This window comes from Oryzophilus luti, from assembly GCF_059726245.1.
The window spans coordinates 461,132-691,817 of sequence record NZ_AP040874.1 but is presented as its reverse complement, the minus strand read 5'-3'; the positions used below and the strand labels follow the sequence as shown (position 1 = coordinate 691,817).

Annotated in this window: 200 protein-coding genes and 3 tRNA genes (2 of these 203 cut by a window edge); 98 read left to right on the top strand and 105 right to left on the bottom strand. The window is 62.0% G+C overall.

The window, feature by feature from the left end; translation table 11 throughout:
• From AC6IZO_RS02990 to AC6IZO_RS02920, 15 genes are all read right to left on the bottom strand, one after another.
• Positions 1–652: the 5' portion of a hypothetical protein gene (locus tag AC6IZO_RS02990; RefSeq protein ID WP_497807862.1), read on the bottom strand. The gene continues 161 nt to the left of window position 1, outside the view; the window shows 652 of its 813 coding nt (coding positions 1–652); it begins with the start codon at positions 650–652; its stop codon lies off the left edge, out of view.
• A gap of 53 nt (positions 653–705) precedes the next feature.
• The gene (locus AC6IZO_RS02985; RefSeq protein ID WP_497807860.1) at positions 706–2,565 is read right to left on the bottom strand and encodes a hypothetical protein; all 1,860 of its coding nucleotides are present in this window, start codon (positions 2,563–2,565) and stop codon (positions 706–708) included.
• Positions 2,562–4,772, bottom strand: a complete 2,211-nt coding sequence (locus tag AC6IZO_RS02980) for an acyl-CoA dehydrogenase family protein (protein WP_497807858.1) — start codon at positions 4,770–4,772, stop codon at positions 2,562–2,564. Before AC6IZO_RS02980 ends, AC6IZO_RS02985 begins: the two co-directional genes overlap by 4 nt.
• A 136-nt stretch (positions 4,773–4,908) precedes the next feature.
• A complete protein-coding gene (locus tag AC6IZO_RS02975) occupies positions 4,909–6,492 on the bottom strand; it encodes a hypothetical protein (protein WP_497807856.1) in 1,584 nt (527 codons plus the stop codon).
• 101 nt (positions 6,493–6,593) lie between these two features.
• Entirely contained in the window at positions 6,594–6,908 is a 315-nt protein-coding gene (locus tag AC6IZO_RS02970) for a hypothetical protein (RefSeq protein WP_497807854.1), read from the bottom strand.
• Positions 6,909–6,933: 25 nt separating this feature from the next.
• The gene (locus tag AC6IZO_RS02965) at positions 6,934–10,233 is read right to left on the bottom strand and encodes an efflux RND transporter permease subunit (RefSeq protein ID WP_497807852.1); all 3,300 of its coding nucleotides are present in this window, start codon (positions 10,231–10,233) and stop codon (positions 6,934–6,936) included.
• Between the two features lie 9 nt (positions 10,234–10,242).
• Complete coding sequence (locus AC6IZO_RS02960) at positions 10,243–11,634, bottom strand: efflux RND transporter periplasmic adaptor subunit (RefSeq protein WP_497807850.1); 1,392 nt, start codon at positions 11,632–11,634, stop codon at positions 10,243–10,245.
• The gene (locus AC6IZO_RS02955) at positions 11,634–12,923 is read right to left on the bottom strand and encodes a TolC family protein (RefSeq protein ID WP_497807848.1); all 1,290 of its coding nucleotides are present in this window, start codon (positions 12,921–12,923) and stop codon (positions 11,634–11,636) included. The genes AC6IZO_RS02960 and AC6IZO_RS02955 overlap by 1 nt, the downstream gene beginning before the upstream one ends.
• A gap of 80 nt (positions 12,924–13,003) precedes the next feature.
• On the bottom strand, positions 13,004–13,402 hold the full coding sequence (locus tag AC6IZO_RS02950) for a hypothetical protein (protein ID WP_497807846.1): 399 nt from the start codon (positions 13,400–13,402) through the stop codon (positions 13,004–13,006).
• Positions 13,403–13,593: 191 nt separating this feature from the next.
• Positions 13,594–13,968 carry a hypothetical protein gene (locus AC6IZO_RS02945; protein ID WP_497807844.1) on the bottom strand — a complete coding sequence of 125 codons (375 nt, stop codon included), beginning with the start codon at positions 13,966–13,968 and terminating at the stop codon, positions 13,594–13,596.
• 132 nt (positions 13,969–14,100) lie between these two features.
• Positions 14,101–15,279: a pyridoxal phosphate-dependent aminotransferase gene (locus AC6IZO_RS02940; RefSeq protein ID WP_497807842.1), complete on the bottom strand. Its 1,179-nt coding sequence runs from the start codon at positions 15,277–15,279 to the stop codon at positions 14,101–14,103.
• Positions 15,280–15,288: 9 nt separating this feature from the next.
• A complete protein-coding gene (locus AC6IZO_RS02935; protein ID WP_497807840.1) occupies positions 15,289–17,091 on the bottom strand; it encodes an amidase in 1,803 nt (600 codons plus the stop codon).
• A gap of 124 nt (positions 17,092–17,215) precedes the next feature.
• A complete protein-coding gene (locus AC6IZO_RS02930) occupies positions 17,216–18,382 on the bottom strand; it encodes a trans-sulfuration enzyme family protein (protein WP_497807838.1) in 1,167 nt (388 codons plus the stop codon).
• An 832-nt stretch (positions 18,383–19,214) separates the two neighbouring features.
• Positions 19,215–19,289: transfer RNA gene (locus tag AC6IZO_RS02925), tRNA-Asn, on the bottom strand.
• Positions 19,290–19,441: 152 nt separating this feature from the next.
• Positions 19,442–20,833 carry a DUF58 domain-containing protein gene (locus tag AC6IZO_RS02920; protein WP_497807836.1) on the bottom strand — a complete coding sequence of 464 codons (1,392 nt, stop codon included), beginning with the start codon at positions 20,831–20,833 and terminating at the stop codon, positions 19,442–19,444.
• Positions 20,834–20,988: 155 nt separating this feature from the next.
• Here AC6IZO_RS02920 and AC6IZO_RS02915 point away from each other — a divergent pair, with 155 nt between their 5' ends.
• Positions 20,989–21,399 (top strand): bacteriohemerythrin, encoded by a 411-nt coding sequence (locus AC6IZO_RS02915; protein WP_497807834.1) that lies wholly within the window; start codon positions 20,989–20,991, stop codon positions 21,397–21,399.
• Positions 21,400–21,503: 104 nt separating this feature from the next.
• Here AC6IZO_RS02915 and ppdK read toward each other — a convergent pair whose 3' ends face one another.
• The 9 genes from ppdK to AC6IZO_RS02870 form a co-directional block, all read right to left on the bottom strand.
• The gene (gene ppdK, locus AC6IZO_RS02910) at positions 21,504–24,209 is read right to left on the bottom strand and encodes a pyruvate, phosphate dikinase (RefSeq protein ID WP_497807832.1); all 2,706 of its coding nucleotides are present in this window, start codon (positions 24,207–24,209) and stop codon (positions 21,504–21,506) included.
• Positions 24,210–24,536: 327 nt separating this feature from the next.
• Entirely contained in the window at positions 24,537–26,723 is a 2,187-nt protein-coding gene (gene glyS, locus AC6IZO_RS02905) for a glycine--tRNA ligase subunit beta (RefSeq protein WP_497807830.1), read from the bottom strand.
• Between the two features lie 90 nt (positions 26,724–26,813).
• Entirely contained in the window at positions 26,814–27,818 is a 1,005-nt protein-coding gene (locus AC6IZO_RS02900; RefSeq protein WP_497807828.1) for a glycine--tRNA ligase subunit alpha, read from the bottom strand.
• Positions 27,819–27,833: 15 nt separating this feature from the next.
• The gene (recO, locus tag AC6IZO_RS02895) at positions 27,834–28,574 is read right to left on the bottom strand and encodes a DNA repair protein RecO (RefSeq protein WP_497807826.1); all 741 of its coding nucleotides are present in this window, start codon (positions 28,572–28,574) and stop codon (positions 27,834–27,836) included.
• 346 nt (positions 28,575–28,920) lie between these two features.
• Positions 28,921–29,181 (bottom strand): 4Fe-4S dicluster domain-containing protein, encoded by a 261-nt coding sequence (locus AC6IZO_RS02890; RefSeq protein ID WP_497807824.1) that lies wholly within the window; start codon positions 29,179–29,181, stop codon positions 28,921–28,923.
• Positions 29,182–29,271: 90 nt separating this feature from the next.
• Complete coding sequence (locus AC6IZO_RS02885; protein ID WP_497807822.1) at positions 29,272–30,120, bottom strand: inositol monophosphatase family protein; 849 nt, start codon at positions 30,118–30,120, stop codon at positions 29,272–29,274.
• 2 nt (positions 30,121–30,122) lie between these two features.
• Positions 30,123–30,458, bottom strand: a complete 336-nt coding sequence (locus tag AC6IZO_RS02880; protein WP_497807820.1) for an Hfq-like protein — start codon at positions 30,456–30,458, stop codon at positions 30,123–30,125.
• A 118-nt stretch (positions 30,459–30,576) separates the two neighbouring features.
• Positions 30,577–33,369 (bottom strand): AMP-binding protein, encoded by a 2,793-nt coding sequence (locus AC6IZO_RS02875; RefSeq protein ID WP_497807818.1) that lies wholly within the window; start codon positions 33,367–33,369, stop codon positions 30,577–30,579.
• 126 nt (positions 33,370–33,495) lie between these two features.
• Positions 33,496–34,506: a VWA domain-containing protein gene (locus AC6IZO_RS02870; RefSeq protein ID WP_497807816.1), complete on the bottom strand. Its 1,011-nt coding sequence runs from the start codon at positions 34,504–34,506 to the stop codon at positions 33,496–33,498.
• Positions 34,507–34,733: 227 nt separating this feature from the next.
• On the opposite strand from AC6IZO_RS02870, the gene AC6IZO_RS02865 reads away from it, so the two are divergent.
• Positions 34,734–35,906, top strand: a complete 1,173-nt coding sequence (locus tag AC6IZO_RS02865) for an acyltransferase family protein (protein ID WP_497807814.1) — start codon at positions 34,734–34,736, stop codon at positions 35,904–35,906.
• A gap of 60 nt (positions 35,907–35,966) precedes the next feature.
• Here AC6IZO_RS02865 and AC6IZO_RS02860 read toward each other — a convergent pair whose 3' ends face one another.
• The gene (locus AC6IZO_RS02860) at positions 35,967–36,674 is read right to left on the bottom strand and encodes a molybdenum cofactor biosynthesis protein (RefSeq protein WP_497807812.1); all 708 of its coding nucleotides are present in this window, start codon (positions 36,672–36,674) and stop codon (positions 35,967–35,969) included.
• 185 nt (positions 36,675–36,859) lie between these two features.
• On the opposite strand from AC6IZO_RS02860, the gene AC6IZO_RS02855 reads away from it, so the two are divergent.
• Positions 36,860–37,372 carry a hypothetical protein gene (locus tag AC6IZO_RS02855; protein WP_497807810.1) on the top strand — a complete coding sequence of 171 codons (513 nt, stop codon included), beginning with the start codon at positions 36,860–36,862 and terminating at the stop codon, positions 37,370–37,372.
• 71 nt (positions 37,373–37,443) lie between these two features.
• On the opposite strand, the gene AC6IZO_RS02850 is transcribed toward AC6IZO_RS02855, so the two are convergent.
• Entirely contained in the window at positions 37,444–37,896 is a 453-nt protein-coding gene (locus AC6IZO_RS02850; RefSeq protein WP_497807808.1) for a M67 family metallopeptidase, read from the bottom strand.
• Positions 37,897–37,978: 82 nt separating this feature from the next.
• On the opposite strand from AC6IZO_RS02850, the gene AC6IZO_RS02845 reads away from it, so the two are divergent.
• On the top strand, positions 37,979–39,157 hold the full coding sequence (locus tag AC6IZO_RS02845) for a ribonuclease D (protein WP_497807806.1): 1,179 nt from the start codon (positions 37,979–37,981) through the stop codon (positions 39,155–39,157).
• A 6-nt stretch (positions 39,158–39,163) separates the two neighbouring features.
• Here AC6IZO_RS02845 and AC6IZO_RS02840 read toward each other — a convergent pair whose 3' ends face one another.
• Positions 39,164–39,433, bottom strand: a complete 270-nt coding sequence (locus AC6IZO_RS02840) for a hypothetical protein (RefSeq protein WP_497807804.1) — start codon at positions 39,431–39,433, stop codon at positions 39,164–39,166.
• Between the two features lie 287 nt (positions 39,434–39,720).
• On the opposite strand from AC6IZO_RS02840, the gene erpA reads away from it, so the two are divergent.
• Positions 39,721–40,086 carry an iron-sulfur cluster insertion protein ErpA gene (gene erpA / locus AC6IZO_RS02835; protein WP_497807802.1) on the top strand — a complete coding sequence of 122 codons (366 nt, stop codon included), beginning with the start codon at positions 39,721–39,723 and terminating at the stop codon, positions 40,084–40,086.
• A gap of 74 nt (positions 40,087–40,160) precedes the next feature.
• Here the strand turns inward: erpA and AC6IZO_RS02830 are convergent, their stop codons facing one another.
• From AC6IZO_RS02830 to AC6IZO_RS02755, 16 genes are all read right to left on the bottom strand, one after another.
• The gene (locus AC6IZO_RS02830; protein ID WP_497807800.1) at positions 40,161–41,093 is read right to left on the bottom strand and encodes a hypothetical protein; all 933 of its coding nucleotides are present in this window, start codon (positions 41,091–41,093) and stop codon (positions 40,161–40,163) included.
• 6 nt (positions 41,094–41,099) lie between these two features.
• Positions 41,100–41,666 (bottom strand): hypothetical protein, encoded by a 567-nt coding sequence (locus AC6IZO_RS02825; RefSeq protein WP_497807798.1) that lies wholly within the window; start codon positions 41,664–41,666, stop codon positions 41,100–41,102.
• Positions 41,650–42,216, bottom strand: coding sequence for a hypothetical protein (locus AC6IZO_RS02820; RefSeq protein WP_497807796.1), 567 nt, complete (start codon positions 42,214–42,216; stop codon positions 41,650–41,652). The genes AC6IZO_RS02825 and AC6IZO_RS02820 overlap by 17 nt, the downstream gene beginning before the upstream one ends.
• Positions 42,213–42,908: a hypothetical protein gene (locus AC6IZO_RS02815; protein WP_497807794.1), complete on the bottom strand. Its 696-nt coding sequence runs from the start codon at positions 42,906–42,908 to the stop codon at positions 42,213–42,215. Before AC6IZO_RS02815 ends, AC6IZO_RS02820 begins: the two co-directional genes overlap by 4 nt.
• 53 nt (positions 42,909–42,961) lie before the next feature.
• A complete protein-coding gene (gene pilM / locus AC6IZO_RS02810; RefSeq protein ID WP_497807792.1) occupies positions 42,962–43,843 on the bottom strand; it encodes a type IV pilus biogenesis protein PilM in 882 nt (293 codons plus the stop codon).
• The gene (locus AC6IZO_RS02805; protein WP_497807790.1) at positions 43,840–45,468 is read right to left on the bottom strand and encodes a GspE/PulE family protein; all 1,629 of its coding nucleotides are present in this window, start codon (positions 45,466–45,468) and stop codon (positions 43,840–43,842) included. Before AC6IZO_RS02805 ends, pilM begins: the two co-directional genes overlap by 4 nt.
• Positions 45,469–45,486: 18 nt before the next feature.
• The gene (locus tag AC6IZO_RS02800) at positions 45,487–46,695 is read right to left on the bottom strand and encodes a type II secretion system F family protein (protein ID WP_497807788.1); all 1,209 of its coding nucleotides are present in this window, start codon (positions 46,693–46,695) and stop codon (positions 45,487–45,489) included.
• A gap of 123 nt (positions 46,696–46,818) precedes the next feature.
• Positions 46,819–47,478 carry a LolA family protein gene (locus AC6IZO_RS02795; RefSeq protein ID WP_497807786.1) on the bottom strand — a complete coding sequence of 220 codons (660 nt, stop codon included), beginning with the start codon at positions 47,476–47,478 and terminating at the stop codon, positions 46,819–46,821.
• Positions 47,479–47,533: 55 nt separating this feature from the next.
• Positions 47,534–48,496 (bottom strand): tetratricopeptide repeat protein, encoded by a 963-nt coding sequence (locus AC6IZO_RS02790; RefSeq protein WP_497807784.1) that lies wholly within the window; start codon positions 48,494–48,496, stop codon positions 47,534–47,536.
• Positions 48,493–49,269, bottom strand: a complete 777-nt coding sequence (locus AC6IZO_RS02785) for an ABC transporter permease (protein ID WP_497807782.1) — start codon at positions 49,267–49,269, stop codon at positions 48,493–48,495. Before AC6IZO_RS02785 ends, AC6IZO_RS02790 begins: the two co-directional genes overlap by 4 nt.
• The gene (locus tag AC6IZO_RS02780; protein WP_497807780.1) at positions 49,266–50,207 is read right to left on the bottom strand and encodes an ABC transporter ATP-binding protein; all 942 of its coding nucleotides are present in this window, start codon (positions 50,205–50,207) and stop codon (positions 49,266–49,268) included. The genes AC6IZO_RS02785 and AC6IZO_RS02780 overlap by 4 nt, the downstream gene beginning before the upstream one ends.
• Positions 50,208–50,306: 99 nt before the next feature.
• On the bottom strand, positions 50,307–51,578 hold the full coding sequence (locus tag AC6IZO_RS02775; protein WP_497807778.1) for a glycosyltransferase family 39 protein: 1,272 nt from the start codon (positions 51,576–51,578) through the stop codon (positions 50,307–50,309).
• Between the two features lie 97 nt (positions 51,579–51,675).
• Entirely contained in the window at positions 51,676–52,149 is a 474-nt protein-coding gene (locus tag AC6IZO_RS02770) for a type II secretion system protein (protein WP_497807776.1), read from the bottom strand.
• Between the two features lie 297 nt (positions 52,150–52,446).
• A complete protein-coding gene (locus tag AC6IZO_RS02765; protein ID WP_497807774.1) occupies positions 52,447–52,923 on the bottom strand; it encodes a prepilin-type N-terminal cleavage/methylation domain-containing protein in 477 nt (158 codons plus the stop codon).
• Between the two features lie 495 nt (positions 52,924–53,418).
• Complete coding sequence (locus AC6IZO_RS02760) at positions 53,419–53,895, bottom strand: prepilin-type N-terminal cleavage/methylation domain-containing protein (protein ID WP_497807774.1); 477 nt, start codon at positions 53,893–53,895, stop codon at positions 53,419–53,421.
• A 370-nt stretch (positions 53,896–54,265) separates the two neighbouring features.
• Complete coding sequence (locus AC6IZO_RS02755; RefSeq protein ID WP_497807772.1) at positions 54,266–55,561, bottom strand: M16 family metallopeptidase; 1,296 nt, start codon at positions 55,559–55,561, stop codon at positions 54,266–54,268.
• Positions 55,562–55,738: 177 nt separating this feature from the next.
• On the opposite strand from AC6IZO_RS02755, the gene rlmN reads away from it, so the two are divergent.
• A complete protein-coding gene (gene rlmN, locus AC6IZO_RS02750; protein ID WP_497807770.1) occupies positions 55,739–56,893 on the top strand; it encodes a dual-specificity RNA methyltransferase RlmN in 1,155 nt (384 codons plus the stop codon).
• Positions 56,894–57,070: 177 nt separating this feature from the next.
• Positions 57,071–57,155 (top strand) — tRNA-Leu (locus AC6IZO_RS02745).
• A 71-nt stretch (positions 57,156–57,226) separates the two neighbouring features.
• Here AC6IZO_RS02745 and AC6IZO_RS02740 read toward each other — a convergent pair.
• Together AC6IZO_RS02740 and lon (AC6IZO_RS02735) are read right to left on the bottom strand one after the other, a co-directional pair.
• Positions 57,227–58,831, bottom strand: a complete 1,605-nt coding sequence (locus tag AC6IZO_RS02740; RefSeq protein WP_497807768.1) for an ABC-F family ATP-binding cassette domain-containing protein — start codon at positions 58,829–58,831, stop codon at positions 57,227–57,229.
• A 400-nt stretch (positions 58,832–59,231) separates the two neighbouring features.
• Positions 59,232–61,652 (bottom strand): endopeptidase La, encoded by a 2,421-nt coding sequence (gene lon / locus AC6IZO_RS02735; RefSeq protein ID WP_497807766.1) that lies wholly within the window; start codon positions 61,650–61,652, stop codon positions 59,232–59,234.
• A 343-nt stretch (positions 61,653–61,995) separates the two neighbouring features.
• Between lon (AC6IZO_RS02735) and AC6IZO_RS02730 the strand changes: the two genes are divergently transcribed.
• Positions 61,996–62,580 carry an outer membrane protein gene (locus AC6IZO_RS02730; RefSeq protein ID WP_497807764.1) on the top strand — a complete coding sequence of 195 codons (585 nt, stop codon included), beginning with the start codon at positions 61,996–61,998 and terminating at the stop codon, positions 62,578–62,580.
• Positions 62,581–62,649: 69 nt separating this feature from the next.
• On the opposite strand, the gene AC6IZO_RS02725 is transcribed toward AC6IZO_RS02730, so the two are convergent.
• Positions 62,650–63,234, bottom strand: a complete 585-nt coding sequence (locus AC6IZO_RS02725) for a GNAT family N-acetyltransferase (RefSeq protein WP_497807762.1) — start codon at positions 63,232–63,234, stop codon at positions 62,650–62,652.
• A 251-nt stretch (positions 63,235–63,485) separates the two neighbouring features.
• On the opposite strand from AC6IZO_RS02725, the gene AC6IZO_RS02720 reads away from it, so the two are divergent.
• Entirely contained in the window at positions 63,486–65,201 is a 1,716-nt protein-coding gene (locus AC6IZO_RS02720; RefSeq protein ID WP_497807760.1) for a methyl-accepting chemotaxis protein, read from the top strand.
• A 114-nt stretch (positions 65,202–65,315) separates the two neighbouring features.
• Here the strand turns inward: AC6IZO_RS02720 and AC6IZO_RS02715 are convergent, their stop codons facing one another.
• The 6 genes from AC6IZO_RS02715 to AC6IZO_RS02690 all read right to left on the bottom strand — a co-directional run bounded on the left by AC6IZO_RS02715 (position 65,316) and on the right by AC6IZO_RS02690 (position 69,974).
• Positions 65,316–65,918: a 2-oxoacid:acceptor oxidoreductase family protein gene (locus AC6IZO_RS02715; RefSeq protein WP_497807758.1), complete on the bottom strand. Its 603-nt coding sequence runs from the start codon at positions 65,916–65,918 to the stop codon at positions 65,316–65,318.
• Complete coding sequence (locus tag AC6IZO_RS02710) at positions 65,909–66,793, bottom strand: 2-oxoacid:ferredoxin oxidoreductase subunit beta (RefSeq protein WP_497807756.1); 885 nt, start codon at positions 66,791–66,793, stop codon at positions 65,909–65,911. Before AC6IZO_RS02710 ends, AC6IZO_RS02715 begins: the two co-directional genes overlap by 10 nt.
• Positions 66,790–67,953, bottom strand: coding sequence for a 2-oxoacid:acceptor oxidoreductase subunit alpha (locus tag AC6IZO_RS02705; protein WP_497807754.1), 1,164 nt, complete (start codon positions 67,951–67,953; stop codon positions 66,790–66,792). Before AC6IZO_RS02705 ends, AC6IZO_RS02710 begins: the two co-directional genes overlap by 4 nt.
• Positions 67,950–68,210: a 4Fe-4S dicluster domain-containing protein gene (locus tag AC6IZO_RS02700; protein WP_497807752.1), complete on the bottom strand. Its 261-nt coding sequence runs from the start codon at positions 68,208–68,210 to the stop codon at positions 67,950–67,952. Before AC6IZO_RS02700 ends, AC6IZO_RS02705 begins: the two co-directional genes overlap by 4 nt.
• A gap of 116 nt (positions 68,211–68,326) precedes the next feature.
• Positions 68,327–68,935 carry an NADH-quinone oxidoreductase subunit B gene (locus tag AC6IZO_RS02695; protein WP_497807750.1) on the bottom strand — a complete coding sequence of 203 codons (609 nt, stop codon included), beginning with the start codon at positions 68,933–68,935 and terminating at the stop codon, positions 68,327–68,329.
• Positions 68,936–69,281: 346 nt separating this feature from the next.
• On the bottom strand, positions 69,282–69,974 hold the full coding sequence (locus AC6IZO_RS02690; RefSeq protein WP_497807748.1) for a class I SAM-dependent methyltransferase: 693 nt from the start codon (positions 69,972–69,974) through the stop codon (positions 69,282–69,284).
• 237 nt (positions 69,975–70,211) lie between these two features.
• Here AC6IZO_RS02690 and AC6IZO_RS02685 point away from each other — a divergent pair, with 237 nt between their 5' ends.
• The 11 genes from AC6IZO_RS02685 to AC6IZO_RS02635 all read left to right on the top strand — a co-directional run bounded on the left by AC6IZO_RS02685 (position 70,212) and on the right by AC6IZO_RS02635 (position 82,343).
• On the top strand, positions 70,212–70,568 hold the full coding sequence (locus AC6IZO_RS02685) for an NADH-quinone oxidoreductase subunit A (protein WP_497807746.1): 357 nt from the start codon (positions 70,212–70,214) through the stop codon (positions 70,566–70,568).
• Positions 70,569–70,692: 124 nt separating this feature from the next.
• Complete coding sequence (locus AC6IZO_RS02680; protein WP_497807744.1) at positions 70,693–71,289, top strand: NADH-quinone oxidoreductase subunit C; 597 nt, start codon at positions 70,693–70,695, stop codon at positions 71,287–71,289.
• Complete coding sequence (locus tag AC6IZO_RS02675) at positions 71,286–72,437, top strand: NADH-quinone oxidoreductase subunit D (protein WP_497807742.1); 1,152 nt, start codon at positions 71,286–71,288, stop codon at positions 72,435–72,437. The genes AC6IZO_RS02680 and AC6IZO_RS02675 overlap by 4 nt, the downstream gene beginning before the upstream one ends.
• Entirely contained in the window at positions 72,434–73,705 is a 1,272-nt protein-coding gene (nuoH, locus tag AC6IZO_RS02670; protein WP_497807740.1) for an NADH-quinone oxidoreductase subunit NuoH, read from the top strand. Before AC6IZO_RS02675 ends, nuoH begins: the two co-directional genes overlap by 4 nt.
• A gap of 3 nt (positions 73,706–73,708) precedes the next feature.
• A complete protein-coding gene (locus tag AC6IZO_RS02665; RefSeq protein WP_497807738.1) occupies positions 73,709–74,167 on the top strand; it encodes a NuoI/complex I 23 kDa subunit family protein in 459 nt (152 codons plus the stop codon).
• Positions 74,164–74,685: an NADH-quinone oxidoreductase subunit J family protein gene (locus AC6IZO_RS02660; protein WP_497807736.1), complete on the top strand. Its 522-nt coding sequence runs from the start codon at positions 74,164–74,166 to the stop codon at positions 74,683–74,685. The genes AC6IZO_RS02665 and AC6IZO_RS02660 overlap by 4 nt, the downstream gene beginning before the upstream one ends.
• A gap of 2 nt (positions 74,686–74,687) precedes the next feature.
• Positions 74,688–74,993 carry an NADH-quinone oxidoreductase subunit NuoK gene (nuoK, locus tag AC6IZO_RS02655; protein WP_497807734.1) on the top strand — a complete coding sequence of 102 codons (306 nt, stop codon included), beginning with the start codon at positions 74,688–74,690 and terminating at the stop codon, positions 74,991–74,993.
• 17 nt (positions 74,994–75,010) lie between these two features.
• Positions 75,011–77,164, top strand: a complete 2,154-nt coding sequence (gene nuoL / locus AC6IZO_RS02650) for an NADH-quinone oxidoreductase subunit L (RefSeq protein ID WP_497807732.1) — start codon at positions 75,011–75,013, stop codon at positions 77,162–77,164.
• Positions 77,165–77,262: 98 nt separating this feature from the next.
• The gene (locus AC6IZO_RS02645; protein ID WP_497807730.1) at positions 77,263–78,870 is read left to right on the top strand and encodes a complex I subunit 4 family protein; all 1,608 of its coding nucleotides are present in this window, start codon (positions 77,263–77,265) and stop codon (positions 78,868–78,870) included.
• Positions 78,871–78,873: 3 nt separating this feature from the next.
• Positions 78,874–80,412 carry an NADH-quinone oxidoreductase subunit N gene (locus AC6IZO_RS02640; protein ID WP_497807728.1) on the top strand — a complete coding sequence of 513 codons (1,539 nt, stop codon included), beginning with the start codon at positions 78,874–78,876 and terminating at the stop codon, positions 80,410–80,412.
• 329 nt (positions 80,413–80,741) lie between these two features.
• Positions 80,742–82,343 (top strand): NAD(P)/FAD-dependent oxidoreductase, encoded by a 1,602-nt coding sequence (locus AC6IZO_RS02635; RefSeq protein WP_497807726.1) that lies wholly within the window; start codon positions 80,742–80,744, stop codon positions 82,341–82,343.
• A gap of 73 nt (positions 82,344–82,416) precedes the next feature.
• On the opposite strand, the gene AC6IZO_RS02630 is transcribed toward AC6IZO_RS02635, so the two are convergent.
• The 8 genes from AC6IZO_RS02630 to AC6IZO_RS02595 form a co-directional block, all read right to left on the bottom strand.
• Complete coding sequence (locus AC6IZO_RS02630; RefSeq protein ID WP_497807724.1) at positions 82,417–83,019, bottom strand: hypothetical protein; 603 nt, start codon at positions 83,017–83,019, stop codon at positions 82,417–82,419.
• Positions 83,020–83,177: 158 nt separating this feature from the next.
• Entirely contained in the window at positions 83,178–87,047 is a 3,870-nt protein-coding gene (locus tag AC6IZO_RS02625; protein ID WP_497807722.1) for an Ig-like domain repeat protein, read from the bottom strand.
• Between the two features lie 322 nt (positions 87,048–87,369).
• Positions 87,370–88,788 carry a DUF7305 domain-containing protein gene (locus AC6IZO_RS02620; RefSeq protein ID WP_497807720.1) on the bottom strand — a complete coding sequence of 473 codons (1,419 nt, stop codon included), beginning with the start codon at positions 88,786–88,788 and terminating at the stop codon, positions 87,370–87,372.
• Positions 88,789–89,256: 468 nt separating this feature from the next.
• The gene (locus tag AC6IZO_RS02615; RefSeq protein WP_497807718.1) at positions 89,257–90,390 is read right to left on the bottom strand and encodes a PilW family protein; all 1,134 of its coding nucleotides are present in this window, start codon (positions 90,388–90,390) and stop codon (positions 89,257–89,259) included.
• Positions 90,391–90,401: 11 nt separating this feature from the next.
• Complete coding sequence (locus AC6IZO_RS02610) at positions 90,402–91,013, bottom strand: hypothetical protein (protein ID WP_497807716.1); 612 nt, start codon at positions 91,011–91,013, stop codon at positions 90,402–90,404.
• 2 nt (positions 91,014–91,015) lie between these two features.
• A complete protein-coding gene (locus AC6IZO_RS02605; RefSeq protein WP_497807714.1) occupies positions 91,016–91,642 on the bottom strand; it encodes a prepilin-type N-terminal cleavage/methylation domain-containing protein in 627 nt (208 codons plus the stop codon).
• A 67-nt stretch (positions 91,643–91,709) separates the two neighbouring features.
• The gene (locus tag AC6IZO_RS02600; protein ID WP_497807712.1) at positions 91,710–92,873 is read right to left on the bottom strand and encodes a hypothetical protein; all 1,164 of its coding nucleotides are present in this window, start codon (positions 92,871–92,873) and stop codon (positions 91,710–91,712) included.
• A 179-nt stretch (positions 92,874–93,052) separates the two neighbouring features.
• Entirely contained in the window at positions 93,053–95,527 is a 2,475-nt protein-coding gene (locus AC6IZO_RS02595) for an ATP-binding protein (protein WP_497807710.1), read from the bottom strand.
• A 297-nt stretch (positions 95,528–95,824) separates the two neighbouring features.
• Between AC6IZO_RS02595 and AC6IZO_RS02590 the strand changes: the two genes are divergently transcribed.
• From AC6IZO_RS02590 to AC6IZO_RS02575, 4 genes are all read left to right on the top strand, one after another.
• Complete coding sequence (locus tag AC6IZO_RS02590; protein WP_497807708.1) at positions 95,825–96,121, top strand: DUF3467 domain-containing protein; 297 nt, start codon at positions 95,825–95,827, stop codon at positions 96,119–96,121.
• Between the two features lie 6 nt (positions 96,122–96,127).
• Positions 96,128–97,795 carry an ArnT family glycosyltransferase gene (locus AC6IZO_RS02585; protein WP_497807706.1) on the top strand — a complete coding sequence of 556 codons (1,668 nt, stop codon included), beginning with the start codon at positions 96,128–96,130 and terminating at the stop codon, positions 97,793–97,795.
• A 136-nt stretch (positions 97,796–97,931) separates the two neighbouring features.
• Positions 97,932–99,146, top strand: a complete 1,215-nt coding sequence (locus AC6IZO_RS02580; RefSeq protein WP_497807704.1) for a glycoside hydrolase family 2 TIM barrel-domain containing protein — start codon at positions 97,932–97,934, stop codon at positions 99,144–99,146.
• Between the two features lie 183 nt (positions 99,147–99,329).
• Positions 99,330–100,010: a hypothetical protein gene (locus AC6IZO_RS02575; protein WP_497807702.1), complete on the top strand. Its 681-nt coding sequence runs from the start codon at positions 99,330–99,332 to the stop codon at positions 100,008–100,010.
• Positions 100,011–100,043: 33 nt separating this feature from the next.
• Here the strand turns inward: AC6IZO_RS02575 and AC6IZO_RS02570 are convergent, their stop codons facing one another.
• From AC6IZO_RS02570 to AC6IZO_RS02545, 6 genes are all read right to left on the bottom strand, one after another.
• The gene (locus tag AC6IZO_RS02570; protein ID WP_497807700.1) at positions 100,044–100,754 is read right to left on the bottom strand and encodes a uracil-DNA glycosylase; all 711 of its coding nucleotides are present in this window, start codon (positions 100,752–100,754) and stop codon (positions 100,044–100,046) included.
• Positions 100,755–101,682: 928 nt separating this feature from the next.
• On the bottom strand, positions 101,683–102,036 hold the full coding sequence (locus tag AC6IZO_RS02565) for a hypothetical protein (protein ID WP_497807698.1): 354 nt from the start codon (positions 102,034–102,036) through the stop codon (positions 101,683–101,685).
• A gap of 442 nt (positions 102,037–102,478) precedes the next feature.
• On the bottom strand, positions 102,479–103,111 hold the full coding sequence (locus AC6IZO_RS02560) for a hypothetical protein (RefSeq protein WP_497807696.1): 633 nt from the start codon (positions 103,109–103,111) through the stop codon (positions 102,479–102,481).
• A 349-nt stretch (positions 103,112–103,460) separates the two neighbouring features.
• Entirely contained in the window at positions 103,461–104,246 is a 786-nt protein-coding gene (locus AC6IZO_RS02555) for a carbon-nitrogen hydrolase family protein (RefSeq protein ID WP_497807694.1), read from the bottom strand.
• 88 nt (positions 104,247–104,334) lie between these two features.
• Entirely contained in the window at positions 104,335–104,610 is a 276-nt protein-coding gene (locus AC6IZO_RS02550) for a hypothetical protein (RefSeq protein WP_497807692.1), read from the bottom strand.
• 42 nt (positions 104,611–104,652) lie between these two features.
• On the bottom strand, positions 104,653–104,952 hold the full coding sequence (locus AC6IZO_RS02545; protein ID WP_497807690.1) for an antibiotic biosynthesis monooxygenase family protein: 300 nt from the start codon (positions 104,950–104,952) through the stop codon (positions 104,653–104,655).
• A gap of 372 nt (positions 104,953–105,324) precedes the next feature.
• Between AC6IZO_RS02545 and ahcY the strand changes: the two genes are divergently transcribed.
• The 7 genes from ahcY to purU all read left to right on the top strand — a co-directional run bounded on the left by ahcY (position 105,325) and on the right by purU (position 115,205).
• The gene (gene ahcY / locus AC6IZO_RS02540) at positions 105,325–106,743 is read left to right on the top strand and encodes an adenosylhomocysteinase (RefSeq protein WP_497807688.1); all 1,419 of its coding nucleotides are present in this window, start codon (positions 105,325–105,327) and stop codon (positions 106,741–106,743) included.
• Positions 106,744–107,085: 342 nt separating this feature from the next.
• Positions 107,086–108,375, top strand: a complete 1,290-nt coding sequence (tig, locus tag AC6IZO_RS02535; RefSeq protein ID WP_497807686.1) for a trigger factor — start codon at positions 107,086–107,088, stop codon at positions 108,373–108,375.
• 136 nt (positions 108,376–108,511) lie between these two features.
• Positions 108,512–109,096 carry an ATP-dependent Clp endopeptidase proteolytic subunit ClpP gene (clpP, locus tag AC6IZO_RS02530; RefSeq protein WP_497807684.1) on the top strand — a complete coding sequence of 195 codons (585 nt, stop codon included), beginning with the start codon at positions 108,512–108,514 and terminating at the stop codon, positions 109,094–109,096.
• A gap of 299 nt (positions 109,097–109,395) precedes the next feature.
• On the top strand, positions 109,396–110,664 hold the full coding sequence (gene clpX / locus AC6IZO_RS02525) for an ATP-dependent Clp protease ATP-binding subunit ClpX (protein ID WP_497807682.1): 1,269 nt from the start codon (positions 109,396–109,398) through the stop codon (positions 110,662–110,664).
• 431 nt (positions 110,665–111,095) lie between these two features.
• A complete protein-coding gene (gene lon / locus AC6IZO_RS02520; RefSeq protein ID WP_497807680.1) occupies positions 111,096–113,501 on the top strand; it encodes an endopeptidase La in 2,406 nt (801 codons plus the stop codon).
• Between the two features lie 178 nt (positions 113,502–113,679).
• A complete protein-coding gene (yihA, locus tag AC6IZO_RS02515; protein WP_497807678.1) occupies positions 113,680–114,282 on the top strand; it encodes a ribosome biogenesis GTP-binding protein YihA/YsxC in 603 nt (200 codons plus the stop codon).
• Between the two features lie 50 nt (positions 114,283–114,332).
• Positions 114,333–115,205 (top strand): formyltetrahydrofolate deformylase, encoded by an 873-nt coding sequence (gene purU / locus AC6IZO_RS02510; RefSeq protein WP_497807676.1) that lies wholly within the window; start codon positions 114,333–114,335, stop codon positions 115,203–115,205.
• Between the two features lie 12 nt (positions 115,206–115,217).
• On the opposite strand, the gene AC6IZO_RS02505 is transcribed toward purU, so the two are convergent.
• From AC6IZO_RS02505 to bamA, 3 genes are read right to left on the bottom strand one after another with little or no spacing between them, the layout of a single operon-like run.
• Positions 115,218–119,315 (bottom strand): translocation/assembly module TamB domain-containing protein, encoded by a 4,098-nt coding sequence (locus tag AC6IZO_RS02505; protein WP_497807674.1) that lies wholly within the window; start codon positions 119,313–119,315, stop codon positions 115,218–115,220.
• Position 119,316: 1 nt separating this feature from the next.
• Positions 119,317–119,994 carry a SurA N-terminal domain-containing protein gene (locus AC6IZO_RS02500; protein WP_497807672.1) on the bottom strand — a complete coding sequence of 226 codons (678 nt, stop codon included), beginning with the start codon at positions 119,992–119,994 and terminating at the stop codon, positions 119,317–119,319.
• On the bottom strand, positions 119,994–122,996 hold the full coding sequence (gene bamA, locus AC6IZO_RS02495; protein ID WP_497807670.1) for an outer membrane protein assembly factor BamA: 3,003 nt from the start codon (positions 122,994–122,996) through the stop codon (positions 119,994–119,996). The genes AC6IZO_RS02500 and bamA overlap by 1 nt, the downstream gene beginning before the upstream one ends.
• A gap of 126 nt (positions 122,997–123,122) precedes the next feature.
• Between bamA and AC6IZO_RS02490 the strand changes: the two genes are divergently transcribed.
• The 11 genes from AC6IZO_RS02490 (at position 123,123) to hutH (ending at position 131,872) form a co-directional block, all read left to right on the top strand.
• Complete coding sequence (locus AC6IZO_RS02490) at positions 123,123–124,151, top strand: ThiF family adenylyltransferase (protein WP_497807668.1); 1,029 nt, start codon at positions 123,123–123,125, stop codon at positions 124,149–124,151.
• 144 nt (positions 124,152–124,295) lie between these two features.
• On the top strand, positions 124,296–124,712 hold the full coding sequence (locus AC6IZO_RS02485) for a cobalamin B12-binding domain-containing protein (RefSeq protein WP_497807666.1): 417 nt from the start codon (positions 124,296–124,298) through the stop codon (positions 124,710–124,712).
• A gap of 231 nt (positions 124,713–124,943) precedes the next feature.
• Positions 124,944–125,534 carry an enoyl-CoA hydratase/isomerase family protein gene (locus AC6IZO_RS02480; protein ID WP_497807664.1) on the top strand — a complete coding sequence of 197 codons (591 nt, stop codon included), beginning with the start codon at positions 124,944–124,946 and terminating at the stop codon, positions 125,532–125,534.
• 30 nt (positions 125,535–125,564) lie between these two features.
• Entirely contained in the window at positions 125,565–125,975 is a 411-nt protein-coding gene (locus AC6IZO_RS02475; protein ID WP_497807662.1) for an acyl-CoA thioesterase, read from the top strand.
• A 171-nt stretch (positions 125,976–126,146) separates the two neighbouring features.
• Complete coding sequence (locus AC6IZO_RS02470; RefSeq protein ID WP_497807660.1) at positions 126,147–126,482, top strand: helix-turn-helix transcriptional regulator; 336 nt, start codon at positions 126,147–126,149, stop codon at positions 126,480–126,482.
• A gap of 69 nt (positions 126,483–126,551) precedes the next feature.
• A complete protein-coding gene (locus AC6IZO_RS02465) occupies positions 126,552–127,415 on the top strand; it encodes a hydroxymethylglutaryl-CoA lyase-like TIM-barrel protein (RefSeq protein WP_497807658.1) in 864 nt (287 codons plus the stop codon).
• A complete protein-coding gene (locus tag AC6IZO_RS02460) occupies positions 127,402–128,016 on the top strand; it encodes a hypothetical protein (protein ID WP_497807656.1) in 615 nt (204 codons plus the stop codon). The genes AC6IZO_RS02465 and AC6IZO_RS02460 overlap by 14 nt, the downstream gene beginning before the upstream one ends.
• A 184-nt stretch (positions 128,017–128,200) precedes the next feature.
• Positions 128,201–128,515 (top strand): hypothetical protein, encoded by a 315-nt coding sequence (locus tag AC6IZO_RS02455; RefSeq protein ID WP_497807654.1) that lies wholly within the window; start codon positions 128,201–128,203, stop codon positions 128,513–128,515.
• Positions 128,515–129,690: a glutathionylspermidine synthase family protein gene (locus AC6IZO_RS02450; protein ID WP_497807652.1), complete on the top strand. Its 1,176-nt coding sequence runs from the start codon at positions 128,515–128,517 to the stop codon at positions 129,688–129,690. Before AC6IZO_RS02455 ends, AC6IZO_RS02450 begins: the two co-directional genes overlap by 1 nt.
• 94 nt (positions 129,691–129,784) lie before the next feature.
• Positions 129,785–130,225 carry an acyl-CoA thioesterase gene (locus AC6IZO_RS02445; RefSeq protein WP_497807650.1) on the top strand — a complete coding sequence of 147 codons (441 nt, stop codon included), beginning with the start codon at positions 129,785–129,787 and terminating at the stop codon, positions 130,223–130,225.
• A 93-nt stretch (positions 130,226–130,318) separates the two neighbouring features.
• Positions 130,319–131,872, top strand: coding sequence for a histidine ammonia-lyase (hutH, locus tag AC6IZO_RS02440; protein WP_497807648.1), 1,554 nt, complete (start codon positions 130,319–130,321; stop codon positions 131,870–131,872).
• Positions 131,873–131,946: 74 nt separating this feature from the next.
• Here the strand turns inward: hutH and AC6IZO_RS02435 are convergent, their stop codons facing one another.
• Genes AC6IZO_RS02435 through AC6IZO_RS02420 form a run of 4 tightly spaced genes read right to left on the bottom strand, consistent with a single transcriptional unit; the run spans position 131,947 to position 135,084 of the window.
• A complete protein-coding gene (locus AC6IZO_RS02435) occupies positions 131,947–132,594 on the bottom strand; it encodes a hypothetical protein (protein WP_497807646.1) in 648 nt (215 codons plus the stop codon).
• A 46-nt stretch (positions 132,595–132,640) separates the two neighbouring features.
• Positions 132,641–133,330, bottom strand: coding sequence for a DUF6920 family protein (locus AC6IZO_RS02430; RefSeq protein ID WP_497807644.1), 690 nt, complete (start codon positions 133,328–133,330; stop codon positions 132,641–132,643).
• Complete coding sequence (locus AC6IZO_RS02425; protein WP_497807642.1) at positions 133,330–134,499, bottom strand: cystathionine beta-lyase; 1,170 nt, start codon at positions 134,497–134,499, stop codon at positions 133,330–133,332. Before AC6IZO_RS02425 ends, AC6IZO_RS02430 begins: the two co-directional genes overlap by 1 nt.
• A gap of 9 nt (positions 134,500–134,508) precedes the next feature.
• The gene (locus AC6IZO_RS02420; RefSeq protein ID WP_497807640.1) at positions 134,509–135,084 is read right to left on the bottom strand and encodes an HDIG domain-containing metalloprotein; all 576 of its coding nucleotides are present in this window, start codon (positions 135,082–135,084) and stop codon (positions 134,509–134,511) included.
• A 189-nt stretch (positions 135,085–135,273) separates the two neighbouring features.
• Between AC6IZO_RS02420 and AC6IZO_RS02415 the strand changes: the two genes are divergently transcribed.
• The 10 genes from AC6IZO_RS02415 (at position 135,274) to AC6IZO_RS02370 (ending at position 145,987) form a co-directional block, all read left to right on the top strand.
• A complete protein-coding gene (locus tag AC6IZO_RS02415; RefSeq protein ID WP_497807638.1) occupies positions 135,274–135,807 on the top strand; it encodes a helix-turn-helix domain-containing protein in 534 nt (177 codons plus the stop codon).
• A 329-nt stretch (positions 135,808–136,136) separates the two neighbouring features.
• Entirely contained in the window at positions 136,137–136,379 is a 243-nt protein-coding gene (locus AC6IZO_RS02410) for a hypothetical protein (protein ID WP_497807636.1), read from the top strand.
• Between the two features lie 201 nt (positions 136,380–136,580).
• Positions 136,581–137,360 (top strand): undecaprenyl pyrophosphate synthase, encoded by a 780-nt coding sequence (gene uppS / locus AC6IZO_RS02405; RefSeq protein ID WP_497807634.1) that lies wholly within the window; start codon positions 136,581–136,583, stop codon positions 137,358–137,360.
• A gap of 15 nt (positions 137,361–137,375) precedes the next feature.
• The gene (locus AC6IZO_RS02400; RefSeq protein ID WP_497807632.1) at positions 137,376–137,768 is read left to right on the top strand and encodes a hypothetical protein; all 393 of its coding nucleotides are present in this window, start codon (positions 137,376–137,378) and stop codon (positions 137,766–137,768) included.
• 2 nt (positions 137,769–137,770) lie between these two features.
• Positions 137,771–138,730 (top strand): quinone oxidoreductase family protein, encoded by a 960-nt coding sequence (locus tag AC6IZO_RS02395; RefSeq protein ID WP_497807630.1) that lies wholly within the window; start codon positions 137,771–137,773, stop codon positions 138,728–138,730.
• 110 nt (positions 138,731–138,840) lie between these two features.
• Entirely contained in the window at positions 138,841–139,788 is a 948-nt protein-coding gene (locus AC6IZO_RS02390) for a phosphatidate cytidylyltransferase (protein WP_497807628.1), read from the top strand.
• A gap of 257 nt (positions 139,789–140,045) precedes the next feature.
• Positions 140,046–140,927 carry an ankyrin repeat domain-containing protein gene (locus AC6IZO_RS02385; RefSeq protein WP_497807626.1) on the top strand — a complete coding sequence of 294 codons (882 nt, stop codon included), beginning with the start codon at positions 140,046–140,048 and terminating at the stop codon, positions 140,925–140,927.
• 149 nt (positions 140,928–141,076) lie between these two features.
• Entirely contained in the window at positions 141,077–142,237 is a 1,161-nt protein-coding gene (gene dxr, locus AC6IZO_RS02380) for a 1-deoxy-D-xylulose-5-phosphate reductoisomerase (RefSeq protein WP_497807624.1), read from the top strand.
• A 61-nt stretch (positions 142,238–142,298) separates the two neighbouring features.
• Positions 142,299–143,624 carry an RIP metalloprotease RseP gene (gene rseP / locus AC6IZO_RS02375; RefSeq protein WP_497807622.1) on the top strand — a complete coding sequence of 442 codons (1,326 nt, stop codon included), beginning with the start codon at positions 142,299–142,301 and terminating at the stop codon, positions 143,622–143,624.
• Positions 143,625–143,716: 92 nt separating this feature from the next.
• Positions 143,717–145,987 (top strand): tetratricopeptide repeat protein, encoded by a 2,271-nt coding sequence (locus tag AC6IZO_RS02370; protein ID WP_497807620.1) that lies wholly within the window; start codon positions 143,717–143,719, stop codon positions 145,985–145,987.
• Here the strand turns inward: AC6IZO_RS02370 and AC6IZO_RS02365 are convergent.
• The gene (locus tag AC6IZO_RS02365) at positions 145,974–146,783 is read right to left on the bottom strand and encodes a CAP domain-containing protein (RefSeq protein ID WP_497807618.1); all 810 of its coding nucleotides are present in this window, start codon (positions 146,781–146,783) and stop codon (positions 145,974–145,976) included. The two genes, AC6IZO_RS02370 and AC6IZO_RS02365, sit on opposite strands and share 14 nt — an antisense overlap.
• A 56-nt stretch (positions 146,784–146,839) precedes the next feature.
• On the opposite strand from AC6IZO_RS02365, the gene AC6IZO_RS02360 reads away from it, so the two are divergent.
• Positions 146,840–148,228 (top strand): DNA recombination protein RmuC, encoded by a 1,389-nt coding sequence (locus tag AC6IZO_RS02360; RefSeq protein WP_497807616.1) that lies wholly within the window; start codon positions 146,840–146,842, stop codon positions 148,226–148,228.
• Positions 148,229–148,303: 75 nt separating this feature from the next.
• Here AC6IZO_RS02360 and AC6IZO_RS02355 read toward each other — a convergent pair whose 3' ends face one another.
• The 4 genes from AC6IZO_RS02355 to AC6IZO_RS02340 form a co-directional block, all read right to left on the bottom strand.
• On the bottom strand, positions 148,304–148,681 hold the full coding sequence (locus AC6IZO_RS02355; protein WP_497807614.1) for a hypothetical protein: 378 nt from the start codon (positions 148,679–148,681) through the stop codon (positions 148,304–148,306).
• A gap of 201 nt (positions 148,682–148,882) precedes the next feature.
• Positions 148,883–149,752, bottom strand: a complete 870-nt coding sequence (locus AC6IZO_RS02350; protein ID WP_497807612.1) for an ABC transporter permease — start codon at positions 149,750–149,752, stop codon at positions 148,883–148,885.
• A complete protein-coding gene (gene nikB / locus AC6IZO_RS02345) occupies positions 149,749–150,666 on the bottom strand; it encodes a nickel ABC transporter permease (RefSeq protein ID WP_497807610.1) in 918 nt (305 codons plus the stop codon). Before nikB ends, AC6IZO_RS02350 begins: the two co-directional genes overlap by 4 nt.
• Positions 150,663–152,036, bottom strand: a complete 1,374-nt coding sequence (locus AC6IZO_RS02340) for a hemolysin family protein (protein WP_497807608.1) — start codon at positions 152,034–152,036, stop codon at positions 150,663–150,665. Before AC6IZO_RS02340 ends, nikB begins: the two co-directional genes overlap by 4 nt.
• Positions 152,037–152,185: 149 nt before the next feature.
• Between AC6IZO_RS02340 and AC6IZO_RS02335 the strand changes: the two genes are divergently transcribed.
• From AC6IZO_RS02335 to AC6IZO_RS02325, 3 genes are all read left to right on the top strand, one after another.
• Positions 152,186–153,391, top strand: a complete 1,206-nt coding sequence (locus tag AC6IZO_RS02335) for an efflux RND transporter periplasmic adaptor subunit (RefSeq protein WP_497807606.1) — start codon at positions 152,186–152,188, stop codon at positions 153,389–153,391.
• Positions 153,392–153,415: 24 nt separating this feature from the next.
• Positions 153,416–154,324, top strand: coding sequence for a DUF4097 family beta strand repeat-containing protein (locus AC6IZO_RS02330; RefSeq protein ID WP_497807604.1), 909 nt, complete (start codon positions 153,416–153,418; stop codon positions 154,322–154,324).
• Positions 154,325–154,404: 80 nt separating this feature from the next.
• Positions 154,405–155,205, top strand: a complete 801-nt coding sequence (locus tag AC6IZO_RS02325) for an SAM hydrolase/SAM-dependent halogenase family protein (RefSeq protein ID WP_497807602.1) — start codon at positions 154,405–154,407, stop codon at positions 155,203–155,205.
• A gap of 29 nt (positions 155,206–155,234) precedes the next feature.
• On the opposite strand, the gene AC6IZO_RS02320 is transcribed toward AC6IZO_RS02325, so the two are convergent.
• The gene (locus tag AC6IZO_RS02320) at positions 155,235–155,501 is read right to left on the bottom strand and encodes a hypothetical protein (RefSeq protein WP_497807600.1); all 267 of its coding nucleotides are present in this window, start codon (positions 155,499–155,501) and stop codon (positions 155,235–155,237) included.
• A gap of 86 nt (positions 155,502–155,587) precedes the next feature.
• On the opposite strand from AC6IZO_RS02320, the gene kdsA reads away from it, so the two are divergent.
• From kdsA to AC6IZO_RS02305, 3 genes are read left to right on the top strand one after another with little or no spacing between them, the layout of a single operon-like run.
• Positions 155,588–156,397 (top strand): 3-deoxy-8-phosphooctulonate synthase, encoded by an 810-nt coding sequence (gene kdsA / locus AC6IZO_RS02315; RefSeq protein WP_497807598.1) that lies wholly within the window; start codon positions 155,588–155,590, stop codon positions 156,395–156,397.
• 9 nt (positions 156,398–156,406) lie between these two features.
• On the top strand, positions 156,407–157,021 hold the full coding sequence (locus AC6IZO_RS02310; RefSeq protein WP_497807596.1) for a DUF1287 domain-containing protein: 615 nt from the start codon (positions 156,407–156,409) through the stop codon (positions 157,019–157,021).
• A 33-nt stretch (positions 157,022–157,054) separates the two neighbouring features.
• Positions 157,055–157,537, top strand: coding sequence for a thioredoxin family protein (locus AC6IZO_RS02305; protein WP_497807594.1), 483 nt, complete (start codon positions 157,055–157,057; stop codon positions 157,535–157,537).
• Positions 157,538–157,605: 68 nt separating this feature from the next.
• Here the strand turns inward: AC6IZO_RS02305 and AC6IZO_RS02300 are convergent, their stop codons facing one another.
• Positions 157,606–158,013, bottom strand: a complete 408-nt coding sequence (locus AC6IZO_RS02300) for a bacteriohemerythrin (RefSeq protein ID WP_497807592.1) — start codon at positions 158,011–158,013, stop codon at positions 157,606–157,608.
• Positions 158,014–158,155: 142 nt separating this feature from the next.
• On the opposite strand from AC6IZO_RS02300, the gene AC6IZO_RS02295 reads away from it, so the two are divergent.
• Positions 158,156–159,142, top strand: a complete 987-nt coding sequence (locus tag AC6IZO_RS02295; RefSeq protein ID WP_497807590.1) for a KpsF/GutQ family sugar-phosphate isomerase — start codon at positions 158,156–158,158, stop codon at positions 159,140–159,142.
• A gap of 183 nt (positions 159,143–159,325) precedes the next feature.
• On the opposite strand, the gene AC6IZO_RS02290 is transcribed toward AC6IZO_RS02295, so the two are convergent.
• Positions 159,326–159,802 carry an MGMT family protein gene (locus tag AC6IZO_RS02290; protein WP_497807588.1) on the bottom strand — a complete coding sequence of 159 codons (477 nt, stop codon included), beginning with the start codon at positions 159,800–159,802 and terminating at the stop codon, positions 159,326–159,328.
• Between the two features lie 139 nt (positions 159,803–159,941).
• Between AC6IZO_RS02290 and AC6IZO_RS02285 the strand changes: the two genes are divergently transcribed.
• The 6 genes from AC6IZO_RS02285 to AC6IZO_RS02260 all read left to right on the top strand — a co-directional run bounded on the left by AC6IZO_RS02285 (position 159,942) and on the right by AC6IZO_RS02260 (position 167,488).
• Positions 159,942–160,403, top strand: coding sequence for a cyclic nucleotide-binding domain-containing protein (locus AC6IZO_RS02285; RefSeq protein WP_497807586.1), 462 nt, complete (start codon positions 159,942–159,944; stop codon positions 160,401–160,403).
• 232 nt (positions 160,404–160,635) lie between these two features.
• Positions 160,636–162,420 carry a proline--tRNA ligase gene (locus tag AC6IZO_RS02280; protein ID WP_497807584.1) on the top strand — a complete coding sequence of 595 codons (1,785 nt, stop codon included), beginning with the start codon at positions 160,636–160,638 and terminating at the stop codon, positions 162,418–162,420.
• Positions 162,421–162,502: 82 nt separating this feature from the next.
• Positions 162,503–162,844, top strand: a complete 342-nt coding sequence (locus tag AC6IZO_RS02275) for a hypothetical protein (RefSeq protein ID WP_497807582.1) — start codon at positions 162,503–162,505, stop codon at positions 162,842–162,844.
• Positions 162,845–162,975: 131 nt separating this feature from the next.
• Positions 162,976–165,633, top strand: a complete 2,658-nt coding sequence (locus AC6IZO_RS02270; protein ID WP_497807580.1) for a PBP1A family penicillin-binding protein — start codon at positions 162,976–162,978, stop codon at positions 165,631–165,633.
• A gap of 232 nt (positions 165,634–165,865) precedes the next feature.
• On the top strand, positions 165,866–166,684 hold the full coding sequence (locus AC6IZO_RS02265; protein ID WP_497807578.1) for a tetratricopeptide repeat protein: 819 nt from the start codon (positions 165,866–165,868) through the stop codon (positions 166,682–166,684).
• A 414-nt stretch (positions 166,685–167,098) separates the two neighbouring features.
• The gene (locus AC6IZO_RS02260; RefSeq protein ID WP_497807576.1) at positions 167,099–167,488 is read left to right on the top strand and encodes a hypothetical protein; all 390 of its coding nucleotides are present in this window, start codon (positions 167,099–167,101) and stop codon (positions 167,486–167,488) included.
• Positions 167,489–167,572: 84 nt separating this feature from the next.
• Here the strand turns inward: AC6IZO_RS02260 and AC6IZO_RS02255 are convergent, their stop codons facing one another.
• Positions 167,573–168,202 (bottom strand): KdsC family phosphatase, encoded by a 630-nt coding sequence (locus tag AC6IZO_RS02255; RefSeq protein WP_497807574.1) that lies wholly within the window; start codon positions 168,200–168,202, stop codon positions 167,573–167,575.
• On the opposite strand from AC6IZO_RS02255, the gene AC6IZO_RS02250 reads away from it, so the two are divergent.
• From AC6IZO_RS02250 to AC6IZO_RS02215, 8 genes are all read left to right on the top strand, one after another.
• A complete protein-coding gene (locus AC6IZO_RS02250) occupies positions 168,201–169,490 on the top strand; it encodes a hypothetical protein (protein ID WP_497807572.1) in 1,290 nt (429 codons plus the stop codon). The genes AC6IZO_RS02255 and AC6IZO_RS02250 overlap by 2 nt on opposite strands.
• Before the next feature lie 115 nt (positions 169,491–169,605).
• Entirely contained in the window at positions 169,606–170,121 is a 516-nt protein-coding gene (locus tag AC6IZO_RS02245; RefSeq protein ID WP_497807570.1) for a L,D-transpeptidase family protein, read from the top strand.
• 357 nt (positions 170,122–170,478) lie between these two features.
• Positions 170,479–170,554 (top strand) — tRNA-Ala (locus AC6IZO_RS02240).
• Between the two features lie 794 nt (positions 170,555–171,348).
• Positions 171,349–172,266: a hypothetical protein gene (locus AC6IZO_RS02235; protein ID WP_497807568.1), complete on the top strand. Its 918-nt coding sequence runs from the start codon at positions 171,349–171,351 to the stop codon at positions 172,264–172,266.
• Complete coding sequence (locus AC6IZO_RS02230) at positions 172,241–175,300, top strand: sensor histidine kinase (protein ID WP_497807566.1); 3,060 nt, start codon at positions 172,241–172,243, stop codon at positions 175,298–175,300. Before AC6IZO_RS02235 ends, AC6IZO_RS02230 begins: the two co-directional genes overlap by 26 nt.
• Positions 175,297–175,929: a response regulator gene (locus AC6IZO_RS02225; protein WP_497807564.1), complete on the top strand. Its 633-nt coding sequence runs from the start codon at positions 175,297–175,299 to the stop codon at positions 175,927–175,929. Before AC6IZO_RS02230 ends, AC6IZO_RS02225 begins: the two co-directional genes overlap by 4 nt.
• A gap of 79 nt (positions 175,930–176,008) precedes the next feature.
• The gene (locus AC6IZO_RS02220; protein ID WP_497807562.1) at positions 176,009–176,383 is read left to right on the top strand and encodes a hypothetical protein; all 375 of its coding nucleotides are present in this window, start codon (positions 176,009–176,011) and stop codon (positions 176,381–176,383) included.
• Between the two features lie 296 nt (positions 176,384–176,679).
• Positions 176,680–177,504 carry an alpha/beta fold hydrolase gene (locus AC6IZO_RS02215; RefSeq protein WP_497809914.1) on the top strand — a complete coding sequence of 275 codons (825 nt, stop codon included), beginning with the start codon at positions 176,680–176,682 and terminating at the stop codon, positions 177,502–177,504.
• Between the two features lie 53 nt (positions 177,505–177,557).
• Here AC6IZO_RS02215 and AC6IZO_RS02210 read toward each other — a convergent pair whose 3' ends face one another.
• The 6 genes from AC6IZO_RS02210 to AC6IZO_RS02185 form a co-directional block, all read right to left on the bottom strand.
• Positions 177,558–178,229 (bottom strand): YoaK family protein, encoded by a 672-nt coding sequence (locus tag AC6IZO_RS02210; RefSeq protein ID WP_497807560.1) that lies wholly within the window; start codon positions 178,227–178,229, stop codon positions 177,558–177,560.
• A 15-nt stretch (positions 178,230–178,244) separates the two neighbouring features.
• Positions 178,245–179,735, bottom strand: coding sequence for an alginate export family protein (locus AC6IZO_RS02205; protein ID WP_497807558.1), 1,491 nt, complete (start codon positions 179,733–179,735; stop codon positions 178,245–178,247).
• 3 nt (positions 179,736–179,738) lie between these two features.
• The gene (locus AC6IZO_RS02200; protein WP_497807556.1) at positions 179,739–179,993 is read right to left on the bottom strand and encodes a DUF1427 family protein; all 255 of its coding nucleotides are present in this window, start codon (positions 179,991–179,993) and stop codon (positions 179,739–179,741) included.
• 23 nt (positions 179,994–180,016) lie between these two features.
• A complete protein-coding gene (locus tag AC6IZO_RS02195; protein ID WP_497807554.1) occupies positions 180,017–181,822 on the bottom strand; it encodes an amidohydrolase in 1,806 nt (601 codons plus the stop codon).
• 25 nt (positions 181,823–181,847) lie between these two features.
• Positions 181,848–182,540, bottom strand: coding sequence for a hydrolase (locus AC6IZO_RS02190; RefSeq protein ID WP_497807552.1), 693 nt, complete (start codon positions 182,538–182,540; stop codon positions 181,848–181,850).
• A gap of 62 nt (positions 182,541–182,602) precedes the next feature.
• Positions 182,603–183,043: a DoxX family membrane protein gene (locus tag AC6IZO_RS02185; protein WP_497807550.1), complete on the bottom strand. Its 441-nt coding sequence runs from the start codon at positions 183,041–183,043 to the stop codon at positions 182,603–182,605.
• A 256-nt stretch (positions 183,044–183,299) separates the two neighbouring features.
• On the opposite strand from AC6IZO_RS02185, the gene AC6IZO_RS02180 reads away from it, so the two are divergent.
• Genes AC6IZO_RS02180 through AC6IZO_RS02170 form a run of 3 tightly spaced genes read left to right on the top strand, consistent with a single transcriptional unit; the run spans position 183,300 to position 185,863 of the window.
• On the top strand, positions 183,300–184,265 hold the full coding sequence (locus tag AC6IZO_RS02180; protein WP_497807548.1) for a ring-cleaving dioxygenase: 966 nt from the start codon (positions 183,300–183,302) through the stop codon (positions 184,263–184,265).
• Entirely contained in the window at positions 184,258–184,899 is a 642-nt protein-coding gene (locus tag AC6IZO_RS02175; protein ID WP_497807546.1) for an alpha/beta hydrolase, read from the top strand. The genes AC6IZO_RS02180 and AC6IZO_RS02175 overlap by 8 nt, the downstream gene beginning before the upstream one ends.
• A 40-nt stretch (positions 184,900–184,939) precedes the next feature.
• On the top strand, positions 184,940–185,863 hold the full coding sequence (locus tag AC6IZO_RS02170; RefSeq protein ID WP_497807544.1) for a glyoxalase: 924 nt from the start codon (positions 184,940–184,942) through the stop codon (positions 185,861–185,863).
• A 484-nt stretch (positions 185,864–186,347) separates the two neighbouring features.
• Here AC6IZO_RS02170 and AC6IZO_RS02165 read toward each other — a convergent pair whose 3' ends face one another.
• The 13 genes from AC6IZO_RS02165 to AC6IZO_RS02105 form a co-directional block, all read right to left on the bottom strand.
• On the bottom strand, positions 186,348–187,115 hold the full coding sequence (locus AC6IZO_RS02165; protein ID WP_497807542.1) for a carboxymuconolactone decarboxylase family protein: 768 nt from the start codon (positions 187,113–187,115) through the stop codon (positions 186,348–186,350).
• Between the two features lie 96 nt (positions 187,116–187,211).
• Entirely contained in the window at positions 187,212–188,090 is an 879-nt protein-coding gene (locus AC6IZO_RS02160) for a DUF362 domain-containing protein (protein ID WP_497807540.1), read from the bottom strand.
• A gap of 210 nt (positions 188,091–188,300) precedes the next feature.
• Positions 188,301–189,287 carry an aldo/keto reductase gene (locus tag AC6IZO_RS02155; RefSeq protein WP_497807538.1) on the bottom strand — a complete coding sequence of 329 codons (987 nt, stop codon included), beginning with the start codon at positions 189,285–189,287 and terminating at the stop codon, positions 188,301–188,303.
• 82 nt (positions 189,288–189,369) lie between these two features.
• On the bottom strand, positions 189,370–190,428 hold the full coding sequence (locus tag AC6IZO_RS02150) for an NAD(P)-dependent alcohol dehydrogenase (protein WP_497807536.1): 1,059 nt from the start codon (positions 190,426–190,428) through the stop codon (positions 189,370–189,372).
• Positions 190,429–190,611: 183 nt separating this feature from the next.
• Entirely contained in the window at positions 190,612–190,953 is a 342-nt protein-coding gene (locus tag AC6IZO_RS02145; protein ID WP_497807534.1) for a dihydrofolate reductase family protein, read from the bottom strand.
• Positions 190,954–191,233: 280 nt separating this feature from the next.
• Positions 191,234–191,764 (bottom strand): outer membrane beta-barrel protein, encoded by a 531-nt coding sequence (locus tag AC6IZO_RS02140; RefSeq protein WP_497807532.1) that lies wholly within the window; start codon positions 191,762–191,764, stop codon positions 191,234–191,236.
• Positions 191,765–191,796: 32 nt separating this feature from the next.
• The gene (locus tag AC6IZO_RS02135; protein WP_497807530.1) at positions 191,797–197,022 is read right to left on the bottom strand and encodes an Ig-like domain repeat protein; all 5,226 of its coding nucleotides are present in this window, start codon (positions 197,020–197,022) and stop codon (positions 191,797–191,799) included.
• Between the two features lie 576 nt (positions 197,023–197,598).
• The gene (locus AC6IZO_RS02130) at positions 197,599–200,064 is read right to left on the bottom strand and encodes a hypothetical protein (RefSeq protein ID WP_497807528.1); all 2,466 of its coding nucleotides are present in this window, start codon (positions 200,062–200,064) and stop codon (positions 197,599–197,601) included.
• A gap of 105 nt (positions 200,065–200,169) precedes the next feature.
• A complete protein-coding gene (gene pal, locus AC6IZO_RS02125; protein WP_497807526.1) occupies positions 200,170–200,901 on the bottom strand; it encodes a peptidoglycan-associated lipoprotein Pal in 732 nt (243 codons plus the stop codon).
• Positions 200,902–200,969: 68 nt separating this feature from the next.
• Complete coding sequence (locus tag AC6IZO_RS02120) at positions 200,970–201,239, bottom strand: hypothetical protein (RefSeq protein WP_497807524.1); 270 nt, start codon at positions 201,237–201,239, stop codon at positions 200,970–200,972.
• 317 nt (positions 201,240–201,556) lie between these two features.
• On the bottom strand, positions 201,557–202,951 hold the full coding sequence (locus tag AC6IZO_RS02115; protein ID WP_497807522.1) for a hypothetical protein: 1,395 nt from the start codon (positions 202,949–202,951) through the stop codon (positions 201,557–201,559).
• 87 nt (positions 202,952–203,038) lie between these two features.
• Complete coding sequence (locus tag AC6IZO_RS02110) at positions 203,039–204,889, bottom strand: DUF3373 family protein (protein ID WP_497807520.1); 1,851 nt, start codon at positions 204,887–204,889, stop codon at positions 203,039–203,041.
• Between the two features lie 145 nt (positions 204,890–205,034).
• Positions 205,035–205,370, bottom strand: coding sequence for a c-type cytochrome (locus AC6IZO_RS02105; RefSeq protein WP_497807518.1), 336 nt, complete (start codon positions 205,368–205,370; stop codon positions 205,035–205,037).
• Positions 205,371–205,577: 207 nt separating this feature from the next.
• Between AC6IZO_RS02105 and AC6IZO_RS02100 the strand changes: the two genes are divergently transcribed.
• On the top strand, positions 205,578–205,937 hold the full coding sequence (locus tag AC6IZO_RS02100) for an ArsR/SmtB family transcription factor (RefSeq protein ID WP_497807516.1): 360 nt from the start codon (positions 205,578–205,580) through the stop codon (positions 205,935–205,937).
• Positions 205,938–205,940: 3 nt separating this feature from the next.
• Here AC6IZO_RS02100 and AC6IZO_RS02095 read toward each other — a convergent pair whose 3' ends face one another.
• Positions 205,941–206,327, bottom strand: coding sequence for a PadR family transcriptional regulator (locus AC6IZO_RS02095; RefSeq protein ID WP_497807514.1), 387 nt, complete (start codon positions 206,325–206,327; stop codon positions 205,941–205,943).
• A 410-nt stretch (positions 206,328–206,737) separates the two neighbouring features.
• On the opposite strand from AC6IZO_RS02095, the gene AC6IZO_RS02090 reads away from it, so the two are divergent.
• The 17 genes from AC6IZO_RS02090 (at position 206,738) to hisC (ending at position 225,780) form a co-directional block, all read left to right on the top strand.
• Entirely contained in the window at positions 206,738–207,085 is a 348-nt protein-coding gene (locus AC6IZO_RS02090; protein WP_497807512.1) for a VOC family protein, read from the top strand.
• 249 nt (positions 207,086–207,334) lie between these two features.
• Complete coding sequence (locus tag AC6IZO_RS02085) at positions 207,335–208,384, top strand: ABC transporter substrate-binding protein (RefSeq protein WP_497809912.1); 1,050 nt, start codon at positions 207,335–207,337, stop codon at positions 208,382–208,384.
• A gap of 367 nt (positions 208,385–208,751) precedes the next feature.
• The gene (locus tag AC6IZO_RS02080) at positions 208,752–209,489 is read left to right on the top strand and encodes an RNA polymerase sigma factor (protein WP_497807510.1); all 738 of its coding nucleotides are present in this window, start codon (positions 208,752–208,754) and stop codon (positions 209,487–209,489) included.
• Entirely contained in the window at positions 209,486–210,148 is a 663-nt protein-coding gene (locus AC6IZO_RS02075; protein WP_497807508.1) for an anti-sigma factor family protein, read from the top strand. Before AC6IZO_RS02080 ends, AC6IZO_RS02075 begins: the two co-directional genes overlap by 4 nt.
• A 251-nt stretch (positions 210,149–210,399) precedes the next feature.
• Complete coding sequence (locus tag AC6IZO_RS02070; protein ID WP_497807506.1) at positions 210,400–211,965, top strand: hypothetical protein; 1,566 nt, start codon at positions 210,400–210,402, stop codon at positions 211,963–211,965.
• Positions 211,966–211,989: 24 nt separating this feature from the next.
• The gene (locus AC6IZO_RS02065; protein WP_497807504.1) at positions 211,990–212,817 is read left to right on the top strand and encodes a hypothetical protein; all 828 of its coding nucleotides are present in this window, start codon (positions 211,990–211,992) and stop codon (positions 212,815–212,817) included.
• A 54-nt stretch (positions 212,818–212,871) separates the two neighbouring features.
• Complete coding sequence (rnc, locus tag AC6IZO_RS02060) at positions 212,872–213,618, top strand: ribonuclease III (RefSeq protein ID WP_497807502.1); 747 nt, start codon at positions 212,872–212,874, stop codon at positions 213,616–213,618.
• Between the two features lie 2 nt (positions 213,619–213,620).
• On the top strand, positions 213,621–214,493 hold the full coding sequence (lepB, locus tag AC6IZO_RS02055) for a signal peptidase I (protein ID WP_497807500.1): 873 nt from the start codon (positions 213,621–213,623) through the stop codon (positions 214,491–214,493).
• A 45-nt stretch (positions 214,494–214,538) separates the two neighbouring features.
• A complete protein-coding gene (gene lepB, locus AC6IZO_RS02050; protein ID WP_497807498.1) occupies positions 214,539–215,327 on the top strand; it encodes a signal peptidase I in 789 nt (262 codons plus the stop codon).
• Positions 215,327–217,849: an AsmA family protein gene (locus AC6IZO_RS02045; RefSeq protein WP_497807496.1), complete on the top strand. Its 2,523-nt coding sequence runs from the start codon at positions 215,327–215,329 to the stop codon at positions 217,847–217,849. Before lepB (AC6IZO_RS02050) ends, AC6IZO_RS02045 begins: the two co-directional genes overlap by 1 nt.
• A gap of 17 nt (positions 217,850–217,866) precedes the next feature.
• Positions 217,867–218,427: a hypothetical protein gene (locus tag AC6IZO_RS02040; protein WP_497807494.1), complete on the top strand. Its 561-nt coding sequence runs from the start codon at positions 217,867–217,869 to the stop codon at positions 218,425–218,427.
• Positions 218,428–218,495: 68 nt separating this feature from the next.
• Positions 218,496–219,158 (top strand): site-2 protease family protein, encoded by a 663-nt coding sequence (locus AC6IZO_RS02035; RefSeq protein ID WP_497807492.1) that lies wholly within the window; start codon positions 218,496–218,498, stop codon positions 219,156–219,158.
• Positions 219,158–220,276 carry a tryptophan--tRNA ligase gene (trpS, locus tag AC6IZO_RS02030; protein ID WP_497807490.1) on the top strand — a complete coding sequence of 373 codons (1,119 nt, stop codon included), beginning with the start codon at positions 219,158–219,160 and terminating at the stop codon, positions 220,274–220,276. Before AC6IZO_RS02035 ends, trpS begins: the two co-directional genes overlap by 1 nt.
• Before the next feature lies 1 nt (position 220,277).
• Entirely contained in the window at positions 220,278–221,138 is an 861-nt protein-coding gene (locus AC6IZO_RS02025) for a segregation and condensation protein A (protein ID WP_497807488.1), read from the top strand.
• A 71-nt stretch (positions 221,139–221,209) separates the two neighbouring features.
• Positions 221,210–222,538 carry an SMC-Scp complex subunit ScpB gene (gene scpB / locus AC6IZO_RS02020; protein ID WP_497807486.1) on the top strand — a complete coding sequence of 443 codons (1,329 nt, stop codon included), beginning with the start codon at positions 221,210–221,212 and terminating at the stop codon, positions 222,536–222,538.
• A gap of 50 nt (positions 222,539–222,588) precedes the next feature.
• Positions 222,589–224,466: a pseudouridine synthase gene (locus AC6IZO_RS02015; protein WP_497807484.1), complete on the top strand. Its 1,878-nt coding sequence runs from the start codon at positions 222,589–222,591 to the stop codon at positions 224,464–224,466.
• A gap of 183 nt (positions 224,467–224,649) precedes the next feature.
• Positions 224,650–225,780, top strand: a complete 1,131-nt coding sequence (gene hisC, locus AC6IZO_RS02010) for a histidinol-phosphate transaminase (RefSeq protein ID WP_497807482.1) — start codon at positions 224,650–224,652, stop codon at positions 225,778–225,780.
• A gap of 72 nt (positions 225,781–225,852) precedes the next feature.
• On the opposite strand, the gene AC6IZO_RS02005 is transcribed toward hisC, so the two are convergent.
• The gene (locus AC6IZO_RS02005; protein ID WP_497807480.1) at positions 225,853–226,662 is read right to left on the bottom strand and encodes a DNA-formamidopyrimidine glycosylase; all 810 of its coding nucleotides are present in this window, start codon (positions 226,660–226,662) and stop codon (positions 225,853–225,855) included.
• Positions 226,663–226,879: 217 nt separating this feature from the next.
• Here AC6IZO_RS02005 and AC6IZO_RS02000 point away from each other — a divergent pair, with 217 nt between their 5' ends.
• The 3 genes from AC6IZO_RS02000 to AC6IZO_RS01990 all read left to right on the top strand — a co-directional run bounded on the left by AC6IZO_RS02000 (position 226,880) and on the right by AC6IZO_RS01990 (position 229,103).
• A complete protein-coding gene (locus AC6IZO_RS02000; protein WP_497807478.1) occupies positions 226,880–228,193 on the top strand; it encodes an adenylosuccinate synthase in 1,314 nt (437 codons plus the stop codon).
• Between the two features lie 9 nt (positions 228,194–228,202).
• Entirely contained in the window at positions 228,203–228,490 is a 288-nt protein-coding gene (locus AC6IZO_RS01995) for a putative quinol monooxygenase (RefSeq protein ID WP_497807476.1), read from the top strand.
• Between the two features lie 133 nt (positions 228,491–228,623).
• Entirely contained in the window at positions 228,624–229,103 is a 480-nt protein-coding gene (locus AC6IZO_RS01990) for a VOC family protein (protein WP_497807474.1), read from the top strand.
• Positions 229,104–229,369: 266 nt separating this feature from the next.
• On the opposite strand, the gene ndk is transcribed toward AC6IZO_RS01990, so the two are convergent.
• Complete coding sequence (gene ndk, locus AC6IZO_RS01985; protein ID WP_497807472.1) at positions 229,370–229,795, bottom strand: nucleoside-diphosphate kinase; 426 nt, start codon at positions 229,793–229,795, stop codon at positions 229,370–229,372.
• Positions 229,796–229,907: 112 nt separating this feature from the next.
• Positions 229,908–230,686 carry the 3' portion of a succinate--CoA ligase subunit alpha gene (gene sucD, locus AC6IZO_RS01980; RefSeq protein ID WP_497807470.1) on the bottom strand. 109 nt of this gene lie beyond the right edge of the window, so 779 of the gene's 888 nt are visible here — the last part of the coding sequence; the start codon falls outside the window, past its right edge; it ends in the stop codon at positions 229,908–229,910.

Below are 230,686 nucleotides of genomic sequence, written 5' to 3'. Positions count from 1 at the left end.
TGATGCCGCGCATGTTCAGCATTCCAACCTGTGGGTTGTTGCGCGGCTCGGGCAGGTTGCCCGTGGCCCAGCCAAGCACGGCCGGTGCGGCAGAGCAAACCGACGCCTGATGGCGGCCGCCTTCGATGCGCTCGAGCACCTCAAAGGAGCCATCATCGTTGACCTTGATTTCATCGACGCCCTGGAACTGCTCGGTGATTCCGAGACGCTCGCCCACGATCTGCAACGTGGCTCCCGCGCCGCGTGTTGCAGACTCCCATCCGCCGAACAGAAGCAACCGCGAGCGGTCAAGGCCCGGAATCGTCTCGATTGCGGCAGCCAGTGCTGCGGCCGTCGCCTGCGCGTCGGTAAAGCCGCCGAGCGGGCCGTCAACCGGCACCAGCTCAAACGGCACCTTCTGCGCCACAGTCATCATCACCTGCTGCAGCTTGGCCTTCGGCCCCAGGCTCACCAGGTAGACCTTGCTGCCCGGATTCTTCGCCGTAAGGCTGGCGGCCTCAAACAGCGCGCACGCACCCCACGGGTCCAGCACCGAGGGCAACATCATTTCGTTCTTCAGCACCGGAGGATTCGCTCCCGGCATGGGTTCCAGCGTCTGCAAAGGGTCGGGCACAATGCTGGCACACACTACGATGTGAAACATGTTTGGCATGAATGCTTCCTGTCTTCTCAAATCCAAGAATTCGATTTTGTGTTGGTAAGAAATCAGTTCTCCGCCGAATGCAGTCCGCCGGCACCGGCGCGGAATTCAATGTTGGTCTGATGGCCGTCGCCCTTGCAGTTCCACAGGCAGGCGCCGCAGTGCACGCATTTTTCGCGGTCAAAGATGGGCACCGAGGCCTCGCCCTGCGTGATGGCCTGCCCCGAGCACATGGCGACGCAGATCTTCTCGCCACAATGCTCGCACAGCGCCAAGTCGCGGAAAACGACGTGGTCGGCAAAGCCCGGCGTGGCCTGCACCTTGCCGCCCATCAGCAGCGCGTCCTGCTGCGAGACGAGCAGCTTGCCGTCGAACTCAATCTCCGGCCAGCCCGCGGCGGTCATCAGCGCGTCGTGCACCGGACGATGGTTAGCGGCCGCTTCACGCGCCACATCGTCAATCTGTTGCGGCGTCAGGCGGCCCGCGTAGTAATTCGCGAGCGAGCCAATCTGCTCCGGCGCCGTTGGAACATTCTGCTTCAGAGAGAACCTTCCATGCGTCAGCCCCGCCAGCGCCATGCCGATGAGGCCGCGCACAAGTCCGCAGTGGAAGCCATCGCGCGCGTGTTCCGCTTCGGAGGCGCCACATTCCACGCTGCTGGCACGACGGCGTGAGACGTAAGCGGCGTCAAGGTTCTCCTTCGTAAAGGGCTTGCCGGCCTGCGCAAGCTCCATCACAGCCTCCGCCAGTTGAACGCCTGTCGCCCACGCTTCATCCACGCCGGAGTTGGTGAGAATGTTCGTGCTCCCGGAGCCTTCGCCGATGCGTGCGTATCCGTCGCCCGCGAGATACGGCTCACCATGCTTGCCCGATTCCTGCAGGGACTTCGCTCCCCACGAGCGCATGGTGCCGCCCTTGAGGTATTGCCACAGATACGGATGCTGAACAAAGTGCTGCAGGTATCGATACGACGTGCGCGCCGGATTCGCCAGCCATGACGGGATGAAGATTCCGACCGAAGCGAGCCGATCCGGATGCACATAGAGGAAGCCGAAGATTTCCGGCTCCGGATAGCCGAAGGTGTGCAGAACGGTGCCGGGTTCGAGCGTGCAGCTCTCCGGCAGCTCCACCACCATCTTCATGCCCACGGCCCACTCGCGCACGGAGTGATCGTCGGGCATGCCGAGCTTCGCATCAATGGCGCGGCCAATCGGCCCGACGGGACCATCGCCAACAACGGTGAGCGCGGCACGGACATTCATGCCCGCCATGTAGCCCGCCTCCGGCGCACCCGTCTTATCCACGCCCTGATCGCACAGTTGCACACCGGCAACTTTCTGCTCCTCAAACAGCGGAGCAGCCACCGGGGTCGCAGGCCATATCTGCACCAGCCCGGAGCCCATGATCTGCGCGCCCACCCACTGGTTGAACTGCCCGAGCGACATCACCAGACCGTTGTGCTTGTTCAAGAACTCCGGTGTGTAAGGCAACTCGTAAGCATGCTTCTTCGGCAGCGCAAGCGCGCGCAACAGCGCGTCTCCCATGCGCAACGTGGCGGAGCGGCGGCTGGCGCCGACGGGGTCGAGCAGGTAGAGCAGCTTCTCACTGCGCACCTGCGCGGCCATCGGAATTTCCGCAACGTTCAGATCGGGGAAGCTCTCGCGGATTGCCTTCGCGCCGGTCACCACGCCGCTCACGCCGAAGCCGAGATCATCTGCGCGTTCATAACAGATGACCTGCAGCGGCATGCCGGGCATGGCCGTGCTTTGCAGCTTGCCCTCGGTGTCGGCGGCAAGCGCGCGCGAAAGTGTCGTCAGAAAGCCGCCCGCCGCCGGGCCAAAGCCCACGCATGCAATGTCGACGGCCATCTCCTGACGTTCCACTTCCACCTGTGGTTGTGCGGTGCTCAACTCCTCGCCGCTCATGCGGGGTAGTCCAGCGCTTCAGGAATCATAACCTTCGAGACCACATCCGCAGCGCGGTCCTTGGCCAAGCGCGAGCCAGTCAGGCACATTGCGAGTTGGTTCTGCAGATGCAGGAAATCCGCGGAACCCGCGCAGCCTGCGCACGGGCCGGCCTTCGAGGGATGCGCTCCCTTGGCAATGACATCGGTCGCCGCCGAGGCGATGCCCGCCATGATGCTCTCGTACTCGTCGAGTTCATCGCTGAGGAAGCACGCCTTGTAGCCCTCGGCGTCCCATGCCGGATGGCGGTTGTAGCCGTAGTTGAGTTCGGCGCAGATGCGCGAGACTTCCCCGGCAGCACGCGCCGACTGCACGTGGCACAGGTCGGAAAGGAACTGCAACGTGCCCGGCAGGTCTTCAGCAACAATGTCGTTCTGCGGGCCGTTCTTTTCCAGTTCCAGCAGGTCCAGAATCTGGCAGCGCGCGGCCAGCAGCCAGCAGAGCGCGTCCGCCAGCGCAAACGTCACGCCCTGCCGCGGCCCGTGGTAGAGCTTTTTGCCATCGGCGTCGGTGGCCTTCTGCAGATGATGGTAGGTCCACAGCCACATGGTCATGGCCGTGGCCAGCGTGCAGGCACCGGTGCCCGGCCGCTCGCTGGCAATGCGCCGCATGTCCACAATCCAGCGCGCAAACTGAGCGAGGAATACTTCACTTGTCATGGTGACGGTGAGCTGGCGGCGCTGCACGGCCTCCGGGCCTTCGTAGGTCGCCTCCAGTTGCGAGTCCATCCACTTGTTCGCCAGGAAGCCGGGGCAATCCTCGGTGATGCCGTAGCCACCCATCAGGCTGACAGCCTCGCGCATCATAATGGAGCCGACGCCCGTGTTCCACAGCTTGGTTGCCGGGCACAGCACGTTCGCCTCGGCATCAAGCAGCACATACTTCACCAGCGGATCAGCCTCAAGCTCGGCACGGCGGTCGCTGTTCTCCGGCAGGGCCGCCAACTCCTTGGCGCGCGCCTCGGCCTCACGTAGCGCCTTCATTTCGGCGCGTCCGCCCTGAATGCCGCGCTCCTTGAGGATCGCCGTCTTCTGCTTCTCCACCGGATCAAGGTCGTCAAACAACCTTGCGGCGGCGAAGCCCAGCGCAGCGCTCGCCTCGCCCGAAGCCCATATATCAATGAGCCGGTGCAGCGCGTCTTCCCGCTGCTGAATGCCCATCTCATAACGCAGGCTGCCGGGCGTGGCCATTTCAGCCCCGCGGAAGCGGCTGCGCTGATAGCGGATGACCGGCTCAACAGCGGAGAGCAGCTTGGCAGAGGTCATTACGCCCACGGTCACGCGCGTGCGGCGGAAGACCGCCTCGATCACTTCGCTATGATTGAAGTTCGGGACAATCACGCCGTCCTTCACCGTATAGCCGCCGATGATGCGGTTGGCCGGAACCTTGAGGTTGAAGATTGGGTCGCCGGTCGATGAAAGCTGGTGCACCATCTTCTTGGTCACCGTGCCGCGGTCGTAGATGCCTTCATCTCCTTCTTCAAGGATGACCATACAGCTGCCCTTGATGCGCGGATCGGCGGAATCTACGGCGGCGGTGACGAAGTTGGCAAAACCAATATTGGTAATGAAGCGGCCGCGCTTGTCGACCTGCAGCATCGGCTCTTCGCCATCCTTCCACTCAGCCACGCTCAGCTTGCCGCTGAGCATGCCGGTATCCACGCCGACGTAGGGGATAGGTTCGGTGAGCGCAAACGCGCCGCGCCACGGCTTGCGGTCTTCGCCAGGCTGCGGAGGCGCCGCAAGGCTCATGTATTTCTGCTGCTGCTCAGCCGTTCCGCGCTCGTGGATTGGCGCCAGCGCAAGGAAGCCCGCGAGGCTTGCCGTGGCCGAACCGCCATCCACCCACGCCAGTTCAAAGGCTGCCAACGCCAGCGCCAGGTTCTTGGGGCCGGAGATGAAGCCGCCCTCTTCGGGTTCCATGAAGGCCGCCGTGATACCGGCCTGATCGAAGGCCGCCAGCATCTCGTTCTTCGCTTCGGTCCATTCGTGGTGATTGCGTTCCCCGCTGGCAACCAGCCGGGCGACGGGGCCGCGCGCTACGGAACGTGCGGATTGAACGAGCATTTGAAGGTCAAAGCGATCGGCAAATCGCCACTGGATCTGGCGGACTGCATCGCCGGGGAGCGTGCGCATGGAATGCGCCGGAGGGGCGGTAACTGTGTCCATTCAATGAGTCCTTTCGGGCGTTCTCATTGTGCGGCACGATGTACCGGAGGGCTGTGATGCAGGTCAAACGAGAACGTGACCTGCCGTAGTTCTCACAGACGACGCAAAAGAGCATTGCGCGAAAACCCGAGTCATGCTATCGGCCGGGCACGCGCTCGTACAACTGCACCTCATCCTCAAACGTATGGACTACGGCGTAGTGATCCCGCAGGTAGCGGAGAAACGGCGCGAGGCTGTTCCCTAGAGCGTCCGATGCCTCGTTCGAGAAACTTCCTATCACGAAGCGGGCCTGCTCCCGCTCCATGCCCGCGATGGCCGTCTGCACCTGCTCCGGGCGCGTGTACCCGTTGGAGGTGAAGTATGGCACGCTCGCAGGATTGCGAAGCCCGAACTGGTATTGCAGATTTGAGCTTCCAAACAGCGCATCACCCGGACGAACCCGCTTCGCAATCTCGCAGGACTGCTCGTACTCCCACGGCTGCAAGACCGCGAACGCACCGCGAGGCCCGCTTACGATTCCTTTCCAGCGAAACACCATTGATGACATTTCTGCGCCGTACAACAGCACCAGCAGGCACGTAAGCACTCTCAATGCACGTCGCGACACCATCACACTTAGAAGCCATGTCGCAAGAATGAACGCGGGCACCGCCGCGCCCATCAGCCGGCCGGGCGTTGGTGCCGACGCAACGGAGAGCACCAGCACCGCCCCTGTGAAAGCATAAAGTGCGAGTTGGCGCCCATGCGGCCGCTCCCGCCAGCGTTGCGAACCCCGGCACACCACCGCCGCAAACGCGAGCACGAACAACGGCAGCGCCAACTTGATGACAGCCCATATAGCGACAGCGGCCCATGCGCGGATCGACGTGAAATGCAGTTCCCGCAACTCCTCGGCAAATGCGTGGAAGTTGTTCGCCCCGTCGAGCGGGTAATATCGCAGAGGGAAGACCACAACACTCTCCCATAGAGTGCGCGCCCCCGCCGCGTGAGCCAGATACGCGAGGATCACCACCAGCGGTGCCACGAACGACACGAGTAATGCGACGATTCGCTTCCATGCGCTGCGCAGCCCGTAACTCCAGACAAGGAAGCCGATGCATCCCAGCAGCACCGCCAGACCACGGCTCGAGGTGAACACGCTTGCGGCGGAAAGCAGCACCCCGGCCGCAGCAGCCCGCCAGGTGCTCTCGCCTTCTCCGAAGACGAGCACCGTCAACAGCACCAGCACGATGCTGTACGCGTGATGGCTACCGTCGAGATGAATTCGCAGACTCAAGGTGAGAAGCATCAAAGGCGGCAGCAGAGCCGCCCATCCGCTTAACACTCTGCGGGACAGTTCGTATGTGAGCACCACCGTCAGCACGCCTGCCAGCAACACTGCAACCTGCGGCAGCCAGATCGCAGGCCCCACCGCGCGCATGCAGGCATAGTAGAACCACTCGGTTCCGGGCAGGTTGAACTGGAACAGATCGCGGTAGAGAACTTCCCCGTGCAGCATGCGCTCGGCGTTGACGAGGTACATGGCCTGGTCGCCGTCGCGCCAGATGGGAACCAACGGCCAGATAAATAAGTGCAGGTAGAGAAAGAGGAATGACGTGCCAGCAACAATCGTGCGGCCAATAACTGGCGACGGCCATTGCTCATCAACGGCAGGACAAAATGACGCAGACCCGAGGCCGACTGTCGCAACACGCTCTGAATGTGCCGATTGCTCGCTCAATGTGCGCCCATTCTAGCAGTGGCTCTGGTTCACAACAAACGTATGCGCAGGCGCCCGGCAGCACTGCTGCCTGTGCGCCCGCGCATGGACTTTGACCCGAGTTACTGGACGGCCTCGATTGAGGAGACGACGAACGTCTTGCCCTTCATTTCGCCCGTGACCTTCACCTTCTTGCCGGCCAGCTCGTCGAACTTCTTCGCGTCACCGCTGACCAAGTACACCTTGCCTTCGGCAACTACCGCATACTTGGCGCCGTGCTTGATGCACTCGCGCACGCACTCGGCGTTCGACTTGCCAGCGATCATGTGCTTCTTGGTGCACATGTCGTCGGTCAGCACTCCGCTGATGGTGGTGGAAGCCAGCGCGGGCAGCGCCATGGTGAACAGCAACGCAACAGTCGCAATCATCTTCTTCATTTCAATTCTCCTTATCGGTTAAGTCCTAATTTCCGGTTTCAGCCTGAGGAAGCTGCTCGCGCCGCAGCGCGGGCTTCACCTCCCAATTCCACTTCCAGATGGCGAAGACCGGCGGATAGACGATCAGCTCCATCACGAAACTCGTCACAATGCCGCCAATCATCGGCGCGGCAATGCGCTTCATCACGTCGGCACCCGTGCCCGCAGACCACATGATCGGCAGCAGGCCGAACAGCATGCAGGCCACGGTCATCACCTTCGGACGCAGGCGCTTGACCGCACCGTGTTCGATGGCTTCGCGCAGGTCATGCCAGCTCTTCAGCCGTCCCGCGTCGCGTGCCTCGTGGTAAGCGAGGTCGAGATACAACAGCATGAACACTGCGGTTTCAGCGTCCACGCCCATCAGCGCGATGAGGCCCACCCACACGGCAACGCTCATGTTGTAGCCGAGCCAGTGCAACAGCCACACGGCACCGATAGCCGAGAACGGCACCGCCAGCAGGATGATGCAGGTCTTCACCGCCGAGCCCGTATTCGCATACAGCAGCAGAAAGACCAGGAACAGCGTGATCGGCAGCACCAGCTTCAACCGCTCGCGCACGCGCTGCATGGACTCAAACTGCCCGCTCCATACGAGCTGGTAGCCGGTCGGCACCTTTACTTTGTCGGCCACAATGCGCCGCGCCTCGTCCACGTAGCTGCCCACATCGCGCCCTGTAACGTCGACAAACACGTAGCCGCTCAGCCGTCCGTTTTCGTCGCGGATCATGCCCGGGCCGCTGCGCATGCTGATGGTCGCAATCTGCCCGAGCGGCACCTGCGCGCCGGAGGGCGTCGTCACCAGCACGCGGCTGAGCGTGTCAATGTCACTGCGGAAGTCGCGGTAGTAGCGCACGTTCACCGGGTAGCGTTCGCGGCCCTCCACGGTGGTGGTCACCGGCTCGCCGCCCACCGCGCTCATCAGCACGTTCTGCGCGTCGTCCACGGTCAGCCCGTAGCGGGCCAGTTCATTGCGCTTCAAGTCAAAGTCGAGGAAGTAGCCGCCGGTGGTGCGCTCGGCAAAGGCGCTTGCCGTGCCCGGTACATCCTTGAGCGCCGCTTCAACATCGCGGCCAATCCGCTCAATCTCCCCGAGATCGCTCCCCATCACCTTGATGCCAACCGGCGTGCGGATGCCTGTGCTCAGCATGTCGATGCGCGCCTTGATCGGCATGGTCCATGCGTTGGCCACGCCGGGGAATGTCACCGCCGCGTTCAGTCCGCCGGGGCCGTAAATCAGCTCGTCGGTGGAGATGTGATCGGGCCATGCGCGCCGCAGCATGCGCTGCACCCACTCCGGCGCGTGGTCGCTGTACCAGCGCTTCTTCTTCGGCCACTCGCTCTGCGGCTTCAGGACGATGGTCGTCTCCATCATCGAGTACGGCGCAGGGTCAGTCGCGCTCTCTGCGCGCCCCGCCTTGCCAAACACGCGCTCCACCTCCGGAAATGCACTGAGCGCCTTGTCCTGCTCCTGAAGGATGTGCGTTGCCTCTGCCACGGAGACACCCGGCAGCGTTGTCGGCATATAGAGCAGCGTGCCTTCATCGAGCGGCGGCATGAACTCCGATCCGAGCTTGTTGAAGACCGGAACGGTCGCCGCCATCATTGCAATGGCGGCCGCAATCGTCAGCCAGCGATACTCCAGCGCAAACTCCACCACCGGCTGGTAAAGCTTCATCAGCGGACGGCTGATGGGATGCGTCTCCTCGCTGTGAATCTTGCCGACGAGTACCGCGTTCACCACGCGCGCCAGCCACCGCGGACGGAAGCTGTACTCCTTCATGTGCGTGAACAACAGGCGCATCGCCGGATCCAGCGTGATGGCAAGCACCGCCGCAATAGCCATGGCCATGTTCTTGGTGAAGGCCAGCGGCTTGAACAGGCGGCCCTCCTGCGCTTCCAAGGCAAACACCGGCAGGAATGAAACGGCAATCACCAGCAGCGCAAAGAAGCTCGGCCCGCCAACTTCCTTGACGGCGGCGATGATGACCGAGTGGTAGTCTTCCTTGCGCCCGCTCTGCTCCCAGTGTTCGAGCTTCTTGTGCGTCTGCTCCACCACCACCACGGCGGCGTCCACCATGGCGCCAATAGCAACGGCGATACCGCCCAGTGACATGATGTTGGCCGTCATGCCCGAAAGCTGCATGGGAATGAAGGCAATCAGCACCGTCACCGGAATGGTGATAATCGGGATGGCCGCGCTCGGGAAGTGCCAGAGGAAGATCAGAATCACCAGACTGACGATGATGAGTTCTTCCATCAGCGTGTGCTTCAGGTTGTCGATCGATCGGTCGATCAGCTCCGAGCGGTCGTAGGTGGTGACGATCCTCAGCCCCTTGGGCAGCGACGGCTGTACTTCGGTGATCTTGGCCTTCACGCGCTCAATGACCTTCTCTGCGTTCTCGCCAAAGCGCATGATGACCACGCCGCCCACTGCTTCGCCACGACCGTCCAGTTCCGCAACACCGCGCCGCATCTCCGGCCCAAAGCTGACGGAGGCAAGGTCGCGCACGCGGATAGGCGTGCCCGTCTGCGTGTTGGCCATCACCACAATGTTGCGTATGTCGTCGAGCGAGCGCAGGTAGCCCTTGCCGCGCACCATGTACTCGCGCCCGGAGAACTCCACCAGCCGCGCGCCAATCTCGTTGTTCGATTTCTGTATCGCATCCGTCACCATCTGGATGGGAATGCGGTAGGCCAGCAGCCGGTTGGGATCGACGCTGACCTGGTATTCACGAACGAAGCCGCCTACGGGTGCGACCTCCGCCACACCCGGCACCGATTGCAGCGCGTACCGCAGATACCAATCCTGATAGCTGCGCATCTGGTCCAGACTGTATTGGCCGCTGTCGTCCACCAGCGCGTACTGGTACACCCAACCGACGGCGGTCGCATCCTTCGCCAGCTCAACATTCACGCCCTTGGGCAGTTTCGGCGTGACGGAGTTCAGGTATTCGAGCGTGCGCGAGCGCGCCCAGTAAATGTCCGTGCCCTCGTCAAAAATGATGTAGATGTACGAATAGCCGAAGTCGGAGAAGGCACGGATATCCTTCACCTTCGGCATGCCGAGCAGTGCCGAAGTGATCGGATACGACACCTGATCTTCGATGATGTCGGGGCTGCGGTCCCACTTGGCGTAAACGATCACCTGCGTGTCGCTCAGGTCGGGAATGGCGTCCAGTTTGGTGTTGCGCATGGCGTGCCAGCCGAAGACGGCGGCGATTGCCACCAGCATCAGCACCAGGAACTTGTGGCGCGCGCTGAATTCAATGATGTGGTCAATCACGCGCGCCTCCTAGCGTCCACCGCTCTTCAGGCGGCTTTCGGAATCGAGCAGGAAGTTGCCGGAGCTAACTACGGTCTCGCCCTTTTCCAGTCCGAACTCGATCACTGTCAGTCCGTCCACCGTTGGACCTACCGTCACTTCACGCGGCTCGAACTTGCCGTTCTCGTGCGCGACGAACACTATCTGCCGGGTGCCGCTGTTGAGCACCGCACCCTCCGGCACCACCAGGTGCTTGCCGTAGCGAACCTGCATCTCAACGTCGGCAAACATGTTGGGCTTCAGCAGAGCGCCACGGTTCGGCACGTCGATGCGGACCTTCGCCGTGTGCGTCTGCGGGTCCATGACCGGGTAGTTGTAGGTCACGCGCCCTTCGTATTCCTTGCCCGGGGCAAAGGTCAGCTTGATGCTTGCGTGCTGCCCCACCTTCACATACGGTAGGTCGGCCTCGTAAACGTCGGCCATCATCCACACCCGAGAGAGGTCGGTGATGGTGTAGATGTCCGTTGTGCCGTCAACCGAGATGTGTGGATAGGCCTTGCGATCCGTGATGTAGCCCGTCACCGGCGAGTAGATGGTGATGGTGCGTTGCGTCTGCCCGGTCTGGTCAAGATGACGAATCTGCTCGTCCGTCAGGTCCCACAGCTTCAAGCGCTCGCGTGCCGACTCCAGCAATGCCTGCGAGTTGTGCGCCACGTCCTTGAACTGCGAGTTGCCAAGCGACTGCACGCCGCGCCTCGCGATGAGGTATTCATCCTGCGTCGCCACAAGGTCGGGACTGTAGAAGGTGAACAGCGGCTGGCCGCGCTTCACCATCTGCCCGACGAAGTCTGCATACACCTGCTCAATCCAGCCGGCGGTCTTCACGTGTACGTGGCTGATGCGCGTCTCATCCGCAGCAACCACGCCTGAAGTGCGCAGCGTGCGCGTTACATCTTTCTCGTCCACCTGCGTCAGCGTCACGCCCAGCGTGCGCTGCCGCTCCGGCGAGACAGTGATCATGCCGTCCTCAACGCTCCCCTGCCCTTCGTACATCGGCACCAGGTCCATGCCGCAGTCGGGCGCAATGCCCGGCTTGTCCGACTTGTAATTCGGATGCATCGGGTCATACCAGTAGAGAACCTTCTTGCCGGCTGCCGTCGCACCGGCATTCGCGTCGTCTGCGTATTTCGGCACCAAATCCATGCCATCCGGAGCCTTGCCGGGCTTGTCGAAGTGGTGCTCGGGGTTCATCGCGTCATACCAGTACAGAACCTTGCGTTCCCCCGGCTGCGACGCCGAGCTCTGCTGTCCGCCCAGGTGCAGCAGGCGGCTGCTGATCAGGCTTCTGCTGAAGACCACCGCCAGCACTAGCGCAGCAATGGCCACCACCGCCAGCGTGCGAAGAATTACATTCGCTTTCATTACTTCGCCTCCATTTCGGACTGGCGGAGGTCGCCGGTCAGGGCCTGCATGCGCGCCAACGCCGACTCGTAGTCAGCAAGCTGCCGCTGATAATCAATGCGGTATCCGTGAATGGCCGTCAGGTTCGTGACCACCGAGAGCAGGTCGGCTTGCCCGGTCGAGTACGACGCCTGCGTGGATTCCAGTGTCAGCTCTGCCTGCGGAATTACCGTGGAGTCGTAAAGCTGCATCATGCGGTCGGCGCTCGCGGCCACGGTGTAGGCCTGCTTCAGCTCAAACGCCAGCTCGCGATGCCGCGCCTCGTGGCTCTTCTCGGCGGCCGCCAACTCCAGCTTCGCCTGCTCCACCTGCTCGCGTTGCTTCGTCTTGTAGAAGATGGGAATGTTGGCCGTGAATTGCATGCCGTACATATCCGGCATGCCCGCGCGCTGCTGATACATGTATCCCACGGAGAGGTCCGGCGTGTATTCCTTGCGGGCCATTGCAACCGCTACCTTCTCCCGCGCGATCATGCTCTGCTCGCGCGCCAGCATTGGGTCGCCCGTCTCTGCCGCCGTCGAAAGCTCTGCCATCTGTGGCAGCGGCTCTTGCACCAGCTCATCCGGCGGCGCCAGCGGAGAATCCGCCGCGCGTCCCATCAGTGTGTTCAGCCGCGCAACGGCCACCTCGCGCTGCTGCTCTAGGCCAACCGTCTTCTGCAGCAGCATGGTGATCTCCAGTTGCGCGCGCAACACGTCCGACTGTGCGGCCTTGCCCACCCTGTAGCGCGCTTCGGTAATCTCCGCCAATTGGTTCAGCCGAGCCCGCGTCAGCGTGGTAATCTCCAGCGCCCTGCTCGCGTAGGCGTATTCGTAATAGGCGCTCCGGGCGTCTGCGGTCAGGCGGCGGCGCACCGCCGTTTCATCGGACCGGCTCACATTCACTTCCGCACGCGCCATCTCGCGGCGCAGTTCCCGCTTGCCGCCCAGCGGCAGCATCTGCATGGCCGTTATGCCGCGATAGCTCGACGGATCGCTGTCCATCACCTTGAACGGCACCGCCGACCCCATGTAGGAGACGCCCACGGTCGGGTCAGGCAACTGCCCCGCAACCCCCACCGCACGCTCCCGTGCCTTGATTGTCTGCTGCACGCTGGTCAGCGCCGGATGATCTGCCAGCACCTCGCGCACAACGTCATCGAGTTTCAACCGCGCAGTACCCGCCTCCGCAGGCTTCGTATCACCTACATTAGGCGTCTGCGCCAAGGCTGCCGCCGAAAGCAGCAGCGCCATCAGAATGTTTCGTAACATGGCCCTTCTCTCGTCAGAAAACTGAATACAGGTACGCGAAGGCGCAGAGGCCTTCGTACGTCAGTCGACGAAAGAGGTAACTAGATTTGGAAGGTACAGAGTCTGGCTTGAGGCTCCGCCAGTGGAGGTGGGGTATTGACGGCCTCAATCAGAGCTTCGCGGGACTGAGGCTTTACCACGGTCGCGGTCTCAACCAGCGCGCTCTGCGGCGCTACGGTGGTGACAACTGTTTTCGTCTCGCTGGGAGGCTGTGGACGCGCGCTTTCCACTTTGCAGCACGGCGGCAGGCTGTTGGAGCGGGCCTGCACACCTTGCAGCCGCTTCAGCATTTTGGCCATCATGGGGCAACCCGGCGGGCAGTGCATCACTTTCCCGCCCATCGTCATGGGGCCGCACGTTGTGAGCGCAAACGTCATCGCAGGCGAGAGCAGCACCACCGCCATCACCAAAGCCGCAACCAGTTTGTGCGTCACTCGCATGTGTTCAATCCTAGGCAGGAACCCGGCACCGAAGCTGTGGTTCCAGTCACAGCCAGTATACTTCGATTCCCATTTGCGCCAAGGGGATGCGGAAACTTCTCCTCCCCGGCAGCTCCCTTCATGAGACGCAGCACCTACACAAAGGTTAGGGCCGCCTCTCGGACGGCCCTGTGCGGGGGATACTTTGACAATCAGCGTGCGCGGCGTTCGCGCGCTGCTTCCCGCATCTGCTTCTCAATCTCCGCATACTGCTTCTTCTGGTCGTCATTCAGCACGGCGTTGATCTTCTTGTCGCTCTCCGCAAAGATGCCCTTCATCCGGCTCGCCTTCTGGAACGGGCGCAGTGAGCCATCATTACGCAATGTCAGCAACTGCTGCTGGCGGTCGGCAATGACCGGCTGAATCTTTTGTACCTGGTCGTCGGACAGGTTCAGCTTTTCAGCAAGCATGTTGGTTACCTGCTCGGGCGATGGCAGCGCAGGCTTGCCTTCCTCCTGCGCCAGCAACGCCGTTCCAGCGAGCAGCGTGACCAGTAGCACTCCGAGGGCAGCGAATCGAATTCTCATGGGTCAGTCCTTGAGCGTGATTTTGTAACACTCCCGTTCTAACCCAGCACGGCCCCGGTTGTTTGTAAGGAAGTGTCAGTCGAAGCGAGGCTCTCGCGCAGGCTGCTGCTCGTCTATGCGCGTGCCAATTCTCTACAGGTCTTTCGCCGCCCGGCTCGCCTTCTCCCGTAGTGTCTGAAGGCATTCCCCCGCAGCCTGCAGCGTCGCCTCCGTCTTGGCAAAGTGGAAGCGCACAAGATGATTCACCGGCTCATGGAAGAAGCTGGAGCCGGGCACAGCGGCCACGCCGACCTCGCGCGCCATCCATTCGCAGAACGAAACATCATCGGGCCAGCCGAACTCGGAAATATCCACCATGACGTAATACGCACCCTGCGGCCGCGAGTATTTCAGCCCCGCAGCGTCAAGTCGGCCGAGAAACAGGTCGCGCTTGGCGGTATAGATCTCAAGTAACTCGTCGTAATAGCTGTCCGGCAGCTCCAGGCCCGCCACGGCAGCGGCTTGCAGCGGAGCCGCAGCGCCCACCGTCAGAAAATCGTGCACCTTGCGAGCCTCGCGCACCACGGCGCCGCTGGCAATGATGTATCCGAGCCTCCACCCGGTGATGGAATAGGTCTTTGATAGCGAGCTACACGAGATCGTGCGCTCGAACATCCCCGGCAGCGACGCAAAGTAGGTGTGCTTGTGCGGCGCGTAGACGATGTGCTCATACACCTCGTCAGTCAGCACCCAGGTATCGAACTCCTCCGCCAGTTCCGCAATGTAAAGCAGTTCCTCTCGCGTAAAGACCTTGCCCGACGGGTTCGCCGGGTTGCACAGGACCAGCGCCTTCGGCCGCTGTTCAAACGCCCTGCGCAACTCCGCCGGATCAAAGCCGAACTCCGGGGGATGCAGTTCGACATAGATCGGCTCGCATCCGGTCAGGATCGCGTCGGCCGCATAATTCTCGTAGAAAGGCGAGAATACGATGACCTTGTCACCCGGATTGCAGGCGGTCATCATCGCCGCCATCATGGCTTCCGTGCTGCCACAAGTGACCACGATGTTCTCGTCGGCGTCGACGGGAAGCCCCATGAAGCGCGACTGCTTGCGTGCCAGCGCCTCACGCAGCGGAGCCGCACCCCAGGTCACCGCGTACTGGTGCGGTCCCATCCGCGCCGCGCGTTCTGCGGCTTTGAGCACTGCCTCCGGCGGGTCGAAATCCGGAAATCCCTGCGAGAGATTAATGGCACCGTATTCGTTGGCGACGCGCGTCATGCGTCGAATGACGGACTCGGTGAAGCTCTGGGTACGAAGACTTGTCTGCGGCATGTTTGTTGACTAGAACCCCTGCGGACGTTCGCCCGCCACATTGAATTGCTTTTCCAGCGCCAGCCCCGCGCTGCCGAGCGTGCCCTCGTCAAACAGCCGCCCGATCAGCGTGACGCCGTGCGGCACGCGCCGCGCGGGCGAGAACTTCGGCAGCGGACGTTTCGCATCCGGCGCCCAATCGCTACGCGCTTCGCTGACCTCGACAAAGCCCGCACGCAGCGTCAGCGACGGATGCCCCGTGAAGTTCGCAATGGTCATCATCTCGTCGCGCAGTGAAGGCACGAGCAGCAGATCGACCTCGTTCATGATGCGGGCCATCTCTTCCGCCACCCGGCGACGCAGGCGGTCGGCCTGCACAAAGTCCACGGCGGAGAGGAAACGTGCTTGCCGGAAGATGTTCGGCCACGCGTCCGCAACCTGCATCTTCAGCTCTCCCACGCGACCATCCAGCGTAATCTCCTCGAAGGCCGCTGCGGCCTCCGCGAACAGAATTGTGTTCAGCGAACCATACGGCCAATCCGGCAGGGAGACCTCTACCAGCTTCATCCCCGCTGTTTCCGCGGCCTTCAGCGCTGCGCGATCCACCTCCGTCGCGGGCGGCTCCTTCATCCAACGAGGGAAATACCCCACGCGCAGTCCGGCCACGCTGGCCTTCGCGTCAAAGTGCAATGGAGCATCCTTACTAGCAAGGTCGCCGGCATCACGCCCCGCAATGGCCCGCAGCACCAACAGCGTGTCTTCCACCGAGCGCGTCATTGGCCCCAGCTTGTCGAGCGACCAGCAGAGGGTCATTGCGCCAGTGCGCGGCACGCGCCCGAATGTGGGACGCAGCCCGGTGAGTCCGCAGCGCATTGAGGGGCTAATGATGCTGCCTTCGGTTTCGCTGCCGATTGCGAATGCCACCAGCCCCGCGGCGGTTGCCGCGCCCGGCCCCGCGCTCGAACCGGAAGCGCCTTCTTCCAGACACCACGGATTCATCGTCTGCCCGCCGAACCAAACGTCATTCAGCGCCAAGGCTCCAAGGCTCAGCTTCGCGCTCAGCACCGCTCCGGCTTCATTCAGTTTGCGAACCACCGCGCTATTTTGCTGCGGTACGCGGTTGCGGAATGGCTCGGCACCGTAGGTGGTGGCGATGCCCGCGGTGTCGAGCAGGTCTTTCACTCCATACGGAATGCCGTGCAACGGCCCACGATAGTGGCCCGCAGCAATCTCCGCATCCGCCTGCTTCGCCTGTGCCCGCGCATGCTCGGCCGTCACGGTGATGACGCAGCGCAGCTTTGAATCGAATTGCGCAATGCGTTTGAGATAGATTTCTGTGAGCCGCGTGGAGCTGAGTTGGCGCCGCTCAATCCAGCGGGAGAGCTGGGAGACAGGGGCGAATGCGATGTCGGCGTCGTTTGCAGGAAGCGGTCCAGCATCGCCATCGCTGCGTACAAAGCGATCAGCAAGCGCCATCGCCTTCACCTGCGGCAGCATCGGATTCCACTCGGTCGCCGGAGTCACCGAATCAGGCAGCGCAACCTTGCGCGGACCGTTGCGGCGCTCGGGCAAGGCGCCCATGTTGGCGCGCCAACTTGCCGCCGCCTGCGAAAGCTCCGCGTCGGTCATGTGCGTTTGCACCAGCTTTTCTGCCTCTCGCAACGTGGTTGCCGAAACCTCCGGCCCCACCTGTGGCCCGGCGCCCCACGCCGGAGGCGCGCCCGGTGTCTGCTGCGTTGCCTGCGGCTCCTGCGCCGCCGCCTTTGGTGACAAGGCTGCTCCTGCCAGCCCCGCCGACGCCACTGCCAGAAATTCCCTACGCGTCTTGCTCACGGCCTCTCCTCTCACGCACTCCACAGGTGCGTCTGGTACAGCCTGATTGAGACTGCTGATCGCATCTGCACGCCGCTGTCGACGTTCCCCAAAATACGCCAAAGCAAACAACCGCTCGCTGCCGTCAACACCCCGCGGCGTTAAATGCCTGCTCAAGGTCGGCAATGATGTCGTCGGCATCCTCCAGTCCGACCGAAAGCCGCACTAGGCCATCCGCAATGCCCAACTTGCGGCGCACCTCCGGCTCCACGTCTGCGTGCGTGGTGGAAGGCGGATGCGTGATGAGCGTTTCCAGACCGCCCAAGCTCTCTGCGCGCGAACAAAGCTGCACCGCGTTCAGCATGCGCACCGTCGCGTCAAAGCCCGCCTTCAGTTCAAAGGCAATCATGCCGCCCGGTGACTTCTGCTGACGTTCCGCCAGTTCCTTCTCCGCCGCCGAACACAGCCCCGGATAGTACACGCGCTCCACCGCCGGGTTCTGCAACAGCCACGCGGCAATCTTCTGCGCGTTTTCGCAGTGCAGCTTCATACGTGCCGGCAGGGTCTTCATCCCCTGCAGCAGCAGCCAGGCTTCAAACGGAGCCTGCGTCGTGCCCAGCGTCTTGCGGATCAGCCGGAAGCGTTCCAGCAGCGTCTCATCCCGCGAGGCCAGCGAGCCCCCCACGGTCGCATTGTGGCCATCAATGTACTTTGTGGTCGACATTACGGTGATGTCCGCGCCCAGATCGAGCGGGCGTTGCAGCACCGGCGTCATAAAGGTGTTGTCGACGGCGAGCAGCAGGCCGTGACGCTTGGCAATCACCGCGCAGGCCGCAATGTCCGTGAGCTTGAGCGTTGGGTTGCCTGGCGATTCGACAAAGATGATCTTGGTCTCCGGACGGATGGCGGCTTCCACATTGCGGGTATCCGAGCTATCCACGAACGACGATGTGACCGCCAGGTTATCCAGCACTTCACGAAACAGCCGCATGGTTCCGCCGTAGACCACATCGGTCAACACCACGTGGTCGCCCGCCTTCAGCACCGAGAGAAACAAGGTTGTGACCGCGGCCATTCCTGTGCGGAAACACACGGTCTGCGGCGCATCTTCCAGCGCGCCCAGCGCCTTTTCGAGCGCATCTACCGTGGGGTTGGCAACGCGCGAATAGCTGAAGCCCTTGTCGACTCCGACTGCGTCGTGGACAAACGTGCTGGTCTGATAGAGCGGGAACAGAATGGAGCTGGCGTGTGAATCAAGCGTGCGGCCGCCGTGGATGGCTACCGTTGAAGTCTTCCAATCTTTCGTGGACACGAAATGCAATCTCCCAGGCTGAATTCGTTGGAGTTCAGAAACAACATTGCCGCCGGAGTATGTCCCAGGCGGCCGCCAAGCTGGAGATTGCGAACGAACTCACAAATCCGAAGCTGGCCGGTTGCCGCTTGGGCAACACATGGCCATGGTCATTCGAATTGCGGGATTCTTCGTCATGAACTAGTGCTCTCCGCCTCAGGCTGCTTGTTTGGTGAGTCTGCTTCGGAAAAAGAGTTGCCTTAGGATAGCGGCACCACCCTGGTCGATGCAAGCCCCCCTACCAGCGGTGCGGTGAACACTCCGCAGCTTTCCACTGGGCCCGAGGTCGATAATTGCGCCGGATTCTCAAGCGATCAATTTCAACGAGACGCATCCATCCAAGAGCCGATCAGCAGCGGTGCCAACATGGCTCAGGTAGGCCTGAGGCTAACGAACGGCATATCTGGCAGGCGCCGCACTTGGCATTACCATACAAACTGAAAGTTGGAAGCCGAGAATCCTTCTGACACTCGTCCCTCCGCAGCAAAGATGTACATAGCTGCCGCAAACACCTGCTGCGCAGAGAACAATACTATGGCAAGAAATATCCAATAGATGACGGCTCCAGCCAATGCGAAGCGGGGCAGGTAGTTGAATCGGCTACGTTGGCAGTCACGAGCCGGATGCGGAAAGCGCCATACTGCTAGGCATTGGAATAGTGCCACTTGCATCGGCCAGGAAGCGACGGGAAACTGACCGTCGAATACCGCCAACCGTTTGATTTACTTAGCACTTGGAGATAAACGATGAAGACACTGCCAACGCCGGGAGGGACGAAAAGCGGACAAAAGAATGGCTCCTCAGGTAGGACTCGAACCTACAACCCTCCGGTTAACAGCCGGATGCTCTGCCATTGAGCTACTGAGGAGTATTGTGCGGGCGATGGTTGATCGCCGCTTCCAAATTGTATGAACCGATTGTAACCAGCCTTGGCGCACGGCGTCAATCGCGCGCTGGATTTTCTGTGTGGAAAAACTTTGCGCGCTCCGGAAGCCGAGTGTTCACGCCTGTTTTCCCGCTCTAATCCTTGCCCAGAAAGATGACGTAGCTGCACTCCCACAGCGCGGTTGGAATGGAGCCGCGCGCGGCGGTGGTGAGAAGGATGTTGTAGTCGCCGCTCAAAGGAATGCTGTTGATGACCGATGGAGACTCGGCTGGCCCCAGTTCCGCAAGGTATTCCAGAAAGTGAAAAACATCCGCGTCGGCGACATAGGCGTTCGAGAGGAAGCTGATCTCGCTGCTATCCGCGGCAAAGTGCCATGCCAGCGAAGCCGCCAGCGAAATGGCCTCTTCATACTCTTCCGCAGAGAGTTGCTCCGGGCGTGGATTGTCAAAAACAATGCGCAGCTTGCGCTCGTCCTCGCGCGTGAACTCTCGCACCTTCAGAGCGTTGCTCTTGGCCGTGGACTTCCAGTCGACATGGCGCGCTGAATCCTCCGGCTGGTAGTCGCGAATAAGGTAGAGGTCGTTGCCTCGCCCGCGTACGTAGCTCTCCAGCTCTCCGGTGATGGTGGGCAATACGGCAAAAAACTCCGCCGTGGTCTCCACCGCCGGAAACACCAGCACATCCTCCGTGAGCGGCACCACGCGCGTCTTCACCAGGAACGAGAACGGAAAGCGCGTGGAGAGTCCGAGTCCCTGCTGGCGATAGCGTCCACGGCGAGGAAAGTTCAGGTCCAGTTCACTGGTGATGGTCTGTCGCGCTGGCAGGTAGGGCAGGTAGATGCGTCCCTCGAAGATGGGTGGCAATCCTGGCGGTATTGGGATGCGGTCAATCACGACATCCGGCCAGCGCAAGATGGGTTTGCGCCCGGTGCGTGGCGACGGATACACAAAAGTTGACCGGCGCCAGCGGTATTCCACCTTCTTCTTCTCCGGCGGAGGCACCACGCTGATGGAGAACGATGGCAGCCATCGCCGCGGATTCCGCACCTGCACACTGCCGGAGTAACCGCGCTGCGCGAAGATGTGCGGCGGCAACACCAGCTCCACCTCAAGCCCTTTCAGCACCGCGGCGGAGGCAATGCCGCTGACCAGCACGGCGCCGAGCATGACCGCCACCACGATGAACAGCAGGTTGTTGCCGGTGTTGAGCGCGCCCACTGCGATCAGGATAGTAAGGACGAGGTAGATGACGCCTTCGCGGGTCACCTCGTAGTTCAGCGCTTCATGCAGGCGTCCGGCGGCCACGCGCCGCGCCAGGTACGGCACAGTTAACAGGCCGACCATGGCGGCCAGCACCAGTGCGGAAGTAGCCAGCACGGCGGTTGAAATCAAGTCTCCACGTTCGGCGCTGGCGGTGGAGAGCAGCGCTGCGGCAAAGGCGAGCGCCAGCCCGCCCAATGCCACGAGAAAGCGCACCCAAGCCTCCCGTTCAACCTTGGAGAACATCAGGCTCAGCCACCGATTCATGCAAGAACGATAGCAGAGATTTGCGCGCGGCTGCGATTTATGCAATTTTCATGCTTCGCAAGCCTGTCTGCTTCCGAAACACACGGCGCAGCCCCTATACTTTTACTCAGCACTCGACTTCATCCGGCGCTCTCACGCGCCTTTGGGATTCCGAAATGCAAGTACTTTTTGAGTGGAAGCAGGAATACAGCGTCTCCGTCTCACGCTTTGATGCAGAACACAAGGTGCTGTTTGCCCTGATCAATGAATTGAACGAGGCCATGTGTGCCGGCCAGGGGCGCCTCGTGATTGGCCGCGTACTGCAGCAACTGCTGGCCTACACGCGCAATCACTTCGCAGCCGAAGTCTCCGCCATGCGGATGGCCGGCTACCCGGAGACCGCCGAGCACATTGCCGAGCACGTAAAGCTGACGCACGAAGTCGAAAAATTTCTCGACGAATACGAGGCCGGAAGCAGAAACATGTCCATGGAAGTGCTCTACTTCCTCCGCGACTGGCTGGAAAAGCACATCATGGAGACCGACCGCAAATACGCCGAATCGCTCCACGCCGCCGGCATTCGCTAGCGCGCTCGACCACAGAGAAACAGCTTCGCGCTTCACTTCGAGACTGCAAACAGAACGGGCGGGATGCAATGCATCCCGCCCGAAGTTTTTGCGGCCGAACCGTGCTACTTGGTGGCTCCGCCGGTCATTCCCTTCTTCTCTTCCAGCGCCGCCTGCGCCGCCGCCAGCCGCGCGGTCAGCACGCGGAACGGCGAGCAGGAAACGTAGTTGAGTCCGGTGCGGTGGCAGAACTTCACCGACTCCGGCTCGCCGCCGTGTTCGCCGCAGATGCCCAGCTTGATTGTCGGGCGGGTCTTGCGGCCCTTCTCGGCAGCCATCTTTACCAGCTGGCCCACGCCTTCCTGATCCAGCACAGCGAACGGGTCCTGCTTCAGGATGCCTTCCTTCATGTAGATGGGAAGGATCTTGTTGACGTCGTCGCGCGAGAAGCCGAACGTCGTCTGCGTCAGGTCATTGGTGCCGAAGCTGAAGAACTCGGCCTCCTCGGCGATCTGGTCGGCCATCAGCGCAGCGCGCGGCAGCTCGATCATGGTTCCGACGAGGTAGTCGATCTTCGTGCCCTTCTCCTTGAAGACTTCGTCAGCCACACGGCGGACAATCGTCGTCTGGTGGCGCAGTTCCTTCAGCGAGCCGGTCAGCGGGATCATGATCTCCGGCATCACCTTCACGCCCTTTTTGCTGACGTTGACGGCGGCCTCAAGAATGGCGCGCGCCTGCATCTCGGTGATCTCCGGATAGGTGATACCCAAACGGCAGCCGCGGTGGCCGAGCATCGGGTTCAGCTCGTGCAGCTCTTCCACGCGCTCCAGCAGCTTGCGCAGCTCCTTCAGCTTCGGAGACTTCGGCTTCAGGATTTCCAGCTTCGCAATCTCCACCATCAGCGACTCGCGGCTGGGCAGGAACTCGTGCAGCGGCGGGTCAATGGTGCGGATGGTGACGCCGTATCCGTCCATCGCCTTGAACAAGCCTTCGAAGTCCTTGCGCTGCATGGGCAGCAGCTTCTTCAGGGCGATGCGACGGTCCTTCTCGTTGTCCGCCAAAATCATGGCGCGCATGTGCGGCAGGCGGTCTTCGGCAAAGAACATGTGCTCGGTGCGGCACAGGCCAATGCCTTCGGCGCCGAAGGCCTGCGCGGCCTTGGCGTCGCGCGGAATGTCGGCGTTGGTGCGGACCTTCATGGTGCGGTGCTCATCGGCCCAGCCCATGAACTGAACCAGCTTCGGGTCCTTCGGATCGCCCGGCAGCATGGCGGCCTGCCCGGCAATCACGCGGCCGGTGGAGCCGTCGAGCGAGAGCCAGTCGCCTTCATGGAAGACCTTGCCGGCCACGCGCATTTCCTTCTTCTTCTCATCCACCTTCACATCGCCCGCGCCGGCCACGCAGCACTTGCCCATGCCACGCGTGACCACCGCCGCGTGCGAGCTCATGCCGCCGCGCGAGGTCAGAATGCCGGCCGCCACTTCCATGCCGTGAATGTCTTCCGGCGTGGTTTCGCCACGGACGAGGATGACCTTCTTCATCTTGCCCTTGTGCACCATGGCCACGGCTTCATCGGCGGTAAAGACGATCTGACCAACGGCCGCGCCCGGCGACGCCGGCAGGCCCTTGGTCAGCACCGCGTCCTTGCCCAGCGACTTGTCGTCGATGCGCGGGAAGAGGAACTCGACCACCTGGTTCGGCTCCACGCGGAGGATGGCTTCCTCCTTCGTGATGAGGCCTTCGCTCACCATATCGATGGCGACGCGGACCGCCGCCAGGCCGGTGCGCTTGCCGTTGCGGGTCTGCAGCATGTACAGGCGGCCGTCCTGAATGGTGAATTCGAAGTCCTGCATGTCGCGGTAGTGCTTTTCCATGCGCGAGGTGATCTCATGCAGCTGCTTGTAGACGTCCGGCATGATCTTGTTCAACTCGCCGATGTTGACCGGCGTGCGTACGCCGCTGACGACGTCCTCGCCCTGCGCGTTCATCAGGAACTCGCCCCAGAACTCCTTGGCGCCGGTAGCCGGGTTGCGCGTGAAACCCACGCCCGTGCCGCTTGTCTCGCCCATGTTGCCGAAGACCATGGCCTGCACGTTGACCGCCGTGCCCAGCATGTCGTCAATGTTGTTCATGCGGCGATAGACCTTGGCGCGGTCATTCTGCCAGCTGCGGAACACGGCGTCACGGGCCATCACAAGCTGCTCACGCGGGCTCTGCGGAAAATCAATTTTGGCAAACTTCTTGACGACCTTCTTGTACTCGGCGATGACTTCCTGCAGCGCCTTGGCGTCGAGTTCGGTATCGAGCTTGACCTTCTTCTGTGCCTTCTTCTTGTCGAACACTTCCTCGAAATGCGACTTTTCAATGTCGAGCACCACGTTGCCGAACATCTGGATGAGGCGGCGATAGCTGTCGTAGGCAAAGCGCGGATTCTGCGTGCGCGCCTTCAGGGCCTCCACCGACTCGTCGTTCAGGCCAAGGTTCAGGATCGTGTCCATCATGCCGGGCATGGAGAACTTGGCGCCCGAGCGCACCGAAACCAGCAGCGGATTCTCGCCGGCGCCGAGCTTCTGGCCCTGCAACTGTTCAAGGCGGGCCAGCGCGGCATCCATCTGCGCATCCACTTCGCTGGAAAGCTTGCCGTGCATGTATTCACGGCAGGCGTCGGTCTGGATGGTGAAGCCCGGAGGGACGGGCAACCCGGCGTTGGTCATCTCGGCCAGTCCGGCGCCCTTGCCGCCCAGCACGTCCTTCATGCTTCCGTTGCCTTCGGCCGAGCCGCCACCGAAGAAGTACACATACTTCACGACATTCGCACTAGAAGTTGACATGGTCATCGCTCTCTTGTTTGCGCCCGCGCGCGCTGCCAGCAGCAGACGGCGCACACGACCGCTCTATGGGTCTCTTCTTCTCATCGAACATGGAATAGAGCTTCGATGCGTTTACCAACTGCGATATGACGAATTACGAATGCAAACAGCAGTACCGCGATCAATCACTGCAACCACAGGGTCTGTCTGCTCAACGCACGAAATGTCTCGGCGCGAGCCACCGAACATTGTATTCCTCCGCCGCCGGAATCAGGACCCTGTCTTGCGTCTCAAGGTGGCAGCGGCGTTCCACAAAAAAACGCCGGGCACTCAGCCCGGCGTTTGGAACTACGATGACTTCCTTTCGGTAACGATCTCGCTGAAATCAGCGATGCCGCTCACGCTCCCGAATAGCAGGTGCAGCAGGCTGAGCCGGCGTTTCCGCACCTGCTCATCGTCCACCATCACCATCACGTCGTCAAAGAACTTGTCGAGCGGAGCCCGCAGGGTTGCCACTTTCGCCAGAGACGCGGCGTAGTCGGCGCGGTTCTCGTGGATGAACTTCGCCACGGCTACGCCCTGCTCGGCCAGCATGCGCTCGCTGCCGGCCTCGTACTCCGCCAGCTTGGCTTCCACGGCGGCAAATTCCGCCGCGAAATCCGCAGCCACATCCGCCAGCAACTGCTTCTCTTCCGCCTGCTTCAGAATGTTCTTGATGCGCTTGAAGCTGGCGGCGATGGCGTCGAAATCTTCCGTGCCGCGAACCTCGGCGACGGCCTCGGCGCGGCGCACCGCGTCGGGCACATTATCCGCCCCGCTGGCGAGCACGGCGTTCACCACGTCATAGGCAAAGCCGCGCGCGTCACGCAGGTAGAACTCCAGCCGCTCGTGGAAGAACGCGCGAATATTCTCCGTGTACTTCGCCTTCTGCTCCGCCGTCAGCTCCATCGGCTTCGTATCTGGCAGCACGTCAATCGCCGTGGTGTACTGCACCAGCGCGTGCTCCATCAGCTTCACAAGGCTCAGAGTCAGGTTGTGCTCGGCCAGAATCTTGACGATGCCGTTGGCGGCGCGGCGCAGCGCAAACGGGTCCTTGGAGCCGGATGGCACCATGCCGAGGGCAAACATGCCGGCGATGGTGTCAGCCTTGTCGGCCACGGCCAGCACCGCGCCTTCCAGCGTGCGAGGCACGCTGTCTTCCATGCTCGTCGGCTTGTAGTGATCGTAGATGGCGGTGCCGATGGCGGCATCCAAGCCCTGCGCCGTGGCGTACAGGCCGCCAATCACGCCCTGCAACTCGGTGAATTCCTTCACCAGCTCGGTCGTCAGGTCGGTCTTGGCCAGCAGCGCGGCCTTGTGCACAATGCCCGGACGGAATTCCGGCTGCAGCTCCTTCACGCGCGCCGAAATCAGGCTCGCCAGGTGCTGCGTGCGGATTGCCTTCTCGTAGTAGCTGCCCAGTTCCTTCTGGAACGTGACGCTCTTGAGCCACTCCACGCGATCACGCAGCGTGTGCTTCTGGTCGGTGTTCCAGAAGAAGCGCGCGTCATTGAAGCGGGCGCGCAGCACGCGGGCGTTGCCGTGGCGGATGATCTCCGCGCCTTCCTTATCGGCCTGCGTGTTCAACACCGCCAGAAAGTGCGGTGCCAGCTTACCCTGCGCGTCTTCAATGGCAAAGTAATTCTGGTGGTCGCGCATCACGGTCACCAGCACTTCTTCGGGCAGCGTCAGGTACTCGCTCTCAAAGGTGCCTAGAATGGCCGTCGGAAACTCCGTCAGGTTCGTGACCTTGGCGAGCAGCGGCGTGTCCTCGCGCCAGCGCGCGCCGGGGACTGTGCGCGTCGCCGCGTCGAGTGCCTTGCGAATGCGGTACTCGCGCTTGGCGCGGTCGGCAATCACCGAGGCCTTCTCCATCGCCGCCGGATACTCGCTCGGAGCATTCAGCACAACTTCACCTTTGGAGAGCACGCGATGTCCACGCGAGACCTTGCCTGCCGTGATGCCCGCAAACTCCACCGGCACCACTTCGTTGTCGAGCAGCGCGACCATCCAGCGCACCGGACGCACAAAACGCTCTGGCTTGCCCAGGCGCCAGTACATGTTCTTCGCCCAGTAAATGCCCGCAATTTCCTTGGGCAGCAGCTCGGTCAGCAGCTCTTTCGCCGGACGCCCCTTCTTCACCACCTTGGCGGAAAGGTACTCGCCCTTCGGCGTGGTCATGCGCTCAATCTGGTCAAGTTCCACACCGGCCTTCTTGGCAAAGGCATGCGCGGCGGGCGTCGGCTGCCCGTCCTTGTAGGCCACCTTCACGGCCGGTCCCTGGAGCTGTTCTTCCATGTCCGGCTGCGAGAGGCTGACGTTGTGCGCAATGACCGCCAGGCGGCGCGGCGTCGAGTAGGCTTCAATTTCGGGCGCGGCGGAGAGATGCTCGCGCTCCAGCAGCTCGCGCACGCGGCGCGCAAGCTCTTCGCTGGCGGCGTCAATCATGCGCGCCGGAATTTCATCGGTACCGATTTCTAGCAGAAAATCTGGCATTTCCAACCCGTTCTCGGTTCGCGCTTCTCTGCGGGCGAACCGGATGAATCTGCAATCTCAACTGGCGCATGCACGCGGCACGCGCGCTGCCTACGCCTTGGCTTCCGCCTCGTGCGCTTCGCTCTGCGCGGCCTGCTGGTCGGTAAAGGCCTTGGCCACCGCCACCGCCAGGTTGCGGATGCGCGCAATCACGCCCACGCGCTCGGTCACGCTGATGGCGCCACGCGCGTCGAGCAGGTTGAACAGGTGCGAGCACTTCAGGCACAGGTCGTAGGCCGCCAGCAGCGGGAAGCGGCGGCGTTCGAGCGGCGCAAACTTCGGCGCGTCATCCGCAGGCTCGCCCTTCTTCGGCTTCTTCACGTATGCGCCCTTGGCGTAAACATCCACCAGCGCCTGGCACTCGGCCTCGTAGGCGTTCAGGTGAGCCCACAGCTTGTCCACGTCGGCGTATTCAAAGTTGTAGGTGGAGTACTGCTCCTCATCGGCCAGGCGCACGTCGCCGTACTTGATGGGGCGGCCATCCGGCGCGTAGACCCACACGATGTCATAAATCGAATCGACATCCTGCAGGAAGGCCGCAATGCGCTCCAGTCCGTAGGTCAGCTCCGAGCACATCGGGTCCAGGTCGATGCCGCCGCACTGCTGGAAGTAGGTGAACTGCGTGATCTCCAGACCGTCGAGCATCACCTGCCAGCCCACGCCCCAGGCACCCAGCGTCGGAGACTCCCAGTTGTCTTCTTCAAACTTCACGTCGTGCTTGCTCAGGTCGATGCCGATGGCGGCCAGCGACTGCAGGTAAAGCTCCTGCACGTCCTGGCGGGGTGGCTTCAAAATCACCTGATATTGCGTGTGCTTGTAGAGGCGGTTCGGGTTCTCGCCGTAACGTCCGTCGGCCGGGCGGCGCGAAGGCTGCACGTAGGCCACGTCATACGGTTTGGGGCCCAGCACGCGAAGGAAGGTCTCCGGCGACATGGTGCCGGCGCCGACCTCCACATCATGCGGCTGCTGTAGTACGCAGCCCTGCTTGGCCCAGAATTCCTGCAGCTTCAGGATCAGTTCCTGAAAAGTGAGCGGTCTTTGCGAAGATGAGTTCAAGTCTGCCTGCCGTTCCTAGTCCAGCTTTTCCAACTGCGATGCGGTCACCAGGCGGCGATCCAAATGCCGCGAAAGGATCTGCATCAGAAACTTGCGGAGGTCCGCGCCCTGTTCGCGCGTCCAGCGGCTGCCATCAATCGTCTCCAGCCGCGCGCGGAACATCTGCGCCGCGATCTGTCGCGACTCGGCGCACATCTCGCTGGAGGCGATACGCCGGTCGTTCTGGCACACCAACCCGTCGGCCATCGCGTGGAACCACGCGCGCTGCCCTTCGAGCTTGCGCCCGCAGGTCATGCAGGCATCCAGCTCCGGCAGAAAGCCCATCAGGCGGACCATCCAAAGATCAAAGTACGTCAGCGGCATCCAGATGCCGCCGGAGCGAAGCGCCTCTACGACGTTCCAGCTCAGGCGAAAGACGGCGTCGTTGGCCTCGCGGTCGGGGAGCATCTCGTCGAGCATCTCCGCCACATGGCCCAGGGCCACGGCTCGCGGATAATCGACGGCGTCGGCCAGCGGCGAACTGAGCACCTCGCAGGAGTCAAGCCTTGCCAGCTCCTGCCGCTCGCGGTCGTCCCATGTGGCGCGCACGCGCGTCAGCGGCTCCAGAGCACCCCCAAAGCGGCGGCGGCTCTTCTTTGCCGACTTCGCAATGCCCTTCACCTTGCCTTCGGCGCGGGTAAATAGCGTGACCAGAAGGTCCGCCTCGCGCAGCGGCCAGGTGCGCAACACAATCGCTTCGGACTGCTTGAGCGCCATCGTCGACCCGCGATTGCGTGCGCGTCACACCAGCTTCCAGCGCGCAAAAACGCAACCGTCTCGCAATCAATTCATTCTAGCGGAGCCGCCGCCAAGTGAAAAGCAAAGCAGTGAAAAACAGGGATTAGGGGCTAGCGGTTAGGGATTAACAGATAGAACGCAGGGCCTGCAAGGCCTTGGGTGCCCCTGAGCCTGTCGAAGGGTTCGCCGAGTGCCGGGTGCCCCAGGTTCGCCGAGCAACGCGAGGTTAACCTGGGACGCGAGAAGACTCCCGGTCTGGCACTCGCAAAGAACGTGAAAAGGCGCGCCCCGCAGGACGCGCCTCTCACTCAAATCTCAACTTCCGTTAACGGCCGTAATACTTCGCGTTGCGCTCGGCGTACTGCTTCCACTTCTCCGGAAGGTCGTCGAGGGCGAAGATGGCCGAGACGGGGCAAACCGGGACGCAGGCACCGCAATCGATGCACTCAGCCGGATCGATGTAGAGCATCTCTTCGGTGGCGTGCGCGGCCTCGTCCTTCTTGGGGTGAATACAGTCAACCGGACAGGCGTCCACACACGCTGTGTCCTTGGTTCCGATGCAGGGTTCTGCGATGACGTATGCCATTTGTGTCAGCTTCCTTTGTTAGTTAGATGCACTCGCTGTTCCCGCGTTGCGGAAATTGTAGCAAATCAAAACGGTTATGCCAGCTTGCGCTTACTTCTCGCGCTGCGCGGCGTAGTCCACCGCCGAAGGCGGCTCCTCCAGCCCGCGTCCGGCCATGATCTCCGCGAAATTCCGCATTAGTTCTTCATGCAGCAGGCCGTTGCTGGCCAGGGTCTCGCGGCTGTCGAGGCGGAAGGGCGAGCCATCAAAGCGCGTAACCTTGCCGCCAGCCTCCTGCACCAGCAGCGCGCCCGCCGAGGTGTCCCACGGATTCAGGTTGAACTCCCAGAAGCCGTCGTAGCGGCCACTGGCCACGTTGGCCAAGTCCAGCGCCGCCGAGCCTGCCCGGCGCACTCCGTGGCTGCGCAGCGTGATCTGGTAATAGAAATGGATGTTCGGGTTCTTGTGCCGCTTCTTGCTCGGGAAGCCCGTACCGGTGATCGCCTCCGCCAGCCGCGCAGTGGTGGAGACGTGGATCGGCTTCTCGTTCAAGGTCGCGCCCGTGCCCTTTTCGGCGGCAAACATTTCATCACGCGTCGGGTCATAGAGCACCCCCGCGATCAGCTCTCCATTCTTTTCCAGGCCGATTGAGACGCAGAATACCGGATAGCCGTGCGCAAAGTTCGTGGTGCCGTCGAGCGGATCCACATACCAGCGATATTCGCTGCCGCGCTCGTCGCGCGAGCCTTCCTCGCCAATCAGGTCATACCCCGGCCACAGTTCCCGCAGGCGGCTGACGATGAATTTCTCCGAGGCGCGGTCGGCCTCCGTCACCAGGTCTACGTCGCCCTTATAGGTGTAGCCAATGCCGCGCGCATAGTAATCCATCAGGATGGCACCGGCCTGGCGTGCAATGGAAGTGACCTGCGGCAGGTAAACGGTATTCGCGCTCGCGCTCATCGTTACTCCGCCACCTCCGCCGCTTCTGCGGCAGGCTGCTTGGCGCGTGTGGCCTTGGTTTTGCGCGCTGGCTCCTTCAGGACGCCTTCGCAGATGTAAAGGATTTCGTGCTTGAAGATAAACAGGTTCGGTTCGCCTTCGCGGGTCAGTCGAATCATGTCGCGGTCGTAGTATTCCACCCAGCCGCGCACAATTTCGCCTCCCACCAGACGGATGGAGACGGGCTTCTGCTTTTCACCGAGCGACTTCAGGTACGCCGCTTCTTCGTGTGTTTCCTCTGGCGGCGGAATCTTTCCCTTCCGCGCCGTCGAGTTGAGGGGATTCTGCTGGAAAGGCATGGGGCTATTCTACCCTGCCCCCGGTGCGCCACCGATGAAATCTCCGGCGCCGCCTCAACGGCAAACAAAAGCCCCGCCCGGGTTCGCCGGACGGGGCGTCAGATTCGCAGCCGGAAGGCTAAACCTTCTTGGCTTTGATCTTCAGGTTGTCGCGGCGCTCTTCATCCACGCCGCCCAGTTCCTCCCACATCTTCACCACGCTGGCCTTCACCTCGGCCGTCAGCCGGTCATAGGCCTGCTCGGGTGCTTCGTTCGGATTGGGATAAATCGGATCGCCAATCTGAATCTTCATCTTGTGGAAGCCCTGGAAATTGTGTCCGCGGGGCATGATTTCGTAGAAGCCCTGCTGCGCCACCGGCACAATCGGCACGTTCAGCGTCTGCGACAAAATCGCCGCGCCCTTCTTGAACACCTTGGGCGCGCCGCTGATCGAGCGTTCGCCTTCCGGATAAAGTACGAGGATATTGCCGCGGCGCAGGCCGTAGGCGCCCACGCGCATGGCTGGCACAAGGTTCGCGTCTGGGTCCACCGGGAACAGGTGGAACGAGAGCGCGATTGATTTCACCAGCCCTTCGCCGAAGATTTCACTGGTGCCGATGTAGAAGACACGCGGGAACATCTTCAGCGGGATGCAGGCCGCCAGCACCGGCGCGTCCATATAACTCTGGTGATTCGGGCACAGCAGGAACGCGCCTTCCTTCGGCAGCTTCTCCATGCCCTTCACTTCCATGCGGAAGAAGATTCGCGAAACCGTGTAGACCAGCCGGCCCACCAGGTACCAGAAGAATATCGGCAGCGAGAAGCCCTTGTCGAGCCGGCGCATCTCCGGATCATCCGTCTCCGAGGAAAGCAGCGCCTCCCATCCCACACCGTTGCCTTCGGTCTTGCCCGCGTGCTTGCGGACAAGGTCCACCATCTCGCGCACGGTGTAAACCTCGGCGGCCGACGAGTCATCCACGTCCGCCTTCAGCGCGTGCTCCAGCGCAACCAGCAGTTCCACGCGCTCCATCGAATCCAGTCCGAGATCAAGTTCGAGGTTGTCACGCGGATGCACCGGCTGCGCCGAGTTCTTGGCCGACTTGGCAATCACGGCGACGGCGCGCTCCACCTCGGGAATGGTCATCCACTCCTGTTCCTCGTCGGTCAGCGTGCGGACTTCCGTCTCATCCAGTTCGCGCTCGCCACGCGCGTGCTTTTCGCGCGCCATGCGCTCAATCTCATTGCGGCGCAGCTTGCGCGTGGTGGTGCGCGGCAGGTCCTCCTGCCAGATGTCGTAGCTCAAGATGCGCTTGGTGCTCGGCAGCGTGGCGCTCACACTCTCCACGTCATACCGGATGACCTCGCGCGTATTCACCACCTTGCGCTGGCGCAGCACCTCAAAGTTCGGCACGATGATGCCGTGCAGGCGCTCGCTCATCGGCTCGCCCGGCTTGCTCTCCAGGCCCAGCACGCAGATTTCCTTGATGAACGGCGAGCGCAGGTAATAGGCCTCGATCTCCTCGGGGTAAATGTTCTTGCCCGAGCTGAGCACGATCACATCCTTGGCGCGGCCAGTGATGAAGTAGTTGCCCTTCTGGTCCACGTAGCCAAGGTCGCCGGTCAGGAACCACTCACCATCGAAGGAGGCCTTGTTGGCGTCCGGACGGTTGTAGTAGCCCTTCATCACCGTCGGACCTGCGACGCAAATTTCGCCGACCAAGTTGCCATTCTCGTCCGGCTTCGGGTCGCGCACCTTCATCTTCACGTTGCACAGCGGGCGGCCAATGGAGCCGATGACGTTGTCATTCAGCGGCGTGGCCGTGCAGCCGCTGGTGGTCTCCGTCAAACCGTAGGCCTGAATGATGTCGAAGCCCAAGGCGTGGAAGTCGCGGCCAATCTGCGCGTCAAAGCGCGAGCCGCCGGTCAGGAAGAAGCGAATCTTCGGCCCCAGCGTCTTGTGAACCTTACCGAAGAATACCTTGCCCGGGTTCAGTCCGAACCGCCGGCAGAACTTGGTGATGCCCATCATCATGCGGAACAGCGCCACGATGGGGCGGCCCTTCTTGGCCACTTCGCCGAAGACGCGCTCGTGAATCAGGTAGAAGAACTGCGGCACGCAGGCAAAAATGGTGATCTCGCGCTCCTGCAGCGCCAGCATCAGCTCCGAACTGGAGAGCGAGTCGATGAAGACCACGCGGCAGCCGAACGCCAGCGGGAACATGATGTTCACCATCTGTGCCAGCACGTGGAACAGCGGCAGCACGCCCAGCAGGCATTCCTTCGGCGACAGGTTCACAAAGGTCCCCGCCGCGCGCATCTCCTCCACCAAATTCTCGTGGGTGATGACGACGCCCTTCGGGTCGGCCGTGGTGCCGGAGGTGTAGAAGATGCAGGCGATCGCTTCCGGCCCGAGTTGCACGGGCGTGAACGGAACAGCCGGAGCCGCCAGCAGGTCTTCCAGGTTCGGCATCTCGTCGCTGTGCTCGTCTATCAGCACCACCCGCACCTTGCGGTCGGCGATGGCCGTGCGCGCGTTGGCCAAGTTGCGCGTGTCGGTAAACATCACGACGGCGCCAGAATCATCCAGCAGCTTGGCAATCTGGTCGGCGTGGAAGGCCGTGTCCAGCGGAACCGCCGTGTAGCCGCAGCCAAGGATGGCGACCTGTGTGGCCACCCAGCGCGGGCTGTTGGCAGCCAGAATGACGCAACGCGAGCCGGGGGCCAACTGCTGCTGGCTGAGCCAGGCGGCTATCTGGTCCGTGACCGCGCGCAACTGCCTGTAGGTATAACGTTCGAGAATATGACCGTCGGCGGTGGTAACAACTTCGCTGGCGCCAATATGAGAAGCGGTGGCACCCGGCTGCCGTTGAATTTCAATGGCAAGCAGGTCCGGCCAGCGCTCTACAGATTCCAGGAATCGGCTATAAAACATACGACGCCGATTGTAAATGACTGAATCCCCGTGGCCGTAGCAGAAACCACCACGCGGATTCCGCGAAGGTGGAGCTATTACAAATCTTTTACATTTGTCGCCATCAAGACCGGGTGCCGCTCCAGATCAGTGCAGCTTGCTGGTGTAGTAACCGGCACGGTGGCGGACCACAAGCTTGCGCTCGCCGCCGGCAGCCTTCACGTCGATCTTGCGGAACTCGTTGGCCACCCGGCGGCTCGGGTAGTAGCCCACCAGGTATTGCGTGCGCAGCTCGTCGCTGATCTGCCGGAAGGCACGGTCCAGCTCGCCGAGCGAGGTAGCGTAGTAGTACTTGCCGCCGGTGTCCATGGAAAGCTGAATGAGCGCGTGCTCTCCGCCGAGGTCGCGTCCGGCGTTGGCCTCAATCGGCACCATGATGACCGGGTAGATGATGGCTTCGGCAGTCTGCGCTGCGCGCAGTGCTTCCTCATAATTCGTGCGGCTGGCCGTATCGCCGCCATCGGTGATGAGCACCATGACCTTGCGGCCCTTGCGCGGAATCAACGCATCCGAGCCGAGGAAGATGGCGTCATAGAGCGCCGTGGCCGAGCCGGAACGCACGCGGCCGATGGCGCTGTCGATGGCCTTGCGGTCGTTGGTGAAGCCGCGCATTTCAGTCACGATCTCACTGAATTGATACAACGAAATCGCGTCCTGCGGGCGCAGGATGGCATTTGCAAAACGCCGTGCCGACTCCAGTTCAAGCGGCAGGTCCTTGCGCGTGCTCAGTGAGGCATCAATGCCCATGACGATCGAGAGCGGCATCTCGCTCTCGCGGTCGAAGACGGCGATCTTCTGCTCCTCTCCGTCCTCATAAACCCGGAAGTCATCCTTGGTCAGCCCGCCGACCGGCGCGCCATGCTCATCGGTGACCGTGGCAAAGACGTTCACCAGCTTCACCTCCGAGCGGAAGGTCGTCGAAGGCTCCTCTTTCTTCTGGGCCGGAGTGGTGGAGGCCTGCGCCGGGTCGCCCGGGCGCGGCGGACGATGCACCACATGCTGGTTGGTGGTGGAATCCTGCGCCACGGCGCACGGCCCCGCCAGCGCCGCGAATGCCATCAGTACTGCCGCGAAAGCCTGCCCCCGGTTCATCGTCATCCGATTATATAGACGCCCACGGCGAGGCTTGGTCACTGGTCTGGAAGTGGTGGACATCCTGGTCTGCGTCGCCGTGCAGCAAGCTCTGACATTCTGGCCTACCTTGCGCCGTGCATCCAGATACCTGCCAATCCCGTGAAAATGGAACTGATTTCATCGAGAGGATGGAGCTTATTGTGATGCGAGTCACCGCACAAACGCTCAAGCTTCCATAGTCTTTCCCGGAAATGAAAAGTGCTACCCACCTTCCAGAACTGGACGGTTTGCGAGGCATCGCGATTCTGACAGTTGTTCTCTTCCATGCGATGCCAGGGGGACCGGAGTACTACCAGCCTCTGCCGTTTCTGCACGGAGTATTCAACCTGGGTCCGTCAGGCGTGGATCTGTTCTTCGTGCTGAGTGGCTTTCTGATCACCGGAATCCTGGTGGATTCCCGCGGCTCCGAGCATTACTTCCGCACGTTCTATGTTCGCCGCGTGTTGCGCATACTCCCCGTCTATGCCTGCGCCTTGATCGCGCTGTTCTGCCTCACGCTGCCTGCCTTCCATCGATCCGGCGCATTGCTGGAGATCCATTCAGGCGAGCAGATCTGGTACTGGTTCTTCCTGCAGAATTGGCGCGACGTTTCCGGTCATATCATTGACCCGTTGATCCACTTCTGGTCGCTGGCAATCGAGGAGCAGTTTTACCTGATCTGGCCAGTGCTTGTGCTGCTCTGCCCGAGCCGCGCTCTGGGCAAGGTCTGCCTGGCCCTGATCGCCGTCCCGTGCGCGATACGGACTGCGATTGTGTTTGGCCACCTGGTTCGCCCGGAGCTGCTGGAAGAATGGATTCACCGGGCCACCATCACCCGTCTGGACACGTTGGCGGTTGGAGCGCTGATTGCCCTCATCGCGCGCAATGCCGATTGGCAGCAGGAAGCCCTGAAGTGGGTTCGGCTCGTTGCCCCTGCATCATGCGCGGCATTCATTCTGCTCCCGCTGATCAGCCCGCAACTTGCACTAACCGTGGGTTACACCGCAACGGCCGCGATGTTCGGATGTGCCGTGCTGGTCTGTGTGGCCGAGAGCGGTTCGTCTCACTGGCTCTGCCGGGTCACAAGGAGCGGGGTGCTCCAGACGCTGGGACGCTACAGCTATGGAATGTATGTATGGCATCTGGCTGCCCGCGGCGCAATGAGGATGATTGTCTACCCTGCATTGCCGCGGAGCGCGATGGCGGTCTATTTCAGAAGATATCCGCTGCTGTTTTCGCTGCCGTTCATGTTGCTCTGCCTGCTGGCAGCATTTGTATGCGCGGTGATCTCGTGGAACCTGATTGAAAGACACTTCCTGCGGCTGAAGACCCGCTTTGCATACTCGCCACGTATGCCAGAGGCGGTTGCGCCCGAAGCCGCGTAAGGCATCGGCGAAGGCTCCGGAATCTTGCGCAATCACGCCATGCGGATTGCGCAAGGTTCACTACAGCGTCTTCACTTCGTCCGGGAAGTCCTCGCCATCGGCCCAGACTGCTCCGTCCTCGAAGAACTCCTTCTTCCAGACCGGCACGCGCTTCTTCAGCGTGTCGATGATCCAACGGCAGGCCTCAAAGGCGGCGGAGCGGTGTCCGCTGGCGACCACGATGGTCACGGTGGTGTCGCCAATTTCCTGGCGGCCCACGCGGTGCACAATGCGCACGTCGCGGATGGCGAACTGCTTCAGCGCCGTCGTTGCCAGGTTTTCCATCTCCTGCACGGCCATCGCCGGGTAGGCTTCATATTCCAGGTACAGCGTGCGGCGGCCGCGCGTGTTGTTGCGCACCACGCCGTCAAACACCACCAGCGAGCCATTCTCCGGGTGGCGCAGCCGGTCGGTGACCTCGTGAGTCACAATCGGTTCGCGCTGCAGGCGTGCGTGTTCGGACTCCAGCGGAAGGTCGTCGGGCGCTCCGCCGCTTACCGGCGGCAGCAGGCCCACTTCGTCCCCGTCTTTCAACGCCGTGGAGGGCGAAGCAAACGACTGGTTGACCGCGACGGCCACCGAACGTTCATATTTCTGCAATCCGGCATAACGCTTCAGGACTTCCGCCCAGGCGTCTCCGGCGGTGGCACCGGCGGCCAGTTCCATCTCAAGCGAGGAGCTGCCCACCGTCTCGCGAACACTTCCGAAACACACAATCCGCACTTTCATAGGATGAACATACCAGAAATCCGGAGCGCTCAGCACGCAGATTCCACGCCTGCGGCTTACCGGTTCCGCGCCGATGAATTCTTGCCAGGTACCTGCAAATAGACTTGTGATCGCTTTTCGTTGGCTGTAAGAATTCTTAACGAAGCGGGAAGACTCGGGGAGGTTTCTTCTTGAAGATCCAGAAAATGATTTCTTGTGCGGCCCTCTTGATGTGCGCCGTAATGTTCATGACCAGTTGCGGACAGACGTACCACCTGCAATCCATTGTGATGAGTCCGTCCTACAACGCGCTCTACGGCATGTCCGCCTATGGAACCTTCGCAGTTAAAGCGCAGCTCTCCAACGGCAGCACGGAAGATGTGACGACCAAGGTAACGTGGGCGTTGGCTGCACCATCCGATTCTTCCAGCAGCGACCAGCAGGCTCTCCTGTCCAGGGTCCGTCTGACTCCTGGGTTAGCCAACCAGGTTCAAGTGATTGGCGGCATCTGCACTTGGAATTGGAATCCGGTCACTGACTCCACAGGTAAAACTACCAGCTTCACCTATGGCTACCATCCCTTTACCATCACCGCGACCTACGAGGGGCAGACTGCAATCGGCAGTTTCAGCGTGAACAGCATCGCTGGTTGTTATGACCCGAACCACACGGCTCCCACAAGCGATCCCGGCTACACGGGGCCATCGTTCTACGACTGAGAATCAAGCAAGCCGCAAAGAGCCAGCCTTGGGCTGGCTCTTTTTGTCTCTAGGCGGCCTGCGTCTCTCTACTATTCCTTCTGGCCAAGCACCAGACTCCACTCCCTGAACCGCTTCCCTGCCTCATCCTGTTCCAGCCGCCAACCAAGCGTCTCCGCAGCCCTGCCCGCCCGCACCGAGGTAATCACGTACAGGCAGTTGGGCCAGAAGGCCTCGCGCAGGTCACGCTCCGACCATCGAGCCTCATGCTCCGGGTGCGAATGGTAGAAGCCTGCGATGCGCATGCCGAACGCCCGCGCCAGCCGCTGCGCGTGGAATAGCTCCTCCGGTGCCAGCGCGTAGCCCGTGCGACGGTTCGTTGCCACATTCGCGCAGCGCACAACCGCATGGATCGCCCGTGGCGGCTCGTCTTCCCCGTCCGGCTCACGGCGCGTCAGCAACACGCCGCAGCACTCTTCCAGCGGCGTCCGCTCGGCTTCGCGCCGCAAGAACTCCCATTGCCGGGTTCCAATCAGGCATGCCATCGCCAGTATTGTACCGGCCTGCCCCGGGGTATCGCGCTGATACCCTTCGCGGCAAGTAACCAAGCATTTACAATGGAGCGGAATGGAAAACGCGCCCGCACAATATGTAGACACACAGGCCAAGCTTGCAACCCTGGTCGACCACCTTCGCACACAGCCCGCTGTGGGCCTTGATACCGAATTCATCTCCGAGGGCCGCTACGAGCCCGCGCTTTGCCTGACTCAGATATCCACGGCGGAGGGCCTCTGGATTGTGGACCCGCTCGCCGTCCGCGACCTCGCCGACTTCTGGCATGTGCTCACCGAATCCGGCCGCGAGCTGGTAACGGTCGCCGCCCGCCAGGAGATTCGCTTCTGCGCCAAGGGCGCCGGACGCGCTCCGGCCCGCGTGCTCGACCTGCAGGTGGCCGCCGGACTGCTCGGCTTCGGCTATCCACTCAGCCACACCAACATGGTCATGCGCCTGCTCAACACGCGCGTGCATGGCGGCGAGAGCTTTACCGACTGGAAGAAGCGCCCGCTCACCCAATTGCAACTCAAGTACGCCGCCGACGACGTGCGCTACCTGCTCGACATGCGCAAGAAGCTGCTGCAGCGTGCCGACAAGATGGGCCGCACCGACTGGGTGCACGGCGAGTGCTCCGACCTGGTGGCCACCGTCATGCGCGAAGAGGAAAAGTGGCGCGTCTCCGGCAGCGCCCGCATGGGCCGCCGCCAGCTTGGCGTGCTGCGCGAAGTGTGGCGCTGGCGCGACCGCGCCGCCCGCAACGCCAACATCCCCGCCTCCCGCGTGCTGGGAGACTCCATGCTGATCGAAGTGGCGCAGCGCAGCCCTGCCACGGTGGAAGACCTGTTCGCCATCCGGGGACTCGACCGCCGAATCTTCCGCAACTCTGAACATGAGATTGTGGAGGCCGTGAAGCGGGGCAAAGAGATTCCTGAAGCCGAACTGCCGAACAATGAGCGCCGCGAAGATCCGCCGCAGGTGGCCGTGCTGGCCAAACTGCTTTCGGTGGCTTCCAACGGGCTGGCCGCGCAGTTTGATGTGGACCCGGCGCAGTTGGCAACGACCGCCGACCTGCAGGCCTGCGTGCGCTGGTTCCTGGCTCCCGACGATAATCCCAAGCCGTCCGTGCTTGAAGGATGGCGCGGAGAAATCCTCTCCGGCCCGCTGCTGGGCTTCCTGGAGGGAAAACGCGTGGTGCGTGTCGGCAACGTCAAGCGTGCCAACCCACTTGTATTCGAGGACTTTGGGAAGTAAAAGCTCCTACATGCGGTGCCAGGCTCGCCAGCCCCAAAGCACCGCAATCGCAAGGATGAGCACGAGACTGGCGCTTCCAGCCAGACCGGTGAGAGGGCGCAACCGCGCCATCCGGCGCTGGAGAGCCGTCTGCTCCTGGGCCATCTGTGATTCGGCCTGGTCCAGGAACAACTGGTCATCCTCATGCATGCCCAGCGTCCCGCGGTAGATCAGCAAAACGACGAATGCCGCGGTGAACAGAAACCAAAGGCCCCAGAGAATCTCCATCAGTTCCATGGCGCACCCCGTGGAGTACGGTCCGCGGCCCCACGCCGCAGCCCGGGCTGGCCGGAATTTTAGTACGGTTCCGTCCCGGCCGGACGCCTATTTTTTGGTCCATTCCGGCTTTTGCGACTTCCCCCGCCCCCTCCTCATCAAATTCCTTGAGAGTTCGCCGGATATTCCGGCCGCCGGTGGGGATGGTCGTGGCTGCGACAGGGTCCTGTCCGGGTGGATTGTCGCCTGCACCCGCGTGTGGGCGACGGCGGACTCTCTGCTATAATCTGGAGTTTCAAGGAGAACAAATGTCGACCACCACACCTACAACCCCTGAAGTCAAGAAGGCCCCGCTGACCCTGACTCCTACGGCCATTGCAAAGGTCAAGGAGATCATGTCCCAGCAGGACCCAGTTCCCGCAGGCCTGCGCGTGGGCGTTGTGGGCGGCGGATGCTCCGGCTTTTCCTACAGCATGCAGTTTGAAAATGCTGCCGGCGCCATGGACAAGACGTTTGAGTTCGACGGCCTGAAGGTCTTCGTGGATGCCACCTCGGTCATGTACCTGCAGGGCGCCAGCGTTGACTATGTGGAGACGCTCGAAGGCGCGGGCTTCAAGTTCGATAACCCGAATGTGAAGAGCACCTGCGGCTGCGGCTCCTCCTTCAGCGTGTAGTCCGTCACCCGTCCGAAAATTCAAAAGCCCCGCTTCGGCGGGGCTTTTCGTTGCGCATTGTCTTCTCGCGCCTGTCAGTTCTTGTTGGCCGCACCGCCGGAACTGCCACTGCTGCTGGAGCTTCCTGAACTGCTGGTTGGCAGCCCGGTGGTACTGGTGGACGAACCGAGTGTGTTGTTGGTGGCATTCGGATCGTACGGACCCACGGGCACCCTTCCGCGATCCTGGGTCACGACATAGACAAACTGCCAGTCGCGATAATTTTCCTTGCGCGCGAAGATATGGAAGCCCTTGCCGCGCGCCAGGCTGGAAACGCCAAAAATTGCGCCCCCGGCGCCGCTCGTGGTTCCCATCTTCAAATCCATGCCGAACGCGCTCTTTGAGCTATCGGTCCCGCCAACCGTCTCGTACTTCCCGCCCATCCCATTGCTATCCTCGGAGTCCTTGCTGGAGGCGGTTCCCGTTCCGCTGGCGTCCGTGGTGCCCGATCCGAAGCCAGTGCTTCCCCCCGAAGAAGTACCCGACTGCCCCGAGCTGCCGCCGAACAGATTGAAGCCGCCGCTCCCGGAGTTGCTGCCGCCAAGAGTGGAGTTCACCCCGCTTGTAAGGCCCGGAATATTCGGCAGAACTCCGCCGCTGCCAAAGATAGCGCTGCCGCCGGTCATCCCAGACATCGCCACCTCCTGCTGATGCAGCAGCCGCCACTTCCCCGTAAGCGACATCGGGTCGGAATACTGCTTGCGCAGTGAGCGGTACTTATTGGTTTCCTCAAGTTGCTGAATCGTGGTCGGGTAGCGACCGAACTTCTTGTAGAACTTGCGGACAGCGCGCTCGTATTGCACGCCGCGGTGGATCATCTCGTCCTCGCGCTCGTGCTTCACCTGGGCGGCAAAGTTGTCCACGTAGCCGGCCAGCGCAATGGCCATCAGCGCCACAAACAGCAGCATCACGATCAGGACATAGCCCCGCTCGCCCTTGCGCGCCGTTGTTGGAACAAGCAGCTTCATCCGCGACTATCCTTGCGAGAGCGTCACGTTCTGGCGGTTGTTGTAGAGCATGTCCTCAATCTCAACCTGTGTGGGCATGATGCGCACGATCTTGTAGCGGCGGTTGACGATGTCTCCCTCGCGCGCCACAAACACATCCTCACCCTGCGACAGAAAGATGCTTGGCTTCTCGCCCGGTTTACTGGCCATGCCGAAGAACTTCAGCGGGATCGGCGGCGGGGGAGGAGGCGTGTTGACCACCGGCGCGGCTTTGGCCTGAGACATCGGGAACGGCTTCTGCTTCACCGGCTCAATCTTCGGCGGCTCCGGCTCGGCCCGGAATATGTTGCGGCCCGCACCCTTGTAGCGAACCTGCTCGCTGGCTGCCAGCAGGTCCAGCCGCAGGCGCGGGTCGATCGAGTCGCTCAACATCGCGGCCTTCTTCTCCTTGGCTGGTGCTGATGCCTTCGCCGCAGGCGCCGCAGCAGGCGTTTCCGGCTTGCCGAGGAAGCCATGCCAGACCGTGAACAGTGCCAGCACCCCCAGCACGGCGGCAGCTCCTGTCTTCAGGCGGTTCTCAGTGCCCAGCTTCATAGCCGCCTCCCAGTCCTGCGTTGCGCAGATAGGTGGTGAGCTTCAACTGCACCATCAACACATCGTTCGGCTGAGCGCCGCCAAACGCCACTCCATCCACAATGTACAGCGACGGGTTGCGCTCGAGCGCATTCAGAAATTCCATTTGCGCGGTGTAGTTGCCACGCACAATGGCCGCCATGGAAAGCTTTTGCACGCCGGGAAGGCCGGAATCGTGCGTCTCATACTTCACGCCGACCACCTGCACATGACTCTCATTCCCCAGCTTGTTCAGCGCCTGCGAAACTTCCGAATACCGCGAAGGCAGGCGTCTGCGGTAGAACTCGGTGACCTGTCCGCGCGCCTCCACCAGCTTCTTATCCATGTCGCGTGCAGGCAACGCCACCTTGCGCTGCTCCATCACCTGGGCGCGCAGTGTGTTGTACTCCTGCTCGCGCGCCTCGCGCGAACGCCCCACCGGAGAGAGCAGCACGCCGACAGCGGCAAGGTCGAGCACCACCAGGACGCCGCAAATGGTCAGCAGAATATTCCGCGCGAATCGCAGCGTCATTTGCGCCTCCCATTGCTGACCGGCATCATCCTGGCCGAGTCCTTGGCCTTGTCTTGCGCGGGCGCATCGCTCTCCGCCGTGGAGTAGCTGAAGCCCTGTGGCACGTACTCCGCCTTGATCTCAAAACGCACCGTGTCGCCGGGCCCCGCCGCTCCGCCGGGGCCGAAGGAGCTGCGCTCCGGATCGATTTCCATCTCGCTCACCAGCTCTGCGTTGTGGAATGCCGGCGAGGTTTCCATGTGCTGCACCAGTTCCACCGCGCGATCGCGGCTGTTGCCCGCCACCATCAGGTGGAGCGTGAGCACGCGCCGCTTGTCGAATTCCGGGAGCGCTGACACCACGTGCAGGTGCGGCGGCATCACCCGTTCCAGTTGCATGAACACTTCGGTCCAGGAAAACGACTTCTGCGCAATCACCTGGTTGAAGAACTGCGAAGCCTCCACCGTGTCGCGGTTCTCCGGCAGGTTCAGCATGGTCATGGCGTCATTGTGCTGCTGCTGGAGCTGGCGTGTCTCCTCGCGCAGCCAGTTGATCTGCGCGTTGACATCGCGCGAGCGATGATAGCTGCTGACCGTGTAGGTCAGCAGCACCACCGAGCACAGCGCCAGCACTGCGGTGAGCGCGCCCCAGCGCAGAAAGAAGCGCCGGACGTCCTGGTAGGGCTGCGAAGCGAGATTGATGTTGAGCCGCATTCGATTCCTGCTCGCACCGGACCGGGCCTGTGCCCTTCCGGCATGAATTCCTGCTAGTAAAGCGCGCCCAGCGCGCCTGCAAAATCCGCGCGTCCGCCGGAGTTCGCCAGCGACGCGCCGATCAATTCCTCCACCGGAGCCTCCGCCTGCGCGGACAGCGCCGGGGCCAGTTCGCGCAGGTTGCCCGCTCCCGCCAGCAGAATGCGCTTCACGCTGGTTCCGAACGTATCCTGGAAATAGACCAGCGAGGGATAAACGTCGTCGGCCAGTTGTGCAGGCGTCAGCTTGTCGGCCGCCGCGCCTTCCAGCGTGCGCAGCAGCAGCAGGCGGCCTTCATTCACAATGGCAACGCTGGTGGCACTGGCATCCACCTTCACCAGCAGCGACGGCTCGGAGGCATCCACCAACCCGAGCGCCGCCAGCGTCGAGGGCAACACCACTCCGGGAGCGCAGCCGGCCTCGCGGAAGGCTAGTTCATACTCGTCGCGCACGGCGCGCTGCATGACGGCGACAACCACACGCACGTCCTGCTCGCTGCGCTGCACGTGATAGCTGAGAACAGCTTCTTCGGCGTCAAACGGCAGGCTCTTGCGCAGGCGGAAGCGTACGGCGGCATCAGCCTCCGTAGCACGGCTGGGCAGCGTATCGAAATCCAGCAGCACCACGCGCGCGGCGGTATCCGGCAGCACGGCCGTCACTTCGTGCGTGCGTCCGGCGGCGGCCAGCACCGTGTCGCGGATGGCCTCCCGCACGGCGGCCTCGTCGAGGATGTTCTGCGCCGTCAGCGAAGGCACGAGCGCCCCGGCTGGCAGCGACCGCGTGTGCATCGCCTCCAGTTGCCCGCTGGCGTTCACCCGCGCAGCGGCCACGCCCGCCGTTTGCAGCTCGCAGGCCACATGAGGCCGTGCAATCCGGTTCTGTTCTGCCTTTGTCATCGCGTTGTCTCAATGAAGGTGACCTTGTTGATCTCCTTCACGGTCGTAACACCATTTCTCACTCGCGCCAGCGCCGATTCACGCAGGAAGTGCATGCCCTCCTGCCGCGCCGCCTTGCGAATCTCCGAGCTGGGCCGCTTCGCCAGAATCATGTCGCGGATCGGATCGGTCAGTTCCAGCAGTTCGTGGATGGCGGTTCGTCCGCGGTAACCGGTGCCTCCGCATTCGATGCAGCCCTGCCCTTCATAAAGCGGAACGTCGCGCCACTCATCAGGCGGCAGGCCGTTGACTTCCAACTGCCGGTCGGTCAACTGAATCTCGTGCTTGCAGTGCTCGCAAATCACGCGCACCAGCCGCTGCGCCAGAATGCAATTCAACGCGGAGACAAAGTTGTAGGCCTCCACGCCCATGTTCAGGAATCGGCCGAGCACGTCGACCACGTTGTTGGCGTGCACGGTGGTGAACACCAGGTGGCCGGTCAACGCCGAGTTGATGGCAATCTGCGCCGTCTCGGTGTCGCGGATTTCGCCGACCATGATCTTGTCCGGGTCGTGGCGCAGAATCGAGCGCAGACCTCGCGCGAAGGTCAGGCCCTTCTTCTCGTTCACCGGAATCTGCGTGATGCCGCGAATCTGGTACTCGACCGGGTCTTCGATGGTGATGATCTTGTCTTCGTCGGTCTTGATTTCGTTCAGCGCGGCGTAGAGCGTGGTGGTTTTGCCGGAGCCGGTCGGCCCCGTCACCAGCACCATGCCGTACGGCTCGGCGATGTAGCGGCGGAAGCGGCGCAGCGTCTCCGGGTCGAAGCCCACCACGTCGAGCGTCAGGCTCTTGAACTTCTCACTCATCGACTCCTTGTCGAGCACGCGCAGCACGGCGTCCTCGCCGTGGATGCTGGGCATGATCGAGACGCGGAAGTCGATGTAGCGGCCGTTGTAACGCACGCGGAAGCGGCCGTCCTGCGGCACGCGGCGCTCGGCAATGTCCAGTTCGCTCATGACCTTGATGCGCGAGATGATCGTCGAGTGGTGCTCCTTGGCGATCGGCTTCATCGCCTCCTGCAGCACGCCGTCAATGCGGTACTTGATGACCACCGAGTCGTCGCGCGTCTCAATGTGGATGTCGCTGGCACGCCGCTGCAGGGCGGTAAAGATCGTGGTGTCCACCAGGCGTATGATCGGGCTGCCGTCGCTCTCGGCGGTCAGCTTCTCGATGGAGATTGTCTCTTCGCCGCTTTCATCCTCGCGGATGACGTCGAGCGTGAAGGTCTCGCCCGCTTCTTCCAGCACGCGCTGCGACTGGTCCGTTTTCTTTAGAAGATCATTGATCTGCGCCAGCGTGGCCACGCGCGGCACCACGCGGCGGCCCAGCAGCAGGCTGATCTCGTCGATCGTCATCAGCTGGCTGGGGTCGGCAATGGCGATGGCCAGCCGTCCGTCGGGCAGTTCTTCCAGGGGAATGAAGTTGTCGCGGAACATCAGGTCGACCGGAATCTTCTTGAACAAGTCGTGCTGAATCTTGTAATTCTTCAGGTCGACGAACTCGCAGCGGTAGCGCCGCGCCAGTTCCCGCGCGCGTTCCGGCTCGTCACTTCCTGATGTCGTCGGTACAAACAGTTCTGCCATGAATCCCCTTTTACGTCTTTAGAACGCGCCGCTGGCGCCGATGTTGAAGATCGGCATGTAGAGCGAAATCATAATGAAGCCGACCACCAATCCCATGAAGATCAGAATCACCGGCTCAATCAGCGCCATGGCCGCGGCCAACGCGTTCTGCACATCCTCTTCGTAGAACTCAGCCACCGAGATCAGCATCGTCGGCAGTGCGCCGGTCGATTCGCCAACCTCGACCATTTCAATTGCCAGCTCCGGAAAGACCTTCGTGTCTTCCAGGCTGCGCGCCAGCGGCTGGCCCTGCCGAACCTGCTCGCGTGCGCTGTTCACCGTGTTGCTCACCAGCCGGCTCTGCATGGAGAGCGAGGCCGTCTCCAGCGCCGGAACCAGCGGCAGTCCGCCCGAAAGCAGCGTGGAAAGCATGCGCGAGAACATTGCCACCTGGAAGCGGATCCAGATGGTGCCATACAGAGGAATCTTCAGCCGTCCGCGATCCAGCAGTTCGCCCCCCTGAGATGTCTTTGACCAGCGCCAGAGCGCGAATCCGCCGCCGAACACAACCAGTGCGATGTAAGGGATGTAGTCCTTGATGCCCATCGCAATCGAGATGGTGAACAACGTAACCGGAGGCAGCGGGCGACCAAGGTCCTTGTAGAGCAGCGCAAACTTCGGCACCACGTAGGTCATCAGCACGCTGAGCAGGATGACCACACCGCTCACCAGCAGCGTCGGATAAATCAGCGAAGCGAGCAGCTTCTTACGGAAGGTCAGCGACATGCGCTGGAAGCTGATATAGCGGGTCAGCACTTCTTCCAGGTTGCCGCTCTTTTCGCCCGCCAGCAGCGTGGTCGAATAAATCTTCGGGAAGGCGCCCTGCGCCTCGAATGAGTCCGAGAGCAGCTCTCCACCCTTGACGCGGTCGCGCACGTTCTCCAGCAGGCCGCGAAAGAACTCACTCTTCTGGCGGCGCGCCAGCAGGTCCAGCGCCTGCACAATGGGCAGGCCCGCGTGGATCAGGGTCACGAACTGCTGGTTGAAGATGACGAACTGCTCGAGTGAAACCTTCTTGCGGCCCAGGCGCAAGCCCTGTGCCCCCACCAGCCCTCGTGGACGCACCCAGTAGACAAGGAAGCCAAGCTGCGCAAAGCGGTCGCGCACTTCGTCCGCCGAATAGCCGGCCTCCACCTGCTCGACCACCCGGCCGCGATCATCCGCCATTCGTATGACAAACTCGGCCATCGCTCCCTCTATCCGGACCGCGCCACCGCGCCACAATCCTGCCAGTGTATCACCCGTCGGAACAACATTTTCCGCACCTTCCGCGCATTGGTTCCGGCGCGGGAAGAGGCTGGCGGCTGGTTCCTAGGGCTGCAACTCCGTCGCCTTCATCACTTCCACTCCCGCTGGCGGCTGGAAGTGGAATTTTTCCTCCCCGACGGAAGGGTTATCGACCTCGCCACGCAGATCGAAGACCGTCCGCGAGCCATCAAGCTCTTCAATGCTGATGCGCACCAGTTTCTGGCCGGCAATCTCCAGCAGCACCTGGCTGATGCGATCCTGCATGCCGTTGGGCACGCCGCGCAGCACCAGGCTGCCTCCCGCCGAAGGCTTCACGTCCTGCGCCACCGACAAGCCCTTGAACTCCTTCGCCAGCTTGGTGCGGCCCAGCAGGTAGCGCAGCGGGCTGCGGAAGTCATCCATCTGCTTCAGCTGCGCTCGCCGGGCCTGCTTTTCGCCCGGCACATAGAACCATGCCGTCTTGCCGTCGGTGACAAACAGCTTGGCCCGCGGGTGCGTATACTCCCAGCGCATGCGGCCCGGCTTCTGTATCCACAGTGTGCCGCTCTCCACCCGGCGCATTCCGCCGCCTTCGTAGCTCTCCGTAAACCCTGCCTGCATGGAGCGCAGATTGTTGTAATGCTTGTCGACGGCGTCGGCAACGGCGCGCACGTCCTGTGCATGGGCCAGTGCACCTGCCAACCACACAACCGCAACAAGGGTGCTGGCTTTTATAAAATTCATTTTCAAGTCCTTAAAACATTTAGACGTTGGGGGACGCCGATGGTTTACCGTCCACTCACTTAGCCGTGGGCCTCATGGAAGCCGGGTCGGCGATCACCGGCAGCATGGTGTTCTTCTTGCTCTCCGGCACGCCGCGCGTAAGGAACGGCATCTTCTCCGGCTGCGCCACCTCAATGTGCCCGCGCACCAGCCGGTAAGGGTTGCCGACCGGATCATTGGGAATCGCCCGCATCCACCCGGTGGAGAGCAGTTCCGCCCAGTTGGCGGGGGCATGCCCCATCGCCGTCTCAAACTTGCCAATGTGCTCGTCGAGCTCGCGGATTTCCTCGTCCGCGCGCAGTGAAAGCAGGCGCTTTTCCGCCGAGGACCGTATGTTTGGGTCGTCCGTGCTGTTGTGTATGTTGATCCACAGATAGCGCGCCGTCTGGTACTCGCCGGCATGCTGCGCAAGCGCCGCGGCCATCACCCGCATCCACGGCAGCGCCCCCTTAATCTCCGAACCTTTCTCGAAGGTCTTGCTGGCGGTTGCCGGATCGTGCAGTTCAACCCACTGAATGTAGGCCAGGTGATAGTAGAGCCGCCACGCCTCGGGATTACGGTCGATTCCCTTCTGCACCAGCCGGGCCGCCGCCTGCGGGTCGCCGGCTCCTTCCGGCGGAGCCTGCGCCAGGAAGATCGACCCGAATTCGTAGGCCGTCATCAACTGCGGGTCGCACTCGGTGGTGATGTCCAGCAACGGTGCCAGCAGCTTGTACTGCATGGAGTGTGCATGGTGATGCCCGCCGAAGTACTGCACCACGCGCGTCCAGTAAAGGTCGGCCATCAATCCGTTGTAGCCCAGGCTGACGGTCTTCACCGCCTTTGCCGACGGAAGGTACATCACTTCCTCAAGCGTTGCGCCCTCGCGTTCGTGCTCCAACTGGCGGCTCACGGCCACCGTTGCGCACAGGCTGGCCAGCATGAGCATGGCCGCCACCAGCCGCACAGGACGGATCCCCGCCTTGGCTTCGCCCGTCATTTCAGGTTGCGCCTCTCGAAGATCAGAGCCGCTGCGCTCAGGCACAGCAGCGAGTAGACCGCAACGTACAGCGTGTCCAGCAGCACCAGCCGCGACGGAATCGCCACGCCATGCGCGGCCTGCAGCATCACGTTCAAAGCCGCAAAGTTCGGCACCACGTAGCTGAGGCCGTACGCAATCCACTTGGCCGCTCCGCTGGCCATGGAGGCAAAACCGCGCAGGTCTTCCGCGTAACTGCCAATCACGAATACGGCGAACGAGAAGATGGCCGACATCAGCGGTGTGGTGAACGTGGAGCACAACAGCGCCAGCGAGATCATCAGCACGTATTGCAGCAGGATCAGGTAAATGGCCGTCACCACCGCCGCGTCCTGCGCGCTGAAGCCATGCCCCACGTAATACAGGGCCGCAAACAGCGCCACGCTCATCATCAGCGCGTTCACCGTCACGGTCATCACCAGCCCAGCCCACTTGCCGGCGATGAACTCCCAGCGCCGCACCGGGCGCGCCGCTAGCACCGTGTACAGCGTGCGCTTTTCAATCTCCTTGGAGACCAGCCCGATGCCGATGAAGATGGAAATGAGGATGCCAAACAGCGAAATCGACGTCAGGCCAAGGTTGACGAGTGCCAGCCGCTCGATGCCGATGGAGGCCTGCCCCACAAGCAACGCGGCGCCAATCATCAGCACGGCAAAGACAATCAGGTTGTAAAGCACGCGGTCGCGCACGGCTTCGCGGAAGGTGTTGCGCGCAATGGTCAGGATCGAACTCACGCCCGCACCTCCTGCGGCCTGGTCACGCCGAGCTTGGCCAGGAAGTAATCCTCCAGCGTGGCCCGCACCGGCGTTACCGAGACCAGATGCGCGGAGTGGAGCCGTAGCGCGTCGAGCGCAGCGTCAAGTTGCCGTTCGTCAAGCACCGCGCGCACCGTCTCGCCGGTGGCGTGGCACACGCCGCCCAGAGCTGAGATATCAACCACGGCGCTCGCGCCCGTCCACAGCAGTTCGCACTTGCCGCTGACCTCGTGCGCAATGTCTGCCACGGCGCTGATGCCGCGCAGCTCGCCCAGGTTCAGCACCGCCACGCGGTCGCACAGCGACTCGGCGTCCGAGAGAATGTGCGTGCTAAAGAAGATCGTCTTGCCCTCTTCGTTCAGCTCCTGCATCAGGTCGCGGACCTCGCGGCGTCCGATGGGGTCCAGCCCGCTCATCGGCTCGTCAAAGATCAGTACCTTGGGCTCATGAATGATGGCCTGCGCGATGCCCACGCGCTGCAACATGCCCTTGCTGAACTTGCGGAGCTGTGTCTTGCGGCTCACGTCGCCAAGCCCCACGCGTCCCAGCACGCGCTCCACGCGCTGCGAGCGCTCACGCCCAGCGATGCCGCTCAGCCGCCCGTAATAGTCGAGCAGTTCGTAAGCCGTCAGGTGATCGTAGAAATATGGCTGTTCGGGCAGGAAGCCGATCTGGCGCTTCATCGCCATGTTGTCCAGCTCGCAGCCCAGAATGTGCGCACTGCCGCCCGTGGGAAACACCAGCCCCATCAGCAGACGAAGCGTCGTCGTCTTGCCCGCGCCGTTCGGCCCCAGGAAGCCGAACACCTCGCCTTCCTCCACCGCCAGCGTCAGCGGCTTCAGCGCGAGCTTCTTGGTCGCCTTCCAGAAGCCGACACGATATGTCTTTTCCAACCCGAAAGTCTCAATCGCAGCCATCAGTCGAGCAATCCCCAAAGCGCCGCGCGCACAAATCGCGCTCTGGCACGCAAAAACCTTGTCGCACAACAAATTATAGTCAAAACTTCAGCCCGTCCGTTACGCCCTGCGCAGGCGAAACTCACTCCACAACACCCATAGCAAATAAGCTGTCAGCAGCGTCAGCTCCGGCTCTACCAGATGGCGGAACCGCGGCGTGGTGCTAGTGATGTAATACGGCAACGGATAGACCATCAGAGTGCATGCCATCAGCCAGCGTGCCCGCTCCTGCCGCACAAACAGCGCCAGCACTCCGCCGAAACCCAGGAGGCTGGTCAGCAGGTACATCCACGGGCGGAGATACTTCTCCGGCGGCTCCACCAGCATCTCGTTTCCATCCCAGAAGTCGGTGATACGCTTCAGCGTGGTTTGGGCAAAGGACTCCGGATGTGCAGCCACCCAGGCCTTCGCGTCAGCCATCCGCTGGCGGCAGTATTCCACCTCTCCCAAGCGCTTGTACTCCGCCATCAGCCGCGCGTTGCCCGCCGGATGCAATCCCGCGAACGGTACCCCGGGGCTATACGCATAGTTGCCGATGTAGAACTCAGCACCAAAGTTGCCCCGCACAAAAATCCACTGCCCCATCACCGATCGATTCCGCAGCACCCACGGCAGCAGCACCAGCACGGCGGCAATCACCACGGCGGCCAGCCGCACCACAACCTCCCGGCGTCCTGCGAAGAGCAGATAGCAGAGGCACACCGCCATGATCGTCAGCAGCGCCGGATTGGCCAGCAGCGCCACGCCCCACAACACACCGTAGCCCACCCACTCCGCCGGAGACAGAATGCGCCAGCGCACCGTCAACAGCAGCAGCGCGGTCAGCAGGCATGCCGACAAAGGCGGCTCCCACGCCCACTTGGTGGGCCAGTGCATGAAGAACGGGATCACGGCAAAGCCCCAGCTGCCGAGCAGCCCCACGGCACGCCCCCAAAGCTCCTCTCCGAGCAGGTAGAGCAACCCGCAGTTGATGCCCGCGAACAGCGAATTCATCACCAGCACGGCCGCTGCGGAGGCAACGCTGCACACACCCAGCCAACGGAAGATCCAGGAGAGCAGGTAGGGATAGAGGGGCGGCACCCAGGTCGTCGGCCCACTCAGTACGCCGAACGGCGAGCTGAAACCTGCGCCCTGCGCCAGTGAGGCCGCTACCGATCCAGTCTCAAAGCCGAATGCGTATGGGCTGCGATCCAAGTTCGGAAAATGGTAGGTCTGAAACAAGAAGATGACGGCCACGCGCAACAGGAATCCTACCGCAGCCACCGCCAGCGCGGGATGGCGGCGCCACCACGCCGGACGCGTAGGCTGGAGTGCGCTTTCGGAACTCGACATTGCACTTTCAGTCTAAGGACTTCCGCCGCCCCGGCAAACTGATTTCGCATGAAAATGCGGGAGCCGTAGCTCCCGCGTTAACTATCGCTCGCCGTCTCTAGATGGGAGAGTCGGTGACGGTCGCCGGCGCCCCGTTGGCATTGGCGCGAATGACGCCGGTCGGCTCGGAAAAGAAATACCGGTGTCCGGTAACTTCCGGCTGAATCGGGTTGGCGTTCACCTCGTACTGCGACACCGGCGTGGTGCTGGCATCGGCACTGATGAGGAACGTGTACCCGCTCTTGCTCCCCGTGGAGAGCACATTGTCGATCAACCCGGCGGCGTTCGAGTCTGTAATGCCGCTGGAACCGGGGCCAAGGCGCGTCAGATCGGGAGAAAAACCCAGATCCGGGTAGGTGGCACTGTAAGCGACCATGCCGCGATTGATCGTGTGAATGCTAGCCACTGCGGAAGATTCATTGGCCGCAATCTTGGACTTGGTGAGGTTGGGCACAGCCAACGCCGCAATCACCAGGATGATTCCAACCACGATCAACAGTTCAATCAGCGAAAAACCTCTTTGTCTGCGCACGGCCCGTGCCTCCTTATTGGCTCCCAATTCCACGGTTCGGACCCGGCGCTGAGCACGCTCCTTGAACGCACCCAGGGCAATGAACTTTCTTATGCACGTTACTGGCCACGCGCACCTAATCTAGACAAATTTTCACTGGGAATTCTGGCTATTTCACGCCGAAGCCGCACATCTTTGACGCGTTCGCCAGGCCATGCCCCGGATGATCGGTCCCAAGGTGTAATGCACCAGACAATTACGTCCCAAAAGGTAAGGGGGCATCCTAAGGATGCCCCCTTGTACAAGCAAGATCGAATGTTACTGCAGGGCGTTGTCGCCGCTGTTGGCAGTCGAGCTCTGGTTGTAGCGGATCACGCCGCTCTGGTCAGAGAAGAACGAACGCTGACCGGTCGTGCCGCGCGTCAGTGGACCTGCCGTCACCTCGTAGGTCGTATACAACGTGCTGGTGCCGCTCGTCGTCGCGGTCGCCACGAACGAATAGCCGCTCTTGCTGCCGTTCGCCAGAACGTTGTCCAGCAGGCCGGCCGTCGCCGAGCTCACCGTGCCAGAGCCGGGGCCAAGGTTCGCCAGAACCGGCGCAAAGCCAATCTCAGGATACGTCGCTGCATACGTCACTTCCGCCGTGTTGATCGAGCGGACCGAACCCACCGCAGACGACTCGTTCGCCGCGATGCGCGACTTCAACAGGTTGGGGATGGCAATGGCGGCGATGATCAGGATGATCGCAACCACAATCAACAATTCAATCAGCGAAAAACCTTTCTGTTTACGCATCGGGCTAGTGCTCCATTTTTGAATCTTGATGTTGGTATTACGGGAGTACCGAGTGCACTTGAGGTTCCAAATTGGTGCCAGCCAGCACTTTTGCATCCCGCCGCCATCGCGCGAAACTTCCTTTATCCGACTGATTCGCAATGTAGTTTTGATGCTGCCAGCAATCTTCGCCAGGGACGCGAGGGGAGGCTCCGATGCCTAGCTTTTGACTACAGATTCCCGAACTCCTGACAGAAAGTGTCAAGTCTTGAAGGACACTTACGGTCAATCTTTCCGTAAATGGTAACCTCCTATTACTGTACGGTGGGACAGATACTACATGCACCTTTCGTAACCACCGTGGCCGCAGGCCTGCCGCCGCATGCATAAGCTCTCCAGTCTCGGATGCTCCAACAGAATACGCAACATCGCCGACAAAAAGAGAAAGAGCGCCGACGTATCGGCGCTCCCTCGGCTTGTACCCTCCCCAGGTACTTCGCCAAACCTGTTTCTATGTTACTGCAGGGCGTTGTCGCCGCTGTTGGCAGTCGAGCTCTGGTTGTAGCGGATCACGCCGCTCTGGTCAGAGAAGAACGAACGCTGACCGGTCGTGCCGCGCGTCAGTGGACCTGCCGTCACCTCGTAGGTCGTATACAACGTGCTGGTGCCGCTCGTCGTCGCGGTCGCCACGAACGAATAGCCGCTCTTGCTGCCGTTCGCCAGAACGTTGTCCAGCAGGCCGGCCGTCGCCGAGCTCACCGTGCCAGAGCCGGGGCCGAGGTTCGCCAGAACCGGCGCAAAGCCAATCTCAGGATACGTCGCTGCATACGTCACTTCCGCCGTGTTGATCGAGCGGACCGAACCCACCGCAGACGACTCGTTCGCCGCGATGCGCGACTTCAACAGGTTGGGGATGGCAATGGCGGCGATGATCAGGATGATCGCAACCACAATCAACAATTCAATCAGCGAAAAACCCTTCTGTTTACGCATTTTGCTCTCTCTCTTCTCTCGAATAGTCTGGGGCAACCCTTGATCTGGACTTCCCGACATGCCTGATCTCAATGCATGCGAAGAGCCAAGCCGGGAGGGACACTATCCTAAATAGCCCTGTACTTTCGTGATGTTGTTGAAAATTAAGGGAAAATAGGCTCTAAATAACGCCGTTCTCGACAGATATTTCAAGGAGATAGAGGATTCAGACATGTGGATTGCCATATTTTGTCAATCATGGAGGCAAAAAAATGTCACTCTTCGTTGAAGAGTGACATCATCCACAGTCGTTTCAGTTAGTTAAGAAACTATCGAGCTTCGATGAAGGTGCCATAAATGATCGCAGCAAACGGCTGCTTACGTTGGCTCTTCAGCAGGCAAGCTGATCACGCGAGAGCTTCAACCCTGAGAGGTTGCCGAGCATCGTTACGGCGATGGAATCCTGCAGGAAGAAGTCCTGGGCGACGCGCTGCACGTCCTCCTGAGTTACGGCGTCGATCCGGCGGATGATCTCGTCCATCCCGAAGAAGCGGTCATAGTACATCTCCTGACGCGCCAGGTTGGACATGCGGGCCGAGGATGACTCCAGGCTGAGCATCAGGCTTCCCTTCAGCTGCGACTTTGCCCGAGTGAGTTCTTCCTCCGGAACGGCCTGCTGCTTGAGCGCGCGGAACTCCTCAACCACGGATTTGACGACCTTGGGAGCCGAGTCGCGTGAGGTACCGGCGTAAACCGCCAGGCAACCGGCATCGCGGAACGGATTCAGCTCGCTGAAGATCGAATACACCAGCCCTTGGCGCTCGCGAATGTTCTGGAACAGCCGCGAACTCATGCCGCCGCCAAGCAGCGTGTTCAGCAGAAACGACGCATAGCGGTTCTGGTGCGAGATGCTGTAGGACGGCACGCCAATGCAGATCTGCACCTGTTCCAGCGACTTCTTGTTCCGCATGCTGATGCGCGCCGCCGGCTTGGGCGGGGCCTCGATCGCACCCGGCGGCAGCGGCTCCAGGTCGGCAAAGCGCGCCTGCACCAGTGCAACAAACTTCTCGTGCTCCACGTTTCCGGCAGCCGAGACGACCATGTTCCCCGGCACAAAGCGCGACCGGTAGAAATTGGAGATGGCGGAGCGCTCAAAGTGCTTCACCGTCTCGCGCGTACCCAGAATGGGCCGCCCCAGCGGGTGGTCCTTCCAGAAGTTCTGCACAAAGATCTCGTGCACAAGGTAGTCCGGGTTGTCCTCGTCAATCTTGATCTCTTCGAGGATGACGCCGCGCTCCTTGTGGATGTCTTTCTCATGGAAGGTCGGATGGAGCACGATATCGCTGAGGACATCGAAGGCGGTTTCCACATGCTCGTCGAGCACCTTCACGTTGAAGCAGGTGCATTCCTTGGCGGTGAAGGCATCAAGGTTGCCGCCGAGCGAATCCACCTGGCGGGCAATATCCTCCGCCGTGCGCGTGGCGGTGCCTTTGAACACCATGTGTTCCACAAAGTGTGAAATGCCGTTCTGCTCGGCCTGCTCATGGCGCGAGCCCGTGCGGATCCATATCCCCATGGAGACCGAACGGATATGCGGCATCTGCTCGCTGACAACTATCAGCCCGTTCTCCAGAACGGTGCGATGAACCGTGCTCAGCGCATGATCTCTCTGAATTTCGATTTTCATACTTTCCCCCGGTCAGGCTGCACGGTTAGGGACGTTTGGGTCTGCGCAAACGTACAGGATTTCGGTCGCGGCGCCTCCTGCCCAGACACGCGCCTCTCTCCACGATACAATCAATCAGGCTAGTACGGCGAACCACTCCGGTTCGGTTCCGCAATCTCACAGTCGGTTATTGGATGCATGACAAGCGCCCCACAATCCGAACTTTTAGGGCTTGATTCTCAACAGCTTGCAGCCCTTGGCGAAAGTTACGGATTACCCGGCTACCGGGCCCGCCAGCTGGCCCATGCGCTCTACCGCGAGCGTGTTACATCCATCGACGAAATTTCCACTCTGCCGTTAGCACTGCGGCAACGCCTAACCGCCGACGGCTACAGCGTGGGCATGCCCATCATCGACCGCCGCTTTGTGAGCGTGGACGGCACCGTGCGCTACCTGTTCCGCTTCTCCGACGGGCAGACGGTGGAGACCGTCTGGATGCCGGAGGGCGATGGCGGCGAGTGCGGCGACGGCTCCGAGGCCGGCGACGACGACGTTGCTGCGAACAACTTTGCGGCGAACACTGGAAAAACAAACGGCGCATGGCAGCGAGCCACCATCTGCGTTTCCTCTCAGGTGGGCTGCGCGGTGAACTGCCGCTTCTGCATGACGGCCCAGTTGGGCGCGGTACGGAACCTGACTGCTGGAGAGATTGTCGGCCAGATACTCGCCGTACTCAACGATCATCAGGTGGAAATTGAGCGGCGACGGGTAAACCTTGTCTTTATGGGACAGGGCGAGCCGTTCTTGAATTACGAAAACTTCATGCGCGCCGTGCGCCTGCTGGTGAACGAAGTGGGCATCGCGGAGTCGCGCATGACGGTTTCAACCTCCGGCATTGTGCCGCGGATTGCGGAGTTCGCCGCCGAGCCCATCCGCCCGAAGCTGGCCATCTCGCTCAACGGCTCCAATGACGTGGTGCGCGGGTCGGTGATGCCGATCAACCGCAAATGGGACCTGCTGACGCTGATCAACACGCTGCGCGCGTTTCCGCTGCGTCCCAAGGAGCGGCTGACGTTTGAATATGTGCTGCTGGCGGGCGTGAATGACGCGGAGCAGAACGCGCGTGAAGTGGTGGAGCTGCTGCGCGGACTCAACGCCAAGGTCAACCTCATCGCGCTCAACCCCGGCCCGGAGATTCCCTTCCAGATGCCGGAGCGCGAAGCGGTCGAACGCTTCCAGAAGACCCTGATCGATGCGGGTATCCCGGCCTTCATCCGCCGCCCGCGAGGACGCGACATCTATGCCGCCTGCGGACAACTGAAGCGCACGGTCGAGCTGGTGAACCCAAGCTAACTTTCATTCCCAGGTTAGCGCCAAAACAGGGCGCGAACCTGGGGCACCCGACGCTCATATCGAAGCGCGGCTACCTGATTCAACAACAGCCACAGCGTGTTCCGCTGGAACTGCCACGGCACGGCATGGCACAATGAGAAAGCATCGGAGCGCTCAGCACACTGTAAGCTCCGGCATGCGGAAGTGGCGAAATTGGCAGACGCACCAGCCTTAGGAGCTGGCGGGGTAACCCATAGGGGTTCAAGTCCCCTCTTCCGCACCAAAGTTCAAACGGGCGATCCGCAAGGATCGCCCGTTTTGTTTCTCCTGCAAATTACGATCTGCGCAAGCCGCTTATTTCGCGGCCGAGGCCACAAGATATTCCTCGTAAGGCCCCTTGAAGTCCTCGATGCCGTTTTCGTCAAAGTGCCAGATGCGCGTGGCCACTTCCTCAATGAGGTCGTGGTCATGCGTGACCAGCAGCACCGTGCCGGGGTAACGCTGCAACGCCTGATTCAGCGCGTTGATCGATTCCAGATCGAGGTGGTTGGTCGGCTCGTCGAGCACGAGGATGTTCGGCTTCTGCATCATCAGGCGGCAGAAAATGAGGCGCGCAGCCTCCCCGCCGCTGAGCGCGGAGGTCGGCTTCAGGCCTTCTTCACCGCTGAACAGCATCTGCCCGAGCAGCCCGCGAATGTCCTCGCTGGTGGCCTTCTCATCGAACTGGCGGAGCCAGTCGGCGGCCGACTGCCCGTGCTCGATGGTGCCGGTGTGGTCCTGCGCAAAGTAGCCAATCTGCGCCTCGTGGCCCCACTTCACGCTGCCGGAGTCAATCGCGTCCGCGCCAAGCATGACGCCCTCGGCGCTGGCCAGCAGTGCGCGGACAAGCGTGGTCTTGCCTGCACCGTTGCGGCCCACAAGCGCGATCTTTTCGCCGCGGATAACCGATCCGGTAAAGTTCTCGATGACCTTGTGCTCGCCGTAAGCCTTGCTGACGCCCTCGAACTCAAGCACATGCTTGCCGCTCGGGCGCTCCTGATCGAAGCGGATGTAGGGCCGCGCAATGTTCGACTTTGCCAGGTCGCTCGTCTGCAGCCGCTCCACTTCCTTCTTGCGGCTCATCACCTGGCTGGAGCGCGTACCGGCCGAGAAGCGCGCAATGAACTCATTGAGCTGCGCAATCTTCTTCTCGCGCTGCTCGTTCTCCGCCTCCAGACGCGAGCGGATCTGCGTCTTCTGCAGCACCATGTCGTCATAACCGCCGGTATAGGTGATGATCGTTTCGTAGTCGATGTCGGCGATGTGGGTGCAGATCGCGTTCAGGAAGTGGCGATCGTGCGAGATGGTGATGAGCGTGCCTTCGTAGCGGCTGAGAAAATCCTGCAGCCAGTGAATGGAGTCGAGATCGAGCGAGTTCGTAGGCTCGTCGAGCAGCAGCGCCTGCGGATGTCCGAAGAGGGCCTGCGCCAGCAGCACGCGCACCTTCTGGCCGCCCTGCAGCTCGCTCATCTTGCGCTCATGCAGAGAATCGGGAATGTCGAGGCCTTGAAGCAGGATGGCGGCGTCGCTCTCGGCGGTGTAGCCGTCCTCGTCACCGACAATGCCTTCCAACTCACCCAGGCGGATGCCGTCGTCGTCGGTCAGCTCCGGCTTGGCGTAGATCACTTCACGCTCTTCGAGCGCGGCCCACAACGCCTTGTTGCCCATGATGACCGTGTCGATGACGCGGTAGGCGTCAAAGGCGTACTGGTCCTGGCGGAGGATGCCCATCTTCTTCGGGCGCACAACCGTGCCCTTCTGCGGGTCCATTTCGCCGGCAAGAATCTTCATGAACGTCGACTTGCCCGCGCCGTTGGGGCCGGTGAGGCCGTAACGGCGGCCCGCCGTGAAGGTGGTCGACACTTCTTCAAACAAAACTTTTGCGCCGTAGCGCATGGATACGTTACTGACAGAAATCATGCGTTGCCGAAACCTGTGCCTTGGCGCGCGCCATGCGCGCCGGATGTGGGATTGAGTTGCAGGAGGGGTACTCGCGACTCGTTACTGTTTTATTTTACCAGCAAATGCGCGGAAGATGCTCATTCCGCCGCATCGTCGTCCTCCAAATGTCATCCTGTGCCGCGCGAAGGACCGCTCCGCACTTCCCCGCCTGTGCCATAGGCACGCTCCTGCGTGCGGCGCTCATTGCGCGCAGACGCGCGAGGAAGACTCGTCAATTTTGCTGTGATCCGCAAAGTGCCAAGGGATCCTTCGCTGCGCTCAGGATGACAAGTCGAAAAGATTTGGAGCTAGGAAACAAAAAGCCCCACCGTTGCCGATGGGGCTTGATTCATACGGACTGAAGCTGCACAGGCCGCGCTTACTTGGCGCAGACCTGCTCGCGGGTTTCGGCGTCCTGCTTGGCCTCGGCCGGGCAGGAGGGGATGGCAATGGCGAGCACGTCGTCAATGGTTTTGACGTAGTGCACGGTGATGCCTTCCAACTGCTCGGGCAGCACGTCTTCCTTCACGTTCTGCTCGTTGTCGGCCGGGAAGATGATGTCCTTGACGCCGGCCCGCTTGGCCGCCAGGAACTTCTCCTTCACGCCGCCTATGGGCAGCACGTTGCCGCTCAGCGTGATCTCGCCGGTCATGGCCAGCAGCGGACGCACCGGAACTTCCTTCAACAGGGAGACCAGCGCGGTCGAGATGGTCACGCCCGCCGACGGGCCGTCCTTGGGCACGGCGCCCTCGGGCACATGGATGTGCAGGTCCACCTTGCTGAGGAAGTCCTCGTCAATGCCCAGATGCGCGGCGTTGGAGCGCACCCAGGTCAGCGCGGCCTGCATGGATTCGCGCATCACGTCCTGAATCTGACCGGTGATCTTCAGGTCGCCCTTGCCCTTCATCTTGCTGGCTTCGACGAACAGAATGTCACCGCCAACCGGGGTCCAGGCCAGGCCGACCACCACGCCGGGGCGCTTGGTGCGCTCGGCAATTTCGGTGTCGACACGGACCTTGATGCCGCCCAGCATCTCTTGAATCACCTCGCGCGTCACGGAGAGCTTTTCCAGCTTGCCTTCGGCAATGCGGCGTGCCTGCTTGCGGCAGATGGTGCCGATCTGGCGCTCCAAGCCGCGCACGCCAGCCTCGCGCGTGTAGTGGCGGATCAGGAAGCGCACGGCATCCTCGCTGAACTCGATCTGCTCGGGCGTGATGCCGTTCTCCTCGGTCTGCCGCTTGATGAGGTACTGGAAGGCAATGTGAACCTTGTCCTCCTCGGTGTACCCGTGCAGGTCAATGATCTCCATGCGGTCACGCAGCGGCTCGGGAATCGTGTCGAGCTGGTTGGCCGTCGTAATGAACAGCACCTTCGAGAGGTCGAACGTCACGTCCAGGTAGTTATCGCGGAACGTGGAGTTCTGCTCCGGGTCGAGTGCCTCCAGCAGCGCGGCCGTCGGGTCGCCACGGAAATCGCGGCCCACCTTGTCAATCTCGTCGAGCATGTAAACCGGGTCGTTGGTCTCGGCGCGACGGATGCCCTGAATGATCTGGCCGGGCATGGCGCCAATGTACGTGCGGCGATGGCCACGGATTTCCGCCTCGTCATGCACGCCGCCCAGCGACATGCGCACGAACTTGCGGCCCAGCGAGCGTGCAATCGACTTGCCCAGCGAGGTCTTGCCCACGCCCGGAGGTCCGAAGAAGCACAGGATCGGCCCCTTCATCTTCGGGTTCAGGCGGCGCACGCTCAGATAGTCCAGAATGCGGTCCTTCACCTTCTGCAGGTCGTAGTGGTCGGCGTCAAGAATCTCCTTGGCCTTGGTGATATCGACTTCCCCGCCGCTGGCCTTGACCCAGGGCAGCACCACCAGCCATTCAAGGTAGTTGCGCGTCACCGAGTAGTCGGCCGCCATGGGGGACATGCGCGAGAGGCGCGTCAGCTCCTTCATGGCTTCCTTCTTCACTTCCTCGGGCATGCCGCTCTGCCCAATCTTTTCCTTGAACTCCTCGACGTCGCGGCTGGCGTCGTCCTGCTCACCCAGTTCCTTCTGGATGGCCTTCATCTGTTCGCGCAGGTAGTATTCGCGCTGCGTCTGCTGCACGCGGTCCTGCACTTCGCTCTGAATCTTGTTGCGGAGCTGCTGAACCTCAAGCTCCTTGGCCAGGTGCTGGTTGATCTTGTCCAGGCGCACGCGAACGTCGCTGGTCTCCAGCACTTCCTGCTTGTCCTTGGTGGAGAGCGAAGGCAGCGACGAGGCGATGAAATCGACAAGGCGACCCGGCTCTTCAATGTTCATGGCCACCGTGCTGAGTTCGTCGCTCAGGGTGGGCGAACTGGCCACAATCTGCTGGAAGAGGGTGAGCACGTTGCGCATCACGGCTTCCACTTCCGGATTGCGCTGCGGCTGCTGCTCCTCAATAGTGGAGACCGTCGCCTTCATGTAGGGCGCCAGCTGCGTGTATTCATCGACGCGCACGCGCTCCAGGCCCTCGGCAAAGACGAACAGGCTCTGGTTGGGCATCTTGACTACCTTGTGCACAACCGCGAGCGAACCGATGGTGTAGAGATCAACCGGCTGCGGGGCATCGACGCGCGCTTCACGCTGCGCCACCACAATAATGGTCTTGTCCTCGCCCAGCGAGTTGATCAACTGCACGGAACTTTCGCGTCCCACCGTCAGCGGCAGGACAGCATGGGGGAACAACACGGTGTCGCGCACCGGCAAAAGGGGCAGGGTACGCTTCTCCGGCGAGCCAACAGCTGGCATCGTGTCAAGATTACGGGTTTCGTTCGCCATGGAAACTCCTTGAGTGCAACTTACTCAACTTTGATGAGGATCGCAACTGCAAAGATGCAACTCGAGCGGAAATTATTGAAAATATTACGCCTTTAATTCAACCCTCTGGAAAAACAGTCACCGGATTGCTGCAAATCACCACATTGGCGGCTTCCCTGTGTCGGATTTAGACGTCAAAAAATCCGGTGCTTCCTTGGACGCGGCGGATTCTAGTCCAAGACTGCCCCGCTGGCAACAACGGATGCGAACCAGCGCCGTCATTCACAAATGGGCCGGAACAGCCCATGCTCGAAACAGGCAAGCAGTGTATCGGCCGACGACCGGCCGTTCTGGAGGGATAGGCATGAAAACGCGCGTTCTGCTGGTGATGATCCTGATGGCGGCAGCCTCGGTGGCGGCCGTGGCGCAGCAATATGAACTCGGCCTGACCCTGGGCGCAAACTTCGCCACAGGCAACAGCGACTTCAACAAGAAGGCCTCATTCGCCTACGGTGGCTACTACGCCTCGCGGATTGCCAAGATGCCGCTGGCGGCGCTCTACTTCGAGGTTCCGCTGGTGGTGGCCAGCAACAACGGACTGCGCGCGACACCCGCGACGTTCAACTACTCGTCGGTATTTGTAACGCCGGGTCTGAAGCTGAAGCTGGCGCCTGAAGCGCCGATGTCGTTCTACGTGGCCACCGGCGTGGGCTTTGCGCGCTACCACAACTCGTCGCAGGCGAGCGGCGGAACGGCCATTGGCAGCGACAGTTCGCTCAAGGGCGTGTGGGACATTGGCGGCGGCATTGACTGGAAGGTGGCGCCGCACGTCAGCATGCGGGCGGAAATCCGCGACTTTCGCACCGGTTCGCCCGATCTGGTGGGCCTGAAAGGCCTGGGCGCGCAGGACAACATTGTTCCGCAGGTGGGCTTGGTGGTGAAGTTCTAGGTTGCGGCATCCCAGGTTAGCCGCGCCAAGCAACGACACGCCGAACCTGGGGCACCGCAATATCGAACACTACAAACGTTTGGTCAGGAACAGGCCGTCGAGCTTGCCGCCGTAGTAGCGCGGCAGCGGCTTGATGACCTTGAAGCCGTGGCGGTCATAGAAGGCGCGCGCGGCGGCGTTGTTCACCGCCACCTCCAGCACGATCATGAAGCCGTTCAGCTTGCCGACGCGCTTCTCTGCCGCTTCCAGCAGACGCGAGCCGAGGCCGTGGCGGCGATGCTCCGGCAGCACATCAATGGTAATGATGTGGCCGTAAGCCTGCTTGTTCATCTCAATGGTGATGAAGCCCGCAATGGGCCTCGGGGGCGGCGGCGGAATGCGTCCCCCCTTATGCTTCTTCTCCCCAGCCGGGGCCTCCGCGGTGGCGGCGATGTCCTGCCCCTCAACTGAAGCAGGAGCATCTGGCGCAGCCTCCGCAGCTACCTCCGCGACCACTTCCGAAACGACCTCCGCCACGATGGTGAAGCTGTGGCGGCGCTCAATGTAGCTGGACAGTTCAGGACGGCTGAAGGCGATGTCGCGGTCGAAGCACTTCTGGTCGATCCGCCACAACTCATCAAAATCACTTTTCCGGTATTCACGCAGTTCGTACACGAATTGATTATTTCACGAAGCTAAACTCCGGTAACCTCCCCTTTCCCCGCATGAGGCAGTTCCCCGATGAAACTGGCCCGCTCTGTTTGGCGTGGAAACCATTAAGCTCCCACAGCCTGCGGCCGAAATCCCCATTAGAGACTCCCCAAGTGTAGGGCTCCGTTGCGGCCTGCGCGTCAGGGGCCTCAGCACAACGCTGGGTTCTGCGTGCTTGGCAGTTCACCGCGAGTTTAAGCAAGAAAGGTCGCCCCATGTTCCAGCTTGCCAACGTAAAGCTCATCACCAAGATTTCCATCGCCGTCGTGATACCCACGCTCCTGATGGGGATGGTTGCCGTCTTTTCCATGACCCGCACGTCGAAAATCAACCGTTCGTCACACGAAATTGCATTTTCATTGCTGCCCTCGGTTCGATTGACGCTGCAACTGGAGAACGAAGTCTCGGCAATACGCCGGCAGGAACTGGCGCACATTCTCTCCAGCAGCGAAAGAGACTGGCAGCTCTACGAGGGCATGATGGCGACCTCCGAGGAGAAGATCAGCGACCTTCTGCGCGAGTTCTCGCCGCTGGTGCGCACCTCCGAGGAGCGCGCTCAGTTCGAGGCATTTCAGCAGGAGTGGCAGCACTACACCCAACTGCATCAGCGCGTGGTTCAGCTTTCGCGTCAACAGAAGGACACGGAAGCCTTCCTGCTCATGCAGGGCGAGGGCTTCCAGACATTTACGGCAGCCGCACGCGTATTGAGCAGCATGGCCGAGACCAGCCAGAAAAATGCCGCAACGGCCGCACAGTCGGGAGAAGAACTGTACCGTGACTCCAGCCGACTGGTTGCCATCAGCCTGTTCGCCGGGCTGGCGCTTTCCATCCTGTTCGGGAGCTTCCTTGCCCGCCGGATTTCCAATCCTCTCGTGAAGGCCTCCGAAAGACTCGGCATTGCCGGTGACCATAACGACCTCACGGTGCGTCTCGATGTTCAAGGAAAGGATGAGGTTGCCGCCATTGCCCGGGCCTTCAACAACTTTGTGGCCAAGGTGGAAACGCTGGTGCGCAACGCGGCTGCCTCCGCCACCCGTGTGGCCACCGCCAGCGAACAGATCTCCAGCAACGCCAGCCGCGCGGCGCGGAACATCACGCTGCATCAGCAGCACTCCACGCAGGTGGCCACCGCCATGCACGAAATGAACGTGACCATCAACGAAGTCAGCGGAAATTCGCAGCAGGCCGCCGAAGGAGCACGCGGCGCACGCGACATTGCGGTCTCCGGCGGAAACGTAATGAAGCACACCCTGGGTGTTGTGAACGCGCTGGCGGACTCTTCCCGCGAAACTAGCGCGAAGATCAACGGGGTGGGCACCCGCAGCGATGAGATTGGCAAGATCGCCAACGTGATTGACGACATTGCCGACCAGACCAACCTGCTCGCCCTCAACGCCGCCATTGAGGCCGCCCGCGCCGGCGAGCAAGGACGCGGCTTTGCCGTGGTTGCCGATGAAGTTCGCAAACTTGCCGAGCGCACCACCTCCGCCACCAAGGAAATTGCGGGCATGATCTCCTCCATGCAGAAGGAGACCTCCGAGGCGGTCAAGAGCATGGAGTCCTCTACCAAGCGCGTGGAGGATGGCGTGACGAGCGTCCACAGCGCAGAGGAATCGCTGGAAGCCATCATCGAGCAGGCGGAAAAGGTGGAGGAGATGGTGACGCAGATCGCCTCGGCTGTGACCCAGCAGTCCTCGGCCGCCAACCTGGTCACAGACGGCATGCAGAGGATTTCAGAGATGGCGGAGGAGACTGCCGATGGCGCCAAGCAGTCGGCGGAAGCCTGCCACGAACTCTCCGACGTCGCGCTCATGCTGCAACAAGCCGTCTCGGAATTCAAAACCAGTCAGGAGAACGAAGACTTGGAAGCGGCGGCTCCGGCGTGGCTGCCACCGCAGCACCATCCGGCCGTCACAGCAACCAGGCAATGAAGACAGTTCACGATGCAGAGTGATAGCCAGAACGAAGGCCTCCCACGCGGGAGGCCTTCATTTGAGCAATTCAATTTGAGCCGTTGAGAGAACGACAGGCGTCCGCTGGACGGCTCAGTAGGTTTCGGCGATGGCCTCCTCGTCGAACTCGCCAAGCTCCATAGCTCCGCTGGCCAGGTGCTTGAGGCCGTATTCGTATCCGGCATCAAAGGCCTTCAAGTTCAGCTCGGCAAAGGCCGCGGGCACGGAGTCCTCCACGGCCTTGCGCAGAGATTCGCGCGGAAGCAGGCCGCTGATGGCGCCGAAAAAGCCGGTCATCACAATGTTGGAGACCATGCGCTTGCCCAGGTCCTCGGCAATGCGCGTGGAGGGAATGCCGTAGACCTTGGTGTTGGAACCGGCAAGCCCCTGAATGCGCACCAAGTCGCGCTCGATGATGAGCGTGCCGCCAGGCTTGATGCCGGAGGCGAATTTCGAGTACGCCTCCTGCGACATGAGCACCATCATGTCCGGCTTGGAGACGTAGGGATAGAGCACCGGCGTCGGCGACAGGATGAGCTGCGCCGAGCAGGCTCCGCCGCGCGCCTCGGGGCCGAAGTTCTGCGTCATGGTGGCGTAGCCGTTCTCCACAATGGAGGCGGCGCGGCCGATGACGCTGGCGCACATGATGACGCCCTGCCCGCCAAAGCCTGCGATGCGAAGTTCGGTTAGCTGCATGTTGGAACCTCCGCCGGAACGTACCGGTCACCAAGCTCGTGCTGCATGTGCTCCTTCATCATGGTGGCAAAGTCCGGACGCTCGCGGTCCACAAACTTGCCGACGATGATTTCGCCCGCCTTGGTGAGAGCGACCTCGCTGGTGGGCGCGCCGTTGCGGATCTTCGACGCCTGCTTGTAGTACTTCATGGTGTCGAGCGAATCGCCCATCTTGTTGCGGCGCTGGTAGAGCGTCGGACAGGGAGAGACGACCTCGATAAAGCCGAAGCCCTTCTTGGCAAACATTTCACGCATGGAGCGCGCAAGCTGCGTGACATGGAAGGTGGTCCAGCGCGCGACAAAAACGGCACCGGCGGCTTCCACCAGATACGGCAGATTGAAGGCCGGATCGTAGGTGCCGTAGGGCGCCGTGGCGGTGATGACGTCCTGCGGCGTAGTTGGCGCCGTCTGGCCGCCGGTCATGGCGTAGGTCAGGTTGTTGACGCAGATGACCTTCAGGTCGATGTTGCGGCGGGCAGCATGAATCAGGTGATTGCCGCCGATGGCGAACAGGTCGCCGTCGCCGCTGTAGACCACGACGGTCAGTTCGGGGTTCGCCAGCTTGAGACCGGTGGCAAAAGGCAGCGCGCGGCCATGCGTGGTGTGGAACGAGTCGAGATTGACGTAGCCGGCGACACGTCCGGTACAGCCAATGCCGCTGACCACGGCGATCTTGCTCAAATCGGCTTTGGAATCCAGCAGCGCGCGGCTGAAGCAGTTGACCGTGGTGCCAATGCCGCAGCCCGGACACCAGATGTGCGGCATACGGTCGGTGCGCAAAAAGTCTTCCACCGGATTGGCGGGAGCATTCTGCAAAACAGTAGGTTCGGTGCTCATCGCGCGGCCTCCTCAATGGCGGCAAGAATGGCGGAGGGCTGGTGAACGGTGCCTCCGGCATGCGTGACGGGAATGACGCGGCAGTGGCCGGCGGCGCTGCGCTCGACCTCGCGCACCATCTGGCCCAGGTTCAGCTCGGGCACCACAAGCCCCTTCACCTTCTGCGCCAGCGGACGAATGATGTGGTCGGGGAACGGCCAGGCGGTGATCAGGCGCAGGCTGCCGACCTTGAGGCCCTTGGCGCGCGCCATCTCAATCGCCTTCTGCGCCACGCGCGAGGTGATTCCGTAACTGATGACGATGGCGTCGGCACCCTCGACCTGCTGCGCTTCAACCATGCAGATTTTCGGGGCGTTGTCGCGGATCTTGCTTACCAGGCGATGAATGAGCTGATCCTGCACGGCGGGCGTCATGTTCGGGTAGCCGCGCTCGTCGTGCGTCAGGCCGGTGACATGCACTTTATAGCCGTCGCCCGCCTTGGTCATTTCCGGCGTCTGCTCGTCGCCGCACGGCTCGTAGAGGCGGAAGCCGCCCTTCTCCTTGCGCGTGAAGTGGCGCGGCTCAACTTCAATCTGGTCGGCAGAGGGAATGACGACCTTCTCCGTCATGTGACCCACCACTTCATCCATCATGACGAAGACGGGCACGCGATAGTGCTCGCTCAGGTTGAAGGCCTTGATGGTGAGGTCGAAGCACTCCTGCGGCGAGTTGGGGCAGAGCGCGATGATTTCGTAATCGCCATGCGAGCCCCACTTCACCTGCATCATGTCAGCCTGCGCGGGCAGCGTGGGCAGGCCGGTGGAAGGGCCGCCGCGCTGCACGTCAATGAAGACGCACGGCGTCTCGGTCATGGCGGCATAGCCGATGTGTTCCATCATCAGCGAGAAGCCGGGACCGCTGGTGACGGTGAATGACTTTACACCACCCCAGGCCGCACCGAGGATGGCGATGGAGGCCGCCAGTTCATCCTCCATCTGGATGAAGGTGGCGCCGATCTTGGGCGCGCGCCCCGAGTACCGCTCGACAATTTCCGTGGAAGGCGTGATGGGATAGCCGGCGCAGAAGCGCGCACCGGCGGCGATGGCGCCTTCACAGGCCGCGTGATCGCCATCAAGGAAGTGCGCGCCGGTGAGTACGCCGCGCGGATCAGCGTGCGTCATTCGGCCTCCTTCACCGTCTCGGGCTCGGCGGCCTTGGCGGATTTGTCCGTGCGATAGCCGTGAATGGCGAAGTCGGGACAATACATGCCGCACAGATCGCAGCCGCTGCACTTATCCGGCTGAATCACATGCGGAGGGTGATACCCCTTGGAGTTGAAGGCGCTGGACAGCGAAAGCACTTTGGACGGGCAGAACTCAACGCAAAAACCGCAGGCTTTGCATCGCTCGACCACGATGGAAACAGTTCCCCGGGCCATGGTTCCTCCTACATTTATGAACAACCAATGCGGGCCGTTGCCGGGGACCAAGAGGGGCGTGCACTGCAGGTCCGCGCGCCGGCCATATAAAAAGCCCCGCAGGGCGGGGCTCGAGCTTATGAATCGTGCGACTGCTGTTGCGATTGAGGTTGCTGCAGATGCAAGGTGCCATCGCGCAATGCCTGCGTGACCTGCACCTGGCGCGCGAACTCATCGGCCATCTCCGGCTTCAGGCGGACCTCGGTGGGCCGGCGCGCAATGGACATCTGGTCGATCTTGTCCTGCAGCTTGAGCAGGCCGTAGAAGAGGTTCTCCGGACGCGGCGGACAGCCGACCACATAGACATCGACGGGCACGATCTTGTCGACGCCCTGCAGCACACTGTAAGTATCGAACGGACCGCCGGCGCAGGCGCAGCCGCCCATGGCGATGACCCACTTGGGATCGGGCATCTGCGCGTAGATGCGCTGCACCACGGGCGCCATCTTCAGCGTCACGGTGCCGGCCACGATCATCAGATCGCTCTGCCGCGGGCTGGGACGAAAGACCTCGGAGCCAAAGCGCGCAATATCAAAGCGCGCGGTGGACGAGGCAATCATCTCAATGGCGCAGCAGGCCAGGCCGAACGTCATAGGCCAGATGGCCGACTTGCGCGCCCAGTTAAAGACGTAGTCAACGGTACTGATGACAAAGTTCTTTTCGAACCGATCTTCAATCCAGCTCATGCCATCCTCAATTGACCACACAGTGTGGTGGAAGGGTGGGCCGAGCGTCGGTGACTTACATCACAACCAGCCGGGTCGGTCGAAAATTATTTCCAGAATGGGGTACGGCAGGGCGCAAGCTTAGGCGCGTTTCTATCTACGCCGCATTTTTATCTTCGTTGCGTCATCCTGAGCGCAGCGAAGGATCTGCTGTTGGAACTGCGCGTAAAGAAAGCCATGTCAGCCGATGCATGCATCGCGTGCAAAACAGGCTCCTCCGAATAGCGCCGCGCAAAATAGCGCTGACGCCGCGATCTGCGCGGCTCGTTCACGTTGGCAATGAAAAACAGTTATGCCCGAAGAGCGCCTACGCCTTGCGTGCAACAAGCAGTAGCGCACCAAGACGTTTGAACTCGCGCAGTTCGGCGGCGTTGGCGAACCACTTGCCGGTGTAGTCGTCCTCGGTCGGCGTCAGGTCGGGAACGTGCACAAGCTCTACGTCGACGAAACCGGCTTCTTGCAACATTTCTTCGTATTCGCGCTCGCTCAGCGCGTGCACCGGCACATTTAGCTCCTCCACCCAGCGTAGTGAGTACGGGTTTTCCTTGTAGAGATTGATGAGGATGTAGAGCCCGCCGCCGGAAGCCATCACACGCGCCAGCTCGCGCAGCACGGCACGCTGGTCGGGGTAGTAATAGAAGCTCTCAATGGAGAGGATCTTGTCGAAGTAATCGTCGCGCCAGGGAATTTCGTCGGCCGGGGCGGCAACGAACATAACGTTCTCCAACTCGCGCGAGGCGGCGCGGGCGCGCGCAATCATCTCGTCGGAGATGTCGAGGCCAACCGCCATGCCTTCCCCGCCCTCGACGGCATGGGCCAGCAGGCGCGTGGCCCAACCAGCACCGCAGCCAAGGTCGAGCACGCGCTCGCCAGCCGCCAGCGCCATGCGCTCAACGGTCTGTGCGGCAATGCTGCTGTGGTGCGACTCCATCTCCTCGCCGCGGCCTTCGGCGGCCCACTGGTTGAACTCGGTGCGCAACTGCTGCTTGGCGTCATACATGGCATGACCTCATCAAAATTTATCGATACCGGCGCACTCATGCTACCGCCGGAGGCGCGGCCAGCGCCAGCCGCCGGGCGAAGATGTGCGCTGTTCACAATGTACGGCAGATGTGTGACGCAAGTCACAGTCGCAACGTACGGTTCCGGATATAAACGTGAGTTCAGCCAAACAACTTCTGGTTGGACACAGTGGTTCGCTGGACTGGCAGTCGTTCCGCGTGGGGTGCGGGGGCTTATGCCACAGAACTATCTTCCTATCTTCGTCTTTCTACTTGTCGCCTTCCTGGTGGCGGCCGGCACGTTGGTTGTCGCCACACTGGTGCGTCCCCGTAACCCTGAAAAGATCAAATCCATGGCGTACGAATGCGGCATTGAGCCGGTGGACAATGCGCGCCAGCGCTACACGGTGCGCTTCTACATCGTCGCCATTCTGTTCGTGGTCTTTGACGTGGAAACCATCTTCCTCTATCCCTGGGCGGTACAGTTCAAGCATCTCGGAGCCTTCGGCTTCCTCGAGATGCTCGTCTTCCTGGGGATTCTGGTGCTGGGCTACGTATGGGTATGGAAAAAGGGTGCGCTGGAGTGGATTTAGCCGCGCTCCTTTGCGCGCGCCAGTGAACTGACTGACCGCCCGGAACGCGCAATGTCCGGGACGGCGGCGACAAGTGAAAGCAGTACGAAGGCAACGTACGGAACTATCAACGACGGGGTGAACCATGCCCGAAGTACCGGAAGGCAACCTGCCCGCGCCGGAAGCCGATAAGGCTCCCGCAACGCCCGCTGCCGCTGCTGCCGTGCCGCCCAAGCCCGCTCCCGTGGCGTGGGAGGGCACGCTGGTGGACGCGCTGCGCGCGGCGCACGGCGAGCACCTTCAGCAGGCCCTCAGCTATATGGGCCAGAACTACCTGGTCATCGACCGCAGCGAGAGCCTCGCGGTGATTGAAGACCTGCGCAGCCACCACGGCTACACGTTCCTCACCGACATCTCCACGGTCCACTACCCGAAGGACGAACTGCCCTTTGAGATGGTGTGGATTTTCTACGCACCGGAGACGTGCGAGCGGCTGCGCGTGAAGGCCCGCTACGCCGAGAGTGACGAGGTGCCGAGCCTCACAAAGTTGTGGCCGGGCGCCGACTGGCTGGAGCGCGAGGTCTTCGACATGTTCGGCATCCGCTTCGCGGGCCATCCCGACCTGCGGCGCATCCTGATGCCGGAACAGTGGGAAGGTTACCCGTTGCGCAAGGACTACGGGCTGAAACAACAGGACCAGCAGTGGGTGCGGAAGAACCTGGGAATTGAGAGCGGCCAATGAGAGATGACAGCTTCTACGAGCCGTTGAACGAAGTTGAACCCGGCCACACATTCCTGGATTCCAACGAGTTGGTGCTGAACATGGGCCCGCAGCATCCGTCGACGCACGGCGTGCTGCGCGTGATCCTGAAACTCGACGGCGAGAAGGTCAACGACCTCGAATGCGAGATCGGTTATCTGCACCGTGGCATTGAAAAACTTGGCGAAAATCGCACATGGGCAGGCTATGCGCCTTACGTCGACCGCTTTGATTACACGGCGGCCGTGGCCAATAACCTGGGCTACTGCCTGGCAGTGGAAAAGCTGACGGGAATCGAAGTCCCAAAGCGCGGCCAGTATCTGCGCGTGATCCTGACCGAGTTGTGCCGCCTCGCCAGCCACCAGGTGTGGCTGGGGACTCACGTACTCGATATCGGCGCGGTGACGCCGCTGTTCTACGCCTTCCGCGACCGCGAAGACGTGCTGAAGATTTTTGAGCGCTACTGCGGCGCGCGCATGACCACGCACTCGTTCCGCATTGGCGGCTGCCGCTGGGACGCCTATGAGGGCATGCAGCGAGAGGTGCTGCATCTGTGCGATGACCTGCTGCCGAAGCTCGACGAATACGGTGATCTGGTGACGGGCAACCGCATCTGGCTGCAACGCACCAAAGGCATTGGCAAGCTGAGCGCGCAGGATTGCATCGGGCTGGCCATTACCGGACCCGTGCTGCGCGGAAGCGGCGTGAATTACGACGTGCGCAAGGCCGCGCCCTACTCCTCTTACGAAGAATTTGAATTCAATGTGCCGCTCGGCGAGGCCGGCGACACCTTTGACCGCTACATGGTGCGCTTGGAAGAGATGCGCCAGTCGATCCGCATCATTCGCCAGGCGATGGAAGGCCTGCCGGAAGGGCCGATCATCGCGCGCGTGCCCAAGGTGCTGAAGCCACCGGCGGGCGAGGTCTACGTGAGCACCGAGGCGCCAAAGGGCGAGCTTGGATATTTTCTTGTCAGCGACGGTGGCCCGCAACCCTACCGCGTGCGCGTGCGCCCGCCATCATTCATCAACCTGCAATCGCTGCGCAAAATGGCCATTGGCAGCCTGGTGGCCGACGTGGTGGCCATGATTGGAACGCTCGATATCGTGCTCGGAGAGGTGGACCGGTGATCAACTCCATCCTCAGCTACCTGACCAGTGACGTGACGCCGGGAGAGGCCGGCAATCTGTTCTGGATCGTCGTTTACGTGCTGCTGGTGTTTGCCGGCGTTTCAGTCGGCGTCATCTTTATGAACTGGTTTGAGCGCAAGGTGATGGCGCACATGCAGGTTCGCATCGGCCCCATGCGCGTGGGCCCGCACGGCATGTTGCAGCCGGTGGCGGACGCCTTGAAGCTCATCATCAAGGAAGACCTGATGCCGGCCACGGCCGACAAGATTGTCTTCTGGTTCGCGCCCGTCTGCGTGGTCATGACCGCCTTCTGCACCTTCATCGTGGTGCCCTTCGGCCGCACGCACGCCATCACGGACATGAATATTGGACTGCTGTTCATGCTGGGCGTCAGCTCGCTCGGCGTGCTCGGGGTCATCATGGCCGGGTGGGCGTCGAACTCGCACTACTCGCTGATGGGCAGCCTGCGCTCGGGCGCGCAGATGGTCAGCTACGAGACTGCCATGTGCATGAGCGTGCTCTCGGCGGTGATGATGACCAGCATGCAGACCGGAACCGGCACGCTGAGCATGATCCGCATTGTGGAAGCGCAGCAACAGCAGCACACATGGTTTTTGTTTGAGTTCTTCCCCATCGGGCTGGTGGCGATGATCATCTTCGCCGTCGCCATGGTGGCGGAGACGAACCGCGCGCCCTTTGACCTGCCTGAAGCCGAGAGCGAATTGGTGGCGGGCTTCATGACCGAGTACAGCGGCTTCCGCTGGTCGCTGTTCTTCCTGGCCGAATACACCAGCATGATGGCCGTCAGTGCCATTGCCGTCACACTGTGGTTTGGAGGATGGCTGCGTCCGTTCCCGAACGCGCTCGGCAGCCACGCGTGGGAGACGGCGTTCAGTTTTGTGCCGGGCCTGACGTTCTTCGCGCTCGCCATCTGGTGCTTCTATGAGTATCGCCGCATGCCGGGCATCACCAGCATGCGGGCGGACGCGCTCGGGCTGGCGGGTTTTGGCGGCACGCTCGCACTCATCGGGCTGATTGTGCTGCTGCCGCCGGTGCGCTCGCGTGTGCAGGACATCTTCTGGTTCATCTCGAAAATCCTGGTCTTCATGTACTTCTACGTCTGGTGCCGCACCACCTTCCCGCGCTATCGCTTTGACCAGTTGATGCGCGTGGGCTGGAAGGTGCTGCTGCCGGTTTCAATCGGAGTGGTGATCGTGACGGCGCTGATCGGCGTGCGCCAGGAACTGTGGGCAATGTTGTGGAGGTAGCGCATGGCGTTCGGTGAGTTTTTGCGAAAAGTCTTTCTCGTGGACCTGATCAAGGGGCTGGCGGTGACGTTCCGCCATCAGCATCCGGACCAGCTCATCACCGAGCAGTATCCGATGCAGCGTCCGCAGGTGGCCGAGCGCTACCGCGGGCAGCCGCACCTGCGCAAGGATGCCGACGGCAAGACGCTGTGCACCGCCTGCGGAGCCTGCGCGCTGGCTTGCCCGGAAAAGCTCATCAAGGTGGGCAGCGTGCGCGATCCGGAAACGAAGAAGAAGGTTCTGACCGAGTTCGACTTCGACATGAGCCGCTGCATGTTCTGCGGCCTATGCGAGGAAGCCTGCCCGAGCAACGCGCTGGATCTGACTCCTGAGTTCGAACTGGCTATTTACGAACGTGAGGGCATGAAGATCCACCGCGAGCAGATGGAAAACGGAATCGAAAAGAAGGTCTACGAAAAATGACCCCGGTTGCAACTCCGTTCTTCTTTTACGCGCTGTCGGCCATTGCGGTCATCGGCGCCATCATCATGGTCACCAAGGTGAACCCGGTGCACTCGGCGCTGGCGCTGATTGTGACGCTGCTGGCCACCGCCGGACTTTACCTGATGCTTTACGCGCCGTTCATGGCGGCGGTGCAGATTGTGCTCTACGCCGGCGGCATCCTCGTCATGTTCCTGTTCGTGATGATGCTGGTCAACATTGAGCACCTCTACATAGAGAAGATGCTGAACCGGCAGTGGATCGTGGGACTGATTGGCACCGTGGCGTTCTCCGTGCTGACTCTGGTGGCGCTGCTGCGCGGCGCACGCACACTCGGCGCGTTGCCCTCGACTTACCCCGAACAGACGAACGTGCAGGACCTGGCGCTGCTGCTCTACGGGCGCACCACGGGCTACTACGTCTTTCCGTTTGAAATTGCCAGCGTGCTGATGCTGGTGGCTGTGGTCGGGGCCGTGGTGATGGCCAAGAGGAGGGTGTGACGATGATGGAGATAGGCGTGACGCATTACCTGGTGGTGGCGGCGCTGCTATTCCTCATCGGAATGGTGGGCGTCATCACGCGGCGCAACGTGGTCATCATCTTCATGTCCATTGAGCTGATGCTGAACGCGGTGAACCTGAACCTGCTGGCGTTTTCGCGGCTCTACGGGCTGCACGGGCAGGTGTTCGCGCTGTTCATTGCGGCGGACGCCGCCGCCGAAGCCGCCGTGGGACTGGGCATCCTCATCGCCTTCTTCCGCAACCGCGCCACGGTCAACATGGACGAAGTTGATTTGCTGAAGTGGTAACCGAGACGAGAGCAACCATGGTCTTTCTCGAACATCTCTGGATCGTCCCGCTGCTACCCGCGCTCGGCTCGGCCTGCATGCTGCTGTTTGGACGAAGACTCGCCAAGCCGCTGGTGAACGCCATTTGCGTGGGCGCGGTGGCCGTGGCCTTTCTGTGGAGCGCCGCTGCCGTGTGGCAGTTCACGCACAGCAGGCAGCCGCGCTTTGAGCAGGTGCTGTTCACGTGGCTCGGCTCGGGCGCAGGCCGGCTGGCCTTCCCGCTCTACGGCGGAGGCGCAGCGCAGTTCGTGGTCGACGCCGGCGTACTGCTCGATCCGCTGAGCGCGATCTGGCTGCTGTTCGTCACCGGCGTCGGATTGCTCATCCACATTTACAGCACGGGCTACATGGCGCATGAGGGCGGCTACTACCGCTTCTTCGGCTACCTGAACCTGTTCATGTTCTCCATGCTCACGCTGATCCTGGCGAACAACTATCTCGTCATGTTCGTCGGGTGGGAGGGCGTGGGACTGTGCTCGTACCTGCTCATCGGCTTCTACTTCCACAAACACTCGGCCTCGACGGCAGCAAACAAGGCATTCATCACCAACCGCATTGGCGATGCGGGCGTGCTGCTCGGCTCGATGACGATCTTCTGGCTCTTTGGCACCTTTGACTTTGTGAAGGTGACCGAGCTGGCGCGGGCGCAATCCGCCACGCTGGCGGGCACGGCCATCATCACCTGCGCCACGCTGGCGCTGTTCGTGGGAGCCTGCGGCAAGAGCGCGCAACTGCCGCTCTACGTGTGGCTGCCGGACGCGATGGAAGGTCCCACGCCGGTCTCCGCCCTCATCCACGCGGCCACCATGGTGACCGCGGGCGTCTACATGGTGGCGCGCTCGAATGCTCTGTTTGTGCTGGCGCCGCAGACGATGAAGGTGGTGGCCATTGTTGGCGCGCTGACCGCGATTTTCGCAGCCTCCATCGGCCTGGTGCAGAACGACATCAAGCGCGTGCTCGCCTACTCCACGGTCTCGCAACTTGGCTACATGTTCCTGGCGCTCGGTGTGGGGGCCTTCACCGCTGGAGTCTTCCACGTCTTCACGCACGCGTTCTTCAAGGCGCTGCTCTTCCTCGGCTCCGGCTCCGTCATACACGCCATGAGCGGCGAGCAGGACATGCGGCTGATGGGCAACCTGCGCGGCAAGATCCCCGTGACCTTCCGCACCATGCTCATCGGCACGCTGGCCATCGCGGGCATTCCGGGCCTGGCCGGGTTCTTCAGCAAGGACGAAATTCTGTGGCAGGCATGGTCGGCGCATGATGGCGGCTTCCGCGCGCTGTGGTACGTCGCGTTCATCACAGCGCTGATGACGGCCTTCTACATGTTCCGGCTCATCTACCTCACGTTCTTCGGCACGGCGCGCATGTCGCACGAGGTGGAGCACCACGTGCATGAGTCGCCGCGCTCGATGACCGTGCCGCTGGTGGTGCTGGCCATCTGCTCGGTCTTTGCCGGATATCTCGGCGTCTCGCCCAGCATTGCGCGGCTGGTCGGCATTCACGGTGAGACCAACAAGTTTGAAGCCTTCCTTGCGCCGGTGTTTGAAAACACGGCCGAGCACGCAACCGTGGCGAAAACTGCGGAAGCCGCAGGCGAACACGCAACGCCCGCCGAGCCGAAGGAGGAAAGCTCTGCCGCCGAGTACCTGCTGATGGCGCTTTCGGTGGCGGCAGCCGGTGCCGGGTGGTGGTCCGCGCGACGCGCCTACGCCAATGCGAGCGACCCGGTGCGCGAACCGATTGCCATTGCCGCGCCGCCTGTCTATCGCACGCTGCTCAACAAGTATTACGTGGACGAGTTCTACGATGTGGCGTTCACGGGCCGCGCGGAAGTCGCAGGCGATGTGCGGCTGGGAGCGATTGGAGCGGGCGAGGCGCTATGGAAGTTCGACGCCAACGTGGTCGATGGCTCAGTGAACCTGACCGGCTGGCTGACGCGCATGTTCGGCTCGCTCTCGTCGCTGTGGGACAAGTGGATTATCGATGGGCTATGCGTGAACGGCCCTGCCTATGTGGCGCGCGCATTGTCGTATCCGGTGCGTTGGCTGCAGTGGGGCCTGTTGCAGTGGTACGCGCTGGTGATGGTGTTTGGCGTGGCCACGGTGCTCTGGTACTACCTGCTGCATTAGCCCGTTGCCTTCGGCACTGATGCCGGAAGGCTGGCACGAACTCTGTTGTTGAAGTGAATGGGATTGCGAGCGGAGAACTCCGCAGGAACGAACAGAAAATGTATAACCACATTCTCTCGATCATCTTGTTTACGCCGTTGGTGGGCGCAGCCGTGCTGCTGCTGGTGCCTGGCACAAATCGTGCCGCCGTTCGCTGGACTGCGAACCTGTTTGGCATGCTTGGCTTTGTGGTCTCGCTGCCGCTGGTGCCGTGGTTCTGGGCGCGCAAGGACCTTGCGGGCTTCCAGTTTGTGGAAGGCGCGCCGGGCAACTGGATCCCCACAATCGGCGCGGGCTATTACCTTGGCATCGACGGCATCTCGTTCCTGCTGATCATGCTGACCACGCTGCTCGGGGCCATCTCCATCCTCTCCTCGTGGACGGCGATTCAGGATCGCACCAAGGAATACTACGCATGGTTCCTGGTGCTGCAGACGGGCATGCTCGGCGTCTTCATGTCGCTCGACTTCTTCCTGTTCTTCGTCTTCTGGGAGGCGATGCTGGTGCCGATGTATCTGCTGATCGGCATCTGGGGCGGCCCGCGCAGGCTCTACGCGGCCATCAAATTCTTCCTCTACACGCTGGCCGGCTCCGTGCTGATGCTGATCGGCATGATCTTCCTGTACTACTTCCACCACTCGCAGACGGGCGTGTGGACCTTCAGCATTCCGGAGCTGTACAAGAGCGCGCCGCTTATTCCGCAGGTCTATGGCGGCGGACTGGCCACCATCCTGTTCTTCGGCTTCTTCCTGGCCTTCGCCATCAAGGTGCCCATGTTCCCCTTCCACACCTGGCTGCCGGACGCGCACGTGGAAGCGCCCACGGCAGGCTCGGTTATTCTGGCCGGCGTGCTGCTAAAGATGGGAACCTACGGATTGATCCGCTTCTCGCTGCCCTTCTTCCCCAGCGTGGTGCATGAGCCGCGTGTGCGCGGCCTGCTGGTCGCGCTCTCCATCATCGGCATCCTCTACGGCGCGCTGGTTTCGCTGGTGCAAAAGGACATGAAGAAGCTAGTGGCCTACTCTTCGGTCAGCCACCTCGGCTTCTGCACGCTCGGCATCTTCGCCCTGAACGGGCCAGGGCTGGCTGGCTCGGTGCTGCAGCAGATCAACCACGGCATCTCCACCGGCGCGCTGTTCCTCATCGTCGGCATCTTGTACGAGCGGCGTCACACGCGCGAAATCAGCGAGTACGGCGGCATCTCCAACGTGATGCCCGGCTACGCGACGGTGGCGCTCATCATGTTCCTGTCATCGATGGGTCTGCCGCTGCTCAACGGCTTTGTCGGCGAGTTCACCATTCTGCAGGCGGCATATATCGCCAATTGGCGCTGGGCGGCGTGGGCCGTGCCCGGCGTGGTGCTGGCTGCAGCGTACCTGCTGTGGCTCTACCAGCGCGTCTTCTTCGGCAAGGTGGAGAACCCGAAAAATGAGCACCTGGCCGACCTGACGCCGCGCGAGTGGGCAACCTTCCTGCCGCTGATCGCGTTGGCCTTCTGGATTGGTCTCTATCCGAAGCCGTTCTTCGCCATTCTGGACCAGCCGGTGACGGCCATTGTGAAGCAGATTGAGCAGCCGCCGGTGCCGATCAAGCCAGCGGCTCCGGTAAACGCGCAGGTGGTGGTTTCCACCGCGCAGACCGCACAAACCAACTCGGGGGCGAAATAAGCGATGACCTCGGCCGGACTCTTCGCCACCGCGTTGGTGCCGTTCAGTGCACACGACTATCGCCTGGGCGGGCCGATGATTGTGCTGACCATCTTCTCGCTCGGTATCCTGTGTTTCGACCTGTTTCTGCCGCGCGAGCGCAAGCAGTGGAGCGCGGCTCCGGCGCTGCTGGGGCTGGCCGCTGCCGCCTACTCGACATGGCGCATCCAGTGCGTGCTGCCCGCCAGCGGCGAACCGCTGCGCGCATTCTTTGGCTGTCTGGTGCTCGACCCGTTCGCGGTCTACTTCTTCTACCTGTTTCTGGCGGGAGCAGCCATCTCCGTGCTGATCTCTGTTCGCTATTTGGAGATTGAAGGCGAAAACCACGGCGAGTTTTATGCTCTGGTGCTGTTCACAGTCATTGGCATGATGTGCCTGGCTGCGGGCGCCGACCTGGTGCTGCTGTTCATCGGGCTGGAGCTGATGGCGATTTCGTCGTACATCCTCGTGGGCTTCCTGCGCAGCGACAAACGCTCGAACGAAGCCTCACTGAAGTACCTGCTGCTCGGCGCGTTCTCCTCGGCCATCTTCGCCTACGGCCTGTCGATTCTCTACGGCGTGAGCGGCTCCACCAGCCTGCCGGAAATCTCCCGGGCACTGGCCGCGCGCGTGGCCGTGAATCCCAAGGACCCGTTGGTGGTCCTTGCTCTGCTGACCACGCTGGCAGGACTGCTGTTCAAGGTCGCAGCCGCGCCCTTCCACATGTGGGCGCCCGATGTGTATGAAGGCGCGCCAACCAGCGTGACCGGCTTCCTGTCGGTCTCGGTGAAGGCCGCGGCCTTTGCGCTGATGCTGCGCTTGCTGCTGGACGGCATGGCGCCGCTGCGCGCATTGTATGTACCCATCATCGTGGTCACCGCCGTGGCGACGCTGGTGGTGGGCAACCTGGCGGCGCTGACGCAGACCAACACCAAGCGTCTGCTGGCCTATTCGTCGATCTCGCATGTGGGCTACATGCTGCTGGGCCTTGTGGCCAGCGACGGACTGGCGAACCGCACCGGCATCAAGGGCATTCTTTTCTACCTGCTCGTTTACACCTTCATGAACCTGGGCGCGTTCACGGTCATCACCTCGCTGCGGCGGCGCAACATCATCGGAGACAGCCTCGAAGACATCTCCGGACTGATGCAGAAGGCCCCGCGCGAGGCAATGCTCATGCTCATCTTCCTGCTCTCGCTGGCGGGAATTCCGCCGCTGGCAGGCTTCTACGGCAAGTACTTCATCTTCCTGGCGCTGGTGGAGACGGGCCACTACGCGCTGGCAACTGTGGCGGTGCTGTTCGCCGTGCTCGGCCTTTATTACTACCTGAAGATCGCCAACGCCATGTTCATGCGCCCGGCGGTGGACGCCGAAGCCCCCAGCACCCCGCTGACGCTTGGCTTCGCGCTGTGGCTGACCGCGGCGGCCACGGTGCTGATCGGCGTTTTCCCCAATGTGTTCATCCGCGCCGTCGACTGGTCGGTGGCCTGCTGTGGAGCGCTGAACGCCGTGGGGCTGCGCTAACCCGGATTCGCGGAGGGTCTGTTCGTGAAGAAGCCGCGCATCGTTGCCCGGCGATGAGAACGACGGACACAGTCACCGCGTAGTTGATCGAAAACACCGCGCAGCCCTTCCATATTCATTGACGTAGTACGAAAGTGTCTGCGGAATTGCCTGCCTTGCTGGTGAACGCTTCCTACGCATGTTAGATTGAGGAGAAGGAAGGAGCCGCGCCGATGCGCCGCGCTCCCGTTCTTATTCCTGACGGCAGGAAGACTCGCAACACGCAGTGGGGCAATCTCCAGCGTTGGACCTTGCCTGGGCGCGGCGCCTGCCACGCGCCGGGAGCAGATGTGAGCACAGAGAAGACTGCAATCATCATCGGCGCAGGCCCCGCGGGCCTGACCGCCGCTTTGGAATTCCTCCGCCGCACCGGCGTCAAGCCCATCGTTCTGGAAGCCAGCCACGAGATTGGCGGCATCTCCCGCACCGTGCAGTACAAGGGCAACCGCATGGACATTGGCGGGCATCGCTTCTTCTCCAAAAGCGACCGCGTGATGAACTGGTGGCTGGAGATCATGCCGCCGGAAGCCACGGCCGATACCGAGCACGCTTTGCGGTACCACAATCAGCAGCGCACGCTCGAAGGCGGCAGCCACGGACTCGATCCGAAGACCGACGACATCGTGATGCTCGTCCGCCCGCGCAAGAGCCGCATCTACTTCCTGCGTAAGTTTTTCGATTATCCCGTCACGCTCTCGGCGCAGACGCTCGGCAACCTCGGTCTGGTGCGTACCGTCAAGGTCGGCGTCAGCTACATCTGGACGCGCCTGTTCCCCATCAAGCAGGAAAAGTCGCTGCAGGACTTCTTTATCAACCGCTTCGGCGTGGAGCTTTACCGCACGTTCTTCAAGTCCTACACGGAAAAGGTGTGGGGCGTACCGTGCGAGGAGATCAGCGCGGAGTGGGGCGCACAGCGCGTCAAAGGCCTTTCGCTCACCAAGGCCATCGCACACTTTTTGAAGAAGACCTTCGGTCCCAAACAGAGCGGCGGCATCGGCCAGAAGGGCACGGAGACCTCGCTGATTGAGAAGTTCCTTTACCCGAAGTACGGCCCCGGCCAGCTTTGGGAGCATGTGGCCGACAAGGTTGTGGAACAGGGTGGCGAGGTGCTGAAGGGCTGGCGTGTGACGCGTCTGCACGTCGAAGGCAACCGCGTTGTCTCCGTGGAAGCCCTCAGCGACAAGGGCGAGACGCGCACCTTCACAGGCGATTACTTCTTCTCTACCATGCCGATTCGAGAACTCATGCAGTCGCTTGACTGCCCGGTTCCCGCCGACGTGAAGGAGGTCAGCGATGGGCTGCTCTACCGCGACTTCATCACCGTCGGACTGCTGGTGAACAAGCTCTCGGTCAAGGAGAAGGACGGGGCGCTGCTCAAGGACACCTGGATCTACATTCAGGAGCCGGATGTCACCGTGGGACGTTTGCAGATCTTCAACAACTGGAGCCCGTACATGCTCGCCGATCCCGACAAGGTCTGGATTGGGCTGGAGTACTTCTGCTACGAGACGGACCCGATCTGGAAGCTGCCCGAGGCTGACATGGCGAAGTTTGCCATCAGTGAAGTGGCGAAGATTGGCATCCTGAAGGCTGAGGACGTGCTCGACAGCCACGTGGTGCACGTGCCCAAGACCTACCCGGCGTACTTCGGCACTTACGACCGCTTCGACACCATCAAGGACTACGTGAACACCTTTGAGAACCTGTACCTGGTGGGCCGCAACGGCATGCACAAATACAACAACCAGGACCACTCCATGCTCACGGCCATGACCGCCGTCGATAACATCGCCGCCGGCATCACCAGCAAGGAGAACCTCTGGAAGATCAACACCGAGTCCGAGTATCACGAGGAAAAGCAGGGCGAGGCACAGCAATCCGCCGCGCAGTAGCCGTCATTCGCGTGCCTGAAATGAAAAGCCTCACGCTCGAAGCGTGGGGCTTTCATTTGCGCTCAAACCGGGCTTAGTAGCCCATATACTGCGCGTGAACGTACTGGCCGGTGTAGATGTTGTAGACCAGGTACCATCCCGGATGGTCCGGGTCGTCGTAGACGACGAAGTCCTCGCCACAGCTCCAGCACCAATCCGATGCCAGCGGCCAATCCCACGCTGCAACCTCAAAGAAGAAGCCGCCGTTAAACCAGAAGCGGTGCATGCCGAGGTCGTAGCGCACCACGTTATAGCGATACTGCGGCCCAAAGTGCTCGAAGCGGCCATGCTGATACGGGCGATCCAGACGGAAGCGGCGATCGTTCGGGCGATCGTGTCCGTACCAGCGGTCATTCGAAACATGCGGCGTGTTGTTTACCCAACGCCGATCAGGCTGTTGCTCCTTCTCCGGACGCATCTTCTGCGGGCGCGCTTGTGGAGCCTGCGGAATGCGTCCCTGATTTGCGCGGGGCATGGCGCGATCACCGCCCATGTTGCGCTGCTGCTGCGGTGCCGCCTGCGGCGCGCGTCCTTGGCTCTGCCCCTGATCGCGATGCCCTTCCTGGCCTCGCTGCGCCCACATCGAGACGGGCAGGATCAGACTGAATGCGGTAAGCATCAACCAACGTGATTTCATAATCCCCTCCCGGACAGGAATCATACTCTCTGTCCGACCACACAGGCATGAACCCGCCCCGGTGCGGCAAGTTCCTCGGGAACGCCTTCCGCAGGCACCTCTTTACAAAAGTAAAGGGAGGCCCGAAGGCCTCCCTCTGGTATGTGCCAGATACCGTGCTAGTTGCTCACAGTAAAGACCGTGGACTGGGTGGTAACCACGCTGTTGACCGTGGCCGTGGAAGTTACCGTGAAGCTGTAGCTGGAGCTTGGGGTAGGGGTGCTACCGCTGCCTCCGCTGCAACCGGACATCACGGCCAGGGCCGCCGCCATCAAGCAGAGCAACAGGGCCGCACGCGTGCGGCGCCGCACCCCACCCAGCGAGAAGAGGAACACTCCGCCGAGCATGATGCCGCCCGTCGTCTTCCAGGGCACCGCCGGCGCGTGGTTTGCCGAAGTGCTGCGCGTCGGAATGGTGTAGCTGATGCTGCCGCTTGCCGCGCCCGAAGCCAGCGAGACGCTGCCGGTGCTGGTTGAGGTCGGCGTGCAGCTTGCTGCGGTCGAGTTCGACGTGCAGTAGTAGGTGACGGTTCCCGTGAAGCCGTTGCCCGGCGTAAAGATGATGCTGGTGGTGCCGGTGCCGCCGCCGTTCAAGGTCACCGCAGAGGACGTGGGTGCCGCCGTAAAGGCGGCGCTTGCCGTCACGGTCAGTGCCGCCGAAGTACCGGAGCCGTAGTTCGCATCCCCGGCGTACTGCGCCGTAATGCTGTGGCTGCCGGTGGTGGTGGGCGTGTAGCTCACCGTGCCCGTCAGCACCAAGCCGCTGGTGCTGGTGGTGGCGCTGCCGATGGAGGTCGATCCATCGTAGAAGGTGATGACGCCGGTCGGAGCCGTGCCCACCGTGCTGTTGCCGGTCACGTTCACGCTCAGCGTGGTCGAGGTGCCGGCCGCCACGGTCGTCGAAGCCGCCGTCGGCGTCGAGATGGTCGGCGCAGCCGCGGTCACCGTCAGTGAAAGCACGCTGCTGCTCGCCGAGGAGTACTTGCTGTCCCCCGCGTAGGTCGCCGTAATACTCTGCGTGCCGGAAGCCGTGGGAGTGTAGCTGTAGGTGCCGGTCAGCACCACACCGCTCGTGCTGGTGGTGGCCGTGCTCAGAGCAACTCCGCTCTTGTAGAAGGTGATGGCGCCGGTCGGAGCGCCAACTCCGCTGGTTCCCGTCACGGCCACGCTCAGCGTGGTCGAATTCCCCAGCGAAACCGGATTCGACGTTGCGGTGGGCGCAGCGACGTTCGGGGTGCCGCTGTAAACCAGCAGCGCCGTGGAAGTCGAAGTCGCCGCCGCGTAATTCGTGTCACCGCCGTAGATGGCGATGATGCTCTGCGTGCCGACCGTGGACGGCGTGTAGGTGTAGCTGCCGCTCAGCACCAAGCCGCTGGTGCTGGTGGTGGCCGTACCCAGTGCCGTACTGCCGTCATAGAAGGTGATGGTGCCGCTCGGAGCCGTACCCACCGCAGTGTTGCCCGTCACCGTCACGGAAAGCGTGGTCGCATTGTCCACCTTGAGCGGCGTGGTGCCCACCGTCGGCGTGCTGATTGTCGGGCTGGGCAGCGCGCTGGTGCTCACCGTAACTTCCAGCGGCGAGCTGACGCCGGCAATGTAGTAATTGTCGCCGCTGTAGTGGGCGGTGACGGTCACCGTGCCCGCGACGGTCGGCGTGTAGCTCAAAGTGCCGGTCAGCGCGTAGGTGGAGGAGTTGCTGCTGGTGGTTGCCGTACCCAGCAGCGTGCTGCCGTTGTAGAAGGTGATGGTGCCGCTCGGGGTACCGAGGGTGCTGTTGCCGGTCACCGTTACCGAAAGCGTGGTGGTGTTATTTGGCTGCACCGGGTTGGTGGAGGCCGTTGGCGCCGAAACCACGGGCACTGCAAGGTTGGCCACCGCTGCCGCAAAGTTGGTGATGTTCACCGAGCCCAGGCCTGTCGCCAGGTCGTAGCCCGTGGTGGTGGTGAACGCCGGAGTGCCACTGCTGGCCAGCACGCCATAGGTGCTGCCGCTGGTGAGGCTGCAATTGTCGCTGCCTGCCGTGCAAGGCACAGAGTTGTTGCCGGTCACCACGTCATGGAAGATGCAACCCGTGGTCTCGCTGGACGAGAGCGACGAGGTGCAGCGATTGCCGCTGATGGAAGCCAACTTGTAAAGCAGGTAGTTGACGTTGCCAAAACGCTGGGTGCCAGCTTTCTGGCTCACCAAAGCAAGCGCGCCGGCAAAGGCAGGGGCTGCCGCCGAAGTACCGCCAGTTACCCATAGCCCCGGAGTGCTCCCGGATGGCGAATAATAAATCATGTAACCGGTAGTGGATGTTGAAGTCGAGGACTCTGCGAGGAATGAAACATCCGGAACATCGCGGACACCGTCGCTCGGCACACCAGTTCCCGTCTGCCAGCTCGGCTTGCTGTACCCAGCAGTGCAATTGACGTAATTACCGGAAATTGTCCAGGTGGCGCAGTTACTCCGTCCACCGGAGCCAGCCCACAACTCAAGGTCTCCGTAGACTAGCGTGTACTGCGTGTGTTGTACGGCGCTGGCGCAAACGGTGAGGCTGCCGGTGGCCGCCTGGTAGGCACAGGAATCATTCCAAGTCATCTCGGGAATGTAGCTGAGTGCGGAAACATACTTCAGTCCCGTGCTATCGGTGCTGTTGCTGGCATTCCAATAGGTGGTATTGCTGCTCAGAGCCTGAAAGTCCGTGCCGCCCACTGCGACGTTATAAGGCGTCGAAGCCAGACCGCTGACAGCCAGACCGCCATCACCGTTGGTCGCCGAGTCAGAGTAGTACTCGCTGCTCGGATCGGTGCAGCCAGCCGAGCCGTTGTCACCAGCCGAGACGATGACGGTAATGCCCTGCGCCGCCGCCTGCTGCCATAGAGAATTGAAGAAGCTATTTGTGACCCACGGCTCGCAGCTGCCGTAGCTCTCGCTCATAATGTCGGCCAGGTCATTGTCGACAATGTACTGCGCAGAGATGTCCACGCCATCCGCGGTGTTGGTGCTGCTTGCGGAATACAGGGTGACGCTCGCGCCCGGCGCAACGGCACTGGACCACTCAACATCGAGCGTCGATTCCACAACATCCCCGGAGACGATGCCGGGATCAGTCGTTCCAACCGTCACATAATTGAAATTGCCGCCGCTATCAACGGTATTCAGACCGAAGTAAGTGCGAAAATTAGTAACGTCGGACTGGGTGATGTTGGAACGTCCAACGATGCCGATTTTGACGCCCGAACCGGTGACGCCGCTGGCCAGCAGCGGTTTGGACCCATAGATAATGGAGAAATCTCCTGGCCCAAGGCGGTTTCGCCCGCTACTTGCGTTGTAGTACGACGCTTTGATCCCTTGAGAATTCTCGTCTGCCGGGCCGATCAAATGCGAATGATTTCGCCGAGGATAGTTGTTCAGCGAAACGAAGCTCTGAACCACTCCGGCCATTGCCACCGGAATCTGCGGGTCGCCCGTGTTGGCGACAAACTTCGTGCTTCCCACCTTGTAGTTATGCAGTGAGATGTTGAAGGCGCTGCGCAACTGGGCGGTGGTGCCGGAGAACGGAATCAGCATGCGGCTGTTGGAGGCCGCGCCGACCGTGAAGCCCTTGCTCGTGAGCCAGGAACGGATGGCGGCAATGTCACTGTCGCTGGCGCCGAACTTCTCGCCAAATTCCGCCGGAGTCAGCCACTTGTGATAGTTGGCGGAGGTCGAGTCCTGCTGTTCGGCGAGCAGCTTCTGCAGCGCCTGCTCCTGCGCATCGGTACGCGAGAGCAGCAGCATGATGGTGCCGGTCTCGGCGGAGTCGTCCAGTGCTCCCTGGTCGTATTGATCGCGCGCCAGCGGGAATCGATGGCCTGTGAGGGTCACGCGCTGGCTGTCAACAATGGCGCTGGTGATGCGTTTCTGCGGGCTCTGGGCAAAGGCTGCGCCCAAGCCAAGCATCAGAACCAGAACAAACACGAGGGCCTGACGGGAAAGGGCGATGCGGTGGTCGGGACTTGAAGACATTGGCGGTTCTCCATGCAGTAAGCCGCGCTCAAGGCGCGAAAACGGTGTTGGCTTGCTTTTTGATGCGCCGGAGGACGGCTGCGTATCAACTTCCCTTCCGGCTTTCACTGTTAGACCGCGAGCAGATAAAAACGTCTTATGCAACTGGATGAGAACAATAACGCGCACTCATGAATGCGAGAATTCTACGCTGAAGAATGCGCCGAACCAACAGCGGAGGTGGCGTTTTTTTCGCACGTGTGAAGGAACCTGCACTCAAAAAGAACGGCTGGCATGGCGCCAGCCGTTTCCTGTAACAAATTGTTAAGCGTCCCGCCGTGCGCTAGAAGGCGCTCCAACTGAACTCGTTGATGTAGAACGACGACAGTGTGGCCTGCGTCGAACTGGTGGGATTTGTTATGGTCGTGGTGCCCGTCACAATGTGTGAACCCTGGTTACGCAGGTTCGTGTCGTAATTGATATGACCGCCGCCGGTGATGCCGACCGTGTTTCCGATGACGGCGCCGTAAATGTTGCCGTTGCCATCAAATTTAATCGGCGCATTGGGCGCGTAGATGGTGGCAAACACCGCGTTGCTGGAAATGCTGCCAATGTGAACCGTCTTCGTCCCGTTGTAGATGAACGTCAGGTTGTTTGGGTCACCGCCCTGGTTGGTCTTGGTGCCGCCGGTGAAGTTGATCGGCGTCGTGGAGCCGGAGCCATTCAGAATGTAAATCTGCACCGGGCCCGCCGGGCTGATGGTAATGGAGGCGCCGGCCGTCATGGTGAACGTGTCGAAGTAGTAGACGCCGGGTTGCAGTGTCACCTGCGTGGAAGACGCGAACGTAACCTGCCCATAACTGACGTTACTGGGAGGCAGGGTAAAAGCGCCGCCCGTGGCCCACACACCGTTGCATCCGCCGTTATAGCTGCATGCGCTGGTATTGTTCACCGTGGGTGCCGTGGACGGCAGTACTGCGGAAGGATAGGTGGAGCTGCCATACGTAGCAGGCAACTGAGAGACCTTATCTGAGCAACTCGCAGTGCTGCCGGCGGTGGTGCAACCGAAACCATTGCTGCCGGAGTTATCCATGTTCACGGCGTAAGGCCAAGTGGAGCTGCACGCCTCGGCGACGGCGTTGTTCGCGTTCCAATACGGCCAGGTCGGGCCGCCGGAAACGCCGTAGGGATAGTACGTGCTGGTGCAACTGCCCTTCTTGGAGCAGTTCCCCGCGCTCGGATCGCCGAGATTATAGTTGGGCGCGTAGATATTGCCATAGACCATCATGCTGTTGTGCTGATACACATTGCCCAGCGTACCGATGTCGCCGTTGGTGTAGCTCAGGGTCGGGCTGGCCACGCCCGCCTGCGAGCTGGAGTTGTAGCTCGCGGTGCTGGAGCCTCCGGAAAGCTCAATGGCATTACACCCCTTGCTGTTTGCAAAAGCGCCAAAATTGTACTGAGCGTTGATTGGAACAGTCGTGGTGCTAGTCGCGGGGGGAGTAGATGATGTACTAGAAACTTCCTTATTCGCCACCGTCAACACCACCTGCACGTTGGCCTGTTTGACTCCGCCGACGCTGCCCTGCGAGATGATCTTCCAGGAAGTGACCCACTGTGATGATCCCAGAAGTGACGCGTCATACGTTGCAGTGAGCAACTGCGCCGCCACCCGGTAGGTTGGGTTGTTTGGCACGGCGGAAAACAGCGAGGTAACGTTGCTCAGGGCTGCGAACTGCGAATCGTAATTCGTACCGGCCAAGCTATCAATCGCGGCGAAGGTATCGGTTACACCACTGATTCCAGGGTTTGTACTCGTGGAATTGGGCGCCAAGACAACGCAGTGAGCAGCGTTGTCTGCGCAAGTACCCACGCCCACACCCACACCGGTCGGGTAAAACGTCACTGGAAATGTGGTGAGATCGAACCTACTTCCATTCCACACTGGCGTCAGCGCATCCGAAGTGCCCGGTTGCATATTCATCTTCAGCCAGTACACTGCCCGTTGTGCACCGGCCTCCGCCAGGTACCGCGCCTGCGAGGTGGCACGGTAGTTTGCCGAACTCCATATCTGGGACTGCGTGGAGTACATGAGCCCCGCCGCCAGTGTTGAAAGAATCAACAATGAGAACAAGGCAATAATGAGCGCAGCGCCACTCTCCGCATTACGAGGAACGCGGCGGCCGCGAACGGGAGGACTCCATCTACGCATTTTCATTGGGCACTCTCTTTACTCTCCCAAGCTGTCAAACGCATCAAACAACTGCTGGGGAATAGCCAGGAAACTGGATCGGTCACTCATACCCGATTGCACGATGTTATAGGCCGCAAGAATGTTACGCGGCTGTATGTTCATGAACGACTTGGTGACGACAATTGGCTTGTTGGTGGCCGGGTCGACGTGCAGGGACCGCGCAACCAGCGTGATGCTGACACTTACCACCATGCTGTCATACGAATTGGAATGGGGGTCGTAATAATCAAAGCGGCAGCCATCCGCGGCTGTTGGCGAAGCAGTTGTGGCCACGCGCACATTTTCCAGCATGGTGGTGGTGGCGGTGCTGGCGCTCCCCCCTTTGGGCACGAACGAATCGGAGGCGGACGAGTAAACGTATTCCGTGCGCGTCAGCGGTCCCCATTGTGAGCCGTCGCTGTCAGTCGTCAGGCCTGAGTCGCCCGCGGCGGGGCAACGATATGCGATAAGCACCAGCGAATTGTTCCCGTCGATATCGCCAAACAAGCGCAGCGAATGGTCACTGTAGGGATTAACCTCCGGCGACACCACCCCTTGCGGGTACACCCCGTGCCAGTAAATTCTGGCGCCGCTGCTGTGGTCCTTCCGGAATACTGCCGTGATCTGGCCGGAGCCTGGCGTCGTGGATGACTGCACATCCGTCAACGTAATGATTTCGCTGTTAGCTCCGGAATCGATGATGACCGAAGGATACCCTCCCGCAGGGGCTGAGCCCTGGGGAAGATAGGTGATCATTCCGGTCAGCGGATTGGAAGTCGTGTTGCTTCCGTTGTAGAACGTGACGTAGATCGTCTGCGCGTTATTCTTATCGCCAGCAATAGCTTGGCTTGTCTTCACCAGCGAAAAGGCGCCGGCATCCCCTTGAAAGACGCCATTTTGCTGCGTGCCGGAAGGTGCCAGCCCTGCCTGTCCAATCTCCTGCTGCATCAGTTCCAAGCTGGAGCGCAACTGATCGTTCAAGGCGGTTCGAATCTCCGACGCGCGGAAGTTCTTCTGCATGGCCGCCATGCCGCCCAGCATGGCACCGGAAAGGACCAGCAACACACCCAGACTGACTGTTAATTCCAATAGGGTAAAACCACGCTGGTCACTGCAACGAATTTTCATCATGCGTCTCATCGTCAGAAGCTCGTGCGCAGGCACACCAAGGTTGTCTTGGGGGCCAGCGCATTGACCGCAGCATTTGAGGCCGTTGCATGATCGGCGGTACTCAGTGCCTGCACCGACACCGTGATGACCTTGGTCTCGAAATCCGTCACACCCGCCGTGGTCGGGTTATCAATGCGCCAGACGCGCATATAAATGGAATTGTTCTGTCTACTGGTGGTAATGGAATTACCGCTGCCTGTTCCTTCCGAAATGTAGTCAAAGTACTGCTGCGTGCCGCTCTTGACCTCGGTCATGGACAACCCCTTGCCGGTGCTGTCCAGCGCGGGGCCGCCCTGGGTCAGACCAGCGCCGACTCCGCTGGCGTTGGTCAGGTCGGTTGGAACCTGCGTGGTATCGGCCGTATTGTCGTTAAATGCCAGCGCCATCAACTGTTCCATCTTGTCCTGCGCATACTCGGTGGCGCGGGTTGCCTGCGTGCCCTGGCTCTGGTTCTTCATCGCTGCCACGGTGAACAGCGACATGATTCCAGCGATACCCACCAGCATGATGGCCGCGGCGATCACGGTCTCCAGCAGAGTTAGGCCGCTTTCCGGCCGGGTGCGAGTTGTCCTTCGCAGCTTCATCGCTAATCCTTGATCTCCCAATAGCTGCTTCCCCCAAGGCTGTAGACATGGGAACGCCCGCTGGCGTCCACGCCGACAGCCAGGCTGTAAATGCCTGGACTGTCCTGCAGGTAGAGGGCATAGCTGGTCACTACGTTGCTGCCCGTACAATCCACAGGCCAGCCACGGGAGTTGAAGTAGATGATGTAGGGTGTCGCGGTATTGCCCGTATACCCCTGGGTGGGAGTAGTGCCGCCCTGCCCAGGTACCCCGACGGCGGCCGAGGACGGGATAGAAAACCTTACTCCCGAGGAAAGTGCATAGCTCTGCGGCTCCTGCGTCCAGCCGGAATAGGCGAACGCCGTCGCTGCGGAGGTGCCACACATTTGCGTGGTGGTCAGGCTGGGGGCATATTTCAGGGAATAGACCTTGCAAACGGCGGGCACCTTGCTGGGATCGCAGGAAACGGCCAGCCGCGAGAAATTGGCCCCAGCACGCATACGCGCCACCGAAAGCAGTCCAGCAATGCTGTTGGCGTCATTACGGATCTTGTAATTCCGCATGTAACTGACGTAGGACGGAATGGACATGGCCGCGATGATCGCAAGGATGGCGATCACGAACAACAATTCCAACAGGGTGAAGCCCACGGCTCCCGCTGTCCGCCTCGACCTAAGTTGTGTGCCACGCCGCATCATTCTGCTCCCTCGCAGGGTCCTAAAAGTTGCGGTAGTCCGATGGTTGATAAACCCGGGCCGACGCGCCGTCCCAAACAATCAGCCGTGCGGATCCGATATCGGCACGGTTGCCAACCACCAGGAACCCTTCCCGGTCCTTTGGGATATTGGGCCTGTCACCCTGCCAGCGAATCTGATCCAGATCCTGGGTGGGAACCTTCAACACGAAGGCAATCCGAGGCATCTCGAACGCCAGTTGGTTCTGCCCATGGACGTGAATCACCACCTGGTAGGACGAGGTGTCATCATTGACCAGCAGATCCATCTGGCCGCTGGCAGGATTCTTGCCGTCCAGGTTCGCCAGCAACACGTTTCCAAATTCCTGCTTGTGGCTTGTCATCCAGGCCACCGATTCAGAATCCGTGTCGCTCAACTGCATGCGGCGCCAGCCTTGCTGTGCCACCGAAATGGCATCCGCCGTATCGGCTCCCGGCCGCATCGACTGACTGTGCTTCCAGGCAAACAACACGCCCGCCGCCGCCAGAACGATTACCACTACGGCCGCCGGCAGGATGGCGTACTTGATCCGCTCCTGGTGGTCCCGCGACGCGGTGGAACGCTCGCCGGAAGCTCGCACCAGCGCCACGCAAACCGCCCGCAGATGCGCCAGGCGCTCCAGCACGGCGTTCTCATTCTGCGTACGGAGCAGGCCATGCAGTTCCACGGCACCGCGCCCGGCCTCCACCGTGAAGGTCTCCCACACACAGAGCTTGACCAGAGCATCGGCGACGCTGCGCTCGGCCAGAACGCTCTCTGCAAACGGGCCGCCGTCCGACCATACTGCCACATTCTTCAGGCGCAGGTCAGAGCACTTCAGCTTTCTTAACCCCTCGGGCTTGGGCTCCTTGGCGGCTTGCACGCGGAATTGGAATCCGACAGGGGCCTCGATGCGCATGCTGAGACGCATCGCATCGTCTTCGGCGCCGGTCAGCACAACCTCTACAGGAAGACCGCTGTAGACGCCGGTAATCTTTAACAGTTCGTCGTTGCCGACAATGCGCGCGCCAAGCGCGGAGACAAGATTCTTCAGGGCAGGCGAGAGTTCGTCAGGCTGCGGAACACGCAGCCGCTGCAATACCGCCAGCGCAGGCAGCCCTGCGCCCAGCAGTGCAGACATCGACACGGCATGGGCCAATCCCAGCATGAACTCTCTCATCTTGCGGTTGCCGTGCTTGGAGGTGGAAGATCAACGACCGGGCTTCCCCGGCACCTGAAACCGATTCCCCAAACCGGCTACCGGCTGTTTACCAGCCTCTATCGTCTTGCGGTTCGGTCAAGGCTGTAAAGTTACCAAGGTATCGAAAATGCTGATTACGGTACAAGTTACGGTCGGGTGTCGAGTGTGGTTCGCGTCGAATCGTCGGCCTGCGGAGCACCCTCCAGATCCAGCACCTCACGGACCTTCCGGAGCAGAGTTTCCGGGTTGAAGGGCTTGGGAAGGAAGTGCGCGCCTTCCGGAAGCATTCCACGGGAAAGCAGATCATTGGCGTAGCCGGACATGAACAACACGCGCAACTGCGGCCAGCGTTGCTTCAGCTTATGTGCCACTTCCACGCCGTTGGTGCGTGGCATCACAATGTCGGTCAGCAGCAGGTCGACCGAGCCGCCGTCCACCTGCTCCAGCGCCTGTTCCACCTGCCCGGCATGCGCCGCCACCAGAACTCGGTATCCCTGCAGGCTGAGAACGGCGCGCGTTACTTCGCGCAGGCTGTCGTCATCCTCCACCACCAGAAGGGTTTCCCGCCCGCGCAGAGCGCTCGGTTTGGCCTTGGACGGCAGCGGTTTGTTCTGCGACGCCGCCACCACCGGAAAGAGCAGACGGAAGGTGGTTCCCTTGTGCGGCACGCTATCCACCAGAACCTGCCCACCGCTCTGCCGCACAATGCCGTAGACGGTTGACAGCCCTAGCCCGGTTCCCTTGCCCACCTCCTTGGTGGTAAAGAAAGGCTCAAAAATCTGCGCCACCACGTTGCTGTCCATGCCGACACCGGTATCGGTGACGGTTAGCTCCACGTATTCACCCGGCTCGATGTCACCGATCTCGCGCGCCAGTTGCTCGTCGAGATGAACATTGGCTGTACGCAACGTCAACGTTCCGCCTTGCGGCATGGCGTCGCGCGCATTCACTACAAGGTTGAGCACCACCTGCTCCATCTGGGCCACGTCCAACTTGACCAGCCCGACGGCCGGAGCCAGCAGAATCTGTATATTCACGTCCTCGCCAATGAGGCGCCGCAGCATCTTCTCCAAGTTGCCTACCACCTTGCTCAGGCTCACGGTCTGCGGCTGCATCACCTGCTGGCGGCTGAAGGCCAGCAATTGCCGCGTGAGCTGGGCGGCGCGCTTGGCCGCCTCATACACCTGCTCGGCGTGGTCATGCATGTCCGTGCCCGGCTGCGTCTGATCCATCTGCATCTGGCTGTAGCCGGAGATCACGGTGAGCAGGTTGTTGAAGTCATGCGCGATGCCGCCGGCCAGCCGGCCGATGGCTTCCATCTTCTGCGCCTGCCGCAGTTGCATTTCGAGAGCCCGCCGTTCGGTGTTGTCGATGATGGTGCCTTCCAGCACATGCTGGCCGAGCGTCTCGTCGAAAACCAGATTGATGTTCTGCAGCGTCCAGGCAGTGCTTCCATCCTTGCGGCGGTAGCGCACCTCGACGTTCTTGCTGTGCTTGGTCCCGCTCAGAATGCCCTCGCGCAGGCGGGCCGCACGCTCTTCCGCTGTGCCGTCGTAAAGAACGTCGCAGGAAACCTGCTTGAGTTCCTCGCGCGTGTAGCCAAGCATGTCGGCCGCAGCCTGGTTGCAGTCGATCACGTGCCCATCGAGCGTGGACCGGTAGACACCCGCCAGGTTCCGCTCGAACAGCGAGCGATAGCGGTCCTCCGAACGCCTCAATTCCTCGGTTACCTTCTCCTGCTGACGGTAGAGCATCGCCACGCGCACGCCAAATAGCACCACCGAAACAAAGACCGTCAACATGCCGACCAGAATCTGCTGCCAGGCAATATCCTCATGCATGGAGAGCAGCAACAACGGCAGGCAAGCCGACGGCACATAGAGCCAGAGCATGCGCGAGGGCGACGGATGGCTGCCGCGCGCAGCCAGCAGGGGCTCCGCCTTCCAGAATCCCGCCCAGATGGCGACAATCGCCAGCGGAACCGTCCAGATCAGGATGTAGGCGTCCTTGGCGAGGAAGTACGGCAACATCTCAATGCGCTGGCTCTGATAGGTGAGCACCGTGTACAGCAGCACGGCCACCACGCCCGACCCAAGGTTTTTCCAGGTTGCGCTCTGCCGGTCTGCCACCAGACGAGCGGCGAAGGCCGCCAGCAACGCCAGGTTGCGCAGCGTAAACGCCGTCACCCAGTATTGTGCCGCGCGCTTCTCACCGACGATCATCGTCGGCGTCACCACCAGGATGAGAAAGACGGCCAGCAGCACCAGCATCAATTGCAGAAAGTCAGCGAGGCTGCCCCAGCGGAAGTCCTGCTTGCTTGGCGAGAGCAGACCGAGCACGGCGGCGAAGATTGGCGTCAGGCTGAAAAAGAAGAGCGATTGCGCCAGCAGAACTCCGGCGTGGTCGTGGGGAAGCAGCCAGGCGTGCAGCAGCTGAATGATGCCCGCACAGGCCCACAGTGCGAAGGAGATTCCAACTGCCTGCCAGGAGGAGCGGACGGAATTGCTGGCACGGCTCGCCGCACTCAGGCAGGCGGCGCAAGCCACCAGCGCGATGGCAAAGATCGAAGCGGCCCCGAAGTACGACAGGATATGATTCGCAGGCGCGAGAATGAGCCCCACCTGCCCTATCAGGAGCAATGTCGCCAGCCACACGACAACGGGGACGTTCCGCCGCAAATTGGGACCTCATTCTTACTAACGATCAGCCCAATCTTATGCGAGAAAACTGCGAAATCATCAGGAACTTACGACTTTTCGCTGTGTTCCGAGTACTTTTGTTACAGACAGAGTGTTACCACACAATCGTGCAGAGCTGCGAAATCTGGAGTGCGTCCGGCTTTGGTTTGACCCTGCCCCCCTGCTTCCGGTAGCGTGCACACTGTCGACATTTATCAAGGAAAGAATTGAGGACCCGGCATGGAAACCTTTCCGCAACAGCCTGAGCTGGTCATCACAGAGACGGACGACTATCGCGACAACTACTCCAACAGCGTGCAGGTGCGCATGAGCGTGTGGGACTTCTTCCTCGCCTTCGGCACCCTGCAGCCGACCGAGAACGCCAAGATCAACGTGCGCAATTTCCAGGGAATCTACCTGAGCCCGCAGCAGGCCAAAGCGCTGGCCATCATGCTGCAGCAGAATGTGGCCAACTACGAGCAGGCCTTCGGAGAAGTCAAGCTCGACCCGCAATTCGGCGGCGGTCCGGTTCACTAATCGTCTGTGACCACGCGCAAGCCAGCTTCGAGACCAGTCGCCCACGACACCCGCGAGGCCTTCGCCGTCTTTGCGGCCATTTACGCCGCGTTGGTGGCCGCCCACGGCGCGTTGCTGCGGCTGCCTTACTTCTGGGACGAGGCCGGCTATTTCATTCCGGCGGCGCGCGACCTGCTGCTCACCGGCGACCCGATCGCCCGCACCACGCTCACCAACGCGCATCCGCCGCTGGTGATGGCGTGGCTGGCTCTGTGGTGGAAGCTCGCGGGATACAGCCCGCTGGTGACACGACTGGCTGCACTGGCTCTGGCTTCCGCCGGACTGACCGCCCTCTACAAGCTGGCGCGCCGTGTGGCCAACGAGAAAGTGGCGACCGCCGCCGTGGTGCTGGCCGCGCTGCATCCCGTGGTCTTTGCGCAAAGCTCGCTGGCGCAGCTTGATGTGGGCACGCTCTGCCTGACCTTGTGGGCCGTCTACTTCCACGTGACGGACCACCGCGCCGCCAGCATTGCCTGCTTGGCACTGGCGTGCGTGGCGAAAGAGACCGCCATCGTGGTGCCGCTGGCGCTGTTCGCCTTTGAAGCCGCCTCCAAGCTCTACGCCCGCTGGCAGCCGGAGCTGGCCGAACGCTGGTGCCTGCATCTGCACAAAAGCTGGCGCGCAACGTTTGCGGAGTTGCTGGCGCTGCTGCCGCTCGTCGGCTGGTATGCCTACCACTTCCATCGCACGGGACACGTCTTCGGCAACCCGGAGTACCTGCGCTACAACCTATCCGCCACGGTGACGCCGCTGCGCATTGCCACCGCATTCTTCATGCGCGCGTGGCACACGGTCGGCTACATGAACCTGTTTGTGCTGACCGGCGCGGCTCTGCTGGCGCTGCGGCTGGCTCCGCGCGAGGATGCGGGCAAGGCACGCGTCGGCATCGACCGCCGCGTGCAACTGGTGCTGGCGCTCATCATTGCCGCGCACGCCGTGGAGTTCAGCGTGCTGGGCGGCGCGCTGCTGGCCCGCTATATGACGCCGATGTATCCGCTGGTGGTACTGCTGGCGGTGGCACCGATCTGGCAGCGCGTGAAAGGTTGGTTGTGGTGGTGCGCGGCCTGTGCCGCCATGTTCCTGCTGGCGCTGGTGACCACGCCGCCGTGGGGCATCGCGCCGGAAGACAACCTTTGCTACCGCGATTTCGTCGTGCTCCACCAGAAGGCGGCGCAGCAGATTGAGCAGCACTACAAGAGCACAACGGTGCTGACGGCCTGGCCTGCGTCCGACGAATTGAACCGCCCGTTCCTCGGCTATGTCTCGCGGCCCATCACCGTGGTGCACGTGGAGAACTTCACGCCCGAGCAGATGCTGGCGGCACGCTCGCAGGCCGAGACCTTTGATCTTGTGCTCGCCTTCTCGTCCAAGTACGAGCCTCCAAGCACCATCGCGGGCGAGGCGCTCTCGCGGGCCTTCCCTGGCTGGCGACGCCTGCAGGAGCGCTACTTCGACTACCACCAGGACATGAAGCCCGCCTCGATTGCCGCCATGCTGGGCGGCACCGTGACCTGGCAGCAGACGATGGGCGTGGAGTGGGCTGCCATCATCGAGATGCCGCGAATCCGCAACGCAAAGTTGATGACCGCGCCGGAATGTGAGCTGACGCCGAGAGTGTTGGCGTCCCGGCGATAAGATCTGGCGGCGCTGCCGCCTGCATGGTTCTTGAACGCAAAATCGCAGTGAGGTGCCTTTGATGAAGTCTGTCTTCTGCATGCTCGTGATGCTAGCGCTCGCTCTTCCCTTACCGGCCTCGTCCGCAAAAGGCCCTGTGAAAGTCGAACTCAAGAAGCTGCCCAACGGCTGGCAACTGCTGCGCGGAGGCCAGCCTTACTATGTGCAGGGCGCCGGTGGCGGAGGTCCGCTGCAACTGCTGCATGACGTGGGCGGCAACTCCATGCGCACCTGGGGGCCGGAACCGCCGATGATGCAGCGCCTGCTGCCTGAGGCCGGGCGGCTTGGCATGACTGTCACCGTCGGACTGGTGCTGGAACACGAGCGCCACGGCTTCAGCTATGACGATGCCAAAGCCGTGAAGGCGCAATTCGACCGCGCCATCGCCGCCGTGGAGAAGTACAAGAACGAACCGACGGTGCTGGCCTGGGGCATTGGCAATGAGATGGAGGCCGAGGGCACGAACCCAAAGATATGGCAGGCGATCAACGACATTGCCCGCGAAATCCACCGCCGCGACCCGAACCATCCGACCATGACCGTCATCGCCGGGCCGGGCAAAGATGGCAGCAAGCTCCGGCAGATTATGCGCTACTGCCCCGAGGTGGACATCGTCGGCATCAACTCCTATGGCAGCATGATGCACCTGCTTGAGGATGTGAAGAGTGTTCAGCTCGACCGGCCGTACATCGTCACCGAGTTTGGCCCGGTGGGATGGTGGGAGAGCCCCAAGACCGAATGGGGCGCGCCGCTGGAGCACACCAGCACGCAGAAGGCCGAGACGTATCGCAAGGCCTACGAGCACTCCATCAAGGGTGCTGGCAACCTCTGCCTGGGCAGCTACGCCTTTGTGTGGGGCGCCAAGCAGGAGCGCACGCAGACCTGGTTCGGGCTGCTGGTGCCGGACGCGAACCGCACATTTGAGAAGACCGACGCGGTGGACGCGCTGGCGCACGAATGGACGGGCCGGTGGCCTGCCAATCGCTCGCCGCAAATTGCGGCGCTGAAATCGGCAGCGGCGGAGAAAACGATCCCGGCAGGTGGAACATTCACCGCCACGGTTGAAGCCTCCGATCCGGAGAACGACACGCTCCGCTACTCCTGGGAGTTGCGCGAGGAGACGCACGATCCACGCGAGGGTGGCGATGCCGAAGCGATTCCCCCTGCGCACCCGGAACTGCTGGTGAAATCCGATGCAGCGCAGGCGGAGTTCCGCGCGCCAAAAACCCCCGGCGCCTATCGCATTTTTGTGGCCGTTCATGACGGCCACGGCGGCGTGGCGACAGCGAATTTTCCGTTCCAGGTTCGTTAGAATCCGTTAACTTTTGTGGCAACAATGCGATGAATCGAAACGCCCTGTCCGAATTGGACAGGGCATTCTTTTCTCAATGTCCATTCTGGAAACCCGAGGTCTGAATTTACGAGAAAGTAAACGCCATTCCAAAGCAACAGTGGCATGATGCGGCTGTGAGGCTACTCACGTGAGGAGGGCGCCATGGTCTATCAACCGCAGTCGTGGGAATCAGAAGTCCGCCGTAACGCGCTCGACTCCCATTCCTTCTACGTTCTGGACAAGAACTTTTGCGTACGCCATTGTGATGAGTCTGCCGAGCCGAACATTCTGACCGGCTCCACCGCACGCACGGGGCAGCAGATGCTGGGGCGGAACCTGCTGAATGACCTGCCTGCTCCGTTGCGGCCGTTTTACCGCGAGACCTTTGAACTCTGCCGTCGCGAGCGTCAGCCCGTCCACTTTGAGATCGAGTGCTCCACGCCGCAACTCTACCGCCTCTATCGCACCACGCTGCATCCGCTCGGGCAGGGCGACGGCATCGTGGTCACGCATTCTCTTATTCTGGAGTCGCCGCACCGCCGCAAGGTTTCCGCGCATCCGGTTTCCGAGTACACACGGAACGGCATGGCCAGCCTTTGCTGCCACTGCCGCAGGGCGTTCCACGCGGCGCACGGGCACTGGGACTGGGTGCCGCAGTTGCTCGCTTCCGGCGCGGCGCGCGCTGATGGCCTGTGCCCGGTCTGTGAAGCCTACTTCTACGGCTTTGGCGCAGCCCGCCATGTGGGGCAGGAAGAGCAGGCGGAAATCACGGGCATACCGCCGGGCACGCACGCGGCCACGCCACAGCACGCGCCCCACAGCGGCATACGTCTGCACCCATAAGTTGAGTTTCAAGCCGGTGGCTGTTGCGCGGAGTTATCCGCGCAGCAACGCCTTGGCGCGCTCAAAAACCGAGAAGAACATCTTCTCCGTCAGCTTGCCGGTGGCGGTGTTCTGGTTGCTGGGATGGTAGCTGGCCAGCAGCGTGACGCGGTTCGGCATGCGGTACTCCGCCAGATGCGCGAACTTGTAGTCGGCGCGGCGGAGCGTGTGACCGTTGCGCGCCAGGTGCGAGAGGTAGGCATCGAAGCCGACCTTGCCGAGCGCGACCATCACCTGCATCTCCTTCAGCGCGGCCAGTTCACGGTCGAGGAATGGCGCGCAGTTGGCCAGCTCGGCGGGCGTGGGCTTGTTGTCCGGCGGAGCGCAGCGCCCGGCGGCGGTGATCCAGCAGTCGATGAGCTGCATGCCGTCGTCACGGTCGAGCGCGTTTGGCTGCGAGGCCAGCCCGGCCCGGTGCAGCACGGGAAACATGAAGTTGCCGCTGGCGTCACCGGTGAACATGCGGCCGGTGCGGTTGCTGCCGTGCGCGCCGGGCGCAAGGCCCAGCAGCACAATGCGCGCGTGCGGGTCTCCAAAGCCGGGCACGGGACGCGCCCAGTAGTCGCAGTCGGCATAGGCGCGGCGCTTCTCGCGGCCCATGCGCTCGCGGTGCTCCACCAGCCGCGGACACCGCCGGCAGACGATGATCTCGCTCTCAAGCTCCTGCAGAATTTTCGGAAGACGAACAGGTGTGGGCTTCGCCATGCCAACTACGGTAGCAGAAACGCGGGGTGGCAGCTTTTGCAGAGTCGCCCCGCAGGTTCACTTCCCTGAGCATGCGCCCCCTCGACAAGCGGAGGAACAGCTCTGGAATACCCGGCGGGGGGCACCCAAATCATTCATTTCCGAAAGGCTGAGCCACCCGCCCCAGCCCTTCACTGCCCGAACAAGAATCCGCTTAGAGGACTGCCATTGCGGTCGCAGCTGAACGACGTTGTCGGCGTGTCCATCAATTGGTTCTGCCCGGGCCGGAATTGTGTGCGCAGTCTTCATTCTCTATTCATCAGACATTTGAACTGCCCCACCCTCTTGCTTCGCAAGAAGGGTAGGGCACCCCCCAAAAACTTCGCTTCTGAAAGGGTGTGCCACCCGCCTGCTTCTGAACTCGCTCCAGTTGTTGCTCGAAACTTCGACGAACGCTTGGTTCCACCAAGAACGGTTGACGCCGATAGCAACTGAACGTGACGAAGTGGAACTGTCTTGTTTGCTGGAATCGCTCCAGTGACCAAGGCACAAGAATCACCTGTCCATCGCGAAACCTGCATTACCCATGAAACTGCTAACTCCCCACCCTCTCATTCCGCGAGAAAGATTGGGCACCCAAATATTCATTTCCGAAAGGCTGCGCCACCCGCCCACCCGATCATCGACAACTCACGGTTACCTGTCCTCCCACAGTTGGAAATACGCCAACTGTGGGCCACCCGTCCCGGTTGCTCGATAGCAACCGGGTTCCTCTGCTTTCTTTTTAGCCGCTTGATTTTGCAGCGGTTCCTATATAGCAACCTGCGTCTGCTCTGCAGCGCCCATTCTGGGGTGGCGTGTCACCCCCAACACCCCATGCCGAAGGCATGGACGATTTTCTCCCCAGAAACAACTACGCCGCACCAGCAAAACCAGTGCGGCGCGCACTTTAGCTAGCATCCCCCGTGCGCCTCAAAGCGCACTTCAACAACTCATCAAGAGCGGATTCAAACGGAAAAATATAGCTGGCCTCACCTACTGTGACCTGATAGAAGCTCGCGCTCGTGTCTGCTACCCCCACTCCAAAACGAATACCTTCGTTATAGGAGTGCACGTCTTGGAAGTACAACTTGCCGTGATCCTCAGTATCCAAGTCCCTGCCGGTAAACACGAGAGTCTCCATTGTCGGTATCAGCATAGCTTCATCCAGATAGCTAACCGCGAAATAGACCTTCCCAACTTCCAATTCGCTGTCTATGACGGGCTCTGCATAGGGCTTTAACTGTCGCGCTGGAAACCTCATCTGATGATCCTCAAAAAAGTTGCGTTTTTGGCTACAACGGTGCGAACACCGGTTCGGGTCCAAATACCGGGCCCAACCCAGGGACAGGCAACCCCGGAATGTTCGGGTTGACAGGAAATGGCGGGTGGCCCACATTTGCGCGGTATTCGCAAATGTGGGGAAGCCATGCCCTACGCGCAACAGACTAATCGCCTCAGCGGGGCAACGCGAATGAACTGTGTTGCGATGCGCTCATTTCGTTTGTTCCAGCTTCTCACTCCCCCACCCTCCGCCAACCGAAGGCTGAAGAATGGGGCCCCCGAATCATTCATTTCCGAAAGGCTGCGCCCCCCGCCTGTGGCTTAACTTGTCTGTCTCAACGGCCCCACTTTCGCTGATGGGCAACAAGTACTGTTCGTAAAATGGAACCGGATCTCTGGACTATTCCAACAGGTCATTAACTTTATCCCTCGGTCAGTACCTTCTGTCGAGAGAATGCCGCAAAGCAAAACAACAGCAAAGCGGCTATGTTTCCCACTACAACGATGATCATTGCGACAATCCACCGCTCGGGCAGAAATTCAACGTACTTCGGGCGTCCGCGAACCTCCAGGACTGGATGCGCAATATCGTACTCTGGTACCCCTTTCTTAACTGTAAGGATTACTCGCTGTCTTGGGAGATGTTTTGAGGTGTAATATCCGAGCAAAATGTCGTAGCCGGAGATAGTAGTGTCGCTAAAATGACCATCCTTAATCACTTTGCCGCGATCATCCACGATTTTCCAATCCAGATCGAGCGTCTTCTCTGGTCCCTTACACTGATGCCACTCCATGTGTTCTGGGCATGGTCGAGAAAGTCCAACGTGCGTAAGCCCAACTTCCATCTCATCGTAATCAGTCGTGAAAAAATGAGAGCTATAACTCCCTTGACCAAGCGAGATTGGCATGGAAAGTGCGAACGCATTGTGACATTGTGTGAGCCACAGGAGATATACGGATGGAAGCACGCTCAGAACCATCAGCGTACATCCAACTGCGACCATACCCTTGCCGAGACATGACAGCTTTAGCATCTTCTTAACGAGTTGCCTCATTCGGTACAACCGTTCCCAGTTTCAAAATAACCCGGAATTATCATCAAGCACCAACCGGCTGCTTTCGGCGGAGCCGCGGGTGGCCCACATTTGCGCGGTGTTCGCAAATGTGAGAACCGCATACCCTTCGCGCACCAGACTAACCGCCGCGAACGATCAAAGCGAATGAATTGTGAGTGGGATGAGACCGAGGAGTGATCGGCTCTGCCGGACTCACACATGCCCACATCTGCCAACTACGGGCAGATGTGGGGCACGGACCATCGGCGAAGCCTATCTTCTGCAAAACGGAGAATCGCGAACGCGGGGCTTGGAGCCGGGAACTGGGAACGGAGAACCGGGAACCGGCTTACGACCGGCAGCGCGAGGCCAGCCAGCCGGTTGCCTGCGTCAGGTCGAGGTCGGCGACGAGCAGGCCCTCTTCCCCGTAAGGCTGCCAGGCCAGCACCGTGCCATCCGGACGCACGATGGCCGAGGTGGTCGGCGAGTTGGCGCTGGCGTAGTTCACCGAAGCGAAGTAGATGGTGTTCTCCGCCGCGCGGCACAGCATGGCCTTCTCGTGGAAGCTGTTGCGCGGGTCGGCAAAGCTGGTGGGCGCAAAGTCGCCCGGCTCGGCCTCATGCAGGTGCGGGTGGAAGACGACCTGCGCGCCGTGGCGGGCAGCCCAGCGCACGGTCTCTGGGTAGCGCCAGCCCTCGTGGCAGATGCTGATGCCGAACTTCATCTCGCCACACTGGAAGACGCTGCGCTCCTCGGCCGGGGTGAACAGCGCATCCTCGGAGGGATCGAGCTGCACCTTGTCCTGAAAGCCGGCGATAGTGCCGTACTGCGTCAGGACCAGCGAGGTGATGTAGAGGCGGCCTTCGCGGATGCGCTCGGTGCCGAGGATGACGGCGACCCGGGCGTCATGCGCGGCGTCGGCGGCACGCTGCCACGCGCGCTCAAGAAACGCCTCATCCGGCGGCGGAGGCATGTGTCCGCAGCCGCGATAGCCGGGCACGTAGGCCTCCGGGAAGCAGACAATCTCCGCGCCCAGGGCACCGGCGCGCGCAATCCACTGCTCGGCGCGGACGATGGAGTCCTCGGGCGACTCAGCGTAACGAATGTTGGCCAGCGCAATGCGTATGGTGGACATGAAGTTTCTCGATTCCCAGGTTAGCGCCGACCGAAGGCGCGAACCTGGGGCACCCGGCAAATATTTGGCGGCCAATCGTTCGCTAACATCAGTCCGTCTCGTTTCCGGCTTGCGGCGCGCGCAGGCGTATCCAGCAGAAGCGAACCCAGACCGCGATGCCGGCGGCAAGGCCGCCAATCAGGCCGAGCGCCGTACCGAACATGGCGGGGAAATCCCTGTGATCGTTCATCCCCGGCACAAGCCAGACGAATAAATAGATGGTTGCGAGGTTCAGCAGGACACCAAGCAAGAACACTCCGACAGCGGTGGCAAGCCCCAGCAGGAAACCGGAGATGACGACCCCAAGTTTTTCAAGCCAGCTCATCGGTTGAGTCTGCATCGAGAGCTCTCCTCGCCTGCCCGTGGCTTACTGCGCGTCGAAGATGCCGAGGAGCTTTTCGCTGCGAGTCAGTTCCTCGCACTCCTGGTCAAGCCGGTTGTATTCGTCGGCGAAGTCGCGCTTGAAGCGGTCAAAATCCTCGCGGCTCTCCCAGCGGTCGATGATGAGGTAGCGTGCCGGAAAGACGGAGTCGCACAAAAGGGTGGTATCCACGTAGGCCGAGGAACGGCGGAACAGCTCCGCCCAAGCGCCTTTGCTGGAATAGGTCTGCTCGAAGCGCGCGATCTTCTCGCGCTGCACCTGAAACTCCCAAACGATGGCGATCATGGCGGCATTATACGTTGGCTTTCTCCGGAAGAGGAATTGCCCGACGGGGAAACGCCCCGCCAACGCACAGGAACCCGCACCTTGGTACCAATCATCGAAGCCAGTGTTACGAGGTACGAGGCCCGGTTGCGGAACGAGCGAGCCGCTGCTTTCCGCAAGCGGCCAAACACGTGGAAACGGGCCGGAAGCATTTGACCGGCGCGTGTCCGCAACCATACACTTCCAATGATTGAACAGGATGGCCTGAGACTGCTGATCCGAGCATGCGGCCAAGACAGAGCCGCGCTGGTTGCGCCCAGTTTCTCCGAGATTTCCGCGTTACGGTTCACCGCATCTTTCGGCCCGATTCTCAAGCCACAAACGGAGCTTCCATTGAGCACTACAAAAGCTGTGACGAACGAGTACAAAGTTGCCGATCTTTCGCTGGCCGATTGGGGCCGCAAGGAGATTGACATTGCCGAGCACGAGATGCCCGGCCTGATGGCCATTCGTGAAAAGTACGCCCCGGCCAAGCCGCTGGCGGGCGTGCGCGTGACCGGCTCGCTGCACATGACAATCCAGACCGCCGTGCTGATTGAGACGCTGGCGGCGCTGGGCGCGAGCGTGCGCTGGGCCAGCTGCAACATCTTCTCCACGCAGGACCACGCCGCCGCAGCCATTGCCGCCGCGGGCGTTCCGGTCTTTGCCTGGAAGGGCGAGACGCTGGAAGACTACTGGTGGTGCACCTATCAGGCACTGACGCATCCGGAGGGCAAGGGCCCGCAACTCATCGTGGACGATGGCGGCGACGCCACCCTGCTCATCCACAAGGGCTATGAGCTGGAGAACGGCAGCGACTGGGTCAACACTCCGTCGGAATCGCACGAAGAGAGCGTCATCAAGGCGCTGCTGAAGAAGGTTTACGCCGAGGACAAGCAGCACTGGCACAACGTGGTCGCCGGCTGGGTCGGCGTCTCCGAGGAGACCACGACCGGCGTTCACCGCCTGTACCGCATGGCGCAGGAAGGCTCTCTGCTGATTCCGGCCATCAACGTCAATGACTCGGTGACCAAGTCGAAGTTCGACAACCTGTATGGCTGCCGCGAATCGCTGGCCGACGGCATCAAGCGCGCCACGGACGTGATGGTGGCGGGCAAGGTTGCGGTCATTTGCGGCTACGGCGATGTGGGCAAGGGCTCGGCGCAGTCTCTGCGCGGCATGGGCGCGCGCGTCATCGTCACCGAAATCGACCCGATCAACGCGCTGCAGGCGGCCATGGAAGGCTACCAGGTGGCGACGGTCGAGGACACGCTCGGCCTCGGCGACATCTACGTGACCTGCACCGGCAACGTGGACATCATCACGCTTGAGCACATGCAGCGCATGAAGGACCAGGCCATCGTCTGCAACATCGGTCACTTTGACAACGAAATCCAGGTTGACCGCCTGACGAAGGCCGCCACGCGCACCAACATCAAGCCGCAGGTGGACCGCTACACCTTCCCCGAAGGTCACAGCATCTTCCTGCTGGCCGAAGGCCGCCTGGTGAACCTGGGCTGCGCCACCGGTCACCCTAGCTTCGTGATGTCCAACAGCTTCTCCAACCAGACGCTGGCGCAGCTTGACCTGTGGAAGAACCGCGAGACCTACAAGCCGGGCGTTTACACGCTGCCCAAGAAGCTGGACGAGGAAGTGGCCCGCCTGCATCTGGAGAAGATCGGCGCCAAGCTGACCACGCTCTCGGAGAAGCAGGCCGACTACCTCGGCGTGCCGGTGGAAGGCCCGTTCAAGGCCGAGACCTACCGCTACTAGGAAGAAAAAGAGGTTGTGAAGCGAGGCGGCTGGCAAACCCGGCCGCCTCTTTCTTTTGCCCCCGCGCTCCGCACCGTTGCCCGCCGTCATTGCATCTAAGCCGTATCAGTCAGTTCACAATAGAGGCTCCGGCGGGCAGGGCGGCTGCAAATGCCCAAGGCGGAAGCAAGACCGTTTTGGAGAGCCAGTTTTTCCACCGCCTGCGGGCGTTTGACCGCCGCCTCGCAAGCTCATAGACTTAGAGGGTTACGGACACGGCAACGTGTCCGGCACGGGCAGCCCGGGGACGTCACGTGCAACGTCATCCGCGCGGCGCCAATTTTCTGACGCAAAGGCAATTTCTTGAACTCCGAGACCAATACCGAAGCAGTCGTCAATCCCTGTCAGCGCGAAATCAGCGTGGAAGTGCCGGTTGAAACCGTCACTGAGATCTGGCAGAACACCGTGAACCAGTTTACGAAGGTTGCCCGCCTTCCAGGCTTCCGCAAGGGCAAGGTCCCGGCCTCCATCGTGCGTCAGCGCTTTGCCAATGACATCAAGAGCGAAGTCGTCGAGCACCTGCTCCCGCGCTATCTGCGCGAGGAGACGGCCAAGCAGAAGCTGACGCCCATCAGCAATCCGCAGGTCACCGACCTGAGCCTCGAAGAAGGACAGCCGCTGCGCTTCAAGGCCACCTTCGAGGTGATGCCGGAGATCGACGTCAACGGCTACAAGGACGTGAAGGCCGAGAAGGAAGCCGTCGCCGTCACCGACGAGGACGTGCAGAAGGCGCTCGACGAACTGCGCGAGCAGAGCTCGACCTTTGAGCCGATTGAAGAAGCCGACCGCGCGCTGGCCGATGGCGACTTTGCGCAGATCAGCTTCAAGAGCACCAGCGGCGAAGAAGGCTCCGAGCCGGTCGAGATGAACGACGTGCTGGTGCATGTCGGCGACTCGAACACCGTCAAGGAATTCACCGAGAACCTGCGCGGAGCCAAGGTCAACGAGGACCGCAGCTTTGACGTGACCTACGGTGAAGACTTCCCTGAGAAGCGCCTGGCCGGCAAGACCCTGCGCTACGACGTGAAGGTGCTGGCCATCAAGAAGAAGGTGATGCCGGAGCTGGACGACGAGTTCGTCAAGCAGTTCGCGCAGAACGACGAGTTCAAGACCGTCGACGAACTGCGCGCCCGCATCAAGGAGAACATGACCAAGGAGCGCGAGCACGAGGCCGAGCACAAGTCCAAGGACAAGCTGGTGGACGCGCTGGCCGAGAAGTTCAGCTTCCCGGTTCCGCAGGTGCTCATCGAGCAGGCGATCGACACGCGCCTGGAGCGCGGCCTGCGCGCCCTTGCCGCCCAGGGCCTTCGCCCACAGGACATGAAGAACCTCGACCTGAGCCACCTGCGTGATGGTCAGCGCGACCAGGCCACCAAGGAAGTGAAGGCTTCCCTGGTGCTGGGCAAGATCGCCGAGGCCGAAAAGCTGGAGATCACCGACGAGGAGCTGGACAAGCAGATCCAGATGCTCGCCCTGCAGGCCCGGCAGGCGCCGGAAGCGGTGCGCGCGCAGTTGGAGAAGAACGGCGGAGTCGAGCGCATGCGCGACAGCCTGCTGCACGACAAGGCCCTCGACTTTCTCTATCAGCAGTAGTGTTGTGACGGGTCCGCCGGGAATGCCCCGGCGGGCCACCACACCGGGCCCTGTCCCGGCAAAAGGTTGTGAAGCACCCGGCAGTGACGCGGGCAAACGGCGGCAACTGGCCGCCTATGATCGAAGGAGCACAACGATGCTAGTGCCGATGGTGATTGAACAGACCAGCCGTGGGGAACGTTCCTACGACATCTACTCACGCCTGCTGCGGGACAACATCATCTTTCTGGGTACGCCAATCGACGACAACGTCGCCAACCTTGTCATTGCCCAATTGCTGTTCCTGGCCGCTGAGGACCCGGAAAAAGACATTTCGCTGTACATCAACTCGCCGGGCGGCTCCATCACGGCCGGCATGGCCATTTATGACACCATGCAGTTCATCAAGAACGACGTGTCGACCATCTGCATTGGCCAGGCGGCGAGCATGGCGGCCCTGCTGCTGACGGCGGGACATCCGGGCAAGCGTTATGCCCTGCCCACCTCGCGCATCCTCATCCATCAGCCGTTGATGAGCGGATTGAGTGGACAGGCCACCGATATCGACATTCATGCCCGCGAGATCCTGCGCATGCGCGAGATCACCAGCCAGTTGCTCTCCAAGCACAGCGGACAACTGCTGGAAAAGGTGGAGCGCGACGTGGAGCGCGATTTCATCATGAGCTCCCAGCAGGCCAAGGAATACGGCATCGTCGACGACATTATTTACAAGCACAAGTAAGACCTCACCTGCGCGCCGCATCTGTTTGGGTAATAAACAGATAGGTACACGGGAGGGGGTTACTGCAGATTGACGGGAGGCGAAAAATGCCTCCCGCTTCCCTTTACGCTGGATGGCGATTAAGGGGAAAATAGAAGCATCCCGGTTCCAGAGAAGGCAGTGCGGTTGGCGGTGAGAGAGGCCCCGGCGAGGCAGCGGATTTTTGAGCCGCTTTCCGCGCGAGGGTTCCGCCGGAAGGCATGCGGGAAGCGGGCACGAGTTACAAGCTGGCGCAGAGACCAGCCATACAGGAGTTAAGCGTGAGATCAAGGTCGGGAACCGAAGAAGTGTTGCGCTGTTCGTTCTGCCACAAGTCGCAGGATGCGGTCGCAAAGCTGATTTCTTCACCCAGCGATTACCCCCGCGCCTACATCTGCGATGAGTGCGTGGCCGTCTGCAACAGCATTTTGGAAGACGACCGCACCGAGACGCAGACTGCGGCCGGTCCCAACCACCTGCCCAAGCCTGCCGAGGTCAAGACGTTCCTCGACGAGTACGTCATCGGGCAGGAGCAGACAAAGAAGAAGCTGGCGGTGGCGGTCTACAACCACTACAAGCGCATTTACATGAACCGCCAGCGCAACAGCGAAGTGGAGCTGTCGAAGTCGAACATCCTGCTGATTGGCCCCACCGGCACGGGCAAGACCCTGCTGGCGCAGACGCTGGCCAAGATGCTCGACGTGCCGTTCGCCATTGTGGACGCCACCACGCTGACCGAAGCCGGCTACGTCGGCGAGGACGTGGAGAACATCATTCTGAAGCTGCTGCAGGCGGCCGACGGTGACGTGGCCCGCGCGCAGACCGGCATCATCTACATCGACGAGATCGACAAGATCGGCCGCAAGGACGAGAACCCGTCCATCACCCGCGACGTTTCGGGCGAGGGCGTGCAGCAGGCGCTGCTGAAGATTCTCGAAGGCACCGTGGCCAACGTTCCGCCGCAAGGCGGACGCAAGCACCCGCACCAGGAATTCACGCCGGTCGACACCACGAACATCCTGTTCATCTGTGGTGGCGCGTTCGTGGGCCTGGAGCGCGTGGTCGGGCGCCGCATCGGCAAGCGCGCCATCGGCTTCGGTTCGGCCGAAGAGAAGGAAGCGCTGACCAACAACAAGCGCGACAACGAGCTGCTGCAGGCCGCCGAGCCGCAGGACCTGATCAAGTTCGGGCTGATCCCGGAATTTGTCGGACGCCTGCCAGTCATCGGCATCCTGAATGACCTGGACGAAGCCGCGCTGGTCGAGATTCTGACCCGTCCGCGCAACGCCATCGTCAAGCAGTACCAGCGGCTGTTCGAGTTCGAGAACGTGAAACTGCAGTTCAACCAGGAGGCGCTGAGCGCCATCGCCCGCGAGGCCCTGCACCGCAAAGTCGGCGCGCGCGGCCTGCGCATGATCCTGGAAGAGCTGATGCTGGACCTGATGTATCACCTGCCGAGCCAGAAGAAATTGAAGGAGTTCGAGGTGACGCGCGAGATGGTGGAGAAGCGCGAAGTGGTTTCTCCGCTGATCGAGAAGCAGGCCAGCTAAACCCGGTTGGTATTCAGAACGCGCCCGGCTTCGGCCGGGCGCTTCATTTTGCCGCCTGATGCGTCTAATACGCAGGACTCTTTTAACAACCTGATAACAGTGCGGAACGTTTCCGCTTCCTCAGTGTTTCCTCACATCGCAGGCACCTTGCGTGCACTGTAAGGGAGGGCTGAGAGCGCGGATATCTCTGTGCTTCCCGAAGCGGAACGAGGAGATGGAGTTGCTGAGTAACGTGACGACTTTCCTCGAACGAAGCGGGCTTTCCGCTTAATATCAGCAGCATCGGAACCGTTCTTTGGGCAGGAGCCATCGAATCGCGTGCGCTGGTTGCTGGCCTTTGGGCGATGTAGTAGGCTTCAAAAACACAGTGGTAGGCCCGTCAATCCTTCATTGGGAATGATCTATTCAAAATGGGCCAAGGAGTTGGGTGAGTGAGCCTCGGTAAAGAAAAGTTCGAAACTCGGAAGCTGCCGATGATGCCGATTCGGGACGTCGTCATCTTCCCGTACATGATGACCCCGTTCGTGGTGGGCCGCGAATCGAGCGTGCGTGCGCTGGAAGAGGCACTGGCCACCGACAAGAAGATATTCCTCGCCACTCAGCATGATGCCAGTGTGGACGAGCCGAAGCCGGGCGACATCTACCAGGTCGGCACCATCGTCAACATTGTGCAGAACCTGAAGCTGCCCGACGGCAACATCAAGGTGCTGGTGGAGGGCTTGGAGCGCGGCAAGACCCTTCAGGTCGATGAGACCGACGGCTACTTTGAGGCCACGCTGCGCACCGTCAAGTACGCGCCGGAAGTGACGCCGCAGGTTGAGTCGGCGATGCAGCGCGTGGCGGCTCTGTTTGAGCAGTACGTGAAGCTGTGCCAGTCGCTGAATTACGAGACGATTGCCGCCACCGTGCGCACCGACGACGTGGGCCGGCTGAGCGACACCATCGCCAGCAACCTGCAGCTCTCCATTGAAGAGAAGCAGCAGTTGCTCGAAATCTTCGACCCCCTCGAGCGGCTGACGCGCGTTGCCGACGTCCTCGACATTGAGATTGAGAAGCTCAACATGGACCGCACCATCCAGGGCCGCGTGAAGCGGCAGATGGAGCGCGCCCAGAAGGAGTACTACCTCAACGAGAAGATCAAGGCCATCCAGAAGGAACTTGGCCGCGGCGAAAAGAGCGAGTGGGACGAGCTGAAGAAGAAGGTGGACGCCGCCGGCATGCCCGCCGACGTCTACGAGAAGGCCATACAGGAGTTGAAGAAGCTGGAGGCGATGCCGCCGATGTCTGCGGAGTCGACCGTCTCGCGCAACTACCTGGACTGGCTGCTTGCGGTGCCGTGGAAAAAGAAGTCGAAGGAAGTCCGCGACATTGAGTTCGCCGAGAAGACGCTGAACGAAGACCACTATGGGCTGGAGAAGATCAAGGAGCGCATTCTCGAGTTCCTGGCCGTGCGCCAACTGGTGAAGAACCCGAAAGGCTCGATCCTGTGCTTTGTGGGACCTCCGGGCGTAGGCAAGACCTCGCTCGGCATGAGCATTGCCAAAGCCACCGGGCGCAAGTTCGTGCGCATGTCGCTGGGCGGCGTGCGGGATGAGGCTGAAATTCGCGGGCACCGCCGCACCTACATCGGCGCCCTGCCCGGCCAGATCATCCAGATGATGAAGAAGGCTGGCACAAAGAACCCGGTCTTCATGCTCGATGAAGTCGACAAGATGGCCAGCGATTTCCGCGGCGACCCATCGTCGGCACTGCTCGAAGTGCTGGACCCGGAACAGAACTTCATGTTCGTCGATCACTACCTCGACGTGGAGTATGACCTGTCGCAGGTCTTCTTCATCGCCACGGCCAACGTGCTGCACACCATCCCCGGACCGCTGCAGGACCGCATGGAAGTGCTGCGGCTGCACGGCTACACGGAGTTGGAGAAGCTGGAGATCGCGCGCCAATATCTGGTGCGCAAGCAGCTTGAGCAGACCGGCCTGACGGCGGCGAATCTAACCTTCACCGACGAGGGTTTGAAGGCCATCATCCGCGGCTACACGCGCGAGGCCGGCGTCCGCAACCTGGAACGCGAGATCGGCAACGTCTGCCGCAAGGTGGCGCGCAAGGTAGTCAAGGAAGGCGAGAAGGTCTCGGTCAACGTTTCGGACGAGAACCTCAGCGACTACCTCGGCATCGTGCGCTTCCGCGACACCATGGCCAATGAGAAGAGCGAAATCGGCCTGGTGACGGGCCTGGCCTGGACCGAGGTCGGCGGCTCGATTCTCTCGACCGAAGTTGCGGTGATTGACGGCAAGGGCAAACTGACGCTCACCGGCAAGCTCGGTGACGTGATGCAGGAGTCGGCACAGGCAGCCATGAGCTACGTGCGCTCGCGCTGGCAGCGGCTCGGCATCGCGCGCGAGTTCTACCGCAACGTCGACATCCACATCCACGTTCCCGAGGGCGCAATTCCGAAGGACGGCCCGTCGGCTGGCATCACCATGGCGACGGCGCTGGCCAGCGCATTGAGCAAGATTCCCGTGCGGCGCGACATTGCCATGACTGGCGAAATCACGCTGCGCGGCAAGGTGCTGCCCATCGGCGGATTGAAGGAAAAACTGCTGGCCGCCATGCGAGCCGGTATCTTTGAGGCCATTCTGCCCAAGGAGAACGAGAAGGATGTGGCCGAGGTTCCGGAGAACCTGCGTGGCGAACTGAAGCTGCACTTTGTGGACAACATGGATGAGGTGCTGCAGATCGCGCTGGAGCGTCCGCTGCCGGAAGTGACCGAGCCTGCCCCGGCATTGCCACTGGCAGCGGAGCCACCGCAGGACACAGCCACCGCCCGGCAGTAACTCACTCACACAGAAACTGCAAAGCCCGCCACACGGCGGGCTTTTTCTTGCGCGGAAGCTGCGCGTGCCGCGCGGAACATGCGTGTTCGCACGCGATAGAGTCACTGGAACCGGCAGACGAGCCACGCATCACACCTCCGTGCAGCCACAAGCCCGGAAATATCGGTTAACATGGGGTATGAAGGTTTACACGCGATTTCTGACCTCTGTTGCCGATGCTGCACGCCTCCCTGTACCCGGGACGCCTGAGATCGCGTTCCTGGGCCGCTCGAACGTTGGCAAATCCAGCCTGATCAACTCGCTGGTGGGCGCCAAGATCGCCAAGACCAGCAACACGCCTGGCCGCACGCAAACCATCAATTTCTTTGAAGTCCGCTGGCCGGGACGTCCCAAGCCGGACGTGCTGTTTGCCGACCTGCCCGGCTACGGCTACGCGCGCGTTCCCAAGGCGCTGAGCGAGCAGTGGCCGCAGTTCATCAATCCCTACCTGACCGAGCGTGAGACGCTGGCGCTGTGCCTGTGCCTGGTGGACGCCAACATTCCGCCGCAAGCGCTGGACGCGCAACTGGTGCAGTGGCTGAGGTCGAACCAGCGCGACTTTCTGGTGGTGGCCACCAAGGCCGACCGCGTCGGCAACAAGCTGCAAAACTCCCTCAACGCGCTGAAGAAGGAACTCGGCGTGGAGGAGATTCTTCCCTACTCGTCAAAGACCGGACTCGGTCAGAATGAGTTGTGGAAGGCCATCCGTGCCGCCGGTGAGCGGCTCGGCGCAGACGAGTAACCCAACACCGCCCCCTCGCGGCAATCATACTTCTGGAAAAGAGGCGCATCATGGCATCCCAGCTCCACCGGGAAGATACCGCCGTATTGTTGATCAGCTGTCCGGACCGCAAAGGGCTTGTGGCGGCCATCGCCAACTTCATCCTTGAGCACGAGGGCAACATCCTGCACGCCGACGAACACAGCGACGAGCAGACGGGCCAGTTTCTGATGCGCGTCGAGTTCGACGCCGCCGCGATGAACATCCCCCTTGCGCAGTGCGAGCTGGAGTTCGCCGCCATTGCCGAGCGCCACCAGATGCACTGGCGGCTGGCACGCTACGAACGCCGCCCGCGCGTTGGCATCCTCGTTTCGCGGCAATTGCACTGCCTCGCCGACCTGCTCTCACGACACGAACTGGGCGAGTTGGATTGCGATATTCCTATTATCCTCTCCAACCACACGGACGCCGAGCGGCTGGCGCGCTACTATGGCCTGCCCTTCGTGCACACGCCAGTGACGCCCGCCACCAAACTCGAGGTGGAACAACGGCAGATTGCCATGCTCCGCGAGCAGGGCTGCGACCTGGTGGTTCTGGCGCGCTACATGCAGGTGCTCTCGCCTGCGTTTGTGGAAGCTTTTGCCAACCGCGTCATCAACATCCACCACTCGTTTCTGCCGGCGTTCATCGGCGCCAAGCCCTACCACCAAGCGTTTGAGCGCGGAGTGAAGCTGATTGGTGCCACCAGTCACTACGTCACGCAGGACCTCGACGAAGGGCCGATCATCGAGCAGGATGTGGCCCGCGTCTCGCACCGGGACACCGTCGAGGATCTTGTGCGCAAGGGACGCGACCTGGAGCGCGTGGTGCTCTCGCGCGCCGTGAAGTGGCACCTCGAAAACCGCGTGCTGCTCTACGGACGCAAGACCGTGGTGTTTGTCTAGGAATCTTTCCGGCTAGCGTTTGCGCTTGCGGAACTTCACGTCGACGGAGACGACGCCGGTGTAATCGCGCAGTGCCACGATCGAGACGTCCTTGTTCACGTGGTACTCGAACTGTATGACCTGCTGTGCCGACTGGCTGAGGTTGGTGATGTAGGTCAGCGTCACCTTGTTTGAGACTTCCTGCTCCACGGTGAGGCGCGCGTTGGGGTTGTTTTCCGCGCCGCCCACCTGGGGATCAATCTTCAGGCGGCTGATTCCAAAAATCTTCTGCATGCGGCTGCTGACGGTGGCGTTGAGCGCCTGCCCCAGCAGCGCGTCGCTGGGTGTGCTGCCCACGGTGGGCGAAGACTGCTGTCCACTGGCCAGCATGGCCGGGTTGGCGGACTCCTCACGCGTGCGGCCGAGCGCCAGCAGCGCGATGATGTCCTGCGTCGGCAGCGGCGGATCGGAGCGATAGCTGGTGTTCAGCTTGTCGAGCGTACCGTGGAAGCCGAGAGTGATGTCGTAGTCGCGCACCTTGGCCGAAGCTTCCAGGTCAAGGTTTGGCTCGATCTTCACTGGATTGCTGAAATTGATGTCGCCACGCTCAACGTGATACTTGGTCGAGTTGAACGAAATATCGCCGTCGAGAATATTCACGCGGCCGAGGACGACGGGGCGCAACGCGGTGCCGCGCACGCGCAGGTCCAGGTTGCCGGAGAAGCGCGCCAGGCTGGTCTGCACGTTCAACTCCGGTGCGGAGACAATGTGCATGTCCAGGTGCAGCTTGTTGAGCGGCGAGTCGAGGTCGAGCACCGTCACCGCAGGCTGGCGCCCGCGTGCAAGGTACATGGCGAAATCGAACTCGTGGTTGAAGCCGAGCCGCGTAACCGTGACCTCGCCATTGAGCGTCGCATTCTGCGGGCTGCCCACCAGCGAGAGGTTGGCATTGGCCGTGGAGCTGACGCCCTCCGGGTAGCGGATGCGAATGTCATGGCCGGTGGCGGTGATGTTGGCGTAGAGGCCCTGCGGTGAAAGATAGGTGAGGAAGCCGCCCAGCTTTACCTCGCCGCCGCCACTGCGCGCGGTCAGGTCCGTCACCTCAAGGCGGTCGCGATTGAACTGCATGGTGCCGTTGATGTCGCTGAGGCCGTTGGGCAGGTCAATGTAGCTGACGGAGGCGCCCGCAACCGTGACCTTGCCCTGGAAGATCGGGTTGGCGACCGTTCCGTTCACGTTGACGTTGAAGCGCGCCGTGCCGCTGGACATCATGTCCGGGTTGGCGGCCTGCAGCAGCTTCAGGTTCATGTCGCCGCTGGCGCGGAGCGCGAGCTTGCGCGCACCCGTCAGCTCGGCGGTTCCACGCAGATCAAAGAACCGTGAGCCTTCCCCACCCAGGCGGCAACGCTCCACGCGCAGCACGTTATCAGAGACCTGCATCAGGATGGAGCCTTCATTCACCACCGGAACGCCCTGCACGCTGGCAGAGAGCTTGTCGGCTTCAAACTCTGCAAAGATTTTTGCCGGCTTCTTCAGCGGGCCGGAGGCGCGCAGCTCGGCGGCGACAGCCGTGGGACCGGTCAGCCGCAGCGGCGAGAATGCTGCGATCAGCGGATTCAGATTGCTACTGCTGAGCTTGACCTGTGCACGCGCGGGAAAATCTCCACGGAGGCTGACCACGGCGTCGAGTGCGGCCTCGCCGACCGTGCTCTGCGAATGCCCTGTCAGCTTCATCTCGGTGCCGCTGCTGGCGGCCACCAGATTAAAGTCGCCAACGGCTGTGCCGTTGATCTTCACCCCTGCAAAGTGGGCATTGCCATTGAGCACCGCCTCACCGGGAGCAATAATGCCATCGGCCTCAAAGCGCGACTCGCCCGCAAGCTGCAGCTTCGGATTCGCTTCGAGCGCGCGTACCTGCTCCAGACGGAAGCCCGCACCGCGCGCGCGGAAGTGCAATTCCCCACCCACGATGTTGTAGGCCAGCGTGGCTGTGGCTGTTCCTCCGGCGGTGCGCAACTCTGCACGCGGGAACTGAATGTGCCCTCCACCGAGATCGAAGTTTGAACTCAACGACTGCACCGGCTGGCCCCAGGCAATGCCGTCCTGAAGGCGCAGGGTGCCGCTGCCGCGCAGATCGCTCTCTGGGCCGGCAAGCGACGCTGAAAGCTCAAGCGTGCCGTCCGCCGGAAGCTTCTCACCAATCACCGCCAGCACGTCGGAGAGCCGCGCCTGTTCGAGGTTCGCGCGCAACTGCATCAGTGGGTTGTCCGGCATGCGGCCCCGCGCAAGCTGCGTGTGGAAGTCGAGCGCGAGCTGCATGTTGCCGTTGCGCAGGTGCGAGTTGGTGAACGCGAGTCGCGAAGCGTCGTAGACGAGGTCGGTGGAAATGCTCGTCCACGGCAGCCGCACCATCTGCGCGGGCTTGGTGGGCTCAAAGCCGAAAATCGTGCGCGGCAGCACCAGCGTGATGTCCTGTGCGTCGGCGTGCCCCTGCACGGTCGGCAGGCTCAGGCGGCCGGAAATAGTGCCCTCGAACGAAGTGAGCCCGCCGAACTCGACCGGCATGGGCCCGGCGTCCACGCCGCGCAACCGCGCAATGATGCCTGCAAATTCCGAGGGATTGGACGAGGTGGCCTGCACATGCATGCCGGAATCATTCGAGAGACGTCCCCGCACCGAGACGTGCGAAGCCGGCGTCTGAATCTCGCCGACGGCGATGTCCATGGCGTCCTCGGCATAGTTGAACTGGCCGAGCAGGCGGACCGCGTAAGGCACATGGCCGGGCGCGGAGCCGGGCGAGACCGCCGCCGTCGTCAGGTCCATATCGGCCAGCGCGTGCTCGGCCGAACCACGCCAATGTACGTTGACCTTGCCGCTGGTCAGGCCTTCGGCGTGCAGAGCGTCGAGCGGCAGGTCGTTATTGGAAACCGACTGGATGACCTGCGCGAGCGAAACGCTGGTGGCGATGAAGTCGCCCTCGGCGTGCTGCTCGTCCGCCTTTGCGGCGCCGGGGCCGGACTGGTAGTTGGCCACCTGCATGGAGCCAGCAACGGTGCCGCCCATTCCATGCAGGAAGAGGTGCGGCAGCTTGATGAGCTTGCTGTCGGCGGCAAAGTCGGTGCCAAGCGAGATGCCGCGCAGGCGGAATGCTCCGGCATCGTAAGAGGCGTCGCGCACACTGAGCTTGCCCGCAGCGCGCCACTGCCCGGCGCTGTAGGTAAAGCGCCCGGCAGACGCAAGTTCGCCGCCGTGGAGACGGGCAAAGCGCGTAATGGCGCCCACCTGCCCGAGGTCGCCGTTGAGTTTGTAATCCGCCAGCAGCTTGGGCTCACGGAAGTTGACGATCTGCCCGGTCAGCTCAAGCGTGCTGCGCTCGCTGCGTATCCGCGCCTGCTGCAACAGCAGGCGGTCGCGCAACATGCTGGCTCGAACGTCCACGGCGACGGCAAAATGGCGCATCGCATGAGGCGCAATGTCGACGCGGCCCGCGTGCAACATGGCGTCGTAGCGACGGGCGGTAGTGTCCCAGAGAATCTCTGTCTCCACGTCGCCAGCATCGAGGTCGAGCGGCGTTTCGTGGTCGTTGCCGATGAAGCGTCCGTTGCGCAACTCCACGTGGTTGATGGCGAGGCTGAACAACTGCTGCACACGCTCATCCAGCGGACGCGACGGCTGCTTGGGGCCAGGGAGGTTCGTGGAGCCGTCCGGATTGGTGATGATGTGGACGGTTGGCGCCAGGACCGAAATCTCACGCAAGGCCAGACGCGCGCGCATCCAGCCGAAGGGCTTGAGCCCCACTTTCACGCGGTCGGCGTGGAACAGCGGCAACGCTCCGGCCGGCTCCGTGCCATGCAGCGCCAGCCCATCGGCTTCAAACTCCAGCCGCGACAGGTCCCAGCGGAAATCGCGCATTTCGACCTTCGCGCCAGTGGCACGCTCCAGCCGCGAGACCACCATGCGCTGCATGTGCATGCGGAAATTGGTGGACGTGAGATACCAGGCCGCGAAGCAGGCAACCGCCAGAAAGACGATACCGATGGCCGCCTCCACGCGATGGCTGACGTGCACGTGGTAGCGCACGCGTAGCTTGCGCAAGGGCGTCTGCTTCTCCGGGCTGGCAGGCGTCGTCATCTCAACGCACCTCTCCGGCGGCGGCTTCGGGCTTCCAGTGAATGACGATATCGGCCTGCGCACGCAGGCTGCTCATCCAGCTTGTGAGCTGCTCATTGAGCTTCTGCTGAACCAGCAGTTCCTCAATGCGTGCATAAACCTTGTTGAGCGGGTCTGGCTCGTGTCCGGTGGTGCGCACTTCAGGAGAGAACTTGTCGCGGTAATAGGCTTCCACCTCGTAGCGATGCACGCGCGCGTTGGGCCGCAGGCGGAAGTCGATAAAGCGCACCATCTGTAATTGTGCGGAGAGCAGCCGCTCCACGTCGGCACCTGTAAGTTGATAGGAGGCAAGCACCTTCTGCCAGCCAGCTTCACTGCTGGCCTGCGGGAACTCCGCGCGCACCGCGCGAACCTGCTCGGCCACATCCTCGGCAGTGGGCGGCGTCAGGTTCAGCATCTGCTGGCGGATCAATTCCTGATCCACAAGGCGGTCGAGCGCGCCGCGCGCGTCCTCTGCGGTGATGGCGGCCACGGGCTTGGCGGATTGCAACGCCTCAAAGCGCGTTTCGTCATCAAGTTCACTGGCCAGAATCGGCTGCCGGTTCACGGTGGCGACAATGCGCTCAACCACGTCCGCGGCATGCGCACAGGTGCTCACCGCCAGCAACAGCACAACGAGTTGGAGCCAACGACGCATCATCAGAACGTCTGCCCGATGCTGAAGTAGAAATTCAGCCGCCGAGTGGTGTCATGGTACGGCGAGCCGCTGGTGGGCGACTTCACCGGATACACCGTCGGATTCAAGTTGTAACCCAGGTCGACGCGCACCGGGCCGATGGGTGTGTGGTAGCGGATGCCGGTGCCGACCGCGTGCGAAATGTAATTGAAGTTGCAGCCGACGCTGGCGTCGGTGCTGCGGCAGAACTCCTGCCCTGGCTGATGCCAGCGCGCCAGGCTCGCCCACATGTCGCTGGTGTGGGCGAAGGTGTTGCCCATGTCGTGGAAGAAGACGAAGCTCATGTTGTCTCCCACAAAGGGCAACTGCGGCGGCGGCAGGCGAAACTCTATGTTGTTGACGATGGACGCGTCGCCGCCGAGCGCCGAGCCGGTGTCGAGATCGCGCGGCCCCGCCTGATTCATGGGGAATCCGCGCAGGTTGTTGCCGCCACCGAGGAAGAAGCGCTCCGGCAGGGGAACAATCGTTGACTTGCCGTAAGGTGACGCCAGCCCGATGCGCGTGTTGCGCGCCAAGATGAACTGGTGCTTCCGGCCAAAGGAGTGGTAGGTCGAATTCTGAAGAATGACCCGGCCGAAGTTGGCCTCCGAGCCGAACGCACTGGAGGCAATCGCAAGGTCCCACGTGTTGTAGCGGCCCTTGGTGGAGTTCACCGGATTGTCGCGCGTATCGCGCACATAGGTCATGCTCGGAATGCCGACGCGCACCGGCCGCGAATAGAGCGGAATCAGGTCTTCACTGAAGCCCGAGGGGAAACTGTTCGGATCAACCTTCACGCGGCGGTAGGCAAACGTGTAGAGCATCTGCGTGGCGCGGCTGACGACCTGCTGCAACTGCAGAGAGCCTTCCACCTTGTCATAGGCGTAGGTGGTGACGTCGCGCTTGTTGTCGTAGAAGGCGGTCAGGGTCAGCCGCCAGTTCGGGCGGTCGAACCAGCGCGGCTGGTCGAAGCTGAGCAGCGCGCGCTTCTGCAGGTTGCCAAAGTGCGACTTGAAGATCAGCGACTGGTCGCGTCCGCGAAAGTTGATACGCGTGACGTCGAGTGAAACACGCGGACTTACACCGATTTTTCCCTGCGATCCGCTGTTCTGGCTCTGGTTCACGCCGCTTCCGGCTTCCACGCCGAAGCCGTAATTGAAGGTGTAGCGCTTGGCTTCCTTGATCTGGAAGAGCACGTTTTTCTGGCTGATGGCGCCGTCGGGGTTCTGCACTGCCACGCCGACCTCGTTGAAGATGCCGAGGTCGTAAAGCCCGCGCTGGCTGCTGATCATGCGGTCCTGGCTGAGCGGACCGCCGTCATGCACGCGGATTTCGCGGTTGACGATGTGCGGCCGCGTCATCTCCACGCCACTGACCAGCACCCGGTCCACGGTCACGGGCTGGCCTTCATGGATGGTGTAGGTCACGTCGCGCAGTGTCTCATCGCCCTCGGCCACCGCGGACGTACTCTCCATCTCCACCGAGGGAAAGCCTGCGTTGAAGTACATGGAGACGACGTTGTCGCGATCGGCACTGATGGTCGTCTCCGAATAGGGCTGCCCCTCGGCCAGGTCAATGCGCGAGTGAATGGCATCGGCATTGAGGGCGCTATTGCCCTCAATGGTCAGCTTGCGCACCCGCACCAGCGGGCCTTCCTGAATGCGAATGATCACCCGCAGCGTGTCCTGCTTGCCGCTGGTGTCGTGCTTCAACTCGCTGCCGACTTCGGCGTGGATGTAGCCGTTGGAGGTATAGAAGAGCTTGATGGCAGCCACGTCGCGCGCCAGCGTAGCCTGGCTGAAGCGGCCGCTGGGCATCATCCACGAAGCCGGCTGCATCACCAGCAGTTCGCGCAGGTTGTCGGTCATGAAGGCCTTGTTGCCTTCAATGTCGATGGCCGCCAGCTTCAGCTTTTCGCCACGGTCGATGTCGTACACAACGTGCAGCTTGTCCTTGCTCTCCTGCTCCTGGCGCACGTTGATTGCCGTATCAAAATAGCCTTTGGTCTGGAAGTAGTCGCGCAGGTTGCGGCGTCCCTCGTTGAGCAGGTCGTCATCAATCGCGTTTTCCTCATAGATCGGAACGTAATGATGCAGCTTGCTCTGGCTGACGTGTGCGCCCTCCGCCCGCAAGTCCACGGCCGGGCCGCGGTCGACTTGGAAGACATAATCCACGGTGTTGGTGCGCTGGTTGTAGGCGCGCGTGGTGTTGACGATCTGTGCTGCCAGCCGGTTGCGCTCGGTGTAGTGCTTGCGCAACCGCGAGAGCATCTTCACCACGGTGTCTCCGCGCACGGGACGGCCGGTGTGCATGCGGCCAATGCTCTCCACCTGTGCGGGCGTCATGCCGCTATTGCCGGTGATGGTGATGGCGCCGATGGTGGCGCGTTCGCCCATATTGATGCGGAAGATGAAGTTGATCTGCTGTGTCTGCGGCTGGGGACGCCGGTCGCAGGTCACCTCGGCGCGGTAATAGCCATTGTCTTCCAGCACGCGGCGCATGCGGTCAAGCGAATCCTGCAACTTCTTTTCGGTGAACAACTCGCCCAGCGTCAGGCGCGTGGAGTTGATCATCTGCGTCTCGCTGGGGCCGGCTTTGGTCAGGCCCTCCACGCGAACGTCGCCATTGAAATAGTTCGGCTCGGTGCGGAACAGCAGGTGCAGGCCATCGGAAGACGTCTCGCTTTCCACCGTCACCTCGGCGAACAGGCCGGTGGCATAGAGTGTGCGCACCACGGCGCGAAGACGTGCACGATCGAACGGCGTCCCGGAAACCGGTTGAAGCAGCTTCTGGACAGCCTGAGAAGGCTCGCTCCCCGTGCTGCTAACCAGTTTGACCTGTGACACGTTCTGCGAGGACGGCCGGGCCACGCCGGAGGCGGAGACAGCAACACTCTCCACCGCCTGCGCACGCGCGGACTCCACCGCGACGGGCGCCAGCGACGCCAGCAGCGCCAGGCTGAGTGCCGACCAGTTCAGGAAACGCAATCCGAGCCCTTCCGCCTGCGGCATTCACCGCAAGGACCACGCAACGGCACGTCCTGCGACAAAAACAGTGCCAATCCGAACCGCGCCGCGCGATGACTCATATAATAACGTCTGGAGCACGCATTCATGGATACGAACCTTCGTTTTGCCGAACGTTATTCAAGACAAATTCTGTTTCGTGGCATTGGCGAGGAGGGTCAGCGCAAGCTGGCGGCCTCGCGCATCGCGATTGTGGGCTGTGGCGCCACCGGCAGCGCCCTCAGTTCCCTGCTGGTGCGGGCCGGCGTGGGCTGGGTACGCGTGATCGACCGCGACTACATTGAGCCCAGCAATCTGCAGCGCCAGGTGCTGTTTGACGAGGCCGACGCCGCCGAGAGCCTGCCCAAGGCCGTAGCCGCCGCGCGCAAGCTCAAATCCGTGAATTCCGAAGTCACCGTGGATGGCCAGGTCGCCGACCTGACGCCCGGCAATTGCGAAGACCTGCTGGAAGGCGCGCAACTGGTTCTGGATGGCACCGACAACTTCGAGACCCGTTACCTGATCAACGATTACGCCATCTCGAAGAACATTCCGTGGATTTATACGGCCGCTGTCGGAAGCTACGGCGTAACCATGAACGTACTCCCGGGCGAGACCGCCTGCCTCGCCTGCATGTTCCCGGAGTCGCCGACCGGCCCGACCGAGACCTGCGACACCTCGGGCATCCTGAATTCGGCGGTCAACGCCGTCGCCTCGCTCTCTGTCACCGAGGCCATTAAGTACCTGGTGGGCGCGCGCGACAAAATGCGCCGCACGCTGTACTCGGTCGACGTCTGGCATAACGACCGTTCGGAGATCCGCACCGACCATCCGCGCGAGGGCTGCCGCGCCTGCGACGAGCGCGAGTTCACGCATCTCTCCGGTGAAGCACGCCCGCATATTTCCATGTGCGGACGCAACTCGGTCCAGATTCACGAGCGCAACCGTCCGGTAAACTTCGAGGAGATGAGCCAGCGCCTCTCCGCCCACGGCACCGTGCGCTATAACGAGTTTGTGCTCAAGTTCTACCGCGAGCCGCTGGAGCTGACGCTGTTCCCCGACGGCCGCGCCATCATCAAGGGCACCACCGACGTCGGCGTGGCGCGTTCGCTCTACGCCCGCTTTATCGGAGCCTAGCAACCAGCTCTTGATTTCCCGGTGCGGGAGCCACGGCTTCCGCGCCGGACACCTGCCTCTTTTCTAAGTGCGCTCCCGCCCCCGCCCGCGCTATCATGGCCGCAGCACCACCCGATTCCAGTTCATATACGGTGCATTGTCCTTATGGCTACTGAACGCAAAATCCGAGTACTGGTCGCCAAGCCCGGCTTGGACGGCCACGACCGCGGCGCGAAAGTCATTGCTCGCGCCCTGCGTGACGCAGGCATGGAAGTGATCTATACAGGCCTGCGCCAGACCCCGGAGATGGTTGTGAACGCGGCGTTGCAGGAAGACGTCGACGTCATCGGCCTCTCCATTCTTTCCGGCGCACACAACGCCATCGTGCCTCGCGTGATGGAGCTGCTGACCGAGCAGAAAGTCGATGATGTGCTCGTGCTCGTCGGCGGCATCATTCCCGACCAGGATGTGGATGGACTGAAAGGCAAGGGCGTCAGCGCCGTCTTCCAGCCCGGCACACCGCTGGAGGAGATCGTCGTCTACATTCGCGAAAACGTGAAACCGCGCGGCGTCGCCGCCTAACGGTTCCATCGCAATCTCAAAGGCCCCGCCCGGCAGATGCCGTAGCGGGGCTTTTGCATTTTGCGTGAATTCGATGATTGGCGACCTATCGAGAAGCGTCATCCTGAGGCGGCGGGGACGAGCACCTCACGCAGGTGATTTGGCGGTACCCGCCTTGCGCCTTTCGAACCGACCGGCGCCGAAGGATCTGCTGTTCCCTTCTACGCGCGTGATACAGTCCTCTACACACCCATGCACTTTGAGTTGACCACCACGGAGCACGCGCACCTGTTGCGCCTCGCCGGAGACGAGGCAAACAACGTGCTCTCCCGCGCGCGGGTGCGGGCGCTCACCGATTGCATCGAGCAGTTGGCTGCGGCGACGCCAACTCTGCCGCTCGTGCTCTGCGGCAACCGGCGATTCTTTTCCGCCGGAGCCGACCTGAATGAGATTTCGGCGCTCACCGGCGCGGAAGCCTACGAATTCGCGGCAATGGGCCAACGCCTGATGCAGGCAGTGGCCGCCTATCCGGCCGCAACCTGCGCTGCCGTTGAGGGCTGGTGCATGGGCGGGGGCTTCGACCTCGCACTCTCCTGCCGCTTCCGCGTGGCCTCTCCGCACGCCATCTTCGGACACCGCGGCGCTGCGCTCGGCATCATGACCGGCTGGGGCGGCACACAACGCCTGCCGCGATTAATTGGTCAGGCTCGCGCGCTGGAGATTTTCCTGACCGGCGAAAAGGTCCACGCACAGCGCGCGCTCGAACTCGGCATCATCGACGCCATCGCCGACGACGCGGTAGCCGAGGCCATGTCGCTGGTCGGCCGCATCGAGACAACGTAAGACGACCTTCGCCCGCGCTACACTACCTTCATGCTCACCGCGGCCACGCCCTACGAACTGCACCTCAAGGTTCTCCCCGAAGACATTGACCAACTTGGACACGTGAACAACGTGGTCTACCTGCGCTGGGTGCAGGAGGCGGCGACGGCCCACTGGAGCGCGCTGGCCACGCCCGAGGAGCAGGCCGCGCTGCTGTGGGTGGTGCTGCGGCATGAGATCGACTACAAACGCTCGGCCATGCCGAACGACGAGATCATCGCGCGCACCTGGGTGGGACCTGCCGAGCGGCTCAGCTTTGAGCGCAACACGGAAATCCTGCGCGCGAGCGACCGCAAGCTGCTGGCCCGGGCGCGAACCTTGTGGTGTCCGGTGAACGCCCACACGCTCAAGCCCACCGAACCAAGCGCGGAAATCCGAGAACGCTTCTCGAATGCAGGATAGGGGGCAGGGATTAGGGATTTGACTGGAAGCAGACTGCTCGTTCGGCGTCACAGGTCCGTTCCGCTTCTGCGCCTTCCCAAAACGAACACCGCTCCCAAGCTGAGATTGAACATTCCGCTAAAGTGTTCTGCGGAATTGACCGAGCATTGTGCCTGCGCAACACTCGTCTGCATGAACACCGCAGACGGCAACACCAGCCACCTTCCGCCTCCCGAGACGGCCGCAGCGTCGCCTTCACAGTCCCGCGAAATTGACGCCCTCTACAACCGCATTGCCGTTCTGCGAGCCGAGCGCGGGCTTTCCCGCCAGCAACTGGCGCAGCAGCTTGGCGTCAATTACCAGACGATTGGCTACCTGGAGCGCGGCGACTATAACCCGAGCCTCGATCTGGCGCTGCGCATTGCCGAGCTGTTCCGCATGCCGGTGGAGACTGTCTTTTCGCGCCGCCCGCTGCGCCCACTGAGCGAGGTGCTCTACGGCACGAGGCCGCCACTCAACCACCAGTAGGCTGGGAACCTGCGGTCTGCCGCGCGACTGGTGAAGCCCCGGCACCCTCCGGTGTAAACTCAATCGCGTATGAGCGATGTGAAACTGATTGAATCTCCCCGGAGCGCGTGGGCTGGTCTGCGCGGACAAATCCCCACGTCGGAAAAGGTCAGCTATGTGAAGGCGCTGTTTGACGCCGGCTTCCAGCATCTGGACGCCTTCGGCTTTCTGCCGCCAAAGACGGCACCACAGATGTCCGACAGCGAAGACGTGCTGCGCCGCCTTGAAGTGCCTGATGGCGTCGAGGTTATTGGTCTGGTAGTGAATGAGAAGGGCGCCGAGCGCGCCGCCGCCACCGGCAAGGTCACCACCATCGCCTATCCGTATTCGCTCTCGGAGACCTTCCTGCGCAAGCAGCAGGAGCAGTCGCCCGAGGAGAACTACGACATGCTCGACGAAGTGTCCAAGAAGGCCTACGACGGCGGCATGGGCGTGGTCGCCTACGTTTCCATGGCCTTTGGCAATCCTTACGGCGATCCGTGGAATCTTGACGAGGTGATGCAGGGCATCGACAACCTGGTGGAGTCCGGCGTGGAGAGCATTGTGCTGGCGGACACCGCGGGGGTTGCCACGCTGGAGCAAATCACCGAAGTCTGCGGCATTGCCGGTGCACGCTTTGCGGGCTTTGACCTGGGCGTACACATTTACGCGACCAAGGATGACGCCGCGGCGAAGCTGCTGGCAGCCTACGACGCGGGTATCCGCCGCTTTGACGCCACGCTCGGCGGCATTGGCACCTGCCCCACGGCCAGCGAGCCGAAGCTCCACAACTTGGCGACCGAAGGCGTGATTGCCGCGCTGGAGACACGCGGCGTTGGCTTTGGCATACACCAGCCGCTCGATTCGCTGATTTCACTCAGCCGCGACCTGGCGGCTCACTATGCCCAACGATAACCAGACCTCTTCCGTGCAGGAACCCGAACCGCAGGATTACTCGTTCCCCTTCGGGCGGCGCTATCGCTGGATGCGCCGCCTGATCGTACTCGTGGTTGTGCTGGTGGCGCTCGGAGAAGGCTTTGGGCCGGAGTTGCGCGGCCTGTGGTGGCACCTGCACAACCCCAGCACGGTTGATTTCCACGGCGTGCGCTTCCGCGTGCCGCCGATGGCCTACGTGCTTACGCCCACGCCGAACCAGCTTGTCGTCGTGCGCGGCACGGGTTTCCTGCGCTTCAAGTTCGCGCACGCCTCCTACCAGACTTGGACCCTGAATTACCTCTCTCCGGAGTTGCTGGCCAGGCGCGGTACGAGCCCACTGTTCAGTTTTGAGCAGACCTACCACGCATCGCCGCTCGGCGAGCGCCGCACGCCGATGGTTGGCGCGCCGCTGGTCTGCCGCGAGTACCCCATGGGGGCATTCCGCACCATTCAGTGCGAGCGCTTTACGCCCGGCCCGCGTCCGAGCTATCTCGGCCAGACGGATGGCGAAGAGGATTTCTACCGCTTCCTTAGCTCGGCGACTTCGGTGGCAGCGCCCAGCACGGCCGATGCGCCATAGCTCGCTGTCCCGTCGCTTTGTGCTTGAGTAATGTCCTGCATCCGCGCTGGAGATGCACCTCATCGCAATTCGCAATCGCATTGCAGGCTGTGAAATCGCGCATTTCACTTGGTGTGCCATGCTCACGCGCTGTAAACTTCGCAGCAAGCGCGCGCAGGCTGCGTGCGCCGGGCAGACACCATTCATGAAGAAATCTTCCTCTATCACCCTGGGACTGGTTGCCACGCTGGCACTCACGTTTTCCGCCTGCAACCGCGAACGCAAGGACTGCGTGGACGAAACCAACCACCTGACCGACCCGAAACGCTGCACCGACGCCGACTACAACCGCACGCACGGCTACACCGGCTACATGCCCTATCGCTGGGTTTACGGCGGCAGCAGCGGCGGACACCTTGGCGACACCGTTTTTAATTCCAACCCTATCCCCGGCATGGGCCACGCGAGCGGCGTCTCGCGCGGAGGCTTTGGCTCCCACGGAGGGAGCATCGGATCCTGATGCAACGACGCACACGCACACCACGCGACAACTGGCAAAAGAAGGTTGAAGAGCTGGGGCTGGTCTATCACACGCTCGATGCGCAATCGGGCGCGGCCTACTGGGATGAATCCGCCTACTACGAGTTCACCTCCGCCGAGGTAGACCGGCTGGAGGCCGCGACGGCGAAGCTGCAGGAGATGTGCCTGGCCGCCGGGCAGTACATCATCGACCACAACCGCTGTGCCGACCTTGCGATTCCGGCCAACGCCGTGCCGCTCATCAAGCAGGCATGGAACGAGGAGCCGCCGGCGCTCTACGGGCGCTTCGACCTTGCCTACGATGGTCGCGCCATCAAGCTGCTGGAATACAACGCCGACACGCCGACCGCGCTGCTGGAGGCTGCGGTGGTGCAATGGTACTGGCTGCAGGAGCTTTATCCGCAGGCCGACCAGTGGAACTCGATTCACGAGAAGCTGATTGCGAAGTGGAAGGACCTGAAGGATTACGTCTACGAACCGGTCTACTTCGGACACTCCGACAACGACGAGGACAACTTCACCTGCGCCTACCTGGCCGACACCGCGCAGCAGGCGGGCCTTGAAACCCGCGACATTCTGATGCCGGAGATTGGCTTTGACTCGCGCCTGTTCTCCTTCGTGGACATGGAGGAAAAGCCCATCCGCACGCTCTTCAAGCTCTATCCGTGGGAGTGGCTGCTGGGCGAGCAGTTCGGGCCGCAGGCGCTGGACTTCATGCATCAGGGAGCGGCGCCGAACGCGCAGCAGGGCTGGCGCGGCACGCAGTGGATTGAGCCGATCTGGAAGATGATGCTCAGCAACAAGGGGCTGCTGGCCATCCTGTGGGAGATGTATCCCGGGCACGAATTGCTGCTGCCCGCGTACTTCGACGGCCCGCACGACATGCGCGATTACGTACGCAAGCCGAAGCTTTCGCGCGAGGGGGCAAACATCATCCTGGTGCGTGACGGCGAGAAGCAGCAGACCTCGTATGGCGATTACGGCGCCGAAGGCTTTGTCTACCAGGCGTTGGCTCCCATCCCGGAGATCGACGGCAACTATCCGATTCTCGGCAGTTGGATGATCGACCAGGAGCCGGCAGGCATGGGCATTCGAGAATCGAGCACGCTGATTACGAACAACACCAGCCGCTTTGTGCCGCACCTGTTCCGCTGAGCAGCCGCCAGCAGAAACTTGCACGCCAGAGCGCGACAGGACCATTCGATGCTGCGCTCTGGCGCTTGCAGCCCCGCTCTTCTAACATGGATGCATGGAACCCAATGCCACTGCTCAGCGGCAGCCCGTTGTCTGCGAGCCGCGCCTCCGCGTGCGTTATGCGGAAACCGACCAGATGCAGGTCGTTTACCACAGCAATTATATTGTCTGGTTTGAAGTGGGTCGCGTGGAGCTGATGCGCTCGCTCGGACTCAGCTACAAGCAGTTTGAAGAGGCTGGCTACGGCCTGCCGGTCGTCGAGGTAAAGTGCCGCTATCACCGGCCCGCGCTCTATGACGACATGCTGCTGATCCGCACGCACATTGCCGAGATGAAGCCCAAGGTCATGCGCTTTGCCTATGAGGTGGTGCGCGAAGCGGACGGCACGGTGCTGGCTGTGGGCGAGAGCACGCACCTGGTCACGAATTCCACCGGCAAGGTTGCGTCGCTGCCGGAGCAGTATTACGCGCCGTTCCGCGAGGCCGCCGGACAATAAATAGCGGCTCGAACATTTCGCCGCGCCATTTCAGCGCGGGACTACAATCATCGGTTTGCAATCTTTGGGCGCATGAGCGCCGGAGCTACTGGCATGAACGCACTGCACATCAATGGAAACGATCTGACTCTTGAAACCTTTGCCGAGGTGGTGCTGGCGCGCCGCCCCGTACTGCTGGAGCCGCAGGCGCGGCTGGCGGTGGAGCGCGCACGCGCCGTCGTTGACGACCTGGTTGCGGGCGACCGCGTGGCCTACGCCATCACTACCGGCGTCGGCAAGCTCTCCGACGTGCGCATTGACGCGCATCAGGCGCGCGAGTTGCAGATCAATTTGGTTCGCTCGCACGCTGTGGGCGTCGGTCAGCCGCTCAGCGAGCAGGAAGCGCGCGCCATGTGCCTGCTGCGCGCCAACTCGCTCTCCAAGGGCTACAGCGGCGTGCGCCCGGTCATTATCGATACGCTTTGCGAGATGCTGAACCGCGGCGTACATCCGGTCATTCCTTCACAGGGATCGGTAGGTGCCTCGGGCGACCTTGCTCCTCTCTCCCACTTGGCGCTGGTGCTCATCGGCGAAGGCGAGGCCATCTACGAAGGCAAGCGCATGAGCGGCGCCGAAGCGTTGAAGGCCGCCGGCATTACGCCGGTCGCGCTGGAGGCGAAGGAAGCCATCTCGCTCATCAACGGCACGCAGGCCATGCTGGCCTCCGGCTCGCTCTCACTGCTTGCGGCACAGGTGCTGGCGGACTCCGCCGACGTCATCGGCTCCATTTCTCTGGACGCGCTGCAGGGCACCGACGTTGCCTTCGACGAGCGCATCCACAAGGCGCGTCCGCACCCCGGACAACTGCACGTGGCCGCCAACCTGCGCAGGATGATGGAAGGCAGCGAACTGCGTGAGCGTCACCGCGATTGCACCCGCGTGCAGGACGCCTACTCCATGCGCTGCATGCCGCAGGTGCACGGCGCCGTGCGTGACGCCATCAGCTACGCGCTCGGCGTTTTTGAGATCGAGATGAATTCGGCGGTCGACAATCCGCTGGTCTTCCCCGCACCGAAGAAGGTTGGCGCGCCGCGCACCGGGCATGAAGTGGTCGAGGGCGACATCATCTCCGGCGGCAACTTTCACGGCGAGCCCATTGCCTTCGCGCTCGACATGCTGGCCATTGCGCTGACGGCCATTGCCGGCATCAGCGAGCGCCGCATCGAGCGCCTCGTCAATCCGCAACTCAGCGAGGGACTGCCTGCATTCCTGGCTCCCGCCGCCGGGCTGAACTCCGGCTTCATGATGCCGCAGGTGACGGCCGCCGCGCTGGTGAGCGAAAACAAGGTGCTCGCGCATCCGGCTTCGGTCGACTCCATCACCACCAGCGGCAATAAGGAAGATTACGTTTCCATGGGCATGACCGGCGCGCTCAAACTCAAGCGCGTGGTGGAGAACACGCGCAACGTACTGGCCATTGAGGCACTGGCGGCGGCGCAGGCCGTCGATTGCGTGGCCCCGCTGAAGCCAAGCAAGCGCGCACGCAAGGCGCTCGACGCCATCCGCGCCGTCTCGCCGATGATGGTGCAGGACCGCTCGCTCGCCAAGGACTTCGCGCTGGTTTCCAACGTGATTGCCCGCGGCGAGATTGCCTCCGCGCTGTACTAACCAGCATTCTCAACAGAACGACGAAGGGCACGGCCAGCGCCGTGCCCTTTTCTCTTGCACTTGCGCAGCCGCATTTACTTCAACACCCACATCAGCGCCACGCCCAGCAACAGGCCGCCCAATAGCATCATCAGCGGGCCGGCTGCGTGCAGGACCACGCGGCGCGCTTCGCGCCACGGCAGTCTGTGCCAACTGCGGAAGCGCAACGTCCGTACCCCGGGCGCCTTCTCAATATTCACACCGTCGCGCATCTGTAGCGCCGCCGTCAGCGATTGTCGCACTGCATCCACATCGCCGACAGATGAGTGTGCCTGCGTGGTTTGGAAAGAGTCTTCGGGCCAAGCATACTCACGCTCGGCCAGGGCTGCGGCCTCCGGGGTGCGGACGCGCTGCAATCCGCGCAAGGCTTCCGCCAGCACCTGCTCGGCCAGCGCCACGTCGCCCTCGTGCACCGCCATCTGGAACAGTTGCAATTGCGCCGTCAGTTCCGTGGTCGGCGGACGCACGGGCAGTGCCCACGCCGCAGCCGCCGAAACGATAGCATCGCCTTCCGCCAGCACGCGGTAAGCGCGCGGAAGGCTGGCCAGCGTTCGCTCCACTGCCTGCAGGTCGCCCTCGCGCAACTCGGCGCCCGCCTGCAACAACGCGTCAAACAACCGCTCGGTCATTTGCGCCAACAGCAGTTGTGAATCCGCTACGCCGGGCAGTCCGTGAATGGACATGGGAGAGGCTCCTCCCTGTCTTCATCGGCCACACGTAACGCTCAGATTAAATGTGAAACTCGATGCGGGTCAGTTCGCCTTCAAAGTAGGAAAACTCTTCCCCGTCTTCCACCCATGCGGCCTCGATGACGGAAGGCACCAGCAGGCCATCGAATTGACGGTAATCGCGCGCATGCCCAACCCACGGGCGCTCCACAAAACGCTTGCCCTCGGTGCGGTGCCGCACCCCTGACATGGCCTTCACAAGTCCATCTTCGCCAAAGTGAAAATCGAGGCTGGCCTGCCCCGCGCCGCAGACAACGATGGCGCGCGCCCTGCGCTCATCAACGGTCTGCCAGTGGATCGCCTCGCTGAGCCAGACGGCCGGCAGCAGCACGCTTTCGGCCAGCCAGCGCAGCATCTCGCCCCGGTCAATCTCCGGGCCGAGCAGTTCGGTGAGCTTGAATTTCAGCGGTCCGGCGCGAAGGCAGCCACGACCATCCACAAATTCATCAGTCACCGTGAACGGCACCGGATCCAGCATGCAGATTTTGGCGCGCCAGCAGAAGCCCGCCGGTTGCGCATTGATCCATTCCTGGGCCGTAAAGCTGCTGGCCGCGCCACCCTTGCGCATACGCATCACGCCGCGCTGCTCCAGTTCCACGCGGCGCACCGGAGCGTGCGCGAGCGCGCCCGTCAGTTCCAGGTGACGCAGCACCGGAGCCGGCAGCGTCGCACTCGCTGCAGCGCCGCACATTATTCCTTCATCTCCGCAAAGCCGCGCTGCAGGTCGCGCTTCAGGTCGTCAAGGTCTTCCAGCCCGATGCTGAGCCGCACCAGCCGCTGGCCAAATTCCGGCCCGCGCGCGTGCAGGTCATAGGCCATGGCAAGGCTCGTGGTTCCGGCCCAGCTATAGCCGATCTTGAACAACTGCAGCGCATCCACAAAGCGATGCACCTGCTCGCCGCTGAACTCCGGCTTGAAGACGAAGGAGAACAGTCCTGTGGAGCCTGTAAAGTCGCGCTTCCAGATCTCGTGCCCCGGGCAGCTTGCAAACGCCGGATGCAGGATGCGTTCGACCTCCGGACGCTCGGCGAGCCAGTGTGCAATCTCCAGCCCGGCGGCCTCCGAGTGCTTCAGGCGCAGGGCCAGCGTCTGCAACCCGCGCAGGGTCAGGCTGCACTCGTCGCCGCTGACGGCCACGCCCAGCCAGGTGCGCGTCTCGCCAATCCGCTTCAGCAGCGCCTCGTCGCGCACCGTCACCGAGCCCATCAGCACGTCGCTGTGCCCGGCCACGTACTTGGTCAGCGCCTGCACGGAAATATCCACGCCATGCTCAAAGGCGCGGAAGTAGACGCCCGCAGCCCAAGTGTTGTCGAGCGCCACCGGCACGCCACGCTCGTGCGCCGCCGCGCAGATGGCGGGAATATCCGGAACCTCCATGGTGATGGAGCCGGGCGTCTCGGTCCAGATCAGGCGCGTGTTCTCGCGGATGAGGTCGCGGATTCCGCCGCCAATCTGCCAGGGATAGAAGGAGGCCTCCACGCCGAACTTCTTGAGCGCGGAGATGGCAAAGCGCCGGTTCGGGAAGTAGACGTTGTCCGGAATGAGGACGTGCGCTCCGGCGCTGAGCATCGCCATGTCCACCAGCGTGATGGCCGACAGCCCGCTCGGCCCGAGGAACGTGCGCATGCCGCCCTCCAGTTCAGCAATGCGGCCGGAGAGCGCAATCGTTGTCGGCGTGCCGTGCGTGCCATAGGAGTAGCCCTCGTCCTCGGTGTTCCAGCCGGGGTTGGTGCTCATGTTCGGCAGCACAACGGTGGAGGCGCGCTCCACGGCCACGCTCAGCGAGCGGAACCCCGTGGGCACCGTCGCGTCGGTGTGAATCAGCTTGGTCTTCCAGTCCTTGGTCACTTTTCCGTCCATCTATTCATCTTACTGCGGCTGCGGGGTGGAGCCTGCCAGCCCCAGTTCGTCAGCCACGGCTTTCATCGCCTCAATGCAGAACGCGATGTGCTCATCCAGGTTCACGCCCATCTCGGCGGCGCCGTTCACAATGTCCTCGCGGTTGACGCCGCGGGCGAAGGCTTTGTCCTTCATCTTCTTCCTCACGCTCTTGACCTCCACCTCGGCCAGCGACTTTGACGGTTTGACCATGGCGACGGCCGTGATGAAGCCCGCCAGCTCGTCGCAGGCAAACAGCGTCTGCGCCAGCCGTGTGTCACGCGGCACGCCCGTGTAGCTGGCGTGGCCCATGATGGCCCGGCGCATCGGCTCCGGGTAGCCAAGCCCGGCCAGAATCTCATTGCCCTTGTAGGGATGCTCCTCGGCCGTGGGGTACTGCTCGTAGTCGAAATCATGCAGCAGGCCGGTGATGGCCCAATACTGCTCATCCTCGCCGAACTTGCGGGCGTAGGCCTTCACGCAGGCTTCGACGGCCATACCATGTTTTCGCAAACTTTCCGACTGGGTGTACCTGGTTAGTAACTGCCACGCGTCTTCGCGAGTCATCCGGATTTTCTCCCTGTTTTCGCCCGATAACTTCGGGTTTCTTCGGCTTCTTTACCCGTTCTTAATGAAAATACCTGTTGACACCGGGGGTTCCATTGTCGCAAATTGAGCTTGCCGGTTACCACTCTGATGCGTCACGAGTCTGGTTCCGGTGGAGAAGCCCCGCTCTGGCAGCTCCGTAGTACCCACATGGCTACCGCTCTAGCTCCTGTCGATGACCGCGAAGTCGTGCGTTGCGACCATTGCCAGCTCGTGCAGTTCCGTACGAGCAATAATATGTGCCGCCGCTGCAAGACGTCGCTTGATGACGAACCCGAGCCCATGGTGCTGGCACCTGTCGAGGTGATGCCAACGCCGGTTGAAGATCACACCCACCAGATTCCGGTGGCGCTTGCCATTCGCGCTTTGCGTGTTCGCGCCGGCCTCAGCCAGCGCCAGCTCGCCCAGCGCATGCGCGTGCCCCGCACGTACGTCAGCAAGATTGAGAACGAGAAGGCCTGTCCGACGCTCAGCAGCCTGGAGCGCCTGGCCGAAGCCCTGCACGTTCGCGTTCCCGACCTGCTGACCACCGGGCGGACGCTGGAAGATGACATCCGCGAGCTGCAAAGCGACGAGTTCATCGCCGAACTGATGAGCTACTCGCACCAGCTCAACGTGGTGCAGTGGACCAACGTGCTGAACCAGGTGCGCGAGATGATTTCGCTGACCCGGCGCAGCGCCTAACCCATTTTGTAAAAGTGCGGTAAAAAACCTCCCCCCATCGATTCGTGCAGGCCCCGTTGCGGCGGGGCCTGTGTTATTGTGGAGACCTTCCCCCAGTGCTCCACGACCAGTCACGGAAAATTGACAAACCTTTTCGGCCCGGGCCTCGTCTTACAAGAGTAAGAATCTTTTCAAGGGATGCCAGAGTGCCCCATGCGCTCGTCTTCCGCGAGGTTGCGACCTTTTGCGGAACCGGAGCGCCGCTGCTGGCCGCGCCACGCCCCCAATGGCGCATCGTCGGAACCTGCAATCTTGGTTCTGGGGCCGTCGTCCTCTGGCGAGGAGGAATCGTGGTCAATACCAGTGTTTCAACCTGCGCCAACCCTGAATGCGCCGCCAAGTTCAAGCGGATGGGTGACGGGAGACTGTTCGTCAGGCCTGTTACCGATGCCAGCGGCAGCCACAGCCAGAAGGTTCTTTGGCTGTGCGGCACCTGTGCCAAACAGTTCGATCTGCGTTACGACCGGCGCAAGCAGTCGTTCCAGATCGTGCGGCAACACGGCACATCGGGCCACTTCGAGAAGGTGTCATAGGCGGGCATCCCTCTCCGCCGGGCGCGCATGCTCTACTGGCGATGCCCACGGCTGTCCGCGCTCTGCGAAGCCCGCGTTGTGGCGTTTCGTCAGGTTCTTTTCCTTGCCCGCTTTCCTGTCCTTCCAACCAGTTTTCGTCATCTTCCGCAACTTCGTTCTTGCTATCCTAGTTTTAGCTCGCTGAGGGGGGAACAGCTCGCTTTGCCGATCAACATTCCATCTGGTTTGACTGCGGAAGAAGCCGAGGTTTTTGCCACGCTCGATCCCGAGCGGCTGCCCAAACACATCGCCATCATCATGGACGGCAATGGCCGCTGGGCGCAGAGCCGCAACCTGCCCCGCGTCGCCGGGCATGAGCGCGGCGTGGAGGCTGTGCGCAGCGTAATTACCTGCGCCGCCCGCCTGCACATGCAGGCCATCACGCTCTACGCCTTCTCCGTGGAGAACTGGAAGCGCCCCGAGGAAGAGACGCACTTCATCATGAAGCTCATCCTCAACCATCTGAAGCCCGAGCTGCCGCTGCTGAATGACAACAACGTGCGCATGGACTTCATCGGCCGCTTCAATCACCTGCCCGCCGAGCTTCAGCAGGATATGGAATACGTGCGGCAGGCGACAGCCAAGAACAACGGTCTGGTGATGACCTTGGCGCTCAACTACGGCGCTCGCGCCGAACTGATCGACGCCTTTCAGGCCATTATGGATGACGCCAAAACACACGGCACGCTCAACACACTGGCGTTGACCGAGGAGATGGTGGAGAAGCATCTCTACACCAGCCACCTGCCGGAGCTTGACCTCGTCATACGCACGTCGGGTGAGATGCGCGTCTCTAACTTCTTGCTGTGGCAACTGGCGTACTCCGAACTGTACGTGACGGAAACGCTGTGGCCGGACTTTACCGGTGCCGACCTGCTGCGGGCCATCGCCGACTATCAGGGCCGCAATCGCCGCTTCGGCGGACTGGCCCCAAGCAAGTAGTGGAAGGGAGAAGAGATGAGAGACTTCGTCGCTTACCACAACTCAAAAAAGATGGGTATTCCGCTTCCCAATACCCCAGACCAAATTGTTCTTAGTAACCGGCCCCTCGGCAAGCTCCTCGGAAATACAGTATGGTTCGTTGTCTCGGAAGGAACGGGGAATGGCCGGTACTACCTAGGAAGTGTTTTTGAAGTGTCCTCTGTTGACGAGGCTCCTCAGCGGGGATTTCGTTACTGCGCATCCGGACACGGAATGGCCTTTACCCCTCAGCCTCTCATATCTGGCACCGATTGGTTTGACCGCCTGAGAAAAGCTGTTGGGAATTTTGCATTTGGACCGACGGCAATTACTGACCCTCTTGTTCTTCTAGAATTGCAATCACTCGCCAAGAAACTTGGAGCACACTAACCATGCGCGCCGCCGTTGTTCACTCCTATCAGCAGCCGCCACAGTTTGCAGAGATTGATACGCCCACGCCCGCCGCGGGCGAACAGCTTGTACAGGTGCGTTTCGCCGGACTGCACCAGTTGGTGCGCGCGCTGGCCGCCGGAACCCACTACGGCAACGCCGGCGTGTTGCCGTTTGTTCCTGGCGTGGACGGCGTGGGCACCTTGCCCGATGGCACGCGCGTGTACTTTCTGGCCGCGCGTGCGCCCTTCGGCTCCATGGCCGGGCAGAGCCTGACGACGCCGGAAAAGTGTGTCCCTGTGCCGGACGGGCTGAGCGACGCGTTTGCGGCCGCCGCCTGCAATCCGGGCATGTCGTCGTGGGTGGCGCTGAAGGCGCGAGAGAAGTTCCAGCCGGGCGAGAGCGTCCTCATCCTCGGCGCTACGGGCGCCAGCGGCATGCTGGCCGTGCAGATCGCGCGCAGGCTCGGTGCAAAGCACGTGATCGCCGCCGGTCGCGATACGAAGCAGCTCGAGCGCCTGACCGCGCTCGGTGCCGACGCGGTGATCCCGCTTGGACAGCCGCGAGAAACGCTGGTGGAAGCCTTCCGCGAAGCCTTACAGAAATTCGGCGTGAACGTGGTGCTCGACTACCTGTGGGGCGCGCCCGCCGAGGCGCTGCTGGAGGCCGTCTCCGCCAAGGGTCTGCACCACGCGGCCCCGCGCTTGCGTTACGTTGAGATTGGCCAGAGCGCCGGACGCAGCATTCAACTTGCAGGCGCCACGCTGCGCTCGACCGGTCTGGAACTGCTCGGCAGCGGCTTTGGCAGCGCCTCCACCGGCGAGATCATGCACGGAATCTCGGAGTTCATGGCCTCGGCCGCCGCACAACCGTTTACGTTCGACATGGCCGAAGCGCCACTCGCTGAGGTTGCCGCACGCTGGCCGGAGCCAACTGCCGCGCGGCTGGTCTTCCGCGTATAGCGTTGCAGAGAACCGCAGGCTGCGGCCCTCTGCAATACGCGGGTTCTATTGCGGCTTGCAACTCGAAACTTGAAACTCGAAACTCGCCCCCTGTACTCTCGTCATAGCCCATGAAACGCATACTGACCGCGCTTGTTCTGATTCCGCTTGTGTTGCTGGCCGTGCTGATGGCGGCCGACTGGCTGTTCTTCGCGCTCATTGGAGCGGTGGCCATTCTGGCCCTCTCCGAGTACCTGCACATCGTCGCCAGCTACTCGGTGGCGCAGTTCCGCCTGCCCACCGTACTGCTGACCGCCGCGTTCTTCTCGGTGATGGCCGCGCTGCTGTTTGTGCAGTCCACCAACGCGGTGGAGGCGCTGATGCTGGCTACGGTGGCGATCTTCCTCTTCTCGCCATTCGTCTATCTCGCCGTCGGCCTGTCTCACGTAGCGCCTGAGCCCGCCAGCGACAAGCCCGAAGAGAAGGACCTGGACATGCGCGAGTTGCTGCCCGGCGCGGCGCTGGCGTTCTTCGGCATTCCCTACATCGGCGGCTCGCTGGCCACGCTGGGCGCGTTGCGCGCCACGCCTGCCGGATGGTTTCTCGTGGTCTTCACCTGCCTGGCCGTGTGGGTAGGCGACTCGGTGGCAATGTACGTGGGCAAGGCCATTGGCCGCCACAAGTTCTCTCCGCGTGTAAGCCCGAACAAGACGTGGGAGGGCGCGATTGGCAGCGTGCTGGGCGCCGTCGTGGTCTGCGTGCTCTACGGGCACTTTGCGCCGCAGGTGCAGCAGGGGCTGGCCTCCATCCACGTGCTGCCGCCGGTCGGGGAGGTTGCTCCGCCGATTCCGCCGACAAGCATCCTGTTCACCGCCCTCTTCGCCGCCATCATCAACGTGGCTGCGCAGCTTGGAGACCTGTTCGAGTCGCTGATGAAGCGCGGCGCGGGCGTAAAGGATTCCGGTACGCTGCTGCCTGGACACGGTGGCATGCTCGACCGGGTGGACGCCCTGCTGTTTGCCGCGCCTGTCTCGCTCGTGCTCTTCCTGATGTTCGGCAATCACCTGTTCGCGCAGTAAGCATCAGCCGCCGCTTCTGCAACATGCTTGGCTGAGGCGTATAGCGGCGCACCCGCGCAGAATTCATTCGGAATTCTGACGCAAGGTCGTACACTGTCGGTCGTCTTCAGTTGCAACACAAATACGCCGGACAGGGAGACCCCATTTCCATGAGACTCGCTCGGGGAGCAAGGCTCGCGGCAGTTGCAGTGCTTATCGTCGTCGGTTGTGCCGCCTGCGGGCGAAAGCCTGTGGATCAGACGTCCCTGGATGAACAAATGGTGAAGGCTGCTGCCGCCGGTGACACTGATGCCGTGCGTAAGCTACTGAAGCAGGGTGCGCATGTGGATGCCCGCTGCCAAGGGGGTGACACGGCGCTTTCCGTGGCCGCAGATCAAGGGCAGTCGGCAACCGCTGACTTCCTTCTCTCTCACGGTGCCGACCCAGCCGCCGCAGGACTCACCGGGCCACGCGCGCTGTTCGATGCGGCTCGGGCACGGAATCCGCAGAAGGTAGCGCTTGTGCTGCGCTTGGGCGGCGATGCTGCAAGCCGTGAAGAAGCATTGTTCGCCGTCTGTGAGTCCGAGCCTGTTCCGTTCGATTCTCCAACACCCATCGGAGTCACCCCACCAGCATCCGCAGGCCTTGCAGCGAAGTCTGCGCCCAAGAGTTCAGGGGATCCCGGAGCGGAGACCGTACGCCTTCTGCTGGACCACGGCGTGAATATTGAGGCGCGGCATGAAACCGGGAGCACGCCGTTGATATGGGCTGCGAAGTTCGGCGCAACCGGAGTGGTGGACCTTCTGCTGCGTCGCGGAGCCAAGGTTGAGGCCCGCGACAATGATGGCTCGACCGCCTTAATCGCCGCCGCCTGCAACTGCGGGGAGGTCACCATGCCTTCCACGCAGGGAGCCTTAAAACTGCTGCTCGAACACGGTGCGGATGTGAACGCGACGGATCAGCATCGTTTGACGGCGTTGATGTCCGCCTCCGCCTGGGGACGAAGCGACAATGTGAAGCTGCTGCTGGAGCATGGCGCCAATGTCCGGCTGCGGGACGCTCGCGGCGCAACCGCCCTGTCCCTCGCACAAAAGAGCGACGACTCTGAGACTGTGCGCCTCATCCGCCAGGCGCTGGCACAGGCCGTCCCCGGAAGATGAGGAACTCTGCAAGGGCCTCCAACAAAAGCATTTCCCGGCCCCCGCGTTGTTGCCCTGCCTTTCTTAACCGCGCAACCGTCACTTCGTTCGGCCGGAGTTTTGCCCGCCATGCCCCGGCCGGGTTATCCTAAAAGCCTAAGTATCCCATCATGAAAAGAATTGCCATTCTTGGCTCGACCGGCTCCATTGGTTGCAGCACACTAAAGATCGTCGAAGCATATCCGGAGCGTTTCTCCGTCGTCACCATGGCCGCGGGCTCAAACCTTGAGCGCGCCTACGAGCAGGCATTGCGCTGGCGTCCGAAGGTTCTTTCGGTCGCACGGGAAGCCGATGCCGATACGCTGGCTCGTCGCCTGCGCGAAGCTGGCGCCGGGGAGATTGACGTGGTGCACGGCTCGGCCGGAACCGTAAAGGTCTCCACGCATCCTGACGTTGACTTTGTGGTCAGCGCCATTGTGGGTGTGGCCGGGCTGGAGGCGACCTATGAGGCCGTGAAGGCCGGCAAGCAGATGGGCCTGGCGAACAAGGAGAACCTTGTCGCCGCCGGGGACCTCATCACCGCCGAGGCCCGCAAGCGCAACATTCCTCTGCTGCCCATCGACAGCGAGCACAACGCGGTACACCAGGCACTACGCTGCGGACGCGCCAATGAAGTCGAGCGCATCTGGCTCACCGCCTCGGGCGGGCCGTTCCGCAACACACCGCGTGAGCAGTTTGCCGGCATCACCGTGGAGCAGGCGCTCAACCACCCGACGTGGAAGATGGGCCGCCGCATCACCATTGATTCCGCCACGCTGATGAACAAGGGCTTTGAGGTCATCGAGGCCGTGCGGCTGTTCCACACGCCGCCTTCACAAGTGAGCGTGATGGTGCACCCACAGAGCACGGTGCACTCGGCGGTGGAGTTCGTCGACGGCAGCATTCTGGCGCAGATTTCCATCACCGACATGCAGTTGCCGATCCTCTACGCGCTGACCTGGCCGGACCGCATTCCGAGCAACCTGCGCTTTGACATGCGCACGTTGAGCCAGTTGGACTTCAATCCTCCCGACATGGAAAAGTTCCCCTGTCTGCGGCTGGCCTACGAGGCCGTGGAGCAGGGCGGGGCCAAGACCGTTGCCCTCAACGCGGCGGACGAGATCGCAGTGGCCGCCTTCCTCGATCGCGCTATCCCGTTCATGGGCATACCAGATACAATTCAGGCAGTATTGGCTGAAACGTCGACCCGCCGACCGGAATCTATAGAGGAAGTACTGGCTATGGACGCCGAAGCTCGCGAACGGGCCCGGCGGATTGTCGCCCGCGCCTAGCGCGGACGGCTCGGGCAATGAACGCAGTCCGGTGATCAGGGGAAAGCACGAGTTTTAACGTATGGTTTCTTTCTTCTATTCGGTGGTAACGATCGTTCCCATGCTGGGGATCCTCATCCTTGTGCATGAGTTCGGTCACTTTGCCGCCGCCAAGTTTTTCGGCGTGCGCGTGGAAACTTTCTCCATCGGCTTTGGCAAGCGCCTGTGGGGGTTCCGCCGCGGAGACACCGACTACCGCATCTCGGCGCTGCCCTTTGGCGGCTACGTCAAAATGACGGGCGAGAATCCCTCGGACGAGCACTCGGGTACGCCCGACGAGTTCGTGTCGCACCCGCGCTGGCAGCGGCTGATCATCGCGCTGGCCGGCCCGTTCATGAACATTGGCTTCGCCGTCGTGCTGCTGACTTTTGTCTTCATGGTGCACTTTGAGCAGCCCGTGTTCACGGTACCCACTGCGGTAGACAAGGTGGTTGAGAACTCTCCGGCCGCCAAAGCCGGCGTACAGCCCGGCGACCGCATTGTGGCCATCAATGGAGTTCAGTCTCCCGACTGGCAGGACGTTCTCAAGTACGTTCTGATCAACGGCGGCCAGCCGGTAAAGGTCGTGCTCGAACGCAACGGCCAGCGGGTGGAAACCGTCCTTACCCCCGAGAAAACCGGGCAGGACGAGGTGGGCTACGCCGGATGGATTCCGCAGCAGCCGATGGTCGTCACCTACATCGAGAATGGCATGCCCGCCAGCAGCGTTCTGCGCCTGGGCGACGAAATTCTGAGCGCGGATGGCGAGAAAATTCATTCCACCTATGCGCTCCGCACACATCTGCAACACACCCAAGGAGCACCTGTGGCGCTCAGTCTGCTGCGCGACGGACAAGCCGTACAGGTGACCGTCAAGCCCGCAGCCGACCCGGATCGCAAGGACTATCGCCTCGGGTTCATTTCGGCTCCCACGCGCGTGGACAAACTCGCTCTGCCCGCGGCTGTCGAACAGTCCGTGGACCAGAACCAGAAGAACGCGCTGCTGATCGTGGAGACCCTGCAGAAGCTGGTCTCCGCCAAGGTGTCCATCAAGCAGATGTCCGGTCCGATTGGGATTGCACAGGTGTCCGGCCAGATTGTGCGGCAGGATGGCGTGATCACCTTGCTGGCCTTCATGGCGCTCATCAGCATCAATCTCGGCATCTTCAACCTGCTGCCCATCCCCATCCTCGACGGCGGGCTGGTGCTGCTGCTGGTGATTGAAAGCCTGATGCGGCGTGACATCAACGAGGGCTTGAAGCTGCGCATCTACCAGACCGCGGCCGTCTGCCTCGTCATCTTCGCCTCGGTGGTCATTTTCAATGACGTTGTGAAGCTGCTGCCCAACCTGGCGCGGCACATACAATAAGCAAAGACAATCGCACGAATCAAGGGGCGCACCTCGCGCCCCTTTTGCTTTGCTTCGCTCCACGTAAACGCTGCGGTATTCTGGGTGCTCCGATGGATTCGAACTGGCACTCACGTCTCGGTCGTGTGCTGGCGGCGCTTGCCGTTGTTTACGCCGCGCTGGCCTGCCTGCACACCATTGCCGATTTCGACACCGGCTGGCAGCTTGCCACCGGGCGCTACCTGCTCACGCACCATGCCGTACCTGCAACCGACGTGCTCTCCTACACCTCGGCGGGGGAACCGTTTCTCTATCCACCCTTTGCGGGAGCACTGCTCTATCTCATCTACACCGTTGCCGGGTATGCGGGCCTGAGTTGGTTCTGCGTAGCTGCCGGTGCCGGCCTTGCCGGATGGTTGCTGTGGAGCGGACGCCGTGAGTTGTTCGCCACCGCCGTTCTTCTGCTGCTGGCCGTGCCCTCGCTGGCCTACCGCATCACGCCGCGCGCGGACCTGTTCACGACACTGCTGTTCGCCGCGCTGCTGGCACGGCTGTGGAGCTACCATCGCGGTCTGCCTGCGCGTCTGTGGCCAGTGCCGGTGATTCTGTTGCTCTGGGTAAACCTGCATCCCGGTTTTGTGGCCGGAGTGGCATTGCTTGCCGCCTATATCGCGCTGGAACTGCTCTGCACGCCATTCGCGACGGAGCGTGGCGAGGCACTGGCGCGGCTGCGCGCGGCTTGGCCGTGGCTGACAGCCGGTGTGCTGGCAACGCTGGTGAATCCGTGGGGCTGGCGCGTCTATTCCCAGGCCTTCACGCTGGCAGGCGGCTCCGGCGCCATCTCCGGCTCGGCCAGCGCTGGAGAACTCACTTCGGCACCGCTCTCACTGGCCATGCTTTCACAGATCGTGCAGCTTCGCGATCCGGACAGCTCGTTCTGGTGGATGTTGGCGGCAGCGCTGGTGGCAGCCATTGTGGCACTGCTTACGCGTCGAGTTGGCGCAGCCGCACTGTTGGCGGCAGCCGCGGGCATTGGCCTTCTGCGGTTGCGATACCAGGGGCTGTTCGCGCTGGTGGTGGTGATTGTGGCAGCGCCATTGCTTTCGGAGCTGTGGCAGCGAGTTTGCGACTGGCAGCCGCGGCTGCGCACGCGCTGGGCGGCCCTCCTCTGCGTGGCTCTGCTCGCCTGCCTCACGCTGCTGCGCGTGACAGACCTTGTCTCCAACCGTCAGTACCTGGTCTCGGCGTCGACCTCGACCTTCGGCACCGGTGAATCCTGGTGGTTCCCCGAGCGCGCCGCGGCCTTTATCGAGCGTGAGCACCTAGCGGGCAACATCTTTCAGCCGTACAACCTCGGAGGCTTCACCGCGCTGCGGCTCGGCCCTGCCCTGCCCGACTACAGCGACGGCCGCGGCATCAGCCCATCCGTGCGTCACGAAGAAGAAATGCTGATGGCGCAGCCGCCTGACTCCGCCGACTGGCAGCGGATCGCCGCCTCCCGCAATTTCAACGTCGTGCTGCTTTCCCTAGCGCGCTACGCCGGACTGCAAGGCGTAAACCTGCAGGGCTTCTGCCATTCACAAACGTGGGCGCCGGTCTATCTGGACGAAGTTTCCCTGGTGCTGGTACGCCGCGCACCGCAGAACCAGCCGCTGATTGACCGCACCGCACTGCATTGCGAGAGCGTTGCGTTGCGCCCTCCGGCAGCGGCGTCCAAGGTGGAGCTTTACAACTTCTACGCCAACTACGGCAGCGTGCTCTATGTGCTGGAGCGCGACACCGAGGCGGAAACCGCGTGGCAGCAGGCCGCCGCGCTCGCGCCCGAAGACCCCAACGTCCACATCTTCCTCGCGCAGCTCTATCAGCAGCAGGGGCGCCTGCCACAGGCGGACGCCGAATACCGCGCGGCACTCGCCGTGCGCGAGACTGCCACCGCGTGGTACGGATACGGGCGGCTGCTCTTTGCGGAGCATCAACTGGAAGACTCCGCCAAGGCCCTTGCACGTTCCGCCCGGATGACGGCAACACCCGCCGCGAACTACAAGGCGCTCGGGCAGGTACAGCTCAAGCTGTCACAGCCTGACAACGCATGGGCGAGCTTCGCGCGTGCTGAGCGTGCAAACCCTCGACCGGCGTCGCTGGAAGCCGCCACGCCCGCACAGCGCGAGTTCTTTGCGCAGATTGATGAGGGCCGCGCCGAGGCCCGGCGTCAACAGGGGAAACGGTCAGAGGCGCTGGCGCTGCAACAGTCCGCCACGCGCTGGACTCCGCAGGCCGTCGCCCGCTGGAAGAAGCTGCAGGAACTGGCGACGCAGGCAGGCAACAGTGCAGAAGCTCAGACTGCGGCACAGAAGATTCTCGAACTGGAATCTAGCGGTAACTGACCACAAGCACCCAGAAGACCGGCACCGAATAGCTGCGGCTGCTTGCGTAGCAGGCACTGACGCTGACGGCCGAGGCGGCATCGCTCCGCAGCGAATTTAACTCCGGCGGCATCTTCTGCACGTCGAACATGGTGAAGGCCATGACGGTGCTGGCGCGCGGCAACGTGTACGGAAGGCGCGTTTCCAGCCGGTCGGCGCGGGCCATGCCACAGGCCGTATCGTGCAGGCGGCGCTCCATCCGGCGCGGCAGCGAGCTTCCACCTGAAGCGCGCCGTTGCTGGTTGATGCCGCTCATCACGGCGTCTTCCACATCATTCTCACTGACTTCGGCAACCGTGCGGGCAAAATCCTCGGTCACGTAGAGCACACCGCGATGCCACAGCGCGCCCACGCCAATCTCGGAATACGTGTCCCTCAGGATGTTGGCGCGGTGCGGCGGAGAGTGCATCAGGCCGATGTGCGCACTGTCGGCGCCGTCGCTGTCGAGCGCAAGGTTTTCACCGCTGGTATCAAAGCGCAGGCCGGTGGCTGACAGGCGCGCAGGCAGCGCCGCTTCGCCGCGAAACTGGTGCTCAAGGTTGTCGAACTTCACAAGGTAGAGCGTGTGTTCGCGGGCCGCGCTACGCAGGCGATCATTAAAGAGCAGTGCCGGAAGACCACGGCTGGCGCGCTCCTTATTGATGAGTTGCGCCATCCGCTGTTCGGCGCTTTCGTCCCAGCCGTCGACGTGCTGCGCCCATGCCGCCGTCAGCAGCATGCACAGCATCCACGCCACAATGCCCGCTCGCTTCACCATCGCTCCCCGCTTATCCACAACCAAGGGCCCCCGAGATGGGCTACACTCAATGCGCCATGATCATGGTCATTGTAGCCGCACTGCTGGCCGCCCTGGTTGCCGGTCTATGTACCGCCCTTGTGCTGCGCGGACAAGCCGCCGCGCTTGAAGCGCAACGCGCTTCCCTCAACGCCGAACTGGCCGCCCGCTCCGCCGAATGTAAGAACACTCAGGATACCCTTGAGTTGCGCACCCGCGAGTTGAGTGCCGAGCACGAACGTTCATCGTCCGCACAGGCACAGGTGGCCGCGCTGACCGCTCGCTTGCAGGAACAACAGGCCAGTAACGAAGAAAAGTTGCAGTTGCTGACGCGCACCACGCAGGAAGCCTCCGAGCAGTTGCAGAACGCCTTCCAGCGGCTGGCCTCCGACGCGCTGTCCAGCAACAACCAGTCTTTCCTGCAACTGGCCAAAACGCAGCTTGAGACCTTCCAGACGCAGGCAACCGGAGACCTTACGGCGCGCCAGCAGGCCATCACCACGCTGCTCAAGCCCATCGAGGAATCGCTGAAGGCCGTGAACACGCAGGTGCAGCAGATTGGCCAGGAGCGTGGCGAACTGCGCCAGTACCTGAACACCATGAAGTCCACGCAGGAGCAGTTGCAGGGCGAAACCCGCAATCTGGTGCAGGCCCTGCGCGCGCCGCACGTCCGCGGACGCTGGGGTGAAATTCAGCTTCGCCGCGTGGTGGAGATCGCGGGCATGCTTCCCTACTGCGACTTCGTGGAGCAGGCCGTCAACACTGAGACGCGCATGCGCCCCGACCTGATTGTGAAACTGCCCGGCGGCAAGCAGATCATCGTCGACTCCAAGGCGCCGCTGGCCGCCTACCTTGACGCCATGGAGGCCAAGGACGAGGAGTCGCGCGCAGCCTCGTTGCTCTCGCACGCCAACCAGATCAAGAAGCACATGGAGCAACTCGGTTCCAAGAGCTATTGGGACCAGTTCGACTCCACGCCCGAGTTCGTCATCATGTTCCTGCCCGGCGAAGTCTTCTACAGCGCCGCGCTGGAGCAGGTGCCCGCGCTCATCGAGCAGGGTGTGGCCAATAACGTGATTCCAGCCTCGCCCACCACGCTGATCGCGCTGCTGAAGGCCGTTGCCTACGGGTGGCGGCAGGAGAAGCTGGCGGAGAACGCGCAGCAGATCAGCCAACTCGGCAAGGAGCTCTACGACCGCTTGCGCACGATGGCCGAGCACTTTGCCAAGGTTGGCAAGAACCTGGACACGGCCGTGAAGAGCTACAACGATGCAGTCGGCTCGCTTGAAAGCCGCGTGCTGGTTTCCGCGCGCAAGTTCGCCGAACTTGGCACGGCGGTCAAAGAGGAGATTCCGGCGCTGGAGCCGCTGGAGCGCCAGACGCGACCGCTTTCCAGCGCCACGCAGCTTTCGCTGGAAGACAAATAGCAGTGATAGGTTTTCGCGCATCAGAAAGCCCTCGCCATGGCGAGGGCTTTTCCGTACCGATTATATATCTCTTCCCTAGTTCTTCGGGGCAGCCGGGGCAACGCCGGGCTGCGTGCGGGCATTGTGCTTCTTGGCGTAGATGCGGCGCGACTCCTGATTCTGTTGCTTGCGGATGGTGCGGCGATCCTGCGCGGTCAACTTGCCGTTGTTCTGCGCCTTCATCGCGTGCTCTTCCTGGTTGATGGCCTTCTCCTGCTTCTCCAGCTTCGCGGTCTCACCAGCCGTGAGTTGGCCGCTCTGCACGCCTTGCGCAATGCGCTTCTGCTGGTTCGCCTTGCGCTGCTGAATCGTCGGCTTCGGCGCCGGCGCGGGGGCCGGTGCGGGCGCTTCCTGCGCCACGGCCATCATGGACATCAACACTGCGGTTGCCAACACAACCAGGCTCTTCTTCATGTCGTCTCCCAACGGCTTCTTTTGATTTACTTCCCTTCGCCGTCACGTTTGGTGCAAACACCACGGCCCGTACGGAAGTTGCGCAGGGCTGTGTGGAAAATCCGAGAAGTCCACCTCAGTGCCATGTGTGAGCGCGAATCCACGACGCAAGGCAGCATTGATGCGGGTCAATCTATTGTTGCGATTGTTGCGCGCCGCCGCCTACAGACCAGCCTCAATGCGCGAGCGCGGATCGAGGTAGTCGCGCATGGCGTCACCAATAAAGTTGAAGGCCAGCACCGCGAGCATGACGGCCAACGCCGGAAACAGCACGAGGTGTGGCGCGTCGAACAGGTGCGCGCGCCCGTCATTCAGCATGGAGCCCCAGCTTGCCACCGGCGGCGGCACGCCCAGTCCGAGAAAGCTCATGGTGCCTTCCGCCAACACCGCGCCCGCCATGCCGATGGCCGCCTGCACAATCACGGGCTGCATGATGTTCGGCAGGATGTGACGAGTCAGGATGCGCCAGTCGCTCGCGCCCAGCGAACGCGCGGCTTCCACGTACTCGCGCTCGCGCGCGGCCAGCACCTGCGCGCGCACCAGCCGAGCGTAGCCCACCCAGCCACCGACAATGAGCGCGAGAATCAGGTTCCGCAGCCCCGGCCCCAGAAACGCGACGAACGCGATCGCCAGCAGGATACCGGGGAACGAGAGAAAGGCGTTCATCACAATGACGTTGATGAAGCGGTCGAGCAGGCCGCCGTAGTATCCGGCGAGCGAGCCCACCAGCGTGCCCAGCAGCAGCGAGCCCAGCACGACACTGGCGCCAACCAGCATGGAGATGCGCGCGCCGTAGATGACGCGCGAGCAGATGTCGCGGCCAAGCTCGTCGGTACCGAGCCAGTGATGCAGCGAGGGGCCCTGCAAGCGCGAGGGCAAGTCGATCATCGCCGGGTCCTGTGGGGCAATCCACGGCGCGAACAAGGCGAAAAGGGTGAAGATGCACACCAGCACCACGCCAGCGGCGGCCAGCGGATTGGAGCGCATGGCGCGCAGCAGCATCTCCCGCGAACTGTGGGGCTGCGCGGTCATTGGCGAATCCTCGGATCGAGCGCGGAGTAGAGCAGGTCGGTCAGGAAGTTCACCACGACATACGTCAGGCCAATGCACAGGATGCATCCCTGTACCAGCGCGTAGTCGCGGTTGTTGATGGCCGAGACCGTTGCACGGCCCACGCCGGGCCAGGAGAAGAGCGTCTCGGTGACAATGGCGCCCGCCAGCAGCGCGCCGAATTGCAGACCGATCACGGTCGCCACCGGCACCATGGCGTTGCGCAGCGCGTGGCGGTAGATGACCGCGCTCTCGCTCAGGCCCTTGGCGCGTGCGGTGCGGACGTAGTCCTGGCTGAGTTCTTCCAGCAGCGAGGTGCGCACCATGCGCGTCAGAATAGCCGCCAGCGCGCCTCCCATGGTGATGGCCGGCAGCACCAGATGTGCCAGCGAGCCGGAGCCGCTCACTGGCAGCCAGCCGAGTTTGATGGAGAAAAATAGAATGAGAATCGGCCCGAGAGCGAAGTTCGGGAACGACAGTCCGAGCAGGCTCGCGAAGCTGAGTGTGCGGTCATCCCAGCGGTTCCGCCGCACGGCCGAGCGTATGCCCGCGGGAACGGAGATGAGCAGCGCCACCGCCAGTGACGCCAGCGTGAGCCACAGCGTCTGCGGATAGGCCGCACGCAGCACCTCCACTACGGGCTGGTTCAGACGCAGTGAGCGGCCAAGGTCTCCGTGCATCACTCCACGCCAGTAGTGCACATACTGCTGCGGCAGCGGCACGTCGAGGCCGTAGGAGTGCCGTGCGGCTTGCAGGTCCACGGCAGCCGCGCCCTCGCCGAGCATTTGCAGAATCGGGTCGCCCGGCACGAGATGAATGAGCAGGAAGACGACACTGACAACGAGCCAAATCACTGGCAGCGTCCACAGCAGGCGGCCCAGAATGCGGCGGATCATGCTTGCTCCACCGGGTGAGCCAGTTGCTCAATGCGCACGCGCTCCACACGGCGGCCTGCCATCTCCAGCACAAAGTATCGGCGGCCCTGATACTCAAAGCTGTCACCCTCGGCGGGGATGCGTTGCAGTTGCGTCACCACAAAGCCGCCGAGCGTCTCATAGCCCGCCTCGCGCGGAAGGTCGATTTTGTACTGCGTCTCAAGATCGCGAATATTGCTGGCTCCGTCGAGCTCGATCACACCGAGGGCCTCAATCGCCGGTGTTTCTTCCACGTCGTACTCATCCTCAATTTCGCCGACAAGCTGCTCCAGCACGTCCTCCACGGTCACCACGCCGGCGGTCGAGCCAAACTCATCCACCACCACGGCAATGTGCCGTTTACTGCGCTTGAACTCCTCGAGCAGGTCAGGCAGAGGCATGGTCTCCGGCACCACCAGCACCTCGCGCATCAGGCTGCGGACCTGGCGGGCGGCACGCACGCGCTCGGCGGCATCACGCGAAGGCAGCCGCCACTCCATCAGCATCCAGCGCATCAGATCCTTGGAGTAGAGCACGCCGACAATCGCCTCCGGCCCGCGCTTGGGGTCGTAGACGGGGATGCGCGAATGCTGCTCACTGACGACGCGCTGCGCCGCCTGCTCCAGCGGCAGGTCTGCCGGCAGCGAGAAGATGTCTGGCCGTGGCACCATCACCTCGCGCGCAGTCACAGATTCCAGTTCCAGCGAGCGGTGAATCAGCTCTTCCTGCAAGGCCGGTATGATGCCGAAGCGGCGGCTGGCGGTAACAATCAGCTTTAATTCCTCGGGCGAGTGCACTCCGCCTTCGCGCAGTTCGTGCATGCCCATCCAGCGCAACACCGGCCGTGCTGAGGCCGTCATGAATCGCAGCACCGGCGAGAACGCGGTGACGAACACCTCCAGAGGCGGCCCCACCACCAGCGCCATGCGCTCCGCCTGCTGTAAAGAAATTGTCTTGGGCACCACCTCGCCGAGAATCACGTGCAGGTAGGTGATGATCGCGAATGCCATCACCACCGAGGCGCCGTGCGCATAGAACTTCGCATGTGGCAGGCCGAGGAACACAGGCTCCAGTAGATGCGCGAACGCTCCCTCGCCCACCCAGCCCAGTGCCAGCGAGGCCATGGTGACGCCAAGCTGTACGCCGTTCAGAACCGTGTCGAGCTTGTGGTGCAGCCTTTGTACGGTGAGCGCGCCGGGGCGGCGGGCCGCAATGAGCTGTTGCAGGCGCGTATCGCGCACGCTGACCAGCGCGAACTCCGCAGCCACAAAGAACGCGTTGGCCGCCACCAGCAGCAGCACGCCCGCAATCCGCAGCAGCACAAAGGTGAACATGGTTGCTGATTTTACCAAGTTTGCGCGGATGATCCTGCCCGAGCCGTGCAAAACACAGGCTTTGCCGGTTCTTTGCAGCCTCTTCTTTTCCGGAACCGCCCACGCAACCGCTGCGTATCACGCTCCGAGCCGCAATGCGGGCAATCCTCCCGGACAGGAGCCAGATCATGGCAAACGGAAACGGCAAGAAGAAGAGCCGCAAATGGATTTACATCTCGATCGCGGGCGTGGTGGTGCTGCTGGCCGCAGGCGCCCTGGTTGCCTCGCGCGGAGAGAAGAAGATTGAGCCCAGCAAGATTGCCAAGGTCGAGCGCGGGAACCTCGCACGCAGCGTGGTGGCCACCGGCAAGGTTGAGCCAATTACCAAGGTTGAGATCAAATCGAAGGCCAGCGGCATTGTCAAAAAGCTCTATGTGGAAGCAGGCGACCACGTGAAAGCCGGGCAGTTACTGGCCGAACTGGACCGCGACGAGATGCTGGCGCAGGTCCGCCAGTCGGAGGCGCAACTGGCTTCCTCCGAAGCCACGCTGACCGCCACGCAGGCCGACTTGAAGCGCGCGGAAGTCGATGCCGAAGGGCCGGATGTTCCTCTGCTGCGCCGTGCCTATGACCGCGCCATCAAGATGGCCAAGGACGGCGTGGTAAGCCAGTCGGCGCTGGAAGATGCGCAGAAGGGCTGGGAGCTGGCAGTGAACAAGCAGAATGTTGCGCGCGCGCAGGTGCAGGTGGGCAAGGGCAAGGTGGAACAGGCCCGCGCCGACGTCAACCGCGCCCGCGCCACGCTGGCCCAGCTCAAGGAACAGCTCGGCTACACCACCATCTCCGCGCCGATTGACGGCATTGTGCTCTCGCGCGACGTGGAAGTGGGCGACGCCGTCAGCTCCATCCTCGTGCTCGGCTCCTCGGCCACGCTTGTCATGACGATTGGCGATACCAGCGAAGTCTACGTAAAGGGCAAGGTTGATGAAGCCGACATCGGCAAGGTCTACCTTGGGCAGATGGCGCGAATCCGCGTGGAGAGCTTCAAGGACAAGAGCTTCACCGGAAAAGTCACGCGCATCTCTCCCATGGGCGTGGAGAAGGATAACGTGACCACCTTTGAGGTACGCGTCTCCATCACCAACCCCGGCGGCGAGTTGAAGGCGCTGATGACCGCCAACGCCGAAATCATTCTGGAAGAACACAAGAACGTGCTCATCATCCCCGAAGCCAGCGTGGTCTATGACCGCGACAAGAAGGCCTCCGTGGAGGTTCCCGACGCCAAGGGCAAGGAAGGCAAGCGCAAGGTGCCGGTGCAGGTTGGCATCTCCAACGGCGCCAAGACGGAACTGCTGAGCGGATTGAATGAGGGCCAGCAGGTGATTCTGCAGTAGCATTGATGCCCGGAGAGAGCACCCATGCGCATTCGCATCCTGTTCGTTTTCGCCGTGGCCGCCATTCTGATGGCGGCCACCGGCTGCACCACCGCCAGCGGACACTTTGACAAGACGTTCACGGTCAGCGCCGGTTCGCAGGTCATCATCAACTGCCCCGTCGGCAGCACCATTGTGCGCAGCGGCGCGCCGGGCACGGTCAGCGTGGACGCTGACTTCCAGATCCGCTCACTCGGGCCGGGCCGCCTGGTCTCCAGCTGGGAGGAGAACCCGCCGGTAGCGCAGAGCGGCAACAGCGTCACCATTGGGACCAGGGCGGTGGAGCACAGCTCTCCGCTGCGCCGCATCACCCTCCATTACCGCATCGTGGTTCCCGCAGACGCGCAGGTGCGCTCAAACATCGGTGTGGGCGACGTGCACTTTGAAGGGCTGGAATCCCGCCTGCGCAGCAACAGCGGCGTGGGCAAGGTGTATCTCACGGACTTCAACGGCGATGCCGACATCAACAGCGGCGTGGGCGGAGTGACCGCCGAGCACTTCAGCGGCAAGCTCAAGGTCAACCTCGGCACCGGCAGCCTGACCGTGCACGCCACCGCCGACCGCGACGGCTCCATTGAGATGAACACCGGCACTGGCAATGTGGAGATCACCGGCCTGCGCGGCGGACTGCGCGTGCATACCGGAGCGGGCAACACCAGCGTGAGCGGCTCGCCGGTGCAGCCGTGGACCATAGAGACCGGCGCGGGCAACGTCACGCTGAACCCCGCGCAGAATGCGGCGTTCAACCTGCAGGCCAACAGCGGCACCGGCAACGTCACCGTACAGCGCACGCTGGAAGGAACGGTGCGGAAGGGCCATGTTGACGGCAGGATCAATGGCGGCGGCCCGCAGGTGCAGGTCAAAGCCGGTGCGGGTAACGTCACCGTCAACTAGCACACGGAGATTGCGACCATGTTGCGGCCTTGGGACGCGCGCCAATTGACTTGGCCGCGCGCATCGCTTAAGGTCGCAGCATGTCACAGCACGGCATTGTCACCTTCACAACCGACTTCGGGATCTACGACCATTTTGCCGGTACGATGCGCGGGGTGGTGTTGAACATCAACCCGCAGGCGCACCTGGTCGACATCTGCAATTCCGTACAGTCGTTTGACGTGCTGGACGCCACGCTGACCATCGCGCAGGCCTACAACTACTTTCCTTCAGACACCGTACATCTAGTGGTGGTGGACCCCGGCGTGGGAAGCCCGCGCCGTCCGCTGCTGGTCACCACATCGCGCCACTACTTTGTCGCGCCGGATAACGGCGTGCTCTCGCTGGTCTATGCGCGCGAGGAGCGCGTCAGCGTACGCCACATTACCGCCGAACATTTCTTTCTCCAGCCCGTCAGCCAGACCTTCCACGGCCGCGACGTCTTCGCGCCCATCGCAGCCTGGCTCAGCAAAGGTGTGGCACCCTCCAAGTTCGGCGAGGAAATCGACGACTACGTTCGCTTCCAGATTCCAACGCCGCATGTCGACGGCAACTCGATCAAGGGACTCATTCTGAAGGTCGACAAGTTCGGCAACCTGGTCACCAACCTGGACGCCACGACCGTACCGCAGCTCTACGGCGAAACCGCCCCGAGCTTCCGCCTCACCATCGGCCAGAGCGAGGTTGTCCATCTTCGCCATGCCTACGCGGAAGCCACCAACGGCGAGCTGTTCCTCATCCCCGGCAGCATGGGCTACATGGAGATCGCGACCAATCGCGGCTCGGCCTCGCACCTGGCGCAGGCGCGCCGCGGCGCGGAGTTCACGCTGACCTTCGCATAATTGCTGTAAGAGTAAGTATCGGTTGCTGCTTAAGGGTTGTGCGGCTTCAGGCGGGCGTAGTTGGCCATCTTGGACGTCCAGCGCAGAAAGCGGAGCATCTGCTTCCGCTCGCGCCACATCAGGCGCCAGAACTCGAAGAAGCCGATGGACTGCATCTTCACGCCCGTATAGGTCTCCATGCGCCAGCGCAGATAGGGGCTGCGCCACGGCGTAAAGTGGTGCCCGCGCGTGGAGTTCCACAGAAAGCGGATGATGTACCAGACGGAGAACTTTTCCACGCTCCTAGTGTATCGCACCGGCCTTCCCGGCCCCTTCGCAGCCGAAACTTGACACTGGAAACTTGCGACTTAAACCTTCCCTCTTGTTCTACAATCAGCTCTGCATGAGCGCACCTTACTCCGTACAGAACGTTTCCATCGGCGGTCCCGAGCTGTTCCTGATCGCCGGCCCCTGCGTGATTGAAAGCGAAGAGCACGCACTGAAGATGGCCACGGCCATCAGCGCCATCTGCCGCGAACTTGGCGTGCCCTATATCTTCAAGGCCAGCTTCGACAAGGCCAACCGCACCTCGCTGCGCAGCTTCCGCGGCCCCGGCCTCACCGAAGGCCTCCGCATTCTGCGCAAGGTGCGCGAAACGCTCGCGCTGCCCGTGCTCACGGACATCCACGACGCCTCGCAGGCTGCGCCCGTGGCCGAGTGCGTCGACGTGCTGCAGATTCCGGCCTTCCTCTGCCGCCAGACCGACCTGCTGGTGGCCGCCGCCAGGACCAGCTGCGCCGTCAACATCAAGAAGGGCCAGTTCGTTTCGCCGTGGGACATGCGCCACGCCGTGGCCAAGGTGCGTGAGAGCGGCAATGAGAAAGTTTCGCTGACGGAGCGCGGCGCCAGCTTCGGCTACAACAACCTGGTGGTGGACATGCGCTCGCTGCCGGTGATGCGCGAATTCGCTCCGGTTATCTTTGACGCCACGCACAGCGTGCAACTGCCCTCCACCGGCGAGCAGAGCGGTGGTCAGCCGCAGTTCATCCCCGTGCTTTCGCGCGCGGCGGTTGCCGCCGGCATCGACGGCATCTTCATGGAAGTTCACGACGACCCGGCGCACGCCAAGTCCGACGGTGCCAACGCACTGCCGCTCGACAAGCTGCGCGTTACGCTCGAACAACTGCTGCGCGTGCACAAGGCCGTGCAGTAAGCGCCGAAGATGCGCCGCCTCGTCACGCTCGCGCTGTTGCTGCTGACCTGCGTGGTGCTTGCTGCGCGTAGCGTTCCAAATTCTCAGGAAGAGTTCACGCAGCGCCTGGTGGCTGCCGCGGTTGCGCGTGCGCAAATGCATGTGCGCTATGACCCGGCCTACGTGCGCATTCCGTATCCGAATGGCGATGTACCGGCCTCCACCGGAGTATGCAGCGACGAGATTGTGCGTGTTTACCGCGCCGTCGGCATTGACCTGCAGAAGGAAGTGCACGAGGACATGATGGCGCACTTCAGCGCCTATCCCTCGCGGGCACGCTGGGGGCGCACCTCGCCCGACAGCAACATTGACCACCGGCGCGTGCCCAACCTGATGACGTTCTTCGCACGCCACGGCCAGAGCCTGCCCATCACGCATTCCGCCGCCGACTACCACCCTGGCGACATTGTGGCCTGGGACCTTGGCGGCGGCGTCACCCACATCGGCATGGTTGTGGACCATCGCTCGCTCTGGCTCGGCCGTTACAAGATTCTCCACAACATCGGTGCCGGGCCGAAGATCGAAGATGCGCTCTTTGACTGGAAGATCATTGGCCATTACCGCTACTACGGCCCGCATCGCTAGGCAAACAGCGGCCGAATCCGGCTATAATCGTGCATGGGCAAACTGATCACTTCCACGCTGTTCGCGGTTCTGCTGGCCCTCTCTGCGTGCACGCAGGCGCAGACGAAGATTCCGGTGGACCCCAACCTCTATCCGGCCAACGCCGACGCGCACAAGGAACTCTCCGAGGCCCTGCACAAGGCCACGGCGGAACACAAGCGCGTCATCCTGATGTTCGGCTTCCAGCGCTGTCCGGATTGTCATGTGCTGAATTACCACCTGCATCAGCCGCCGGCTGCCGCCGTGTTGGCCGCCAACTACTACCTGCTGCACGTGGATGTGGGGCACTACGACAAGAACCTTGATCTGGTGGAAAAGTACGGAGTTCCACTGAACAAGGGCGTGCCCGCGCTGGTGGTGCTGGAAAGTGACGGCACTCTGCTCTATACGCAGAAGAATGGCGAATTCGAGGCCGCGCGCGGCATGGACCCGGCCCGCTTCGTCGAGTTCCTGGAAAAGTGGAAGCCTGCAAGATAGGCGCGCTTCCCCTGGAGCAACAAGGCCGCGGCGATCCGCGGCCTTTCCTTTTTTCCAGCCTTGGCGGCTTACACGTAGCCCTTCGCGTTCACGTGCGAGGTGTACTGCTTGTCCGTCTGCTTGATGTGGTTGGCCAGCCAGTCCTTGAGGAATTGCAGCACCTGCACGCTGTTGGCGTTGCCCTTGGTGCGCACGTCGTTCATAAATTTCTGCACGTTCTGCTCAAAGCCGCGGTGCTGCTGCTGGTGCGCGGAGAGTGACGGGTAGCCGCTGGCGCGCAGCATCTCTTCTTCCTCGCGGAAGTGGCGCTGCGTGTAGGACAACAGTTCCTTCACAGTGCTCTCCATCACCTTCTTGCTCTGGCCGTCGCGCATGGCCTCAAACAGCCGGTTGATAATGTCGAACAGCGACCGGTGCTGGTCGTCCACCTTCTTCACGTTCACGCTGTAGCTGGCGTCCCAGGTAACAAGTGGCATGGCATCTCCTTCGCACGCTCTCGCAATCTGAGTATCGGCAAGGCTTTGGCGAACTTGAGCGGCACGCCCGGCTGGTCCAACCGGCTTTCCCCGGACGCAAACCCCGCGCACTCTGCTACCATTGCGCTGGAAAGCATTTGTCATGTCCAACACGGCTGCCAACGTAGTACGCATTGAAGCCGAGGCCTTGCAGCGGCTCGCTGCAAGGCTCTCCGGCGAAATGGCCGCGGAGTTCAACCGCGCACTCGATCTCCTTTTCCATTGCGATGGACGCGTCGTCGTCACCGGCATGGGCAAGAGCGGCATCATCGGACGCAAAATTGCCGCCACCCTCAGCTCCACCGGCACGCCCGCTCTCTATCTGCACCCGGCGGAAGCGCTGCACGGCGACCTCGGCATGGTGGCCCGTGGCGACGTGGTGCTGGCCTTGAGCGCCAGCGGCGAGACGCACGAGCTGCTCGATCTGCTACCGACCATCAAGCGTCTTGGTGTGCCGTTGATCTCCATGACCGGTGACCAACTCTTCCCGCCCAACGGACACATCTCCTCGCTGGCTTCGCTGGCGGACATTGCGCTCGACTGCTCCATTGCGAAAGAGGCGTGTTCACTCGGCCTGGCGCCCACGGCCTCGACGACCACCATGCTCGCTCTCGGCGACGCGCTGGCGGTTGCGCTCAGCGAGCGACGCGGCTTCCGCGAAGAGGACTTCGCGAACCTGCATCCGGGCGGCAAGCTGGGCAAAAAGCTTTCGCGCGTCAGCACGCTCATGCACTCAGGCGATGCGGTGCCGCGCGTTACGCCCACCACGCCCATGTCGGGCGTGATCTACGAAATGTCAAGCAAAGGGCTGGGCATCACGACCGTGGCCGAGGGCGACACGCTCGTCGGCGTCATCAGCGACGGAGACCTGCGCCGACTGCTCGAAAAACGCGGCAAAAACGTGCTCGACCTTACGGCCGGTGATTGCATGTCGCCGAACCCGCGCACCATCGCGCCCACGGCCTTTGCCGCGCAGGCGCTTGACCTGATGGAGCAGAAGAAGATCACTTCGCTCATCGTCGTCAGCGAGGGCAACAAACTGGAAGGCGTGGTGCACCTGCACGACCTGTGGGGCACGGAGCTGGTGTAGCGCAACGAAGTGTGAGATTACAAAGCCCCGGGCCTTCGCTCGGGGCTTTGCTTTTGCAACGCGAGGCCTTCTTGCGAGCAAGAGGAAAACTCGGCAAATCGATTTCATGTGAATTGCAACGAGAACGCGGGTGCCCCAGGTTCGGCGCACAGCGCCTAACCTGGGATGCAATGATCCTTCCCTCTACAGCGAATGGCTCCCCCGGCGCTTCTCCAGACGCGGCGGCATATCGAAGTCGCTCTTCTTCGCGCGTGAAGCGCTGACTCGCTTCTTCCCTTTCGTCGGCTTCTTCGCTGCGGCCTTCTTCGCCTTTGACGCCTTCCCGCCACCTTCCCGTCCTGAGAAGAAACTGTGCTGATAGGCTTTCATGTTCACGTGCAGGCCGATAAACTGCACGCCCTCCTGCTCCAGCCGCATGCGCTGCTCAAAGCCAGACTCTCCGCCGAGCAGGATGCGCCCGCCCGCGCCGACGATGCGCTGCCACGGCAACTCCTGCCCATGCGCGTGCAGCGCCCACGCCACCTGCCGCGCCGCCCCGGGGAAGCCCGCCGCATAAGCAATGTCTCCATAGGTGGCAACCTTGCCGCGCGGCACGCGCCGGATGGTGCGCCAGAAGGCCTTGAACATGCCGGTGTTCACCGTTTCATTCTTCTCTGCCATGGCGTCGATTGTCGCCGACGTTTCCCCAGCGCACAAGTCATCTCCCCTTCGTAAGGTTCCACGGCGGCGCAGGCCCGCGATAGACTATGCGTGTTCCTGAAAATTCCCGATTGGACAGCACACGAGCTTGGAATCGTTGATGAAGTACAGGTTTGACGGTGGAATGGGACAGCAGGCTCTGCTGTCGGCGCTCAAGCAGCAGAAGCTCATCGCGGGCAATGCCGCTCTGGCGAAGGAAGTCGCCGCCATCGGCGAGGTGCAGGAGCTTGCCACCGGAACGGTCATCATTCAACAGGGCAATCAGGACAGCGATATCTTCCTAATCCTGGAAGGCTCGCTCGATATTGTTGTGGACAACAAAGTTGTAGCCAACCGTGCTCGCCATGACCATGTGGGCGAACGGGTGGCAATCCAGCCGACGAGCAAGCGCTCGGCGACCGTGGTTGCACGCGAGCCCTCCACGGTTCTCAAGCTCTCCGAGCCGCAGTTCCGCGAGCTGAGTTCCAAGCATCCTCAGATGCTTCTCTACATCGCCCGCGAATTCGCTGCCCGGCTGGAGCAGCGCAACGCCCGCGTCAATGACCTGTTCGGAATGGTATAGAAAACGTCCCTGCTGCAAACTCACCGAATGGTTTCCATTCCGCCGCCGCATTCTTTAGAATGAAGTGTTAGATCAGTTCCCCGTAGGGTATGTACCGTGCAGCAGCCGCACGCCTGATGCGGCCGTGATCGCGCAGGATACACCGCTTGGGAACTGCTCTGGCAGCAACCGACCGCCTGCGGACGCCGGAACCAGTTGCGTCCCAAACGGCACTCCAAACGCAAAGGTCATCATGCATCGCTGGTCGCAACTGTTCATTCCCACCCTTCGAGAGGCCCCGGCAGACGCCGAAGTGGCCAGCCACAAGTATCTGGTTCGCGCCGGGTACGTCCGTCAGCTTGCCGCCGGAATCTACTCGTACCTGTTTCTGGCGCAGCGCTCCATCCTCAAGATCACCGGCATCGTCCGCGAGGAGATGGACACCATTGCGCAGGAGTTCTACCTGCCCGCGCTGAATCCGCGCGAAGTGTGGGAAGCCAGCGGCCGCTGGACGGTCATGGGCGACAACATGTTCCGCCTGAAGGACCGCAAGGGCGCCGACCTGTGCCTGGGCATGACGCACGAAGAGATCATGACCGAGATTGCGCGCAAGGAGCTGCGCAGCTACAAGCAGCTTCCACAGATCTGGTACCAGATTCAGACCAAGTTCCGCGATGAACCGCGCCCCAAGAGCGGACTGCTGCGCGTGCGCCAGTTCACCATGAAGGATGCCTACTCGTTCGATATCGACAAGGCGGGGCTGGACAAGAGCTTTGACCTGCACGACGGCGTTTATCGCAAGATCTTTTCGCGCTGCGGCCTGAACTTTGTGGCCGTGGAGGCGCACTCCGGCTCCATGGGCGGCAGTGAGTCGCGCGAGTTCATGGTCTATACCGACGCGGGTGAAGATCTGGTCGCAAGCTGCGCCAAGTGCGGCTATGCGGCCAACCTGGAGAAGGCCACCAGCAAGCTCGCCCCCGTGGCGGAGCAGCCGGCCAACGCCAGCGGCGCGCGTGAAAAAGTTCTGACGCCCGGCACCAAGACCATCGATGAGGTATCGGCCTTCCTGAAGGTGCCGGTTGAAAACAACATGAAGTCGCTGGCCTTCATGCTGACCGATGGCGAAGATGCCAAGGGCCAGCCGGTTCTCCGCCCACTGCTGGTGCTGATGCGCGGCAATGACCAGATGAACGAAGCCAAGCTCGGCTCGGCCGTCGGCGGACGCGAATTCCGACCCATGGCCGAAGACGAGATCAAGCTCTACTTTGGTTCGCCCGCTGGCTACCTTGGCCCGGTCGGCCTGCCCCGCGTGGAAGTGAAGGGCGACAAGTACGTGGGCGACGGCAAGGCGTTCGTCATCGTGCTGGATACCGCTCTGCAGGGCCGCAAGAACCTTGTGGGCGGCGCCAACGAGGAGAACCACCACTTCACCGGCCTGAACCAGGGCACGGACTTCGAGGTCACCACGGTGGCCGATGTGCGCAGCGTGCAGGAGGGCGAAGGCTGCCCGCACTGCGGCGAGCCGCTCAAACTGGGCAAGACGGTCGAAATCGGCCACATCTTCAAGCTCGGCTATAAGTACTCGGAGAAGATGGGCGCGCGCATTCTCGACAAGGACGGCAAGGAAGTCACGCCGATCATGGGCAGCTACGGCATCGGCATCGAGCGCATCCTGACCTCGGTCATCGAGCAGAATCACGATGACATGGGCTTCTGGCTGACGCCCTCGATCGCGCCCTTCCACGTGGTGGTGGTCCCGACCAACGTGAAGGACGCGGCGTTGAGCGAAGCCGCCGACAAAATCGCAAAAGAGTTGGAAGCCGCCGGCTACGACGTGCTGCTCGACGACCGCGACGAACGACCGGGCGTCAAGTTCAAGGACGCCGACCTCGTGGGCATTCCGTTCCGCGTCAACATCGGCAAGAAGCTGGCCGAAGGCAAGGTCGAACTCGTCACCCGCGCCACGCGCGAGAGTGCCGAAGTCGCCGTTGCCGATGTACTTGCCGAACTGAAAAAGCAGTACGATCCGCGCGCCTGATTACCACTTTCCGGTCGGCGCGTATCACCAAAGTCACCTTGGAACCAAGGCCCACTCTGCGCTAGAGTGGGCCTTGTCATCTATGCGTGCGATTCGTTCCATCCTCGGCATTCTGATCATTCTGGCGGCATTCATCTCCGTCTGGCGCATCGTGCCTCCCATCTGGGCCAACTACAAATTCAACGCCTGGATGGTGGACCGCGCTCGCACAGCCACCTACGACAAGGCCACCACGCAGCAGTTGCAGGATGAGGCTCTGGCCAAGGTGGAAGAGCTGGGCCTGCCGCTCGGACGCGATGACATGGATATTGTGCGCACCGGCGCCGGCTGCACCATGCGTGCCCAGTACCAGGTCACCGTGGACTTGTGGGTCTACCAACTGCCCTTGAAGTTTCAGGCTGGAACCGCCAACAACCATCTCTAACCATCTGAAAACACTGTTGCTCAGCACGGCACACCCTATGGCGCTGGCGCAAGCTACGCTAACCAAGAGGCGATTGGCGTGTCATACTATTTGTGCACCCAAGCTCTGGGCAGCATCTCAGCGGAATCGACGTGGCAATCAAGGTTAAATTTCCGAACTCTTCGCGTGCCGGCGGCAGCTGGCAGTGGACTCCCTTTACGAAGGCCGCCGCAGCCGTAGCTGCCATTCTTGGCTTTGCGGTATTCGCCTTCTTTGCCTATACCTACGTCAAATACGACCGCATCATCAGCGACCGCATGAGCGGCAAGATCTTCACCACCTCGGCGAAGATCTATGCCCGCCCGGATCTGGTGCGCCCCGGTGACCAGCGCACAGCCGACCAGGTTGCTGTGGAGTTGCGTCGCGCCGGGTACGTCGAGAGCGGCATTGATTCGCCGCTGGGCACCTTTCGCTTGACGGGGAGCAGCATCGAGATCCACCCCGGCCCTGAGTCGTTCCACAGCTCCGACCCGGCCACCATACGTTTCTCCGGCGGCCAGGTGGAAAGCATCACCGGCTCCGGCGGCTCGGGCCTGGACGGCTACGAGCTGGAGCCTGAGTTGGTGACTGCCCTGTTCGAGGGCGAGCAGCGCACCAAGCGCCAACTCGTGCGCTTCAATGAGATTCCGAAGAACATGGTGGACGCCGTGCTCGCCATCGAGGACCGGCAGTTCTTCGAGCACTCGGGCGTCAACTGGCTCAGCCTCATCAAAGTTTCCGTGCAGGACGTCCTGCACATGGGACGCCGCCGTGGCGCCTCCACCATCACCATGCAGGTCTCGCGCGGCTTCTTCCTTACCCCGGAAGTGAGCTTGAAGCGCAAGGCCACAGAGGTGATGATCGCACTGCAACTGGAACACAAGTTCAACAAGCAGCAGATCTTCGAGCTGTACGCCAACCAGGAATACATGGGCCAGCGCGGCTCGTACTCCATCAATGGCTTTGGCGAAGCTGCGCGCGCGTATTTCGGCAAGGACATTCGCGACCTGACGCTGCCTGAGAGCGCCATGCTCGCTGGGCTGATCCAGTCGCCCAACAACCTCTGGAACCCGTACAAGCGCCCCGAGCGCGCCATTGAGCGCCGCAATCTGGTGCTGGATTCGATGGTCGAAACCGGCGCCATCACCAAGGAAGATTGCGACCGCGCCAAGGCCGCGCCGCTCAAGCTGGCTCCGCTCAACGTGGAGGCCAGCGACGCTCCCTACTTTGTCGACCAGGTGAAGGAACAGCTCAGCGACAAGTACAAGGAGCAGGACCTCAACGAGAATTCCTACCGCATCTACACCACGCTCGACCCGCAGTTGCAACGCGCCGCGGCCGAAGCCGTCGATATCGGCATCAAGAGTGTGGACGAGCAGGTGAAGCAGCAGCGCACGCACAAGAGCAAGACTGGCACCGGCAAGAACGCCACCACGCAGACCACGGTCGACAACGGCCCGATTCCGCAGGTGGCGCTGATCGCGCTCGATCCGCACACCGGCGACGTGCTCGCCATGGTCGGCGGACGCAACTACGGCTTCAGCCAGCTGAACCACGCCATGGCCAAGCGGCCCACCGGATCCATCTTCAAGCCGTTCGTCTACGCTGCTGCCATGCGCACCGGCCTGGGCGAAGGCGTGCCCGATACCGCCGGGGACAACCCCGACGCGCCTCCCGTGCCCACCGGCCGCTACTTCACTCCGGTCAGCATGATTGACGACTCGCCGACCACGTTCAGCTACGACAACCAGATCTACGAGCCGCGCAACTACAAGAACGAATATTTCGGGCAGGTAACGGCACGCTTCGCGCTCATGAAGTCGCTGAACAATGCGACTGTGCGACTGGCCGAGATGGTGGGCTACAACCGCGTGGCCGACCTCGCACGCTCCGCCGGCATCACCAGCGTGAAGGCCACGCCCGCTATGGCGCTTGGCTCCTATGACGCCAGCCCGCTGGAAATGGCCGGGGCCTACACGGTCTTCGCCAACTCCGGCACGCACCTGGACCCGATGATGGTGCACTCGGTGCGCACCGCCAGTGGCGACATTGTGGAGGACTTCCACAACAACTCGCGGCAGGTGCTGGACGCCCGCGTGGCCTATGTGATGACCACCATGATGCAATCGGTCATCAATAATGGCACCGGCTCGGTGGTTCGCGCCCGCGGCTTTGGCGCCCCGGCAGCCGGCAAAACCGGCACCAGCCACGACGCGTGGTTTGCCGGCTACACCAGCAACCTGCTGTGCATCGTCTGGGTTGGCTACGACGATTACAGCGACCTCAAGCTCTCCGGCAGTTCCACTGCCGCGCCCATCTGGGCCGAATTCATGAAGCGCGCCGTCACGCTGCCGCAGTATCGCCGCGCCGGTGGCTTCAGCGCGCCCACCGGCGTCATTGAGCTTTCGCTCGACAAGAACACCAACCTGATCTCCAACGACTCCTGCCCGGAGGCATACAACATCGCCTTCATCTCCGGCACCGAGCCGCGCGACACCTGCGACCATGCCGACCAGCGCAACATCTTCCAAAAGGTGTTGGGACTGGGACAGGCTCCGCCAACAAGTGAGCCGCAGCCGATGACGGACTCCGCGACGGGTAATGCGCCTGCCAACACGCCAGGCACGCCTACGCGGCGCGTTGTACCGCGTCCGCCGGCCACGCAGAATAGTCGCCAGCAGCATCCGGCCCCGGCTCCCAAGCCTGCCCAGCCCGAGCAGAAGAAGAGCCTCTGGGACAAGGTCTGGGGGTCGATCACGGGCAAGAAATGATCGGCGGGAAGGGGCCTCCAGGCTTCTTCCCCCGCAATACCAAGGCCCCGCGCAGATGCACTCTGCCGGGGCCTTTTGTTTGCGCTCAATCCTGTTCAATTTGCCGACACCGTCCGGCTCTATATGCCACCTGAAAACAGTGCGAACCATTCTCTGCTTTACACGTATCACCGCCTGAGGCAGAATGCCCCCGTTGGCGTTCGCCCTCTGCTTCCGGGCAGAAGGAGGGTTTATGCAGCGCACACTGTTCACGGTGGCTTGCTGCCTGCTGTTCGTCACCGTCGCACTCAGCCAGACGGAACCGGCCACGCATCCCCCAGCCGCACCCGCGGACGGCCAGACGCTGAGTCTTGCACCGCCCACTCCCGACCTCGCGGCCCTTCCCCCCGACCAACTGGAAGACCGTGGCGACCTGCTGCGCGCGCGCAAGGAATTTCTGGATGCGCTCGACGCCTATCAGATGGCCCTCAAGAAGCAGCCCACTGCCAGCCGCTACAACAAGCTGGCCATGATCTATATCCTGATGGGCCGCCCTTCCGAGGCACGCAAACCACTGGGGCGCGCCTTGAAGCTGGACCCAGCGTACGCCGATGCCCGCAATAATCTCGCTGTCGTGGATTACATGCTCAAGCGCTATGGCTCGGCGGTAAAGAACTTCCGCAAGGCCATTGAGCTGCGGCCCGGCAGCGCCAGCTTCCACGCCTCGCTCGGCACCGTCTACATGGATCGCAAGGAGTACGACCACGCCATGGCCGAGTACCGCACCGCGCTGCAGCTTGACCCGGACGTGTTTGAGCAGAATTCGCGTTTTGGCATCTCTGGGCGTTTGAGCACCCCGGCCGACCGCGCCCGGTATGACTTCGAGATGGCGCGCCTTTTTGCCTCATCGGGCGACGCCGACCGCGCCTTGCGCTACCTGCGCCGCGCCCTGGAAGATGGCTATCCGGAGGTCGATAAGGTCTACAAGGACAAGAGCTTTGCAAAATTGCTGACGGACGAACGCTTTACCGACCTGATGAAGCAGCGGCCGGTGGCAATCCCTCAGAACTAAAGGCTTATTTCGGATCGAATCGTCTCGGATTTCATCCGAGTCATGCCGGGCCGATCTCGGATCCAGACCACAAAATCAGGAATTTACAGTCTGTGTGGGCTTTTTTTGTTGCAATGGCACAACTTTTGGGCATCATTGGAGTCTAAATATTCAGAGCCTCCTGAAGACGGACTCGTTGTTCAGGGGAAACGGTGACCCTCCGGCAGCCTCGCCGGAGGGCTTTTTTTGTTCCTGCGCCTCTTGTCGCGGGAACCGGGACTTTTCCATCGCCTTGGCTCCCCCTTCCCGTAAGTGTTCTTCCGGCAAGGGCTGTTCCCTCCCGCACTCACTGCGGTATCTTTGCCTGCCTTTCCCAATGACGGGATCGCCGCTTTTGCTCTACTATGAACACAGCATTTTCGCGAAGGTGGATTCATGAGCATCGGGAACAAGTTCAAGTCTGGAGTCGAGTACGCGGGTGCGCTGGCCGGTGAAGGCTGGAAGGGCGCGCGCAACGCCGGATCGGAAGCCCTGGGCGGCGAGACCGTGGGAACGGTGCTGGGCCGCTCGGCCAAGGCAAGCTGGGCCAGCGCGGTACTGGGCATGGGCCTGGGCGCGCTCGTCGGCTACCTGAGCAATCCCCGCAAGCCGAGCATCAGCCGCGTGGCGGCCACCGCCGTCATTGGCGGCACGGTTGGCTTCGCCGCCGGCGTCGCATGGGAAACCCGCGAACTCTCGGGCGGTATGGCCCGCGGCGCCATGCGCAACATCAGCCGCACGCGCGACGAGCGCTGGCTCTCCAAGAACCCCATCGATTTCGGGTAGACCAGGGACGCGCCATCAAATTCCGCATAACAAAAAGGACGGGCTTCGGCCCGTCCTTCTGCATTTCTGAAGCCTGCTTTCGTGCTACTGCAGCTTCTCTTCGGCGGGCGTACGCTCGCCCAGGTAAGCCTCAATGCACGTTTCCAACTGATCCTGCGCGCGCAGAATATATTCGACTGCATCGCGCACGGCGCCTTTGCCGCCTGGCTGCTCGGTCACATAGTGGGCCATGCGCTTCACTTCCTGCCGCGCGTTCGCCGTGGCTATGGCCAGCCCGCAGATGCGCATCGCCGGAAGGTCGATAATGTCGTCGCCAACGTAGGCCGCCTGCTCCTCGGTCAACCCCTCCTTGGCCAAGATTTCGCGCAGTGCGGTACGCTTGTCGGCAATGCCCTGGTAGACGTGCTCAATTCGCAGGTCGCGGGCGCGCAAACGGACGGTCTCTGAGATACGCTTGGTAATGATGGCCATTTTCAATCCGCCGAGCCGGGCCAGCGAAATCGCCGTGCCGTCGTGCGCATGGAAGCCCTTGGCCTCCAGCATGGTGTCGCTGGAGATGGCGTAGCCGCCCTTGTCGGCAAACTGGCGCGCGCCCTCGGCAACCGCCGTGGACGAAGCCCCCGGCGCGGGAAACAGGAAGATGGTGCCGTCGGTCATCACGCCATCGACATCGAGCACCAGCAGCTTTATCTTTGCAGCACGAGGCATTGACATGCAGCAATTTTACCAACTTCGGCGCGGATTCATCCTGGCACTCACCGCTGTGCTTCTCTTCCCCGGCGCGGCCCTCGCCACCAGCCGCAAGAAAAAGGCCACAAGGGCTCCCGCCGAACCAGCGGTCTCCACCTCAGAGCCGCGCGAGGCGCTCCAGCAGGCGTATGAGCAGACGCGGCAGGCGGACGCGCTGCATCGCGTGCTGGTGCTCCAGCGCATGGTCTATTCGCCCGAGCGCATGCTGCCCGGCGCACGCAAGCGCGAGTGGGTGGAGGAGCTTTACCGGCTGGCGCCGCAGGTTCCCGCCGAACGCACCGACCTGCGCGCGCTGGCCGAAGGCACCGCCGCACAGGTGATGGTGAAGCTCGACCGCAATCGCGCACTGGAGATGCTCGACGGCATGTCCATGGGTGATCCGGCAGGTCCGGACCGCCGCGCACAGGCCGCCGGCATGGTGCTGCCGCAGGTGCTGCGAGACGAAGGCGTGGCTTCCATTCCAACGCTGCTGCAACACGCGCGCCGCGTGGGCGACCAGGGAACCTATCCCTACATAGCCATCCTCGCTCCCATTGCGCGCAGCTCCAGCCAGGCGCCGCAGATCTTCGACGAGGCCCTGCGCTACTTCCGTCGCGGCTCGGACAACCTCTACGGCATCTCGTCGTTCGTGCTGCTCTGCGACGCTTCGCGCCCGTATCTCGACGCCACGGTCATCACCGCTGCCGCCACCGAAGGCGGAAAGCAGTTGCGCCGCTGGGTGGAGGCCAACCCGCAACTGGTGGCCGACGACGGCATCCGCGAGCACGCCAAACTGCGCTCGCTGGCCAGCCGCGCCATGCACACCTTGCAGCGCATGGCGCCCAACGCCTACGTGGAACTCTCCGAGGCGCATCCCGAGCTGCTGCGAGATAACATCAAGCTGCCGCCCGCGCACCCCGCGCCCGACGCCGACATTGACCCGCAGGAGCTGGCCAACGCCGATGAAGCGCTCTCCACCGCCTCGCAGAAGCACGACGCACAGGCCGCGCGCAACGCCATCGAGGACGGCATCGCCGCCATCGACCGCCGCTTCAAACAACGCGCCTGCGGCGAATGCCTAGCTCCGGAGTACGCAGCGACGGTCTTTGTGCGCAACGCCACCAAGGCCTCTCCGCGCACCATCCGCACGCAACTCACCGGCATCAGCGATCCCTTCTACCGCGCCATGCTGCTGGTGACGGCTGCCAACACCATGAGCGAGCCTGGAGGCGGCCGCGCCGCCGCACGCAAACGCGCCCCACGCAGGAAGTAGAGTTCTTTCCGTGCCCCACTCCTGCCCGAAGTTGGCAGAAGTGGGATTCGCCCGGTAAACACACGGCCGTCGTGTTCCGCTTGAAACTTGCAATTGAAAACCAGAAACTCTCTTCATGCGCATTCGATGGTGGGCATTCTCTCCGGCGGTATTACTGGCAGCAGCCTTGTCGCCACTGGCGCAGGCCGCTCCCCTGCCGCGAGACGCCCGTGCCGACCGCATCGTCGTCTACAAGGCGAGGCATGAGTTGCAGCTCTGGGCGCACGGAGCACTGCTGAAAACCTACAAAGTCGCGCTCGGCCCCAAGCCTTCTGGCCACAAACGGCAGCAGGGCGACGGCCGCACGCCCGAGGGCGATTACATCATCGATAGCCGCAATCCGCGCAGCCAGTACCACCTGTCGCTGCACATCAGCTACCCGAACGCCGAGGATCGCCGCCGCGCCCAGGCCGCGCACGTCTCGCCTGGAGGCGCGATCATGATCCACGGGCTGCCAAAGGACTATGCGTGGGTCGGCGCCGGACACCGGCTGCATGACTGGACGCTCGGCTGCATTGCCGTCACCAACGAGGAGATTGAGGAGATCTGGCGCGCCGTACCTGACGGCACGCCGATTCGCATAGAACCGTAGGCCCGTCCTGCATCCCCGGTGCAGCCGCAGTTGGCGGATGTGGGATGCGCCCGGCATTGCTTCCCTGTCTGCGGAAGGAATCTGTGCGTGACGGGCGCATACAAAGCTCGTCGGCGCCGCCGGCTTCAACTGACGCGCCACTACCGTTTACTTGAAGCTCGCCACGCCTTGCAGCCGTCGTTGCTCTGCGCCTCGCACTTTCTGCGATGCCACCGCCAATCGCTTGCTTGTCACCGCCCGCTCTCTGCCGACCACAGCGGGGAGGAGACGGGTAATCCACAGGCGGGGATTTGACTCCAACGGCGTCTCTGGGTGAAAATAACAAAGTCGCGGGTGACCGCGACGCCAACCAAGAGTGGGCCTGTGGCGCAGCTGGGAGCGCGCTTCCATGGCATGGAAGAGGTCGTCGGTTCGATCCCGACCAGGTCCACCAAATTAATCCTTTAGGCCAACCTTTTAGAAATGTCACTTGGCATTCGCCCTGAACTCCACGGGCGCTGAGACATTTTCACCCCAGTCGGAACAAGTATTTTTTCGTCAGGGAATCGCCTCGCGTTACGGCGAAGTGAAGGCTCATGTGTAGATGGCGAGCGTCATGTGGTGGTGCCATGTCACGGGGGTTCTTGCGCCACTCTCACGTCCATGCCACTGTGCAGAAGTTCATCGCCAGCGAATGGCGAATCGCCTCTTGGCAAATGCTGCCCGGCACTGCAAGGTCTGGCCGGGAAACGTGTCAAGGGCAGACTACGCCGTGTGCAAGCGGGCGTTTGCAAGGATCATTCCTGCCTGTGCGTGCATCTAAAACCACAACCATAGTGCGCCGGAGTGTGGGCGGCGTTGCTGTCTCTCGTTTGAGGTCATTGCGTTACTCCAAGGTCTTCACGCTAGCCGGGTTTCGTTTGCCTGCCGGCAGCGGACCGTGGACGGAAATCCTCAGTTGGAAGGAAAGGCTCGACGGGCGTGAGAATCAGCGTCTATTCCCGGATTACCTCCCTCTCAGGTTTATGCAGGTTTGCGGTGCGGGTGCCAGGTGCGCGCATGCGCGGAGCGGCACACAACGCCCAACACATGCTACAGAGGGCTTGGGGGCGGCGCAGGGCAAATGTCGTCCTGTTCTTGCTGATCCTTGCCGCCACTTTTCTTGCGGGCTGCCGCCTGCGGAAGGAACAGCCAGCCTCCATCGCAATAACACAGGTGCCGACAGCCGATGCCGGTGGCCCCGCCAGAATGGACTATATTGCGGGCACGGTGAAGGGCGCACATGCGGGTGACTACGTTTTGGTGTATGCCCGCAGCGGCGTGTGGTGGGTGCAGCCGTTCGCCAATCGGCGGCAGACTAAGATTCTGGCAGACAGCAGTTGGAAAAACTCGACGCACCTCGGCGTGGAATATGCTGCGCTGCTCGTAGAAGCCGGGTACTCTCCAATGAACCGTCTGGAGCAGCTCCCCACAGTGGGCAAAGGGGTACGTGCGATTGCCGTACTTGCCGGAACGCCGGGCGCGCCGGTGCCTTCCAAGACTCTTCGCTTCGGCGGATACGAATGGACGGTGCGGGCAGCATCGAGCGACCGCGGCGGCGAATCGAACGCCTACAGCACGGAAAACGCCTGGACCGACGCACAGGGACGTTTACATCTGCGCATGACGGAGCGGGATGGGAGAGTGAGTTGCGCCGAGGTGTCTCTGACGCACAGCCTCGGGTACGGGACGTATCGCTTTGTGGTGGAGGACGTCGGCCATCTGCCTGCCACGGCCGTGGCAGCGATGTTCACCTGGGACCCGCTGCGCTCGGAAGGCTTTCGCAATGAGATGGACATTGAGTTGAGCCGCTGGGGAAACGTCCGCTGGGACAACACGCAGTACGTGGTGCAACCCTTCTTTGTGCCGGAGAACGTCTACCGCTTTTCCTCGCCTTCCGGCACCGTCACACACATCCTGCAGTGGGAGCCGGGCCGCGCCACGTTCCGCAGTTACCGCGGTGCACAGGCGGACACAAAGCCTTTTGCCGAGCGGGTGTTTACCTCCGGGGTTCCAATTCCGGCCGGGGAGACGGTGCACTTCAACCTTTACGAATTTCATCCTTCGCGCAACAAGGTTCACGTGCCCGCGGAGGTGGTGATTGCGCACTTTGAATATCTGCCGTAACTGGCGCGGGCTGGCGCAACGGCTGGCCTGCTGCGCGGTGCTGCTTCTGGCACCGGCATCGTTGGGTGCGCTCGATGCAACCAAGTCCCTGGAGCAATATGTGCACCGGCATTGGGGTACGCCGGAGGGATTCGTGGGTGGGCAGGTGTATACCATTGCGCAATCGGCAGACGGCTTTTTGTGGATCGGCACCGACCGCGGACTGGTGCGGTTTGATGGCCGCAACTTTGTGCTGCTGCAACGCCCGCTGGCAGCGGAACCGGCACTGGGCCGCGTTCGGCAGTTACTGCTCGACCGCGATAACACGCTTTGGATACGCACCGATGACGCTCGTCTGCTGCTCTATCGAAACGGGGCTTTTCACAACGCATTCGCGGCCTACTCTGTAGAGGAAACCCCAATCACGGCCATGGCGCAGGCCCGCGACGGGCGCGTGATGCTGACCGGCCTGGGGCGCTTCACCATGCGCTTTACCGGTAAGGATTTTCAAATTGTCGCCAAGGCATTGGACATTCCCGGCACGGTGACGGCGATGACCGAGTCGCGCAACGGACTCACCTGGATCGGTACGCGCGAAGCCGGACTGTTCACTCTGCGACAGGGACGGTTGATCTCCGCCTCGCGGCAACTGGAGGGACGCAAGATCAACGCACTGCTGCCGGCTCACAGCGGCGGTGTGTGGGTGGGCACGGACCACGGAGTATTGCTGCTGCAAACGGATGGCACACTTTACACCCCCGGTGGAGTTCTTAGCAGCAGACAAATTGTGGCACTTGCCGGCGACAGCAATGGCAACGTGTGGGCCGGAACCGGAGCAGGACTGCTTCGAATCACCGCTGGGCATCCTTCCGGAATGCGCGCTGACGCGGGTGCCGGAAACGTCTCGGCGATCTTTGAAGACAGCGATGGGGCATTGTGGTTCGGCGGCAAGAACGGCCTGGATTGCCTGCGTGAAGGCGTGTTCACGCGCTACGTGGAGCAGCCGCGACATGGTGTGGCGCAGACGGGAACCGTTTATGCCGATGCACGAGGACGCATTTGGCTGGCGCCCGTCACGGGCGGACTGCGCGTGCTGGAAAAGGGACGGATGCGGACGGTGGCGCTGGACGGGCCGGCCAATGACGTTGTGTACTCCATCTCCGGCGGAGACGATGAGGTGTGGGTTGGACGCCAGCGCGGCGGGCTGACTCGTCTGCGGTGGCAGGGCGGACGCTGGACAGCCGCCAGTTTCGGGCCGCGGCAAGGGCTGAAGGAGACGGACGTATATTCCGTGCTGCGAGCCTCAGACGGAACAATATGGGCGGGAACACTTAGCGCAGGACTGGTGGTTCTGCGAGGCGGGAAATTTCAGACCTTCACGCACGCCAACGGGTTGCCGTCCAATGCGGTGAACGCGCTGGCCGAGGGAAAAGATGGCGCGATCTGGGCCGCGACCCCGGTGGGGCTTGGTGAGTATCGCAATGGCCGGTGGCGCAGATGGAGCACGCAGGACGGACTGCCCTCGCTGGACGTGCGAACCTGCTTTGTGGATTCGGGAGGCGTGCTGTGGGCGGGCACCGCGGAGGGACTGATTTCCATCGGGCCTGAGAAGGTTCTAGTGCTGCGCACGTCGCCGGATGTGCTGCGCGAACAGATCCTTGGCATTTCGGAAGATCGCTTCGGCTTCCTGTGGGTTTCCACCAGCGACCACCTTTTGCGCATGCCGCGAGAGGCACTGCTCGCAGGGAAACTGCGCGAGGCGGACGTGCAGACGTACCAGGCCGGCGACGGGGTTCCCGAGGGCAGCGAGGTGCGGCGCGACCGCTCCATGGTGAACGATCCCGCGGGGCGGATATGGATTGCGATCAACGGCGGCGTGGCCATGGCAGATTCCGCTCCGCACTATCGCGACACAGTGGGACTTCCGGTGCATATCGAGTCTCTGCTCTCCGGCGGGGAGGAGTATCCGGCACAGGGCGACCCAAAGCTTCCCTCAGGGCGAAGTGACGTGGCAATCCGCTACGAAGGTGTCGCCCTCTCAACGCCGGAGCGCGTGCGTTACCGCTACAAGCTGGACGGAGTGGATCAGGATTGGAGCCAGGCGGTGGCGATTCGCGAAGTGCGTTACAGCAATCTGGCTCCGGGGACCTATCTCTTCCACGTAATTGCCTCTCGGGACGGCACCCTGTGGAACGCCGAGGAAACGGTACTCTCCTTCTCCATTGCCCGGGCCTTCTGGCAGACCTGGTGGTTCCGCGCAGCGGTGCTGGTGGCGCTGGCAGGGCTGGCGCTGCTCTGGCTTCGGCTGCGCACATTGGCGCTCTCGAGGCAGTTGAGCGCGCGCTTTCAGGAGCGCTTGAATGAGCGCACGCGCATTGCACAGGAACTGCATGACACTCTGTTGCAGAGCTTTCAGGGACTGATGCTGCGCTTCCAAACCGTGGACATGATGCTGCCGGCACGCCCTTCGGAGGCCAAGGAAGCCCTCTCGGGAGCGCTCAGCCGCGCCGATGAAGCCTTGCGCGAAAGCCGCAGCGCCATTGAAGGGATGCGCGATCCAGCGGGCAACGACGTGGACCTGGCCGACATATTACACGCGATGATGCGCGAAGGACGCGAGTGCCATGACCCGGCGAACGGCCCGCCACCCGACTCAAGCGTAATCGTGGAGGGCACTCCCCAGCCGTTGTCGGCGCCCGCCTGCGCGGATATTGACCGCATTGTGCGCGAGGCGATCCGCAATTGTTTTCAGCACGGCAGGGCGCAGCACATTGAGGCTGAGGCCGCCTTCGGGAAACGCTGGCTGCGGCTATGTGTGCGCGACGATGGCGCGGGAATCGATCCCGCAGTGCTGGCCCGCGGCTCGCGCACGGGACACTGGGGATTGATCGGCATACGCGAGCGCGCCCAAAGGCTGCATGCACGCATCAACATCTATAGCCGTCCCGGCGCGGGGACGGAAGTGGAATTGCGCGTGCCTGCGGAAATTGCCTATGAGCGGCCGCGCGGAGCGCGAGCAGTCAAGAAGAGCCTACTGCCGTGGAGGAATGTATGACACAAGACGCCAGTCCGATTCGTATTCTGACCGTGGATGACCACCCGTTGTTGCGCGAGGGCATCGCCTCGCTGGTGGCCAGCCAGACGGATATGGCGATTGTTGGCGAGGCCGCCAGCGGGCGCCAGGCTGTCGAATCATTCCGCCAGCTGCGGCCGGATGTGACCTTGATGGACGTGCGTATGACGGACATGGACGGCATCGAGGCCACGACAAAGATCCTGGGCGAGTTTCCCGAAGCGCGCATTATCGTGCTGACCACCTACGACGGCGACGTGCAGATTCTGAAAGCATTGAAGGCCGGCGCACAGGGATACCTGCTGAAAGGATCTCTGCGCAAAGAGCTGCTGGAAGCCATCCGCGCGGTCCACGCGGGGCGCAAGCGGATGTCTCCCGAAGCCGCCAATCAAGTGGCAAATTACATGGGAGACAGCGCACTCACCCTGCGCGAGATTGAGGTATTGGACCTGATCGCCCAGGGCAGTGCCAACAAGATTGTCGCCGACCGTCTGTCGATCACCGAAGACACGGTCAAGGCGCACGTCCGCAGCATTCTCTCCAAGCTTGGCGCCAACGACCGCACGCACGCGGTGACCATTGCATTGAAACGCGGCATCCTCAGCATTTAGTAAGCCGTCTTACTCGAAAGAGGGATGCCGGGGGAAAACAGGCACGTTAAAGTGACAGGACTACCACTAGGGAGGCCGGTTGCAGCGTCTGTTTTCCATGTTTCCGAATGGCTGGCCGGGACGCGGTCTGCTGCTGTTGCGGATCGGTACCGGGCTGCTGCTGCTGCACGCGGGGGCCGGAGCGCTCCTCACCCGCGGCCCGACGCTGCCCGACACTCTCGTGATCCTCTCATCACTTCCCGGGCTCCTGCTTTTGCTGGGATTGTGGACGCCCTTCGCGGGATGCCTGCTGGCATGCGAGCAGCTTGGCCTGCTAATGGCGCTCGGCATCGTGCCCGCGCACTGCCTGCTCTATGCATTCATCGGCATTGCACTGGCCTGCCTCGGGCCTGGCGTGTGGTCCATTGATGCACTGCTCTTCGGCAGGAAGCGACTCGACTTTCCCGAACGATGAACGTGTGACCTACCTGCTCGAAAGAGGTAGACACCCGCTGCCCGGTGGGAGGTAGCGGACCGCGCTGCAAGCCGGGAGAATGATTTCTGCCGGAGCACACACGCCTGCGCAGATCCGGCGACGTATCCCCGGGACATTCACCACGAGGAGACTTGCAAATGCCTATCCTGACACGGCGCAAACTGCTGCACGCCGGAGCTGCCACAGCTCTGGCAACCGCGGTTGTGCGCCCGCTGAGCCTGTTTTCGTTGTCCAACAATTCCGCCGCCCACGGGCACGCCAAAGGAGAACCACCGATGTCCAGCTTTACCACCAAAGACGGAACACAGATCTTCTTCAAGGATTGGGGCAGCGGCCAGCCCATCGTCTTCCACCATGGCTGGCCGTTGAGTTCCGACGACTGGGACGCCCAGATGATGTTCTTCCTCAAAAAGGGCTATCGCGTAATTGCGCATGACCGCCGCGGACACGGACGCTCGACTCAGACAGACCATGGCAACGAGATGGACACCTACGCCTCGGACGTCGCCGAGCTGGCGGCGCTCCTCGATCTGAAAGATGCCATCCACGTCGGTCACTCGACTGGTGGCGGCGAAGTCGCACATTATGTGGCGCGGGCGGATAAGGGTCGCGTTGCCAAGGCCGTGCTCATCGGCGCAGTGCCCCCCATCATGCTCAAGACCGCGAACAATCCCGGCGGCCTCCCCATGGAAGTGTTTGATGGCTTCCGCGCGGCGCTGGTGAACAATCGCGCGCAGTTCTACCGCGATGTTCCCTCGGGCCCCTTCTACGGCTTCAACCGCCCGGGCGCAAAGGTGTATCCCGGCGTGATTGATAACTGGTGGCGCCAGGGCATGATGGGCGGCATCAAGGCGCATTACGACTGCATCAAGGCTTTCTCGGAGACAGACTTTACCGAAGACCTGAAGAAGATCGATGTGCCGGTGCTGATCATGCACGGCGACGACGATCAGATTGTGCCCATTGCCGATTCCGCGCAGCTGGCAATCAAGCTGGTGAAGAAGGGCACTCTGAAGATCTATTCCGGCTTCCCGCACGGCATGGCCACCACGCACGCGGACCAGATCAACGCCGACCTGCTGGCGTTCATCCGCGCCTAAACAGAAAAGGGAGAGACCGAGAGCCTCTCCCTTTTTCTGAGTATCTTCAATAATCACTCCTCTGCTGTTGCTCCCCGCTGGATTACCATAATGCAGCCTCCGGAAAGTACCGCTGAAACACCGAGCAGCAATCCGAGTGAGTTCCGCAGCAGTACTGCTCCTGCAAGAGCCCCAAGAAACATGCACAGTACCGCGCCCAGTCGGCGTGGCCAGCGGAGATTGCCTCCGGCGGCCAACGAGAGATCGAAAGCCAGGGCGGCGATGGTCAGCGTCAGCACGGTGGTAGTCATGTCCGGCACGGCAAGGCGGCGCACCGTTGCGTTGCGTACGCCCATGCCCAGTGCGGTGAGCGCAATGATGGAATAGAGTGCAACGCTGCTGGTTCCGTACAAGGTAGTGAGCGCAGCACACGTCAGGCACACGACCTCGGTGGCGAGCGCCCGCACCATCCACGCGCTGCGCGCGCCTTCCGGAGCGCACTCCACATAGCCGCGCGCCAGCACACCGCCGATTACGGCCGCGGCCAGAGCGGTCAGGGAACGGCCAACGGACAAGCCCGGCTCCCCGGCAAAGGCAAAGCCGAGGAACACGACGTTGCCCGTCATATTGGCGGTAAAGACATGCCCCATGGCCAGGAAGCTGCCCGCGTCAATGAGTCCGGTGACGAAGGTGAGCACGAACAATACGGCGAGCAGGCGCGCATCGTCGCGCGGCGTGGATTCCATTCGGCCACTCCTCTTTTAGAATTTGTAGCCCAGCCACAGCGAGGCGTAGTTGAGGTTGCCGCGGCGTCCACTTTGACGCGGGAACGGCCCGGCGAAGAAGACGCCATAATCCGCCTGCACATAGGCGTGGCGATCGATCTGCCAACGCGCCTCAATGCCCGGGCGATGGCCAACAAAGCGCGCACGGCTGGCGCCCGGGGCAATCAGCAGATTACCCGGCACGCCATACACGCCATCGGCCAGGCTCTGCCGCCACCAGAAAAGCCAATCGGCATTGAGCGAGACGCCATGCGGCAGAAAGAGACGAACATTGGGATGCAGATCGCGGGAGTTGAGAGGGCCCGGTCCCGTATCTGCCAGAATGCCGAAATAATTCCCGATGGGAAACAAGGGATTGAACGTGCCAAGCGGCCCCGAGGACGAAACGCGGTCGCCGCTGGTCACATTGGAACGCAGCCCCACGCGCGGCGTAAACGGCAACCGCGGAAGAATGACACCCAGTTCGGTGGCCGCGGTCCAGGCGCGGATTCCGCCGCCGGCGAAGGACCCGAACTGATATGCCGCCTCAAGATCGAAGTGCGGGATGGCAACTCGTCCGGCGGTGGAGGCCGGGTCTTTGGAGGCAATGCGCGCGCCAAGCGTATGCCGCAGTTCGCGTCCGGTGCCGCGCGCAAATGTGGCCTTTTTGCGGTCCAGCCCGAAGTAGTACACATCGAGCAGATTGCGGCTGTCGAGTTTCCAGGGACGCGATGCATAGCCTCCCCAGAAGCTGGTGGTTTGCAGCGGAACATTGTCAAAGAAACCGTGCTTGTCCGCTGCCGGCCGCAAAACAAACCAGTCCGTTTGCCAGGAATGCAGCGGCGCATGAAGCCGCGCGCCGTAAAAACCCTGCCGTACATTGGGTCCTTCGCGCACGGCCAACAGCCGGCCAGACCCGAGCATGATCTCCTGCCGCCCCACGCGTAACGCAATGGGGCGCGCCCCGTTGCGCACACCGATCTCGGCGAAGGCGTTCAGGAAGTCGAGACGTTTAAGGTCCACGGCGCGCGGGCCGGGCGTACGCCTCTGCTCCAATCCGCTTTCAAACTGAAGGAAGAGGCGCAGGCGCGCCGCCACCCGCGCATCCACGTGCAATTGCATACGTTCGAGGGTGAAGGTATTGACTACCGGCGCCTGCGTCTGCCATGCGTCGCTGCGCACGTTCTCCACCGTCTGCCTAAGCTCGCCGCCGAGCGAGAGGTAACGCGCGCCGCTCGCATCGAGCGGAATGTACTTGATCGAATCGAACCAATCCGCACGCTTCTCCGGTTCCCGGAGAAAGCTCCAGTCGTCTTCATAGCGCAGCAAGTGATAGGTACGCACCGCTGCGGGAGGCTCCGCCTCCACCGGAGCCTGCGCTGGTGCCGTTGAGGTCAGCAGCAGCAGTGTTGCAAGGTACACAACTGCGCTCAGGCGCCACAGCAGCCATCGCAGCAGGGAGATTTCTTGCTTCTGGCAGACCAGCAAAACTCACCCCTCCCTCGCGGACACAGCCTCACGACGGGCCGAGCCAACGGTTGCACCGGTCGGGCCTCCGCAGAGATGTGACGTGGTGGCAGGCCGCTCGCGGCGATTCAAAATGGTGTTGGTGGAGGAGTAGCCCAGGGTCATGGCCAGCACCAGCAATGCTCCCGGCAGCACCGGCGGACTGCCCACGGGAATATCAAAGAAACGGCAAAACGCACCGACGGAAAAACTGATCAACATACCAAGCAGCAACTTCACAAGAGCCTCCTTCCAGACCCAGTTCAAAATGCAAAGCAATCGCAGCCCAGCCCCCAGAGCGATTCTCCAAGGCGCGGGCTGCCAGCGGCGGACGCGTGGTGCGCGTGGCCGAGGCAGTGGTGCACGGATGCGGCAGTGGGCTTGTGATATCCGCCATAGTGGCGAGTTGGCGCCCAGTCCTGTGCCACGGGCAGCGCCGGGGGAGCCAGTTCGCGGTAATCGTCAGCGGCATACACCACTTCTCCGCCAACGACGGTGAGAACGGACTCCAGCGCGCGGATCTCCTCTTCCGGAACGCTGAAGTAATCGGCGGAGAGAACCGCGAAGTCCGCGAGTTGCCCGGCAAAGAGTCCCCCTTTGGCGCCGTCTTCTGTGGAGAACCAACTGCTGCCCTGGGTGTAGAGGCGGAGCGCATCTTCGCGGGTGAGTCTCTGCGATGCGCCGTAGAGCTGCAGCCCGCCGACAGTGCGCCCAGTGGCGAGCCAGGCGAGGGAGACGAACGGATTGAAACTGGCCACGCGTGTGGCGTCAGTACCCGCGCCCACAGGCAGCCCCATTTCCAACATGCGGCGAATGGGCGGCGTGCGCTGCGCGGCCTCCGCACCGTAGCGGGAGACGAAGTACTCTCCTTGGAAGGCCATGCGATGCTGCACCGCAATGCCACCGCCGAGTGCGGCAACGCGTTCCAGGCTGCGGTCGCTCACGGTCTCGGCGTGGTCGAAGAACCAATGCAGCCCGTCGAAAGGAATGTCTCGGTTCACGCGCTCAAAGACGTTGAGGAAGCGCGAAATGGATTCATCGTAGGTGGCGTGCAATCGGAAAGGCCAGCCTTTCGCGGCCAGCACCCGCACAACCGCCTCCAGTTCCTGCTCCATTGCGCCGTTGAGATCGGGGCGCGGCTCGAGGAAGTCCTCGAAGTCCGCGGCGGAGAAGACAAGCATTTCGCCGGCACCGTTAAGGCGGAAGGTGCGGTCGCCTTGGTGAATAGCCGCCTGCGCGGTCCAGCGGGTGAAGTCTTCCAGCTCGTGCGCCGGCCGCTGCGTGAAGAGGTTGTAGGCAATGCGCACCGTCATCTGCCCACGGCGATGCAACTCTTCGACCACGCGATAGTCGTCGGGATAGTTCTGGAAGCCCCCGCCCGCATCGATGGCACTGGTGACGCCGAGGCGGTTGAGTTCGCGCATGAAGTGACGCGTGGAAATGAGCTGATCCTCGTAGTCAAGCACAGGACCCTTGGCCAGCGTGGAATAGAGCAGGCCCGCGTTGGGCCGTGCAATCAACATTCCGGTGGGGTTACCCTGCCGGTCGCGCTGAATTTCGCCACCGGGAGGATTGGGAGTGTCACGCGTGTAGCCCACGGCGCGCAGCGCGGCAGCATTCAACAAAGCGCGGTCGTAAAGATGCAACACGAAGACTGGAGTATCCGGCGCGACAGCATTGATCTCCTCGAGCGTTGGCATGCGCCGTTCGGCGAATTGGAATTCACTCCACCCGCCGACGACGCGCACCCACTGCGGCGCGGGCGTGCGCTGCGCCTGTTCGTGCAACATGCGCAGGGCATCGGCGAGCGAGGGCACGCCGTCCCAGCGCAGCTCAAGGTTGTAATGGAGTCCGCCGCGCACGATGTGCAGATGCGAATCGTTGAGCCCGGGGATTACCGTGCGCCCCGCGAGGTCCACCATGGGCGCGCCAGGCTCCTTTTGCGCAAGGATCTCCTTCTCCGAGCCCACGGCTTTCACCAGGCCATCCTGCACGAGCATGGCCTGCGCGAAATATGGCTGGCTGTTTGTTGCGATCTTCCCGTTGTAGTAGATACTCTGCCCGCTCATTGCCACCTCCTTCCAATTCACCGCGTCATTTGTGATCGGTATCGCCGGGAATTTCCCAGGCCGGGTACGCACTGGCCGGTGCACCGTGCACCATGGTGTAGGCATACTCCACGCCCATTCCGTAGGCTCCGGCGTGATTCTTCACCACATCCATCACGGCGTTGTAGGTCTCACGCAAGGCCCAATCACGCTGCCATTCCAGCATTACCTGAATCCAGGTGACGGGCTTGGCACCGGCCTGCTCCACGCGGCGCATGGCGGCATTGTGCGTCTTCTCATCCAGATCTCCACAGAGGTCTTCCACCACATAGACTTCATAGCCGTCGTGGATAGCCTGGACGGTGGGGAATGCCACGCACACCTCGGTCCACAATCCGGCAAGCACGATCTTCTTGCGTCCGGTCTTCTCAACGGCGGCAACAAAGTTCTTGTCGTCCCAGGAATTCATGCTGCTGCGCTCGATGGGCGTCTGTTCGGGGTAGATGGCCTGCAACTGCGGCCAAAGGTTGCCGCTGAAGGATTTTGTCTCCACGGTGCTGAGAATCAGTGGTACGTCAAAGATCTGCGCGGCCTTGGCAAAGCCGACGACGTTATTGATCAGCGACTGCCGGTCAATGCTGGTAACGCCGAACAGCATTTGGGGCTGGTGATCGATGAGTGTGACCACGCAGTTGTCGGGAGTGAGCAGGCCTTTTTCGCTCCGAGGTTTAAGCGTCATGATTTTCTCCATGGCTGTGTTTGACGGTTGGGAAACATGCATCGCGGCTTGGCGGGCTGCAGTCAGCGTGGCTCGCGCGCCGTGAGCGATGGAAGTTGCGAAAGCAGTGAGGAGGTGGCCACCAGTGCGGGTTGCGACCGCGTGGCCGCCACAAACAACAGACCTCCCCAGATGGCAGCGTTCTTGAAGAAGTTGATCATCTGCGGCTGAAAGGCCGCCGTTCCCCAAGCCTCCCAGAAGGAATGGGAAACGAAGGTGGCCGGAACCAGAAAAGCGAGCAACGCCGCGGCAGCCAACTGCGGAAGCACGCCCAGCGCTAATGCCAATCCGGCTGCGGTCCCGAGAGCGCGTCCACCAAGCATGACCAGCGGCACGACACCGTCGGGTACACCGCGAACGGCGAGTTCGTGTGCCGGAATGCTTTGATCAATGACGCCCAAACCGTTCAGCAGGAATACGACGGACAACAGCAGGCGTGCGATAACGGCAGGCGTACGATTCATTGGCTCAGCTCCTTGCTCCGGGCGGCGTGCTGCAAACCATGGGACGTTCTCTGCGCTTCCGGAATGGGAGGATTGTGCCCCGAACACTGGCGTGGCGCATTGCCCAATATGGGCGCATGCAACTCCTTCTTTGGGGCAGGCAGCATGGCGCGGAAGAGTTCACCGCGGCTACTCGAAATGGGGATGCCTGAAAAGTATGCAGACGGTAGGGTCATGGCAACGCGCGCACCCGCGCCGCCAGGATGAAAGGCGACCCATGGAACCCATTGAGGGACTGCATCACGTAACGGCCATCGCGACGGATCCACAGTGCAATGTGGACTTCTACGCCGGAACGCTCGGCATGCGTCTGGTGAAGAAGACGGTGAACTTCGACGATCCGGGCACTTACCACTTCTATTACGGCGACGACCGTGGAACGCCGGGCACCATCCTCACGTTCTTCCCCTGGCCCGGCGCCTCGCGCGGAGAGGCGGGCAGCGGAGAGACCAGCGCCACGGCCTTCCGAGTTCCGAAAGCATCTCTCCAATACTGGGAGCGCAGACTGCGCGAAGCATCGGTTCCCGCGGAGAAGGCCGGGGAGCGCTTTGGCGCACCGGTACTGCGCTTCCGCGATCCGGACGGCATGGCACTGGAGATTGTAGGTACCGACGAGAATCCGTCCGAGTTATTCCCATCGCGCTGGTCAGACGTGGAACCGGCACATGCGCTGCGCGGCTTTTATGGCGTTACCTTGACGGTTGCAGAACAAGGTCCCACCGAAGCGGTTCTGCACACGCTGGGCATGCGCCAGACGCAGGCCGAAGGCAACCGCTCCCGCTATTCCGCCGCAGGCACGGCCCTGGGCAGCACGGTGGACTTGCTGCTGACCCCGGCCGCGCCACACGCCCAGCTTGGCGCAGGCAGCGTGCACCACATCGCCTTCCGCGTGCCAGACGATGCCGTGCAGCTTGCATGGCGGGAGCGGCTGACGGCCGAAGAAATGTACGTAACTCCCGTGCGCGACCGCAATTACTTCCACTCCATCTACTTCCGCGAGCCCGGAGGCGTGCTCTTCGAACTAGCCACCGACCCGCCCGGCTTCGCCGTTGATGAAAACGAGTCAGTTCTGGGCGAGTCACTGCGTTTGCCCGCGTGGCTGGAGGATCACCGCGCAGTACTGGAGAAGACATTGCCTCCCATTTATCTGCCGCATCAGAAGGCGGGAGCGGCTCATGAGTAGTGCTCATGCAGCGGGACTGCTCCATGCGGGCTGCGAACTGGCGCGGGCCACGGTCGCCATCCTTCTGCTGCATGGCCGGGGTGGCACGGCGGAGTCGATAATCCCGCTCGGGTTCGAACTCGGCAGCGAACGCACGGCACTGCTGGCGCCGCAGGCCACGGAGCAGACGTGGTATCCATATTCGTTTCTTGCGCCGCTTGAGCAGAATGAACCGTGGCTGGGCAAGTCGCTGGCAACGATAACTTCTGCGCGGGAACACTGTGCTGCGGCGGGTATCGGCCCGGAACGCATGATCGTGGCGGGCTTCTCGCAGGGTGCGTGCCTGGCCACAGAGTTTGTCAGCCGCAACCCGGCGCCGTATGGCGGGCTGATCGCGTTCACTGGCGGCTTGATTGGTCCACCCGAGATGGACCTGCATCACGAGGGCCGCCTTGATGGAATGGCCGCACTCCTCAGTGCAGGCGATCCAGACCCGCACGTGCCATGGCAGCGTGTCGCGGACTCTGCGCGGGAACTGGAGCGCATGGGCGCGCACGTGCAGTTGATGCGAATTCCAGGACGTCCGCACACGATTACAGGGGAGGAGATTTCCGCGGCGCGCAAGCTGGTTGCGCAACTGGAAGCATTGTTCTAGCGCCGCGCCTCATTGGCGATTGGCACAGGAGAGGAGTTCCATGAAGAGAATGTTGATGTTCATTACGCGCATGTCGATGGCTTCCATGCTGATCTTCGGCATGGTGGCCGCCAGCGCACAGCCCCGGCCCGGGGTTCCCCATCGCGCGAAGCAGGCGCAGAACTATGCCGTAGCGCCGCAGTATGGAACCACTCACGTTTATGTGGCTCCGGAAGAGGTGGAGCATTTTGTATCCGCATTCCTGGCTACATTCGGAGGGCAGAGCACCAGGCAGGTTGTGGCCACCGTGACGCCGACGCCGAGCAGCACAACTTCGCAACTGCTGCAAACGCCATCGGGAACCGTGTCGTTGTTCGGGTTTAAGACGCCGGTCCCCTATCCCTTTGGACTGGAACGCACCGGACTGCTGGTGACCGACCTGGAGGCCGCCACGCACGCCGCGCAACAGGCGGGGGCAGACGTGCTGGTGGCGCCGTTTCCCGATCCCATCGGACGCGATGCGGTGGTGCAGTTCCCCGGTGGAGTGAACACCCAGCTGTATTGGCACATCACTGCGCCCGCGTATGCGGCATTCCGATATGTCCCGGAGAACCGCGTCTATGTCTCGCCGGTGCGCATTGCCGATTTCCTGCGCGCGTATCTTGCCTTCTCGCATGGACACATCGTCAGCGACCACGACGCACCGGGCATTGAGGTTGGGCGCAGGAATGGCACCGTGCGCCGAGTACGTATCGAATCCAAGTTCGGAAAGGTGGCGGTCTTTGTCACCGACGGGCACCTCCCCTATCCCTACGGCCGCGAAGTAACCGGCTATGAGGTTGACAACCTTGCCGGGAGCCTCGAGAAGGCGCGCGGCGCAGGAGCAACCATACTGGTGACGCCCTTCGAGAGCGACGGACGCGCTTCCGCCATGATCAAGTTTCCCGGCGGATACATCGCCGAAATTCACGCGGCACATCCGTAACTCTCGAAACAGCCGGCGATTCACATGCGCGGTGCCCGAAACGAAGTCTTGACCAGTAGCGGTGCTTCGTGCCCGGTTCCTCGGTGCGACCGCGCACCCTCGCAATTAATCCGCAGGAAGGGAGATGGAAGTGCAGAGAGTTTCTATCGTGGAATCCAGCCCGCTAGGTGCAGCTTCAGCAAGCCTCACGCGAAGCCCGTTGCACGCGCAACAGTCTGTTGCCAGAGTTCAGCGAGTCAACTCGCACTGTGCCGCTGAACCAATCGGAGGCCCCCTTGACGGAAGCCTGCGAACCAATTCTTATGATTTCCATTACTGTCTGCCCTTCACACTTTGCCGGAAGTGGAATCTAGAAGCATGCGCCGTCGCGGGTCGACGCGCCTGAATTGTCAGCAATCAACTGCTGCAAATTGTCTCTTCCAAAACAAATGCACCGATACTGCCCGTGGCACCCACAAGCAGTACATTCATCACGCTTTCTCCTTTATCGAGCGACGTTCGCGCCGGTGACTTCTTCAATCGCCCTCAGGGCGTTGAGCGTGCGCGGGTACCCGATAAACGGAAGTAACTGCGTCACCACATCGATCAGCCGCGCGCGGTCATTTCCTACATTCAGGTTTGCACCGACATGCGCTTTCACTTGCGCGTCGCACCCGCCAAGCGCGGCCAGCATGCTCAGCGTCAGCAACTCACGGGTGGCAATATCCAGACCCGTGCGTGTGTAGTTGTCGCCAAAGCAATTTGAGGAGAGAAACTGTTGGATGTGCAGCAGGTCCTTCGGCGCGTTCGCATACAGCTTCTCAATAACTCCGTCGCCGATGATCTCCTTCTGAACCGCAAGGCCCTTCTCTGCACGATTCTCCGGCGTCGTAGTCGATTGCAGCGCAAGCGGCAACGAGACACCACGTTCCTTCAGCACATCATTCGTGGCGTGGAGGAAGTCGATCACCCTCGCTATTCCAAGGTAAGGAACGGCCTGGTACACAATCTCTTTCAACTCAACTGGCGAGACGCCAACGTTGAGGGCCGCTCCGGCCATGACGCGATACTCCGTGAGGGCCTGGCAGCCGATGATGGCCGCCAGCTGCACCTTGAGCCGCAACCGGACATCCAGACAGCTCTGCCGCAAAACTTCATCGAAAGCGAAGTTGTCGAAGGTCTCGATCAGCTCCGGGTCGCTCACCGCCAGCGTGGAGACATGGTTGGGAAACAGTTGTTCGTGATTCTTGAGTGCTTGTTCGTTGGGAGACATTGCCGGACTTTCTCGCGTGATTGCGGTAAGCGCCGCACGGGGATTGCGCGGCGCTCGTTCTCAGGTTGCTGCTGCGGGTCGATGGTCTTCCCCGGCCTACAGCGTAATGAGCTTGTACTCAGGGTTGCTCATCTTCATCTCTTTCATGTACGACAACTGGCGAAGACCCTGCCGGGACTCGATGCGCTCCTTCAGATCGTGAAGCTCGGCTTCCGGCAACTTGTACACCATGTCAATGGACGCCTGGTCGACGGCGAGCAGGTCGGTGGAGGCCAGAATGCCGATGTTGCGGGCCTTCGGCGGTGCGGCACTGGTGCCCGCGCAGTCGCAATCCACGGACATGTTGCGCAGAACGTTGATGAAGACAATCTTCCTGTTAAAGTGATCGACCGTGGCCTTGGCAGATTCCACCATGTTCTCCATGAACGGCTCGCCCTTCAGCCATGCCTCGTAGTTCTCATTGTCCGGAGCAGCGTGGACCATCTTCTTGCCGATCTGCCCATCCGCGCATCCGATGGCGATGTTCTTCAGCGAGCCGCCAAAACCGCCCATCATGTGGCCTTTGAAGTGGGTCAGCACGACCATCGAGTCGTAGTTCAGCATGTGCTTGCCCACGGACATTTCCTTGAAGTGCTTGCCACCATTGACCGGAATCATCACGGCGCCGTCTTCGTCCATGATGTCCACCGGGCAGAAGTCCCAACCGTTGATCTTCAGGGTCTCGCGATGGTCGGCCGTGGTGTAGCGCTTGCCCTTGTAGAGCGTGTTGGTCTCCACCAGGCAGCTATTGGGAATACTCTGCTGCAGGGCCTTCACCATCTCACGCGGCAGAATGTTGGGGCCGTTCGGTTCGCCGGTATGAATTTTGATCGCGACTTTACCGCTGATCGGCTTGTGAATCTTCGAGTAGATTTTGAGCAGGCTCTCACTGCTGAGGTCTGGCGTGAAATAGACCGTAGGCTTCTCCTTAGTCATTGCGGCGGCAGTGCTCATTCCGCTCAGTTCGCTCACCGCAGCGCCCCCAAGCACGAGGGCGCTCTGTTTAAGAAAAGTGCGACGTTCGATCTTCTCCTTCATAGCTCTCCTATCAGCAGTACGGAAAAATAACTACCGGCCGGGCTATGCAACAGCCCGGCCGCAAGCTTCACAACAGATGTCCACAATCAATGGCGGACTCTCACCTGATTAACGGCCCACCAGCTTCTGCAGATGCTCCGGGTAGCGCGCGCCCTGCAAGGTAATCTTGGACGTTGCCTCGTTGAACTGGCGCAGGTCGTCGGCAGTGAGTTCCACACTCGCCCCGCCAAGGTTTTCTTCTAGGCGGTGAATCTTCGACGTTCCAGGGATCGGTACGATCCACGGCTTCTGCGCAAGAATCCACGCAAGGGCGATCTGGGCCGGCGTAGCGCCTTTCGACTTCGCAAACTCTACGACGAGATCAACCAACGCCTGGTTCGAGTCCCGGTTCTCCGGTGAGAAGCGCGGCACAATGTTGCGGAAGTCGGTCTTATCAAACTGCGTGTCCTTGTTGATGGCGCCGGTCAGGAAGCCCTTGCCGAGCGGGCTGAACGGCACAAAACCAATCCCCAGCTCTTCGAGCGTCGGGATGATTTCCTGCTCCGGCTCCCGCCAGAAGAGCGAGTATTCGCTCTGCAGGGCCGTCACGGGCTGTACCTTGTGCGCACGGCGGATTGTGCTCGCACTGGCTTCCGAGAGGCCAAAGTGCTTGACCTTGCCCTCCTGAATCAACTCCTTCACGGCGCCGGCAACATCCTCGATCGGCACTTTCTCATCGACGCGATGCTGATAGAACAGATCGATGTGATCGGTCTTCAGGCGCTTCAAGGACGCTTCGGCGACCTGCTTGATGTGCTCCGGGCGGCTGTTCAACCCCGCCTGCTTGCCGTCCAGGATCTCGAAGCCGAACTTTGTGGCGATGACCACGTCATCGCGGAACGGCGCGAGCGCCTCGCCCACCAGTTCTTCGTTGGTGTACGGACCGTAGATCTCCGCAGTGTCGAACAGCGTCACGCCACGCTCCACTGCCGCGCGGATCAGGTCGATCCCTGTCTGCTTGTCCACGGCCTGGCCGAGACCGAAGCTCAGCCCCATGCAACCCAGGCCGATGGCCGAGACTTCAAGATTGCTCTTTCCAAGTTTGCGCTTCTGCATAACTCATCCTTTCTCAATGCCGTTGCGGTTGGGCGCGCCTTTTCGCGCCCCGCTTTCAGGCACGGCTCTCCACACAGAGCCTCTACTTTGCTTTCAGCGAAGCCATATCGATCACGAACCGGTACTTCACATCCGACTTGAGCAGCCGCTCGTAGGCTTCGTTGACCTTCTGAATGGGAATGACCTCGACGTCGGCCGTAATGTTGTGCTCGCCGCAGAAATCAAGCATCTCCTGCGTCTCCGCAATGCTGCCGATTGGCGAGCCGGAGAGGCTGCGCCGTCCCATGAGCAGTGCAAACGCCGAAACCGGCAGCGGCTTATCGGGGGCGCCGACGAGCGTGATGTTTCCGTCACGCCGCAGCAGGTTGATGTAGGCGTTGATGTCATGGTTGGCGGCAACCGCATCCAGAATGAAGTCGAAGCTGCCGGTGTGCTTCCGCATCTCATCCGTGTCTTTGGAGATGACAACTTCATCGGCGCCCAGCCGCAGCGCATCATCCTTCTTGCTCGGAGAGGTGGTGAAGACGACCGTGTGCGCGTCCATGGCGTGCGCGAACTTCACACCCATGTGGCCAAGGCCGCCGAGACCCACAATGCCAACCTTCTTGCCCTTGCCCACGCCCCAGTGGCGCATGGGCGAATACGTCGTAATTCCTGCGCAAAGCAGCGGCGCAGCGCCCGCAAGGCTCAGGTTCGCCGGCACATGCAGGACGAAGTGCTGATCCACGACGATGCTCTCCGAGTAGCCGCCGTAGGTCACGCCGCCAAGGTGCTTGTCCGGAGAATTGAAGGTGAGCACCTGACCGGGGCAGAACTGCTCGAGGCCCGCCTGGCACTCAGGGCAGGTGTGGTCGGAGTCCACCAGGCAGCCGACCGCCGCCAGGTCTCCGGCCTTGAACTTCGTGACCGCCGATCCAACCTTCGTCACGCGGCCAACAATCTCATGCCCCGGAACGCAGGGATAGACAGTCGGCATCACGTCCTTCCATTCGTTGCGCACCGTGTGCAGGTCGGAATGGCAGATGCCGCAGTAGAGAATGTCGATCTGGACGTCGTGCTCGCCCGGCTCACGACGGGTGATGGTTGCTTGCGTCAACGGCGATTGTTCAGAAGCAGCGGAGAAAGCTTTTGCATGAAACATGAGCCTACTTTAGCCCGGAAGCAGAATATGAATTATGCAGGTCGCGCCATAATACATGCAGCAAACGCCAATCGTTTTCCTCCGGAGTGTCTTTTTTCGGTAGTTCGAAGCGGGCGCAAAAATGCCCGCAGGGCCGTATCCCGCAGGCTGAGCTTGCTGCGGAAGTACCTGCTCTGAACTCGGTCAGCGACCGATCACCTCGTAGCGCAGCCAGAGGGCGTCGCCTTCACGCTGTTCAACCGACTTCAGCTTTAGCGGATACGCCACATGCTCTGTCGCAGTGATCCCGTCGAACACAGCCGGAATCTCATGCCGGCCGTCAATGCCCGGCAACAGCAACAGGCTGACCTCATCCACAAGCCCTGCTTGCAGCAAACCGCCGTTGATGTGGCCTCCGCCTTCCAGCAGCAACGTGCGAATCCCGAAGTGTTCCGCCAGAAATGGAAGAGAAGTTTCTGTGTGGCAGATTATGGCGCCAGCTTTGCGGTGGGCGCTGGAACTCGTGAGCCTGATGCTCTTTATCACGAGTGTGTGGCAGATCTAGTCGGCGCTAAAAAAGTTCACGCTTGGAACGGGAAGAGATTGTTTATCCCGATCGTATACATCCGCCTTCAGCGGACGATAAGGGCAATCATCTGGCTTGCCAGCATTAACTGCAAAACAAACTGACCGGCTCAGTTTGTGCCCGTTCTGCCTTCAGGCAGAGTGGCACAAATTCACCGGTCAGCTCACATCTCAATCACTGCAACTTCAACTTCCGCCACCGCGGCTAGCAACACGCCACATGTGGCATCTTCCACTGCGTTCAGTAGCGCCACACTAGAGTGGACGAATAGCGAAGGCTGTTCTGTCCGTTGTCCGCGTGCGAGGTATGCAACCAGTCCAACTGAACCGGACGAACACTCCAGTGACGGCAGAGTTGCACTTCCGCTCCGCCACCGAGGTCGACGGCAAAGCTATTGCTCGCATCGGAGGCCGAGTTCAGGCTGGCCGAAAGCCGCGCAGCACCCACCAGTGTGTGTGCGTACACGCTGAAGCGCCCGAGGTTCTGCGTCAGCCGCGGACCCGCCAGGTAGGTGTAGTGCCGCAGGGAGACGCCATTCTGCTTGTTATATGCGCCTCCAAACTCCACCGCGCCCGACAGGCTGGTCTTGTGGAATTGCTTCAACCGCATCTGCGCGCCGGCCGTCCAGCCATTCATGTTCGCCGAAGCTCCCGAGTGCGGGTTGAAGCGTTCATATTGATAACCGCCGTAGATCTCCACCTTCTGCGCCGCCAGCGGCAAAGCCGCCAGCAACATTACCGATACGCACACAAACACGCGCCAACCCTTCATGGCATTCCTCTCTTTGGCTTCCATCCCGTTGCTCATTCTGTGACCGTAACCGTGAAGTTGGTCGTCTGCGTTGCGGTGCCGCTGTTGGTAATCGTGATCTGGCCCGTGTAGGTTCCCGCCGGAGTCACGCTGCCGGCATTGGTGGCAGTCGCTCCGGAGCTGGTGCCGCAACCGGCAAGCCCAAGCAGCAGCATCGCCGAGAGCATCATGGCTACCAGCACCATGCGACGGCGGCGAGCCGCCAGAGGAAGCACGAGGCCGAACAGCCCGAAGGCCATCATCCACGGACGGAACGCACGAACTGCTCCGATCACGCGGAAGCCAGTGGAACTGACCGTCACCGTCACTGTCAGCGGCAGTTTGGAGGCGTCCGTGCTGCTGACCGACGGCGTGCAGCTCAGTCCTTCAGGCAAGCCCGTGCAGCTTACGCTCACCGCGCCGCTGAGCACACCGTTCTGCCCAAGCACGAAGCTGGTGGAGGCATTGCCTCCCTGCTTCACGGTAAGGGCCAGCGGATTCTGCGATCCGTCGCCGCCGTTGATCGTCAGCGTCGCGGTCTTCACCGTCAAAGCTGCCGAACCCGAGGCGCTCTGATAGTTCGAATCGCCCTGATAGGTGGCCGTCAGCGTGTGCGCACCCACCGCCAACGCGCTGGTGGTCAACGTTGCCGTGCCGGAGCTCAGGGTCGCCGAGCCCAGCGAAGTCTGGCCGTCAAAGAAGCTCACGCTTCCCGTCGGCGCAGCCAGCGGCGTTGTTACCCTGGCTGTCAGCGTCACCGTGCTGCCGTGGTAGATCTCCGCCGCGGAGAGCGATAACGCAGCAGCCGCGGTTGGCGCCGGACTGATGGTCAGCGTTCCGCTGTTGTTGGTGACCGTGTAATTGGAGAGGCGGCTGTTGGGGTCCAGCAGCGTTGCGGTGATCGGATACTTTCCTCCGGTGGAGGAAGAGGTCGCCGTCGTCGCATAGGTGGCCGTGATGGGGTCACCGGACACAACACCCGTCAGCGTACCGCTCACCGTCGGCAGCGTGCCGCCGTAGAGCATCGACTGATCGGCGGCGGTCACCGTCAAGGCCGCCCGCGCCACATCAAGCGACTGCGAGACTTCGCTGGCAGCGGCGTAGTTGCTGTTGCCAGCCTGGTCCGCTGCAACCACAACCGTCCCGGCTCCCGCGATCGTCAAGGTAGAACCCACCAGAGATGCCGGGCCGCTCTTGAGGATGTAGGTGACAGGATTTCCAGAAGCACCGCCGGTTGCCGCCAACGCCATGGCCGCGTCGCCGTAAGTTGCCGTGGCAGGAACCGTGAAGTGAATGGTCTGCGGAGCAAGCGCGGCATCGACAGAAACTGCCTGGGCAGAGGCCACGGCGTAGTTGCCATCCGTCGCCTTGCTGGCCGAAACCGTGCAGGTACCCGTGCCGCTCGTCATCGTCACCGTGTTGCCCGCAGCCGAGCACGCACCGCTTGCGATGTAAGTCACCGTGCCGGTACCGCTGCCGCCTGCGCTGCCCACCGTGAACGACGTGTTATACGTCTGCGCCGTCGCCGGCACGCCCGTCACGCTCAAGGTTGCCTGCGTGGCAAGCGCGGCGGATACCGTGCCCGCCGAGGAGGTGGCAGCGGCGTAGTTGCCATCCGTCGCCTTGCTCGCTGACACCGTGCAGGTGCCGGTGCCGCTCGTCATCGTCACCGTGGTGCCCGCGACCGAGCATGCACCGCTCGCGATGTAGTTCACCGCGCCCGTACCGCTGCCGCCCGTGCTGCCCACCGTGAACGACGTGTTGTAGGTCTGCGCCGTCGCCGGTACACCCGTCACGCTCAAGGTTGCCTGCGTGGCAAGTGCTGCATCCACGCTTGCGGCAGAGGAAGTAGCTGCGGCGTAGTTGCCATCCGTTGCCTTGCTCGCCGAAACCGTGCAGGTGCCTGTGCCGCTCGTCATCGTCACCGTGGTGCCCGCAACCGAGCAGACGCCACTTGCGCTGTAGGCTACCGCGCCGGTGCCGCTGCCGCCATTGCTGCCGACGGTGAACGACGTGTTATAGGTCTGTGCCGTAGCGGGTACGCCCGTCACAGTCAGCGCTGCCTGCGTGGCAAGTGCTGCATCCACGCTTGCGGCAGAGGAGGTCGTGGCGGCGTAGTTGCCGTCTGTTGCCTTGCTCGCCGAAACCGTGCAGGTGCCTGTGCCGCTCGTCATCGTGACCGTGGTGCCCGCGACCGAGCACGCGCCGTTTGCGCTGTAAGTCACCGCGCCGGTACCGCTGCCGCCATTGCTGCCCACCGTGAACGACGTGTTATAGGTCTGCGCCGTTGCTGGTACGCCCGTCAGGGTCAATGCCGACTGGGTGGCCAGTGCTGCATCCACAGTTGCGGTTGCCTGCGCCTGCAGATAGTTGCTGTCGGCCGCCTTGGTCGCCGTCACCGAGCAGGTGCCGGTGCCGCTGGTCATCGTGACCGTGGTGCCCGCAACCGAGCATGCGCCGCTCGCGATGTAGCTGACCGCGCCCGTACCGCTGCCACCCGTGATGCCCACCGTGAACGTAGCGTTATAGGTCTGCGCCGTCGCCGGTACGCCCGTCACGCTCAGGGTTGCCTGCGTAGCGGCAGCAATCGACAGCGTGTAGTTCTGGCTGATCGAGTTGCTGGCGGCATCCGTAGCCGTGATGGTGAAGCTGAAGTTGCCCGTCTCCGTGGGTGTGCCACTCACGGTGTCCGTCGCCAGAGCGAGTCCGGCAGGCAGTGTGCCAGCGGTCAAAGAATAGGTGTAAGGTGCAGTCCCGTTGCTGGCCGTGAAAGTCTGCGAATAGGCAGCGCCGTAGGTACCGGCAGGAAGCGCGCCGGATGCCGGCATCAGCGTGACGGGAGGCAGGATGGTTCCCGCCAGGGTCGCCGAGAGAGTCTGGCTTCCAGCGGCCAGCACAAAGGTCTCCGTGGTTGCCCCGGGAGTGGAGGCGGCCAACGGCGAGAACCGTATCTGATAGTTGCAGGAGGCTCCCGCAGCCAGCGTGAAGCTTGAACTGCTGGAATTCAGAACCGGGCAGGTTGAGCTTCCGCTGAACTCAAAGTCCGAACCAATGGAAGGATTGTTGCCCGACGCCGGATGAGTGAACGTGAGGCTCAAACTGCCAATGTTGACGACCTGCAGCGTCTGGTACGCGCTGTGATCCCCCTGCTTCGTTGTGGGGAAGCTGAGCGCCGTGATACCGGAAACACTTTCCTGCACCACCTGCTGATTGCCGCTCTCAACCAGATAGAGATCGCCCGTGCTGCTCAGTGCCAGCGACGTCGGCGCGCTGAGGCTCGCCGAGCCGTTGTCCACCAGCGCTTCCGGAGAGTAGCTGCCACCGCTGAGCAGTTCCAGCGTGATCGAGTTGCCACCTTCTTCGGCAACATAGAGGGTGCCTGCTGCATCAACCGCAATGCCCACCGGCGAACTCAAGCCGCTCGCAATGGTGGTGACCGTGTAGCTGCCGCTCGAATATGCAGCCTTCTTCACGCTGCCGCTGCTCTTATCCGTGGCATACACATTCAAAGCACTATCAACGGCAACGCCACCCGGCGACGCCAGAGAACTGATCACCGTGCTCGGCGTGTAGCTGCCATTGGTCAGCGTCTCCTTGTAGACCGACGAGCCATCCGCGATATAGACGTTGCCCAAACCGTCCACCGCGACACCCGCCGGGCCACTCAGGGAGCTGGCAACGGTGCTCTGCGTGTAGCCGCTGCCGGACGGCGTCAGCTTGAGCACTCGCTTTCCGCTGCTGTCCGCCGCATAGAGGCTGCCCGCGCCGTCGATGGCCAGTGCCGTGACCGACCCGAGCGTGCTGGCGAAGGTCGTACGCGCGTAGCTTCCGCCCGACAATGTCTCCTTGTAAATAGCGGAGCCGTCGGCGTAATAAACATTGCCCGCGCCGTCTGCGACCACGCCTGCCGGAGCGCTCAGCGAACCAACCACCGTGCTGCGAGTGGCCGGCCACAGAATGCCCTGCGCACCCACGCCGGTTCCGTAAACATAAACAGTTGCCAGCGGCACGCTGTTGACGTCCTTCAGCACCACCGCGCCCTTGTGCAACCCGGCGGTGGTCGGCGACAACTTCACATAGACCGTGCAAGTGTCATTCACCGCATACGTGGTGACCGTGTTGCAGGTGGTTGATGCGGTCAGCCCGACATCCGAACCGCCGGTGCCCTGGGTGTAAGCGTTCACACTGCCCAGCTTGCCGCCAACGCTGAATGCAAACGGCAATGCGTAGGCGTTGCCCGTGGCTCCAACGTTCACCATTCCAAGGTTGACCGCGCCATACGTGCGAGTCAGGATTTCGTAGGTGCTGCCGCTTGCGGAGCTTCCTTCGACATAGATGGAGCCGGTGGAGTCCAGTCCAAAGCTGGAGATGGCCGTCGTAGCAGGAGCCGTCACCGGCGTCGCCGCCGTGCTGGTCACATGGTAGACGTAGTAATTGTTCGTGGAATTCTCGGTTGTGTAGCCCGCAACGTAGAGGTTGCCCGAAGCGTCCACACCAAGCCCCGTGCCTACCGAAGTCATGTTGCAGTTCAGGTTCCCAACCGTGGTGCCGTTGAAACTGGTGCCGAACGCAGAGGTGGACACTGATCCCACGCATCCGCCAATAAATGCATTGGTACTGATGTTGTAGTGCAAATATGTGAGGTAGACGGCAGAGCCGTTTTGCGAGACGGCGAGATTACTTGGCTGCCCCAGGTATCCGGTGCCATCGGAAGCCGTCGGCATGGCTACCGCGACCCACGAGGAAGGCACGTTGGCGCCCGCAGGAATCTTCCACAGCAGGCCGCCGCCGTTATCGGCAATGTACACGTTCCCGGAAGCGTCAACCTTCAGGTCGCTTATGTAGACGTAGTGTCCAGTCCACCCGTTGATCGTGAACAGGTCCCCGCAGGGCAGCGGCGTAGCATCCGTCGCAGTGCTGCCGGAGACCGTGCTCCGGGCCACTCCCCAGCCATACGTACAGCTCGCGGAGTAGTAGATGAAATAGAGCGTGGAACCATTGGGCTGAACCGCAACCGCCGAGGGCGCGATGGAGAAGTTACTGTTCAAGACGCTGACCGCGCCATTCGACGAAATCTTCAGCAACTGGGAGGAACCGCTGGAAGGGGTTTGAACCACATAACTGTTGCCGCTGTTGTCGACGGCAATATTGGAAAGGGTGTAGGCGCTCGAATTGACGGAGTAGATTGAAGTCTCCGCCCCTGTAAAACCAACCGACTGCGCCCATACCGTGGCAGACATGAGCAGCATCAGAGCCAGCGCAGCAAACACAGCCGACTGAAGAACACCGCTCTTTTTCAAAGACCTAAAGCAACGACTCAAGATTTCCATGCCCAATCCCCCGATCGTCCCGTAGCCGCAAGGATCAATCACCACGAGCAGTCGCATCCAACTCCAAGAGAATGCGTACCCTCGAACGTTCAGATACCACTTTTGTCCCAAAACCGTATCGCTAGCACATTACCAAATCGGGATTCATGTTGCACTCAAAGAATTGATGAATTCCGAAGAGGGAAAATAGCGACCCAATGACGCTCCCCAGTCTCGAGCAGCAATATCCGCCATGCTCTCCGCACGAGCGCACCAGATGCCGCATCGAGTCCAGCAATCCCCCAAGTGCCCCCGTCTGCGGAAGGAGGCTTGCCGACGTTCGCGGATCCAGGAGGAAAAGCCCTGCTCGGCGGAGGCTCTCTTCTTGGTCAGAACAGTTCTAGCTTCCGATGCTGGCGGCGGCGCAGTGCCACTTTCCGATAGGAAACGGAAAAGGCGCGGAACGATTCCGCGCCTCTCGATGATTTTCGTACGGCTGGTGGGTAGCTATTGTGCAGGAGCCGGAACCTCCGGCAGAACAGGTAGCGCCGCCACATTGATCGTCGCTGCGTCATCGCGCAGCTTCAGGTAGAGCCGCGTACCGCGCGGTTGCGGTACCGCGAGCGTTGCCTCGGCAAAGCCGGACGGCACCGAGATAGGCTGCGCAAGATCCTTCTCCGAGGAAACGGAATCGATGAGGTAGAGCTGCTCGCCGTGCAGCGTGCAGGGCTTGTCTGCGTCTTCCGGACACCGGACTTCCTTGAGCACAGGAAGGCGCACCAGTTTCACCAGCGGCTGCCACTCCCCGGCGGTGCCGTCTTCGGCGACTGCGCGGAACTGCAAGGCGCCGAAGGCAGAGGCACCGAAGGCCTTGCGTGGCGTAAGCGAGGCAAAGACCGTCTGCGCGTCTTGCAAGGTAAGGTCTCCGCCAGTAACGCTGAGCTGCGCCGAGAATGAGCCGTCAGTGCTGGCCACTTCGATTTTCATGCTCCGCGGAAACTTGGCCGGACTGGCAGCCTTGACGACGAATGAGAGTGTGCCATCGAGCGGCAGGTCATCGACGCTGGCCAACTTTATGTTGGAGGCACCGGCGCGGACCGTCTTGCTCACCAGCGTAATCGACGGGCGTGGCGCGTCCACATGCGAGGCGACTTCGAGCACGCGTCCATCCTTGAGCGTGACCTTGGCTGTGAAGGCCTTGCCGATACCCAGCGCGGAGTTGACTGCCTCGTGCGCGTTCAGTTCCAGCTCTTCCTGCGCGCCAGAGTGCTTCAGCCCGGCAGGCGCAAAGTGCGTACCGCTGATCTCCGCGCCCGCCACCTGGTCAAGCCGGCTGCCCTTCAGCAATGCGCGGCTATCACCGGCGTGCAGTTCAAACTGTTCGAGCTTGCTGCCTTCGGCGTAGGTTTCGGTGGCGATCACAACAGGCTGCTTCAGACCGAACTGTTTGATCTCCAGCTTGGCCGCCTGCGGCTTCACATCTGCCAGCGGAAACTTCACTTCCAGCTCATCCGGCGCACTCAGTTTCCAGGTGGCCTTCAAAGGCTTGTCGTCCTTGCCCTGGAATGGCTTACCGTCCTTGTCGTTGAGCGCGATCTCTTCCACGCAGCAGGCCGAATTCGAGTGCAGCTTGAGCGTGCGCTCGGCCCCTACCACCAGCGAATCCGCAGCATCGGCGGGCAGCTTCCACTCGGCTGCAGCAGGCAGGTTCCGCACGGGGAATGACGGCCCGTGGAAGCTCTGGAAGCCCCAGGTACCGCGCAGCTCGGCCGTAGCATCAGCGCCAATTTCGGCAGGAAGCGTGATGGGAGTGACCGGAGCAAAGCCTCCGAGCGTGGCATCCGGGCGTACCGGAATATCCGTGCTCTTGCCTGCGCGGTTCTGCACATGCACGGAGTAATCATGGCCAAACTGCGAGGCGAAAATCACCGGCGCGCTTTCAATGGTGAAAGCCAGCGCGGGCTTCTGCGCGCAAAACACCTGCTTGGCGTCCAGCGGACGCAGAATGGGAGGCACCGCGCGCTCCACCGGCGGCAACGCCACCACCATCACCGACATGGGCTTGTGGAAGGACGGCGGGTTGTTCAGCCGCAGCCTCATCTGTTCACCCTCCGGCAGCGCCAGCGCGGGAATGTACTGGTACTGGGCGGTGTGCAGGTTCTCGAAGACCTTGGCCAGATCAACGATGACGCCGAGATACGGGCTGAACGATCCGCCACCGGCTGCGCCCGTTGCGCTCACCGCTTCCGCCAAGTCGGCCGTGGGACCGTTGGACAGCTTGGCGAGCATGGATTGGCCGTGGCCGTCATCGAGCACCATCTGATCGGTGTTCTGCGTCAGGCACGGCCCCTGCTGCTCAGTCGGCTTGTCATAACACTGGCTGTCCACCTTCAAGTTCAGGCTGCGCGCCAGCACTGGAGCAATCTCGTGCAGGGTTTTCGGATCTTTTGCAGTGGCGTCATGCACGGCGCTCAAATAGCGCTCAAGACGCATGCGGTCCATGCTCGCCAGGTTCAGGTCCTGCGCCGAGCGGACGAAGGCACCGGGCTTGCCGCGCACGGCCGAACGCAACGTGTCAAAGTCGCCGCCCGTCTGCGGCGCAAAGAAGATGAGCGCCTGCTGCGCCTGCTGCGGCACCACCACGGTCACGCCTTCTTCAATAACGGGCTTGGTCCAGGTCTCAACCTTGGTGAACCAGGTCTCCGGCGGAGGGTTGGTGGCTCCGCGCAGGAAGGCCACCACCATCAGATAGCGCACGGACTGGCTGTCCGGAAACGCGGGGTGAATCCAGAGGCGGTCTCCCGGCTGCAACGCTGGTACCTGCGCGATGGGCAGGTGCTTGCCCGCACGCGTCACGGAGACCTCCAGCTTCGGCCCCGTGAGGTCGAACGCGGCTTCCGCAAAGCCATACGTTGTGCAGCAAAGCAGTACCACAGCCGCCAGCCGGGCGATGTTCCATTTCATCGCAGACATTCCTTCCGCCTCGATTCCAAACTTGTTTCTCTAAAGAAAGTATAGATAAAGACACGAAGGCCGGGGGTGGCGACTTCCCTTGCCTGCCCCCGGCCCGCGTTGCAATTAGCGGTCGAGCGTGAAGTGCGCGCGACGGTTCTGCTGATAGCAGGCTTCATTGCTCTCCGTGCAGAACGGCTTTTCCTTACCGTAGCTGACGGTGCGGATCTGGCTGGCCGGAATGCCCAGCTTGGCCAGAGCGCTGCTTACGCTGTTGGCGCGGTTGGTGCCGAGCGCCAGGTTGTAATCCTCCGAGCCACGCTCATCGCAGTGTCCGGAGATGAGGATCTTGAAGCTCGGGTGAGCCTTCAGGAACTCGAAGTCGGCATTCAGGCTAGCCTGGTCGGCCGCGCGGACTTCCGCCTTGTCGTAGTCAAAGTAGATGTCCTTCACGTGCGAGGCAAACAACTCCTCGTCGCTCGGGCCAGCGGCCTTGACCGGCGGCGGCGGAACCGTGACGGTGACGCGCGCGTTGGCTTCAGCGGTACCGCCCTGGCCCTTCGCGGTCAGCGTGTAGGTGGTGGAATCAGCCGGGCTGACGCTGCGGCTGCCGCTGGCAGGAACCGTGCCCAGGCCGGCAATGGTGATGTCGGTGGCGTTCTGGGTCGACCAGTTCAACTGCGCGGACTGTCCGCGCTCGATGCTGCCCGGCGTAGCGGTCAGAGTGGCGGTCGGCGCGGCCGGCGGCGGAGGCGGCACCGGCTTGGCGGCGGCAACCTTCTTATGGCAGGCACTCACAAACAACATGGCAGAAAGCAATGCAATCAACCCCAGCAAGCGGGGAAGACGAGTCTTCATACACTCCTCCTCAGAAGTGAACGCAAATATCAGAAATTTCGGAATAGAGAAACGGTGGGAGAACTGCGCTAGCAGCGCAGGCAGGTGCAGGACTGACGCTCCGTTGCGGAGACACAAGCGGGTTCTGGCGCCGGATGCATGCGCAGAGCGCGTGCCAGCAGATCCGCAATAGCCAGACTGGAGAGCATCAGGAAAACCCGGCGAATCGCCTCAAGGGCGCGCAGGGCCGTGGTGGGTCCGTGCGTTTGCGTGAACGAGCCGAAGCTGGCCGGAAAAAAGAACAGCATCAGCACAGTCAGCATCGCCAACAGCGTCACGGATTTGAGAGTCAGGGCCACTTTCATCTTTCTGGCAACTCACCGACACCACTGCATTGACTATAACCCTGCCGCCAGAGAAGAGTTTTGCGGTCCAAAGAGTTTTTTGCACAACCCGCTTCGGCTCCTCTGCGTTTCCCCTGTTACAGAGATCAAGTATCCGTGGAGACTAAATGGCTATGCAATTGATTCCAAATATATTAGACGGGGTAAGGGCTACACGCACACGCGCGCCGGCGAAAATCGAAACGCGGCGTTACAATTTTCGCCAGAAATAGTCAGCCGGCGAGCGGCACCCCACTCTCCGGCTGACTTCCCGTGAACCTTCCCGACCGTGCCTACTTGTGCGCGAGCGGCTTGGCCGAGGGGTTCGGGTCTGCGTTGTAGCCGAGCGCCTTCCAGTCCATGCGGCCGGAAGCACCGTGGCAGTCGGCGCAGCGCAACGCCTGCTTAGCGGGCACCACCCCGTGGTAGATGCCCATGTAGCGGGTGGTCTCCGTCCAACCGTAGTTCGGCTTCTTGATGCCGTAAGTCTGCACGGAAGCCTCCACGATTGCCTTGTCCATCTCGCCCGTCTGGAAGAACTCCTCCACCTGAATCGGCAGAATCCAGTTCTTGTCCTTGATGTAGGGCAGTTTGGCGCGATGCAGCTTGAAGGCGTGGATGCGCGCGTTCGGATCGTTGCGCGAGCCTTCCGGTACCATCATGGCCACAGAGCCGTCGGCCAGCCGGTTAAGCGGCTCGCCGAGCAGTTGCTCGCGGGTGTTGCCGTTGAACCACGCGTAGACCGGCTTCACGTTCTTCTGCAGGCTGATGGTGGCCGAGTACTTGTCGCGCTCCTTGTCGTAGCTCGGTGTGGACCAGTCACGCTGCATGTCGGTGGCATCCGTGCGCGCGAAATCCGGAATGTGGCAAACAGTACAATCGACGCGCTTGGCGTGGCGGTTCAGGTCGGCGTCCTTGTGCGGAGCCTCCTTGTGGCAATCCTGGCAGCGGACGGTGGCCGGCATGTCATTCGCCGAGAGATCCGCGCCACGGCCCTTCACACGGTGGTCGCTTCCCTTGTGGCAGCCAATGCACTGCAGGTTGGCGCCGTCGGTGCCCATGTGCACGTCGTAGTCCTTGGTGGTGTTGGCCAGAACGTACTCAATGTCTCCGCGCTTGTAGTTGGCGCCGCCGCCGGAGTTGGCGTGGCAGCGCAGACACATGGAACGCGTAGGCAGCGAGATGCGCTTGGAGACCGAATCCAATCCTTCCTTGTTCTCCCACAGAATCGGACGCCACTCCCACGAACCGTCGGCTTTCTTGTAGACGTCGCGGCGGTAGCCGGAGGCGTGGCACTGCAGGCAGTCAATGTTCTCCAACTGCGCCTGAGACATCTTGGGCTCCGGCTTCAGGCCCAGGCCCGCATGGCAGGCCGAGCAGCCGCGCGTGATGACTTCGCCTTCCTTGTTCTCGACCTTGCCGATCCAGTTAGCGGTTGGATTGGTGCAGAAATCGTTAATGGTATTCATTTTGCCCAGGCGCTTGCCGTGGGCATTGGTAATGTGCGCCGCCTCTCCCACCCACTGGTAGTGCTGCGCGTTGAAGAAAGACTTGGCTTCCTTCTCGTGGCAGGTCAGGCAGGTCTTGGTGCCCTCGTAGTGTTCAAAGTAATCGGCGTGCGAACTCTGCTGGGCAAAGCAGACGGCGCCGGACAAAAGAAACGCAAGAATGAAGAGCTGTTTACGCAAGAGGAATCTCCTGTTCAGAGTGCACGGGCCGCGTGCGGGTAAGGAATGGGGCCGCAATACGTCGCGGCCCCTCAGGAGGTAACGAGCTTAGAACCGCGCCGTCAGGCCAAAGGTCAGCATGTTGGCCTTGTCGTAGCTGGCAAAGCCGAGCACCGGCGTCTGGTCCATGCGCTTGGGAGCGCCCACGTGCCAGCCCGAGTTCGACCAGTCGTACTGGAAGCGCTGGTAATCCGCCTTGAAGATGAAGTGGCGGTTGATGCGATGCGTCACATACGCCTCATAGGCGTTGCCGCGCACGCTCGTCTTCGGCGAGAGGATGTCATCCTCAGCCTGCGCGAAGTTAAACCAGTACTTGGAGCCGTGGTTGTACTCGAAGCCCAGCTTGGTGGCGCCGTGGTTCTTGGGCACGCTGTAACGCGCGCCAAAGTAGCCCATCCAGCCGTCGTGGTCCTGCGGCGTCTCAAACGGATCGGAGCCGAGGCCGCCAAACGGAGAGGTCTGCCCGTTCGGGCGCAGGCTGTCCCAGTTCAAGCTGCTGTACAGGTCCCAATCCTTCACGCGAATCTGACCGTTGATGCCGTACAGGAAGATGTTGCCGAGGTTGGCCGAAGGCGTATAGCGCATGATGACCGGCGCGCTGATGGCGGCGCCCGTCACCGGATTGTTGTTCAGCACCAGTTCGCCATTAAAGCCGTCCGTGACGTTCCAGGCCTTGGCGATGGTGACCTGCAACAGAGCCTTATCGGTGGCGTAAAGATCAAAGTTTCCGCCGAGGAAGTGCACGCTGCGCAGACGGTCCGCCGGATTCTGCAGCAGTTGTCCGTTGCCGAAGCCTGCGTCGTAGCCCAGGCCGTAGCACAGGCGGAGCGAGGTCTTGTCGGAAACGTGGTAGCCCAGCGTGAGACCGTCGAACTGATAGTTGATGAGTGCGCCCGACGGAGTGCCACCACGCGGCTCGTCGTCACGGAAGTTCATCGGCGGGCCATCGGTCGAGGGACGACGGCCAACCGAGAGATACAACTTGGAGCCGCCAATGTCCTTCCAGGTGAAGTAGGCGCGCTCAACGCGCAGCATGTCGCCGGAAGGAACGGCCGTGGTGGTGCCGTCAATGGCCATCGACGTGGCCTGTCCGTTGAAGACCTGCACGCCGGTGGAATCACCAAACGTCTTGTACATGCTCAGGCGGGCCGTAACCGAAACGTTGTCACTCACCTTGGCGTCGAGGTTCAGGCGCAGGCGGTTGGTCAGCACCGCATTGGCGTCTGCCGCGTAGCCCTTGGTGTAGATGCCCGGCACCTGCATCAGGTAGTTCTGCAGCATCTGCTGCATGGCCGCCGGATAAGCCGCCATGCCGGACTTCAACTGCGAGAACGTCAGATTGTTGGTGTAGTACTGGTACTGGCTGTAGTTGGTCTGGATCAGCGAGTTGACCATCGACTGGTACTGCGCAGGCGTCATCGCGCTGAGCATGTTCGGATCGAACGTCATGCCGAGTCCGCCCGAGGTGGTGGGCGAGAACATCCACATAGTGTTGACCAGCATGTTCTGCATCTTCATGCCGTCGTAGAAATTCGGCACCGTGCCGAAGATCGAGTGCGACTCGGCACGGAGGTCACCGCTCCAGTTCACGCGGTCCAGTGCATTCTTGCGCTCGGCGGCCGTCGCCTTGGTCTCCAGCTCCCTCACGTCGGCCTTCAGGCTCTCGATCTGCTGCTGCGTGGAGCTGGATTCAGCGGCCGGTTGCGGGGCCGGAGCCGCGGGCGCTTCCGGCGCTTTCTTCTCTGTGGAGTCCAGGCGCTGCTGCATGCTCTGGACGAGGTTCTCAAGCTGTTCGACTTTCTTCTTCAACTGCTCGGTCTCACTGCTGCCGGCAGACTGCGCGAAGGCACCGCCCACAAACAACAGCAGCGCCGCCGCAACGGCAATCATCTTTTTCATTGCTTGCTCCTTGTCCTGCCCGTGGCAGGAGTCATCTCTGGCACTTCGCCGTGGTTGGGCCATTGCGCGAAGAGTGTGTCCGTCTTTCTCATCGCCGGGCAAAAATGCCCGGCTTCTTCACGGACATACCTTTCGCGAATCCGGCCTAACCGCAGGTGGCCGGCTGCTCGGAGTCGGCAGCATGGTCCACGCAGAAGTTCTGGATTTCCTTCAGCTCGTCGGGAGTGAGGCCTTCCAGCAGCTTCTTGTTCGTGCCTGGGTGAATGACGGTCTGGTGCGAAGGAGCAAACTTGACCTTGAAGAACTTGGACCACTGGTCCTGGGTGAGCGACAGCGGAGAGAACGCGCCGTTCTTCGAGCCTTTGTCATGGCAGACCTTGCAATTGGTGCGATACAGGGTCTTGCCATCAGCGGCGAAGGAAACGGTGGCGAACGCTCCGAGGAGAACAGCGACTGCGGCGGTACGGATGTATGAAGTCATAGGTTCTGTCTTCTCTCTCGGTAGTTGCAATTTGCAATTACTCAGTTGCGAAATTTCGCAACTGTTGTACGATGAAACCACCGCCGGAAGATGTGACGCGCATCACGTTGCAATGGTCATTTACGAAAGGCGGGCGCCCGCCGCGGAGCCGGACGTTGTATCTTAGGAGTGGCAGACGGGCAGTAATTCACAAGGCCGGTTTAACTAATGAGTCCTACAAAAGCAGAAAACGGCAGAAAGACCAAGACGAAGATTGATTTCAAGGTCTACGAAATGCAGGCACAGATCTGCAAGGCGTTCGCGAACCCCGTGCGCCTGGTCATTCTGGACCTGGTTTCCAAAGGGGAAATGCAGTGCTCTGAGTTGCAGGAGATTCTCGGCATCACGCGCGCGAACCTGTCGCAGCACATTGCCATCTTGCGCGCGGCTGGAATTCTTTCGTTCCGGCGTGAAGGCAAGCAGATCTACTGCTCGCTCGCCATCCCCGAGGTCAAGCAGGCCTGCCAGATCGTGCACAAGGTTCTGGAAACCCAGTGCGAGGATGCCAGCCGCACCATCCGGCGCTGAGCGCTACTTCAACACCGAGCGGGTCTTGCGGACGTAGGTCTGCATCGAACGCGAAAGGTGCTCGAGCACATCTGCCCAATCCCGCAAGTGGCGCTCGCCAGCCTTGGTGAGCGAATAGGTTCGCCGTGCAGGACCGGATTCCGAGGGCTTCCAACTCGACTTGACGAAGCCGTTCTCTTCCAAGCGGCGCAGCGTGCGGTAGAGCGCCGCACCTTCAATCTCCGAATCCGTCAACGTATGTTCCTTCATTCCCGCAGCCAGATCGTAACCATACGAGCGGCCTCGCTCCTTCAGCATGTAAAGCACCACCGGCTCTACAAAGCGGTAGATGTTTCCCATGGCGCAGGTGCAGGGGAGTTCGTCGGGATGTTTCAGGCAGCCTCGGCTCATGCGGCGAGCATAGCATAGCCGCGGCCTCCGATTGCGCGCATCCGGCGCATGAAACCGATGGTGCACGTCAGCAGGAAAGCCCGGCTTCCCCAGCCGCAAATTCCGCGAGGAAGCGGGTTGCTCTGCAAGTTTGCGCCAGATCTCATCAGCCCGAACGGGCCTCTCCTCTCCTACTCTCTCAAGAACCCGGCAGATTCCGGCAACTCAACTCGGCAGAGCCACGAAAGTCCTGACAAGCCTCTGTTACACTCACCCGGTACCTCGGCGGCCTCGTTCTGTTCTCCCTATCCGTGAGGCCCTACCCGGCTCTTCTCCTCGCAAAGAGCATGGATGGAGGAATGCGAGCACGCATCCGTGGTGCGCCTGCCCTCCGGCTTCGGCGGCACGGCCACCACGCAGGAGACTTTGTCATGACCGCACGACACAACGGCATCGACTACATCGAGTTCTTCGCACCCGACCCGGTAAAGGCCCGCGTCTTCTACGAGCAGGCTTTCGGTTGGCAATTCAAGGAGTACAGCCCCGACTACACCTCGTTCCACACACCGTCCATCTCCGGCGGCTTCCGCCGCGGGGCCGTGGCGGCCTCGGGCGCGCCGCTCATCGTGCTCTATGCCGACGACCTCGCACAGGCCGAGCAGCGTGTGCGCGCCGCCGGAGGCACCGTTACCAAGCCGGTCTTTACCTTCCCCGGCGGCTCGCGCTTTGAGTTCACCGACCCCAGCGGCAACCAGCTCGCCGTGTGGAATGACAAGTAGCCTGCGGCGGTAAATCGCGCGGCGCAGCTTCGGCTGCGCCGTTTTCTATTGCGAGCCACGCGGCGCATCGCCTCTTATAAATGTCATTGTATTTATTACGGAACAATGCCATTCTGGCAGACGCGCGGAGGCCTGTGCTTCCCTTCTTCCGCCACGGCCCGGCATTTGCCCGGAGTCGCGCGAAAACGAGCTACTCCGCTCCGCGCGCCAGGCTGCCAACGGCAGCGTTGGGAGGATTAAACGTTGAAGATGCAAAGCAAGAACCGCCTTGGGTGTGCCGCTGCAGCTCTCGCACTGATGGCGGCCCTCGGAACCGCCCCCTTACACGCCCAGCAGACGAAGATCATCACCGACATGTGCGGGAATAAGGTGGAAGTGCCCGCCACGCCGACGAAGATTGCCGCCATGCATTGCGTTTCGCCGGAAAAGATCATGACGCTCGGCCAGGGACAGTCGCTGGCCGTGATGGCCAAGCAGTCGCCGTGGGCCTACAAGCTGTTTCCGGAGATTGCCACCGCCAAGGGCTTGCAGAACGCCACGCCCGACAACCTGAAGAAGATGGATGTCGATTTCGTGCTCTACACGCCAGGCATGACCAAGGAAAACCCGTTCAGCGCCGCCGGCATCAAGACCGTCTGCGCCTTCTCCGCCGATGACCGGCCGATGAAGATCGCGGACTTCACCCGCAGTTTCGAGGGACAGGTCACGTTCTTCGGCAACCTGCTCGGCGGGGACGCCAAGGCGCGCGCCGCAAAGTACAACGCCTATTACGAGAAGAAGGTGAAGCAGATTCTGGCCATCACCGCGAAGATTCCGGAGAAGGAGCGCCCGCGCGTCTACTACGGCGGACTGCGCTTCAGCATGTTGAACGGCCAGGGCAAGGGCAGCGTGATGCACTGGAACACCGTCATCGCCGGTGGCAACTATGTCTCCGAGACGCTCGCCGACAACCACTCGCACGCCACCATGGAGCAGGTGGAGGCGTGGAACCCGGACATCATCCTCGTCAGCGGCCTGGCGGATTCGACCGACTTTGTGACCAAGGACCCGAAGTGGGCGGCGCTGAAGGCCGTCAAGGCGGGCAAGGTCTACCTTTTGCCGCAGGGCATCTACGCCTGGGACCATGCCAGCAATGAGAATGTGCTGCTTATGATCTACATGGCCAAGCTGTTCTACCCGCAGCAGTTCAAGCACTGGGACATGGTGAAGGAGATGAAGACCTTCTACTCGGAGATTTACTGCAAGACGATTACCGACGCGGACGCCCAGCGCATCCTCGACCATCTGCCGCCGCAATAAGCTTTGCTGTAATCATCCTCACGACTCCTTGCCCCACTCAGGCCTCGTCCGCCGGAGTGGGGCCTTTTTTGTTTTGCGCGCTCCAGAAATCCGTCACACGTATCAGTTCGGAACACGCGGGCGGCTGGAATCCCCGCAAAATAAGCACAATTTCATCGATTTCAACGGAACAAACCGGCAGGAATTGGGGTCTATAGCTAGTGAACGGGGCCGAATGGAAGGCTTGCCGGGGTGTATCCGGCGATGGCTCCCCGCCGGGCAGGCTGGCGGAACGGCTTTAAGTGGCTGATGCGTTTTGACTTGGCGGAAATTGCCAAAGCACATTTGGTTGTTGACGCCGGTGGATCGCAGTAGAATGGAGGAGACGGTGCAAACCGTTGGAGCAACCACTGTGGGCGAGCTCGACCGCGCAATCCAAGTGCGCACGGAAGAGACTCTGATCGTCGCCGAGTTGAAGGCGGGATCGGAAGATGCCTACGCGTGGCTCATCACTCAGTTCCATCAGCCCATCTACAGCCTGGTTTACCGCCTGCTGGACGACCCTGCCGACGCGCCGGACACGGTGCAGGAGGTCTTCCTGAAGGTCTTCCGCGGAATCCAGCGCTTCCAGGGTGATAGCAGCCTGAAAACCTGGATTTACCGCATTGCCGTGCACGAGGCAAGCAACCGGCGCCGGTGGTTCTTCCGGCACAAGGTGCGTGAGACCTCGATTGCACAGGCGCAGGAAACGGATGCTGAATACGTCGCCAACATCAGCGAGGTTCGTGAATCGCTGGTGGATGAAGGCGACAGCCCGCTGGACGCGGTCCTGCGAGGCGAACTGTGTGCCACGGTCGAACAGGTGTTGGGCGAGTTGCCGGAACCCTACCGGACAACGGTTGTACTGCGCGACATCGAAGACCTGAGCTACGAGGAAATTGCCCAAGTAATGGACGTTTCCCTGGGAACCGTGAAGTCCCGCCTGGTGCGGGGACGCGATGCGCTGCGCAAACGGCTGCTGAAGCATGCGCCGGTGCTCGGAACAGGGTTTGCCAAGGAAGCGGATACGCCGCGACCGCGCCGCGAGGCGCTGCGTGGCGGACAGGAAATAGAGGTTTTGCCATGAAGTGCGCAGAAGCAAAAAGCCAACTTTCGCCCTGCTTGGACAGGGCGTTGACTGGCAAACAAGTGAGCGCGCTGAACCAGCACCTGGCCGAATGCGCCAGTTGCCGCCGCGAGTACATGCTGATGCAGTCGACACAGCGCATGCTCGCCTCGCTTGCGCCCGTACAGCCGCCGAAGGATCTGGCATTGAAGGTTCGCATCGCGGTGTCACGCGAACTCGCCGCCAGCCGCCGCAACCCCTGGGAGGGAGTGCTGGTGCGCCTGAGCAACGCGGTCAATGCCCTGCTGGTGCCCGCAACGGCCGGCACGCTGACGGCGGTCATCATGTTCGGCCTGCTGATCGGCATGATGTTCCCGCGCCAGGTCAATGGCGCCGATGTGCCGCTCATGGTCCACACGGCGCCGCAGTTGAGCTTTGCGCCCTTCGGCGTGGAAGCCGGAGCGCTCAACGGGGATGCCTTGGTGGTGGAAGCCACGGTCGATTCGCGCGGGCGAGTGCAGGACTATCGCATTCTGAATGCTCCGGCCAACGCGGAGCGGTTGATGCCCGAACTGAAGAACATGCTGATTTTCTCGGTGTTCCGCCCGGCCACCAGTTTTGGACAGCCGGTAAGCGGCAAGGTGATTCTTTCGTTCAGCAAGATCAACGTCGCCGGATAGCGCGGCAGTCTTTATCAGTAACAGGTGGCAAGGCGGCGGGCATCCGCCGCTTTGCTGTTTCCGGGGAATCCTCGCAGACGCGGGGCGGGTAACGTCGCGGTGCGACTGCCGGTCGCAGACGCGGGGCGGGTAACGCGGCTATATGCCGCTGCCGATGACTGGCAGACCGTTGATTCCCCAAGGTGAACACCGTACACTGGCAGCAGTACGTCTCCAGTTTCAGAGGCTTTTCGGAGGCCCTCCTGGTCCTTATGACCCGATCGTTTTCCGTCCTGAGTTTGGCAATTATCCTGGGCGCCGCAACGCTTGTGGCGCAGTCGAACCCCAAGTCGCAGCCTGCGGCCAAGGCCCCGGCACAGCAATCCACCGTGCCGAGTCCGCTGGCCAGCAGCCAGCCGCAGATGAGCATGGAGACCAGCGAGGCGCTGTTCGCGGTCATGGCCACTATCAACGCCTGTGGCTTTGATCAGGATCTGGCAGGCTCCGCGCCGGTGCGCGAGCGGATTCGCGAAGAAGTGGTGCAGGCGGCCCGCAGCGAGAAGGCGCAGGAAGACCTGCGAATGGCCTGCCGCTTCTATGCCGACCACATGCAGCCGGACACGGCGCGCCAACTCGGCCAGTACATTTCCCTGGGGTTGAATATGGGGGCCGGCCCGCAGTTTGAGCTGAAGGTGCAGGAAGCCGACCTTCCGCCGGATGCCGGCAACGTGCTCGGCATTGCGCCGCTGGTGCGCAACTTCTACAAGTCGGCGCAGTTGGGAGACATCTGGAAGGCCCATCGCCGGGACTATGCTGCGCTGGTCGACGCCTACGGCGAATCCGTGCACAACATGCTGCTGGCCACGGACGTCTACCTGCGGCGCGGCAGCACGTATGGCCGCCGCAGCTTCATCGTCTACCTGGAGCCGATGTCGGCGCCTGCGCTTGTCAATTCGCGCAACTACGGCGACGACTATTTCATGGTGTTCTCGCCGACGCCGAAGGGCATCAAGCTGGAGCAGGTTCGCCACGCCTACCTGCACTTTGTGCTTGACCCGCTGGCGCAGTCGCGCGGCAACAGCATGCGCCGGCTGGAGCCGCTGCTGCGGCTGGTGGCCAAGGCCCCGCTCGACGACAGCTTCAAGTTCGACATTTCCCTGCTGGTCAACGAGTCGCTCATCCGTGCCATCGAGGCACGGCTCCTGGGCGGCCGCGACGGCAGCGAGGACGACCGGCAACGGTCCGTCGAGCAGTCCATGCGCGAGGGCTTCATCCTCACCCAGTATTTCTATGGAACGCTGAAGAAGTTTGAGGCTGATCCAGAGGCCATCAACTATGCCTACGGCACATGGCTTCTGGAGATCAAGCTGGAAGACGAAACCAAGCGCGCCCAGCAGATTCGCTTTGCGTCCACCGCCACGCCGGAGCTGGTTCGCAAGCCTGAGCGCCGCCAGCCCATGCTGGACCTCGCCGAGCGCGCCATCGCCGCCGGGAATCTGGACGGCGCCAGGAAGTTCGCCCTCGACGCCATGAACAAGGGCGAGGACTCCGGACAGGCGTGGTTCATGATGGCCCGCGTTTCCACCCTTGAGGGCAAGATGTCCGAAGCGCAGGCGAATTTTGAACGCGCGCTTGGGCTGACGAAGAATACGAAGGTGCTGGCCTGGTCGCACATTTATCTGGGCCGCATTTATGACATGCAGGAAGAGCGCGCTAAAGCCCTGGAACACTACAACGCAGCGTTGAAGGCCGATGATGGCAAGGAAGTGCAGGCGGCCGCCAACCGTGGCCTGCAGAAACCTTACAGCGCGCCGCGCGGCACGGGTTCGAACGAATAGCGCTGCTGCACGCAGGAGAAGATGATGAAGCAGGTATGTATGTTTGCGGCGTCGTTGTTGATGACCGCCTCGCTGTGGGCGCAGAGCGCCCCCGCCCCCCAGGCACCGGCACAACCGGCCGCGCAGGCCGCCAGTCAACCTGCGGTGAACCACGGCCCGCAGGCCAAAACGCCGGAAGAGTTGAAGGCGTATCAGGATGTTCTGGCACTGGCAAAGGACCCGCAGGCCATGGAGACGGCCGCCGGTGCGTTTGCCGAAAAGTATCCGGCCAGCGAACTGCGCGCTTCTCTGTTCCAACAGTTGACGGCGATGTACGACAACGCCGGAGCCAGCGACAAGGCGGTGGCACTGGCTCGCCGGACACTCTCGTATGACTCCAAAAATGCGCTGGCCATGGTGATTCTGGCGGGCAACCTGGCCGAGCACACCAAGGACTCCGACCTGGACAAGGCGGAGCGGTTGAATGAAGCCATCGAAGTTGGAACCAAGGCGCTCGGCGCCATCGACCACATGTTCGTGCCGCCGCACTTCACGCCCGAACAGGCCGAGCAGGTGAAGAACAACCTCCGCTCGTGGACCTATGATGCCATCGGCCTGGCCAACTATTCCAAGCAGCAATATCCGGCCTCGGAGGCCGCGCTGCTGAAGTCGGTGGAGCTCAGCAAGGACAAGCCCAACCTGGTGACGCTGCTGCGGCTGGCCATTACGCAGGACAAGCTGACCAAGTACGCCGAAGCCATGTCGACGATCAACAAGTGCCTGGCCTTGGCGCAGCCCGGCTCCGCAGTGGAAGTGCTGGCCAAGCAGGAAAAAGACCGGTTGACGAAGCTGACCGCCAACCTTTTGAAGTAACGAAGCAAGTTTGCGCCCCTGCCCTGCAACCTGCGGCGGGGGCGCCTCCCTACCATGAAGCACACCACCAACCCGGCATCGCTGAAAGAGCTTGAATCCGCGCTCGGACACACGTTTGTGCATCCGGAGCTGCTGGAGCGCGCCATGACGCACAGCTCGCTGGCCAGCGAGCGTGGCAATGGCACGCTCGACAACGAGCCACTCGAATTTCTTGGAGACTCCGTGCTGGGGCTGGTAACCAGCCTGGAGCTGTTCGCACGCTTTCCGCAATTCAACGAGGGCAAGCTGAGTAAGCTGAAGGCCCATCTGGTGAGTTCGCGCCATCTGCTGCGCACCGCCAATGATTTGGAACTGGGCCGCTTCCTGCGGCTGGGACGCGGCGAGGAAAAGACCGGCGGGCGCGGCAAAGCCGCCCTGCTGGCAGACGCGGTGGAGGCCACCATCGCCGCGCTCTACCTCGACGCCGGGCTGGAAACCGCACAGTGCTTCATCCATCGCCGCATTCTGGAGCCGGAACTTGAGCGCATTGGTCCCGAGGCCGAACTGGGACTCAACACCGACCACAAATCGCGTCTGCAGGAGTGCCTGCAGGCTACCGGACGCCCCGCGCCACACTACGAACTGGTGGATTCCTTCGGCCCCGAACACAAGAAAACCTTTGCGGTGGAAGCGCAGTTGATCTCGCGCGAGGGCGAAGTGGAACATGTGGAACGCGCGCAAGGCCCGACCAAGAAGCGCGCCGAACAGATCGCTGCCGAACGCATGCTGGCCTGGATGAAGTCCGCGCAGGAGAAGGCCTGACCGTGGATGAGCTGAACAACCCGTCCGCACCGCTTCCGCCGGAAGCAGCCGAGTTGATCCCGGATGCGGCGTATCCGGAAGCGCCGGTGAACGAGCCGCGTGCGGCCATGCCCTCGCGCAGGGCGGTTGCCGCTACGAGCGCCTTCACCAGCGCAATGGAAGGGCTTCAGGCGCTGGCCATCACGGTTGCCATCGCAGTCTTCGTCATCTGCTTTCTGGTGCAGGCCTTCACGATCCCGTCGGAATCGATGGAAGACACGCTGCTGGTAGGCGACTACCTGCTGGTGGACAAGACGCGCTACGCAGGCGACGGCGTCTTTGACTGGGCCATGCCATACCGCCCCATCCACCGTGGAGACATGGTCGTCTTCCGTCCGCCGCAGCATCCCAGCGAGCACTACGTAAAGCGCGTGATCGGCATGCCGGGCGACCGGCTGAAGATGGTGCGCCGCCGCGTCTACATTAACGGGCAAATGCTCTGGGAACCGTACGTCGTATTCAAGTCCAGTTTTCCGGACGCCTTCCGCGACAACTTCCCCAACGGCAGCGCCATCTCGCCGGAGATGACCGTGCGCTGGCACCAGCAGATGAAGAAGTGGGTGGAGAACGGCGAGCTGATCGTCCCGCGCGACATGTATTTCGTGATGGGCGACAACCGCAACCAGAGCGCCGACAGCCGCTACTGGGGCTTTGTGCCCCGCGAAAACGTCGTCGGACGGCCGCTGCTGATTTACTGGTCCATGGACGCGCAGGCCGCCGACAGCGACGACGATGCGCCCAGCCCCGCGGGTGATAAACTCTTGACGTGGCGGGACCGCCTCGCGCTGGGTTGGAACCATCTGCGCTGGCACCGCATGTTTCGTCTGGTCCGCTGACCCCCTGGGCAGGCGGGCAGGCCTATTCCAAGCCTTACAGGACTGATGACGTTGGCCAACGAAGAAACTTCTGTTCGCAATTCCGAAACCGAGTCAAACCAGCCGCCCAAGGAGACGACCGCAGAGTTCATCTCCTCGATCGCCAGCGTGCTGGTCATCGGACTTTTCATCATTACGTTCGTCCTGCAGGCCTTTGAGATTCCCTCCAGTTCGATGGAAGACACGCTGCTGATCGGCGACCACGTGTTCGTGGACCGCATCCGGCTGGCGCCCACCACCAGCTGGATGAAGTGGATGATTCCCTACCGCGAGCCGCATCGTGGAGACATTGTGGTCTTCGTGTCGCCTTCGACGCCCGGCCTGTTCGTGGTCAAGCGCGTCATCGGCCAGCCCGGCGACCGCATCCACCTGCGCAACGGCAAGGTGTACCTGAACGGCGTGCCGCAGAACGAACCGCAGGTGAAGCATGCCCTCGGCAATTTCAATCCATATCGCGATGAGTTCCCCTCCGTGCAGGCCGACCCCGAAGAGGTGAGCAGTTACTGGCTCTACACCATGCGTGGGCATATTGAAGGCGAGGACATTGTGGTTCCGCCTGACTCCTACTTCGGCATGGGTGACAACCGCGACGTCTCGCTCGACAGCCGTTACTGGGGCTTCATTCCCCGTGAGAACATCCTCGGCCGCCCCATGTTCAACTACTGGTCGTTCATCACGCCGGCCACGCAGTGGCAGCAGACCGACATCGGCAGCCGCGTCGGATTCCTCTTCCACATCGTCACCCACTTCTTCACGGAAACGCGCTGGTCGCGCATGTTCCACCTGGTGCACTAATGACAACGCGGACCGCGAAGCGCTGGGGCATTGGACTGGTGGTGGTGGCGCTGCTGGCGCTGTTTCTTCCGCCTTACATCAACGTAAAACGGTTCCAGCATCGCCTGGCGGATTCCATGAGCCAGGCGATGGGCCGCCCCGTTACGATCAGCAACGTTTCGCTGCGGCTGGTGCCGCAGCCTGGCTTTGACATGGAGAACCTTGTTGTCGCCGACGACAAGGCTTACAGCGCCGAACCCATTCTGCGCGCCGACGAAGTGACCGCCTATCTGCGGCTGACTTCGCTGTGGCGCGGCCAGCTCGAAGTCGCCAAGCTCTCCCTGAAGTACCCGAGCCTGAACCTGGTACGCGGCGCGGACGGCCACTGGAACGTGGAGTCTCTGCTGTGGAAGGCCACGACCACACCGGCGGCGCCGACCAATGAGCGCGCTCCGCAGTCGAGACCTCGCTTCCCGTACATCTCGGCCACCAATGGCCGTATCAACCTGGTGCGCGGACTGGAGAAAAGCGTCTACTCGCTGACAGAGGCTGATTTCTCTCTTTACAGCCAGGCGGAAGGCCAGTGGCGCGTGCGGCTGGAAGCGCGCCCGGTGCGCACGGATGTAAAGATCTCCGACACCGGCACACTGAAGGTTGATGGCGTTTTCGGACACGCCGATTACCTGCGCAACAGCCCTGTGCACGCCACCGTGGTGTGGCAGCACGGCCAACTTGGACAGTTGAGCAACTTGGCCTCCGGACAGGACATGGGCTGGCGCGGTGAAATGTTGTTCTCCGCCAAGCTGAACGGTTCGCCCGCCGATCTGCACTTTGAGACGTCCACGGGTATCACCGATTTCCGCCGCTGGGACGTTGTGGGCAGCAGCCAGTTGAACCTGCAGTCGCAGTGCACCGGCACCTTCAGCAGCACCGACGAGAGCCTGCGCGCGCTGCAATGCCGCTTCCCCTTCGCCGACGGCACGGTGTTGCTGAGCAGCGACATGACCGCGCTCAGCGGCGACCGCTTCGACCTGAACGTTGCGGCCGAGAAATTGCCGCTGCGTACCGTGGTGAGCCTGGCCAAGCACGTCAAGAGCGAGATTGCCGACGACCTGGACGCCAGCGGCACTTTGACCGCTTCGTTCCACGTCAACAAGCAGGATGCCTCCGCCGATGCGGCTTGGACCGGTGGCGGCGAGGCCGATGCACTGGTGCTGCGCAGCGCCGTGCTCGGTCAGGACCTGACAATCAGCAAAGCCGATTTCGTGATCCGCACGCCGCAGCCGCAGGCTCCGGCCAAGGGCAAGCACGCTCGCGCGGCCAAGGCCGTGCCGGCAACTCCGGCTACGAATGCGCTGGTATTCAATCCGTTCCCGCTCGCGCTGGGTGGCGCACAACCGGCCACGGCCGGCGGACGCCTCGACACCAAGGGCTACGAACTGGATCTCAAGGGAGACTCCACACTGGAGCGCCTGCTACAGGTGGCACGCACGCTCGGTGTGGGCGCACCCAAGTTCACGCTCGCGGGCAAAAGCGCAGTCGACCTGAAACTGGCGGGCGAATGGATGAGCAGCCGAAGCACGCTCTCCGGAACCATGCAGTGGAAGGACGCGCATGCTGAGGTTCCGGGGATGAACGATCCTCTGGAGCTGACGCAGGCGCACGTGACGCTGGCGGAAAACCGCATGAGCCTGCAATCGCTGGCAGGCGCCGTGGGCAAAGCGCGCTTCACGGGCAGCGCCAGCATGCCGCGCTCCTGCACGCCGGACCAGCCCTGTGAATCCAGCTTTGTGCTGCAGTTTGACGAGATTGATCCGGACCAGTGGAACAACGCGCTGAATCCGCGCGTGCGACGCCGCTGGTTCAAGCTGTTCGGCTCCAACGACGCACGCAACCTGGTGAGCACCATGAAGACCACCGGACACATCAGCGCGCGCCGCATCCTGCTGGGCTTTGGCACGGCCACCGAGGCGGAAGCCGACGTGACGTTGCGCGACGGTGTGGCCGAGTTGAAGAACCTGCACATGAGCCTGTTTGGCGGCGATGTGCGCGGCGACGCCAAGATGAGCTTTGCCGGAGAGCAGCCGGAATACAGCGGCAGCGGACTGCTGGCAAAGATGAACGTGGCACAGCTCTCGGAGAAGACAAGGCTCGCGCTCGGCACCGGCGTCCTCAACGGACACTGGGAGTTGCACATGACCGGATGGCGGCAGAGCGAGCTGGCGAAGTCGGCCGTGGCGCGCAGCGAAGTGACCTGGACCAACGGCACGCTCAAGTCCATCACGCTCGACGGCCACACCCCGGTGAAGTTCTCGACCTTCGGCACCACGCTGACGCTCGAAAAGAGCAAGCTGAGCTTTGAGCCTGGACTGCTGCAGGCCGGCCCGGCTGCCTACGAAGTGAGCGGCAGCGCCAACACCGACAGTGTGCTGGACCTGAAGTTCCAGACCGGACAGAACAGCGGATTCCACGTTACCGGAGACCTGCAGAAACCGCAGATCGCCCCCCTGACTCCGCAAGCCGAGGCCAAGCCGAAGAAGTGACGAAGCGCTGCTGCACATTGGCCTTGATGGTCTTGTTCTCGGCGGCGCTTACGGCGCAACTGCGGGGCACTTCGGCTGCTTATGCGGCGGCCGAAGCGAAGTTCCATCGCATGGGGGAGAACGCCACCAGCGTGCCGGTACGCGAAGAGACCACCGTGTTGAAGGAAGCCGAGTGGAACGCCTACCTCGGCGAGGGCGGCGTGAAGCTGCCTCCGGGCGTGCGCAAGCCGCACTGCACGAGCGAGCCCGGCGCAGTCACCTGCACGGCTACCGTGGATTTCGACGAGCTGACCTCGGCAAGGCCCGGTCACGCTCCCCGCTTTCCGCTGTTCATCGGCACGCACGATGTGAAGGGCGAAGCGCACGTGTGGGGTACGCAGGGTGACGGCTTTGTGCAGGTCGCCACGGTGGAGATCGACGGCATTGCCGTGCCGCGCCGCCTGCTGGAGTACTTTGCGTCAACCTTCCTGCGGCCAAAGAACGGGCAGCACATCGGGCTGTATACCAAGTTTCCGCTGCCAGCGCATATCGAGTCCGCCGGGGTCGGCGCGCACGACGTAACATTGGTCCAGAAGTAACGCGGCACGGCCTGCCAACGGCTCCCCCCGCTGCGTGTTACTCTAGTTTCGACTAGGATTTACAGGCCATGCCACAACAAGGCGTAGAAATTTTCTTCCAGATCATGGCGTTTTTGTTCGCCCTCAGCTTCCATGAGTCGGCGCACGCCTGGGTTGCCGAACGTTGCGGCGACCCGACGGGCCGCATGCTGGGGCGCATCACCATGAACCCGATCGCGCACATCGACCCCCTGGGGACGATCGTGATGCCGCTGCTGGCGGCCTTCACGCACATACCGCTGATCGGCTGGGCCAAGCCCGTGCCGGTAAACCCGCTGAACTTCCGCCACATCCGCCGCGACGACATACTCGTTTCGCTCGCCGGACCGGTCAGCAACATGATTCTGGCGGTAGCTTCGGTGGTGGTCCTGGCCATCTGCCGCTTCGCCAGCGGCATGCACCTGGCGGCGCTGTACATGGGACTTGGCGGCAGCGTCTGGCAGGCTCTGGTCGTCATGTTCCTCATGATGATGGAAGTCAACCTTTTGCTGGCGGTCTTCAACTGCATCCCCATTCCTCCGCTGGATGGCAGCCACGTGCTGCGCCATCTGCTGCCGGAGTCGATGCAGGAGACCTTTGACCGCGTCGGCATGTTCGGCCTGCTGATTCTGATGTTTCTCGGCGGACGCATGCTGAGCGTGATGCTCGCGCCAGTCGAGCAATTCTTCTACAACATATTGGACAGACTGTAATGGTAGATACGGCAAAGCAAGCAGCGGGCCGCGTGTTGAGCGGCATGAGACCAACCGGAAAACTTCACATCGGACACTACGTTGGTGCGCTCCAGAACTGGGACCGCCTGCAGGAGACGCATGACTGCTTCTTCTTTGTGGCCGACTGGCACGCGCTGACGACCGATTACGCCGACACCACGCGCATCAAATCGAACATCATCGAGATGGTTTACGACTTTCTCGCCGCCGGGCTTGATCCGGAGAAGGCGACCATCTTCATCCAGTCGCATGTGCCGCAGCACGCCGAGCTTCACCTGCTGCTCTCGATGATGACGCCGCTCGGATGGCTGGAGCGCGTTCCCACCTACAAGGAACAGCGCGAGAATATCAAGGACAAGGACCTGGGAACCTACGGCTTCCTCGGCTATCCGGTGCTGATGACAAGCGACATCATTCTCTACAGCCCGTCGATCAAGCTGCCGGAAGATAAGCGCAAGCTGCTGGTTCCTGTGGGCGAAGACCAGGTGCCGCACCTTGAGATTTCGCGCGAGATCGCGCGCCGCTTCAACCAGTTCTACCCGCTGAAGAATGTTGCCGCTGCCAGCACCGAGGACGACAAGCGCCCCGGCGTCTTTGCCGAGCCGCAGGCCCTGCTGACTCCGGCGGCCAAGCTGCCCGGCACCGACGGCCGCAAAATGTCGAAGTCCTATGGCAACTCCATCATGCTGAGCGATCCGGAATCCGAAGTGCGCAGCAAGCTGAAGACGATGGTGACGGACCCGGCGCGCGTGCGCCGCACCGACAAGGGCAATCCGGACATCTGCCCCGTCGGCGACCTGCACAAAATCTTCAGCGATGCCGAAACCATGGCGAAGGTCCGCGAGGGCTGCACCACCGCCGGAATCGGCTGCATCCAGTGCAAGGGCTGGGCGGCGGACAACCTGATGAAGGTGCTGGCCCCGATCCACGAGCGCCGCGCCCACTTTGAGCAGAAGCCCAAGCAGGTGTGGGAGCTGCTGGAGGAAGGTTCGGCTCGCGCGCGCAAGGCCGCCGAGGATACACTGGAGGCCGCGCGGGAAGTGATGGGCATGGCCCACAGCTATACCGACAACGACACCGCGAAGGAAACCAAGTAGCGTGGCCGAAGAGACCAAGCAGGCAGCACCGAATCCGGAGCCGAACGCGGCCAAGTCCGCGCCGAAGAAGGCCGAAGTGCGCGAGATGCAGAACGAGTCGCAGTTCTCCATCAACATCGCGCAGGTCTACGACGGCCCGCTCGATCTGCTGCTCGACCTGATCCGCAAGCAGGATATCGACATCTACGACATCCCGATTGCGAAGATCACGGCGCAGTATCTGGAATACGTCGAGAACATGAAACAGCTCGACATTGACGTGGCGGCCGAGTTCATCTACATGGCCTCGCTGCTCATCCAGATCAAGTCGAAGATGCTGCTGCCGCGCGATCCGGATGCGCCGGCCGGCGAGGAAGATCCGCGCATGGAACTGGTCAACCGCCTGCTCGAGCACGAACGCTTCAAGACCGCCGCGCAGATGCTGATGCAGAAGCAGCAGATTGAAGACGCCGTGCTCAGCAATCCGGCGCTGCGCGAGTTCCGCAACGCAGAGGGCACCGAACCGGAGTTGTCGACCGACATTATCGACCTGGTCAAGACCTTCCGCACCATCATCGAGCGCGCCAAGGACCGTCCGGTGCTGCGCTTCAATGAAGAAGCGGTGACGGTCGGGCAGATGATTGAGTACGTGCGCCGCCGTCTGGTTGTGGAAGACCGCCCGGTGCGCCTGCGGCAATTACTGCGCCACCTGCGCACGCGCCAGTCGCTGATCTGTGCGTTTCTGGCGCTGCTGGAGCTGGTTCGCCTGCAGGCCGTGCAGTGCCGGCAGGACGCCGTGTTTGGCGACATTGTGCTGAAGAAGTACACGAATTTTGACAACATCGCCGTCGACAGCGGCGAGGTCAAGGACGACTGGATGTAGCGTCCCGCGCTTTGGCGCGACGCGGCCCACGGGCCGCACCCGATAACGAGATTCGAGGCATTCACCGTCGAATGAGCCTGAAAGCAAAAGTCGAAGCCATTATCTACGCGGCCGAAGAGCCGATCACCGTCGATCAGATTGCGCAACTGCTGCGCGAACCTATCCTGGCCGAAGCCGCCAAGAAGGCCGCTGAGGATGCCGCCCGGCAGGCGGAAGAAGCCGCCTCCGCCGAGGTGAAGGCCGAGTATCTGGCCGCCACCGAAGCCGCCGAAGGCAGCGCCGAGGATGTTGCCAGCGAAGTCGCCGAGGACGCGAGCACGGAGGCGGAAGCCTCTGCAGAGCCTGCCGCCGAGACCAGCGAATCCGCCGTGCAGTCTGAGCAAGAGGCGGTGGAGGCCGAAGGCGGGCCTGTGGCCGAAGAGGCTGCGGTGGAAGCACCTGCGGCTGAGCCGGAAGCTCCGGCAGACACGGAAGCCGTGTCCGAGGCTCCCGCGACCGAAGCATCGCCGAATGCCGAAGAAGCCAGTGAGCCTGCGGCTCCGGCGGCGGAAGCCGAAGGTGAAGTCGCGCCCGCCGCAGAAGCTCCGGCCGCAACCGAGCCGGACGCACAGGCCAGCGTTGCCGCGCCGGAGACCAAGGCGGGCAAGCGCCAGAAGAAGACTAAGGAAGAACTCGCGGTGGATGCGCAGCTCCGCGCCCGCGTGCGCGAGCTGATTACCGAGCTGGTTGCCGACTATGCCAGCGAGGACCGTGGCATCGAAGTCCGGCACGTCGCCGGCGGCTACCGCATGTCCACCAAACCGGAGCACCATGACGTGGTGCGCGCCTTTGCCAAGAGCCTGAAGCCGCCGGTGCGCCTGTCGCTGGCCGCGCTGGAGACGCTGGCGGTCATTGCCTACAAGCAGCCCATCACGGTGCCAGAGATCAGCGAAATCCGCGGCGTGGAGTCGGGTGGCGTCATTGGCACGCTGCTGGATCGCAAGCTCATCACCACCGCCGGACGCAAGCAGGTCATCGGACGCCCGATCCTCTATAAGACCGCCAAGGAATTCCTCATGCGCTTCGGCCTGAACGACCTGACCGAACTGCCCAGCATGGAGGAGTTCGAAAAGCTGGCCGCCGACGGCCTGGGCGCGGAACTGGAAGCCCCGGCTGAAGCCGAAGCTCCCGCCGAACCGCAGTTGCCGCTGGAACCGGCTGACGAGTCTGAGGCCGAAGAGACGGCTGCGCCGGAGACCACCACGGAAACAGAGGAATCGGAAGTTTCCACCGAGGCGGAGCCCACCGCCGAGCAGCCCGCGGAAGCCGAAGCCTCTGAGGCTCCCGAGACGGTTGCCAACGCCCCCGCCGAGGCCGGAACTGAGCCCGAAAAGGGCGACAAGCTCCCCAGCGAGAGTTAATTCGCGCGCCGGAAGGCACAGGTTGCATGCAACCTGTACAATGAATCGTTATGCCTTCTGAGCGTTTACAAAAGATCCTTGCCGCCGCCGGCATCGCGTCGCGCCGCAAGAGCGAAGAACTCATCACCGAGGGACACATCTCGGTGAATGGGGAAACTGTCACAGAGCTTGGCACCAAGGCCGACCCGCGCACCGACGAGATCCGTCTTGACGGCGAGCTGCTGCGCGGCCCCGAGCGCCACGTCTATATCATGCTCTACAAGCCCAAGGGGCACGTCACCACGGTGAGCGATCCGGAAGGACGCCCGACGGTGATGGAGCTGCTGCAGGGCGTCAAGGAGCGCGTCTTCCCCGTCGGCCGCCTCGACTACATGAGCGAGGGCCTGTTGCTGATGACCAACGACGGCGGGCTGATGGCGCAGCTCACCAAGGCCGGTTCACACGTTGCCAAGACCTACCAGGTCAAGGTCAGCGGCCACCCCACGGAAGAAGACATCCAGCGCCTGCGCGAGGGCATTGTGCTGCCGCCCGAGCCGGGCCTGACCGGCGCGCACGGGCACAAGCAGCCCGGCGTGGAGCGCCGCAGCTTCCGCGTGCGCACGCAGCCGGCGCGCATTGAACTGGCCGTGGAACAGGAAAATCCGTGGTATTCGGTCACGCTGATTGAAGGCCGCAATCGCCAGATCCGCCGCATGTTCGAGCAGATTGGCCACCACATTGAGAAGATCAAGCGCGTGCAATACGGCCCGCTGGAGCTGGACGTTGAGCCGGGCCAGTGGCGCCTGCTCACCACCAAGGAAGTGAACGCGTTGCGCACCTCCATTGACAAGCCCGTGGACATGAGCTCGCCCAAGCGCGGACGCAAGCCTGCCTTTGGCGAGAAGCGCGGAGAACGCCGCGAGAACTTTGTGCGCGGAGACTGGCGCGATGCCGCCCGCAAGGTGATGGACGACCACGCCCGCGAGGAAGGGTCCGAGGGCGAGGAGAAGACATCTGCACCGCGCGGCGAACGCACGGAACGTCCCCGCCGCGAATTCGGCGAGCGCAAGCCGTTCAAGAAGAGCTTTGGCGCAGGCGAGCGTCCAGCCTTCAAGAAGAGCTACGGCGAACGCAAGTCATTCGGCGACCGTAAACCGTCCGGCGAGCGCAAGAGTTTTGGTGACCGCAAGCCGTTCAAGAAGTCGTTTGCCGAAGGCGACCGCAAGCCATTCCGCAAGTCCTTCGGCGAGGGCGAACGCAGGCCTTTCAGGAAGTCTGAGGAAGGCGGCGAGCGTCGCGAATGGAAACCTCGTGGTGAAGGTGCAGAGCGTCCGCGCCGCGAAGGCGGCTTCCAGAAGCGTGCTGAAGGTGGCTTCCGTCCACGCCGTGAGCCGGGCGAAGGCAAGAGCTTTGGCGAGCGAAAGCCGTTCGGTGAACGCAAGCCATTTGGTGACCGCAAACCGTTTGGCACGGGCAAGAGCTTCGGAGATCGCAAGCCGTTCAAGAAGAGCTACGGCGAAGGCGAACGTCCGGCCTTCAAGAAGAGCTACGGAGAGGGTGAGCGCAAAAGCTTTGGCGACCGTAAACCTTTCAAGAAGTTTGCCGAAGGTGGCGAGCGCCGCGAGTGGAAACCGCGTGGTGAGGGTGCAGAGCGCCCGCGCCGCGAAGGTGGCTTCCAGAAGCGTGCCGAAGGCGGCTTCCGTCCGCGCCGTGAGCCGGGTGAAGGCCGGAGCTTTGGCGAGCGCAAGCCGTTCGGTGAGCGCAAGAGCTTTGGGGATCGCAAGTCGTTCGGCCCGGGCAAGCCGTTCGCGAAGAAGTCCGCTGGGCCACGCGGTGAAGGCCGCGGCACGCGCAAGCCTCAGGGCGAGCGCGGACCGCGTCAGGATCGCGGGCGTGGCTCAGAATTCCGTGGAGGACGCGGCTCTGGTCCTCGCCGTCCGCGGGCATAGTTGGAAGCGCGCGGCCAACGCCGCGCGCCGGGCTCGTCTCAATGCAGGCCTGATTTACGGAAGATGCGTCAAGGCCATTGCAGTCAGGCTGCGGGCGTCGTAACAACGGCGCCCGGCAAGTCTCCCGTAAATCGGTCAAACGGTCGCACCGTCAACCAGCGGCGCGGCGGAATGCGAGGCGTTATGTCGAAGTTGGCAGCACTCTTCCCTGAGTACATCCGTTCCATCTCTCCCTACGTTCCCGGAAAACCCATCTGGCAGGTGGAAGCCGAAAGCGGCGTTCGCGCCGTCAAGCTCGCCTCCAATGAAAACCCATTTGGCCCTTCGCCGCTGGCGCTGGCTGCGGCCCGAGAGGCAGCCGCGACGGTCAATCTTTACCCGGACACCGCCAATCTTGAGTTGTGCCGCGCGCTGGCCGCGCAGCTCGGCCTTGCGCCGGAGAACCTGATCGTCACCTGCGGATCCACTTCCCTGCTGGAACTGCTGACGCGCGCACTGCTGCGCCCTGGGCTGAATGCCATCACCAGCGAGCGCACCTTCGCGCTGTACCCGACTTTCACGCGCGGCGCGGGCGCCGAGTACCGCACGGTGCCCATGCGCGGACATCGCTATGACCTCGATGCGATCGCACGGGCCGTGGATGAGAACACGCGGTTGATCTTCATCGCGAACCCGAACAATCCGACTGGAACCCTGCTGACAGCGCCGGAGATTGACGAGTTTCTCGACCAACTGCCCGAGCACGTCATCGTCGCGCTCGATGAGGCGTATTACGAGTTTGCCGAGACTTTCGCGCGCAAGCGCGAGATCGATTACACGCACGCTCCCGACTACGTTCGCAGCGGCCGCAATGTGATTGTGCTGCGCACCTTCAGCAAGGCCTATGGGCTGGCGGCACTGCGCGTCGGCTACGGCTTTGGTCCGGCGGAGTTGATCGGCTACCTTTCGCGGTTGAAGACGCCGTTCTCCGTGACCGGGGTGAGCGAAGCCGCGGCGCTGGCGGCGATGAAGGACACCGCGCACCGCGAGATGACCATGCGCAACAATGCCGAGCAAAGCGAAGTATTGCTGCGCGGGCTGCGCTCGCTCGGATACCACCCGGTCGAGAGCTGGGCCAACTTCATCTACTGCGGAGTGGGTGAAGATGCGGCACCGCTGGCTGCACGCCTGGAGCATGAAGGCGTGATTGTGCGCCCGATGGTGGGAGCCTGGGGAGACCCTCAGGCCATCCGCATCAGCATCGGTCTGCCCGAGGAGAACGAGCGGCTGCTGGCCGCACTGAGCCGCGTCGCCACGGCGTGTCTTGCACGCTGAGACTGTAAGCAGAGTATTTCCGTGAAACAGGAGGCCGCTCTCGGGCGGCCTCTTTCATTTCCGCGAGGAGCGCTACTTCTGGCAGTGCGGGCAGTAGTGGCTGCTGCGTCCGGCGATGACAACGCGCTTGATGGGCGTGCCACAGACAAGGCATGGCTCGCCGGTACGCTGGTAGACGCGGTGCTGAAGCTGGAAGAATCCGCGCTTGCCCTCGGCATCCACATAGTCGGAAACCGAACTGCCGCCAAGTTCAACAGCTTCCTTCAGGACCTGCTGGATGGCGTCGTAGAGCCGCAGCAGGTCGGCGCGCGTCAGCGATGCAGTGCGGTGGCGCGGGCGGATTCCGGCACGAAACAGCGACTCATCCGCATAAATATTGCCAATGCCGCTCAACAGCGACTGGTTGAGCAGCGCGCTCTTGATCGGCGTCTTGCGGCCATGGAAGAGTTGCAGGAACTGCTCGCGGTCGGCGCCGATGGGCTCCAGCCCCGGCGCGTGGAAGGCGGGCGGCTGCAATACCTGGAGCTTGCCGAACATGCGCGGGTCCACAAAGCGCAGTTCCTGCCCGCTGGCCAGTTGGGCGATCAGATGCGTGTGCTTCTCCACCTCGGCACCGGCGGCGCTCACCAGCATGCGTCCGGTCATACCCAGGTGGATGACCCACTCCGCAGGCTTGTCCGGACGTTCCAGAGAGGCAACGATGTGCTTGCCCACGCGGCGTACCCGGACGATTCTTGCGCCTTCCAGCACGGCGGCAATCTTTGCCGGCTTTGACTTCAGAACCTGGGGACGCTTGCCAATCCAGACGGTGCGGATGGTATCTCCGGCAACGCGCCGGTCGAGACCGCGCGCAATGGTTTCCACCTCGGGCAGTTCGGGCATGTGCCCAGTGTAGCAACCGGCAGGGGGCCTGTGGAAAGCCCTGGCGCGTAAGTTTCTGGCGCGGACTTTCCGCCGCTGGCAAAGCGCGATAAAATTGGTTGTACACAGCTTGTCTGGAAGAACCCCTTTCTCCAATTGAAACGGCCGCATCTGCCGTTCCCTGTGTGCGAATTTTCAATGGCGAGCCGGTCCTGAGACCGGCCGCGGGGAGCATCGCGTGAAGAAACCGACAACCGCCGTGGTAATCGGCGCGCAGTGGGGTGACGAAGGCAAAGGCAAGATCGTGGACGTGCTGAGCGACCATTTTCAGGTCGTAGCGCGCTACTCCGGCGGCCATAACGCCGGACATACCGTCACCATTTCGGGCAAGAAGTTCGTGTTGCAATTGATTCCCTGCGGCATCCTCCGCGACGGCTGCAAAGCCGTCATTGGCAACGGCGTGGTGCTGGACCCGTTCGCGCTGATGAAGGAAGTGAACGCGCTGACCAAGGCGGGCGTGCATGTCCGCGGCAATCTGTATATCAGTAACCGCGCGCACGTCATCCTGCCCTACCACCGCATGATCGAGCTGGGAGCGGAGAACGCGCCGGGACGCGTGAAGATCGGCACCACCTCGCGCGGCATTGGCCCCACCTATGAAGACAAGATGGCGCGCCGTGGCCTGCGCGTGGCCGACCTGCTCGACCGCGAACTGCTGAAGACGCACATTGCCAACGCCTGCAAGGAAAAGAACACCATCGCGCACGCGCTCTATAACAGCGATCCGCTCGACGCCGACAAGATGTTCGAGGAGTACGCGGCCATCGCCGAAGAGATCCGCCCGTTCGTCACCGACACGACCTACCTGCTGAACGAGGAGATCAAGTCCGGCAAGAGCATGATGTTCGAAGGCGCGCAGGGCACGATGCTCGACATCGACCACGGCACCTATCCGTTCGTCACCTCCTCGAGCGCGACCTCTGGCGGCGCGGTCATCGGCACCGGCGTTCCGCCGACGGCGATTTCCACCGTCATCGGCGTGACCAAGGCCTACTGCACGCGCGTGGGCAGCGGCCCGTTCCCGAGTGAACTGCTGGACGAAATGGGCGAGGCGATCCGCAAGAAGGGCAACGAATTCGGCGCCGTTACCGGACGTCCGCGCCGCTGCGGCTGGCTGGACATGCCGCTGCTGCGCTACTCGAACATGATCAACGGCACCGAGTGGCTGGTGGTCACCAAACTCGACGTGCTGGATGAGCTGGACACGATCAAGGTCGTGGTCGCCTACGAGATTGACGGCACCAGGACCGAGCAGGCCCCGGCGCAGGATTCCGGCTACCGCAAGATCAAGCCGATCTTTGCCGAGTTCCCCGGCTGGAAGACCAGCACTTACGGCATTACCGAGCACGACAAGCTGCCGGCCAAGGCGCAGGAGTACCTGAAGTTCTTGCAGCGTGAATCCGGCGCCAAGATCGGCATGGTCTCCACCGGCCCGGACCGCGAACAGACGATCTGGGTGGACGAGTTCACCGCCATGCTGGGCGGACGCTAGGAGCACACGATGGTTGCGCTGATTGTTCACATGAAGGTAAAGCCCGGCACCGAGCAGGAGTGCAAGCACCTGATGCGGTTGATGGAGGAGCAGACGCGGCGCGAGTCCGGCTGCATTTACTACATCGGCCACCAGTCGCCGGAAGACCCGACGGTGTTTGCCTTCTACGAACAGTACAAGTCGCAGCAGGCGCTCGAAGACCATTGGGCGTCACCGCACTTCAAGCAGTACATCACCGGCGGCATTGATGCGCTGGTGGCGGAGCGCACAAAGCACCTGATGCACACCATTGACTAACCGGTGTAAGTTTCACAGGCGGCGGGGCTTCGGCTCCGCCGCTTTTTTTGTCAGCCGGAGTGCTGCCCTCCGCATCTATTGCTCGCAGCACGATGGGCCACAAATTCTGAAATACAGGATGTGGAGGTTCTGTATGGCCTTGTCGCACGCACGTCACACGCTGATTCCCTCGCTCACCGTCAAGGGCGCACGGGAGGCGGTCAACTTCTACACAAGCATCTTTGGAGCACGCGAACACTGCCCCGCCATGACCGGCCCTGACGGCAGGATGATGCACGGCGAGCTGATGATTGGCGACCACCTGTTCTTCCTCAACGACGAATTTCCGGAGATGGGTGGGCTTTCGCCGCAAACACTCGGCGGCACACCGGTCACACTGCAAATCTACGTGGAGGACGCCGACAAAACCTATGCAGCCGCACTGGCCGCAGGCGCCAAGAGCCTGATGGCTCCGGCCGACATGTTCTGGGGAGACCGCTACGGAATGATCGTCGATCCGTGGGGACACCGCTGGGGCGTGGGCACACCCAAAGAAGAAGTCAGCCCCGAAGAGATGGCTGAGCGCGTTCGCAAGTTCCAGGAACAGCAGCAGTGCGAGCCGCAGAAAATCTAGCCTCGCGCTGAATGCAATGCAAAAGCGGGCCGAATATTCGGCCCGCTTTCTTGTGCGTACTGTTGCTGTCGAACAGCAGATCCTTCGTCGCCGACGCGCCTCAGGATGACCGCCTGACGGTTGCGAAACAACTCTTTCGCTCCACTCAGGGTGACCGCCGACGGGCTCTCGCCTCCGGCATACTCAGCGGTAATCCGCCGAGATCCTTCGTCGCTCACGCTCCTCAGGATGACGCCTGACGGGCTCAGACGCCCGTCAAAGCGGCGTCACTTTGCCAGTTCGTAGCCCGAGAAGAAGAAGCTCAGCTCGAAGCGCGCGGTGTCCTCGGCGTCGGAGCCGTGGGCGGCGTTGCGCTCAATGCTCTCGGCAAAGCGCTTGCGGATGGTGCCATCCTCGGCCTTGGCCGGGTTGGTGGCGCCCATCAGCTTGCGCCAGCAGGCGATGGCGTCGTCCTTCTCCAGGGCCATGACCACGATCGGGCCTTCGGTCATGAAGGCCGTCAGCGAGTCATAGAACGGCTTGCCAACATGCACGGCGTAGAACGCGGCGGCCTGGGCCTTCTTCAGGTGGAGCATCTTCATGCCCACAATGCGGAAGCCTTCCTTCTGGATGGCGGCGATGATTTCGCCGGTGTGGTTGTTGGCCACGGCGTCCGGCTTGATGATGGCGAGCGTGCGTTGCAGAGTCTTCATATCTCTCTTTTCGTGTTTAGAAATTGTGGCCGACACGCGAGAGCCGGACAGCGTGTGCCGTCCGGCTCGTCGAAGTCCTGGCCGACTCTCCGCCACGGCGGAGGCCTGCCTCTTATTGCTTCGCGGCCTTGGCACCGAGCGCCTTCACCAGGGTTTCCCCGATGAGCGCCGGCGACTTAGCTACCATGATACCTGCTTCTTCCAGAGCTTTCATCTTCTCGGCGGCGGTTCCCTTGCCTCCGCTGATGATGGCTCCGGCGTGGCCCATGCGGCGTCCCGGCGGCGCGGTCTGCCCGGCGATGAAGCTCACCACCGGCTTCTTCACGTGCTCCTTGACGTAGGCCGCAGCAGTCTCCTCGGCATTGCCGCCAATTTCGCCGATCATCACGATGGCCTCGGTCTCCGGGTCCTCGTTGAACAGGCGCAGGGCATCCACAAAGTTGGTGCCGATGATCGGGTCGCCGCCGATGCCGATGGCCGTTGACTGGCCGATGCCGCGCAGCGTGAGCTGGTGAACGGCCTCATAGGTCAGCGTGCCCGAGCGCGAGACGATGCCGATGTGTCCCGGCAGATGAATGCGCGCCGGCATGATGCCCAGCTTGCACTTGCCCGGCGAGATGATGCCCGGACAGTTCGGGCCGATCAGCCGCGTCGGCTTGCCCTCCATGTAGCGCCACACGGTCACCATGTCGCGCGCCGGAATGCCCTCGGTGATGCAGACCACCAGCGGCAGGCCCGCATCCACGGCCTCCATGATGGCCTCGGCCGCGAATGGCGGTGGAACAAAGATGATGGAGCAGTTCGCGCCTGTCTGCTTCACCGCGTCTTCCACGGTGTTGAAGATGGGCCAACCCTCGTGCTTGGTGCCGCCCTTGCCTGGCGTCACACCGC

Excerpts from the sequence above, each read along its gene's own strand:
- AC6IZO_RS02985 (WP_497807860.1), bottom strand. The coding sequence starts at position 2,565 with ATGAGCGGCGAGGAGTTGAGCACCGCACAACCACAGGTGGAAGTGGAA.
- AC6IZO_RS02980 (WP_497807858.1), bottom strand. The coding sequence starts at position 4,772 with ATGGACACAGTTACCGCCCCTCCGGCGCATTCCATGCGCACGCTCCCC.
- AC6IZO_RS02970 (WP_497807854.1), bottom strand. The coding sequence starts at position 6,908 with ATGAAGAAGATGATTGCGACTGTTGCGTTGCTGTTCACCATGGCGCTG.
- AC6IZO_RS02960 (WP_497807850.1), bottom strand. The coding sequence starts at position 11,634 with ATGAAAGCGAATGTAATTCTTCGCACGCTGGCGGTGGTGGCCATTGCT.
- AC6IZO_RS02955 (WP_497807848.1), bottom strand. The coding sequence starts at position 12,923 with ATGTTACGAAACATTCTGATGGCGCTGCTGCTTTCGGCGGCAGCCTTG.
- AC6IZO_RS02950 (WP_497807846.1), bottom strand. The coding sequence starts at position 13,402 with ATGCGAGTGACGCACAAACTGGTTGCGGCTTTGGTGATGGCGGTGGTG.
- AC6IZO_RS02945 (WP_497807844.1), bottom strand. The coding sequence starts at position 13,968 with ATGAGAATTCGATTCGCTGCCCTCGGAGTGCTACTGGTCACGCTGCTC.
- AC6IZO_RS02940 (WP_497807842.1), bottom strand. The coding sequence starts at position 15,279 with ATGCCGCAGACAAGTCTTCGTACCCAGAGCTTCACCGAGTCCGTCATT.
- AC6IZO_RS02920 (WP_497807836.1), bottom strand. The coding sequence starts at position 20,833 with ATGAATCGGTGGCTGAGCCTGATGTTCTCCAAGGTTGAACGGGAGGCT.
- AC6IZO_RS02915 (WP_497807834.1), top strand. The coding sequence starts at position 20,989 with ATGCAAGTACTTTTTGAGTGGAAGCAGGAATACAGCGTCTCCGTCTCA.
- ppdK (WP_497807832.1), bottom strand. The coding sequence starts at position 24,209 with ATGTCAACTTCTAGTGCGAATGTCGTGAAGTATGTGTACTTCTTCGGT.
- glyS (WP_497807830.1), bottom strand. The coding sequence starts at position 26,723 with ATGCCAGATTTTCTGCTAGAAATCGGTACCGATGAAATTCCGGCGCGC.
- recO (WP_497807826.1), bottom strand. The coding sequence starts at position 28,574 with ATGGCGCTCAAGCAGTCCGAAGCGATTGTGTTGCGCACCTGGCCGCTG.
- AC6IZO_RS02890 (WP_497807824.1), bottom strand. The coding sequence starts at position 29,181 with ATGGCATACGTCATCGCAGAACCCTGCATCGGAACCAAGGACACAGCG.
- AC6IZO_RS02885 (WP_497807822.1), bottom strand. The coding sequence starts at position 30,120 with ATGAGCGCGAGCGCGAATACCGTTTACCTGCCGCAGGTCACTTCCATT.
- AC6IZO_RS02880 (WP_497807820.1), bottom strand. The coding sequence starts at position 30,458 with ATGCCTTTCCAGCAGAATCCCCTCAACTCGACGGCGCGGAAGGGAAAG.
- AC6IZO_RS02875 (WP_497807818.1), bottom strand. The coding sequence starts at position 33,369 with ATGTTTTATAGCCGATTCCTGGAATCTGTAGAGCGCTGGCCGGACCTG.
- AC6IZO_RS02870 (WP_497807816.1), bottom strand. The coding sequence starts at position 34,506 with ATGACGATGAACCGGGGGCAGGCTTTCGCGGCAGTACTGATGGCATTC.
- AC6IZO_RS02865 (WP_497807814.1), top strand. The coding sequence starts at position 34,734 with ATGAAAAGTGCTACCCACCTTCCAGAACTGGACGGTTTGCGAGGCATC.
- AC6IZO_RS02860 (WP_497807812.1), bottom strand. The coding sequence starts at position 36,674 with ATGAAAGTGCGGATTGTGTGTTTCGGAAGTGTTCGCGAGACGGTGGGC.
- AC6IZO_RS02855 (WP_497807810.1), top strand. The coding sequence starts at position 36,860 with ATGATTTCTTGTGCGGCCCTCTTGATGTGCGCCGTAATGTTCATGACC.
- AC6IZO_RS02850 (WP_497807808.1), bottom strand. The coding sequence starts at position 37,896 with ATGGCATGCCTGATTGGAACCCGGCAATGGGAGTTCTTGCGGCGCGAA.
- AC6IZO_RS02845 (WP_497807806.1), top strand. The coding sequence starts at position 37,979 with ATGGAAAACGCGCCCGCACAATATGTAGACACACAGGCCAAGCTTGCA.
- AC6IZO_RS02840 (WP_497807804.1), bottom strand. The coding sequence starts at position 39,433 with ATGGAACTGATGGAGATTCTCTGGGGCCTTTGGTTTCTGTTCACCGCG.
- erpA (WP_497807802.1), top strand. The coding sequence starts at position 39,721 with ATGTCGACCACCACACCTACAACCCCTGAAGTCAAGAAGGCCCCGCTG.
- AC6IZO_RS02830 (WP_497807800.1), bottom strand. The coding sequence starts at position 41,093 with ATGAAGCTGCTTGTTCCAACAACGGCGCGCAAGGGCGAGCGGGGCTAT.
- AC6IZO_RS02825 (WP_497807798.1), bottom strand. The coding sequence starts at position 41,666 with ATGAAGCTGGGCACTGAGAACCGCCTGAAGACAGGAGCTGCCGCCGTG.
- AC6IZO_RS02820 (WP_497807796.1), bottom strand. The coding sequence starts at position 42,216 with ATGACGCTGCGATTCGCGCGGAATATTCTGCTGACCATTTGCGGCGTC.
- AC6IZO_RS02815 (WP_497807794.1), bottom strand. The coding sequence starts at position 42,908 with ATGCGGCTCAACATCAATCTCGCTTCGCAGCCCTACCAGGACGTCCGG.
- pilM (WP_497807792.1), bottom strand. The coding sequence starts at position 43,843 with ATGACAAAGGCAGAACAGAACCGGATTGCACGGCCTCATGTGGCCTGC.
- AC6IZO_RS02805 (WP_497807790.1), bottom strand. The coding sequence starts at position 45,468 with ATGGCAGAACTGTTTGTACCGACGACATCAGGAAGTGACGAGCCGGAA.
- AC6IZO_RS02800 (WP_497807788.1), bottom strand. The coding sequence starts at position 46,695 with ATGGCCGAGTTTGTCATACGAATGGCGGATGATCGCGGCCGGGTGGTC.
- AC6IZO_RS02795 (WP_497807786.1), bottom strand. The coding sequence starts at position 47,478 with ATGAATTTTATAAAAGCCAGCACCCTTGTTGCGGTTGTGTGGTTGGCA.
- AC6IZO_RS02790 (WP_497807784.1), bottom strand. The coding sequence starts at position 48,496 with ATGACGGGCGAAGCCAAGGCGGGGATCCGTCCTGTGCGGCTGGTGGCG.
- AC6IZO_RS02780 (WP_497807780.1), bottom strand. The coding sequence starts at position 50,207 with ATGGCTGCGATTGAGACTTTCGGGTTGGAAAAGACATATCGTGTCGGC.
- AC6IZO_RS02775 (WP_497807778.1), bottom strand. The coding sequence starts at position 51,578 with ATGTCGAGTTCCGAAAGCGCACTCCAGCCTACGCGTCCGGCGTGGTGG.
- AC6IZO_RS02765 (WP_497807774.1), bottom strand. The coding sequence starts at position 52,923 with ATGCGTAAACAGAAAGGTTTTTCGCTGATTGAATTGTTGATTGTGGTT.
- AC6IZO_RS02760 (WP_497807774.1), bottom strand. The coding sequence starts at position 53,895 with ATGCGTAAACAGAAGGGTTTTTCGCTGATTGAATTGTTGATTGTGGTT.
- AC6IZO_RS02755 (WP_497807772.1), bottom strand. The coding sequence starts at position 55,561 with ATGAAAATCGAAATTCAGAGAGATCATGCGCTGAGCACGGTTCATCGC.
- rlmN (WP_497807770.1), top strand. The coding sequence starts at position 55,739 with ATGACAAGCGCCCCACAATCCGAACTTTTAGGGCTTGATTCTCAACAG.
- AC6IZO_RS02740 (WP_497807768.1), bottom strand. The coding sequence starts at position 58,831 with ATGATTTCTGTCAGTAACGTATCCATGCGCTACGGCGCAAAAGTTTTG.
- lon (WP_497807766.1), bottom strand. The coding sequence starts at position 61,652 with ATGGCGAACGAAACCCGTAATCTTGACACGATGCCAGCTGTTGGCTCG.
- AC6IZO_RS02730 (WP_497807764.1), top strand. The coding sequence starts at position 61,996 with ATGAAAACGCGCGTTCTGCTGGTGATGATCCTGATGGCGGCAGCCTCG.
- AC6IZO_RS02720 (WP_497807760.1), top strand. The coding sequence starts at position 63,486 with ATGTTCCAGCTTGCCAACGTAAAGCTCATCACCAAGATTTCCATCGCC.
- AC6IZO_RS02715 (WP_497807758.1), bottom strand. The coding sequence starts at position 65,918 with ATGCAGCTAACCGAACTTCGCATCGCAGGCTTTGGCGGGCAGGGCGTC.
- AC6IZO_RS02710 (WP_497807756.1), bottom strand. The coding sequence starts at position 66,793 with ATGAGCACCGAACCTACTGTTTTGCAGAATGCTCCCGCCAATCCGGTG.
- AC6IZO_RS02705 (WP_497807754.1), bottom strand. The coding sequence starts at position 67,953 with ATGACGCACGCTGATCCGCGCGGCGTACTCACCGGCGCGCACTTCCTT.
- AC6IZO_RS02700 (WP_497807752.1), bottom strand. The coding sequence starts at position 68,210 with ATGGCCCGGGGAACTGTTTCCATCGTGGTCGAGCGATGCAAAGCCTGC.
- AC6IZO_RS02695 (WP_497807750.1), bottom strand. The coding sequence starts at position 68,935 with ATGAGCTGGATTGAAGATCGGTTCGAAAAGAACTTTGTCATCAGTACC.
- AC6IZO_RS02690 (WP_497807748.1), bottom strand. The coding sequence starts at position 69,974 with ATGTATGACGCCAAGCAGCAGTTGCGCACCGAGTTCAACCAGTGGGCC.
- AC6IZO_RS02685 (WP_497807746.1), top strand. The coding sequence starts at position 70,212 with ATGCCACAGAACTATCTTCCTATCTTCGTCTTTCTACTTGTCGCCTTC.
- AC6IZO_RS02680 (WP_497807744.1), top strand. The coding sequence starts at position 70,693 with ATGCCCGAAGTACCGGAAGGCAACCTGCCCGCGCCGGAAGCCGATAAG.
- AC6IZO_RS02675 (WP_497807742.1), top strand. The coding sequence starts at position 71,286 with ATGAGAGATGACAGCTTCTACGAGCCGTTGAACGAAGTTGAACCCGGC.
- AC6IZO_RS02665 (WP_497807738.1), top strand. The coding sequence starts at position 73,709 with ATGGCGTTCGGTGAGTTTTTGCGAAAAGTCTTTCTCGTGGACCTGATC.
- AC6IZO_RS02660 (WP_497807736.1), top strand. The coding sequence starts at position 74,164 with ATGACCCCGGTTGCAACTCCGTTCTTCTTTTACGCGCTGTCGGCCATT.
- nuoK (WP_497807734.1), top strand. The coding sequence starts at position 74,688 with ATGATGGAGATAGGCGTGACGCATTACCTGGTGGTGGCGGCGCTGCTA.
- nuoL (WP_497807732.1), top strand. The coding sequence starts at position 75,011 with ATGGTCTTTCTCGAACATCTCTGGATCGTCCCGCTGCTACCCGCGCTC.
- AC6IZO_RS02645 (WP_497807730.1), top strand. The coding sequence starts at position 77,263 with ATGTATAACCACATTCTCTCGATCATCTTGTTTACGCCGTTGGTGGGC.
- AC6IZO_RS02640 (WP_497807728.1), top strand. The coding sequence starts at position 78,874 with ATGACCTCGGCCGGACTCTTCGCCACCGCGTTGGTGCCGTTCAGTGCA.
- AC6IZO_RS02630 (WP_497807724.1), bottom strand. The coding sequence starts at position 83,019 with ATGAAATCACGTTGGTTGATGCTTACCGCATTCAGTCTGATCCTGCCC.
- AC6IZO_RS02625 (WP_497807722.1), bottom strand. The coding sequence starts at position 87,047 with ATGTCTTCAAGTCCCGACCACCGCATCGCCCTTTCCCGTCAGGCCCTC.
- AC6IZO_RS02615 (WP_497807718.1), bottom strand. The coding sequence starts at position 90,390 with ATGATGAAAATTCGTTGCAGTGACCAGCGTGGTTTTACCCTATTGGAA.
- AC6IZO_RS02610 (WP_497807716.1), bottom strand. The coding sequence starts at position 91,013 with ATGAAGCTGCGAAGGACAACTCGCACCCGGCCGGAAAGCGGCCTAACT.
- AC6IZO_RS02600 (WP_497807712.1), bottom strand. The coding sequence starts at position 92,873 with ATGCTGGGATTGGCCCATGCCGTGTCGATGTCTGCACTGCTGGGCGCA.
- AC6IZO_RS02590 (WP_497807708.1), top strand. The coding sequence starts at position 95,825 with ATGGAAACCTTTCCGCAACAGCCTGAGCTGGTCATCACAGAGACGGAC.
- AC6IZO_RS02575 (WP_497807702.1), top strand. The coding sequence starts at position 99,330 with ATGGTCTATCAACCGCAGTCGTGGGAATCAGAAGTCCGCCGTAACGCG.
- AC6IZO_RS02570 (WP_497807700.1), bottom strand. The coding sequence starts at position 100,754 with ATGGCGAAGCCCACACCTGTTCGTCTTCCGAAAATTCTGCAGGAGCTT.
- AC6IZO_RS02565 (WP_497807698.1), bottom strand. The coding sequence starts at position 102,036 with ATGAGGTTTCCAGCGCGACAGTTAAAGCCCTATGCAGAGCCCGTCATA.
- AC6IZO_RS02560 (WP_497807696.1), bottom strand. The coding sequence starts at position 103,111 with ATGAGGCAACTCGTTAAGAAGATGCTAAAGCTGTCATGTCTCGGCAAG.
- AC6IZO_RS02555 (WP_497807694.1), bottom strand. The coding sequence starts at position 104,246 with ATGTCCACCATACGCATTGCGCTGGCCAACATTCGTTACGCTGAGTCG.
- AC6IZO_RS02550 (WP_497807692.1), bottom strand. The coding sequence starts at position 104,610 with ATGAGCTGGCTTGAAAAACTTGGGGTCGTCATCTCCGGTTTCCTGCTG.
- AC6IZO_RS02545 (WP_497807690.1), bottom strand. The coding sequence starts at position 104,952 with ATGATCGCCATCGTTTGGGAGTTTCAGGTGCAGCGCGAGAAGATCGCG.
- clpP (WP_497807684.1), top strand. The coding sequence starts at position 108,512 with ATGCTAGTGCCGATGGTGATTGAACAGACCAGCCGTGGGGAACGTTCC.
- yihA (WP_497807678.1), top strand. The coding sequence starts at position 113,680 with ATGAAGGTTTACACGCGATTTCTGACCTCTGTTGCCGATGCTGCACGC.
- purU (WP_497807676.1), top strand. The coding sequence starts at position 114,333 with ATGGCATCCCAGCTCCACCGGGAAGATACCGCCGTATTGTTGATCAGC.
- AC6IZO_RS02505 (WP_497807674.1), bottom strand. The coding sequence starts at position 119,315 with ATGACGACGCCTGCCAGCCCGGAGAAGCAGACGCCCTTGCGCAAGCTA.
- AC6IZO_RS02500 (WP_497807672.1), bottom strand. The coding sequence starts at position 119,994 with ATGATGCGTCGTTGGCTCCAACTCGTTGTGCTGTTGCTGGCGGTGAGC.
- AC6IZO_RS02490 (WP_497807668.1), top strand. The coding sequence starts at position 123,123 with ATGGATACGAACCTTCGTTTTGCCGAACGTTATTCAAGACAAATTCTG.
- AC6IZO_RS02485 (WP_497807666.1), top strand. The coding sequence starts at position 124,296 with ATGGCTACTGAACGCAAAATCCGAGTACTGGTCGCCAAGCCCGGCTTG.
- AC6IZO_RS02480 (WP_497807664.1), top strand. The coding sequence starts at position 124,944 with ATGCACTTTGAGTTGACCACCACGGAGCACGCGCACCTGTTGCGCCTC.
- AC6IZO_RS02475 (WP_497807662.1), top strand. The coding sequence starts at position 125,565 with ATGCTCACCGCGGCCACGCCCTACGAACTGCACCTCAAGGTTCTCCCC.
- AC6IZO_RS02470 (WP_497807660.1), top strand. The coding sequence starts at position 126,147 with ATGAACACCGCAGACGGCAACACCAGCCACCTTCCGCCTCCCGAGACG.
- AC6IZO_RS02465 (WP_497807658.1), top strand. The coding sequence starts at position 126,552 with ATGAGCGATGTGAAACTGATTGAATCTCCCCGGAGCGCGTGGGCTGGT.
- AC6IZO_RS02460 (WP_497807656.1), top strand. The coding sequence starts at position 127,402 with ATGCCCAACGATAACCAGACCTCTTCCGTGCAGGAACCCGAACCGCAG.
- AC6IZO_RS02455 (WP_497807654.1), top strand. The coding sequence starts at position 128,201 with ATGAAGAAATCTTCCTCTATCACCCTGGGACTGGTTGCCACGCTGGCA.
- AC6IZO_RS02450 (WP_497807652.1), top strand. The coding sequence starts at position 128,515 with ATGCAACGACGCACACGCACACCACGCGACAACTGGCAAAAGAAGGTT.
- AC6IZO_RS02445 (WP_497807650.1), top strand. The coding sequence starts at position 129,785 with ATGGAACCCAATGCCACTGCTCAGCGGCAGCCCGTTGTCTGCGAGCCG.
- hutH (WP_497807648.1), top strand. The coding sequence starts at position 130,319 with ATGAACGCACTGCACATCAATGGAAACGATCTGACTCTTGAAACCTTT.
- AC6IZO_RS02435 (WP_497807646.1), bottom strand. The coding sequence starts at position 132,594 with ATGTCCATTCACGGACTGCCCGGCGTAGCGGATTCACAACTGCTGTTG.
- AC6IZO_RS02430 (WP_497807644.1), bottom strand. The coding sequence starts at position 133,330 with ATGTGCGGCGCTGCAGCGAGTGCGACGCTGCCGGCTCCGGTGCTGCGT.
- AC6IZO_RS02425 (WP_497807642.1), bottom strand. The coding sequence starts at position 134,499 with ATGGACGGAAAAGTGACCAAGGACTGGAAGACCAAGCTGATTCACACC.
- AC6IZO_RS02420 (WP_497807640.1), bottom strand. The coding sequence starts at position 135,084 with ATGACTCGCGAAGACGCGTGGCAGTTACTAACCAGGTACACCCAGTCG.
- AC6IZO_RS02415 (WP_497807638.1), top strand. The coding sequence starts at position 135,274 with ATGGCTACCGCTCTAGCTCCTGTCGATGACCGCGAAGTCGTGCGTTGC.
- AC6IZO_RS02400 (WP_497807632.1), top strand. The coding sequence starts at position 137,376 with ATGAGAGACTTCGTCGCTTACCACAACTCAAAAAAGATGGGTATTCCG.
- AC6IZO_RS02395 (WP_497807630.1), top strand. The coding sequence starts at position 137,771 with ATGCGCGCCGCCGTTGTTCACTCCTATCAGCAGCCGCCACAGTTTGCA.
- AC6IZO_RS02390 (WP_497807628.1), top strand. The coding sequence starts at position 138,841 with ATGAAACGCATACTGACCGCGCTTGTTCTGATTCCGCTTGTGTTGCTG.
- AC6IZO_RS02385 (WP_497807626.1), top strand. The coding sequence starts at position 140,046 with ATGGTGAAGGCTGCTGCCGCCGGTGACACTGATGCCGTGCGTAAGCTA.
- dxr (WP_497807624.1), top strand. The coding sequence starts at position 141,077 with ATGAAAAGAATTGCCATTCTTGGCTCGACCGGCTCCATTGGTTGCAGC.
- rseP (WP_497807622.1), top strand. The coding sequence starts at position 142,299 with ATGGTTTCTTTCTTCTATTCGGTGGTAACGATCGTTCCCATGCTGGGG.
- AC6IZO_RS02370 (WP_497807620.1), top strand. The coding sequence starts at position 143,717 with ATGGATTCGAACTGGCACTCACGTCTCGGTCGTGTGCTGGCGGCGCTT.
- AC6IZO_RS02365 (WP_497807618.1), bottom strand. The coding sequence starts at position 146,783 with ATGGTGAAGCGAGCGGGCATTGTGGCGTGGATGCTGTGCATGCTGCTG.
- AC6IZO_RS02360 (WP_497807616.1), top strand. The coding sequence starts at position 146,840 with ATGATCATGGTCATTGTAGCCGCACTGCTGGCCGCCCTGGTTGCCGGT.
- AC6IZO_RS02355 (WP_497807614.1), bottom strand. The coding sequence starts at position 148,681 with ATGAAGAAGAGCCTGGTTGTGTTGGCAACCGCAGTGTTGATGTCCATG.
- AC6IZO_RS02350 (WP_497807612.1), bottom strand. The coding sequence starts at position 149,752 with ATGACCGCGCAGCCCCACAGTTCGCGGGAGATGCTGCTGCGCGCCATG.
- nikB (WP_497807610.1), bottom strand. The coding sequence starts at position 150,666 with ATGATCCGCCGCATTCTGGGCCGCCTGCTGTGGACGCTGCCAGTGATT.
- AC6IZO_RS02335 (WP_497807606.1), top strand. The coding sequence starts at position 152,186 with ATGGCAAACGGAAACGGCAAGAAGAAGAGCCGCAAATGGATTTACATC.
- AC6IZO_RS02330 (WP_497807604.1), top strand. The coding sequence starts at position 153,416 with ATGCGCATTCGCATCCTGTTCGTTTTCGCCGTGGCCGCCATTCTGATG.
- AC6IZO_RS02325 (WP_497807602.1), top strand. The coding sequence starts at position 154,405 with ATGTCACAGCACGGCATTGTCACCTTCACAACCGACTTCGGGATCTAC.
- kdsA (WP_497807598.1), top strand. The coding sequence starts at position 155,588 with ATGAGCGCACCTTACTCCGTACAGAACGTTTCCATCGGCGGTCCCGAG.
- AC6IZO_RS02310 (WP_497807596.1), top strand. The coding sequence starts at position 156,407 with ATGCGCCGCCTCGTCACGCTCGCGCTGTTGCTGCTGACCTGCGTGGTG.
- AC6IZO_RS02305 (WP_497807594.1), top strand. The coding sequence starts at position 157,055 with ATGGGCAAACTGATCACTTCCACGCTGTTCGCGGTTCTGCTGGCCCTC.
- AC6IZO_RS02300 (WP_497807592.1), bottom strand. The coding sequence starts at position 158,013 with ATGCCACTTGTTACCTGGGACGCCAGCTACAGCGTGAACGTGAAGAAG.
- AC6IZO_RS02295 (WP_497807590.1), top strand. The coding sequence starts at position 158,156 with ATGTCCAACACGGCTGCCAACGTAGTACGCATTGAAGCCGAGGCCTTG.
- AC6IZO_RS02290 (WP_497807588.1), bottom strand. The coding sequence starts at position 159,802 with ATGGCAGAGAAGAATGAAACGGTGAACACCGGCATGTTCAAGGCCTTC.
- AC6IZO_RS02285 (WP_497807586.1), top strand. The coding sequence starts at position 159,942 with ATGAAGTACAGGTTTGACGGTGGAATGGGACAGCAGGCTCTGCTGTCG.
- AC6IZO_RS02280 (WP_497807584.1), top strand. The coding sequence starts at position 160,636 with ATGCATCGCTGGTCGCAACTGTTCATTCCCACCCTTCGAGAGGCCCCG.
- AC6IZO_RS02275 (WP_497807582.1), top strand. The coding sequence starts at position 162,503 with ATGCGTGCGATTCGTTCCATCCTCGGCATTCTGATCATTCTGGCGGCA.
- AC6IZO_RS02265 (WP_497807578.1), top strand. The coding sequence starts at position 165,866 with ATGCAGCGCACACTGTTCACGGTGGCTTGCTGCCTGCTGTTCGTCACC.
- AC6IZO_RS02260 (WP_497807576.1), top strand. The coding sequence starts at position 167,099 with ATGAGCATCGGGAACAAGTTCAAGTCTGGAGTCGAGTACGCGGGTGCG.
- AC6IZO_RS02250 (WP_497807572.1), top strand. The coding sequence starts at position 168,201 with ATGCAGCAATTTTACCAACTTCGGCGCGGATTCATCCTGGCACTCACC.
- AC6IZO_RS02255 (WP_497807574.1), bottom strand. The coding sequence starts at position 168,202 with ATGTCAATGCCTCGTGCTGCAAAGATAAAGCTGCTGGTGCTCGATGTC.
- AC6IZO_RS02245 (WP_497807570.1), top strand. The coding sequence starts at position 169,606 with ATGCGCATTCGATGGTGGGCATTCTCTCCGGCGGTATTACTGGCAGCA.
- AC6IZO_RS02235 (WP_497807568.1), top strand. The coding sequence starts at position 171,349 with ATGGACTATATTGCGGGCACGGTGAAGGGCGCACATGCGGGTGACTAC.
- AC6IZO_RS02225 (WP_497807564.1), top strand. The coding sequence starts at position 175,297 with ATGACACAAGACGCCAGTCCGATTCGTATTCTGACCGTGGATGACCAC.
- AC6IZO_RS02215 (WP_497809914.1), top strand. The coding sequence starts at position 176,680 with ATGTCCAGCTTTACCACCAAAGACGGAACACAGATCTTCTTCAAGGAT.
- AC6IZO_RS02210 (WP_497807560.1), bottom strand. The coding sequence starts at position 178,229 with ATGGAATCCACGCCGCGCGACGATGCGCGCCTGCTCGCCGTATTGTTC.
- AC6IZO_RS02195 (WP_497807554.1), bottom strand. The coding sequence starts at position 181,822 with ATGAGCGGGCAGAGTATCTACTACAACGGGAAGATCGCAACAAACAGC.
- AC6IZO_RS02190 (WP_497807552.1), bottom strand. The coding sequence starts at position 182,540 with ATGACGCTTAAACCTCGGAGCGAAAAAGGCCTGCTCACTCCCGACAAC.
- AC6IZO_RS02185 (WP_497807550.1), bottom strand. The coding sequence starts at position 183,043 with ATGAATCGTACGCCTGCCGTTATCGCACGCCTGCTGTTGTCCGTCGTA.
- AC6IZO_RS02180 (WP_497807548.1), top strand. The coding sequence starts at position 183,300 with ATGGAACCCATTGAGGGACTGCATCACGTAACGGCCATCGCGACGGAT.
- AC6IZO_RS02175 (WP_497807546.1), top strand. The coding sequence starts at position 184,258 with ATGAGTAGTGCTCATGCAGCGGGACTGCTCCATGCGGGCTGCGAACTG.
- AC6IZO_RS02170 (WP_497807544.1), top strand. The coding sequence starts at position 184,940 with ATGAAGAGAATGTTGATGTTCATTACGCGCATGTCGATGGCTTCCATG.
- AC6IZO_RS02165 (WP_497807542.1), bottom strand. The coding sequence starts at position 187,115 with ATGTCTCCCAACGAACAAGCACTCAAGAATCACGAACAACTGTTTCCC.
- AC6IZO_RS02160 (WP_497807540.1), bottom strand. The coding sequence starts at position 188,090 with ATGACTAAGGAGAAGCCTACGGTCTATTTCACGCCAGACCTCAGCAGT.
- AC6IZO_RS02155 (WP_497807538.1), bottom strand. The coding sequence starts at position 189,287 with ATGCAGAAGCGCAAACTTGGAAAGAGCAATCTTGAAGTCTCGGCCATC.
- AC6IZO_RS02150 (WP_497807536.1), bottom strand. The coding sequence starts at position 190,428 with ATGTTTCATGCAAAAGCTTTCTCCGCTGCTTCTGAACAATCGCCGTTG.
- AC6IZO_RS02140 (WP_497807532.1), bottom strand. The coding sequence starts at position 191,764 with ATGAAGGGTTGGCGCGTGTTTGTGTGCGTATCGGTAATGTTGCTGGCG.
- AC6IZO_RS02135 (WP_497807530.1), bottom strand. The coding sequence starts at position 197,022 with ATGTCTGCCACGGTATGGGCGCAGTCGGTTGGTTTTACAGGGGCGGAG.
- AC6IZO_RS02130 (WP_497807528.1), bottom strand. The coding sequence starts at position 200,064 with ATGTCTGCGATGAAATGGAACATCGCCCGGCTGGCGGCTGTGGTACTG.
- pal (WP_497807526.1), bottom strand. The coding sequence starts at position 200,901 with ATGAAGACTCGTCTTCCCCGCTTGCTGGGGTTGATTGCATTGCTTTCT.
- AC6IZO_RS02110 (WP_497807520.1), bottom strand. The coding sequence starts at position 204,889 with ATGAAAAAGATGATTGCCGTTGCGGCGGCGCTGCTGTTGTTTGTGGGC.
- AC6IZO_RS02105 (WP_497807518.1), bottom strand. The coding sequence starts at position 205,370 with ATGACTTCATACATCCGTACCGCCGCAGTCGCTGTTCTCCTCGGAGCG.
- AC6IZO_RS02100 (WP_497807516.1), top strand. The coding sequence starts at position 205,578 with ATGAGTCCTACAAAAGCAGAAAACGGCAGAAAGACCAAGACGAAGATT.
- AC6IZO_RS02095 (WP_497807514.1), bottom strand. The coding sequence starts at position 206,327 with ATGAGCCGAGGCTGCCTGAAACATCCCGACGAACTCCCCTGCACCTGC.
- AC6IZO_RS02090 (WP_497807512.1), top strand. The coding sequence starts at position 206,738 with ATGACCGCACGACACAACGGCATCGACTACATCGAGTTCTTCGCACCC.
- AC6IZO_RS02085 (WP_497809912.1), top strand. The coding sequence starts at position 207,335 with ATGCAAAGCAAGAACCGCCTTGGGTGTGCCGCTGCAGCTCTCGCACTG.
- AC6IZO_RS02075 (WP_497807508.1), top strand. The coding sequence starts at position 209,486 with ATGAAGTGCGCAGAAGCAAAAAGCCAACTTTCGCCCTGCTTGGACAGG.
- AC6IZO_RS02070 (WP_497807506.1), top strand. The coding sequence starts at position 210,400 with ATGACCCGATCGTTTTCCGTCCTGAGTTTGGCAATTATCCTGGGCGCC.
- AC6IZO_RS02065 (WP_497807504.1), top strand. The coding sequence starts at position 211,990 with ATGAAGCAGGTATGTATGTTTGCGGCGTCGTTGTTGATGACCGCCTCG.
- rnc (WP_497807502.1), top strand. The coding sequence starts at position 212,872 with ATGAAGCACACCACCAACCCGGCATCGCTGAAAGAGCTTGAATCCGCG.
- lepB (WP_497807498.1), top strand. The coding sequence starts at position 214,539 with ATGACGTTGGCCAACGAAGAAACTTCTGTTCGCAATTCCGAAACCGAG.
- AC6IZO_RS02045 (WP_497807496.1), top strand. The coding sequence starts at position 215,327 with ATGACAACGCGGACCGCGAAGCGCTGGGGCATTGGACTGGTGGTGGTG.
- AC6IZO_RS02035 (WP_497807492.1), top strand. The coding sequence starts at position 218,496 with ATGCCACAACAAGGCGTAGAAATTTTCTTCCAGATCATGGCGTTTTTG.
- trpS (WP_497807490.1), top strand. The coding sequence starts at position 219,158 with ATGGTAGATACGGCAAAGCAAGCAGCGGGCCGCGTGTTGAGCGGCATG.
- scpB (WP_497807486.1), top strand. The coding sequence starts at position 221,210 with ATGAGCCTGAAAGCAAAAGTCGAAGCCATTATCTACGCGGCCGAAGAG.
- AC6IZO_RS02015 (WP_497807484.1), top strand. The coding sequence starts at position 222,589 with ATGCCTTCTGAGCGTTTACAAAAGATCCTTGCCGCCGCCGGCATCGCG.
- hisC (WP_497807482.1), top strand. The coding sequence starts at position 224,650 with ATGTCGAAGTTGGCAGCACTCTTCCCTGAGTACATCCGTTCCATCTCT.
- AC6IZO_RS02005 (WP_497807480.1), bottom strand. The coding sequence starts at position 226,662 with ATGCCCGAACTGCCCGAGGTGGAAACCATTGCGCGCGGTCTCGACCGG.
- AC6IZO_RS01995 (WP_497807476.1), top strand. The coding sequence starts at position 228,203 with ATGGTTGCGCTGATTGTTCACATGAAGGTAAAGCCCGGCACCGAGCAG.
- AC6IZO_RS01990 (WP_497807474.1), top strand. The coding sequence starts at position 228,624 with ATGGCCTTGTCGCACGCACGTCACACGCTGATTCCCTCGCTCACCGTC.
- ndk (WP_497807472.1), bottom strand. The coding sequence starts at position 229,795 with ATGAAGACTCTGCAACGCACGCTCGCCATCATCAAGCCGGACGCCGTG.